Source organism: Streptomyces sp. NBC_01463, from assembly GCA_036227345.1.
Taxonomy (GTDB): Bacteria; Actinomycetota; Actinomycetes; order Streptomycetales; family Streptomycetaceae; genus Streptomyces.
This window is the reverse complement of sequence record CP109468.1, coordinates 4663188-4891869: the sequence shown is the minus strand read 5'-3', so window position 1 is coordinate 4891869 and position 228682 is coordinate 4663188. Positions and strand designations below refer to the sequence as shown.

Sequence of the window (228682 nt, the reverse complement as noted above, 5' to 3'; positions counted from 1 at the left end):
CATCCGCCTGACCGTCGCTGGTCCCGACGCACACCAGGGCATTGCGCAGGGTCTCGTCACCGGGGCGCAGACCCGCGTCGGCGACGGCCTCCAGAGCGGCGTACTCCGCGAACAGCGACGCCGTGCGCGCCGGGGCGCCCGCGGGCAGGCCCAGACGGCGCAGAGCGGTCTCGCGGGCGTCCTGCGGCACGCGCCCGCCGAGCACGCCCGGTTTCATCCCGGCGTACTCCGGCGCCAGCTCGACGAAACGGGACGTGCCGGTGCTCAGGTCCTTCCAGAGGGCGTCCGCGCCTGCGCCGGCGGGTGAGATGGCCCCCAGGCCGGTGACGTACAGCCGGACCGGTGTGCTGCTCACCGAGACCTCCCCGGATTGTGGCCCGGATCGGTGTCCGGTCCTGTGGTGTCGGCGTGGGTCACGGTCACGGCGGCCCGCCGGTCGCCGTCCCGGCACTCCAGTCGGGTGCTCGCGCCGGGCGCCAGCTCCCGCAGTGCCGTGAGGAATTCGGCGAAGGCGAACGCGCCGTTACGGTCCCGCCCGCCCGGCGGGTCCGCGTCCGTCGCGTCGCGGTGGGACGGGCCGGCGAAGTCGAACCGGGCCGTGTAGGTGTCGCCGCGCTCGAACCGGGCGTGCACGACGCCGGGCCGGCAGGAACTCTCGGTGCCGTGTGCGCGGACGTCCTCCAGCGCCTGTGCGGAGTATGTGTCCCCCACCAGCACGTGGCTGGTGGCTGAGCGGCCGGTCGCCAGGGCCGAGAGCGTCTCCCACAACGCCATCACCGGCGTCAGCCGGCCGGCGTTGAGCGTCATGTTCCGGCCCTTGGCACCGATCTTGATGTTGGTGAACGCGGAGGCCGAACCGGACGTGGCGTTGGGGAAGACCTGAGCCGACAGCATCCGGCCGCGCTCCATCCCTTCCTGCTGCAGCCGTGCCAGTGCGGCGGAGTTGCCGTACTCGGTACCGATGACGACGGTGTCGTCACCCGGGCCGGCGGGCGCGTCGCTCTTGAGCACGAGATAGAGGCACAGCCGGGTGAACCAGTCCCTGAACTGGTCGCCGCCGGTTCCGATCACGTCGTGCAGATCGGACGGCAGCCCGGTGAGGTCGCCGGTGTGGTCCTTGTGCTCCGGGGAGCACAGGGTGACCTCTCTCAGAGTGAATGTGAACATTGCCCTCTCCGAAGGTGGTGCGGGCCGGTGCGTGGCGGCTCAGCCGGCGGCCAGCCGTTCGGCGTGGTGCTGCAGGTCCGTGACGGTGAGCAGTTCACGGGAGAAGTCGTCACCCATCTCGATGCCGAGTTCCCCCTCCACCTGGATGATCACGTCGATCATCTTCAGTGAGTCGATCGCGAGGTCGGCCTTCAGCTCCTGGGAGCCCTTGATCTCGAACGAGTCGGGCAGCTCGGCGACCCGCCGCAGTACTTCGGCGATGCGGTCGTCCACGATTTCCGGCATGGTGTCCCCTCCGGGGCGAGTCGGCGTTGGAACGGGCCGTCGGACGGCCCTCAGAGTTCGGCGTGCAGGGCCCATTTGTCGCCCTGCACGGAGACCGCCCCTGGCAGGGCGGTCAGTTCGGGTTTGAAGAGCGGGGCCGCGTCCATGGCGGGCTCCCAGGTGGCCAGCCGCTCGTCCTGGGGCACCTCGACCCGACGGCCCTTGGCGAGGTCGTTCACCACCTTCAGCAGCAGCCGCACGCCGAGCGGCGCCAGGTGCTCGCGCCACAGGCTCTGCGCCGTCGAGCCCGGCGGCACCAGGACGTGCTCCTGGGCCGCGATGGGTCCGCCGTCGGTGCGTTCGGTGAGGTGGTAGACGGTGCCGCCGGTCGCCTTGTCGCCGTCGCGGATGGTCCAGCGGATCGCGTCGCGCCCGCGGTGCAGGGGCAGCAGGCTGGGGTGGTATCCGATCGTGGCGACCGCCGCCCGGGCCCTGGTGTGCCGGCCGATGAAGGCGTGGGAGTGGGCGGCGACGATGATGTCGACGTCCTTCGGCACGTGCATGGACCGCAGTGCGTCGGCGTCGGTCCAGGGAATGTTCCTGGGCAGCGCCCAGGAACGCAGCCTGTCCCAGGACAGCGGGTTGCTCTCGGTGCTGTGCCCCTTGCGCATCCGGGGCGCCGCCACTCCGGAGAGGGAGTGGCCGCCCTCCTGAAGGGCTTCGGCGACCTGGACGGCGAAGGCGCCGCGTCCGGAGACGAAGATGTTCACGCGGGCTCCTCCGCAACCGCCGCCATCGGACGTTCCACCACCGCACAGGACCAGGTGAACCCCGATCCCGTGCCGAGGACCAGCGCCCGCTCCCCGGGCTCCAGCAGGTCTCGGTCCATCAACTCCGCAATGCCGGCGGGCAGATCACCCGCGCCGAGGTGCCCGGTGGTGCGTCCCACGTCCAGCATCTTGGCGGTGGTCACGTCGCCCAGCAGGGGCAGGTACGAGGACTCCAGCGCATCGGTGCGCAGCCTGGGCAGCACGCACCAGCGCAGGGCCGGATCGTCGCCCGGCACCCCGGCCTCGGTGAGCGCCGCCGTCACCACCGAGCGCAGACTGTCCTGCTCGATCTCGCGGAACCCGGCGACGCCGTGCTCGCGCAGGTACGCCTTCTTGGTCCGGCGCACATCGACCTGTTCGCCGTTGGAGCGGGCCGCGGGCGAGAAGTCGTCCTGGCCCCGGTTCATCTTCTCCAGCTGCGACGCCGCACGCGAGGCGATGGCCAGCAGGCTGAGTCCTCGTGGCGTCTCGGCCGTGCCGGTGCGGCACAGCAGCAGGGCGCTGGCGCCGTCGCCGTAGGAGACTCCCAGGTCGCCGCGCCAGCGGTCGAAGCCGGGCGCGCAGAACCGGTCCGCGGTGGTCACCAGGGCGTGGCTCGTGCCGGCGTCCGCGAGCAGGTGGGCGGCCGCGGTCTGGAGCGCCGCACCGCCGCCGTTGCAGATCTGCTGGATGCCGATCGGCAGGGCACGGGCGGCTCCGAGGCGGTCCGCCACGTAGTGGGGTGCCGACCAGTAGTCGTGCCCCTGGTGGTAGGCCCAGGCGTGCAGCAGCAGGTCCAGTCGCCCGCCGTCCCACCCCGCGCTTTCGAGGGCGGTGGTCGCGGCGTGCACGGCCATGTCGGGTGGGGCGGTGTCGTCCGAGACGGCGACCGAGTCGTACCCGGCCTTCTGCGGGGTGCTTCCCACGTCGGCCGCCGATTCACGCCGGGGCGGCAGCCAGAGTCCGGCCGCCGCAATCGTGATCCGGGCGTCAGTCTTCATGTGCGTGCCTCCAGACACAGAATGTTTGAGCGCCGGCCGGGAGTTCCGCACCGCCGTCGTGCTCGGCGGGGGCGAAGCGGTGCTCGATGACGCGGTACGGGGCGGCCCCGGCCAGGGCCACGGCGGCGCCGCATCCCGCCGGTGCCGTCAGGTCGCGCACGCGCCAGGGGCCGGGCAGCCGTCCGGCCGGATCGCTGACGAGCAGGCCGGGTCCGGTGCCCGCGGTGGGCAGGGCGAGCCCCTCGGCCAGCCGGGCTCCCACCGCCTTCACGCATGCCTCCTTGCGGGTCCACAGCCGTACGAAGAGAGGTCCGCCGTGCGGTCCGCGGCGGCGGACGGCCGCTCCTTCCGCCGCGGGGAAGTGACGTGCGGCAAGCGCCGTTGTGGACCGCCCCTCGTGGTACTCCAGGTCGATGCCCACGGCGCGCCGTCCGGTGAGTGCGAACAGCGCGTGCCCTCGGGAGTGCGTGAGGCTGAAGCGCGGCGCCGGTCTGCCGCGCGGCGCCAGGGCCTCGGGCTTTCCCCAGGTCCCGCTGCGCAGCCGGACGGCACGGGGCGGAACGCCGAGCCGGTGGCCAAGGAGCAGCCGGACCGCCCCGTGGGAGACGGTGAACCGGCTGCGGGCCAGGTCCCCGGCAAAGGATCGGCGGCGCTCGGTCTCCTCGGGCGACAGCAGCTGCTCCAGTCGGTGCACGGTGGCGGCGGACGGCTCGTCGAGGTCGATGTGCCACACCTGCACCACGTCGGGGTTCTCCACGTTCATGAGCGGACGCCCTCCGCCGTGGCGGGCGGGCAACCGGCCGGGTCGAGTGATCCACGCAGGAGGGCTCCCGCGACGTTGAGCCGCTGGATGTTGCCGGTGCCCTCCATGAACTCCATCCCCAGGGCGTCCCTGGCCCACTTGTCGAGCAGTGGATGGTCCAGCCGGGCCCCCGGGCCGAAGAACGTCAGGGACTCCTGGGTGACGTCCTCCGCCAGCCGGGCCGCGGCGGCCTTGGCCGCGGAGGCGAGCGCACCGTCCGCAGGGTTGTGGTCGACGGCCGCGGCGGCCCGGTGCGTCAGCCGTCGCACCGACTCGATGCGTGCACCGATCGCGTCCAGCCGGTGCCGTGCCGTGCCGTGGAGCGCCGGCCGCTCGTCCCGTACGTACTCGTACGCGGCGCGCGCGAGTCCGACGCCCATCGCGGCGACGACGGTGCGCAGACCGTTGAAGGCGGTCATCCAGCCCCACATGCCGCGCCGGGTGGCGGGCAGGTGCGAGCCGAGCAGGCGGCTGCGCGGGATCTCCACGTCGTCGAAGGTCATGGTGCCCAGAAGGCCTCCGAGTCCGACCGTGGCCAGGTGCGCGGCGGTGAATCCGGGGGTCCCGGTGTCCACCAGCACCGACCGGATTCCGAGCGGACCGGGACCTGTGCGCGCCACGACGACGCCGGTGTCGGCCCGTGCGGCGTTCCCGATGAAGGTCTTCGTGCCGTTCAGCCGGCAGGGCTCCGAGTCGTCGGGGGAGACGGTCAGCTCCGCCTGCACGCCGGCCCCGTCCGAACCATGGGCCGGCTCGGTCATCGCGAGGAAGGTCCAGGAGGGCCGTCGCTCGACGAGCCGTCCGTAGAACCACTCCTGCTGCGTCCGGTCGCCGAGGCGGGCCACCATCGCGCCCGACAGCAGACAGCCGGGGGCGGCCAGGACGAGGCCCATGTCGCCCCAGGCGGCCTCCTCGAAGAACACCGCCTGGTCCATGATCCGGGTCAGGTCGTAGCGGCGGCCGTCGGCGGTCGGCGGGAAGGGGTTGAACTCCCTCGGGACGCACAGCGTCGCCAGCCGCAGCGGCAGCTCGAGTCCGGCGAGCCGGACCACCGTGTCGGGGTCCCGCTCGGCCGACAGCGCGTGGGAACGCAGCTCGGCGGCCGCTCGCCGGGTCTGCTCCCGCAGGGGGCGCCACGGGTCCAGGTCGGTCACCGGCCGGTCTCCGTCGTCGTGCGCAACGCGTAGACGTCGCCGAGCAGTTCGCTGAGGCAGGCGTACGCCCCCGGTCCCGTGGCGAGGAACCCGGCGGCGCCGAACGACCTCAGCAGGATCCGGTCCGCCCGGCCGAGCTTGCGGTGCAGCTCGGCGACAGCGGCGGGGCCGAGCCGTGCCTCGTCCAGCATGCCGTGCACTTCCAGGTGCTCGATGGTGACGTCGGCGAGCGCGCCTCTCAGCAACTGGTGCTGGAGCAGCGGGGTGTCGCCGAAGGACCGCTCGCGCAGGTGCGTGAGAACGGCGTCGCGGAGCCGTTCGGACAGTCCCAGCCGCAGCCGGAGCAGTCCGAGCTGCCAGCCGTCTCCGGGGCCGGGGTCCGCGGGCGGGCCGGCATCGGCGGGGCGCGGGGGCGCGCAGCGCAGTGCCACGATGCCCAGCTCGGCCAGGACCGGCGCGCCGAGGGGGTACGGCCCGGCCCCCGATCCGGCGGTGAACTCCGCGAACTCCCCGTTCTGCCAGGTCCGTCGGGCCGATGCCACGCGTTCGGCCGAGGCCACGGCGTGGCCGGAGGGGCCGCACACGAGCGCATCGTCGGCGACCGCCGCGTGCAGTCCGTCCAGCGCCGCGCGCGGCTCGTGGTCACGGGCGGCGCGGTACGGCCCGGGCGGGCGGGTTGTGGTGCTGTACGCGGCTTCGGCCCGCGTCATCGTTGTCCGCTCTGTTCGCCGACGTAACCGATCAGGCTGGCGACGGTCTCGAAGCCGCCGGCGCCGAACGTGTCGGGGTCGAACTCCGTGTCGAGGTCGTCCTCCAGGCGCAGGAGGAGCTCCAGGAAACTCGTCGAATCGAAGTCCAGGTCCTGGACGAGACGCGCGTCCGGGGAGAGGGTCTCCGCCGGCCGCTTGAGCATGTCCGCCAGTGCCGTGATCACCACGTCGGCGACGCCGTGCGTGCCCTGTGAACCGTTGGCGACAGTGTGCGAGGCCGTTTCGTCCATGACGGTGCCCCCCTTTCCTCGACCGGACCCAGCGGTGTGACAGGACAACGCTCGCCCGGGACACCGCAGACCGACAAGGCTCGTAAGGACGCACCACAGACCTGACGGGATAGGCATACCCCAAGGAGGGCTGCCAATCCTGGCGGGAGTGCTGAACGCTGGGGTGGTCACTGTCAGACCGCACTGAGAGGGACCTCGTGTGCAGAGGCCGTTGGCGTCTGCGCTGTCCGCCATGACGGCACCCGACATCTGATGGTTGGTGAGATGAATTCTCGGCGGGCCGTTCCGCATTTCCGTTGTGTCGGCGTAGGTGCCGGTCCGGCGAACCTGAGCCTGGCTTCATTGCTGCACGGGCGACCGGACGTTCCGAACCTCTTCGTCGACAAGAAGGAACACTTCAGTTGGCACGACGGCCAGCAGCTGCACGGCGCCTTGCTTCAGGTCTCCCTGTTCAAGGACCTTGTGACCCTGGCCGATCCGACGAACCCGTTCTCCTTCCTGTCCTATCTGCACGCGAGCGGCAGGATCTACCACTTCCTCAACGCCAGTTTCGATGCCGTACCCCGCCAGGAGTTCCGCAACTACCTGGAGTGGGCGAGCCGCCGCAACGAGAACGTCACCTTCGGCGAGAAGGTGCTGTCCGTGGAGTTCGACGAGCACTTCGTCGTGCACACCGACCGACGTGTGGTGCGGGCGGACAACATCGCGATCGGCGTCGGCAGCCGTGCCTGGGTGCCGCCGGCGGCCCGCGACGCCCTCGGCCGGACCCAGTTCCACGTCGCCGACTTCGCCCCACGGGCGGCGGAGCTCGCGGGCAGACGCGTCTGCGTGGTCGGCGGGGGGCAGTCCGGTGCCGAGGCGTTCCTCGACCTGATCTCCCGGCCGGATTCCGAGCGTCCCGCTCAGGTGACGTGGGTGTCCCGGCGGGCCAACTTCCTGCCCATCGACGACTCGCCGTTCACCAACGAGTACTACGTGCCGGCCCACTCGGACTACTTCGCCTCGCTCGACGGTGACGCGCGTGGCGCGTTCACGGAACGGCAGGTGCTGACCAGCGACGGGATCTCCGAGTCGACTCTGCGGGAGATCTACCAGCGCCTCTACTTCCTCCGGTTCGTCCTGGCCGGCCGGCCGCGAGGCGGATTCGGCCTGTTGCCGAACCGGCACGTGCGCGAGGTCAAGGGCAGCGACACCAGTGGCTGGGAGCTGACGCTGGACCACCACGAGCAGCCCTTCGCCGCCGAGACGCTGGCCTGCGACACCGTCGTCTGGGCCACCGGCTTCCGGCCGGTCGGCACCGACTTCCTCGCCCCCCTCGCGGAGCGCCTGGAGCGGGCGGGCACGGAGTACCGGATCGACCGTGACTTCGCCGTGCAGTGGGACGGCCCTGCCGACCGCAACATCTTCCTGCAGAACGCGGCACGGCAGCAGCGCGGCCTCGCCGACCCCAATCTGAGCCTCAACGCCTGGCGCAGCCGGCGGATCGCCGACCGGATACTCGGCACCCGCACCCCCGATCCGTACCCGTCCTTCGTTCAGTGGGCGGCCGACCAGCCCGGCGTCGAAGACCAGGAGGCCTGAACACCTTGGAGACAGCGGACATCGCGATCGTGGGTGCCGGCATCGCCGGAGTCATGATCGCCCGGGAGGTGGTCCGGCGCGATCCGGGCCTCTCCGTCCTCGTCGTGGAGCGCGACGCCGTGGCCTCCGGTGCGAGCCGCCGCTCGGCCGGGCTGCACTTCCCCCGAGGGGCGACCGAGCGGGTACGGCGCATGACGGCCTACAGCCAGGACTTCTACCGGACCCTGCGGGAACAGCGGTCCGACGTGCCCATCCACGACCGCGACATGTACGTGGTGGCGGCGCTGGAGTCCGAACCCGGGCTGCGCGAAGTGCATCTTCCCGACGCCGCTCCGGCGGCCGCGGACCCGAAGGAGCTGGTCGTGGCCGGCAGCCCGGTGCTGCCGCCGGCGGGCTGCGGGGTGTGGTCGGTGGCGGGCTGCCAGTACGCGGACGTGCCGGGCCTCACGCGGCTGCTGGCCCGGGAGCTGCGCCCCGGTGTCCGCTTCCTCGAAGGGGTGCGGGTGACGGCCGTGGAGCCCGGGACGTCGTCCGTGGCCCTCCGGCTGGGCTCCGGTGACACCGTGACCGCGGGACGGGTCGTCCTGGCTCCCGGGCCGTGGCTGGCCGATCCCGCGTGGGGCGGCCTGGTCGAGCCGCTCGGCGCCCGGGTGAAGAAGGTCGTCGCCCTGCACGTCGAGCGGCAGCCGGAGCCGGACGCCCCGGTGGTCTCCTTCCACGACGAGGACGCCTTCCTGCTGCCGTTGGGGTACGCCGGCCACTGGCTGTTCAGCTACACATGCCGGGAGTGGGACGTCGACCCGGACGAGCTGCGGGCCGGACTGCTTCCCCGGGACCTGGCCGAGGCCCGTGAGGTCCTCGGCCGCTACGCGCCGGACCTGGCGGGGAGCTGTGTCTCGGGCCGCGTCTTCTGCGATGCGTACAGCACCACGGCCGAACCCCTGATCCGCTCGCTCGACCCGTACGACCGCGTCGTGTTCGCGGGCGCCGCCAATGGATCCGGCTACCGGCTCGCCCCGGCGACAGCCGCGGAGACGGCCGATCTGCTCGGCCTGCCGAGTGGTCCCGCGTACCGAAGGAGCACCCTGTGAAGATCAGTGCCTACGACCCCGCGGCCCTTCGGGCGGCGCTGGGCATCGACATGAGCGACCTGGACCTCGGCAGCCCCGGGCCCGGCGGCTCCGGTGACGTCGGCGTCCACACCGGCTGGGGCCGGGTCGTGCCGGGAGCGTCGTCCATGGCCCACCAGCACGACGAGAACGAGGTCTTCGTGATCGTCTCCGGACGCGGCGAGATCGTCGTGAACGGACAGGTGCGGCACCCGGCCGCGCCGGGCGTCGTGGCGCTCTTCGAACCCTTCGACACCCATGTGCTCGAGAACCACGGCAGCGACGACCTGGTGTTCGCCACCTTCTACTGGCGCGACGCCCGGCGGGCCTCCACCGCGGCCGCGGACGGCGGCGGGGCACGGCTCGGCCACCGTCCGCGGTTCGTCTTCTCGACCCCTCCGACACCCAACGGCGATCTGCACCTGGGGCATCTGTCGGGCCCCTACCTGGGGGCCGACGCCTATGTGCGCTTCCAGCGGATGAACGGCGCGGACGCCTGGCACATCACCGGCAGCGACGACCACCAGAGCTATGTGACCGAGGCGGCACGGCGCGAGGGACGCACCTCGGCCGAGACCGCGGCCCATTACGGCGCGGAGATCGCGGCGACGCTGGCGCTGATGGACATCCACCCCGACCAGTACACGACGACGGCGGGGAACGCCGAGTACGCCGAGGGACTGCGGGCGTTCTTCGACCGCGTGGTGGCCTCCGGCAGAGTGGAGCCGAGGCCGGGCCCGGCGTTGTTCGACGCCGGGTCGGGCGAGTACCTGTACGAGGTCGACGTGCACGGCTCCTGCCCGTCGTGCGCGGCACCGGCGGGCGGCAACATCTGCGAGGAGTGCGGTGAGCCCAACAACTGCGCCGAGCTGGGCGGCGCCCGCTCGGGGCGCTCGGACCTGGTTCCGGAACAGGGCTCGGTCACCCGCTACTCCCTGCCGCTGCACGAGTTCGGCACCGACCTGGCCGAGCATCACCGCCTGGGGCGCGTGCCCGCCCGGCTGCGGGAACTGACCGACCGGCTCCTGGGCCGCGACCGCCTCGACATCGCCCTCACCCACCCCTCGTCCTGGGGCGTTGCCCCGGCCTCGTCGGACGCCGAGGGGGAACAGGTCATCTGGGTCTGGCCGGAGATGTCGTACGGCTTCCTGTACGGGATCGAGGCGATCGGGCGTGCCAACGGTCGCGACTGGCGGGCCGGCGCCCCCGGAGCGGACTGGAAGATCGTCCACTTCTTCGGGTACGACAACAGCTTCTACCACTCGATGCTGTACCCGGTCCTGTACAAGCTGGCCCATCCCGGGTGGACGCCCGACGTGGACTATCACGTCAACGAGTTCTACCTCCTGGAGGGCGAGAAGTTCTCCACCAGCCGTCGCCACGCGGTGTGGGGGAAGGAGATCCTCGGTCCGGACAGCGTGGACGCCGTCCGCTTCTTCCTGTCCCGCACCCGCCCGGAGGGGCGGCGCACGGACTTCCGGCACGCTGCCTACGGGGCCGTCCTGGACGAGGAGTTGACCGGCGGCTGGCAGGCGTGGCTGCAGGACCTGGGCGGCCGGATCGAGAAGGACCACGCCGGGCGGGCCCCGGACGCCGGGATCTGGACGCGGGAGCAGACCGCCTTCCTCGCCCGGCTCAACGGCCGGCTCGCCGCGCTCACCGCGGCGCTCGGGCCCGACGCCTTCTCGCTCAACCAGGCCGCCGACGAGCTGAGCGGAATCGTCGCGGACGCCATCCGGTTCTCCCGGGTGGAGGCGAGGACCGCACAGAGCGAGAAGTGGTCCGACGAGAACCGCACCACGATCGCCCTGGAGCTGTGCGCGGCACGGCTTCTCGCGATGTGCGCGACGCCGGTCATGCCGCGTTTCGCGGAGAGGCTGGCCACGGCCCTGGGCATGCCGCCGGCCAGTGAGTGGCCCGCGACCTCGACCCTGCTGCCCGCGGGCAGCGTCGTCGACCTGAGCGGCCAGGTCTTCTTCACCACGGACCGGGGCGAACGATGAGCGACTCCGTACTCGCCCATGTCCTCGGGCATCCGCCGGCACCGGGCCATCGCCTCCGTTTCATCGGCCCCGGCGACTCCCGCTCCCTCGGCCTGACGGAGCTGTACGAGCAGTCCGGCCGGCTCGCGGTGGCCCTGGCGCGGCTCGGTGTGCGCGCCGGCGACCGGATCGGCATCCTGTCGGCCAACTGCCCTGAGTGGGTGCTGCTCGACCTCGCGGCGCTGCGGCTGAAGGCGGTGACCGCCGGACTGGAGCCGGGGAAGTTCGACCCCGGACCTGCCCTCCTCGCGCGCTACGGGCTGAAGCTGCTCTTCACCGACCGGGACGGGCACGGCGACGGTGTCCTGCCGATCGACGAGGTGTCCAAGCTCGTGGCGTCGACGGAGCCGGACGCGGCACCCGATCCCGTGGAGTACGCCTCCGACGAGTCGACCACCATCAAGTTCACGTCGGGCAGCACCGGTGAACCCAAGGGTCTGGCCGCCACCGCCGGGAGCATCGACAGCTCCCTGCGCGCGGCGCACAGCATGTTCGCGCACGGCCCCGGCGACGACGTGTTCGTGTTCCTGCCGCTGTCACTGCTCCAGCAGCGGTACTGGATCTACTCCGCGCTGCGTCATGGTCACGACGTCACACTCAGCGCCTATGAGACGGCGTTCTCGGCGCTGCGCCAAGCCCGCCCCACCGTGGTCATGGGCGTGCCAGCCTTCTACAAGATCGCCCAGCAGCGTATCGAGTCGCGGGCCCGCAGGGCCGCCGACGGCCCGCCGACGACGGCCGGTCTGCGCGCTGCCGCCGACCGGCTGCTGGGTGACCGCATCCGCTACCTGTGGACCGGCTCCGCTCCCGCGGCCGAGACGGTGCTGCGCTTCTTCACCGACATCGGTGTGCCGATATTCGAGGGTTACGGCCTCAACGAGACCTGCATCGTCAGCAAGAACCATCCGGGTGCGCACCGGCTGGGCAGCGTCGGTCAGGTGGTGCCGGGCAAGGAAGTGCTGTTCGACGAGAACGGCGTGATCAGCGTGCGCAGTGTCCACCCGGTGGCCGACCGCTATCTGTACGCCCCCGAAGGGACGTCCGAGCGGGTGTTCAGCGAACCGGGCATCGTGCGCACCGGTGACATCGGTCATCTCGACGAGGACGGCTTCCTGTACATCCAGGGCCGGGCGGACGACGTCATCGTGCTGGAGGACGCGCGGAAGATCATGGTCCGTCCCCTGGAGGACTACATGAAGCAGAGCCCCGCGATCGAGGAGTGCGTGGTCCTGTGCCCGAGCCGTACGCAGCTGATCGCGGTGGTCTCCCCCGCCGGTGACCCCGCCGACGAGGCGGCCATCGCCGACCAGCTCGCGCGGTCCAACGCCGCCTTCGGCAAGGATGAGAAGATCCGCCGGGTCGTGGTGGCCAAAGAGCGCTTCAGTATCGAGAACGGCCTGCTGACCTCACAGTTCAAACCTCAACGCAAGAAGATCCAAGAGGCCGTGCGGGCCCAGATCGACGACAGCCAGGGAGGCATCCATGCCCGGTGACACACACGTACGGCGCTGGTGGGACACCGCGACGACGACGCTGGAGAACGAGGACGTACGGCTGCGGCCGATCGAGGCCGGCGACCGCGACGGGCTGCACGCGATCGCGATGGATCCCCACATCTGGCGCTACTTCGTCAGCCGCGTCGACGATGACGAGGACTTCCACGCCTTCTTCGACGCCACGCTGGAAGACCACCGGGCCGGACGCCGCGCCGTCTTCGTGATCACGGACAAGCAGAGCGGGCGGATCGCGGGGAGCATGAGCTACGGCAACCTGGCCCAGCAGGACGGCCGGCTGGAGATCGGCTGGTCCTGGCTCGGCAGCGACTTCCGCGGGCAGGGCATCAACCGCTGGGCCAAGTACCTGCTGTTGCAGCACGCGTTCGAACAACTGAAAGCCGAACGGGTCGAGTTCAAGACGGATGCGCTCAACGTCCAGGCACGCAGCGGACTGCGCAACATCGGCGCCGTCGAGGAGGGCATCCTGCGCAGCTTCAACCCGATGCCCGGCAACCGCCGCCGTGACGCGGTGTTCTTCAGCGTGCTGGGCGCCGAGTGGCCCTGGGTGAAGGAACAGCTGGCCAAGAGTCCCAAGGTCTCGGCGGACGCCAGGCGATGAGCCCGGAGCCCGGACCGCGGTCGGCACCGGTGATCCCCTTCGTGCGCGCCTCGGGCACCGCGTACGAGGCGGGGCTGTGCCACGGCCGGGCGCTGTCGGGCGCGCTGCGCTCGTTCCTCGACGACCGGCTGGCCCGCCTCGGGCACCTGCTGCCCCGCCCGGTCACGCTGGAGGCACTGCGCCCGGTGATCGCCGCTCACGACGCGGTGATCACGGCAGCGCTGCCGGAGCTGGCCGAAGAGATCACGGGCCTCGCCGAGGGCGCGGGGATCACCCGCGAGGAGGCGGTGCTGCTGCAGATCCGGCGCGAACTGCTCGGCTACCGCACGGTGCGGACCTCGGGCGACTGCACCACGTACGCCCGTACGGGAACGGGGGCCGCGGCGGCTCCCGTCCTCGCCCAGACCGTGGATCTCAACGGCAACCTGGACGACCGGCTCGCCGTGCTGGACATCACCCGTGCCGGGGGCCGGCAGTCGCTGCTGCTGAGCTTCGGGGGCCTGCTCGGCTATCTCGGCATCAACAACCGGGGGCTGGCCGTGGGCCTGAACCTGGTGCTCGGCGGGGAGTGGCGGCCGGGAGTCCCGCCGTATCTGGCGATACGCCACCTGCTGGACACCGCCGACTCCGTCGCGGACGCCGTCGCGATCATTCGGGAACTTCCGCTGGCGAGCTCACGCTCGTTCATGCTGTGCGACAGGCGGACGACCGCCTGGGTGGAGGTCCTGGGCGACGAGATACGCACCATGACGGGCGACCGGCTGGAGCACACGAACCACTTCCTGCATCCCGACCTGGCGCCGGGGGACCGGATCAACCCGTTCGCCCGTAGGTCGTCGGTGCGCAGGCTGGAGGCGTGCCGACGGGGGCAGGCGGACCTGCCCCCGTCGGCGAGCGCCGAGGATCACTTCTCGCTGCTCTCCACCCCACCGCTCCACGTCCCGGGAAACGGCGACATCCGCAAGGAGCGCACGGTGGCCGCGGTGGTGATGCTGCCGGCCCAGGGCGAACTGCACGTCCGCCCGGCCGATGTGCCGTCCTCGGGGACGCAGAGCTTCAGGGCGACCCCTGATGCCCGGACGGCCCCGGAGGCCGGCGTCAGACGAGCCCGGCCTTGAGAGCCGTGATGACAGCGGCGGTTCGGTTGTTGACCCCCAGTTTCAGGAGCAGTGAACCGACCAGCCGCTTGGCCCCATGGCTGGAAATGCTCATGGCGCGGGCGATCTGCTTGTTGCTCAGCCCGTTCGCCAGCAGCGACAGGGTCTCGGTCTCCCGCGGGGTGAGGGAGACCGTCCGGACGTCGCCGCCGGTGATGCGCGTCGGGTTGGCGGCGAGCAGCCGGCGCGCCAGTGAGGCCGGCATGGGCATCTCGCCGGCCATCGCCCGGGTGATCACATCCTCCAGGGACTGCTGGGACAGATCGGCCAGTGAGATGAAGCCGTCGGCCGGCAGCGAGGCGTACAGATCGCCGTGTTGGTCGGGTACCTCGTCGCCCAGCACCAGGACGACGGGCAGGGGCCCGGAGTCCGCGTGCGCGCCCAGCATTCTCCATTGCTCGAAGGCCACGATCAGTACATCCCACGAGCCGGTGGCCAACTCCGAACAAAGGGTGTCCTGTCCACACGCACGGACCTCGCCGATCCGAGGCAGTCGCAGCAACAGGGCCTCGAGCCCGGTGCGTACGACTTCACCCCCTACGAGTATCAGTACGTTGCGACTCTTCATATCTTTTTCAGCCATTATTCCCCCGTCTGCGCCCGTTCTTGGACCGATTGGTGAAGTGGATTCATTGGGTTGCCGATCGGGCAACTCGCCAACGAATGGAGGCATACCCAAAGGAGCGGCAGCCTCGTCTCGCGGATTCAAGCTCGCGATCCTCCCTCAGCCCGAGATGTAACCTCGCCGCCCGTACGCCCTACCGAAATGTGAAGCTTCCGGGACAGCGAGCAGCCACCCCTCACGCCTTGGAACGCCGAGTAACAGAGCGCGAGGGAACGGCCGCCGCGATGAGCCCTCCGCCTGAAGTCCCTGTCGTCGAACCACTACCCGTCCCGATTTCGGTCGAACCGCCACAGGCTGAATCTCAAGAGGGCGGTTATTGCTGGCTACACCAACTCATCCTCGTCTTTCGCCCCGGCCCCGCAAGACTGATTCAAGCCATCTGGCTTGCTCTGGTCCGAACGATTTCGCCCCACAAGGTCACGTAGTGCGGCAAGGAGGTTCAAGCATCAACGATCCGACAGACTTCCCCATTTCGCATGAGTCTCAATATCCCCGCGAGTCCCGGATTCTTTACTGAGAATTGATTGCGAATTACGGAACGATCCTCTTTGCTTATCCGTCTAAGAACTCGGACTCCCACGCCTCCTTCGGTCCGGGGTTCCCGAACGACCGCCGGGCCCCGGGGACAGGGGGGCCAGGGGCTTTCCGGGCCATTCCTGTCAGGCCCTGCGGGGCCAAGGCCGCCGGGGATGTCCGCCCGGGCCACAACACGACTGAGGCGCCTGTCGTCTTCGACAGGCGCCTCACCCACTGAGCTGTTTCGTAGTCGCCACTGATCGGGTGATGCCGGCGGTGTGCGCAACGCACGAGGCTCCCGTGCCGTTGGGGAGGTGTTCGAGGTCTCAACCCACAAGCACAGACGCCGCGTTGGATCCGTATTCAGCCGCACTCGACCTGCCTCATGCCCTGGTCGAGTGGGTCACCATGCTCATCGTCACCCGCGAGGGTGACCGCCGCTGCAAGCTCCCGCCGCACCAGCGTGCCCTGGCCGGCCTGGTGTGCCTGCGGCGGCACGACACTCTCGCCCAGCTCGCTGCCGGGTTCGGCATCTCCGTCGGCACCGCGCACGCCTACGTGGCAGCCGTCGACGACATGCCGGTCGACCACGCGCCCGGCCTGCTGCGCACTCTGCGCGAGGCCGACCCTGATCACGTTCTGCTCGATGGCTCTCTGGCGGAGTGCGACCGGGTCGGCGACAGCCGGGCCGACCACTCACACCGATCTATCGCGAGGAGAGTCCGACGAGATCCAGGCCGTTGTTCGATGCTCTGCTGCAGCGCGGTCCTGATCGGCGACAGGTTCGGGCCGAGGCGGTTCGGCCCAACCGTGGGCGTCAGCCGCCTCCGCCTCCGCCGCTGGTGTGGTCCGGACCCAGGTCATGCTCCCGGCTCTGGTTCGCGCCGGATCCCCCATGCTCGTAGCAGATGAGCCCCGCCCCGATGAGCAGGACGATCCCCGTAGCTATCAGCGATATCCATGCGCCGGCGTCCATACTTGCGGATGTACCCACCGCTGTCAGTGCGAAGCCTCACCCGGGCCTCCATCGATCCGCAGCGGTTCAGTGGGCGTTGCACAACTTGGCTGACATGCCGGGTGCCTGAGACGACTCTCTCCACATCGTGCGGACGGACCGCGGCAACGAGGCGGCAGGGGCCCTGGCCCGCCGACTGGTGGTCCCGCCGCGCCGCTCGGGCGGTCAGGAGGGCGCTACCTCGACAGGCCTTTACCGGAGGAGATCGGCGCCGACCCGCTCACCGAGGTCGTCGCCCGGGCGCTGGAGCACCTCCACGAGCAGTTCGACGTGGAGAGGCCGGCGGCGCGGGCGTAGATGAGCCGTCGTGACCCCGGCGTCACTCGGTCGTGGCCACGTTGAAAAGGCCCACTGTTTCGGCTATCCGTCACCGCGGTCGGTGCCACCCCCTCCCGGACCGGGGACGTCCCGTCCCAGGCCCCGGCGGATCGCCGTCTCCACCGGTGAGTACGCTCCGTCGGCCCGCTCCAGTTCGTACGGGGCGGCCGGCATCAGTGGCGGCTGGGCCATGAAGCGCGGCCGCCGTCCGTGGTGGGGCTGTGCCGCGTGGACCAGGAAGGGGTGGCACAGGAACACGTCGCCCGGGGACCCGGTGGCGAGGGCCAACGGGCGGTGGGCGGAGGCCGCCACCAGGTCGGGGGCGAGCGTCGGTCCGTCGGCCCCCTCCTCCGCGTACTTCTCCAGCACCTTCGGTACGTCGAGGTGCGAGCCGACCCGGATACGCGTCGGGGCGTCCTCCTCACCCACCTCGCTGAACAGGAACAGCATCAGCAGGGCCCGGCCCCGGGAGCGCAGATTGGTGAAGTACCAGGTCTCACCCTCCGGCAGATAGCTCCCTTCGATGTGCCAGCCCGCGTCGTCCGGCTCGTCCTCGTGCGGGAAGCGCAGCGGGAACGTGCCCAGCGAGTACCGCGGCTCCCACCGCCCCGCGCCGACGAGCAGGTCGTACGCGTGGTGCAGGGCAGGCGAGTTGGGCGCCGCGGCGAACGGGCCCTGCGCCATGCCGGCCACCCGGTGCACGGGCTGTGTCCAGGTCGCCGGGTCGTCAGGGTCGCAGCCGGTCTCCCGCCACAGCAGCCGCGCGCAGTGCTCGGCCACGCGCGGCGCCACGGCGCCCTTCAGTTTCACGAAGCCGTCGCGGAGGAAGCGGGACACCAGGGTCTTGTCATCCATGCCGCCATGGTGCGGCGGCAGCGGACCCGGGCGCCCCACACTTCCCGCACCGTGATTGTCGGGTGCTCACCGGGGCCTCCACCGCCTCGGCCTCCGCCCCTGTTCCTCAGAAGACCATGGCCAGGAGGTCGGCGAACAGCTCCTGCTCGTCGGTCTCCAGGCCGCGGTTCGTGAACCACGTGCACATGTTGTGGCAGTCCCGCATCAGGAAGTCCATGCCCTTCGGGTTGCCGACGATGTCGACCACCTGGGGCAGGTCGATCATCACGATGCGGTCGCCCTGCGCCAGCACGTTGTACGGCGACAGGTCGCCGTGGGCCAGTCCCGCCCGGGCCAGTTCGCGCATCCCGTCCCGAAGCTGTTCGAAGTACGACGCGAGCAGCTCCCCCTTGGGCCGGACCTGCGCAAGGCGTGGAGCCGCACCGCCGTCGCCGTCGTCGATGAACTCCATGAGCAGCTCGGTGCCGTCCACCTGTACGGGGTAGGGCACGGGGACACCGGCTTTCCAGAGGCGGCAGAGCGCCTCCCACTCCGCGTACGCCCATTGCCCGGCCGCCACGCTCTTGCCGTGCGCGGACTTCTTCGCCATCGCCCGGCTGTCGCGGCTGTTGCGCACGCGGCGGCCCTCGACGTACGAGGCGCTGCGGTGGAAGGAGCGGTGTTCGTCGGTGCGGTACCGCTTGGCGGCCAGCAGGGACCGTCGTGCCGGGCTGTCACCGATCTGCTCCACTGCTCGTTCGAGCAGGAAGACGTCGGCCTCCTTGCCGGTCTTGAGGATGCCGAGTTCGGTGTCGATCGCGGCCTGTTCCGTCACCACCCAGTCGGGGCGTGGTTCCGGGCCGCGGCAGCCGCGCTCGACGTCCAGCCAGCTGGACCAGCGCTGGTCGGGGCCGAGCTGTTCCTGGACCGTGTCGAAACGGAAGACGAAGGCGTCGGCGATGTCCGGTGCGGACCCGTCGCCGGCCGGCGCGGCCGGGCGCTCGTCGGTGAAGTCAGAGGATGTGTGGTGGGTACGGAAGACGTCGGAAGACATCTGATGAGCTCCTGGGGAAAGAAGTGAGGCTGACGCGGGCATGCCGCAGCACAGTGACGGACATCTCTTCAGCCTCCTCGGGCCCAGGCAGCACTCGTAGCCGCACAACTCGGTCCAGGATGCAGGCCGCCTCGTCGCCGCACAACCGAATTAACGGCGCCGGGAACAGCCGGTCCGGTCGGCGCGGTTGCACGACCGGGGGCCGGTGCCGCACGGCCGGGAACGCGGGGCCGTAAGGCCGGCCGCTCCGCCGGGACCGATCCGGGCCCCGGGGCCGCGGTACCGCCGCGCCCGCCCGGACCACGCCGTACTCACGCAGGAGGATCTTCATGACTGACCGGCCCTTGACGCTCATGGCTGTGCACGCCCACCCCGACGACGAGGCCACCGGTACCGGCGGGGTCCTCGCGCAGTACGCGGCGGAAGGCATCCGTACGGTCCTCGTGACCTGTACCGACGGCGGTTGCGGGGACGGGGCGGGGGGTGTCAAGCCGGGTGAGCCCGGGCATGATCCGGCGGCCGTCGCGCAGATGCGCCGCAAGGAACTCGAAGCGAGCTGCGAGGTCCTGAGGATCAGCGATCTGGAGACGCTGGACTACGCCGACTCCGGGATGATCGGCTGGCCGAGCAACGACGCCCCCGGGTCCTTCTGGCAGACCCCCGTGGAGGAGGGCGCCGCCCGTCTCGCGGAGCTCATGCGGCACTACCGGCCCGATGTGGTCGTCACCTACGACGAGAACGGCTTCTACGGCCACCCCGACCACATCCAGGCCCACCGGATCACCATGGCCGCGCTGGAGATGGTCTCGCTGACGCCGAAGGTGTACTGGACGACGATGCCGCGCTCGATGATGCAGCGGTTCGGGGAGACCATGCGCGAGTTCCACGAGGACATGCCGGAGCCGGATCCCGCCGAGGTCGCCGCGATGGCCAAGATCGGCCTTCCCGACGACGAGGTCACCACCTGGGTGGACACCACCGCGTTCAGCGGCCAGAAGTTCGACGCGCTGGCCGCGCACGCCAGTCAGGGCGAGAACATCTTCTTCCTCAAGATGGGCAAGGAGAGGTTCGGCGAGTTCATGGGCCTGGAGACCTTCGTCCGGGTCAAGGACTCCACCGGAGCGGCCGTCCCCGAGACCGATCTCTTCGCCGGACTGCGCTGATCCGGTCCGCCGGGGGCTGCCGCCGCGGAGGCCGGTGTGTGCCGGGGCCGCCGCGGCGGCCGTCGGTCACCGTCAGCGGGTTTCCAGGGCGGACCGGCCGACGCTCCGGACGAACAGCACCGGCGTCGCCGCCGTGACCAGTGCGAACATCCCGAATGCCGCCCGGATGCCGCCCAGTTCGGCGAGCAGGCCGACCAGGGCCGCGCCCAGCGGCATGGCGCCGAAGTTGAAGAGACGGGCCGCCGCGCCGTAACGGCCGAGCATCTCGTCCGGGACCCTGCGCTGGGTCAGGGTGCGGGCGTTGACCGACCAGAGTGTGCCGCCCATGCCGCCGAGGAAGGCCCCGGCCGCCACCGCCCAGATGCTGGTGGTCAGGGCGGGCAGCGCCACCATCGCGGTGGTGCCGATCAGGTCGGCGAGCATCGCCCGCCGGGCACCGAGCAGCCGGTTGACCCAGGTCACGGTGACCGCGCCGGTCAGTCCGCCGATGCCGAGGGCGCTGAGCAGAATGCCGTACTGCTGCGGGCCGAGGTCCATGGCCTGCCTGGCGTAGAGCGGCATGACCGCCAGCCAGGCACCCCAGACGGCGGACAGGACGGCGACGATCAGCGACAGTGTGCGCAGCAGCGGGTCGCGCCAGAGGAAGCGCAGGCCCTCGGCGATCCGGCTGTTCACCGGGACGGGAGCCGTACCGGCGGCCGGCCCCGTGGGCCGGAAGCGGCCCACCAGCAGCAGGAGGGCGAGGGCGGCGACCGCGTAGGAGACGCTGATCAGGCCCAGGGCCAGGCCGGTTCCGGCCGCCAGCAGCAGTCCGCCGACGAACGGGCCCGCGAACTCCTGGCCCACCGTCTCGGCCCCCACCATCCAGGCGTTGGCCCGCTCCCGCCCCGCCGGCGGCACCGCGGCCGGGACCAGCGCGGATGCCGAGGTCGAGGCCACCACGTCGGCGACGCCGAGGACCACCCCGGCGGCGAGGAGCCGGCCGAGCGTGATGCCTTCGGTCAGGACGGAGAAGGTGAGCCAGCCCATGGCGGCCAGCCGCATCCCGTTCGCGATCCAGAGCAGTCCTCGCCGGTCGAAGCGGTCGACGAGCACACCGATGTGCAGCGCGACGAGCAGCCAGGGCAGCGTGAGGGTCAGCGAGACGGCCGTGACCTGAGCGGGCGAGCCGGTGAGCCGGGCGGCGAGCAGCGGGAGGGCCATCTTCATCACGCCGTCGGCGAGGTTGGTCGCGGCAGTGAAGCCGACCAGGACGGCGGTGTTGCGAAGGCCGGAATCCGCGGCGGGACCGTCCTTCGACGCCCCGCCGGTCATCGTGCCGGTTGTCCTGGCGCTTCCGGTTCGCTCGGGCACCGCTGTGGCCATGACCATCCCCTCACTGGATCACGATTCACTGGTTCACGATCTCACCGCCTAACGGCTTAGGCGGTGAGAGCACTGTGCCGTACGCCTCCATCGCCGCGCAACCGGTAAAGCGTTTAGCCGGTAGAATGTCTGGAGATTCGAGAGCGGCCGTACGAGATCGGGATACGCGGGATCGGGATGTACGGGATCGGGATGCGCGAGAGCGGGAGAAGGTGACGCGCGATGCTGGAACCACCGGCCTCGGCCGTCCTGGTGGAGGCCTTCGCGAACACGGTCGACGTGGAGGAGGCGAGCGACGAGATCGCCACTGCGGCCGGGCTGTCCGCCTGGCTCAGGGACCGGGGTCTGTCCGACGCCCCCGGTGAGATGCCCGCCGACGTCCACGCGAGCTATCTGGCCCTGCGCGCGGGCATCCGCGAGGAGTTGGGCGCGCACGTCGGCGACACCCCCGACCCGGGCCTGCTCGAAGCGGCCGACCGGGTGCTGGCCGCGCACCCCGTGCTCGTCACGGCACGCGGCCCGCTGACCGCCCCGGCCGGGCTGCCTCCGGAGCGCGCGCCGCTGGCCGCTCTGGCGATCGCCTGGAACGAGCTCAACACGACCGGGGACGCCGCCCGGCTCAAGCGCTGCGCGGAGCACACCTGCGCCTGGGCGTTCTGGGACGTGTCCAAGAACCGCAGCCGCCGGTGGTGCTCGATGAGGGTGTGCGGGAACCGCAACAAGTCCCGTTCCTACGCCTCCCGGAAGCGGCAGGAGGCCGACTAACCGGTCGGCCGCCGGAAGCCGGTGCCCGGGCCGATAACCTCGGTCCGGCCCGTACGGTCCCCCACTACGGCCCTCCCCCACGGCCCCACCACGGCCCTCCCTGGGCCCGCGCGCGGCGAGCGGGCGAGACGACGAGACGAGAGCGGCAGCACTGTGCACCAGTACGAGAAGGACGGACCGGCCATCTATCGCCAGTCCTTCGCCACCATCCGGGCCGAGGCGGATCTGGCGGGCCTGCCGGCCGATGTGAGCCAGGTCGCGGTCCGCATGATCCACGCCTGCGGCATGGTCGACCTCGTGCGCGATCTCGCCTTCACCCCGGACGTGGTGAGCAGCGCCCGTGCGGCGCTGCGGGGCGGTGCGCCGATCCTGTGCGACGTGGCGATGGTGGCGAGCGGCATCACGCGGCGGCGGCTGCCCGCGGACAACGAGGTGGTGTGCACCCTGTCCGATCCCGCGGTGCCCGGTCTCGCGGCGGAGCTCGGTACGACCCGCAGCGCCGCCGCCCTGGAACTGTGGCGCGACCGGCTGGACGGGGCGGTCGTCGCCGTCGGGAACGCACCCACCGCGCTGTTCCGGCTGCTCGAACTGATCGAGGAGGGGGCGCCGCGCCCGGCCGCCGTCATCGGTGTGCCGGTCGGCTTCGTCGGTGCGGCCGAGTCCAAGGACGCCCTGGCCGCGCACCCGTCCGGGCTGGCGCATCTGATCGTGCGCGGCCGGCGGGGCGGCAGTGCGATGGCGGCCTCGGCCGTCAACGCACTGGCCAGCGAGGAGGAGTGAGCCGCCGGCCGGTCAGCGCGGGTGGCCGAGGCGGGCGCGCAGCCGGCTGACGGCCTCCTCCGGGGTGCCCGCCACCGTCACCCCCGCCGGGACCGGCGGCCGGCGGACCACGACCACGGGGATCCGCGCCTCGCGGGCCGCGGCGAGTTTGGGCGCGGTCGCGTCGCCGCCGCTGTCCTTCGTGACGAGGACGTCGATGCGGTGGCGGCGGATCAGCTCGCGCTCCCCTTCGAGGGTGAAGGGTCCCCGGTCCAGCAGGGTCTCCAGGTGCGCGGGGTACGGCGGTCCGGGCGCCTCCACCGACCGCGCCAGGAACCACAGCCCGTCCAGCCCGGCGAAGGCGGCGAGCCCCGTGCGCCCGGTCGTGAGGAACACCCGTCGCCCGAGCGACGGAAGGACCGCCGCGGCCTCCTCCAGTGAGGCGGCCGGGTGCCAGTCGTCGCCCGCGCCGGGCACCCAGCCGGGGCGGCGGAGCGCGAGGAGAGGAACATGGGCGGCAGCGGCACCGGCGGCCGCGTGGAAACTGATCGTCTGGGCGAAAGGATGGGTGGCGTCGATGAGCGCATCCACCCGGTGCGTACGCAGCCATGCGGCCAGGCCGTCGGCTCCGCCGAAACCGCCGATGCGCACCTCGCCCGGCGGCAGCCTCGGCCCGGCCACCCGCCCGGCCAGCGAGCTGGTCACCCGGGACCCCGCCGGCAGCTCCGCCACCAGCAGCCCGGCCAGCCGGCGGGCTTCCGTCGTCCCGCCGAGTACGAGCACGTGCATCGGGTCCCTCCATGGGTGAGTCGACGGGCGGCCGCGGCGCCCAACTCAAGCACACCGGTCTGCGGCCCGGCTGGACCACCGGCGCCTGTGCGACGGCCGCCACCACGGCCGCGTACACGGCCCTGCTGACCGGCGGCTTCCCCGACCCGGTGACGATCACCCTGCCCGGCGGGCAGACCCCCGCCTTCGCGCTCGCGGTGGAGGAGCTGCGCGAGGGGCGGGCCACGGCGGGGATCGTCAAGGACGCGGGCGACGACCCCGACGTCACGCACGGCGCTCTCGTACGGTCCACCGTGCGGCTACTGCCGGCCGGCTCGGGGGTGGTGTTCCGGGCCGGTGCGGGCGTGGGCACGGTCACGCTGCCCGGCCTGCCGCTCGATGTCGGCGAGCCCGCCGTCAACCCGGTGCCCCGCCGGATGATGCGGGAGCACATCGGCAGGGTCGCGGCGGCGCACGGGGGCGCGGGGGACGTCGAGGTCACGCTCTCCGTGGACCACGGTGAGGAGATCGCGCGCTCCACCTGGAATCCGCGCCTGGGCATCCTGGGCGGTCTCTCCATCCTCGGCACGACCGGTGTCGTGGTGCCCTACTCCTGCTCGGCGTGGATCGACTCGATCCGCCGGGGTGTGGACGTGGCGCGGGCCGACGGACAGACCCATGTGGCCGGGTGCACGGGCTCCACCTCGGAGAAGACCGTGGTGGCCGAGTACGGGCTGCCGGAGATCGCCCTGCTGGACATGGGCGACTTCGCGGGCGCCGTCCTCAAGTACGTACGCCGTCATCCGGTGGAGCGGCTCACCGTCTGCGGCGGGTTCGCCAAGCTGTCGAAGCTCGCCGCCGGCCATCTCGACCTGCACTCCGGGCGTTCCCAGGTCGACACGTCCTTCCTGGCCGGGCTGGCCCGGCGGGGCGGCGCGGACGAGGAGCTGGCCGCCGGGGTTGCGGCCGCCAACACGGGCCTGGCGGCACTTCAGTTGTGCCGGGCGCGCGGTGTTCCGCTGGGTGACCTGGTGGCCGTCGCGGCGCGGGACGAGGCGCTGTCGGTGCTGCGGGGCGCGCCGGTCGCCGTCGACGTCATCTGCATCGACCGGGCGGGCGCGGTGGTCGGGCGCAGCAGCGTGCGCTGAAGGCGCCTCCTCCCCCTCTCCGGAGCCCGCGAACCCCGGATCCGGGAACCTGTGAAGTGATGAGCGGGTAGTCGTAAAAACCTTTGTTTCAGGGGGAGTTCAAGGTTTATCTACGCGCGGAGCTACGAGTACCGAACGATCATTCGGGCAAATCCGACGGGTTCCCGCATGGCTATTACCGACTGGTACCGGAAGCTGCTAGAACGGGTGACGCTCCATCAACCCCCCACCCACCCCCCACACTTCGGAGGCCTGACAGCCATGTCAGTACGGAGATTCTGGGCGTCCGCATCCACTCTGATCCTCGCCGCCGTCGCTGCTCTGGGCGTGGCCCAGCCGGCCTCGGCCACCTCCTCGGCCGCCGCCGGCGGGTACGTCGCCCTGGGCGACTCGTACTCGTCCGGCGTCGGCGCCGGGGACTATCTGTCCGACAGCGGTGACTGCCGCCGCAGCACCAACGCCTACCCCTCCCTCTGGGCGGCGGCGAACTCCCCTTCGTCGTTCGCCTTCGTCGCCTGTTCGGGCGCCACCTCGGGGTCCGTGGCGAGCAGCCAGCTCGGCTCGCTGAGCTCTTCCACCTCGCTGGTCAGCGTCACCGCGGGCGGCAATGACGTCGGGTTCGCCGATGTCATGCAGGACTGCGTGCTGTCCGGCGAGGCCACCTGCCTCGCCGCCGTGAACGGGGCTGTCGGGAAGATGAACAGCACACTTCCGTCCGGTCTGAGCTCGCTCTACTCGTCCATCCACGCGAAGGCGCCCGCGGCGCATGTCGTGGTGCTGGGCTACCCCCGGTTCTACAAGATCGGCGGCAATTGCATCGCCGGTCTCTCGGAGGCGGAGCGCACCGCCATCAACGACGCGTCCGACGTGCTGAACGGCGTCATCGCCAAGCAGGCGGCGAATGCCGGGTTCACCTTCTCCAGCGTCGTCGACGAGTTCACCGGGCACGAGCTGTGCTCCGGTGACGCATGGATCCACAGCGTCTCGATCCCGGTCTACAACTCGTACCACCCCAAGGCCGTGGGACAGTCGGGCGGCTATCTGCCCGCCTTCAGTTCGGTCGCGTAGCTGTACGGAAGCGGAGGCGCGGCATCACTCCGGAGTTCCCGGCTCCGGAGTGATGCCGCGCCTCCGTCGTGTTCAGGTACGGGCGGCGGCCGCGCGCCGGTGCAGTGCCGAGGCGGTCGCCGCGGCCAGCACGGACGCGGCGGCCGCCGCCCACCAGCCCTGGCGGAACCCGTCCACGGCGAGCGCCGGGGTACGCGGGGCGCCCAGCAGGGTGACCATCAGGGCGACGCCGAGGACGGAGCCGGTCTGGCGGGCCATCGTGGTCACCGCCGAGCCGGTGGCGAACCGGGTCGGCGGCAGCGCCGCCGCAGCCGCGCCGACCAGGGTGGGGAGCGCGAGTCCCACCCCGACACCGGTGATCATCATGCCGGGCAGGAAGCCGGACGCGTAGTGCGGAGCCACGCCGAGCGCCACGGCCCACCAGGCCAGCCCCGTCCCGAACAGCAGACAGCCCAGGGCGGCGGTGCCGCCGGCACCGAGCCGGCGGACGACCGGCCCCGACGCCACCGCCAGCAGCGGGACGACCAACGGCCCCGGGGCGATGGCCAGTCCGGTCCGGATCGCCGAGTACCCCCACACCTGCTGGCACCAGAGCACCGAGGTGAGCAGCATCGCCGCGAAGGCTGCCGTGAAGAGCAGCGCGGCGAGCGTCGCGGCGGCGAAGGAGGGCGTACGCAGCAGCGGCAGCTCGACGACGGGGGCGGGGTGCCGGGCCGAGCGGAGCCAGAAGGCCGCGGTGAGCAGTACGGCGGCCGCCAGCGAGCCCAGCACGCGCGCCGAACCCCAGCCCCAGACATCGGCCTTGACCAGGCCCAGCGCCAGGGCGCCGATGGCGAGGGTGAGCAGAACGGCTCCGGCCAGGTCGGGGAAGGGCCCTTCGCGGTGCGGGCGGGCGTCCGGCAGCAGCCGCGCTCCGGCGACCAGCCCGGCCACGCCGACCGGCACGTTGACGAGGAACACCCAGCGCCAGTCCGCCGCCACCAGCAGCCCGCCGATGACGGGCCCGAGCCCGGCGGCTATCCCGCCGATCGCGGCCCAGCCGCGGATGGCCCGGGGGCGCCGCCCGGGCGGGGTGGTGACGAGCAGCAGCGCCAGCGAGGTCGGCATGAGCGCGGCGGCCCCGACGGCCTGGAGCGCGCGGGCGGCGACCAGCCATCCGACGCCGGTGGCGAGCGCGCAGAGCGCGGAGGCGACGGTGAAGACGCCGAGCCCGAGCAGGAACCCCCGGCGGTGCCCGAAGCGGTCGGCCAGCCGGCCGGCGACGACCAGCAGGGCGGCGAAGACGATCGCGTACGCGTTGAGGACCCAGGACAGCGAGGCCAGGGAGCTGCCGTCGAACGCGGCACCCAGGGCGGGGACCGCGACATTGACGATGAACAGGTCGAGATTCACGACGAAGACACCGGCCGAGACGATCCACACGGTGGCGCGCGGGGCGGCGGGGACGGGGGTCTCCACAGGGGGCGCGGCGGCCCCGGGCAGGGGTGAGTTTGATTCTCCAACCGTCATGACGGCAAGGTAGCGCCAGTGAGTTTGAGATGGCAACCTTGTAGGGATGAGTGCCGCACGCGATTCCGAAGCCCCCGCCGGCTCACCAGCCGGCACCCCCGCAGACTCCCCCGCCGCGGTGGCGGCGGGGCTGCCCGGCCGGCCCTGCTCCGCCGCGGCCGCACTGCATGTGGTGGGTGAGAAGTGGGCGCTGCTCGCGGTGCGGGAGATCTTCTTCGGCAACCACCGGTTCGAGGCGATCGCGCGCAACACGGGCGCGCCGCGCGACCGGCTGGCGGCCCGGCTGCGCTCACTGGAACAGGCGGACGTGGTCGAGCGCCGCCCGTACAACGAGCGGCCGCCGCGCCACGAGTACCACCTCACCGAGTCGGGGCGCGCGCTCGCTCCGGTGATCCGGGCGCTGCTGGACTGGGGCGACCGGTGGGTGCGGGAGGACCGGCCGGTGGTGATGGTCCACGAACCGGACGCCCCTGAACGGCACGCTCACGAACCGGACGCTGTTGAGCCGGGCACCGGCGCGGACGGCCGCGGGCGTCATGCGCACGACCTGGACGCGGCATGGGTGTGCCGGACATGCGGCCAGGAGATCGCGATGAACACGCTCAGCGTGGACGTCCGAGCCCCCGGGTGGGACCGGGCGGGCCCCGTTCCGGCCGGCTGAGGGTCGTACCGCTCGGCTCAGTACCGCTCGACGAGGTGTTCGCGGCCGGCCGGGGGTTCGTAGGGCTCGGGCCAGAAGTCGGTGATCCCGTCGATCCGGCCCTGCGCGTCGAACGTGAAGAAGTGGACGGCGTGCAGTTCCTGTCCGTCGACCGTGAACAGCGTCCGGACGGCGACCTGCCGCCCGTCCCGGTCGGCCACGATCCGCTCGACGCGCGCCCGCCAGTCCCCCGGGTACTCCCGGTTGAAGGCCAGGTACGGCTCCTTGCCGCGGATCCGCTCACGCGTCTGAGGCAGGTCGTACACCACCTCGTCGGCCAGTGTCGCCGCGAAGGTGTCCCAGTCACGGAGATCGGCCGCGGTCCAGTAACGCCCGACCGTGGCACGCGGATCAGCGGTCGGCCCGGCGGACGAGTCAGCAGACGTGGTCATGAATCCGAGTCTGGACCCCACCACTGACAATCGGGCTCACGCTTGACAGCCGGCCCCGCGGCCCGCCCCGCCCCCTACCGGGACGGGGCCGGCCGCGTCGCCTTGATCGAGTACATCAGCGGGATCCGCGGCCGCTCCGCCGGGAAGCGGAAGAAGCCGTCCGACTGGTGCTCCAGCACCGGGAAGCGGGCGAAGAGCGAGGCGTCGTGCTCGTGCAGGAACTCGATCCGCAGACCGGCCGCGCACAGGGCGGAGACCACGCTGCCCACCGGATGCTGCCACTCGACGCTGCGGTTGTGGACGGTCGGCGCGTCGAAGTCGGCGTACGTGCCCGGCGTCTCGTCCACCCACGCGTCACGGCTGAAGTAGTCGTGCACGATCCTCGATCCGGTCGCGTCGTCGAGGCAGTCGGTGAACGGATGGAACTCCGCCAGATAGAGGAACCCGCCGGGTGCGACGAGCGAGGCCGCCGTCTCGGCCCAGCGGTCCATGTCGGGCAGCCAGTTCAGCGCGCCGATCCCCGTGTAGACGATGTCGTACGAGGAGTCCGGCACGGCCTCGGCCGCGTCGTGGACGTCGGCGGCGACGAACGCCGCCCGGTCCGGACCGAGGCCCAGGTCGCGGGCGAGCGAGCGGGCGGTCTCGACGGCCGGTTCGGAGAAGTCGAGGCCGACGACCTGCGCGGCGCCGTGCCGGGCCCAGGACAGGGTGTCGACCCCGATGTGGCACTGCAGGTGCAGCAGCGTCCGCCCGGTCACGTCCCCGACCTCCGCCAGCTCGAAGGGGCGCAGGGCCTCCTTGCCCGCGCGGAAGGCGTCGAGGTCGTAGAAGTCGCTTTCGGCGTGGATGGGCACACGCTCATCCCACATCGCGCGGTTGGCCTCGCGCCAGTCGGCGGGTGTCGGGGAAGGCATGTCCGCGAGGTTATCCACAGGCTGCGGACGACGCGAACGGTTTGTCGGCGGCCCGGCGCAGAATGGGGGGCATGACTGAGACCACTGGTTCGACGACCGATTCCGTCCCGGAGTGGGAGCAGCGCTTCCGGGCCCCCCGGGTGTCGCTGCCCGACTGGGCGGAGGACGCACCGGACCGCGCGCTGTTCGTCTCCAACGCGACGGGGACGTACGAGCTGTACGCATGGGACCGGGCGACGGGCGGGCAGCGCCAGGTGACCGACCGGCCGAACGGGACGACGGACGGCGTGCTGACGCCGGGCGGCGAGGCCGTCTGGTGGTTCAGCGACACCGACGGCGACGAGTTCGGGGTGTGGATGCGCCAGCCGTTCAGTGCCGGGGGCGAGGGGAGCGCGGAGGTGACTGTGGACGAGCCGGCGGCTCCCGGGCTCGAACCGTCCTATCCGGCCGGGCTCGCCATCGGACGGGACGGAACGGCGGTGATCGGCCGTTCGACGGACGAGGACGGCACGACGGTCCATGTCGTACGGCCCGGGGCCGCGCCCGTGGAGATCTACCGCCACCGCGAGTCGGCCGGGGTCGGCGACATGTCGCACGACGGGACGCTGATCGCGCTGGAGCACACGGAGCACGGCGACGCGATGCACTCCGCGCTGCGGGTGGTGCGTGCCGACGGCACCACGGTCGCGGAGCTGGACGACACCGAGGGCGGCACGAAGGAGCTGGGGCTGGCGGTCCTCGGCTTCGCGCCGGTCGCCGGGGACACCCGGCTGCTGGTCGGGCACCAGCGGCGCGGCCGCTGGGAGCCGATGATCTGGGACCCGGTCGCGGGCACGGAGACGGACCTCGCCATCGACCTGCCGGGCGATGTGGGCGCCGAGTGGTATCCGGACGGCTCCGCGCTCCTCGTCGAGCACGGCTTCGAGGCCCGCAGCGAGCTGTGGCGGTACGAACCCGTCGCGGCGGACGGCGCCCTGGTGCGGGTGGAGACGCCCGCCGGTTCGGTCTCGGGTGCCACGGCCCGGCCGGACGGCACGGTGGAGTACCTGTGGTCGTCGGCCGCCGAGCCGCCCGTCGTCCGTTCGACGACCGGCGCCGTGGTGCTCGATCCGCCCGGGGCGAAGGCCCCGGTCTCCGTGCCGGTCGAGGACGTGTGGGTGGACGGGCCCGGGGGCCGTGTCCACGCGCTCGTCCAGCGCCCGGCCGCTCCGGCCGAGGGCCCGTTCCCGACCGTCTTCGAGATCCACGGCGGACCCACCTGGCACGACAGCGACGCGTTCGCGGCCGGGCCCGCCGCCTGGGTGGACCACGGCTACGCGGTGGTCCGGGTCAACTACCGCGGCTCGACCGGCTACGGGCGCGCCTGGACGGACGCGCTCAAGCACCGGGTCGGCCTGATCGAGCTGGAGGACATCGCGGCGGTCCGGGAGTGGGCGGTGAAGTCCGGCCTCGCGGACCCGGCGAAGCTGGTCCTGGCGGGCGGCTCCTGGGGCGGCTATCTGACGCTGCTCGGCCTCGGCACACAGCCCGGCGACTGGGCCGTGGGCCTGGCCGCGGTCCCGGTCGCGGACTACGTCACGGCGTACCACGACGAGATGGAGGCCCTGAAGGCGATGGACCGCACCCTGCTGGGCGGGACACCGGAGGAGGTGCCCGAGCGGTTCGAGGCCTCGTCACCCCTGACGTACGTCGACGCCGTGCGGGCACCCGTCTACATCTCGGCGGGCGTCAACGACCCGCGCTGCCCGATCCGTCAGGTGGAGAACTACGTGGACCGGCTGAAGGGCCGCGACGCCGTGCACGAGGTCTACCGGTACGACGCGGGCCACGGCTCGCTCGTCGTGGAGGAGCGGATCAAGCAGGTGCGCCTGGAACTCGACTTCGCCCGGCGCCATCTGGGAGACCCGGCCGAGGGGGCGTAGCGGCGGTACGGAGAGGCGAGGGACACGGCACGGGCGTGGCGTAGGAGCCGTATAAAGGGCTGCTTCCGGGGTGCCCCCGCTCCGGCGGGCCGGAGCGGGGACCGTACCGTGGAGGGGTGTACCGGTTCCTGCTGACCCCGCGATGGTGGGGGATCAACCTCTTCGTCGTGCTGGCCATCCCGTTCTGCGTGTTCATGGGCACCTGGCAGCTCGGCCGCTTCGAGGACCGCGTGCAGACGCACGAGGCCGCCGAGAAGCAGCCCGCCCCCGGCAGCCTGGCCGCCGAACCGCTCGACGAGCTGCTGCCCGTCGACACGGTGACCTCCGGCCGTCCCGCCACCGCCAGCGGCCGGTACGCCGATCAGTTCCTGGTGCCCGGAAGGAAGCTGGACGACCGCAGCGGCTTCTACGTCCTGGACATGCTGCGCACCGACGGCGGCAAGGCCCTGCCGGTGGTACGCGGCTGGCTGCCCGGAAAGGCCGGACAGACCCCGGTGCCGGCCGCGCCGACCGGCCGGGTCACCGTGACCGGCGACCTCCAGGCCTCGGAGAGCGCGGGCACCGCCGGGGTCGACGCGAAGGGCGGCCTCCCCGACGGCCAGGTCGGGATGATCAGCGCCGCGTCCCTGGTCAACCTCGTCACGTACGACGTGTACGACGCCTGGGTGACCCTTCAGGAGACCGGTGCCCGCACTCCCGCGTCCGGTACCGCCGGCGCCGCGCTCACCGACGCCCCGGGCAAGGACGGCGGCGGTCTGCGCCCCGTACCGGCCGCGGCGCCGCAGGGCAGCGGGCTCGACCTGAAGGCGTTCCAGAACCTCGGCTACACGGGCGAGTGGTTCGTCTTCGCCGCGTTCGTGGTCTTCATGTGGTTCCGGCTGCTCCGGCGCGAGGCCGAGGCGGCCCGGGACCTGCGGCTCGGCCTGATCGCCGACGAGGAGACCCCGGCGAACCCCTGACCGCCGCGGGCCTCATCCCGACGGGCCCGCACCCGGCGCCCGCGTGGCCGCAGTCGCGTCCCCGCCCCCTGTAACGACGCCTGTGTACGACGCCTGCCCCCGCGCCTACGACGAGGGTTCGAGCACGCCCGTCCGGTAGATCGTGCCCGCGCAGGCGTTGGCGATCTTCGTCTCGGCGACCGGGGCACCCGGCTCCGGCGTGTGCTGCACGGAGACGCTGCCCTGTGCCGCGCCGTCGCCCTCATCGCTGCCGAGCTGCGGTTCCGTACCCGTTTCGCCGTCCCCGGTCCCGCTGCCCGTGGTGGACCCGGCCGCGACCCCGGTGCTGCCGGCCGCGCCGTCCGTGGGTGTCGGGGAGGGTGAGCCGCCGGTGGTCGGACAGGTGTCCTGGGGCACCCAGGCGAACTGCACCTCGTAGACCATGTCCGGCTTCAGCAGGACCGTCGCCTCCTCCTCACCCGGATCGGGCAGTCCGGACGCCGGGTCCCCCTGGGTGTGCCGGACGACCACGATCCTGGCCGGGTCGGCCGCGCCCGCCGCCTGGAAGCCCACCGTGCCGCTGCTGCTCACCGAGCAGTTCTTGCCGGACACGTTGGCGATGCGGAAGGTTCCGTACACCGTGCCGTCGGCACCGGCCGCTCCGGTGCTCGCCGATGCGACTCCGAGCTGCTCGGGTGCGCAGGCCGGCATGACGGTCTCGGCGCTGGCGGCCGGGTCCGCGGGCCCGGCGGACACCTCGCCGTCCACGCCCTGCCCGCTGCTGTCCGACGGGGTGGCCGTACCGTCCGGGAGGCCGTGGTCGCCGCCCTGCTGTCCGTCGCCGCCACCGGTGCCGCCACCGTTGCCGGAGACCGCGCCCGGCTCGTCCCCGTTGCCGCCCTGCGCCTGCTCGCCGTGGCCGGCGATGGAGGGGCTGGCGGTGTTCGAGCCGTCGGAGCCCGCGACATGGACGAAGGCGGGGACCGCGGTACCGATGAGCAGGGCGGCCGCGGCCACTCCTACGAGCGCCTGCCGCCGGCGCGCACGCCGGGCGGGCACCGCGCGGTGCAGCTGGTCGAGCGTGCCCTCACCGGGTTCCAGGTCCTGCACGGCACCGCGCATCATCCGGCGCAACGCGTCCTCGTCGAGTGACGCACCGCCCGGGAAGGCGCTGCCCGGGAAGTCGCCGCCGGGGGCGCCGCCCGAGGACTCGGCGGCCCGGCCGAAGAGCGCGGCCGTGCTGCCGAACGCCGGGGTGTCGGCGTTCCCGTCGCCGGTGGGCCCACCGGCGACGGGCTGCGCGCCCTCTCCGGCCGCGCGGTCCGTGTGCGGGGTGTTCTCCGGCCCGTGGTTCACAATTCCGTTTCCAGTCCGGTCAATCCGATGTCCGCGAGAGGGCCTGCGCCGGTATCCGCTCCCGCCCTCGCGCCCGCGTTCCTCTTCGTGGTCGTGGTCGTGGCGCCGGCTCATGCCTGCGCCTCCATCACCACGCGCAGCGCCGCGATGCCCCGGGACCCGTACGCCTTCACCGAGCCCAGGGAGATCCCCAGCGTCTCGGCGACCTGCGCCTCGGTCATGTCCGCGAAGTAACGCAGCACCAGCACCTCCCGCTGGCGCCGTTGCAGCCCCCGCATCGCCTTGATCAGCGCGTCCCGCTCCAGCTGGTCGTACGCGCCCTCCTCCGCGCTCGCCATGTCCGGCATGGGCTTGGAGAGCAGCTTCAGCCCGAGGATGCGGCGTCGCAGTGCGGAGCGGGAGAGGTTGACGACGGTCTGGCGCAGGTACGCGAGTGTCTTCTCGGGCTCCCGTACCCGGTTGCGCGCCGAGTGCACGCGGATGAACGCCTCCTGCACGACGTCCTCACAGGACGCCGTGTCGTCCAGCAGCAGGGCCGCGAGGCCGAGCAGCGAACGGTAGTGGGCGCGATAGGTCTCGGTGAGATGGTCGACGGTGGTTCCGGCTGCCACGCTCTCCTCAGCGCCCTCGCGCTGCGACGGCAGCCCTGCCGGGCGAGCGGCGGGCATGGGCGCGATCACCGGCATACCGCCGGGCGCGCGGGGCCGTCTGAGCGGTCGCACCGAAGCGCCGCGCAAGGGGCCCACCACTGTGATATCGAGAACCTCTGCCACGCCAGTTGGACACGCTTCCCCCCGTCAGGGTTGTACGCATACGGCACCGCGTTTGACACCATGCGATATGCCTTCATACGTACCCGCTCTTCCCCAAATGCCCCGAATGTGCGCCTCGTCACGCAAGAAGTGACCGCTTAGACGCCTGCCACCCGACGGGTGGTTGCAACGGACCGAAAGGTCATCGTCGGACACCGCAACGTCCCAGCTCAAGAGGTTCAGACCAGCAACTTGCTCACAGGGCATTCACAGAGCGTACAAAACAGGTTCGATCAGGACCGGGGAAATTCGACAGCCACCGCTTCGGCGATCTGCGCCACGTTCAGCGCCGCGCCCTTGCGGAGGTTGTCGCCGCAGACGAAGAGTTCCAGCGCCCTGGGATCGTCCAGCGAGCGGCGGACCCGGCCGACCCAGGTCGGGTCGGTGCCCACCACATCGGACGGAGTGGGGTAGTCGCCGGCGCCCGGGCTGTCGTACAGCACCACACCGGGCGCGGTCGCCAGGATCTCGTGGGCCCGGTCGACGGCGACCTCGTTCTCGAAGCGGGCGTGCACGGACATCGAGTGCGTGCCGATCACGGGGACGTACACGCAGGTCGCGGAGACCCGCAGACTCGGCAGATCGAGGATCTTGCGGCACTCGTCGCGGATCGCCAGCTCCTCGGACGACCAGCCGTCACCGGCGTCCGTACCGGCCCACGGCACCACGTTGAGGGCGACGGGTGCGGCGAACGGACCGCCGTCCAGGTCGCCCACGACACGGCGTACGTCGCCCGGCTGCGTACCGAGTTCGGTGCCGGCCACCATCGACAGCTGCTCGCGCAGCGCGGCGACGCCTTCGCGCCCGGCCCCGCTCACGGCCTGGTAGGACGAGACGACCAGCTCCCGCAGGCCGAATTCGGCGTGCAGGGCGCCGACCGCGACGACCATCGCCAGCGTGGTGCAGTTCGGGCTCGCGACGATGCCGCGCGGTCTGATCCGTACGGCATGGGGGTTGATCTCGGGGACGACCAGCGGGACGTCCCCCTCCAGCCGGAAGGCCGCGGAGTCGTCGATGACGACGGCGCCCTTGGAAGCGGCGAGCGGCGCCCAGCGTGCGGACACCTCGTCGGGCACCAGGAACAGCGCCACGTCGACGTCGTCGAAGACGTCCTCGGTGAGTTCGAGGACCTCGGTCTCCTCGCCGCGCACGACCAGCTTGCGGCCGGCCGAACGCGGCGAGGCGATGAGTCTCACCTCGCCCCAGACATCCGCGTGCTGCGAGAGGATCTGGAGCATGACGCCACCGATCGCCCCGGTCGCGCCGACGACCGCGAGCGAAGGGCGGCGTGCGGTCATCGGCCGGTGCCCCCGTACACGACTGCCTCGTCGGAGTCGCTGTCGAGGCCGAAGGCGGTGTGCACGGCGCGCACGGCCTCGTTGACGTCGTCGGCGCGGGTGACCACCGAGATGCGGATCTCGGAGGTCGAGATGAGCTCGATGTTCACACCGACGTCCGACAGCGCCTCGAAGAAGCCCGCGGTGACCCCCGGGTTGGTCTTCATACCCGCGCCGACCAGGGAGATCTTGGCGATCTGGTCGTCGTAGCGCAGCGATTCGAAGCCGATCGTGGACCGGTTGCGCTCCAGGGCGTCGATGGCCTTGCGGCCCTCCGCCTTGGGGAGCGTGAACGTGATGTCGGTGAGACCGGTGGACGCGGCGGAGACGTTCTGCACCACCATGTCCATGTTGATCTCGGCGTCCGCGATGGCACGGAAGATCGCGGCCGCCTCGCCCGGCTTGTCGGGCACGCCGACGACCGTGACCTTGGCCTCGGAGACGTCGTGGGCGACTCCGGAGATGATGGCGTGCTCCACCTGCTGGTCCCCTTGCGGCTCGTTGCTGACCCAGGTGCCCCGCAGTCCCGAGAAGGACGAGCGGACGTGGATCGGGATGTTGTAGCGGCGTGCGTACTCCACGCACCGGTGCAGCAGCACCTTGGAGCCGGACGCGGCCAGCTCCAGCATGTCCTCGAAGGAGATCCAGTCGATCTTCCGGGCCTTCTTCACGACCCGCGGGTCGGCGGTGAAGACACCGTCCACATCGGTGTAGATCTCACAGACCTCGGCGTCCAGCGCGGCCGCGAGCGCGACAGCGGTGGTGTCGGACCCGCCGCGGCCGAGGGTCGTGATGTTCTTGCCCTCCTGGCTGACCCCCTGGAACCCGGCGACGATGGCGATGTTGCCCTCGTCGATCGAGGTCCGGATGCGGCCTGGCGTGACATCGATGATGCGCGCTTTGTTGTGGACCGAGTCGGTGATGACACCGGCCTGGCTGCCCGTGAACGACTGGGCCTCGTGGCCCAGGTTTTTGATCGCCATCGCCAACAGGGCCATGGAGATCCGCTCCCCGGCGGTCAGCAGCATGTCGAACTCCCGCCCGGCCGGCATCGGAGATACCTGCTCGGCGAGATCGATCAACTCGTCCGTCGTGTCGCCCATCGCTGACACCACGACAACCACCTGGTTGCCGCTCTTCTTGGCGTCGACGACTCGCTTGGCGACACGCTTGATGCCTTCGGCATCGGCTACGGAGGAGCCTCCGTACTTCTGCACGACAAGGCCCACGTGCGCTCCTCGCTCAATCCATTTATCGCGGTCGGCTCAGTTTAACGAGCAGTCCGGAAACGCCCCGCTGATATCACATGCTGAGATGTCCCGCTCACCACGTGATCATCGGCGTGTCGCCCCGAACTGCTCGTAGGAGGCTGCTGCCCGCCGTTCGCCCGGTCACTCCCTTATGTGTCCCAGCCCACACGACGAGCGGCGAGCTCCGCGGTCCGGGCAGGCGCCGCGCAGGACAACGCCGTGCACCTGGGGTTCATGCGGCCGCCGACCTGCGCTGCGACGGCTACCGAGGGCCAGCAACCGGCCCCTCGGCGCCCCTACTTGACCGGCCGCAGCCCCAGCGGGCCCGCGATCTCCTCGACCATCACGCGGCCCGCCTCCTCGGCCAGGTCGTCGTCTCCGGCGTCCTGGTCGGTGTCCAGGCCGTCGAGCTCCTGGAGGGGCTGGTTGAGCCGGATGTGGGCGATCAGGGACTGCAGGGCGCGCAGGGTGGCGGAGGCGGTGGAGCCCCAGTTGGAGAAGTAGGAGAACTGCCACCACCACAGGGCCTCCGTGGTGCGGTCCTCCTCGTAGTGGGCCAGCCCGTGGCGCAGGTCCGTGACCAGGTCGGCCAGGTCGTCGGAGATGCGGGCCGGGACCGGGGCCTTGCGCGGCTCGTACGGGTCGAAGACCTCGGAGTAGACGTCGATCGGCTCCAGCAGGGCGGCGAACCGCTCGCGCAGGCCGTCCGCGTCCGGCTCGGCACCGAGGTCCGGCTCGTAGCGCTCGTCGGGAAGGATGTCCTCGTACGCGCCGAGCCGGCCGCCGGCCAGCAGCAGCTGGGAGACCTGGAGGAGCAGGACCGGTACGGCCTCCTCGGGCTCCTCGACCTGGGACACCTCGGTGACCGCGACGATGAACGTCTTGATCTGGTCGGCGATCTGGACCGCGAAGTCGTCCGGGTCCTGAGTGACTGTGTTCAGCGTGGCGTCAGACATCGAGGAGACCTCCCATGGGCACGGTCGCAGACGGTGGGACGAAGATAACGGCGCTGAACGTAAAGCCGTCGTGAGACCGCGGAAGAACGGCCGGAAGAGGATCAGACATCGAGCAGGCGCCTCCCCTCGAAGGCGCGGCCGAGGGTGACCTCGTCCGCGTACTCCAGGTCGCCGCCCACCGGCAGACCGCTGGCCAGCCGGGTGACGCGCAGCCCCATCGGCTTGACCATCCGCGCCAGGTACGTCGCGGTGGCCTCGCCCTCCAGGTTGGGGTCGGTCGCCAGGATCAGTTCGGTGATGGAGCCGTCGGCGAGCCGGGCCAGCAGCTCGCGGATGCGCAGATCGTCGGGACCGACGCCCTCGATGGGGCTGATCGCCCCGCCCAGGACGTGGTAACGGCCCCGGAACTCACGGGTCCGCTCGATCGCGACGACGTCCTTCGGCTCCTCGACCACGCAGATGACCGTCCGGTCCCGGCGCGGGTCGCGGCAGATCCCGCACTCCTCCTGCTGGGCCACGTTGCCGCAGACGGCGCAGAAACGGACCTTGTCCTTGACCTCCAGCAGGGCGTGGGCGAGACGGCGCACGTCCGTCGGCTCGGCCTGCAGGATGTGGAAGGCGATCCGCTGCGCGCTCTTGGGACCGACGCCGGGCAGCCTGCCCAGTTCGTCGATGAGGTCCTGAACCACGCCTTCGTACAACGGAACGCCTTTCGGGCCGGGTCGGCCGAGTCGTGGTACGTACCGTAGGGGGTACGTACGGTCTTGGGTACGTCCGCGGTCGTACGGAACACGGCCGCGGCCGCGGGCGGTGCGCCCGCGGTCAGAAGGGGAGGCCGGGCATGCCGCCCAGGCCCTGGGCCAGCGGGCCCAGTTTCTGCTGCTGGAGCTGCTGGGCGTTCTCGTTCGCCGCCTGGACCGCCGCCACGACGAGGTCCGCGAGCGTCTCGGTGTCCTCGGGGTCCACCGCCTTCGGGTCGATGACCAGGCCGCGCAGCTCACCGGAGCCGGTGACCGTCGCCTTCACCAGGCCTCCGCCCGCCTGGCCCTCGACCTCGGTCCTGGCCAGCTCCTCCTGAGCCTCCGCGAGGTCCTGCTGCATCTTCTGAGCCTGCTGCAGCAACTGCTGCATATTGGGCTGACCACCACCGGGAATCACGGTCACTCCAGGCATTTCGACGACAAATGTTTCGGTAAGCCGAGCCTACGTGCTCCCCGGGCGGCGCGCCCCACCCACTGGCGAGCAACTCTTTCGAGTGAGTTCGGGTGGGCGATGGCTGGACTCCTATACCTGACCAGAGGCCCTGCGCACCCGGGAATACCGCGATTTCGACCCCATGGCCCACCATTCGGCGGTAGGAAGGGCATGCGTCCCGGCACACGCACGCGCATCTCCCGTCACGCAAGGTTACGCAAGGGGGACTGCGGGTCGCACCGGGCCAGTGAGCAGTGAGTGCACGGAGAGCAGAGATCCGCCCATCGTCGAGTACGCGGTCGAGCACACGCGTCGCTATGCAGCATGCAGAGGAGTACCCCGGTGAGTCAGCCGGAGATGCAGCCCGAAGGGCCGCCCCGCAACGAATCCGGTGTGCCCGGCCCGGCCGCTCCTTCCGGTACGGGCTCCGGCGCTCGGAGCCATGAGGCGCGGAGCCGGGATCTGACCGGGACACCCTTCCCGCTCGGCGACTGGGGCGAACCCGCGCAGCGGCTCGACGAGCTGTACCGGTGGGTCGAGGCCGACGCGCTGCGCACCGCCGACTGGTATCTGGGCGACCGGGTGTGGAAGCGGCGCGGCGCCAGGGCGCTGCGGCTGGGGACCGCCTTCGGGGCCGTCGCGGGCGCCGCGCTGCCGCTGCTCGATCTGACCGGCGCGCTGCACGGCGCGGCGGGCTGGGGGTATCTGTCGCTGCTGCTGGGCGCCGCGTGCATGGCGTGCGACCGCTACTTCGGACTGACCTCGGGGTGGATAAGGAATCTCGCCACGGCGCAGGCCGTGCAGCGACGGCTCCAGGTGCTCCAGTTCGACTGGGCCTCGGAGTGCGTGCGCGAGGTGCTCGGCCCGGCCGAGGGGACGGCGAGCGAGGCGGCCGAGCGGTGCCTGGGGGTGCTGCGGCGCTTCTCGGAGGACGTCACGGAGCTGGTGCGGTCGGAGACCGCGGACTGGATGGTGGAGTTCCGGGCCGGTCCCGCGCCGATGGGGATGCAGGCGCTGGTCTCCGGGGGTTCGGGCGGCGGGCGTACGGAGCCGGGTGCGCAGCCGGGACGCTTCCCGCTGCAGTCGATGAGCCGGCCGAACATGCCGCGGCAGCGGCCGCCGGAGTCCCCGCGGTGACCGGTCACCGGTGAGCACCGCGGGGGCGGCGGGGCCGGGAGGCCGGTGGCCTCTCAGCTGAAGATGATCATCGAGCCCTGGGCGAGGCTGCGGGTGACCGCCGCGTGCAGGCCGAGCCAGACGTGGCGCTCCCGGGCGAACGGGTTGTCGTCGTAGGGGATCGGACTCGCCGGTTCCTCCAGCGAGGTGGGCGCGGCGGGCGGCAGCGGGGCGGCCGGCGGATTGGCCGGATCGATGCCGATGGACGCGGCGACGAACTCCAGCTCCCGCAGCAGCCCGTGCGCCGAGCCGAGCGGGCCGCCGCCCTCCAGCAGGTCGTCGTTGGTCAGCGGCGCGGCGAAGTCCACGGGGACGTACGCGCCCGCGTGGTCGTAGTGCCACACCAGATGCGACTGCTGGGCGGTCGGCTCGAACATCTCCAGCAACTGCTCGTAGTCCCCGCCCAGTTCGTCGACGGGGGTGACGGCGAGGCCGCTGAGCTGAAGGAGATAGGCGCGGCGCAGGAAGTGCAGCGCGTCGTAGTCGAAGCCCGCGACCGGGGCCACGTCACCGGTCAGGCCGGGCATGTAGGCGTAGACGGGTACGGGCGGCAGCCCTGCCTCGCCCAGCGCTTTGTCGTAGACGGCTATCTCATCGGCGAACGGGTTGTCGGGGCTGTGGCACAGCACATCGACGAGGGGGACCAGCCACAGGTCACAGGCCACGAAGTCTCGCTCTCATGCGGGGATGCGTGCGGTGGTGCGATGGTCGGGACAGCGTAATGCGGTCGGGACGTCGCGCACAGTGCTCCCTCACGACGGACTTCGCCGGGCCGCCGCGGCCGCCCGCGCGCTCAGGCCTCCGGACGCCCCGGGTCCGCGGAACCGTCCGGTCCGTCCGGCTCCGGGCCGGGCCCGGGCGGGGCCGGATCGCCGGCCGCCAGCCGGTCCGCCCAGCTCAGTGCGTGGTTGTTGTAGTCCTCGACGGCCGCGCGCAGGGCGTCGCGGTCGCGGTGCGAGATCGCGGCGACGAGGTCGGGGTGCCCGTTCCAGAGCCAGTCCCGTACGTCCGCGTCGCCCCGCAGGTACGGCACGGCGAACACCCAGGCCTGGACGCGCAGCCGGTGGAGGAAGTCGGTGATGTAGGTGTTGCCGACGAGGGCGCCGAGCTCGCGCCAGAAGCGCAGGTCGTAGCCGATCAGGATGTCCAGGTCGCCGCCGCGCGCCGCGCGGGAGGCCTCCTCGGCGCGGCGGCGTACGGAGACGAGCGCGTCCCGGTAGGCGGTCTGCCGGGCTCCGCCGGGGGACGGCGAGGTGAAGACCTCCCGGATGACCCCGTCCATGACCAGGGTGCGGGCCTCCACCATCGCGCGGTAGTCGGCGACGCTGAACTCGTACACCCGGAACCCGCGGTGCTGGTCGGATTCGAGCAGGCCCTGTGCGGCGAGGTCGAAGAGCGCCTCGCGGACGGGCGTGGCGGAGACGCCGTACTGCTCGGCGATCTGCTTGACGGTGAACTCCCGGCCGGGCTGAAGACGCCCGGCGAGCACCTCGTCACGCAGCGCGTCCGCGATCTGCTGCCGCAGCGTACTGCGTGTGACAGCTCCGCTCGCGCGCATGGCGCCCCTCCCCTGTTTCGGCCTCGGGTCACCTTAGACGAGGGCGCGGGGAGGGGCGCGGCGGCGTTACGCGGTGTGTTCGTCGGCCACCGACAGCGCGGCGTCGAGCGCGGCCAGCCCCTCCTTGGCCTCGGCCTCGGTGACGTTGCAGGCGGGGACGGCGTGGGTGCGGTTCATGTTGATGAAGGGCCACAGGCCGTGCTTCTTCGCCGCGGCGCCGAAGGCCGCCATCGGCGCGTTGGCCTCGCCCGTCGCGTTGTACGGGACCAGCGGCTCGCGGGTCTCCTTGTCGCGGACCAGCTCCAGCGCCCAGAACGCGCCGAGGCCGCGGACCTCGCCGACCGACGGGTGGTTCGCGGCGAGCTCGCGCAGACCGGGGCCGAGGACGCTCTCGCCGATGTGGGCGGCGTTCTCGATGACCTTCTCGTCCTCCATCACATGGATGGTGGCGACGGCGGCGGCGCAGGCCAGCGGGTGGCCGGAGTAGGTGAGGCCGCCCGGGTAGGGGCGGGTGTCGAAGGTGGCGGCGATCTCGGCGGAGATGGCGACGCCGCCGAGCGGCACGTATCCGGAGTTCACGCCCTTGGCGAAGGTCAGCAGGTCGGGCGTGACGTCGAAGTGGTCGGCGGCGAACCACTTGCCGGTGCGGCCGAAGCCGGCCATGACCTCGTCGAGGACGAAGACGATGCCGTACCGGTCGCAGATCTCGCGGACACCGGCGAGGTAGCCGGGCGGCGGCGTCATGATGCCGGCCGTGCCCGGGATGGTCTCCAGGATGATCGCGGCGATGGTCGACGGGCCCTCGTAGGCGAGGGTGTCCTCCAGGTGCTGGAGCGCGCGGGCGCACTCCTCGGCCTCGGTCTGCGCGTAGAACGGCGAGCGGTAGAGGAACGGGGCCCAGAACCGGACGACGCCGGCGGAGCCGTTGTCCGACGCCCAGCGGCGCGGGTCACCGGTCAGGTTGATCGCGGTGGAGGTGGCGCCGTGGTACGAGCGGTAGGCGGAGAGCACCTTCGTACGGCCGGTGTGCAGCCGGGCCATCCGGACGGCGTTCTCGACGGCCTCCGCGCCGCCGTTGGTGAAGAAGATCTTGTCCAGGTCGCCGGGGGTGCGCTCGGCGATGAGGCGTGCGGCCTCGGAGCGCGACTCGATCGCGAAGGCGGGCGCGAAGGTCGTCATCTTCCCCGCCTGCTCCTGGATCGCGGCGACGACGGTGGGGTGCTGGTAACCGATGTTGGTGTAGACGAGGCCGCTGGTGAAGTCGAGGTAGCGGTTGCCGTCGTAGTCCCAGAAGTACGACCCCTCGGCGCCGGCGACGGCGAGCGGGTCGATCAGGCCCTGAGCGGACCAGGAGTGGAACACGTGCGCGCGGTCGGCGGCCTTCACGGCCGCCCCGGCGGCGGAGTCGGGCGTGGGATGAGGGGTCATGCGACGAGCGTAGGCGGCGGCGGACGGCGCCCGGTATGGCCACCTTGTATGGCGTGGAGCGCCTGGTTCGGCAGGATGTCGGGTCTGCGCGGGCCCCCGCTCCGTGACGGAAGGACCGGCGGCCCGGACCCACGCCGGGTGCGGGGGCACGGTGCCCGCCGGACCGCGCCCCCGCGCACCGGCACCCGCCGGTGCGAACCGCGCCGCTATTCTCGACCCCGTCCGGCGTGTCGCCGTACGGGGGAGGACTGCACACCATGGAGAAGCTCGGGTCCGCCGATCCGCAACGCATCGGCGCCTACCGGCTGCTGGGCCGGCTCGGGGCGGGCGGCATGGGCCAGGTCTATCTGGCCCGCTCGGACCGCGGCCGCGTGGTCGCGATCAAGCTGGTCCGCGAGGAGCTCGCCGAGCGGCAGGAGTTCCGCGACCGGTTCCGGCAGGAGGTGCTGGCCGCCCGCCGGGTCGGCTCGACCTGGACCGCGCCCGTGCTGGACGCCGACACCGAGGCCGCCGTTCCCTGGGTCGCCACGGGGTATGTCGCGGGCCCCTCCCTCCAGGCCACCGTCTCGGGGCGCGCGAGCACCTCGGCCGGTCCGGCCCCGGGGGCGTACGGACCACTGCCCCACCGCTCCGTGCACATCCTGGGCACCGGCCTCGCCCACGCGCTGCGCGCCATCCACGCCGCCGGGCTCATCCACCGCGACCTCAAGCCGTCCAACATCCTGCTGACGATCGACGGCCCGCGCGTCATCGACTTCGGGATAGCCCGGGCACTCGACACCGTCACCGACGGCGGCCTCACCCGCACCGGCGCCCTGGTCGGCTCCCCCGGCTTCATGTCGCCCGAGCAGGTGCGCGGCGAGCGCGTCACCACCGCGTGCGACGTGTTCTGCCTGGGCTCGGTGCTGGCGTACGCGGCGACCGGCCGGCTGCCGTTCGGCGTGGCGGCCAGCGGGGTGCACGCGCTGATGTTCCGGATCGCGCAGGAGGACCCGGACCTGACCGGGGTGCCGGCCGATCTCGTGGAGCTGATCCGGCACTGCCTGCACAAGGACCCCGGGGCCCGTCCTTCGACGGACGAGATCCTGGCGCGGCTGGACGGGGGCGACACCGTGGAGCCCTGGCTGCCGGGCGCCCTCATCGCCCAGCTCGGCCGCCACGCGGTGGGCCTGCTGGACTCGGAGGACCCGATGGACGCGGTCCCGCCCGCACCCGCACCGGCACCGGCGGACACCGCCCCGGCCGAAGCCGCACCCGCACCCGCACCCGCACCCGCTGACACCGTTCCGAACGATGGCGTCCCGACCGACGCCGTTCCGAACGACACCGTTCCGCACGACGCCGTCCCGCACGACGCCGTTCCGGACAACGCCGCCCCCGGCGGTACGGCACCCGTCCACGCGGCAGCCGCGAACCCCCCGCAGCTCCCCGCAGGTCCGCCCCCCGTCGCGCCCGCGCCCCCCGTACCCTCCGCCCCCTCCGCCCCTCCGGCCACCGTCGTCGAGACACCCGCCCCGGCCGCGCCGCCCGCGCCCTCTCCGGCCGAGCCGTCCCTCCCCGGAGCGTCCTTCCCCGCGTACGGCTATCCGCAGCAGCCCGCCCAGCCGTACCCGGTCCAGGGCTACGGCGTACCGCAGCAGCCGGCCCCCAACCAGGGCTACGCGTACGGGTACCCGCAGCAGCCGGGCTTCGGCTCCACGCCCCCGTACGGCCCGGCCCACCCGGCCGGCGGGCAGCCGACCGCGCCCGCGCGCCGGAGCACCGGTTCGACCATCGCCCTCGTCGTGATCGCCGTGCTCGTCGCCATCGGGGCCGGTGGGTCCGTCTACGCCCTGATGAACGACCGCGACGCGACCACCACGGCCGACCCCACCCGCTCGGCCGGCCCCTCCCCGGCGGACGACTCCTCCAACTCCCCGTCCCCCGACGGTCCCCCGGACCCCTCGCCAAGCGACGACGCGCAGAACGGCGACGACGACGGCATCCCGGAGGGGTACCTCGGCACCTGGTCCGGCAGCATCGACAACGCCGCCGGCCACTCCACCCGCGAACTCGTCATCCGGCAGGGCCAGGTGGGCGACGCCGTCCTCACCCTCACCGCGGAGGGCCCCATGGACACCGGCGGCACCTACCGCTGCGTCTTCCAGGCGGATCTGGCATCCGTGCCGTCCGAAGGCGAACCGGTCAGCGTCGGGCCGTCCACGGTGACGCTGGGCGAACCGATGACGTCCTGCACCCCGGGCAGTGCCACCACGCTCACCCTGCTCCCCGACGGCACCCTGAGCCGTCTCAACACGGACTCCGGCGAGAAGCTCACGTACACGAAGACCGACTGACCCGGCTCAGGCCGCACCAGCCCGGCACCGGCGAACCCCGCCCCTACATCAGCGGCTTGACGGACATGAGCAGGTGCTGGTGGGTCCCCCCGGCCGGGCCCGTCGCGTCCTCCCGCGTCGCATGCCCGGTGACCATGGCGCGCTGCCCCGGACCCATCAGGTGGAACCGGATGACCGGGGCGTCGAACGAGGACAGCGCGTCCATCAGGTACGACGGATTGAAGGCGACCGTCAGCTCCTGGGTGCCCACCAGTTCGGCGGGCAGCCGCTGGGAAGCCACGTCGTCCTCGTAACCCGCCTGGAGAAGCACCGAACCGTCACGGAAGGCGAATTGGAGCGGACTGTCGCCGTCCGCCACCACCGAGACCCGCTTCACCGCCTCGACCAGGGGCTCGCGCTCGGTCACCGCCGTGACCGGGTCCGCCATCGCGAACAGCTTGTCGTGGCGCGGCAGTCGGCCGTCCAGGAGCCGGACCGTCGTGCGCGTCCCGGCCAGCTCGAAGCCGGCCGACCCGCCGTCCAGGGCGAGGCTGACCAGGCCCGCATGGCCGAAGGAGCGGGCGATCTCGGAGAGTCTGCGGGCCGAGACCAGGACATCGGCCGTGACGTCCGCCGCCGCGGGCTTCCACCCCAGCGTGCGGACCGCGAAGCGGTACCGGTCGGTGGCCGCCAGGGTCATCCGGTCGCCGTCGAGCCCCAGCCGGATGCCGGTCAGCGCCGGCAGGGTGTCGTCCCGGCCCGCCGCCACCGTCACGTCCGCGACGGCCGCCGCGAACTCCCCTGCGTCCACCGCCCCGAGGACCTCCGGCAGCGGCGGCAGCGCCGGATAGTCGTCGAGCGGCAGCACCGAAAGACCGAATCCCGCACCGCTGCCCGTCACCGTGAACCGGGAGCCCTCCACGGCGCATTCCACCGCCCCCTCGGGCAGCACCCGGCACACGTCCAGCAGCCTGCGGCCCATGACCAGCACCTTGCCGGGCCGTACGGTCTCGGCGTCCACCTCGATCCGGGCGGACGCCTCGTAGTCGAGGCCGGAGATGCCGAGCCGGCCGTCCGCGGCCTCCAGCAGCAGACCGCCCAGCACGGGAACGGGAGAGCGGGTGGGAAGCACCCGGGCCGCCCAGGCCACCGCGTCGGCCAGCCGGCCGCGCTCGATCCGGAACTCCATGGTGGTGACCTCTCCTCGCACGCCGGCCGTTTCAGGCTTCCGACGTTAAGGGGCACCACTGACAACGCGACGAAGAGGCGGTTGCGGCCGACGACAGCGGCCACCCCCGTGAGCCGCTGCCGTCGTCCCCCGTGCCTCTCCCCCGAAAGGCCCGCAACCGCGTTCGGACTCTAGGTTGCGGGGTAGTCGACGCGAAAGATTCAGTTCGCACGGTGTGGCCGGACCGGGGTATCAGTTCGCACAGCCAAACCGGTACTCTGCACTCCGGTTTTCGGCGGGAGCGGGGGAACAGTGCACGCGCGGAGACGGGCGGACGACGTCATTCGGATGCATGGACTGGCCCGGTCCGGCGGCTCGCAGGAGCTGCTGCGCTGGGTGTCGGGCCGCGCGGACGGCTGGGCGGGACTGCTCGACGGCGACGGCACCGTCCTGCACGGTGTCGCCCGGGTCCCCGATGCCGCGAGCGCCGGATCGGCCGTCCTCGCTGCCGACTGCGCACGGGAGCTGTCCGCGCTCGGCGCCCGTTCCTCCTCCTTCGACAAGGGGCCGCACACCGCGCTGCTGTTCGCCCTGGACGGGCCGCCGGACGTCACTCCGCCCGTCCTCGCCGTCGTCGGCCGGCGCCCGCTGCCGGACGGGCTCTCCACCCTGCTCGCCGACGCCGCCCTGCCGCTCGCCATGTGCTGGGCCGCCGAGACCGTCGAGCGCAAGCGCCGCCGCGTCGACCTGGCGGAGTCCCGCGGCCGGGAGGCGGTGCTGCACCTGCTGATGACCGGCCAGCTGTCGATCGCGCACCAGGTCGCGGGCGCCCTGAAGCCCAGCCTGCCGAACCCGGTCCGGGTCTGTGTCGTCGAGTGCGCCGGCCGCGACCGGGACGAGGTGGCCCGGGTCTGCGCGGAGCTCTCCGGCGGCCGGTCCTGGATCGTGCGGTGCCCGGTGTACGCACACCATCTGATCCTCATCGCGCCCGCGGGCCCCGAACCGGCGGACGCGCGGCTCGGCCCGCGCGTCGCCTCGGTGGTGGACGACTGCGTCGTCGGCATCAGCGAGGACGTGGCGCTGCCCGACACCGCGACCGCGTACCGCCAGGCGTTCCACGCGCTCGCCGTCGCCCGCGGGCTGCCGGAGCGGGTCGCCCGCTTCGGCGCCGCGCCCGGACTCGCCCTGGTGACCGGCGCCGAGGGCGCCCTGTGGGCGGATGCGCTCCTCGCCCCGCTGCTCGCCCATCTGCCGCGGCGCAGCCAGGACCCGGGCAGTCAGGAGCTGGCGGCCACGCTCGCGTCCTGGCTCGCGTTCTCCTCGCACGCGACCGAGCACCTGAAGATCCACCGCAACACGCTCTCCGCGCGGCTGCGGCTGATCGGTGAACTGCTGGGCCTGGACCTGCACAAGGTGGCCGACCAGTCCGCCCTCGATCTCGCCCTGTGCATCCGCGCCACGCCCGCCCTGCCGCGGCCGGCGGGTCCGGGCGGGGGCCCGTCCGGACCGCCCGGGCACTCACTGGACGACATCCTGCTCCTGCCCGCGGTCCATTCCTGGGCGGTGCAGCAGTTGCGGCCGCTCGGCGGAGCGGAGGCGGCAGGCGGGACGGAGAAGGCCGGCGGCACCGCGGATCCGTGCACCACGCTGCGTACCTGGCTGGAGTGCGAGGCCCAGCTCGGCCCGGCCGCGGACGCGCTGGCCATCTCCGTGCCCGGTATGCGCAAGCGGCTGACCCGGCTGGAGACCGTCCTCCAGCGCTCGCTCCTGCGGACCCCCAGCGCCCGCTACGACCTGTGGCTGGCGTTCCGGGCGCTGGACCTCGCGGCGGACGGCGGCTGAACCGCAACGGGGGGTGCGCCGGGCCGTCGGCCCCGACGCACCCCCCGTTCCACGGGAGTTCAGCCGGTCAGCAGCTGAGGTTGGAGCCGGCCGTGGTGCCGAGGATCTGCACGAAGGCCTGGTACTTGTCGATGCGGCTCTGGACCTGGGCGGGGTTGCCGCCGTTGCACTCCAGCGAGCCGTTGATGGAGCGGATCGTCTCGCCGAACCCGGCGCCGTTCACCATGGCGTTGTGGGGGGTCATGGTGCCCGGGCCGTTCTGGGTGTTCCAGTACCAGAGGCCGGTCTTCCAGGCCACGGACGCGTCCTGCTCGACCAGGTAGGGGTTGCCCAGCAGGTCGATGCCGAGCGCGTCACCGGCGGCCTTGTAGTTGAAGTTCCAGCTGAGCTGGATCGGCCCGCGGCCGTAGTACGCGGCCGTGCCGGCGGGGCAGCCGTAGGACTGGCTGGTGTCGCAGTAGTGCGGGTAGTTGGCCGTGTTCTGCTCGACCACGTACACCAGACCGCCGGTCTCGTGGCTGACGTTGGCGAGGAAGGCCGCGGCCTCCTGCTTCTTCACCGCGTCGCTGCCGGTGTTGGCGAAGCCCGGGTAGGCGCTCAGGGCGGCGGTCAGACCGCTGTAGGTGTAGAAGGAGTTCCGGCCCGGGAACATCTGGTTGAACTGCGCCTCGCTGACGACGAAGCCGTCGGAGGACCCCGGGTCGCCCGGGTCCGTGCCGCCGCCTCCGCAGCTGCCCTGGTCGGCCCAGACGTCGGAGCTGCCGGGGGTCTCGTTCTGGGTCCACCACTTGGCGGTCCAGTTGTGCCCGTTGTACGAGGCCGCGCCACCGCCGGTGTAGACGGAGGAGGAGTTCCAGGCAGCCGCGCACTCGGCCGCCGAGGCGGTGGTGGCGGGAAGAATGACGACCGTCGCGAGGACCGCGCCCAGCGCGGCGATCAGGCCCATGATGCGTTTGATCATGTGATCACTCCTTCGGCGCGGCGCACCGAGCTCATCGGTGCGCCGCCATGGGGGGTGCCGACACTCAAGCGGTGATGGTCTGGACCTGTCAAGGTCTAGACCATAGTGAGGAAACCTTCCGGACGCTGCCCTCCCGCGCCCCCGCGAATGGGCTCCCCGCCCCGAAAGAACCCCTCAACAGCGGTGATTCCGGAGGCAGTCAGTCCGGATCATGGGCCGGAACCCCGGCGCGCCCGAAGGTAAAAACCTTCGGGCGCGTCCAGCATGCGGGACACCGGACTGTCCGGCCGTTCAGTGCCGGGCACGCCCGCGAGCGGTCAGCAGGTGAGTCCGGAACCGGGGTCGGTGCCGATGACGCCGGTGATCCGCTCGTACTTGGCGACCCGCGCCTGCACGGACGCGGGGTTGCCGCCGTCGCACTCCAGCGCCCCGTTGAGCGAACGGATGGTCTCACCGAAGCCCGCACCGCCGACCATGGCGTCGTGCGAGGTCATGGTGCCCGGGCCGTTCTGGGTGTTCCAGTACCAGAGCGCGGTCTGCCAGGCGACCGACGGATCGCGCTCCACCAGCCACGGGTCGTTCAGCAGGTCGAGCCCGAGGGCGTCGCCCGCGGCCTTGTAGTTGAAGTTCCAGCTGAACATGATCGGGCCGCGTCCGTAGTACGCGGTCTGGCCGGCCGGGCACCCGAACGGCTGGCTGTAGTCGCACTTGCGCCAGTAGTTGGCCTCGTTGATCTCCTTCACGTACTGCAGGCCGACCGACTCGAAGTCGGCGTGCGTCAGGAACGCCGCGGCCTCCCGGCTCCTGGTCGCCTCGGTCCCGGTGTTCGCGAAGCGCGGGTAGGCGTGCAGGGCGTCGATCAGGCCCTGGTACGTGTAGAAGGCGTCGCGGTCCGGGAAGATCTCGTCGAACTCCGCCTCGCTGATGACGAAGTCGGAGACCCCTCCCGTACAGGCGCCGCGGTCGGACCAGACGGTGGTGGCGCCCGGATTCTCGTTCTGCGTCCACCACTTGGCCGTCCAGTTCGGCCGTGGTGCGAGACGGTGCCGCCTGCCGTGTAGGCGGTCGAGGAGCTCCAGAGGGGCGCGCACCCGGCCGGGCCGGCGGGGGCCGCGTGCGCGGGAACGGGGAGGAGGACCGCCGTCGCGACGACGGCACCCAGTGCGGTCAGAAGGCTCTTGATGCGGTTCAAGCGCTGTTCACTCCTTCGACAGGGCGCCCGAACGGGCTCCGCATGCCGCCGGGCATCCCGACACCCAACCCCGATTGGTCTGGACCTGTCAAGGTCCGGACCAACTGCCCCGCTCTCCGAACGGCGACGAACGGCGGACGAACACCTGGCGACGGGACCCGGTACTCACCGCCACCCGCACCCCGCGCCCCATACGGTGACCCGCACTCGTACAGACGTCCGGCAGCCGAGGGGGAACGGGCCGTGGAGTGGTTCAGCGCCGAGAACATCGTGGCCGTGCTCACCGCGGTGCTGGGCGTCCTCGCCTCCGTGGGCGTGCTCTGGTACGAGCGCCGGGTCCCGCGCCGCAAACGCATCGGCTACCGCGTCCAGATGGACACCCCCATCGGCAGCGACGTCAGCCAGGCGCGGGCCAACGTACGGCTCGGCCTGTTCGACGAGACCCCGGACATGGCCGACGCCACCCTCGTCCTGCTCCGCATCGAGAACGACGGCTCGCAGTCCGTCGACCGCGGCGACTACACCGGACCGGACGGACAACTCCACGGACTGGTGGTCGAGTTCACCGAACGGCGGGTACGCGGCATCGCCGTCACCCACTCCCCGGGCGCCGACCACCTCATGGAGCACTTCACCCCGTCCGAGGGGCTCCGCGGCAGCGGCTCCCTCATCCGGCTGCCGCGCGTCCCGCTCAACCGGGGCGAGCACTTCAAACTCCTGGTCCTGCTGACCGGTTCGCACGTGGGCAGCCCCATCCGCATCACCGGCGGCATCCGGGACGGCGAGGTGCGGCCGAACACCGCGGCCCGCCCGGACGAGAAGCCGCCGCTGTTCGGCCGGGCCGCGCGCTTCATCACCGTCGCCCTGACCGTCTGCGTCATCACGCTGGCCTCGATCATCCTGGTACGGGACGACACCCCGCCCCCGATCGGCTGCGCCCGCGGCGAGCTGACCGTGACCGGCTCCACGGCGTTCGAACCGGTCCTGCGGGAGCTGGCGGAGAAGTACGGCAGGGCGTGCGAGGGCGCCACCGTCACCGTGGACGCGCACGGCAGCACCGCCGGCATACGGGAACTGGCCGAACGGGGCGCCGCGGCCGGGAAGTCCGGATCGCCCGCCCTGCTGGCCCTCTCCGACGGTCCGAAGCCGAGCGGCTTCCCGCAGCTGCGCGAGAACCGCGTCGCCGTCTCGCTGTTCCGCCTCGTCGTCAACGACAAGGTGCCACTGAAGAACCTGACCACCGCCACCGTGCGCGCCGTCTACCGCGGCGAGATCCGCAACTGGCGGCAGCTCGGCGGCCCGGACCTCCCCGTCCTCCTGGTCAGCCGGGACGCCAACTCCGGTACCCGCGAGGTCTTCCAGCGCCGCGTGCTGGGCCGCAACGAACCCGCCCAGTCCTCCCGCGACTGCACCACGAAGGACGACCCCGAGGCCCCGGTCATCCGCTGCGAACTCGACTCCACGGACCAGGTCCTGGCCGAGACCGGCCGGCTCGACGGCGCGATCGGCTACAGCGAACTGCGCTCCGGCACCAAACCGCCCGGCGCGCACCAGATCGCGATCGACGGGGCCATCCCGTCCGCCGACACGATCGCCACCAGCAGCTATCCGTACCGGGAGATCGAGTACGCGTACACGTACGGCAGCCCGCCCGCCGACTCACTGGTCTCCAGCTTCCTCGCCTACCTCAGCCGGGGCAGCGGCCAGGACGTCATCCGCACCCACGGACACCTGCCGTGCGCGACGCCTCAGGGGCTGCGGATCTGCGGGGAGGAATGAAAGGGGCGGCCGGCGCGCACTCCGCGCACCGGCCGCCCCTCACGGTGTTCCCTGCAGGAACGAGACGGTGTTCCCTACAGGAACGAGTTGATCTCGATGGTCTCGGTCCGGCCGGGGCCGACACCGATCGCGGAGATCGGGGCGCCGGACATCTCCTCCAGCGCCTTCACGTAACCCTGCGCGTTCTTCGGCAGCTCACCGAAGGTCTTCGCCTTGGTGATGTCCTCCGACCAGCCCGGCAGCATCTCGTAGACCGGCTTCGCGTGGTGGAAGTCGGTCTGGTTGTACGGGAGCTCCTCGACGCGCTTGCCGTCGATCTCGTACGCCACGCACACCGGGATCTGCTCCCAGCCGGTCAGCACGTCCAGCTTGGTGAGGAAGAAGTCGGTGAGGCCGTTGACCCGGGTCGCGTACCGCGCGATCGGGGCGTCGAACCAGCCGCAGCGGCGGTCACGGCCGGTGGTGACACCGCGCTCGCCACCGATCCGGCGCAGCGCCTCGCCGTCCTCGTCGAGCAGCTCCGTCGGGAACGGACCGGCACCGACACGCGTCGTATAGGCCTTGAGGATGCCGATGACCCGGCTGATCTTCGTCGGTCCCACACCGGAACCGGTGCAGGCGCCGCCCGCGGTCGGGTTCGACGAGGTGACGAAGGGGTACGTGCCGTGGTCGACGTCGAGCAGCGTGCCCTGGCCGCCCTCGAAGAGGACGACCTTGCCCTCGTCGATGGCGTTGTTCAGGATCAGCGTGGTGTCGGCGACGAAGGGCTTGATCTGCTCCGCGTACTGGAGCATGTCCTCGACGACCTTGCCCGCCTCGATGGCGCGCCGGTTGAAGACCTTGGCCAGAAGCTGGTTCTTCTGCTCCAGGGCCGCCTCGACCTTCTGCTCCAGGATCGACTCGTCGTAGAGGTCCTGGACGCGGATGCCGACCCGGTTGATCTTGTCGGCGTACGTCGGGCCGATACCGCGGCCGGTCGTACCGATCTTGCGCTTGCCGAGGAACCGTTCCGTCACCTTGTCGACGGTGACGTTGTACGGGGTGATCAAATGAGCGTTACCGCTGATCAGCAGCTTGGACGTGTCCACGCCGCGGTCGTTCAGCCCACTCAGCTCGGAGAGCAGGACCGCAGGGTCGACGACGACACCGTTACCGATGACCGGGGTACACCCCGGTGAAAGGATTCCGGAGGGGAGGAGATGAAGTGCGTACTTCTGGTCACCGACGACCACCGTGTGGCCGGCATTGTTGCCGCCTTGGTAGCGCACCACATAGTCCACGGATCCACCGAGGAGGTCGGTGGCCTTTCCCTTGCCCTCGTCACCCCACTGAGCACCGAGCAGCACAAGTGCGGGCACAGGCGTACACCCCTTCCGGGCGGGGCATGTCCAAGGTCAGGGGGCGTACGTAAACGTCGTACATGCCGTACGACGTTGTACGACAAGGCCTGAACCGTCGAACCGGGTGCCCCGGAATAGACGAAGCCCCTGGCGCAATAGCGCAAGGGGCTCTTGCACCAAGATGCTACCCGAGGAAGGACCGAGGTGTCGGCTGCCCAGCCCCCCGGTAACGGTGCGCCCCATTTGCTGGTGGTGATCGATCCGGTCGCCCGCCGGACGGACGGCGAGTCCGTCCGGATCGCCAAAGACGTGCTGAGCGCCGGTTCGCACGCCAAGATCTGCCTCCCCGACAACCCCGAGGAGTTCGCCCGGGCCCTGTCCCGCCGGGGCACCCGGAGGCCGGTGGTGATCGGCGACGACCGGACGCTGCGGCGTGCGGTGTCCCTGCTCCACCGGGAGCGAGAACCGGCCATGAGCGCCCTCTCGCTCATCCCGGTCGGCGCCGCGGCTGCGCTGGAACTCGCCCGTTCGCTCGGCGTGCCGATGAGCGCGGTGGCGGCGGCGCGGACGGCACTGGACGGCGTGGTGCGCCGGCTGGACCTGCTGGTCGACGACAGCGACGGCGTCGTCCTGGGCGCGCTGCGCATCCCGGCCCTGACCGGCCCACCGGGCGTCCGGACGGACCGCGCGGGCGTCACCGCGGTCTGGGACACCTGCCGCTCCCTGGTCCGCACCCTGGTCCACCCCACCCCCTCGGCACCCCCCGCACAGGCGCCCACGCACCGCCTGCGCGTCGAGGCGGACGGCGTCGTGCTGAACGACCTGGGCCGACCGGTCGAATGGGTGACGGTGACCTCGGGCTGCGGCGACGACGGCCTCGCCGAGGTGACGATCCACGCCCCGGACGGCGCCCCGGTCACCACGGAGGCCAAGGCCGTCACGGTCTCCGGCGCGGACTTCCGCTATCGCGCGGACATACAGGTCGGGGGGCCGGTACGGACCCGGACGTGGACGGTACGGGCGGGGGCCTGGGGGCTGATGCTGCCGGAGGCGGAGGGCTGAGCCCGGACCGAAGCGCCTGAACGGCGGACACCTCGGTCCGCCGTTCAGGCGTCCCGCGCGCCCTCAGCCGCCGGCAGGTCGAGCGTTTTGCGGTGTTCCTCCCAGCGGTCCATCATCGCGCCCAGCTCCGACTGCATGAACTCGAAGAACGCCGCCGTCTCCGCGATCCTGGCGCCCGCCGGGGTGTGCTCGCCCAGGGTGCGCGCCCCGTCCCTGAGGGTCTGCTCCCAGCGGGTGAGCACCCGGTCGCGGCTGGCGAACGTGGTGTACCAGATCTCGTTGTGCAGGCGGTAGCGGTCACGGCGCGAGCCCGGGTCGCGTTCGCGGCCGACCATGCTGACCTGGGTGAGGTAGTTGATCGCGCCGGACACGGCCGCGGGACTGATCTGCAGGGCCAGGGCCAGCTCGGCCGAGGTCATGGAGGCGTCGTCGTCGGCGAGCAGGGCGGCGAAGACGCGGGAGGCCATCCGCTGCATCCCCGCCTCGGTCATCTCGGACGCGAACCGCTCCACGAACCGCGCGACCGCGTCCGGGTCCCGCTGTCCGCGCTCCCGGCCGGCGCCCCACGGATCGCGCGCTCCCCCTGCGGACTCGCTCTCGCTGCTCATCGGTCCTCGTCCTCCCTGCTCCCTGCGTCCCCCGGTCACGTACGCCTCTGACTTTATACGCTTCCTTAACTTCACAAAATTGTGAAAGTAGCGTACGTTCAGAATCATGACGAAGGCAATCACCGTGGCCGGACTGCACAAGTCGTTCGGCCGGACGCATGCGCTGGACGGGCTCGACCTGACCGTCGAGTCCGGTGAGGTCCACGGCTTCCTCGGGCCCAACGGCTCGGGGAAGTCGACCACCATCCGGGTCCTGCTGGGCCTGTTGCGGGCCGACTCGGGTGCGGCCCAGCTGCTCGGCCGCGATCCCTGGCGCGACGCCGTGGACCTGCACCGGCGGGTGGCGTACGTCCCCGGGGACGTCACGCTGTGGCGCAACCTCTCCGGCGGCGAGGTGATCGATCTGTACGGGCGGCTGCGCGGCGGTCTCGACGAGACCCGGCGCGCCGACCTCGTCGACCGGTTCGAGCTCGACCCGACGAAGAAGGGGCGGACGTACTCGAAGGGCAACCGGCAGAAGGTGGCCCTGGTCGCCGCGTTCGCCTCGGATGTCGATCTGCTGATCCTGGACGAGCCGACCAGCGGGCTGGACCCGCTGATGGAGGAGGTCTTCCAGAGCTGTGTCGCGCAGGAGCGCGACCGCGGGCGGACGGTCCTGCTCTCCAGCCACATCCTCAGCGAGGTCGAGTCGCTCTGCGACCGGGTCAGCATCATCCGCCAGGGCCGGACGGTGGAGACCGGTTCGCTGGCCGGGATGCGTCATCTGACCCGGACGAACATCACCGCCGAGCTGCTGACCGATCCGAACGGCCTGGCGCGGCTGCCCGGGGTGCACGATCTCGACATCCGGGGCCGGCAGGTCTCGCTCCAGGTCGACACGGACCGGCTGGACGCCGTCCTCAAGTCGCTCTCCGCGTCCGGGGTCCGGTCGCTGACCAGCACCCCGCCCACGCTGGAGGAACTCTTCCTGCGGCACTACACGACGGACGCGGAACAGGGCGCGGAGGTGGCGGCGCGATGACTGCCGTGACCATGAGGACGACGGCCGGCGCCGGACGCCGGACGGCCGGGACCGGGCAGCTAGCCGGGACCTGGACCCTGCTGAGGCTCGCCCTGCGGCGGGACCGGATCATCCTGCCGGTCTGGGTGGTCGTCCTCGGCGGCTCGTTCTCCTCCGTGGGCCAATCCATCTCCTCGCTCTACGACACGGCAGGACAACGCGCGGAGCTCGCCGCGTCGATGAACGGCAACAGCTCCGTGCGGGCGATGTACGGGCCCGTGTTCGGCGACTCCGTGGGCGGGCTCGTCAGCTGGCGCATGATCGCCTTCGGGTCCGCGCTTGCCGCCGTGATGAGCCTGGTCGTCGTCGTGCGCCACACCCGCGAGGAGGAGGAGACGGGCCGTCAGGAGATGCTGTCCTCCGCCGTGGTGGGGCGCCGGGCCCCGCTCACCGCGGCGCTGCTCGCCGCGCTCGTCGCCGATGCGGCACTGGCCCTGATGATCGTGGCGGGCATGGCCGGTTCGGGTGCGGGCGGCGCCGGAGCGGTGGCCCTCGCGCTGGCCGTCGCCGGGGTCGGCGCGCTGTTCGCCTGCACCGCCGCGATCGCGGCGCAGTTCACCGAGAGCGCCCGGCTCGCCAAGGGGCTGACGGCCGCGGTGATCGGCGCCGCGTTCGTCCTGAAGGCCGCGGGCGATTCCGCGACGGACGACGGCTCGTCCGTCCTCACCTGGCTCTCCCCCCTCGGCTGGGCGGAGAACGTCAGACCGTACGCCACCGAGCGGTGGTGGGTGCTCCTCGTGATCGCCGGCGCGGTGGCCGTGCAGTGCGCCGTGGCCTACGCGCTGGCAGGCCGCCGCGACGTCGGCATGAGCTTCCTGGCGACGCGGCCGGGACCCGCCCGGGGCCGGCTCTCCACCGCCTCCGGACTCGCGGTGCGCCTCCAGCGCGGGGCACTCCTGGGATGGACGGCGTCGTTCGCCGTCGTCGGCTTCGTCTTCGGCGGGCTGACCGGCGGGGCGGCCGATCTCGTCGGGGACAACGAGAAGACCAGGGAGATCTTCGAGCGGATGGGCGGACAGTCCGGTCTGACCGATGCCTTCCTCGCCTCGATGGTCTCCGTCCTCGGCACGGTGGCGGCCCTGTACATCGTCTCCTCGGTGCTGCGGCTGCACGGCGAGGAGAGCGCCGGGCGCGCGGAGCCGGTGCTCGCGGGCGGGGTCGGCCGGATCGGCTGGGCGGCCGGCCATCTGCTCATCGCCTTCGGCGGCGCGGCCCTGATCATGACGGTCGGCGGCCTCGGCCTGGCGGCCGGCTACGGACACGAACTCCCCGCCGTGCTCGGCGCCTCTCTGGTGCAGCTGCCCGCGGTCTGGCTGCTGGGCGGGGTGACGGTCCTGCTGTACGGGGCGCTGCCGAAGGCCGCCGCGGCCGGCTGGGGGCTGGTCGGCCTCTGTCTGGCGCTCGGCTGGATAGGCCCCGCCCTGGATCTCCCGCAGCCGGTGATGGACGTCTCGCCCTTCACCCACCTGCCCAGGCTGCCGGGGGCGGCGGGCATGGAGTGGGGGCCGGTGGTGCTCCTCACCGCGGGCGCGGTGGTGCTGGTGGCCGGCGGCCTGGCGGCGCTGCGGCGGCGGGACATGCTGAGCTGAGGGGGCGGCCGGGCGGGGAGGAGTGGGGCGGCCCGCCCCTCCCCCGGGCGGGGAGGAGTGGGGGCGAGGCCCTCCACTCCTCCCCGCCCGCTCCTCAGAGCTCGACGTGCAGTTCCTTCACGCCTCGGATCACGTAGCCCGGATTCCATTCCGGTTCCGCGACCAGCCGCATACCGGGCGCCCGGCGCAGCAGTTCGCCGAAGGAGGCGGTCAGTTCCACCCGGGCCAGCGGCGCCCCGAGACAGAAGTGGATACCCGCGCCGAAGGTGATGTGCGGGTTCTCCTGCCGGGACAGGTCCAGCGTGTCCGGGTCCGTGAAGCGGGCCGGGTCGCGGTTGGCCGAGCCGAAGAGCAGGGCCACCTCCGAGCCGCGCGGAATGACCGTGCCGTCGATCTCGATGTCGTCGAGCACCCAGCGCTCGAACATCTGCAACGGGGTGTCGTACCGCATCAGCTCCTCCACCGCGGTGGGCAGCAGCGCGTGGTCCGCCCGCAGCGCGGCCAGCTGCTCCGGGTGGCGCAGCAGCGTCCACCAGCCGTTCACGGTGGTGTTGACGGTCGCCTCGTGTCCCGCGTTCAGCAGCAGGACGCAGGTGGAGACCATCTCCTGCTCGGTCAGCCGCTCACCCTCGTCGTGGGCGGCGATGAGCGCGGAGATCAGGTCGGTCCCCGGGTTCCCGCGCCGCTCCGCGATCAGTTCGCGCAGATACGCGGAGAAGTCGAGGGAGGCGCGGACGGCGGCACGGGCCGTCTCCTCGGACGGGTTGAGCTCGAACATGCCGCAGATCGCCGCCGACCAGGGCCGCAGCAGGGCGCGGTCGGACTCCGGGATTCCGAGCATCTCGGCGATCACGGCGACGGGCAGCGGCTCGGCAACGGCGGTCAGCAGATCGCCGCCGCCCTGCGCGACGAAGTCGTCGACGAGTCCGGCGGCCAGCCGCTCGACGGTCGGGACGAGCTGCTCGACCGTGCGCGGGGTGAAGGCCTTGGAGACGAGCCGCCGGATGCGGGTGTGGTCCGGCGGCTCCAGGTCCAGCAGCCCCTGCCCGTTGAGCGTCTCGAACGGCTCGTGCGCGGCGGGCGGCGGCGTCCGGCCGAACTCCTCGTGGGTGAACCGGTGCAGATACGTCCGGCCAAGCCGCCGGTCGCGCAGCAGCGCCGACACGTCGGCGTGGTGCGGGACGAGCCACTGGTCGGTCGGCTCGAAGTAGTGCGCCCGGCCGGTGGCACGCAGCTCGGCGTAGGCAGGGTACGGGTCGGCGACGAACGCCGCCGACCAGGGGTCGAACGGGGCGGCGGGGCCGGAGTCGGCACGCGTGGGCAGGTCCATCCCCGATCTTCGCACGGAATCCCGGCTTGCAGGTCGGGCGGGACGCCATCTCGTGGCTGCTGTGACGTGATGGTCAGAGCGGACGTTTCTGCTGCTCGATGTACTGCTTGACGATGCTCAACGGTGCTCCGCCGCAGGACCCCGCGAAGTAGGACGGGGACCAGAAACGGCCGTGCATGACTGCCCGGTCGGTGCGGCCGGTGAACTCCTGGCGCAAGTACCGAGAGGAGACCCCTTTGAGGGAGTTGACCAGTATGGACAGCTGGACCTTCGGTGGGAGGGCGGGGAGGAGTCACGGAGCGACGCTAACCGGCCACCCGCGCCCGGGCCCGCCCTACCGGGGACGGCCCTGCCCTGCCAGGGCCGGAAGCGCCGCAAGCGTCCCGCCTCACGACGGCGTGACCAGCCGGGCCTCGTACGCGAAGACGGCGGCCTGTGTGCGGTCGCGCAGGCCCAGCTTCACCAGGATGCGGCTCACATGCGTCTTGATGGTGGACTCGGCGACCACCAGGTGCGAGGCGATCTCCGCGTTCGACAGGCCCTGCGCGATCAGGACGAGCACCTCCGTCTCGCGCTCGGTGAGATCACCGATCTGGGCAAGGGCCGGCGGGCGCGGGGCCGCGGCGAGCTTCGAGAACTCGGTGATCAGCCGCCGGGTGACCGTGGGGGCGAGAAGAGCCTCGCCGGAGGCCACCACCCTCACTCCGTCGGCCAGTTGGCGGGCCGAGGCGTCCTTGAGGAGGAAGCCGGACGCACCGGCGCGCAGTGCCTGGTAGACGTACTCGTCGAGGTCGAAGGTGGTGAGCACCAGCACCTTCGCGTCCGCGTCGGCGGCGACGATCTCACGGGTCGCCTCGATGCCGTTGAGCTCCGGCATCCGGATGTCCATCAGCACCACGTCGGGGCGGAGCGCCGCGACCTGCGAGACGGCCTGGCGCCCGTCGACGGCCTCGCCGACGACCTCGATGCCCGGCATCGCGTTGAGCAGCACCGAGAAGCCCTCGCGGACCATCATCTGGTCGTCGACGATCAGCACCCGGATCGGCGCGGCGGCGGGCGTCGTCATGACTGCTCCTTGGCGGGGGCGTCGGAGGGGGCCGGCTGCACGGGGATGAAGGCGGTGACCTCGTAACCGCCCTCCGTGGTCGCCTCGGCCGTCATCTCGCCGTTCAGCATCGCGACCCGCTCCCGCATCCCCGTGATCCCGTGGCCTGCGCCGGGCGAGGGCTTCACCGGACCGGTCGGCGGGCCGTTGACGACGCGCAGCCCGAGCCCGCCCAGCACGTAGCCGATCTCGACCTTGGCGGTGGCGCCCGGCGCGTGCCGCAGGCTGTTGCTGAGGGCTTCCTGGATGATCCGGTACGCCGACAGCTCGACGCCCTGAGGCAGTTCGCGCACCGCGCCGGTCACGGTCTTCTCGGCGGGCAGTCCGGCCTCGCCGACGTTGGCGAGCAGCCCGTCGAGCTCGGCCAGGGTGGGCTGCGGGGCGTCCGGCGCCTCGTAGTCCTCGGCCCGTACGACGCCGAGGACCCGGCGCAGTTCGGTGAGGGCCGCGACGGCGTTCTCCCGGATCGTGACGAAGGCCTGCTCCAGCTCAGGCGGCGGGTTCTCCACCCGGTACGGGGCGGCCTCGGCCTGGATCGCGACGACCGACATGTGGTGGGCGACCACGTCGTGCAGTTCGCGGGCGATGGTGGTGCGCTCCTCCAGCAGTGTGCGCCGGTCGCGTTCGACGGCGGTGACGGTGCGCTGCACGGTGACCTCGCGCTCCGCCTCCCGGCGGATCTGCACCAGGCTCACCAGGAGCAGGGCGAACGCGGAGACCACCGCCATGGCCGCCGTGGACGGCGCGGAGTCCCACCCCGCGGCGTTCTCCAGGAGCGTGCCGAACAGCACGGTCAGGCCCCACATCCAGGCCGCGGTCCGCGGCCGGGTGCGCGCCGCGACGACGACCAGCACCACCAGGTACGCGAAGAAGGCGCTCGGCCCCCACGGCCCGTCGACACCGCCGACGACCATGCTGACCGGGATGAGCGCCATCGACATCCAGAACGCCCCGACCGGCCTGACCAGCGTCATCGCGACGCACAGGGCGGGCAGCAGCCCCGACACGAGGACCCCGGCGTTGCCGGTGATGGAGAACCCCATCACGAAGGCGAACAGCGCGGACGCCAGGACCACCGCGTGCGGGGTCCACTGGGCCCGCGCCCGGACCCGCTCCGGCAGCCGCCGGGTCAGCGGCCCGCCGGTGCGCATCGGCGGCAGCGGGCGGTAGGCGAACGCGTCATGGATGAGGTCCTGGCGCAGGCCGCCTATCGCTCCTGCGGCCATCCGGAGCTCCGGGCTTCTCGTCTTGGTCTCGGTCACGCTTCCACGGTAGGGGGCGCGGCGTCCCGGGTCGTCAGCAGCGATACGGATCCTGAACCGTCCGTCGCAAGTACTACGGGGGTCCGCCGTGCCGCCGCGGCGGCGCTACCAGGCCAGCTGGGCGATCTCCTCCGCGACGACCGCGCACGCGTCGGCCGCCGGGTCGATCAGCGGGAAGTGCCCGACGTCCGGCAGCAGCGTCAGCCCCACCGTCTCGCCCTCCTTCGCCGCCGCGTCGACGAACGCCTCCGAGACGGCCTGCGGCACGGTGAGGTCGGTCGTGCCCTGCACCACGGCGGTGGCGATGCCGGTGGGCAGCAGCAGGGCCGGGTCGGCGTGCGCGCTGCGCTCGGCGAAGTCCTCCTCGCGCCCCAGGAACTGCCCGATCGCCCCCGAGCACACATCCAGGGCGACGGCTGCGGTGAAGTCCGCGATCGGGGCGAGCGCGACCACGCCGCGCAGCGCGGGCGGGCGCGGCAGCCGCCACGGCGACCCCTCCGGCAGGACGTGCCGGGCGGCGGCCCACAGCGCCAGCTGCCCGCCCGCAGAGTGCCCGGTGACGACGACCCGCCGGGCGTCCGCCGCCGGCAGCTCCCGCGCCAGCAGCTCCGGCAGCGCGTCCAGCGCCGCCGCGACGTCGTCGAAGGTCTCCGGCCAGCGGCCCGCCACGGGCCCCGAGCCGCGCTGCTGCGGGAGCTCGCTGCCCCGCCGGTACTCGACACTGGCGACGGCGAAACCGCGCCGGGCCAGGAAGTCCGCGAACGGCGACAGATGGGCCCGGTCGTACGGCGCCCGCCACGCCCCGCCGTGCAGGACGACCACGACGGGCGCACCGGTGCGCCCGTCGCGCGGGGCGTAGAAGTCGATCACCTGGTCCGGGTGGCTGCCGTAGGCGGCCGAGGTATCGGGGACGACGGCCGGATGCGAGAAGGCCGACTCGGTCTCGGCGGCGTCCCGATCACGCGCGGCAGAATCCGACATGCTGCTCCAACCGTCCCTGGTACATGCCCAACTGGCTTGACCTGCGGGGACGGTATCAGTACGGAGACACCCCGCTGAGCCGGTGACGGGTGATCCGGCGTCAGACCCGGCCGGGCCGGGCGTAGTACCTGCCGTACAGCCCGTTCCGGATGTCACCGAAGAAGTGGACCCAGAGGCTTTCCCTTGACTCCTCCTCGGAGAAGGCCACCGGGTCGGTGCGCGCGAACTCGGCCTGGATCCCGTCGGCGAAGCGGGCCAGTTCGGCGTACGGCGTGCTCCAGTCGTCCGCCGGTTCGCTGTCCGCCTTCAGCGCCCGCCGGTGCAGCAGTTCCAGCAGGTGCCGGAGCGAGGAGAGGTCCGAGTGGACCATGCGCAGGTCACCGTCGAAGAGTTCCAGCTCGTCGGGGACGGCGTGCACCGTGCCGTCCCCGAGGTGGAGGAAGAGGTACCAGCCCTGGACCGCCCCGAAGAGCAGCAGTACGCCGGACTCCTCCTCGATCATCTCCACCTCGTCACCGAGGTCCACCACGGGGCGGCTCTCCGTCACCGCACAGCCGTCCGCGGCGAGGGCCGGCGCCAGCCAGAACGGGCGCTGCGGAAAGCCGATGTCAGCCAGTGCGCGAAGGTCATCGGGGCGGTGCACCACATCGGCGAGGACCTCGCGCGAGGCCCGTACGTACCCGACGCGACCGCTCCCGTCCTCGCCACCGGCGTCTGCGTCTGCGTCGAAGAGCATCCGGTGCCACCCCCTGGTCGTCGCCCGTCGCTGCCGCGGCCCGGTGCTGCCGTCCGGCGACCGGGGCGAGCCGGTCGCCGGACTGACCCGGCAGCCTACGCCGCCGGACCGGCCAGCACGTCCGCGAGGACCCGCGCCGCGCGTTCCGCGTCGGCGAACCCCACGTACAGCGGTGTGAAGCCGAACCGCAGCACATCCGGCCGGCGCAGGTCGCCGACGACGCCGCGCTCGATGAGCGCGCTCATCACGGGTGCGGCGTCCGCGCACCGCAGCGCAACCTGGCTGCCGCGTTCGGCGTGGGCCGCCGGGGTGACGGAGGCGACCCGGCCCTCGGGGGCGTACGCGGCGACACACTCAAGGAAGAAATCCGTCAGCGCCAGGGACTTGGCCCGCACGGACTCGATCCCGACCCCGTCCCAGACATCGAGGGACGCCTCCAGGGCCAGCATGGACAGGATGTCGGGCGTCCCGACCCGGCCCCGTACGGCACCGTCCGCGGGCGCGTACCCGGGGGTCATCGCGAACGGGTCGGCATGCGACGTCCACCCCGGCAGGGGCGAGTCGAAGGCCGCCTGGTGGCGCTCGGCGACGTACAGGTAGGCGGGCGAACCGGGGCCGCCGTTGAGGTACTTGTACGTGCAGCCGACGGCCAGGTCCACACCGTGCGCGTCCAGGCCGACGGGCAGCGCGCCCGCGCTGTGGCACAGGTCCCACACCGCGACCGCGCCCGCGGCGTGCACCGCGGCGGTGAGGCCGGGCAGGTCGTGGAGCCGGCCGGTGCGGAAGTCGACGTGGTTGAGCAGGACGGCGGCGGTACGCGGCCCGAGGGCGTCCGGCACGTCGGCGGGGGCGACCGGGACGATCCGGTGGCCGGTCATCCGGGCCGCCGACTCGGCGATGTACCCGTCGGTGGGGAACGTGGCGGCGTCGACCAGGATCTCGTCGCGGCCCCCGGGCGCCAGCCGGCTCGCGGCGACGACGGCCTTGAAGACGTTCACGCTCGTCGAGTCACCGACGACGATCTGTCCCGCGGCCGCCCCGACGAGCGGGGCGATGCGGTCGCCGATCCGTTCCGGCGCCGTCCACCAGCCGCTCTCGTCCCAGGACCGGATGCGCAGCTCGCCCCACTCGCGGGTGAGGACCTCCTGCAGCCGGGCGGGCACATGGCGGGGCAGGGCGCCCAGCGAGTTGCCGTCCAGGTAGACGGTGTCGTCGAGGGTGAACAGCGCGCGCCGCGGAGCCAGTTCGTCGGCGAGGTCGAGCGCCTGTGCGCGCTCCTGGAGGTCAGACATGGCTGCGGGCCGTCCAGAGCTCGGGGAACACGTTCTTCGTGGCGCGCTTCTCCAGCCAGGCCACACCGGCGGAGCCGCCCGTGCCGGTCTTGGAGCCCATGGCCCGCCGGGTGGCGACGAGGTGGTCGTTGCGCCAGCGCCACACGAGCTCGCCGACGTCGGTGAGCGCCTCGCCGAGCCGGACCAGCTCGTCGTGCTGGTCCTGGTTGGCGTATATCTCCGCCCAGACGGCCTCGACCTCGGGCGACGGCTCGTACTTCTGGGTGAGGTCGCGGCCGAGCACGGCGGCCGGGATCGCGTGGCCGCGGCGGGCGAGCAGAGCGAGCGTCTCGTCGTAGAGACCCGGTTCGCCGAGCGCCTTCTCCAGCTCCGCGTGCACCCGGGGCGCGCCCCGGTGCGGCACGAGCATGGACGCGGACTTGTCGCCGAGCAGGAACTCCATCCGCCGGTACATCGCCGACTGGAATCCGGAACCCTCGCCGAGCGCGGACCGGTAGGAGTTGAACTGGGCGGGCGTGAGCTGGGCGAGTGGCGTCCAGGACGCGTTCAGCGCCTCCAGCTCCCGCACGGACCGCTTCAGCGCGTCACGCGCGACGGACAGCCGGTCCTCGCGCAGGGCGTGCGCGGCGGTCTCCCACTCATGGACGATGACGGTGAACCACAGCTCCATGACCTGGGTGGTGACCAGGAAGACCATCTCGCCGGGGTCGTCCGAGCGGAGGTGCTGGAGGTGGGTCAGGACATCCGCCTGGACGTAGTCCTCGTACGGAGTCGTTCCCGCGAAGTCGAGGTGCGGGGTCTGCGCACCGGTGGCTTCGGGGTCGGGGTGAATCGTCGACATCGCTGTCTCCTCGACACGAGCTTCCGGGTAGCGGTCCGCCCCCACCGGTCAGGTGGTGGAGCTCCGGTCCCCTGCCCGCATCCTAACGACCTCTCCCGCGAACGGCAGCGGCCCCGCGGACGGTGATCGTCCGCGGGGCCGGCAGGAGTACGGGTCGGCTAGCCGAGGGTCTCGGCGGCGGTCGGCGAGGAGTCGCGGAGGAAGGTCGAGCAGCGCTCATACTCCTCCTGCTCGCCGATCGACTGCGCGGCGCGCGCGAGGGCGTGCAGGGCGCGCAGGAAGCCGCGGTTCGGCTCGTGCTCGAACGGTACGGGGCCGTGGCCCTTCCAGCCGGCCCGGCGCAGCGCGTCCAGGCCGCGGTGGTAGCCGGTGCGGGCGTACGCGTACGACTCGATGACCCGGCCGCCCTCGAACGCCTCGTCGGCGAGCTGCGCCCAGGCCAGGGAGGAGGTCGGGTACTTCGCCGCGACGTCGGCGGGCGCGACGTCCGCCGCGAGCAGTTCGCGCGGCCCCGGGTCGTCGGGCAGGTGGGTCGGGGCAGGGCCCCCGAGCAGGTTCTCGTGGATCGACATGGGTTCCAGTGTGCCTGGCACGGGCGCCGCCCGGGGCACCCGGTGCGCACAAAGCACTACTCGGGGGTACCGGCCGGTCGGGCGGTTCCGGGCGCGGGCTCCAGCGGGGGGCTGGTGACGCCGCAGTTCACGGTGCACTCGGGGCGTGCGGTGTCCTGTACGGCGGCCGGGGGTGTCCGGACGGTCGCCCAGGCGATGACGGCGCCGGCCGCCAGCAGCCCGGCGCACATCGGCATGGCGCGCCGGAAGGTCGCGGCGAACTCCCCGGCGTCCCGGTAGGCCTCCGGTCCCATCCCGGCGAGCAGCGGCAGGGCGGCGACCGCGATCAGCCCGGCGGCACGGGCGGCGGCGTTGTTGATCCCGCTGGCGAGACCGGCCCGGGCGGTGTCCACGGAGGCCAGGACGGTCGCGGTGAGGGGCGCCACGAGGGTGACCAGCCCGACGCCGAGGACGGCGACGGCCGGGAGGACGTCGGTGAGGTACCCGGAGACGGTGTTCGACCCCGGCCCGACGCGCAGCATCAGCAGCATGCCCGTGGCGGCGATCAGCGGACCGGCGGTGAGCGGGATCCGGGGCCCGATGCGCTGCCCCAGCTCACCTGACCTGGCCGAGAACAGCAGCATCAGGACGGTGGTCGGCAGCAGGGCGGTACCCGCCCCGAGCGCGGAGTACCCCGCCACGACCTGGAGCTGGATCGCGGAAAGGAAGAAGAAGCCGCCGAGTGCCGCGTAGACGCAGAGGGTGACGAGGTTGACGGCGGTGAACTGCCGGGACGCGAAGACCGACGGCGGCAGCATGGGGTCCGGCCGCCGCCGCTCGACCTGGACGAACGCGGCCCCGAGCAGCACCCCGCCCACCGCAGCCCCGATCACGACCGCCGATGCGCCCTGCCCCGGCGCCTCGATCAGCGCATACGTCACCAGCGCGAGCGAGAGCGCACCGAGCACGGCCCCCAGGACGTCGAAGCGTCCGTGCGCGTGCGGGTCCCGGGACTCCGGTACGTGGCGCAGGGCGACGGGCACGCAGATCGCCGCGACCGGCAGGTTGAGCAGGAACACCCACCGCCAGCCGGGCCCGTCGACGAGCCAGCCGCCCACGAACGGCCCGACGGCGGCACCGACCCCGCCGAACCCCGACCACAGGCCGACCGCCCGGGCCCGGTCGTCCGGATGGAAACTCGCCTGGATCAGGGCCAGCGACCCCGGCGTGAGCAGCGCGCCGCCGATGCCCTGGAGGGCGCGGGCGGCGATCAGCACGGTGGCGTCGGGCGCGAGCCCGCAGAGCAGCGAGGCGGCGGCGAACCACACCACCCCGGTGACGAAGACCCGCCGCCGCCCGTACCGGTCACCGAGCGCTCCCCCGAGGAGGATCAGCCCGGCGAGGGTCAGCATGTAGGCGTTGACGGTCCACTGGAGCGCGGCCATGCCGGTGCCGAGGTCCTCGCCGATGCGGGGCAGGGCGACGTTGATGACGGTGGAGTCGAGCATGGCCATGCTCGACCCGAGCACGGTCGTGAGGACGACCCAGCGCCCGGCGGTCGAGGCGACACGAAGGCCACCGGGGTCAGCTGATCTCTCCGCCATGGCCCCAGCATCAACGCCCCACCCCGGAAGGGCCACCCGGCACACTGAACCCCTGCCGCCCACTTCAAAAATCAAGCCCCTCCGGCGATTGAGGAGCGGGGGTCCGGGGGCAGCGCCCCCGAAACCGGCCGCACCCCACACTGCCCGCACCGCACCACCACCCCACCACCCCGCGGCTACGCCGCGCCCCGCACCGCCTCCACGCCCCGGATCAACGCCTCCACCCCCGCCACCACCTTGCTCCGCGCACACCCCACGTTGAGCCGCACGAAGCCCTCCGCCCCGTACACACCCCCCGGCATCACCGCGACCCGCTCCCGCTCGATCAGCACCCGCTGGAGCGCCTCGTCGTCCGCGACACCCGCCCTGCGCACGTCGATCCACGCCAGGTACCCGGCCTGCGGCGGCTCCCACCCCAGCTCGGGGAACGCCGCGTTCAGCCGCTCCGCGACCAGCGCCAGGTTCCCGGCGACGTACTCACGCACCGCGTCCAGCCATGCCCCGCCCTCCCGGTACGCCGCGATGTGCGCGGTCAGCGAGAGGACCGCCGGGGAGGCGAGACCCTCCGCGGTCTCCATCCGGCGCAGGTACTCCGTCCGGTCCTCGGCCCGGCCGATGATCCCGTACGAACCGGTCAGCGCCGGGAAGTTGAACGACTTCGAGGCGGAGGTGATCAGCGCATAGCGCCCGTCACCCCCCACCCGCGTCCACGGCACGTGCGCCCGCCCGTCGTGCACGAAGTCGGCGTGGATCTCGTCGCTGATCACGGCGACCCCATGCCGCGCGGCGAGCGACGCCATCTCCGCGAGCTCCGGCTCCGTCCACACCCGCCCGGACGGGTTGTGCGGCGAGCAGACCACGAGGACCCTGCTGTCCTCCCGCGCGAGCTCCCGCTCCAGCGCGTCCGTGTCCCCCAGCGGCACGCCCCGCAGCTCCCGTCCGAGGCCGGTGATCGCCTTGCGGAAGCCGTCGTACGTCGGGGTGTGCAGGACCACGCCGTCGCCCTCGGCCGTCCACATCTGGAGCAGCTGCGAGAACTGGCTGAGCACCGAGGGCCCGTACACCAGCCGGCCGGTGTCGATCGTGGTGCCGTACCGGGTCGCGAACCAGTGGGCCACCGCCCCGCGGAAGTCGTCGTGCCGCCAGTCCGTGTAGCCGAAAACGCCGTGGTCGAGCCGGGCCCGCAGCGCGGTCAGCACCTCGGGGGCCGTCGCGAAGTCCATGTCCGAGATGGTGAACGGCAGCAGTCCGTCCACGCCGAACCGGTCCGCGACCCCGTCCCACTGCACGCACCAGGTGCCGCGGCGGTCGATGACGGTGTCGAAGTCGTAGGTGGTGCTCACAGCTGTTCCTTCATCTCGTGCGGGCGGGGCACGGACATGCCGTGGGCCCGGCACCCCAAGGGGTACCGGGCCCACGCAGACATCCGTACGGACGGAGTTACTTCAGCTTGGTGCCGGTGGACCGCAGGTTGGCGCAGGCCTCCGTGACACGCTTGGCCATGCCGCCCTCGGCGGACTTGCCCCAGCTGCGCGGGTCGTAGACCTTCTTGTTGCCGACCTCGCCGTCGACCTTCAGCACGCCGTCGTAGTTGCGGAACACGTGGTCCACGATCGGGCGGGTGAAGGCGTACTGGGTGTCGGTGTCGAGGTTCATCTTCACGACGCCGTTCTCCAGCGCGGTGGCGATCTCCTCGGCGGTGGAGCCGGAGCCGCCGTGGAAGACGAAGTCGAACGGGGACGCCTGGCCGTACTTGGCGGCGACACCCTCCTGGAGGTCCTTGAGGAGCTCGGGACGCAGGACGACGTTCCCCGGCTTGTAGACGCCGTGCACGTTGCCGAAGGACGCGGCCAGCAGGTAGCGGCCCTTCTCGCCCAGGCCGAGCGCCTCGGCGGTGCGCAGCGCGTCGTCGACGGTCGTGTAGAGCTCGTCGTTGATCTCGTGGGTGACGCCGTCCTCCTCGCCACCGGTCGGGGTGATCTCGACCTCAAGGATGATCTTGGCGGCGGCGGCCTTGGCCAGCAGCTCCTGGCCGATGGCCAGGTTGTCGGCCAGCGTCTCGGCCGAGCCGTCCCACATGTGGGACTGGAACAGCGGGTTCAGACCCTTGGCGACGCGCTCCGCGGAGACCTCGATCAGCGGACGGACGTACGTGTCCAGCTTGTCCTTGGGGCAGTGGTCGGTGTGCAGCGCGACCGTGATGTCGTACTTGGCGGCGACGATGTGCGCGAACTCGGCCAGGGCGACGGCGCCCGTGACCATGTCCTTGTTGTACTGGCCGCCCAGGAACTCCGCCCCACCGGTGGAGATCTGGACGATGCCGTCGCTCTCGGCCTCAGCGAAACCGCGCAGCGCAGCGTGCAGGGTCTGCGTCGACGTCACATTGATGGCCGGGTAGGCGAACTTGCCTGCCTTCGCCCGGTCGAGCATCTCGGCGTAGACCTCGGGGGTTGCGATGGGCATCTGTCCGCTCCTTGGGATGTGCGGGTGTGCGTTGCTGGTTCCCTGACCTGGGGGCGACGTCATCGTCGCCCCCATCTTCCCAGACTCTCGTCCCGGCTCCACCCGGTGTACCTCCCCAGCGTTCCCGGGCTCCCGCCGCGCGGATACGACAAGGGGGGTCGGTTTCACGTGAAACCGACCCCCCTTGAGGGAAACCGCAGGTCAGAGCCGTTCCCGGAGCGACCGCACCGCCGTCAGGACAGGTCGAGGTCCGGGACCGAGTAGACGTGGACATACGGGAGGCCGGCCTCTGCGACGGCCGGAGCGGCACCCCGCTCCACGATCACGGCGACGGCGACGACCTCGCCGCCCGCCTCACGCACCGCCTCGACGGCGGTCAGGGGCGAGCCGCCGGTCGTCGAGGTGTCCTCGACGACCAGGCAGCGACGGCCCTTGACGTCCGTGCCCTCGATCCGGCGCTGCATACCGTGCGCCTTCTGCGCCTTGCGCACCACGAACGCGTCCAGCTCCTGGCCGCGGGCGGCGGAGGCGTGCAGCATCGAGGTGGCGACCGGGTCGGCACCCAGCGTCAGCCCGCCCACGCAGTCGTAGTCGAGCTCCGCGGTCGCGTCGAGCATGACCTGACCGACCATCGGAGCGGCCTTGCCGTCCAGCGTGATGCGGCGCAGATCGATGTACCAGTCGGCCTCGAGGCCGGAGGAGAGCGTCACCTTGCCGTGAACCACGGCCTTGTCCTTGATCTGCTGCAACAGCTCAGCACGTACGTCAGTCATGGCTACGAGGATAGGCCGCCCGGTGGCGCACCGTGCGCCCCGCACTCAGAGGCTGCGCCAGCTCCACGTCATCGCGATCTCCAGGGGCTCGATCGGGGTGACGTAGCGGGGCGCGGTGTTCAGCCCGTTCGGCGGGCCCGACTGCGGTTCCACGCAGACCGCCTCGTCCTGCTCGTCGTAGACCACGACCCACTCGGTCCGGCTCTTCACGGTCAGCTCCAGCTGTCCCGGCCAGGTGAGGGTCACATCGACGCCGTCGGGCATCCCGAAGCAGTCGTCCCACGGCCCGGCCAGGGGCGGGATCCGGCGGCCGGTCGGGAGGTGGTTCTCGCCCCGCTCCTCCTGCCATGCGGCGTCGAAGCCGATCCGGACGTCCTCGCCGCCGAGGTTGCGCCGGAACCAGGGGTGCCAGCCCGCCTGGGCCGGGAAGGAGTCGCCGTACGTCTCGATGCCGAAGGCCGCCGTCAGCGAGGACTCGGTCAGCTCGAAGGTCTGCGTCACCCGCCCCGGGTACGGCCACGGGTCGGTCAGGTCGTAGTAGAACGCCGCTTCCGTCGTGCTCTCGCGCGCGGTGCGCCAGGCCGTGTCACGGCCCGTGCCGTGGATGGCGTGCGGCGGGGCGGTCAGCGGCAGCTGATGCAGCACACCACCGTTGTGGAACTGCCCGTTCTCGGTCCGCCCGCACCACGGCACCATCGGGAAGCAGCCGTACCGCTCCCCCTGCCGCAGCAGTTCGGTGCCGCCGATCAGCAGGCTGCTGATACGGCAGCCGTTGGCGGGATTCACGGTCAACTCTGCGTCGCCGACGGACAGCCGGACGTCCTTCTCGCTGCTGCTCACACGACGACCCTACTGGCGCGGCTACCTCCGGCGCCGCAGCGCCCGGCCCACCACCACAGCGGAGGCGAGGGCGAGCGCGGCCGCGGGGGCCACCCAGCGGAGCGTGGCGCCCGCTCCCGTCGAATCGGGCGACGGCACGGGGGCGTACCGGCCGCGCGGCGGGGCGTGGTCGACCTCCTCCGCACTGCGCCCGATCATGGTGCGCCGGGCGTGCGCGGCCTCGGCCGGCGGACCGTCCGGGACGGTGAACTCGATCCCGGCCACCGGGTCGAGCGCCGAGGGCGGCACCGGGGTGTCGAAGACGGAGGACTCCGACGGCTGCTCCCCGGCCGGTGCCTCGTCGGCGGAGGCGTCGTCCGTGGGCGGAGTCTCCGCCGACGGGGTGCCGGAACCCGAGGTGTCCGCCTCCTCGGCGGCCTCCTCAAGGGCCTGCTCCACCGCTTCCCCGACCGCCTGCTCATCGGCGGCGACGACGGCCGCAGCGGCCGCGGCCGGCTGCTCCGCTTCCGGTACGGCCTCGTCCGGCACGGCCTCGTCCGACGTGACCTCGCCCGAACCGGCGTCGTCCGGCACGGTCCCGTCCGGCACCGTCCCGTCCGCCTCCTCGTGCCCGGCGAGGGACTCCGTCACCAGTTGCTGCGCGAACCGGTCCAGCAGGCGGTGGGCCGTGGACAGCGCGGCCGCCGGGTCCAGCTCCAGCAGCCGCCCGTCACCGCTGACCGTGCCGTCGAAGGCGATCGCCGTACCGCCGTCGCGCTCCGTCAGCCGGACGGTCAGGGCGAGCTTCGCGGCTCCGCTGCCGCGCGCCTCCACACCCTCGCCCGACACGGAGAGGCCGTAGGCGGCGTCCCCCTCGGGGGGTTCCGGCAGCGGTGTGAGCCGGAGCGCACCCCGGTAGGTGATGGTGTGGCCACCGGCCCGGACCTTGAGCCGGCCGGCCAGCGGGCCCGCGGACGCGTCGGCGTCCCGCTGAAGGCCCGGCACACAGCGCGCGACCCGGGCAGGATCGCCCAGCGTCCGCCGAAGGGCCGGGACCGGAACCGGAACGAACACCTCATGCTCCATGGAAACCGAGCCTACTCAGCCCCGGCCACCACGTCAGCGCTTCCGCCTCCCGAGACCCCCCGCCACCGGCCCGGCACGCAGCGACCGAGGGTCCTCGCCCCTGCGCTCACTGCTCGCCCCAGTACCGCGGATGCACCAGCGTCGACGGCGCCAGTCCCCGCAGCCGCCCGGCCTCCGCCTGCCGCCCCGCGTCCCGCAGCAGGGGGGCGGTCAGGGACCGCAGCGGCGGCGCCCCGGGGTCCAGACCGACAGCCGGCGCCGCGGCCGTTCCGGCCAGTACGAACCCCCAGCCCCGCGCCTCGGCCGGGCGCCCCCGGGTCCGGTCCGGGCCGACCGCGAACCCCGCGTGCCGCCCGCTGATCCGATAGGGGCTGGTGTGCAGGCCCGCCGCCCGCATCGACGCCTCGACCGTCCAGTACGTACGCGGCCGGCTCACCGCCGGTCCCGCGTGCACCACCAGCCGGCCGCCCGGCGCCAGGGCCTCGGCGGCCAGTCCGTAGAACTCCGCCGAGTAGAGCTTCGTGCTGGCCGAGATCCCCGGGTCCGGCAGGTCCGCGATCACCACGTCGTAGCGGTCGTGCGCCGCCCGCAGCCAGCTGAACGCGTCCCCGCTCACGGCGGTCAGCCGCGGATCCCGGTAGGCGTGCGCGTTCAGCGCGGACAGCGCGTGGTCCGTACGGGCCAACCGGGTGACGCCGGGGTCCAGCTCCACCAGGGTCACCCCCCGCACGTCCGGGTAGCGCAGCACCTCACGGGCCGCGAGGCCGTCACCGCCGCCCAGGATCAGCACCCGCCCGTGCGGCCCGTTCATCGCCGGATGCACCAGCGCCTCGTGGTAGCGGTACTCGTCGCGGGAGCTGACCCGCAGCCGCCCGTCCAGGTAGAGGTCGAGGGAGCTGCGGTCCGCCCCGGTCAGCACGACCTCCTGGACCTCGGTCTGCATCGCGACCCGCACCTGGCCGCCGTAGACCGCCCGCCGCGCCGCCCGCTCGAAGTCGTCGGCCAGCACGGCGGCCGTGGCGAGCACGGCGATCACCGTCACGTTGGCGGCGATCAGGAGCCACCGGGAGCGGGCGGTGAGGTCCCGCCGGAACACCCACAGGACCAGGGCGCCGCCCGCCGCCGCGTTGACCGCCCCGGTGAACAGCGCACCGGTGAGCTGTCCGAGCATCGGCAGCAGCAGGAACGGGAAGGCCAGGCCCCCGACCAGCGCGCCCACGTAGTCGGCGGCGAAGAGGTCGGCCACCGCCCCGCCCGCGTCCTGCCGGTCCACCCGCTGGATCAGCGTCATCAGCAGCGGGATCTCCGCACCGATCAGGATCCCGATCGCCAGCGAGAACCCGACCAGCGCGTACTGCGACTCCCCGATCCAGGCGAACGACGCGTAGAGCACCAGTGCGGAGAAGCCGCCGACCAGGGCGAGCGCCGCCTCGATCAGCCCGAAGCCGACCGCGGCGCGGCTGCGTAAACGTTTCGCGAGCAGCGAGCCGATGCCCATGGCGAACACCATCACGGACAGCACGACGGACGCCTGGGTGACGGAGTCGCCGATCAGATAGGAGGCGAGCGCGACCAGTTCGAGCTCGTACACCAGCCCACAGGCGGCGCAGATGAAGACAGCGGCCAGCACGAGGTACCGGCCGGTCCTCGGTCGCACGGGAAGCCGCGCCGCGCCCCCTCGCAGCGACACCTGCTGGTCGATCATGCCGCGAACGCTACGTCACGGAAACGTCGTCGCTTGTCACCCACAAGGGTGTAATCGGTGCACTCACAACGGAGTTGACCCCGGTCACAGCGCTGCGGCCGCCGGCATCCGCACCCCCACCCGGGTCCGTGTCACCACCAGCCGGCCCTCCTGCGGATACGCGTGCCAGGTGCGCCAGCGCACCTGGCCCTCGGTCCGCTGGGCGAGCATGGCGGTGAAGGCGTGCGGGCTCCCCGGGAAGGTCCCGGCCAGTCCGTGCGGGTGGTCGGCGACGAGCGCCAGCAGTTCCTGGGCACGTCCCGCGAAGGAGCCCGCGCCGAGCGTCTCGACGCGCGCCGCGAACTCGTACTCCCATTCCCCGAGCCGCTTGGAGACGCCGAGGGGCAGCGGGGTGCTGCTGCCGGGGATGCAGGCGACGGTTTCGGAACAGCTGCCGTTCTCCTCCTCCAGGAGTACCTGGTGGGAGGCGCCGAGCAGGCGCAACTGCAGTTCGGCGCCACCGAGATGAAGGTCGAGCACGGCCAGCGCCGGGAGCGGTTCACGCCCCAGCGCCCAGGCCAGATCGGCGGCACGGGTGTCGGAATAGGCCGTATGGAGGGTCGTGAGCATGGGTCGGCTCCGCAAAACACACATGGACACGTGGACAGGGGGCGCCCCGACGTGATGCACGTGGGAGGTGGGAAGCGCCCGATCAGGTCCAACTGGGGTCCGAGGGCTGAATGTTCTCTCAACCGAGGGAATCACGAACTACGCCGTAGTCGCAGCGTTTTTGCCCAACTTGGCGTGGTTTCCATCCCCTCGGGGGCCTCCCGGTTCAGGTGTTCACCGGGAACACGACGCGCGTCCCGAAGAAAAGTGGCCCGGCGGGACTCAGGTGACCCCTGAGGGCCTCCCCCGTCCCGCCGGGCCTCCTCGCGGGCACCGGACCGTACTGTCCCGGCCCGGCCGCGGACCAGCTGCCCCGTGTCAGCTGCCTCCGCCGCATCCGCCCCCGCCACCGCACGACGAACCGCCGCCGCACGAAGAACCCCCGCCACACGAGTGACCGCCGGAGTGACCGCCCGAGTGGCCGCCGCTGCCGCCGCCGCAGGACGAGCCGCCGCCCCCGCCGGCCCACCAGCTCCCCCCGCCGGCCGCACCGGCGGCGCCGCGCCGCTTGCCCCGGCCCAGCGGCTTCCCCCGGCTTCCGGCGCCCGCCATCATCACGACGAGGAGCACGACCCCCACGACCACCAGCACCCCGATGAACAGTCCCTTCACGGACCTCACGTCCTTCCGTTCCCCCGAAGCGAGGCCCCCCGCTCCGCACCGATTCCTGCGTGCAGGGGGGATTCCCCCGCCCCCGTGAGGCCAAAGCAGACTTGAGCAACTCCAGAGCTTCCGCGCAGGATGGCGGTCATGACACAGGGACGACCGCTGCTCAACCGCCGCCTCGCCGAGTTCGGCACGACGATCTTCGCGGAGATGTCCGCGCTGGCCGTCCGCACCGGCGCCATCAACCTCGGCCAGGGCTTCCCGGACACCGACGGCCCCGAGGAGGTCCGCGAGGCCGCGGTCCGCGCCCTGCGCGCCGGGCACGGCAACCAGTACCCACCGGGGCCCGGCGTCCCCGAACTGCGTACCGCGATCACCGGCCACCAGCAGCGCCGCTACGCCCTGGCGTACGACCCCGACACCGAGGTCCTGGTCACCGCGGGCGCCACCGAGGCCATCGCGGCGGCCCTGCTGGCGCTCCTGGAGCCGGGGGACGAGGTCATCGCCCTGGAGCCGTACTACGACTCGTACGCCGCCTGCATCGCCATGGCGGGCGCCACCCGCGTCCCCGTCACCCTGCACCCCGAGCCGTCGGCCGGCAGCTACCGGCTCGACCTCGACGAACTGCGCGCGGCCGTGACCCCCCGCACCCGGCTGCTGCTGCTCAACACCCCGCACAACCCCACCGGCACCGTCCTGACCCGCGAGGAGCTGTCGGCGATCGCCGCTCTGGCGTGCGAACGCGATCTCCTCGTGGTCACCGACGAGGTGTACGAGCACCTGGTCTTCGAGGGCGAACACCTGCCGCTCGCCTCGTTCCCCGGCATGCGCGAGCGCACGGTGACCATCAGCTCGGCCGGCAAGACGTTCTCGTTCACCGGCTGGAAGGTCGGCTGGATCACCGCGAGCCCGGAGCTGGTGGCGGCGGTGCGCTCGGCGAAGCAGTTCCTGACGTACGTCTCCGCGGGGCCGTTCCAGTACGCGGTCGCCGAGGCCCTGCGCCTGCCCGACAGCTACTTCGACACGCTGCGCGCGGATCTGCGGGCCAAGCGGGACCTGCTGAGCACCGGGCTCGCGGAGGCCGGTTTCGAGGTCTACCGCCCTGCGGGCACGTACTTCGTCACCACGGACATCCGCCCGCTGGACCCCGCAGGCGACGGCTTCGCGTTCTGCCGCTCGCTGCCGGAGCGCTGCGGTGTCGTGGCCGTCCCGAACGCGGTCTTCTACGACCACCGGGAGCAGGGCGCGCCCTTCGTCCGCTTCGCGTTCTGCAAGCGGACCGAGGTGCTGGAGGAGGCCGTCTCCCGGCTCAAGGGGCTGTGAAAGAGCCCGGTGGGGAGCGGTCCGGCCGGACCGCTCCCCACCGGGCTCTCGTGGGACGGACCGGGCTCAGGCCTCGGGAGCGTCCTGCTCCGCGCCTTCCGCCTTCTCCTCGGCCGGCGCCAGGCCGAGCCGCTCCAGCAGCCACTTGTCGAACTCGATGGAGGCGCGCACCCAGCTGACCGTCGAGGAGACGAAGTGCTCCAGGGCGACGCCGGTGCCGATGAGCATCTGCGCCTCACCGATCAGCCGGACCGAGGTGCCGGTGTCCTCGGCGCCTTCCTCGGGCTCGTGGGTGTGCGTGTAGACCTTGGGCCACAGGGTGCGGCGGTTCCAGTCGTCGATCGCGTCGAGGAGGACCGGGCGCTGGTCCGTGTCGTGCGGGCGGTCGTAGAACGTACGGACCGAGAAGACCTGCTGCTCGCCCTCGCCACGGAACATGAAGTACGTGCGGAATTCTTCCCACGGCGCCGCGAGGTCGCCCTCGTCGTCGACGACGTACTTCAGCTCCATCTGCTCCAGGAGCTGCTTGACGAGGTCCTGGTCAGGGACGACGGGGCCCTCCGGTCCTGCCGCCTGCGGTTCGGGCTGGCCCCCGAAGTTAGGAATCGAGGACGGATCGATGCTCACCGTAATTTCCCTTCGTGCGGTTGGCTGCCATCCTCTCCCATGCCGGGCGGGGCATGGCAAGCCCGGACGGCCCCGATCCGCCACAAGCTGATATCCAGCCGGCGGGGACCGGGGCCGCGGGTCGCGGAACAGGTGCTCCGGTCAGCTCGCCGCGCCGACGATCAGACCGTCGCCGGCCCGGTCCACGCGGACCGTGTCGCCGTCCGTGATCTCGCCCGCGAGGATCTCCTTGGCGAGCCGGTCGCCGATCGCCGTCTGGATGAGGCGGCGCAGCGGCCGGGCACCGTAGGCCGGGTCGTTGCCCTCCTCCGCCAGCCAGGCCAGGGCGGCCGGGGTGACGTCGAGGGTGAGCTGCCGGTCGGCGAGCCGCTTGGCGAGCCGGTCGATCTGGAGCCCCGCGATGTGGGCGAGCTCGTCGCCTGACAGCGCGGAGAAGACCACGAGGTCGTCGAGCCGGTTGAGGAATTCCGGCTTGAACGAGGCCCGTACGACATTCATGACCTGCTGCTTCTTCTCCTCGGGCTTGGTCAGGGGGTCGACCAGGTACTGGCTGCCGAGGTTGGACGTCAGGATCAGGATCGTGTTGCGGAAATCAACCGTCCGGCCCTGTCCGTCGGTGAGCCGGCCGTCGTCGAGGACCTGGAGCAGGATGTCGAAGACCTCGGGGTGGGCCTTCTCGACCTCGTCCAGCAGGACCACGCTGTACGGGCGGCGGCGGACCGCCTCCGTCAGCTGGCCGCCCTCCTCGTAGCCGACGTACCCGGGCGGGGCGCCGACCAGCCGGGCCACGCTGTGCTTCTCGCCGTACTCGCTCATGTCGATGCGGACCATGGCCCGCTCGTCGTCGAAGAGGAAGTCGGCGAGGGCCTTCGCCAGCTCGGTCTTGCCGACGCCGGTGGGGCCGAGGAAGAGGAACGATCCGGTGGGCCGGTCGGGGTCGGCGATACCGGCCCGGGTGCGGCGTACCGCGTCCGAGACGGCCTGCACGGCCTCGGTCTGCCCGATGAGGCGCCGGCCCAGCTCCTCCTCCATGCGCAGCAGCTTCTGGGTCTCGCCCTCCAGGAGCCGGCCGGCCGGGATGCCGGTCCAGGCGCCGACGACATCGGCGATGTCGTCCGGCCCGACCTCTTCCTTGACCAGGGTCTCCTTGGGCTCCTTCGCCGCTTCCTGCTCGGCCTCGGCGGCCTCGGCCAGCTCGCGCTCCAGGCCGGGGATCTCCCCGTACAGCAGCTTGGACGCGGTGTCGAAGTCGCCGTCGCGCTGTGCGCGTTCGGCCTGTCCGCGCAGGTCGTCGAGGCGTTCCTTCAGCTCACCGACGCGGTTGAGGCCCTGCTTCTCCTTCTCCCAGCGGGCGTTGAGACCGCGCAGCTCCTCCTCCTTGTCGGCGAGGTCGCGGCGCAGCTTCTCCAGTCGCTGCTTGGAGGCGGTGTCGGTCTCGTTCTTGAGGGCCAGCTCCTCCATGTGCAACCGGTCGACGGAGCGCTGGAGTTCGTCGATCTCGACGGGCGAGGAGTCGATCTCCATGCGCAGCCGGGAGGCCGCCTCGTCGACGAGGTCGATGGCCTTGTCGGGGAGGAAGCGCGAGGTGATGTAGCGGTCGGAGAGCGTGGCGGCGGCGACCAGGGAGGAGTCCGCGATCTGCACCTTGTGGTGGGCCTCGTAGCGGCCCTTGAGCCCGCGCAGGATCGCGATGGTGTCCTCGACGGACGGCTCCGCCACCAGCACCTGCTGGAAGCGGCGCTCCAGGGCGGGGTCCTTCTCGATCCGCTCGCGGTACTCGTCGAGCGTGGTGGCGCCGACCATCCGCAGCTCACCGCGGGCCAGCATGGGCTTGAGCATGTTGCCCGCGTCCATGGCGGAGTCGCCGCCGGCACCCGCGCCGACGACGGTGTGCAGCTCGTCGATGAAGGTGATGATCTGGCCGTCGCTCTCCTTGATCTCGGAGAGGACGGTCTTCAGGCGCTCCTCGAACTCGCCGCGGTACTTCGCCCCCGCGACCATCGCGCCGAGGTCGAGGGAGACCAGCCGCTTGTTCTTCAGGCTCTCCGGGACGTCGCCCTTGACGATGCGCTGGGCGAGCCCCTCGACGACGGCCGTCTTGCCGACGCCGGGCTCACCGATGAGCACCGGGTTGTTCTTGGTGCGGCGGGACAGAACCTGGACGACGCGGCGGATCTCCTGGTCGCGCCCGATGACCGGGTCGAGCTTGCCCTCGCGCGCGGCCGCCGTGAAGTCCGTACCGAATTTCTCCAGGGCCTTGTACTGGCCCTCCGGGTCCGGAGTGGTCACCCGGCGCCCTCCCCTGCTCTTCTCGAACGCGTCCAGCAGCCTCTTCGCACTGGCACCCTGCCCGTCGAGGATCTCACCGGCCCGGCCGCCCTCGGCCGCGATACCGATGAGCAGGTGCTCGGTGGAGATGAAGTCGTCGCCGAGCTCCTTCGCGCGCTGCGCGGCGTCGGAGATGACGGCGAGCAGTTCGCGGTTGGGCTGCGGCGGGGCGACGGTCGAGCCGGTCACGCTGGGCTGCGCGCCCAGGAGCCGCTCGGTCTCGGTGCGTACGGCGATCTGGTCCGCGTCCACGGCGGCCAGCAGATCGACGAGATTCTCGTTGTCCTCGCCCGACAGCAGCGCGAGCAGCAGATGTCCCGGGGTCAGATCGGGGTGCCCGTCCTTCACGGCCCTGCTGGTGGCCGCGTTGATGGCGTCCCGGCTCCTGTTGGTCAGCTCGGCGTCCACGTGCGCTTTCTCCTCCTTGCGGTGACTGGTCCGTCCTCACTACTGACACGATCAACGTGCACAAAGTTGAGTCTATTCCACTCAAGGCAAAAAAGGGGGCAGCCCCTCACGGACCCACACTGTCCGAGTGAACCGGCCGGTCCGGCCGCCCGCCACCGCAGCGCGGCCCGGTGCTGCCTACGCTGACCCCATGGCAGTCGACGTACGTGATCCCGGCCCGGAGTACCTCGCCTTCTGGCGCGAGTCCCACCTCTGCACCCTCACCACCCCCCGCCCCGACGGCACCCCGCACGTGGTGCCGGTGTGCGTGACGTACGACCCCGAGGCCGGTCTCGCCCGCATCATCACCAACAGGAACAGCCGCAAGGTCGCCAACATCCTGGCCGCGGGCCCGGACGGCGCCCGCGTCGCCGCCTGTCAGGTCCACCGGAGGCGCTGGGCGACCCTGGAGGGCGTCGCCAGGGTCCGTACGGAGCAGGACAGGGTCGACGAGGCGGTACGCCGTCACACGGAGCGCTACGAGCGCACGCCGTCGCCCAATCCGGACCGTGTCGTCATCGAGATCGCCCTGGACCGGGCGCTCGGCCGGGGCTGACCGCACCGCCCCTGAGCGCCGGCACCGCGCCCGCCCTCACTTGCCGCCCTTCGCCCACGGCTTGCGGGGCGGCACGGGTGGCGGCGCCATCGGCGCGGGCGCCGCGGCCTGGGCCGGGAGGGGAGCCGCGACCGCGTCCTCCTCCTCGACGGGCGGGAGCCCCTGCGGGAAGCCCGCCTCGGGAGCGACCACACACCCGTCGACGGCGACGGACAGCCCCTCCAGCGCGGCGGCGTGCAGCGCCTCCCGCAGGGCGCGCGGCGCCTCGGCCCGCATCGCGGCCTTCTCCGGGTCGGCGCCGCCGAAGTCCGCCGCGAAGTCGGCGAGGACGCGCCCGACGACTTCGGTGCCGCGCCGGCTGCGCCACATCACCCAGCCCAGGTAGACGCTCGACCCGTAGGCGAACACCGAGAGGTACGCGACGTAGCTCCCGTCCCGCAGCACCATCCGGTGGGTCACCCGGGGGTGCACGCCCGCCGTGCGGATGCGCCGGAACACCGGCTCGACGGGCAGCCGGCGCTCCCGCACGGCCCTCGCGATCCCGGCGTACGCCGATTCGGCGCGCTGCTCCTCCTCGGCCTCGCCGTCCAGCAGCACCCGCCACTCCCCGACCGGCTCGGCGGTCCTCGACGCCAGGAACACCGCGACGAAGGCGATCATGGCGATCTGCAGACCGATCCCCATGATCCCGAGACCGCTCTGCGGATCACCGGCCAGGGTGATGAGCCCGACGAAACAGAAGAGGAGCAGCACGCCGAACGCCACGGCGGCCGCCCTCAGCCACAGGGACAGAAAGACCTTCCCCCGCACCGCGTCGTCGAAGGAGACCTCCACCTCGCGATGGAGCAGCGACGCGACGGCACGGGCGGCTTCGCCGTCGTCTCCGCGCCGGCCCGGCAGTTCTTCGACCTCGTGTCCGCTCATGAATGCCCCTTGGGGGTGGCAGGGCGGAGCATGGAGGACCGTGCCCCCACCCACACAGACGGCGAACTTCGACACCTTCTGTGCCGCTCCGACCGGAATGTCTCCGGGAGTAGCACAACGGCGCCACCGTGTTCAGGTCACGGTGGCGCCGTTGTGTGGGGGAGTGTCTGAGCGACGTGGAACGACGGGGGATCGCTCAGGCACTGCGGGGGGTGGCGGCGATGGTCTCGGGTTCGAACAGCTGGTGGTCACGCTGTGCGAGGTTCACGAAAATCATGTCGTACCGGATGGTGCAGCGGACGGGCTGCGGTGCTCCACGCGGCTTGCGGAGGCACCGGTAGGCGCGCAGTTCCCCGTCGTCCTCGCGGGCGACGACGACGGGATCACCGAACAGAGTGACCATCAACGAATCACCACGATGGGGGAGTGCCGTGACGAGGTCGATGAAATGCCACCCTGAGCGGTAAGCGGTCGCCATCTCGCGTCTGAAGGTCCGGTCGTCCGGCGGGGTGGTCATGTCAGGAGCCCGCCGAAGTCGGCGTGAAGGACCACGTGATGTCACCCTTGGCATCCTTCGGCGCAACGCCGCCCCACGTGATGTCACCGGCGGGGATTGCCGCGACGTGACTCGATGCCGAGGGAGCGCCCCCCCACGTAATGTCCGTGGCACCCAGCACGCCGTAGGCCAAGGCCCCCGCAAACGCAGTGGCAAGCACCGAGCGAAGCATTCGCTTATACATTTCGGCTTCGTCCTCACTTGATGGGTCATCTCCCCCGCACGTAAGACGATGTCTCACCCAAGGACGCGAACACCACTGGGTCGATGCATCATGTTCCTGCTGGTTCAAGAACATGGGGGGTGGAGATATGGCCACAAGTAGACCCAATACCGGACATCCTCATGGGATCACCGACCTGTGCGAAGCAGGGCAGCGCCTTTACGCCAGTGCACTGCGATCCGGACGAATACCTCGCTCAGACGTGGCACCCGCACCCTGCCTGATGGACTTCGCCCTGCTGCACCCGGACCCCGACGACCCCGAGTGGCTCCGTCCCGTGCCGCCGTCGGCCGCGCTCGCCCAGCGTCTCCACCCCATCGAGCGGGAGATCCAGGACCGGCGCAGACGCTCCCTCGAACTGGCCGAATCCTTCGAACCGTTCATGGACATCAGCGCTCAGGACGCGCCGACCACGCACGCCATCACCGTGCTGGAAGGCAACGCCAGAATCAATGCCGCCATCGATGTCGCAACGGCAGAGTGCACCACCGAAGTACTCACCATCCAGCCGGGCGGTGGTCGCAGCGAGCTCATTCTGAGCAAGGGCGTCGAACGCGGACAGGCCGTGATCGACCGCGGCGTCAGCATCCGCACGCTCTATCAGCACACCGTCCGGCACCATCACGGAACGTACGCCTACGCCGAACGCCTGGCGGAGGGAAAGGTCGAGATCCGCACCCTCGAAGAACTCGTCGAGCGCATGCTCGTCTTCGACCACACGGTGGCCTTCATCCCGGCACAGGAAGATGGCGAAGTGGCACTGGAGTTGCGCCACCCGGGGCTCGTCGCATACCTGACCAGGGTCTTCGAACAACTCTGGCAGCGCGCCACCCCACTCCTCGAAGACGTGCGGTACGACCCCACCCCCGAAGGCATCAGCGGTGTCCAGCGCTCCATCGCACAACTCCTCGTAGAGGGACACGTCGACGACTCGATAGCCCGGCGCCTCGGCATGAACGTGCGCACCTGCCGGACTCATATCGCCAAACTCAACGCCGCCCTCGGCACCAAGAGCCGGGCGCAACTCGGCTATCTGATCGCCCGGTCAGGAATCCTGGAACAGGACTCCTGACCGGCCGGCACCCAAAGTCCCCACCCCCGGGCCGGGGGCACCGCCACGCAAGGGGGAGAGCATGGCCGTGCCCTGGATCAGCCGGGAGAGTTCCCGGCTCCCCCGACACGTCAACACTCCCTCGGTCGCTAGGGTTTCACCACCGTCATCTTGTTGCACTGCAAAGAATGGGGGGGTCCAGATGGGCACGGAAACGGGCATACCAGATCACCCGCACAGCGACTTCGAACTGTGCGAGCCGGCAATCCGGCTCTACTCCGAATCCCTGCGCCGAGGGCGTCTCCCACGAGCCGAGGTCGCACCGGCCCCCTGCCTCATCGAGATGGCACTGCTCCACCCGGACCCGCGTGATCCGGCGATGCTGCGCCCGGCAACACCTTCGGCCGTGCTCGCCCATCTGCTGCAGCCCATCACGCGCAACGTCCATGAACAGGTACGCCGCAGCGCCGCACTGGTCGAGTCCCTGGCACCCTTGGCGGCCATCGCGAGCGAGGACCCCAACCTCTCCATCACCGTGCTCGAAGGCAAACGGCTGATCGACTCCGCCCTGCACGAGGCGGCTGCCGCCGCCGAAACGGAGGTCCTGACCGCTCAGCCGGGCGGTCACCGATCACCCGAGCAGATCGAGCAGGGACTCGCCAACGGCCTGTCAGCTGTGGAAAGAGGTGCCAGGCTCCGCCACATCTACCAGCACCCGGCCCGCTACAGCGCCCCCGTCCGGAACTACCTGGAGCAGATGCCGCCAGGGCAGGTACAGGTCAGAACGATGGAGCTGACCATCGACCGGCTCATCATCTTCGACCACGCGGTGGCGTTCATCCCCGCGACGGCCGACCGCGATGTGGCTCTCCAGATCCGGCATCCGGCACTGGTCCGCTACCTGGTACAGGTGTACGAAGTCCTGTGGGCGCAGGCAACCCCGATCGCCGAACACCTGCAGACGGCCGCCCCGGGCACTCCCGTCACCGCCGTCCAGCACAGCATCGCCCGCCTCCTCGTCGAGGGACACCACGACGAGGCAGTGGCACGGAAGCTGGGCTTCAGCGTCCGCACCTGCCGCACCCACATCGCCAAGCTGATGCAGACCCTCGACGCCACCAGCCGCACCCACCTCGGCGCCCTCCTCGTCCAGTCCGGCATCGCCGGAGGCACCCAGGCATGACGGCGCCGCCCGTGCACGAACACAGCGACCGCGGACTGTGCGACGCGGCTGTCAGCCTCTACGCCGAAGCACTGGGCAAAGGCAGCCTCGCCCGGTCAGCCACCGAAGCAACGCCCTGTCTCGTCGATACGGCGCTCCTCCTGCCCGACCCGCACGACAGCGGGCTCCTGCGCCCCGTACCGCATTCGGTGGCCCTCGCCCGCCTGCTGGGCCCCCTGGCCCAGGGCCTGGTGGACCAGGTCCGGGCCTCCGACCTGCTGGCGAGGGCGCTGGTACCGCTGACGTCCTTCGGTGACGCCCCGCATCGCAGCATCGACGTCATCGTCGGGCCACCGGCCATCCAGGCGGGCATCGCCCGTTCACTGAGTGAGACACACGCCGAGATCCTGACGATTCAGCCCGGCAGCACGCGGTCGCCCGAAGAGCTCCGGACAGCGCTGGCCGGCACCCTGCCCACTGTTGAGCGAGATGTCCGGCTGCGCCACATCTACCAGCACTCCGCGCGCTACAGCCCCGCGCTCAAGGCGTACATGGGCCAACTGCCAAGCAGCCTCCTCCAGGTACGCACCATGGAGCAGGTCGTCGACCGCCTCCTCATCTTCGACCGCAAGGTGGCCTACCTCCCGGCCAGCCCCGACCGCAGCGCCGCCCTGGAGATCCGCCACCCCGCACTCGTCGGCTTCCTGGCCGGGATCTACGAGACGCTGTGGGAAGGGGCCACCCCGTTCACCCAGCAGCTCCCCACCACGCTGCCCGGCGTCCCGGTCACCGCCGTCCAGCACAGCATCGCGCGCCTCCTGATCGAGGGAAAACAGGACGAGGCCGTCGCCCGCACCCTCGGCATCAGCGTCCGCACCTGCCGCGCCCACATCGCCAAGCTGATGCAGATCCTCGGCGCCACCAGCCGCACCCACCTCGGCGCCCTCCTCGTCCGCTCAGGCATCGCCGAGCCCGTGCCGCCGGTCACGACGACGGAGAAGCCCGCCGCCCCTGACGTTCCGGGGTGACGGACTTCTCCGTGGCGGGGACGAATCCCCTCAGTCCTTCGGCCTCTTCGGCCGCCAGACCACCAGGGCGCTGGTCTGCTGCACGTCCTGGTAGGGCACCAGGTCGCGCCGGTACGAGGCGTGGACCTGCGCCTCGCGCTGCTGCAGCGCCGCATCGGCCCCGTCGACGGCCGCCGAGAGCTCGGCGATCCGCTGCTGGAGGGCCGCGACCTGGTTCTCCAGCTCGATGATGCGCTTGATACCGGCCAGGTTGATGCCCTCGTCCTGCGACAACTGCTGCACGGTGCGCAGCAGTTCGATGTCACGGGCCGAGTAGCGCCGGCCGCGCCCGGCCGTGCGGTCGGGCGAGACCAGGCCGAGGCGGTCGTACTGGCGCAGCGTCTGCGGATGCAGGCCCGAGAGCTGGGCCGCGATCGAGATCACGTACACCGGGGATTCATCGGTCAGTTGGTACGGATTACGTCTCCGGCCGTCCACCTCAAGCTCCCTTCGCTGCCTGGAACAGCTCCGCCCGCGGGTCCTGGTCCGCGGTCGCCTTCCGGTAGGTCTCCAGGGCCTCCCGGGCCTCGGGGCCCAGGTCCGTGGGGACCGTCACCTCGACGGTGACGAGCAGGTCGCCGCGGGTGCCGTCCTTGCGGACCGCGCCCTTGCCGCGGGCCCGCATGGTGCGCCCGCCGGGCGTACCGGCCGGAAGCTTCAGGGTGACCGGCGGCCCGCCGAGCGTGGGCACCTTCACCTCGCCGCCGAGCGCCGCCTCCGTGAAGGTGACGGGCACGGTGACCGTGAGGTTGTCGCCCTTGCGGCCGAAGACCGGGTGGGCGTCGACGTGGACGACGACGTAGAGGTCGCCGGCCGGTCCGCCGCGCTCGCCCTGGGTTCCCTTGCCGCGCAGCCGGATCCGCTGGCCGTCGGAGACGCCCGCCGGAATCCTGACCTGCATGGTGCGGGACGACTTCGCCCGGCCGCTGCCCTTGCAGACGTCGCAGGGGTCCTGGGCGATGAGGCCCCGGCCCTTGCAGTCCACGCAGGGATCGGTGAGCGAGAACCCGCCGCCGCTGCCGCGCGAGACCTGTCCGGTGCCGACGCAGGTGGGGCAGACCCTCGGGGTGCCGTTCTTGTCGCCGGTGCCGGAGCACGCCTTGCAGGGCGCCTGGCTGGACATCCGCAGCGGGACCGTGGCCCCGTCGACCGCCTCGGTGAAGCTGAGCGTCACCTCGGACTCGATGTCCTGGCCGCGGCGCGGCTGCACGCGTGTGCCTGCGCCGCCTCCGCCGCGGTTGAAGAGGCCGCCGAAGACGTCTCCCAGACCGCCGCCGCCGAAACCGCCGGCACCGCCGCCCTGGCCGCCGCCCGGGGCGCCTCCGAAGAGGTCTCCGAGGTCGAAGTTGAAGTTGCCCTGGGCCCCGCCGGGTCCGGCGCGGAACCCGCCGTTGCCGAAGAGGGCGCGGGCCTCGTCGTACTCCTTGCGCTTCTTGGTGTCACCGAGGACGTCGTTCGCCTCGGAGATCTCCTTGAAGCGCTCCTCCGCCTTGTCGTCGCCCTTGTTGGCGTCCGGGTGGAACTCGCGGGCGAGCTTCCGGTACGCCTTCTTGATCTCGGCGTCGGTGGCGTCCTTCGGGACGCCGAGAACCTTGTAGTAGTCCTTCTCGACGAAGTCCTTCGTACTCATCGACGTCCCTCCTTCCGGACGACCGGCCGGGGGCCTCCCGTACGGATCAGGCCGGTGTGCGGCGTGCTCCGTACGCGAGGCCCGGTGGCCGGGCGATGTACTGCCAGGTGGTCGGACAGAATGTCAGACCTCCTCGCCGCCACCGCTCTCCTCGTCGTCTGTCTTCTCTTCCTTCGCGGTCGCGGGTGCCGCCCCCGGCTGGGGTTCGGCCACCGCCACCCGCGCGGGACGGATGGTGCGCTCGCCGATCCGGTACCCAGGCTGCAGGATCGCCACGCAGGTGTCCTCGGTGACGTCCGGCGCATACGAGTGCATCAGGGCCTCGTGGATCGTCGGGTCGAAGGGCTCGCCCTCCTTGCCGAACTGCTGCAGTCCGAGCTTGGCGACGACCGTCTCCAGCGATTCGGCCACCGACTTGAACCCGCCCACGAGCTCACCGTGCTCACGGGCCCGGCCGACGTCGTCGAGCACGGGCAGGAGCTCGGACAGGAGACCCGCGACAGCGATCTCCTTGACCGTGACCCGGTCCCGCTCCACACGGCGGCGGTAGTTCTGGTACTCGGCCTGGAGCCGCTGGAGGTCGCCCGTGCGCTCGGAGAGCGCCGTGCGGACCTGGTCCAGCTGAGCGGTCAGACCGGCTGTCAGGTTCGCGTCCCCGGCCGGGGCCGCCTCCTCCTCCGAAGAGGGGGTGGCGGCCTTCGGCTCGGCGTCGTCAGGGGTGGCGCCGGAGGGGACGTCGGGCTTCTCCTCGAAGCCCGGAGTCTCCTCGGTCACGCCGCACCGCCCTTGGAGTCCTTCTCGTCGTCGACGATCTCGGCGTCGACGACATCGTCCTGGGCGTCGGCCTGGGCCTGCTCGGCACCCGGCTGGCCCTCGGCCTGCGGTCCGCCCTCGGCCTGGGCGTTGGCGTACATCGCCTGGCCCAGCTTCTGGGAGACGGCCGCGACCTTCTCGGTGGCCGTGCGGATCTCGGCGGTGTCCTCGCCCTTGAGCTTCTCCTTCAGCTCGGTGAGCGCGGTCTCCACCTCCGTCTTCACGTCACCGGGGACCTTGTCCTCGTTGTCCTTGAGGAACTTCTCCGTCTGGTAGACGAGCTGCTCGCCCTGGTTACGGGACTCGGCGGCCTCGCGACGGCGGTGGTCCTCGTCCGCGTACTGCTCGGCCTCTTCGCGCATCCGGTTGACCTCGTCCTTCGGCAGCGAGGAGCCACCGGTGACGGTCATCTTCTGCTCCTTGCCGGTGCCGAGGTCCTTGGCAGCGACGTGCATGATGCCGTTGGCGTCGATGTCGAACGCGACCTCGATCTGCGGCACACCGCGCGGGGCCGGCGGCAGACCGGTCAGCTCGAACATCCCGAGCTTCTTGTTGTACGCCGCGATCTCGCGCTCGCCCTGGTAGACCTGGATCTGCACGGACGGCTGGTTGTCCTCGGCCGTCGTGAAGATCTCGGAGCGCTTGGTCGGGATCGTGGTGTTGCGCTCGATGAGCTTGGTCATGATCCCTCCCTTGGTCTCGATACCGAGGGACAGCGGGGTGACGTCGAGGAGCAGGACGTCCTTGACCTCGCCCTTGAGGACACCGGCCTGGAGCGAGGCGCCGATGGCGACGACCTCGTCCGGGTTCACACCCTTGTTGGCGTCCTGGCCGCCCGTGAGCTCCTTGACGAGCTCGGCGACGGCCGGCATACGGGTCGAGCCACCGACGAGAACGACGTGGTCGATCTCGGAGAGCTGGATGCCCGCGTCCTTGATGACGTTGTGGAACGGGTTCTTGCAGCGGTCCAGGAGGTCAGCGGTGAGCTGCTGGAACTGCGAGCGCGTGAGCTTCTCGTCCAGGTGCAGCGGGCCCTCGGCCGACGCCGTGATGTACGGCAGGTTGATCGAGGTCTCCGTCGAGGACGACAGCTCGATCTTCGCCTTCTCCGCGGCCTCGCGGAGACGCTGGAGAGCCATCTTGTCCTTGGACAGGTCCACGCCGTGCCCGTTGGCGAACTGCTTCACCAGGTAGTCGACGACGCGCTGGTCCCAGTCGTCACCACCGAGGTGGTTGTCACCGTTGGTGGCCTTCACCTCGACGACGCCGTCGCCGATCTCCAGGAGGGACACGTCGAAGGTGCCGCCACCGAGGTCGAAGACGAGGATCGTCTGGTCGTCCTTGTCGAGCCCGTACGCCAGCGCGGCGGCCGTCGGCTCGTTGACGATACGCAGGACGTTCAGGCCCGCGATCTCGCCGGCCTCCTTCGTCGCCTGACGCTCGGAGTCGTTGAAGTACGCCGGGACGGTGATGACCGCGTCGGCCACCTTCTCGCCCAGGTAGGACTCGGCGTCACGCTTGAGCTTCTGCAGGATGAAGGCGCTCATCTGCTGCGGGTTGAAGCCCTTGCCGTCGATCTCGATCTTCCAGTCAGTGCCCATGTGGCGCTTGACCGAACGGATCGTCCTGTCGACGTTCGTCACTGCCTGGCGCTTGGCGACCTCGCCGACCAGCACCTCGCCGTTCTTCGCGAAAGCGACGACGGACGGCGTGGTCCTGGCGCCTTCGGCGTTGGTGATGACGGTGGGCTCGCCGCCTTCGAGAACGCTGACGACGGAGTTAGTCGTGCCCAGGTCGATGCCGACCGCACGTGCCATTTCAATTCCTCCAACTGACTACTTGAGTGGATCTGACTCAAGGATGCATGACACCCGCCCCAGAGTCAACAGACCTGAGTCGAGCCGACTCAACTATTGTGCACGCACCAGCCGCCACCAGCGAAAACACCGCCATGCGTGACGGCGGACGCACGCCGTTCGGCCCACTTACGGGCGGCACCCGGGCGACACCGACCCGCCCCACGGGCCACACGGCCCTCCCCATCATCGCCTCATGGGATCGTTCTGTCACAAAATGCCGTGAGCCGCGCAAAACCGGCACACGAACCGCCGAACCAGGCAGGTGCGAACGATGCAGACGCAGAGGCAAGGCCGGCATCACGGGCCGCGGCAACGACGAGGCCCGGCAAGGCGCGGCCGCCGCCCGTACCTCGCGGGAACGCTCAGGACGCCCAGGGCTTCCGAAGCACTCAGGGCACTCAAGCGGCTCGCCCCACTGACGCGCCTGCCCCGCCCCACGGCCGGACGAACCCTGGACCTGGCCCTCGGCTCGGCCCTGCTGCTCCTGGCCGCCCCCCTGCTCGCCGCGGCCGCCCTGGTCCTCGCCGTGCAGCGCGGCCCCGGGGGCGTACTGACCCGATCCACCCGGGTGGGAGCGGGCGGCCGGCCCTTCGTGCTGCGGTCGCTGCGCACCCGGCGGCTGCGGCTGCACGTCATCTCCCGGCTGCCCCATGTCGTACGCGGAGAGCTGGCGCTGGTCGGACCGGCGCCGCTCACGCCGGCCGAGGTACGGAAACGGGCGACCGGTGCGCGAGACTGGCGGCAGGAACTGAAGCCCGGCCTGACCGGCCTGGCCCAGGTGCGCCACCGTTCGACGATGCCGTGGGACGAACCGGCCCTCCTCGACCAGCACTACGCCGAGCACCACCGCCCGGCGCTGGACCTGGCGATCCTCGCGGAAGCCGTCGGCGCACCCCTGCGCGAAGCGGCCCGTGGCCTTGTGCGGCACGGCAAGGCAGACCTGAGCGACACAGATCACCGCCTGCCCGGCTACAGGACGGCGGAATAAGTGGATAGTGTCAGCACAGACTGATTAAGTTACTGCTTAGTAATCACCTGAGTAATCAGCGACCACCGCTGAATCCCACCCTCGCAGGCCCGAGGAGCCCCCAAATGCAACTCGCCGCGATCATCGTGTCGCTGGTGCTGACCGTCGTCGGCGTTGCGCTCATCGCCCGAGCCGTCGCGCAGATCTACCGGTTCGTCCGCCTCGGACAGCCGGTACCGGCAGGCAGTCGCACCGACGACCCCAAGCAGCGCACGATCACCCTGGTCAAGGAGTTCCTCGGCCACACCCGGATGAACCGGTGGGGCATCGTGGGCTTCGCGCACTGGTTCGTCGCGATCGGCTTCCTGACGCTGCCGCCGACGCTGCTCCAGGCGTACGGACAGCTCTTCAAGGCCGACTGGGTGCTGCCGATCATCGGTGAATGGCTGCCGTTCGAGCTGTACATCGAGTTCATCGGCCTGATGACGACGGTCGGCATCCTCGTGCTGATCGCCATCCGGCTGCTGAACCTCCCCTCCCGGGCCGGCCGCAAGTCCCGGTTCGCGGGCTCGAAGGCCTGGCAGGCGTACTTCGTCGAGTACGTCATCCTCGTCATCGGCCTGGCCATCCTGACCCTGCGCGGTCTCGAGGGTGCGATCCACCACGTCGGCGGCTACGAGGCCGCGTACTTCGTCTCGTACCCGCTGGTCCTCGCCTTCAAGGGACTCGCGCTCGGCACCCTGCAGAACCTCATCTACTTCACCGCGATGATCAAGATCGGCGTCTCGCTGATCTGGATGATCACGGTCTCGCTCAACACCAACATGGGTGTCGCCTGGCACCGCTTCCTCGGCTTCCCGAACATCTGGTTCAAGAGGAACGCGGACGGCGCGGTCGCGCTGGGCGCGCTGCAGCCGATGACGACGGGCGGCCAGGAGATCGACTGGGAGGACCCGGCCGAGGACGCCGTCTTCGGTGTCTCCCAGGTCGAGCAGTTCTCCTGGAAGGGCATCCTCGACTTCTCCACGTGCACGGAGTGCGGCCGCTGCCAGTCGCAGTGCCCCGCCTGGAACACGGGCAAGCCGCTCTCCCCGAAGCTCCTGATCATGTCCCTGCGCGACCACGCGCACGCCAAGGCCCCGTACCTGCTGGCCGGCGGCGGCAAGGACATGGAGGGCAACGAGAAGGCGACGGAGGAGCAGCTCAAGGACGTCCCCGCGGCCGCCCTCGCGGAGGCCGAGCGCCCGCTGATCGGCACGGCCGAGGAGAACGGTGTCATCGACCCGGACGTCCTCTGGTCCTGCACCACCTGCGGTGCGTGCGTGGAGCAGTGCCCGGTCGACATCGAGCACATCGACCACATCGTCGACATGCGCCGCTACCAGGTGATGATCGAGTCCGCGTTCCCGTCCGAGGCGGGCACGATGCTCAAGAACCTGGAGAAGAAGGGCAACCCCTGGGGTCTCGCCAAGAAGCAGCGCGTCGAGTGGACCAAGGAGGTCGACTTCGAGGTCCCGATCGTCGGCAAGGACGTCGAGGACCTCACCGAGGTCGACTACCTCTACTGGGTCGGCTGCGCCGGCGCCCTGGAGGACCGCGCGAAGAAGACCACCAAGGCCTTCGCCGAGCTGCTCCACATCGCGGGCGTCAAGTTCGCGATCATGGGCGGCGACGAGAAGTGCACGGGTGACTCGGCCCGCCGCCTGGGCAACGAGCCGCTGTTCCAGCAGCTCGGCCAGGAGAACGTCGCGATGCTGAACATGGCCTTCGGCGAGGACGACGAGGACGACTCGACGAAGAAGGCGAAGGCGACGAAGAAGATCGTCGCGACCTGCCCGCACTGCTTCAACACCATCGCGAACGAGTACCCGCAGCTCGGCGGCGAGTACGAGGTCATCCACCACACGCAGCTGCTCCAGCACCTCATCGACGAGGGCAAGCTGATCCCGGTGACGCCGGTCGAGGGTCTGATCACGTACCACGACCCCTGCTACCTGGGCCGTCACAACAAGATCTACACGCCCCCGCGCGAAATCATCGCGAAGGTGCCGGGTCTGCGGAACGAGGAGATGCACCGCCACAAGGAGCGCGGCTTCTGCTGCGGTGCCGGTGGCGCCCGGATGTGGATGGAGGAGCGGATCGGCAAGCGCATCAACAACGAGCGCGTCGACGAAGCCCTCTCCCTCAACCCGGACATCGTCTCCACCGCCTGCCCGTTCTGCCTCGTCATGCTGACCGACTCGGTCAACGGCAAGAAGAACGACGGCAAGGCGAAGGAATCGATCCAGGTGGTCGACGTGTCGCAGCTGCTGCTCGACTCGGTGCGTACCCCGGCTGACCCGGCGGGCGAGCCGGAGACGGCGGACGCGCCGGAGCCGGAACCGGTGAAGTAACGGGTAACCCGTCACGCGCCACCGCGTTGCACAAGCGGCCGGACCTGCCTCGGGGGCAGGACCGGCCGCTTCTGTTGTACGGCCCCGGTGGCGCATCATGTGGAACGGCCGTGGGGCGCGTGAGCCCCGCCGGACGGCCGAGACCGACGAGACGTACGAGGTGTCCCCACGGGGATACGCATCGGAGGTATCCCGTGCGGATACGCATCGCCAGGACACGCGCGAGAACGGCGGCGGGCCCCCGGGGCGCGGCCGGACCGACGGCGGCCACCGCGCTCGGCTGCCTCTGCGCACTCCTGCTGACGGCCTGCGCGGGCTCCCCGGACCCCGCGTCCCCGAAGAACGGCGACGCCCCGCCCACCGCGCTCTCCGGCCTGGCGGGCGCCGAGCGCCACGCCGTCCCGCACGGCACCGGCAGCCACACCCCGGACGACTTCAACGGCGACGGCCTCCGCGACCTGGTCCTCGACGACCTGGTGAAGCCGGCCGCCGACAGCCACGGCGACGACGCCGGCATAGGCATCGTGTACGGCTCCGCCACCCGCGGCCTCGCCCCCTCCGTACGCCAGCTCCTCAGCGCGCGGGCGAACGCCGCCAAGAGCGGCGACACCCTCCCGTCGGCGTTCGACGCCGAGGCGTCGTGCGACCTCGACCGGGACGGCTTCACCGATCTGATCGTGGCCACCGACCCCCCGTACAACGGCATCGGCCGCCCGCCCGTCCCGCTGCAGATCCTCTTCGGCTCCCCCGCGGGCCTCACCGGCAAGGCCGTCACGCTCCGCATCCCGGACCGGGCCCGCTTCGGCAACGAGTGGCCCGACCACCCCGTCTGCGGCGACTTCGACGGCGACCGGAAACCGGACCTGGCCGTGACGGCGAGCGCCGGCCGGCTCAGCTTCCTGCGGGGCCCCTTCACCCGCGACGGCCGCCCGCACGCCGCCGGCGGCACCATCCCCGGCGCGGGCCCCGCCCTGTCCGCCCCCGAGCCCCGGGGGGACACGGACAAGGACGGCTACGACGACCTGGTGTACACCACCCTCCCCCACGAGCCGGGCACCGCGGGCAAGGGCACGCTGCTGCTCGGCACCCCCGACGGACCGGCCCGCCCGGGCGGCGCGTACCGCTTTCGCGCACCGGCCGGAAAGCTCCCGGCAGCACCGCTGCGCACGGCGAAGGGCAGCGGATCGCCCGCGGCGACGAGCGGTGCGGAAACGACCCTCCTCCAGCGGTACGGGGACTTCGACGGCGACAAGAAGCCGGACACGGTGGTCCGTACGCACCGGGGCGAGACGGCGGACCTGATCGCGCTGTACCCGGCCGCCACGCCGGACCGCCCGCTGATCACCTTCACCAGCGCGCTGTTCACGGCGGGCTGAGGACAACCCCCCAGGGTTCCCTTAGGGGATGTCACAGCTAGGCCGCAAAGGCGGTCCAGTTCCCCCGCCCCTCCCACCCGACCCGCGCGGACCAGGTACGTTCGATTACGTGGCTGGATTCAGGATCGGACGCGGCCGGGACAACCGCACCCCGCAGCAAGCGCGACAACCGCGGCAGCAGCCGTACGGCACTCAGGCACCACCGCCGTACGGACAGCAGCAATGGCCGCCGACGGGAGGCAACACGGGCCCGCCCAACGGCGGCCACCACAACAACTACAACGGTGGCGGCGGCTACCAAGGCGGCGGGCCGGACGAGCCCGAGTACTTCGCCGACCCGTACCCGCAGCAGCAGGGCCACGCCCCGTACCCCCAGCAGGGCGACCCGTACGCGAACAGCCCCGGACACACCCAGGCCTTCAGCATCAACGAGGACCCGTACGGCGACGGCAACACCTACCGCGCCGGCCAGGCCCCCGCCCAGCCCACGGGCCCGCGCCTGCACTGGAAGCAGCTGCTGAGCGGCATCGTGACGCGCCCCGGCCCGACGTTCTGGCAGATGCGCGACTACCCGGTCTGGGGCCCGGCCCTGATCGTCACGTTCCTCTACGGCCTGCTGGCGCTCTTCGGCTTCGACCAGGCCCGCGACGACGCGATCCACGCGCCGGTCTCCTCGGCCGTCCCCTACGTCATCCTCACGGGCGCGTGCTTCGTGCTCGGCGGCCTGGTGCTCGGCGCGGTCACCCACACCCTCGCCCGCCAGCTCGGCGGCGACGGCGCGTGGCAGCCGACCGTGGGCCTCTCCATGCTGATCATGTCGATCACGGACGCCCCGCGCCTGATCTTCGCGCTCTTCCTGGGCGGCGAGAACTCCCTGGTCCAGATCCTCGGCTGGATCACCTGGCTGGCGGCGGCTGCCCTGTTCACCTCGATGGTGAGCAAGTCCCACGACCTGCCGTGGCCGAAGGCCCTGGGCGCCTCAGCGATCCAGCTCCTGGCCCTGGTCTCGATCCTCAAACTGGGCACGATCTGAGCACAGCACCACAGCACCACAGCACCACAGCACCACAGCACCACAGCACCAGGAACGACAGAACCCCCGGACCGCCCTCACCAGGGCCCGGGGGTTCTTCTCTGCACGCACACGCACACGCACACGCACACGCGACCGGCACGCACCCGATCGCCACCCAACCGCTCAGGCGTCGAGAACCTGTCCGCTGCGCCGCACGACGGGCTTCTCCACACTCCACGGGAAGTTGATCCAGCTATCGGTCTTCTTCCACACGTACTCGCACTTCACGAGCGAATGCGACTTCTCGTAGATGACGGCTGAGCGCACCTCGGCGACATGATCGATACAGAAGTCGCGGACCAGCTTCAGCGTCTTCCCGGTATCGGCGACATCGTCGGCGATCAGAACCTTCTTGTCGGAGAAGTCGATGGCATTGGGCACGGGCGCCAGCATGACGGGCATTTCGAGTGTGGTGCCCACCCCGGTATAGAACTCCACATTCACCAGGTGGATGTTCTTGCAGTCCAGCGCGTACGCCAGCCCGCCCGCGACGAACACCCCGCCGCGCGCGATGCTCAGCACCACGTCCGGCTCGTACCCGTCATCGGCGACGGCCTGCGCCAGCTCCCGCACGGCGTGCCCGAAACCGTCGTACGTCAGATTCTCCCGCACGTCATCACTCACCCGGCATCACACCTGCGTCCGGTGGAAGTTCATGAAGGACCGCGACGCGGTGGGCCCGCGCTGCCCCTGGTACCGCGATCCGTACCGCTCGGAGCCGTAAGGGAACTCGGACGGAGAACTCAGCCGGAACATGCACAGCTGCCCGATCTTCATCCCCGGCCACAGCTTTATCGGCAGCGTGGCAAGGTTCGACAGCTCCAGGGTCACGTGCCCGGAGAACCCGGGATCGATGAACCCGGCGGTCGAATGCGTCACCAGCCCGAGCCGGCCGAGCGAACTCTTGCCCTCCAGCCGCGAGGCGAGATCGGCGGGCAGCGAGATGACCTCGTACGTCGAGGCGAGCACGAACTCACCGGGGTGCAGGATGAACGCCTCGTCCCCGTCCGGCTCGACGGTACGGGTCAGATCGGCCTGTTCGACGGCCGGATCGATATGCGGATAGCGGTGGTTCTCGAACACCCGGAAATAGCGGTCGAGCCTCACATCAATGCTCGACGGCTGCACCATCGACGCATCGAACGGATCAATACGTACGCGTCCGGCGTCGATCTCGGCCCGGATGTCCTTGTCTGAGAGAAGCACCCACCGAGGATACGCAGAACGCGCGGGCCCACCCTCATCGGGCCGCCCGCGCGCCTGTCGCCACCTGCCCGGAAGCCCTACCGCTCCTCGAACACCACGGGCACGGCATGCCGCAACCGGGCGCAGCGAGGACAGCGGATAAGCCGCCCGGGACCGATCCGCCCGGACCCGAGCTGCTGCATCGGGAACGAGGCGGTAGCGAAAACGTGCCCTTCGGCACAGCGGACGACAGTGCGCTCCATGGAGTCCATCAAGTCCCTTCCCCATCAAGCCGTGGACGAGAAAGCCACATTAGGGGATGAACAGGACGCCACTCCACGCGGCACTCCGACCACTCACGCTACGCCCCCAACTCCCGCCCACCACAACCGCATCCACTCCCCGACACACCCCACGTCCATCACGACCCGCACCCGGGCCGCGGCCTCGGGGGATCGGCGATGGGGTACAGTGTGGGACGATGCGTCGCTGGTCAGCCAGTGCGTTGTGCGGGTGTAGTTTAATGGTAGAACATGAGCTTCCCAAGCTCAGAGCGCGAGTTCGATTCTCGTCACCCGCTCCATGAAAAAGCCCCAGGCCAGCGGCCGGGGGCTTCTTTGTTGTCTGGACCAGTTCAAGGCTCTCGCACCAGATCCGCACCAGAAGGTCCCTGATCAGCCTTCTTACGGGCGGACCGCACGAGGTCGTCCAGCCCGCTCGCGACCTCCTGCTGTCGCTCAAGGTCCGAGTGCTGATAGATCAACGCGGCCTTCTCCGACGACTGGCCGGCGCGAACCATCGTGTCCTTGAGCGTGGCCCCGGACCGGGTGGCCAGGGTGTGCCCCGTGTGACGAAGGTCGTAGAAGCGAAAGCCCTCCGGCATACCGACGAGCGCGCGAGCCCTGCGCCATTTCCGCCCGAAGGTGGAACGCCGGAACGGCTTGCCCTTCTCCCCCACGAACAGAAGTCCGTCCGCCCCCTTCTCCGCGTACCAGTCGAGGTGACGCCGGAGGTCGGTCCGGAGAAAGGCCGGCAGGACCACGACCCGCTTGCCCGCATCCGACTTGGTGTCGCCAGGAGCGCGGCGACCGGTGGTCAACTCGGGAGCCGCCATGCGGACCCGGATGGTCATCTCGTCCAGGTCGACGTCCTTGCGCCGGAGCTCGGCCTGTTCCTCCGGCCTCATGGGACCGTACGCACCGAGGAAGACCATCAGCCGCCAGCGAGACCCGAGGGCATTGGCGAGCGCGTCGACCTGGGCGACGGTGGCGATCTGACGTTCGGCGGACGCCTCCTTCCCAGCGCCCCGGATGCGGCAGGGGTTGCGGCGGATCAGCTCGTCATCGACCGCGGTTTCCATGATGGCCTTGAGCAGCCGGTAGGCCTTGGCCACGGTCGTAGCTGCTCCGGTGGACGACAGCCGCTCGGTTCGCCAGGTACGGACACGGGGTGCGGTGATCTCGTCCAGGTCCAGGCCCTCGAAGGTGGGCAGGAGGTGAAGCCGCAGGAGACGCCGGTACAGCTCATCGGTGGTCGCGGAGAGACCGCGCTCATCCACCCATTGGAGGGCGTACTCCTTGAAGTTCACCGCCCCGGCGTCCGGATCCTGCCAGTTGCCGCGCGTGAGGTCTGCTTCGATCTGGGAGAGCCAGACCTCGGCGTCCTTCTTGGTGTCGAAGGTCTCGGGTGCTCGGAAGTCCTGTCCGTCCGGGCCCAGGTAACTCGCAGTCCAGCGGCCGGACCTGTACTGACGCACGGCACCGAAGCGCCGGCGGCTTCCCTTGGCGTTCCCCATCAGGCAGCCCTTCCGTAGCGGGAGCGACGGCGGCGAATCGGCTGGACGGTGTTGCCCTCGATGTACGCCTCAAGGACGCTCGCCTTGATGCGCACGTGGCTGCCGACCTTGACGAAGGCGATGCGGCGTTCGGCGACGAGGCGGCGCGGAAAGCGTGTGGTGGTGCCGAGGCGTTCGGCGGCTTGGTCGACGGTGAGCAGGAGGTCAGTCACGACCGGTCTCCTTCCAGGTCGGCGAGGGCTTCGCGGGCTGTCTCTCGGTTGTGTTGCAGGTCTCTGGCGATCGAGGCGGCGAGGATCGATTCGCCGGGGCTGTGGCCTTGTCCGGCGTACTGCCAGTCGGTGAGGACGAGGACGGTCGGGTCCTGGTCCGGGTCGGGCAGGCCGAGTTCTTCGCGCTGCTGGGCGGCGCGGTAGTCGGCGCGGATCTGGCGGAGTGCGCCGAGGGTGGTGGAGTAGCGGCGGGACTTGGTGGAGAAGTGGCCGCGGAAGCCGAGCATGTGTGCCCAAGCCCTCAGTCGCCGGTCCGGGTAGAGCGCATCGAGATCGAAGCAGGCTTCGATGAGGCGGCGCGGGTGGTCGGGGACGTCGAGGAGGGCCAGGGCCTCGCGGTTACCTATGCGGCGGTCGACGGTGCCGGTCGTCTCGGCTGCTTTGGTCGCGTACTTGGCGACATAGGAGGCGACAGCCTGTTCGGTGATGTCGGTCCCGGCGTCGAAGGCGCGGATGGGGCGGATGTCGAGCTGGGTACCCCAGCGCAGGGGGCGGGCGGGTTGGCCGGCGGCGGCCGGGACGGTGATGGTCGTGTACGCGTGTGCGGTGGCGGCGCGGATGGAGTCGTCGAGCAGCTGCACGGAAGCCCAGGAGGGTGGCGGGCTGTCGGGCCCGTCCGGGCCGTCGAGGCGAATGACGGCGTGGAAGTGGATGGCGCCGCGCTTCTGGAACTCGGCCACCTTGCCGTACGAGACCCGTGCCGTTTCTTTGAGTTCGCGTTGGGTGAGGCCGGCGCGGGCGGCGATCTCGCGGCGAAGGCGGTTGGTGAAGCGCTGCCAGAGGTCCCCGGCGTGGTTGTTGAAGAGGACCGCGCCCGCGTAGTCGTACGTGTCGGGGTTGAGCGGGGTGCCGAGGGCATCGTCATCGGGCCTGTGGGTGGTGCCGCAGCGGCAGCGGCCGGTGTCGGGGCGGTTGTGGACCGGGCCGAAGGACGGGGCTGTGAGCGTGGTGAAGACGCGGGGATGGTCGCGGACGGTGGCGGGGACGTCTTTGTCCTGGTCGCCCGCGAGTCCGGCGCGGATCAGGTGGTAGGTGTCGGCGGAGTACGTCCAGGCGCACGCCGGGCAGCGGGAAGCACGGCGATTACCGCAGGCGACGCGGAGCCGTCCTCCGGGCTCGGTTTGGGTGGAGTAGCGGTGGAGGGTCTGGCCGGTGGTCTTGTCCTTCGTGAGGGTCCAGCCGGAGAGGTGGATGGGGTTGGAGCAGCCGCCGGTGCGGCGGATCTGGTCCTGCCAGCGGTCGAAGCCGGTGGACCCGGCCACCTGCAGCAGATCGCCGAGGGTGGCCGGGTCCAGGCGCGCGAGGATCGAGTCCGTCACGCGTGCTCCCGCTGGACGACCGGGGCGGGAGTCGCGGTGCGGGCCGAGCCGGTGCCGCGGCAGAGGCGGCAGGCGACCAGGAGGATGGCGCGGGTGCCGTTGTCGAGGAGCGTGCCGGTGTCGATGGCGACGACGGGGAAGCCGTTGCAGTCCGGGCAGAGACGCAGCGGGGCAGGGCTGTGCTGGGCCATGATGGCGGTCCTTTCGGCTGCGGTTGGAAGGGGCTGGACTGTCCGGGCGGCGGCGATGCTTGGCGGCTTGTGCGCCGTCCGGGGTCCGGTCAGCGGTGCTGGTCTGCGGAAGTGATGAGCGAGCGGATGACCAGGGCGCAGATGGCGACGGATGCGCCGGTGATGGCGACCGCGAGGAGCATCGAGACCAGGACCGCGCCGACGACCAGGACGACGGCCGTCCCACCACCCACAAGTGCGACGACGGCGCCGGGCGTGAGCTGGACGGTGGGCCTGGCTGCAGTGGTCGGGACAGCCAGCGGGGCAGGGCTCGGCGGGGTGTGCTGGACCACGGCGGTCGGCTCGACGACGGTCGGTCGGGTGATGAGGCCGGTGGGCTGGGGCATGGTCGGAACCTTGGGCTTGAACATGGTGGATCTCCCTTCGCGGGTGGTTACTTGACGGCGGTGTCGATGGCGGGGGCAAGGAGGCTGTCGGCGAGGAGGTAGCCGCCGAGCAGGAGAACGGCGACGAGCCACAGGGGCGGGCGGATGAGCTTGATGCCGAGCCAGCCGACGATGATCAGGGCGAACCAGAGCGGGACATCCACGGGGCCGTTCTCCTATCGGGCGGTGCAGCGGTGGGTGCGGGCGGCGAGCTGGGCGGCGGTCTGGCTGGAGTAGTCGGCGGACCAGCCGCAGCGGTCAGCGGTGCAGACGGCGGCGTGCTTGGTCTGGCCGCGGTGGTCGCGGTGGGTGCCGATCTGCACGGGGCCGATCCGCATCACGGAGTGGAAGTGATCACGAGCGGGCATGGCGGTGGTTCTCCCGTCTGGTCAGGCGAGTTGGGCGGCGATGGTTTCGGCGAGCTGCGGCGGGACGCCGAGCCGGGCGCGCAAGGTGTCGGTGTCGATCGGGGCGCCGGTGCGGGCGTGGTGGTCGGCGGCGAGCTTGCGGGCGTGGTCGACGAGGGCAGCCGGGACCGGCGGACCGGCGGGGGCGAGTGCCGGGGTGTTCTCGGCAGCGGCGGCGATCGGCTCGGGCTCGGGCGCCGGATCGGGGGCGGATCTCCGCTCGACTTCTGTCGCGGAATGCGGGACTGCGGGTGCCGGCGGAACGGGCTCCGGCTCCTCGGCGGAGTGCGAGTGGGCAAGGAGCGTGCCGCCGAGGAAGGCGAGCGCGGGCCATCCCGCGATGCCGAATCGCAGCCAGGCCGGCGGGTGGGTGAGGTCGAGGAATCCGGCGGTCGCGACGTTGGCACCCAGCGAGGCGAACAGCGCGATCAGGAACCAGCACCAGGCCAGCCGGGACGGGCCCTCGCTGCGCAGGCGCCGCCAGGCAGCGACCAGGAGCAGGTCCACCGAGATCGGGTAGGCCCAGGCCTTCCAGCCGTCCTGCCCAGCGGCGTCGGCGAGGTCGTGCAGGTGGGCGAAGGACAGGGCACCGGCGATGACGGCCTGGACCAGGACGGCGTCCACGCGGAAGGCGGGGCGGGCCATCAGACGCCCCCGGGGTGGTCGGTGTCGCCGATGGGGTCGTAGCCGGGCGGGAACATCCCCGGCGGAGGCCCCGGAAGCGACACGGCCAGGGACGGACCAATGGAGTCGATGAACGTGTCGTCGGCACCCGGCATTTCGGCGTACAGGGCCAGGGCGCCGAGCATCAGGACGGTGCGGTGGAAGTCCTCGATGTGCTCACACATGGGAGTCGGTCTCCCTTCCTTCAGGCATGGAGCGGGTAGGGACCTGGCGCGATGCGGTCGCGCCGACCGGGGGTGCGGGAGGACTCAGGCCGTGGCGGGGGTGGCCTTGGCGAGCGGCTCGGAGGCCGGGGCCAGGGGACTGACCATGGGACGGAAGGCCGCGAGGACGGGCAGGGCCGGGGTGCGGTCGGCGTACCGGTTGCAGATGTTCACGGCCTGGCGCAGCGAGGTGTGCGGGGCGCGGATGCGGGCCCAGCCGCCGGAGGAGTCGCCGGTGACGGCGATGCCGGGAGTATCGGTGGGGATCTGGATAGCAGCCAGGACGGCGTCCGGAGCGATGTCGCCGAAGGCCATGTTGGCGGAGGACTCGTCATTGACGCGGTGGGCGGTGCGGCTGGTGAGCTGGGCGCGGAGCATCGTGATGCCCTTGCCGAGTTCGGAGCCGAAGCGCTGCCCGCAGATCTCCAGGTAGATCCCGGCAGCGCGGCCGAGCTGGGCGAGGCGGACCAGCGCGGTGATGATCCGGTCCCGGCGCTTCTCTTCGTCCTTGGACGCGAACAGGGCGAGTTCGGCGACCTCGTCCACCAGGACCACGACCGGCACCGGCCGCAGGTGTTCGGGCAGGTCCCAGATGTCAGCGGCTATTGCCGCGTCCGGCACGTTCACCGTGATCCGCTGTTCAGCCCGGATCAGTTGGTAGACGTTCTCCATGTGCGTGACGAGAGCTTCGAGGAGCTCCAGGGCGGTGTCGGGGTTGTCGGCGAGGGCGGAGAACCGGCGTGCCAGCGGGAAGAGTTCGACGCCCTGCTTGCAGTCGATTCCGACCAGGGCGACATCCATGGGTGCGAGGCCGGCCACAAGGTTGCGCTGGTAGACAGACTTCCCCGACTCGGTGGCGCCGAGGGTGAGCCCGTGCGGCACGGCGCGGTAGTCGCGGTAGTGGACTGCCCCGTCCTCGCGCAGGGCGACCGGAACCCGCATCGGTGCAGGGTCGGTCTTGGCGGGCATCTGCACCCGCTTGAGCACGTCGTATCCGGTCATCCGCACTTCGACGACGCCGGAGCGCAGTTCGCGTGAGGTCACGCCGTACATGCCGAAGGAGTGGCGCAGCCGGTCCGAGGCGGCGGAGACGTCGAACGCGTCCTGTCCGGGGCGGAGCTTGAGGCGTAGCACCAGGCCGGTTCGGGTGGGGTGGACGCGCAGGATGCGCGGGGCGCGGGACTCCGGCACAGGCCGGTTCGCGATCCGGGCCAGGGCCAGACGCCAGCGGGAGGGCGGGACGGTCAGTCCGCACGCGTCCATCACGGAGACGTAGCGGACCAGGACCCGCAGAGCGGCTAAGGCAGCGCCGAAGGCCAGCCAGTACCAGGCGGGGCGCCGCCACCGCAGGATCACTGCGGTAGCGACAACCAGCACCAGGGCGACCGTGAAGCCGGTCATGATCAGGCCGCCTTCGACTGCGATGCAGCGGCGGCGAGCGAGGTGACAGCGACCGCACGGAACGCGATCCCGTGCTTCTTCTGTCCGTTGAACTCGTTCTCCCACGCCGAGGCGACCAGGCCGGTCAGCGCGACCGGGGTGCCCATGGCCAGGTCCTCGGAGACGCCGGGCTGGGGAACGGTGAGCTTGAGGATCTCCACCTCTTCCGGCGTGGAGAACATGACCTCCACCGTCATCAGCGTCACGCCGTCCTTGTCGAGGGCGATCTCACCGGTACGGCGGTCCTTGACCTTGGGCTGGGGGGCCTTGGCGACCATCACGGTCGCGTTCGTGGTGTCGACGGGAATCTGACGCACAGCAGATCACTCCTCTGTAGGTGCTGAACTCTGTCACTCATGTACATGAGTGACATGAAGAAGAGTGCATCACTCCTGTACATGAGTCAACCCGCTACGAAGAGGAAATCGCAGCGGGCTGGGGTGAGTTGAGCGGACGTCAGTCGGTGGCGGGGATCCGATAGCTGAAGACGAACTGGTCAGCGGCCATGAGGGTGTCGCAGACCTCGACCACACGACCTTCCTCGGTCACGGCATCTCGGATGAGGTGAATGACCGGGGCGCCGGGGCTCAGCGCGAGTTCGGAGGACTCCGCCTTCGAGGCCGGCCGCGCCTGGAGGGTCTCGACGAACTCCGCGAAGACATGGCCGTCGTCTTCAAGCCGGGCGTAGATCCCACCGGGGCCGGGGTTCTCGGAGAACAGCTCCGGGATCTCCTTCACGACGTCCCACGGTAGGTAGGACGTTGCAGTCTCGACCGGAGTGCCGTTGCGGAAGTAGAGGCGGCGGCGGGCCAGCACCTTGGCTCCGGGGTCCACACCGAGACGTTCCGCGATGTCGGCGGGTGCATCGGCCGGGCCGATGAACAGCACGCTCACCTTGGCGGTCGCGCCGGCCTGCTCCGACTCCGCCAGGTACGCGGCCTTGCCACCCTTGCGATGCGAGCGCCGGAACCGATCGGAAGACCGATGACGTACCGGGGGTCGAGCCTTCACCAAGGACCCCTTGCCGTGCCGGGTCTCCACCAGGCCACTCGCACGGACCTCCACCATGGCCTTCCGGATCGTCCCGCCGGAGACGCCGTAGCGGTCCACCAGCTCTGACTCACTCGGCACCATGTCACCAGGCTTGAGGACACCTGCCCGGATCTGCTGAACGATCTCCTCGGCGATCTGAACGTACCGAGGTACGGCCCTGTCACCTCCTACTGCTGTTCCCATCGACCTACTCACTCTCCTATGCTCCTGTACATGAGTAACAGCGCCCAGGAAGCTCCGTCAACGCCGAAGCACAGTGTGTCCGTGGCGGGGGCTGTCGTGCGCGAGGACGGCCGACTCCTGGCGATCCGCCGCGCGGACAACGGGACATGGGAGCTGCCGGGCGGAGTGCTGGAGCTGGAGGAGTCCCCGGAGCAAGGCGTCAGCCGCGAGGTCTGGGAAGAGACCGGCATCCGCGTCGAGGTCAACGAGCTCACGGGCGTCTACAAGAACACGACCCGGGGCATCGTTGCCATGGTCTTCCGGTGCAAGCCCTCCGGGGGCACCGAGCGGACATCAACCGAGTCAACCGCGGTCGACTGGCTCACGCCGGAGCAGATCACCGAGCGCATGTCCGAGGTCTACGCAATCCGCCTACTCGATGCCCTGGACAAAGCCGGCCCCCACGTCAGGAGCCATGACGGCCACCGCTTGCTAGAGGCATCAGCATGAACAGCGGTAGAAGACTCCCCAAGCCCAGACCCCTGGATGAGCTCGACAGCGTGCACGACTTCCTCGACGACGTGCGCCTACGGCCAAGCATGTACGTGCGAGGCCGTTCCGTCCTGCACCTCCAGTCGATCCTGTTCGGGTACAGCGTCGCCTGTGAGATCCATGGAGTTCCGGCGATGACGGACTTCGTTCACACCGGGCCGTTCAGCGAGTGGCTGTGGCCTCGACTCGACATGCAGTACCCAAGCGCGCTCGGCTGGGCTGTTGAGATCGAGCGGGCAGCTGAAGCAGCAGACATCGCACCTCTGGACATGTTCTTCGACCTCTTGGACGAGTTCCGCCTGGCGCGGCGCGAGGGCACCCAGCAGGCCATGCGGTAAGAGTTTCTCTACTTCATCAAGGCCCGCGCACGGCGCGGGCGCACGCCGCCTCTGCGGCGCGGCCTGCCTCCTGTCTCCGCCCCGGCTGGCCGCGCCCGGCGGCGCGCTACGTGCGGCGGACGGAAGTGAGAAATCATCCGCGCGGCTCAAGGACATGCCTCCGGCGGGGGCGCTCAGACTCCGGGATGGATGGGGCGCCGTTTGCGGGTGCCGGCGGATTCGTGGTGAGCGTTGTGGGCTCCCATCCCGACCACCTTCGACCCAGGCAGAGCCGAGCGGGCGTGGTTCAGGGCGTCAAGGTCGTTCGTACAGTGGCGCGCTCCACCTTGACGCCCTGAACCACGCCCGCTCCACGGTGTGTGGGCCGAAGGCGGACGGGATGGGAGCTGGGGTGGGTAGTGGGTGAAGCCTGCATATGCATGTGCAGGCTGGGTCTGGACTGGCAAAGTTGTCGCCGTGGCCAAGAAGAAGCAACCTGTCCCGGACACCCTGGGGCTCATAGAGATCATGTACGAAGCGGCCGAGCACGCTACAAGGCACCTCCGGTCAGCCCAGATCTTGCTTGCTGCAGGAGAGTGGCCAGACAGCTTCGTCCTAGCAACGTTGGCATTTGAGGAGCTTGGCAAGGCTCACTTGTGCCTGGGGCCCCTCATCATGCGACCAGAGCACCGGCTGACTAGTGAGGAGATCTTCCAGAAGAGCTTCGCAGGGCACACAGAGAAGCTCAAGATGGCCCACTTTGCTCTGATCGCGGCAGCTTCAGAGGCCCCACCGCCTGCTGCAGCCCAACTCTTTCGTCAGATTGAGGAACTCGCCAAGAGCTCCAACGAGACGAAGTTCAGAGGGCTCTATGTCGACTACACGAGCGACGGCCCGCTCCTGCCCACGGTAGTCAGCGAAGAAGATGCCCGATGGATGGTCGGAAATGTCCAGCTCCTCTTGGACACTATGCGGCAGCACCTCCTGAAAGACCCCAAGGTTTTCGCTCTCTTCTTGGAGCAGTGGCACTCTCACATGGACTTCGATGCACTTGAGGCGATGGAACCTGGTGAGAGCATCTCTGTCGGCCGGTCAATCTTGCGGCGAGGTCCAACCACGCCCATCCCCGACGTCTTGGCCGCGTTCTGGGAAGCAGCTCAAGCGACCGAGCAAAAAGATGCGAACACTGAGACGTAAAGGTCGGCGCAGGCAGCGGCTCTGTCCACGAAGGGGCCATTGAGCGATGAGTGTCTAACTGCGTGATAACGCCGCCGAACAGGGGTGGCCGAGCGCGCACGTCTACGGACCATCAGCGCAGGTGAGAGACGCACCAGCCCAAGGCAGGGCTTGCACCCGAGTTGCTTCGGGACGAACAGGCCGTGGGTTCAGTCCCGCCACCCCAACACACGGGCAGCATGCAGCTCAACCTGTGGCGTCGCGGGACCGTCCTGCCGACTACGCATCGCCGGGCTACTCTCGTCCGAGCGAGAACATGTGGTTCTCGGGAGCCAGCGCAATCGAGCGCCAGTAGTTCCAGCGTTTCAGCATGTATGCCTTGCGTTCCGTACTCACGAGGTCGACTTGAGAGATAGCTTGTGACGGATCGCTCACAGCCCCGCTCAGCTCCATGATGTGAGAACCGGTGGAGAAGGTTGGCGGGATCGAACGTAGAGACCACCCGTAGGCACTATTGGTGATAGTTGCGTAGTCTCCAGCCTCGCGTTCGGATTTCAGCTGATCGTAGGTGAAGAAGTGCTCATCCCTGCGGGCCATGTGATCGCGCTTTAGGCGCAGGTAGTCCGGGTTCTCATGTTTGGAGGATCCGGCCTTAAATTCAGAATTCCTGCCAAAGATTAGAACAAATTGCGGTTCTACTGGACGATATGAATATCGAGGCGCATACGCCTTTGCGAAGATCAGGCTATTTTCAGGAGAGTTAAACCAGACTTTCCACTCGGTGAGCTGATCGATTGCCTGGGTTAGTTCTGCCGTTGGCGTTCTGTCCTTGTTGAACCAGGACTTTCCGGGACTCTCAATCTCTATGCAAATAGGTCGAATTGCCCCAGTGTCTCGCCTCACCCACATGAAGTCGGGAACGCGCTTCGGTCCGAGGCCTTGCAGTGGAGGCTGCCTGACCACTGCTTCAAAGGATGGGCCGTGATGTCCCCCCTGACCAATGCTGTCAGTCGCTCCAGGGAGAAGGCAGGGATGAAGCTCCAAGAACTCCTGCATCTGGCGCTCATGAGGGTTCGACCCAAGCAGCGTCTTCCACTTGGGCAGCAGCCAGTCCTCGTATTGCTCCCAGGCGGGAGCTTGCGGACGGTCAGGGTTCTCATCGGTTACTGCCTGAGGCACTGTGAGCATAAGGACATTCTGGATGGTTGCGGATGGTTCTGTGGGTAGAATCAGGGAAATCGGTATCCCTGCCGCTGAACCTCGACTAGAACCACCACAACTCATTCCGTAACTGCCTCGATGGCCTGAGAGCCAAAGCCCTCAGTGGCCACGGAAGTTGCCCATATGCGCGGAAGCCGGCAGGTTCACATCAGGAGCCGACATCAACGGCGGCGACCTTGGCGACCGTAGCCGGATCGACGGGCTACCACCGAACCTCGTTTCGGCACGCCCGCTCCGCAGGGTGATCGAACTCCTAAGGCCATGGTCAGCCTCGTGCCCGATCCGTGCCCGAAGGGGCGGTAAACCACGGTCAACAGCGGGTGCCAGGCAGAGCCCGAGGCTTCTGCCTTGACAAGCGTTGCCGCAGGTCAGCTCACCAAGAGCCTCCAGAAGCACCGTGATTTCCAAGCTCATGGCATTGCGTGGTGTCCTACCGAACCGACCTTGGGGCAACGTGCCGGTTTGGCCGCCTCAGTTTGCGGCGAGCAACCGGACTGTCATAGCGGAACGGGGAGGGGAACCCGAGAATCTCATTCAAGTTCCCCTCCCGCGTAGCAGGGATTGTCGGTCCTCGGCTGGCGCCGTTGTGCCGCAGCCTCTTCAGCTTCGGTGAGGATCGCTCACTGCGAGCAGATGTCCGCGGCTGACCGCAACCCGAAGCACGTCCCGCAGGGCGCCGGAGAGGTCGTGAACCAGGCGGCGCAGATCATTCTGGTCCGTGTTCTGGTCGTCGCGAGTTCCCGAGACCTCTTCCAGCAGCGCGGCCGCCGTGCCGAGTTGGACCGCTTCCATGTTGTCCGCCAGGCGGGACATGTAGCCATCCGGGTCATCCGTGCTTAGGTAACACGGCTTGTTCTCCGGGCCCGACCACGGGAGAAGCCGCATTTCGTCCTGTGCTTTCATCCGTGGGTCTGCCTCTCGTCAAGCACGCGGTGGGCGGTGAAGATGGCATCGATGCGGTCTCCCGGGAAAGCCAGAAGCGCGGCTTCGATGACGCGGCCCGTGGAGTCGGTGGAGATGCGAGTGATCGCGAGAACGGCTGTGGTGGTTCCGATCCGGAGGACCGAGGCTTCGTCCGGTGTGGGGGAGCGGGCACATACCGTCTCTCGGACATTGGCCGGCGGCGGGCCCAGGACGGCGAATCTCGTGAACGCTTCCCGGCACGCAGCGTCGTCGTCGAGCACTCCGGCCGGGGCCAGGTCGCGCGGGATGTAGATACGAGCCAGGCCGTGCGGCGCCCCTTGTTCGCGGCTGAGGCAGGAGTACTCCGCGAGGGGGCTGCCCGTTGGTACCTTCAGCAACGTCGTCAGGGGCACGGAGGCCGGAACCGTGGTGCTGCGAACCGTAACGCGCAACGTTGGCTCAGCAGCGGCCCAAGGATCCAGCGTGCCCCAGCCGCCGACGTACATGATCTTGCGCCTGGGGCGGCGGACGAAGTTGCCCTTGCCGTGGATCTTCTCGATGAGCCCTTCGCCTTGGAGCACGGCGAGGGCCCTTCGCAGGGTCACTGTGCTGACCTTGTACCGGGCAGCCAGGCTGACTTCGGACGGTAGGCGCTCGCCAGGCTTGAGGCGGCCCGTCGTGATCTGGCGGCGGAGATCGTCGGCGATGTCTTGGTGACGCGAAGGCACGGAGTTGGTCACCGCCTTCTCAGCAGTCGCACGGCGACGAGCCGGGTGCGTGTGTGTATGGCCAGCAACTCGCCAGATTCGAAGACCAGTTGTTTGGCTCCCTGGGGGAGTTGAAAGAGGTCTCTCACCCGGCAAGCCTGGCCCCCGAGTTGGATGATGTCGCCGCGCTGCACAGTGGCCGCGGTGACCTCGATGTGGGAGACCAGCGCACCGCCGGGGACTTGAGGCCTCACAGCGCCACCTCCACGGGCACATACTGGTCGGGCGTCGAGTGGCACGGACAGGCGCACGCCTCGTAGATCACCGGGATGTCGACCGGTGCCAAGAACGGGGAGGGCTCAACGCAGGAGGAGTGTGTGCCGATCCGACACGCAATCGATCGGTAGGGGACGGAAGTAGTGTCCGCAACGCGAGGCTGTCGACGAGGGGGCATCAGTGAACCCCCGCGAGTGCCGACAAGGCCTCGGCCGGCAGACGAGGCACGACGACCAGCGCTCGCGTCGGTACACGCGCTTCCCACGCCAACAAGTACGGACGGACAAGCGCGACGTCTTCACCCCTCAGCGGGCAACGGTGGACCGCGCCAGCCGAAGCCTGGTCCAAGGCGACGGTCGACGCGTCAGCCGGCACAGCGGAGTTGGGGTGGACCAGCGGCCGGGAGGGCGGTAAGGGGCGGCGATACCGGCCCTTGGGGAAGTACCGCTCTCTGGTGAGCGAGGCGGCACGGCGGATACGGTTGAGCATGCTGTTCAGCTCCTATCGCTGATAGCCCGGTCCCCCGACATCGCCCGTCGTGTGGACCGTTTTGCGTACGACCGCCCATAAGGTGCGGCCGTTCAAGCTGGTGGCCAGGAGCCCGAATCGATCGGCCTCCGCCACTACTTCCAGGGCCTCCCGCCATGACTCGACGGAGAGCGTTTCCGGCACTTCCGCCTCGACCGTCGTGAACCGGGCGTGCTCCTCCACGCGTGTGGGGAGCCCGACGGTGGACAGCCGGGCGGCAAGGGCAGCCGCGCTCACGCCTGAAGCAGACATAGGGCAGCCTCCCGTCACCAGCAATCACTTTCAGTGAAGCTAGTTAACTAGATTAGAGCTAGTGGACTAGATTTTCCATATGTCTGAGCAACCGCCGTATCTCCGCATCGCCGATGAACTCCGGCGGCGAATGGCGGAGCACGTCTGGGAACCGGGGGACCGCCTCCCCTCCCGCGCCCAGATCGGCCAGGAGTGCGGCGTGGGCGAGAACGTGGTGCGCCGGGCACAGGAGTTGCTGATCTCCCAGGGAGTACTGGAGGGCCGGGCCGGATCGGGCACCTACGTCGCCGAAGCTCGGCAACGGGTGCGGGTGGTCCGGTCATCAGCGCGAGAGCAGCCGGGCGCGTCTCCGTTCCGTGGGGACATGAAGGCCCTCGGCAGGCAGGGCGATTGGGAGAGCCGGACCGACGCGAAGGTGCTGGCCCCGGCGGAGATCGCGGCGCGGCTCGGGATCGCCGAAGGCGAGCTGTGCGTGAGGACGACGTACGAGTTCCTGGCGGACGGCAGGCCTGTGCAGCTGTCGACGAGTTGGGAACCGTATGACCTCACCGCCGGCACTCTCGTCGTCCTTCCCGAGGGAGGGCCGCACGCCGGGGCGGGTGTAGTGAACCGCATGGCCGCGATTGGAGTCACCGTCGGCCATGCGGTGGAACGGCCGGAGCCACGGCAGGCGACCGCCGAGGAAGCGTCGCTGCTCGGCATCCAGAAGGCCGCACTCGTGACGCACATCCGACGGACGTACTACAGCGACCAAGGCCGCCCCGTGGAAACAGCGGACATCGTGGTGCCCGCAGCACACTGCGAGATCGTCTACGAGATCCCGATCAACCAGTAGTGGGCGCCCTCGGGCAGCTCCAGGCCAGTGCCCAGGCCGTGCCCCCCGCGTTCCCCTTCCGTGCCTGATAGGGCGGGAAACCAGGGGAACAACGGCGACCGACGGGGCCCAGGTACGGCTGAGGCCTCCGACCGTGTGCCCCGACGTTGATGTCAGGTAGTGATGCGGAGCCGTGTGTAGGTTGCTCCTGGCGACAGCGTGCTTATCCTTTTCAGTTTCGCCAATGCCGATACAGATCAAGGTCCAGTCGATCATTATAGAGTTATCGGCCGCGCGCAGCTCCTCCATGCAACTGCGGTAGACCTTAAAGAAGGGGTAAATCGATGGCCTATCGAATTGACACCAGAGCGGTTGCGCAAAAGCTTGACGCTGTAAAGTTCCAAAACCTTCCTGACCTGATCATTGATCAATGCCTGACGGGTTGCGCGAACGAGCTTTCAGCTATCGCCGATATGGTTCTGTCGGGAGCCGTGGCCCTTCCTAGTGAGACTTTGGCAATGCCGAAGAAAAAGTTCGAACCTCGACCGGTAACCGTAACAAGCACTGCCGCACGTGTGGCATACACGGCGCTAGTGAATAGCATTAGTGACTCCCTGGGGCCTAGGAGCAGAGACGAGGGAAATCGTCAAAAACATGAGTCTTTCACAGCCCGAAATGAGAGTAATTACATCGTAGAGTTCGACATTGTTTCATTTTACGAATATGTGGACCACGGCATTTTGTCGCAGCAACTCTTGTCCCATACGCTGAACTCAGAAGCGGTGCAGAAACTTCGCCGTGTCTTGCTCTCTGTTTCGAAGGGAAATAGAGGACTACCTCAACTCTTGTCGGCAAGCGACCACCTGTCAGACGTGTATATCGGCACGCTTGAGCGCCGTCTAGCCAGGGATGGATACCCGACAGTCCGATTCGCTGATGACTTTAAGGCGGCATGCCCTGACTGGGAAACGGCAAACGTAATTATCGAGAGAGCGGCAGAGTACGCCCGAGAGTTGGGGCTTGTTCTTTCTAGCGAGAAGACCGTAATCAAGAAGCGAGCTACCATCATGAGCGAGGAGGAAGCTAAGGCTAGGTTCATCAATAATTATCACGAAAAGAGCGCCAGCACGCAATTGGTAAATACGTTTCTCTGGAGTCGATATGACGATCTAATCGAAGAAGCCGAGACGCTGCGCGATAGGGAGGCCATGGAGCCCACCATGTGGTCCCTAGTTGATGACTGGCACAGGCTGGTAAAATCCGTCGCGCCCGAGGACTCATTTCGCGTAGATGTCCTCTATCGACCGCTCCTAAGTAAGGCCCTTGGCCTGCTCGAAGAGCATGATGAGCGCCTGCCGGATGAAGTGCTCCAAGAAATCGTTTTCAAGCACCCTCTATTTTTGATTCCAGTCTGTGATTATGTTAGTGCGAGGGTCGTAACGCACGCCCCATTGGAAGACCCATGGCAAACCCTCCATACGCTCGTTAATATGGGGCGCCAAAGTCCTTGGGCTAAGCTTTGGCTTCTCGATTCCGTGGCTCGGACTAATATTCGCAAATCGAATTCGTGGCATTACGTGCCTGTAATGAACTGGGTCGATCAACAGGTAAGCGACCGTCACGAGGTGGTACGCGCCCAGGCCGCATGGGCGGCCAGCTGCCACGAGCGCCTCTCCGAAAGCGCCTTGATGGATCTATACACGCACGCATCGCCACTGAGTCAGCATGCGCTAGCCGCTTGCATGGGAAAGCAGCAGGGATTCGGAAAGGGAATCGTGCAATCCGTAAAGCAGGATGGCCCCCTGAATAGGAAGGCGTTCGAATGGGCAGAGAACGGAAAGACTTCAACGAGCTGACAACATCTGGGGAATCTTGCCTCAAAGCACTGTCGCGCCTGAGTCCCCTCTCCGGCGAGTCCACTGTAAGCCCTGAGTGGATTCTTGTGGACGCGGTGACAGCCGTCGAGGTGCACGTAGATCACAGCATGGAGACCCTGGTGGTCGCTTCCGGAATATCGTCGATTCCTGTCGGAGGCCACTTCCTTTCCCGCTACGCAGAGGAAATGAACAGAACTTGGGATGCCCGATATGAATGGCTTGCAGACGGCTTTGGTGTCAAAATTAAGGGAGAAACATTCCAACAAGAGTTTCAAGCACTAGTTGAGTGCAGGAATGCAGTGGTGCACGGATCTGGGCACCTCACGCGGAGGCAGCGAAGCAGTTTTGGGAAGTTTATCCAACTGAGAAAGCAACTTGAGTCGGTTCTTGGTGTTCGAGTTCACGGGACCGAGATTGTCTTCTCACCAAATTCCGCTCAGAATGCACTGCGTGTGGCCTCCGTTTTCGTTCACGCTTTCGACCGCGCCGTGCTTGGAATGTCCAAGATGAGTTACTAGCGGGAGAGCTTTTCATGCCGCTTGCGCGGCAAGGGGTTTACCCCGGCACACCCGAATGGCGCGTTATCCATCACGGAGTTTGAGCGCCCTCGCCGGAGAGAGGTTTTCAGCTGCTGGGCTTCTGTCGGCTGGCCGGGGTCCCATCACGGTGCCAGCCGCTGCTGCCGAGCGGGCGCCGCTCAAGTGAGGCGTCTTGACGAAGTGGGGACGTTTTCCGCCGTCTGACCCGCTGGCCAAGACTGAGCGATGACGAGGGTGGCATCAATCCGAAGGGGCCGCCTGTGGCTGGGGCTGCTGCACAGCAGCGGAGTACCGCAACCACAGCCACCGCCCCCGCCCGCCACGGTCTCTCCGGACCCTCGTAACGGCCGGTATGACCGTCGCTGACCGGTCCGGCTAGAGCTATGGACCAGAAGGTTTGTGAGGGGGGTGGGTGCGGAGCCATTCGGCGTCCTGCGACCTAGTCGTCCGGGGACCCCTATCCGGCCACCCCCCTTGGCCGCCGCGCTCTTCGAGGAGAGCATCGAACCGGCGCATCTCTGCTGGGGAAGCTAACAGTCACCACTGACAATGCCCATCCTGCTGAGTGCCCAACTGCGTGACGCCAGCAAGACACAGCAGCGATCAACCACGCACGTCAGTGGACCATCAGCGCAGGTATCGGGCACAGCAGCCCAATAAAGGCGAGCATCCCAAGACGCTTCGGGACGAACAGCCCGCCGGCACCTGGTCAGGCCCCATTGACAGGACATACGCCACTGTTATGGTCCCGTTGATGAGGTCGTCCGCACGGTAAAGGGCGGGACCCGGGGTGCGACATGGGCCGTCTGCCTCATCATCTGATCGCACCAGATGCGCACCAGATCGAGCGGTCAGCCGCGGTCAACGCCGGATCGCCGATACCGAAGTAGACCCTCCGCAGGCTCGTTCCCTCGCAGGTCAGGCGCCCATCCAGGCTAACGCGAACGGTGATTCCCAAGCTCAGAGCGCGAGTTCGATTCTCGTCACCCGCTCCATGAGAAAGCCCCAGGCCAGCGGCCGGGGGCTTCTTTGTTGGGTCGCCTTGTAGCCGTCCGGTCGGCTCGTCCTGGATAGTCGACGATGGCATCACAGCCTCACAGATCTCCGCCGTGCCAAGTTCGCCCGGCGCCTGCGCGTAGCACTCTCCGCCCACCTTGAGGAACTCGGACGGCGACACGTCCGCTACTCCTTCGGACTGAGCGAGCTTCAAGCGCCCTGGGCGGAGCCGACTGGATCGACGACACTGAATTCGCTGCCGCGGGACTCGCCGAACAAGCGATCGTGCGCGCCGAAACAGGAACGGAGCCGGCCCGATTCGCGGGCCGGCTCCAGGGGCCGTGCTCTCTTGCCCCACGGCAGCTCCAGTTCGATGCGTCTTCACCAACTCACTGCCATGAGATTCCGATATCGAATCAGACGATGGTGTTGTAGTGCCGATCCACGGAGAAGAGATTGCCCATCTCGCGTGCCGCAAAGGGAGCCTTCGCGTTACCCGTGCCGCGGTAACGCCAGGGGACACCGTCCCGGTCGATGACGAACAGATCCGGCTTGCCGTCGATATTGCTGTCACCTATGCCGGTCAGCTGGGTGTAGGTGTTCCAACCGCCGCCGATCCTGGTGCGGGCGGCCAAGGTGCCCTTGCCGGTGCCCTGGTAGAGCCACAGCACACCCGCGCCGTCACGAGCCACCAGGTCACCCGCGGAGCCACCGGCGACGTTACCGACCGCGGTGATCTGGTTGTAGGCGTTCCATCCGCCGCCGATCCTGGTCCGGGCGGCGTACGGCGCCTTCCAGTTCCCGGTGCCCTTGTAGAGCCACAGGAAGCCGTCGCGGTCGCGCGCTACGAGGTCGGCCTTGCCGTCGCCGGAGAAGTCTCCCGTTCCGGTCAGCTGGGTGTAGGCGTTCCAGCCGGCGCCGATCCTGGTCCGGGTGGCGAAGGTACCCTTGCCGGTGCCCAGGTAGAGCCACAGCACACCCGCGCTGTCACGGGCCACCACATCACCCCCGGGGCCACCGGCGACATTACCGACCGCAGCCATGCGGTTGTAGATGTTCCAGCCGCCGCCGACCTTCACCCGGTCGGTGCCGTACAACTTCCGGTACCACGGGTCCTGGTAGGTGTCCACCCGCCACAGCACGCCGGCACTGTCGCGCGCCAGCAGGTCCGGCGACCCGTTGTCGGTGTAGTCATGGGGTGCAGGCCGGCGCGTGACCTTGAAGGTGCCGCTCACCTTGAGGTCCGGCCCGAGGGCGTTGAGCGGCTTGGCGGTGATCTGCCAGGTGTAGTTGCCGTTGGGTGCCGCACCGGTGTCGGTCCACCCCGTCCAGTCCATACGTATCCGCCCGTGATAGTCCATCCCCACCGGCCGGGTGGTGTCGTCGGACGGATACAGGTGCGACATGTTGGAGACGCCTGTGGCGGTGTTGCGGAGGGTGAGGGTCACTTCCGCGTTGTAGCGCGACAGCTGCCACCTCGCCTTCCAGGGCGCTGTGTCGAGCGTGGCCACTGCAGGAACGTCGGAACTGACCAGGGTGATCCCCTCCGGCTCACCGGTACCGGCGACCAGCTCCACCACCGGCGCACCGTCAGCACCGGGGTACACCCGGTAGACGCCTTCGCCCTGGGCGAGGGTGCCGCCCATCACCAGCAACTCACCGTCAGGGGTGGCCGCGAGCGAGGTGGCGTGATCCAGGATCTTGCGGCTGGTGCCCCCGCCGACCGGTACCGCCCGGAAGGAGAAGTCCTCGTCGGTGGATCCTGCTGACAGCGGGGTTGTGGAGCCGAACAGGGCCCAGTCCCCGACCAGCCCCACCAAGGGTCCGGACACATGCTGGTGCGTGTCGATCTGTGACACCTTGCCGTTACCCCGGTTCTCCACGCGCAACTGCGAGGTGGCCGGCCGCGCCGCGCCTTGCAGGGTGGCGAGGTACTTCGGGGACAGAGCCGCGTCGGCCCAGCTCGAACGGGTGAGGTGCGTGGATGTCGCGACACCGGAGGCAAGATCGACCACCGCGTAGGAGAAGTCGGTGTCTGTGCCCGTGAGGCGGTTGTAGTACAGCACCAGGGAGCCGGGGGCGGTGGACGCTATGCCCACCGTTCGCGTGTCATCGGGCAGTCCGGTGACCGTCCGGTCGCTCTGCACCCCGTCCACGACGGTGAGCAGGTGCAGTTCCCTGCAGTCGGTGCCTTGTGGGGGCGCGTAGGGACAGGCCATCGCTGTCGAACCGACGGCACCGACGAAATCAAGGTACTTGCCCAGCGCCACGACGGTAACCGCTCCGGTGGACATGTCGTGCAGTTCGGCCCGATGGTCGGCTTCGCCGAGGTAGCCCTGCTCCAGTGCCACCACATCGGACACCGCCCCGAAGGACTGGGTCTTCGGCACCTGCGAATAGCCACGGCCCAGGTTGGTGATGGAACCGTCGTCATACCGGATCCACAGCAGGTCGTAGTCGCGAGTCGACACGAGAAAGCCCGTCGCACCGGACATGACTACCTCAGAACCCGGAGGCAGCGCAGCGGTGCTGGTGGCCTGGGCCCCGGTATCCGGGCGGGTCACCCCGGTCCCGGAATCCGCGACCGCGGGCAGCGCGAGAGGTCCGGCCATGGCGGCGATGGCGAGGGCCACCGTCCCGGCCAGGACCTTGCGGGATGAGTTGCTGTACGACACGTGTCCTCCTGGACGGGCTGCCGCGCAAGGCGCGAGCAGACGCAACGACCGAGGAGGGCCGCGCGGAGAACACCGACGCCGGAAGGACGAATTCTCCGGCGGCCCCCCACGTTCGAATTCTGGCGGATCCTAGCAGCGCTCATCGCCGCGGTTGACCGCAGTTCAGCGGCGTCCTGACCTTCAGCCAAGCGGGACGCCCGGCTCTGCCCAGTACCGCAGCACCCAAGGGGCCACCCACCCCTGTACTGAAGGGTCGTCACCAGTCCCTGCATGCTCACCTCCGCGCTGCCCACCGATCTCTCCCAGCGTGGTGGTCCTCGACGAGATGCCCTGTCTCGTGAGGACCCGAGCAACCCCGGCGGACTCGACAAGCCCGGGCCGCCCCCACGAACCGCCATATCACGCTCCGTCGCCGCTCCATACTTCTATTAACGATAGTATCTTGAATAGAAGTATCAGGGCCCATGCGATGGAGGTGGACTGTCGTGAACGGATTCATCGGACGCCGCGCCGAACTCAGTCTTCTGGACGACCTGTTGCGTCCACTGAAGACCGGCAGCCGCAGCGGGCGTCCGGGGCGGGCCGTCCTGATCCGCGGGCGTCGCCGGGTGGGCAAGTCCCGCTTGGTTGAGGAGTTCCTGGAGCAGGCCGGTCTGCCGCATGTGTTCTTCACCGCCGTGGGCGGCTCCCGCGAGGAGGATCTGGCGGGTTTCGCCGCCGAGGTGGCCGCTTCCCGGCTTCCCGATGCTGCGCGGTTCAGTGATTTCGCCGCCCCTCTGAACTGGGACGCTGCGCTGGCCATGCTCGCCTCCGCGCTGCCCACCGATTCTCCCAGCGTGGTGGTCCTCGACGAGATGCCCTACCTCGTACGCGAGGACCCGAGCTTCGAGGGGACACTGCAGAAAGCATTCGACCGAACATTGTCGAAACTGCCCGTTCTGCTCATCCTCATCGGCTCCGACATGGCCATGATGGAGCAACTCAATACCTACGGGCGGCCGTTCTATCAGCGGGGCACCGAAATGGTCGTGCCACCGCTGAATCCGGCAGAGGTCGCCGCAATGCTCGATCTGCGGCCTGCCGACGCCTTCGACGCCTACCTGATCTCCGGCGGGCTGCCGCTCATCCTGGAGGAATGGCCACAGGGCGCCGGGCTGTGGGAGTACCTCGAACTGGCTCTGCGCAGGCCGACCTCTGCCCTGCTGGTCAGCGGCGAGCGTTCCCTGGCTGCCGAGTTCCCCGCCGAGGCGCAGGCTCGCACCGTCCTGGGCGCCATCGGCCACGGCGAACGCACCTTCACCCTGATCGGCAGAGCCGCCGGCGGCCTCAACCCCAGCTCGGTATCCCGCTCACTGGAGCTCCTCACCTCCCGCCGCATGGTCTCCGCGGAACTGCCCCTCTCCACCAAACCCAGCCGTGAGACCCGCTATCGCGTCGACGACCCGTATCTGCGCTTCTGGCTCTCCTTCATCGGCCCCGGCATCCCCGCGATCGAACGCGGCCGGGGAGACCGCGTCCTCGAGACCATCCGTGGCAGTTGGACGTCCTGGCGGGGCAGGGCCATCGAGCCCGTCATCCGCGAAGCCTTGTGGCGACTTGGCTCCGACGACGGACAGCTGCCTGGGGGCACCGATGCGATCGGCGGCTACTGGACCCGCACCAACGATCCGGAGATCGACATCGTCGGCGCCGACCGCGCCCCCATCGCCAAGAAGATCACTCTCGTGGGTTCGGTCAAGTGGCTGGAGAAGAAGCCCTTCGACAACCGCGACCTCGCCCGCCTCATCACCCATCGCTCCCAGCTTCCCGGCGCCGACGACACCACCCCTTTGCTCGCCGTCACCCGCAGCGGCTGCACCGCCGACGTCCCCACCCTCACGCCGGAGGACCTCCATGGCGCCTGGACCTGAATCTGTGACCAGCCGTGCCACTACGTGCCGGTCGGAGCGGTACAGAGCGGTCAGCACAGGTATCGATACGACACTCGGATCCGATAAACGTCAGCCTGTTCCTGCAGGTCAGGCCGCACATCGATGCCCGAGCGCCGGTTGATTCCCAAGCTCAGAGCGCGAGTTCGATTCTCGTCACCCGCTCCATGAAAAAGCCCCAGGCCAGCGGCCGGGGGCTTCTTTGTTGTACGGACCGGTTCAGGGGCCCCGCACCAGATCCGCCCGCAAGTTGTCCAGACCGCTCTCGACCTCCTGCTGCCGCTCAAGGTCTGAGTGCTGATGGATCAGCGCGGCCTTCTCCGGCGACTGGCCGGCGCGGACCATCGTTTCGCCCGCCTCCGACTTGGCGTCGCCAGGCGCACGACGACCGGTGATCAGTTCGGGCGCCGCCATGCAGACCCGGATGGTCATCTCGTCGAGGGCCACGTCCTTGCGGCGGAGCTCCGCCTGTTCCTCCGCCCTCATGGGACCGTACGCACCGAAGACGAAGTCATCACATTTGGATGGCTTCCAAGGTGCTACGGCATTGTCATTTCGTTGGATGGACGTGGTGTTCTGGCTGTCGGCGCGGCAGAAGCCCGCAGGAGGTCTCGCCAGTCGGCGGGCCAGTTGGCCAGCGCGAGGATACCCATGATGACGAGGTGGGTCGGCGCAGCCCAGCTTTCCACCGCCGGGTCATGGTTGACGATGTGGGTTGTGACCGCGCCGGTGAGCACGAACATCAGCGTCGTGGCGCCCAGGAAGCGTGTTCGCTTATCAGGGATCACCAGCAGGACGGCCGCCGCACCTTCCAGGGCACCGACCACGAAGCGCATCCAGGACGGGTATCCCCACTCGGCGAACTTCACGGAGTACGCCGAGCTGAATACCGTGTCGCCCGGCCAGTACTTGGTCACGGCGCCAAGCGCGAACTCAAAGGCCAGGAACCAGTACAGACCGGTCACGAGTCGCTTCGACATGATTGTCCCTTCAGGAGGAATTGGGCAGGGCGATGCCTTCGCACGGCGATTACGTTGCCGGCGGAGTCTTGCTTTCGGGGGTCAGCCCCGCAGAGTGGCGATGGCCTTCTCGATACGCCGCTGGCGCGTCTCGGGCTTCTTCGCGCTCTCGATGGCGCGCACGTGCTCGCGCTTGCGGCTGTAGGCAAGATTGTCGTACGCGGCACGGGCGGCCGGTTCGTCGTCCAGAGCCTGGGCGAAGTCCGCAGGCTCGACGACGACGCGAGGTTCGGTGTCGAGCTCCAGCTCGACCTCGACCTCCTCGCCGATCTCGACACCGGCGGCCTGCCGGTTGGCGTTGCTGAGACCGAGCAGGTGGCGGCCACGCAGGAGGGCGACCCGGCTCTTCCAGGAATGCCCGTTGACCGTGATGGTCACCGGCGGCCGCGCGCCCCCGTCGAGCGCCGCTACCACCTCGGGCGGAACTTCCAGGCCCCGCATGGGCTCAGGTGGCTCGACGTGTGCCCGGAACTTCATGGTGTTTCTCCTGTTGTTCTGCCGGTGTTCTGCCAACTCGCCACGGTTCCGTCCCGCCCGGCTCCGGGTACCCGCTCCCACTTCCCCACCCGGACCATCGCCATTTCCTGGACGACCACGGCAACGCCACGCCGCCCTGGGCGGCGGTAAGGCAAGAGATCTCGACTGCTCGGCGTAGGGCTGGCCGGTTCCTCGGGTGCTGTGGCCGAGGCTCCAGATGTAGCCGTCCGGGTCGGCAAAGGTGCCGCCGTACCCGCCCCACGGCAGAGTGCCGGCCGGTTTGAGGGCCGTGGCCCCGTGGCCTGCTGAGCCTCCGCGTGGGGACGCGCTACGCGACGGCCTCCCAGGCGAACCCGTCCAGGTCGGTGAAAGCGCCGGCGGTGCTGCCGAGGACGATGCGGTGCGAGCCTGTGCCGTCGACGGGAACGCCGAGGTCCTTGGCCAGGGCGCGGCGCTTGTACAGCGCCAGCTTGACGGGGCTGGACTGACCGGCGGCGAACTCGGCGTACTTGCCGCCGAAGCTCTTGGCCACGGTCAGGCCCCGGCCGACGTAGAACTGTCGGGTGGCCTTCACCGCCTCGACGCCGATCAGCAGGACGACCTCGTCGATCTCCCGAGTGTCGGGGCCGGTGTCGTTCTTCTCCGAGGTCGCGATCTTCCAGATCGTCCCGTCCGGGACCTGGACGACGCCGCTGTAGCCCCACAGCGACTTCGCGGCGGGCTTCAGGACGGTGGCGCCGGCGTCCACGGCGGCGCCGAAGAAGCCGTCGACGGTGGCCGGACCGGACACCGTGAGCGCCAGGGTGAAGCCACGGAATCCGGTGGAGTGCGCCTCGGACGCCCGCAGGCTTATGTACGTGTTCACGCCGAAGGCGCTGTAGAAGCGGCGAGCGTCATCGAGGTCGGCCACCTCAAGAGTGACGGACGCAAGGGACGTGACGGCTGCGGTGGAAGCGGTGGTTGCCATGACCATCACGCTAGGGGCTGTGCCGAGGCCGGTGCTTCTCGATTCCTGACCGGTCTTGAGACCAGCTTCGCCACGCACGCCGGCATCCCCTCCACCGTGATCGCCGGCCCCGCATCACGGGCCGCACCCGCAGCCTCGAACCGGTCGGCCGCCGCATCCGCCGCCTGGAGCCGGAAGGCCCCGGGCAGCATGCCGACCCGACGCCCGCTCGATGCGACGCGTCATCAGGCGCGCGTACGGCGACTCGGTGTCCATAAGCAGCAGCCCCTTCTCCTCCTGTGGCGGGCCGTGCCACAACGTGCCAGTAGCGGCGGTGAGCAGCGGTCACCACGGGGCCGGACGAAGCAGTCAGGATGAGGCCCTCGCCGAACGTTCGCGCAGTTCAGTGGCCTTACACAGGCCCAGGCGCAGGGTGATTCCCAAGCTCAGAGCGCGAGTTCGATTCTCGTCACCCGCTCCATGAAAAAGCCCCGGCCCAGCGGCCCGGGGCTTTTTGTTATTGCTCAAGCTCGGTCGAGCCCCCTGCACCCAACGCGCCCGTCGACACGCACCCGTCGACTTCCGGTCACCAGAACCCCACGAGCACATATGGCAACTATGATAGTTGTTATACCCTTCAGTGCATGGAGACGAAGACGTACACAACCATCGACCTACGCCGGGGGATGGGCGAGATCCTGGACCGGACCCGCATCGCCGGCGAGGCCGCCGCCATCACCCGCAAAGGGAAGACGGTCGCCTACCTGGTGCCGGCCGAGTGGTTCGAGCAGATGGCCTCTCGGCAGCAGTCGCACGAGGCCGCCTGACCACCCTCCACTACCAAGGAGCCCGAACCATGCCCGCCCATGCACTTCACTTCGATGGGTACGAGGGGGAACCCCTGCGGTTGCCGCCCATGCCCGAACGCACGCCCCAAGCACTCCGGTTGGCCATTCAGGAGCACGCTCCTCACCTCCTCCCGGACTTTGAGGCTCACTGGAAGCGCGTCATCGGCGATGCCTTCAATATCACCCCCGTGCCTGCCTTCATGCGCCTGTGGTGGACGCAGTACGCCATCGCACGAAATCCCGTTCTCGACTCGCACCTTCGCGATCTCGAAGCCCGCGCAGCCGAGTCCGACGACCCCGAGGAGTCCATCCAGCTCCTGGAGGAGTACAGCCGCCTCCGGCACGAAGCCGCCGAGAGGAAGCCCGGAGAGTGATCGACGAACCACTCCGGCCGCCCTGGCAGATGGACTGGACGAAGCAGGCACAGCACGACTTCCAAAGCATGCCTGCCGAAGGCAGTGACCTGGTCATGAGTGCTCGTGCGGAACTGATCACCGCTGAAGACCCGTACTTCCGGGGAATCGACGCTGACGTCTCGCTCCCGCACTGGATGACCGTCCGACCGCTGGCCTCCACGAGCCCCGGTGGTCCCCACATCGTGGACCTGGCCGGCGGACGCGGCTGGCTCATCTACACCTTCATGCGCCGCCACGCCGACCCACAGATCGTCGTCACCGAAGCCTTCTGGGCCTGAGGCCTGCGTCACCGCGGCGTCCGCACCACGGGAGGCTTCCGCTTCCTGCCACCGCTTCCGCACATCACCTCAGGTTGATGACCTCCCGTCGGTGTGCCCCATCCGTGCCCTTCGGAGACAGCGGTCAAGTGCGGCACGCAGAGACCACACCGGCCTCGCGCCCTCCAGTCGAACCTGCAGGTCAGGTCGGTTTTGGCTGTCCAAGAACCGTTGATTCCCAAGCTCAGAGCGCGAGTTCGATTCTCGTCACCCGCTCTTCGATGAAGGCCCTGGTCAGCGACCAGGGCTGTTTGTTGTCTAGACCACTTTTAGGCCCGTGCCATTTGCGTGCCCTAGCGACTCTCCCGACCTGCACCAATCGCGGATCCTCACCCTCAGAGCGAGGGCTTCACTACCGCTCGACCTAGGAGACGCGAGCGCGGCTCGTTTCCCGTTTACGTCCAGGGCGTGCGGCATCGAGCCGATGTTGCGCCCGCAGCGCGTACGGACGCCATCAGGGTCGGGTCATCTCGGAGCCGGCCCCTGATGGCGTGCTAACGCGCTCGAAGGCTCAGAGCGATGCCTCGACTCCGAGACTTCCGGCCCTGATGGCTCCCCGAAGAACGTGGGCGATCTCCTCGGGCTTGAGATCGATGCCGTCGAGCCCCTCCATGGTCAGCGGAATCTCCTCCAGCGCGTACTCACCGCGGCCTTCGGCGATGAACTCGGGGCCGGTGCGGTCGTCGAAGGACCAGGTCGCGATACGGGCGAGGTAGAAGAGCTGCCGCTCGTCGTCGGACTCCATTGTGTGGAGGAGACGGATGATGTCGGCCTTCCCTGCGATCTCCTCGTGGATCTCCCGGTGGAGGGCCGTCTCCCGGGACTCGTCGCTGGGTTCGACGCCGCCGCCGGGCAGGACCCAGTATTCGGGGATGCCGGGCCGGGTGCGACGGATGACCAGCATCGTGCCGTCTGCGGTGACGAGGACGGCGCGGACTCGTTCCATCATTTCGGTCTGTCTCCTTGCTTGTAGATGGTCTCAGGGCAGCAGCCAGCGGCCGTCGACGTGGACGGACTGCCCCGTGACGAACGAGGCGGAGGGGCCCACGAGAAACGCCACCAGGGCCGCGACATCCTCGGGCCGGCCACGGCGCGGGGCACACTGGCGCTTGATATGGTCCTCCGGCCGCGCGCGGTGCTGGGCGGGGAGGATGTGTCGGCCACGACCAGGACGTCGAGGTCGCTCCATCCGTGCTGGTACTTGCCCCGGGCACCGCTTCCGGTGACGGCGAGCAGGTCGATCATCGGGCGCAAGCCGGTGGTCCGGTCAAGGGATTCCGCCAGGCAGGACTCCAGGTGCACGGGGAGTCCGAGTGCGTTGACCGGCATGGTGGAGGGCTGGTGCTCCGGCCAGCGGCGGTTGAGCGCGATGCGGTCCAGCCGCCACTCCGGCTCCAGGCGTGGCCCGTAGTTGCCGATGACCTCGTGCGCGATGGAGACGATCTTGTCCGCGCCTCGTGCGCTTTTGATGAGGTCACTTTCCACGACGTCCTGGGCCCCCACGGTGCCCCGCCGGGTGCGCGTGCCCTCGCATGCGTCCAGGTCGGCGATGGTGAGTTGAGGACCGAGCGAGCCTCAGCAACTCCGAACTCCCCCAGAGACCCAATCCTCATGCACAACGACCGCGGAATCACCCGACCCGTCAGCCACTTTGATCACAGCGCACTCAAGATCACTAGGGCAACGGACTCTTACGATCCGTTCCGGATCGGTGACCTGCGAAGGAGCGGATGTTGGGCGTGCTGGATCGGTTCGCGGCTCCGTCATCCGGGTGAGGAGCCTGCGGCACATGCCCGTTGACTCCGACGATCGGCGGTCGTACCGTGCGGCGGACAGAGATGTGACTGTCGTTCATAACCGAGGACGTGGGGTGGGGTCGTGGGGCAGCGCAAGGTCGTAGTGTCGGGTGGCGGTACGGGGATCGGGCGGGCGGTGGCCGAGGTCTTTGCGGCGGACGGCGACCACGTCGTCCTCATCGGACGGCGCGAGGGGCCCCTGGAGAAGGCCGCCGGAGAGCTCGACGCCGCGCATGGTGCGGGAACGGCCTCCTGGATCGCCGCCGATCTGAGCGATCCCGGCCAAGCCCGCAGAGCCGTGGAATTCTGCACCGCGGGCGGCGCGCAGATCGACGTGGTCGTCGCCAACGCCGGCGGCAACGTTGCACCGGCCCACGACGGCACCCTCGAAGGCGTCGCGGACAGCTTCCGCCGCAACTTCGAGGCCAACGTCCTCACCGCCGTGCTGCTCACCGAAGGGCTGCTGCCGCACCTCACCCGGCCCGGCGGCCGAATCATCCAGATGTCGTCCATCGCCGCGCTGCGCGGCTCCGGTTCGTACGGCGGCTCCAAGGCCACCGTCAACACCTACACCGTCGACCTGGCGCAGAAGCTCGGCCCGCAGGGCATCACCGTCAACGCGGTCGCCCCGGGCTTCGTCGCCGACACCGAGTTCTTCGGCGACCGGGCCACGCCCGAGTTCGTCGCCGCCCGGACCGAGCAGTCGCTGACGGGCCAGGCGGGCCGGCCCTCGGACATCGCCGCCGCGGTCCACTATGTGGCGTCACCTGAAGCGGCGTACATGACGGCGCAGATCGTGCATGTGAACGGGGGAGCAGCGCTGGGGCGATGACGGTCCATTACCAGTCCACTGCCGCCCCGCGCGCGACCACCCCGACTCCGCACTCGCTGCGCCGGCATGGGGATCTCACCATTGAAGAGCGTCAATCTGGAAGTCGCTGGTCCTGGCGGGGGCTGACGGTGAATCGTCTGTCCGCGGGGGACTTCGTGGTTCGTGAGTACGAGCAGTGTCCGCAGCAGCGTGGCGGCGTCGCGGGTGTCGAGGCAGAGCTTGGTAAGGATTCGCCAGCTTTTCGCGTGGGAGAAGGCGTGACCGCCCGCTCGCACCATCGTGTTCTTCAGCGTGGCACTGAACCGGCTTGCCTGGGTGCACCCTGCGTAACGAAGGCCGCAGATGACGAGCCACTGGAGAGACCTACCGTCGAGCGAGTAGCACGCCGCTTACGCCCGAACGTGGAGCGCGCAACGGTTTGCCGCCCTCTCCCACGAAAGACAGTCCGTCCGGGCCCTTCTCGGCGTCGGCCCGCCCGGCGGCAGCGCCATGGGGGGAGCCCGTCCACACGAGATTGGGCAGGGCAAGCACGAGGGGCGCCTGAGAGGCAGACGCCTCCGCGCTGCCCACCGATCTCTCCCAGTGTGGTGGTCCTCGACGAGAGGACCTGCCTCGTGCGCGAGGACCCGAGCAGCCCCGCTCGAGTCCCGCACGAGGATTGATGGCCGACGGCGCCCACTGCGTGACAGGTTGCGGTGCGCGAGAGGGACTGATCGACCCTCGGCCGTCGTGCCCCATCCGTGCCCGCGGGTTCCTCGTCTCCGGACAGGGCAGCATGCGTCTCCGCCCCGCAGTCGAGAAGACCCGAGGAACACCGAGTGACAGACACATCCGCTCCCCCTGTGTCCACGCAGTCGACCTGACGACCCGGTAGCCACCGGTCACACCGCACCAAGGCCCTCCGAGAGCCGACCTGTTGCGCCTGCAGCCGGCCCACCCGGTGATCAGCACCGGCCACGCAGCCCGGACCGAGCGGCCTCATCCGACCCAGTTGATCGACCAACGAGTCGCGCATGCCGTCACGCCCTCAGGACGCGTGCCTGGGGGCGTGACGGCCAGAGGGCCAAAGCGGTCGCTGCGGCCCTCGCGTCACGGGTCAGGACAGCGTCTTGTACATCTGCCAGCCGCCGCCGATCTTCGCTCGCGCCGAGAACGTGCCCGCACCGGTGCCGTTGTAGCGCCACAGGATCCCAGAGGCGTCTCGGGCAATCAGGTCCACCCTGCCGTCACCGGTGATGTCACCGACGCCCGGGAGGGCGTTGTAGACCTGCCAGCCGCCACCGACCTTCACCCGGCCGCCCAGCGCACCCTTGCCGTTGCCGTGGTACCGCCACAGGACCCCGGAGGTGTCGCGGGCCAGCAGGTCGCCGGCCTTGTCACCGTTCAGATCGCCGGTGCCGACCAGTGCGTTGTAGACCTGCCAGCCGCCGCCCACCCTCACGCGGCCCTTGAACTTGCCCGCGCCGTCGGCGGCGTACAACCACAGCTCGCCGGCCGGCGTCCGTGCCACAAGGTCCGTCCGTCCGTCGCCGGTCAGATCTCCGGGGGCGGTCAGCATGTTGTACATCTGCCAGCCCGATCCGATCGTCAGGCGGACCCCACTCGGCGAGAACGCTTTCCCACAGCCTCCGTCGTATCGGGTCAGCACACCTGCGGAACTGCGGACGAGCACGTCGTTGCACCCATCGCCCGACAGATCCCCGAACGGCACGACCATCGATGTCGACGGCCATCCGGTCGCCGAGGCCCCCATCCCGAGCCCGCCGGTTCCCGTACCGGTGCGCACGGTCAGTGCCCCGGCCGAGGTGAGCGCGAGCAGGTCGCCCCTGCCGTCACCGCTGACATCCCGCCACGCGGGAAGCGGTGCCGGAGCGCCACCGGTCACGGTCACCGAGCCGGTCACCGTCAGATCGGCGCCGATCCCGTCGGCGGGCTCGGCGGTCAGGGTCCAGACGTACGCTCCGTTCCGCACGATCTTCCCGGAGTCGTTCCTGCCGTCCCAAGCGGCATCGACGCGGCCGCGCGCATCGGCGCCGGAGACGGTACGGACCACGGTCTTCGTGGCGGCCTCCGTCAGCGACAGGCGCCACGCACCGGTGGGCTTGGAGGTCCACCAGGTGCCCGACCAGCGCGGAGCGGCAGCAGCCAGGTTGAACGTGGTGCCGCCGACGACGGAGTCGATCACGCTGACGGCTGGGGCGGGGACCCCGGTACCGACGATACGGACACGCTCGTCGTCGCCCGCATAGGCGATCTGGCCGCCGAAGCGGTCCACCGTCCAGCCCATCTCGGGCTTGTTGTCGGGTCCCAGATCGGCCGCGCTCACCACCACGCGCTGCGGCACGGTGTCGGTGGCGGGAAGACCGGCGTGCAGGTCGAAGAGCCGCAGCCCTTCCCCGCTCTGCCGGACGAGGTAGCCGTCGCCGAGCAGAACGTTGCGGATGTTGCGTCCCGGCACGCGCATGGTCCGCTTGGTCAGGCGGTCGTAGACACCCGACCCCGCCTCGGGACCCCACTCGCTGTCCTCGCAGGACCAGTACACCCAGCGTCCCGCAGCCTGGAGTTCCGTCGGCACGCACGCGTTGGGTGTGGTGAAGGACGCTCCGGCGGCACCGGCCGGCAGGGTCTTCGACGTGATCGTCGGGCTGTCCTTGGCCACGCTCCAGAGGGTGGAACCCCACACTGCGGCCAGCGCGGAGTCGGTCCGCTGCAGGACGGTTCCGCCCGTCGGGGGCTTGAACTCGACGATGGACGGCGAGTCACCGGTGACACCGGTGACGGTCACGCCGAACCGGCCGGAGAGGTCATCCACCCGTTCCCCGCCCGTGTCGACGCGCGGTCCCCAGGCGCTCTCGCCGTTCTTGTAGAGCAGCGTGGCCCCCCGGTCATCGGCGGCGGTCCGCTGTCCGTGGAAGCCGTCGCCGCTCGCCCGCAGCGAGACACAGCGGCCCGGGATGAACGTGACGCAGTTACCGGTCCTCAGCAACCCGTCCACGGTCGTACGCACCGGCTGCGGCTGCCCGGCAGAACTCAGCCAGGTGCTCCGGTACACCCCGTAGTAGTCGCCCGGCTGGTAATAGGTGCTGTTCTCTGCCGTGGTGAGGATGCCGGAGCCCAGCGAGAGGCCGTAGACACGGGCGGGCATGGGAGCGACGGTCCGGACGCGACGCGCCTCCACCCCGCCGCCGGCGGTCGGAACGAGCCGGTGCACAGCCCAATCGATGTCGCCCCGGTCCTCCGCGGTCTTCGCTCCGGCGACGAGCGCGGTGCCGTCGGGCGCGAGGACGACCTGCGCGTACGCCTGTCGCAGCACGGGCGGGGCCATGCCCTCGTCCTCCTCCGGAAGGCTCCACAGCTCTGAGCCCCGGTACTCGTTGTTCCCGGGGTTCTGGCGCTGGACCGCCAAGATGGCTGTGCCGACGGGAACGATGGTCGCGTCGTAGGAGACAGAGCCGGTGTTGACGGTACGAAGCACGGCGTGCGGAGCGGCACGGTCCAGGAGATCGCTCCCGTCCCGCAGGATCGTCCCTGCGCCGAGCCGGAAGCTCCGCACGCTCCAGGGATCGTCAGGAACCGGACGGTCGGGGAGAGGCTTCGCCACCCCGTCCGAGAGGTTCACGAGGACCCAGCGCCCCCACCCTCCGGTGGAGTCCTTGTACCGGAGGATGAGCGACGTCGCGTCGGCGTCCTCCAGCCCACCGAGCACGGCCCCCTCGGGGAATCCGGTGACCGGTGTGTCAGTCAGCTGGCCGGCCTCGTACCGCAGCAGGTGATAGCCGGTCGGCGCGTCCGCCTCGCCCGTGCGGGTCAGGACGGTGTCGCCGAACGTCCCGACGTACGACTGGCCCTCGGGCAGTCGTACGTCGGCGAACACAGCGCCCGCGCCTTTCTGCAGCGTCACGTGGGGTGCGGGGGTCGCGGAGTAGAGGGCGACGGTGTCGGAGCCGTCGCCGTAGTAGCCGCCACCCCCGATGTTCAGCCCCTGGATGTGGTCCCAGTAGCCGTTCTCGAAGTCATAGCGCGGTATCTCGGGCAAGGTGACGGCGAGAGGCGACGCCGAGCCCGTCGCATAGTCGATCCACAGAAGGCGGTTGTCGCCCTCCTGCGCCAGCAGGTAACCGGTCTCACCCGCGTTGAGGATCGAGGTGGCACGCGGTGAGAAGCGCGGGGCCGCAGGCAGGACGGTGACGTTCTGGGCCGAGTCGGCGAACGCCGGCGGCGCCATGATTCCCGGTGTCGATGCTGTCAGCGTCGCCAGCGCCAACGCGAGAGCGGCACGGGTTCGGCCGCTTCCGCGCATCCGGGCATTGCTCGTAGGAGTCAAAGTGAGGTCCCTCCCCAGGGCCAAGAGGCAGGAGGCGCACGGCATCCGGCTCATCCAGCCGCGCGAGTACCAGCGAAAGGCCCCCCAGCCGTACCGCCTCATGCAAACGCCGCGATGCTAACAGCAGAACCGAGCAGCGCCCGGAGGATATCCGCAGGTCACGCGAGCGCGCATGTAAGGCCCTGGCCCGCTCCCTTCGGGCGCGATCGCTGCGATCGGGGGGCAGCGGGAGTCAAGGATGATCGTCGGCACCCCGTGCCCCAGCCGTTCCCGCAGCTCGGAGTCAGGAAAGACCGGCCAGGCAACGTTGACTCCCCAGCTCGGAGCGCGAGTTCGCTTCTCGTCACCCGCTCCCGGGAAGAGCCCGGGCCATCCTGTCCTGACCGTCGTTCCGCAGTACGTCGTGAACGTGCCCGCCATCCCCTGCCGCACCGTGGCTAAAGCACGTTCCGGCCACTGCGCAGCGGTATGTAGTCCCATTGCAGTCGCTGCTCGTCATCGACCACGGGCATGTTGTCGCCGAGGGGCCGGTCGGTCTCCAGAGCCGTGGCGACCGCCTCCATGAGCACGGGCAGGGACGTCCACCTATCGTGCGAGCCGCGCATGATGCCTTCCGTGGCCTCCGCTTCATGGACGCGTCCCTGGTCGGTCTCGGGACGGTGGTCCAGCACGAGGTAACCCCCACCGAGGTCCCGCGCGAAGGGAATCAGCTGCGGGTGGCCGTACAGGACGCTGCTGACCCCGATCCTCATGAAGTCGTAGTCCGCCTCCTCTCCCTGCTCATCCGCCGTGCGCTTGTCGTAGAAGCCGGTGAAGAGTTTCCAGTCAGCCGCTATCCGACCTGCGCTCATCGGCCCGTAGGTCCCGGGCAGCAGCGAACTCCGCTGGTCCAGAAGCCCGTTGTGCCGCAGCAGCGACGTCACCAAGGGCTTGAGGAGCGGCCGGCCGATGACGCGTTCGGTCGCGGCGATGTCCTCCGGATGCGCGGGCGGCGCCAGCGCAGCGTGGGTCGCCGGCGCATGCTCGGACAGCCAGTTCTCGATGCGCGTCCACGACTCACTGATCGATACGTTCATGGACGGCACCCTGCCACCTGATGCTGACAGTCTCCGGGCACAACCAGCACGCCTCCGCGCCCGCGATCCACAAGGTGGCGGTGCGAAGCAGCCCGTGGGGCGCCCGGGCGGACGGAACGGGCGACGGCTGTGGCGGTCGGCCTCTCGCGTCTCCCGCCGAGCGCCACCGGGACCGCGCCTGGAGGCGCTCAGTCGCGGGGTGGCATAGCGTTTCCCATGACGGGCCGGGGCCGAGTGGTGATACGGGACGGCGGATCAGCGGTGGAGCAGCACGAGGGCAGGGCTTCACGTCAGGCGGATGATGACGGATGGTGGTCGGGCCGTCTGCACGAGCTCTGGCGCGTCGCCGAGAACGCGCAGGACGTGACGGGGCTGGCCGACTCCCTCTACGACATGCTGCTCCGCATGCCCGGTGTACTGGCCGTCGTGGGTACCCGCTGGAGCGGCGGGCTGCTGCACTATCTGCGGAGTGTCAGCGTGGCGGAGCCGACGTCATCGCTCGTGGAAATCGAACGTAATTACGGCGAATCCGGCGCAGCCGGGGCTCCGGACGGTGATCCGACTGTCACGGTCCACGAAGTGTCGGAGCTCGACGGCGCCATGCCGCACATCCAGGTGCTGGCGGCGGCCGGCACGCGGAGCCTGGCCGAGTGTGCCGTGCCGCTGGGGCAGGACGGCTGGGCCTCGTTCATGGTCGGTACCGCGGACAGGGACACCATCGATGTGACGCTGCGGACCCGGTTGAAGCAGGTGGCCGAGGTCGCCATGGTCTCGGACAGGCGCATCACGGCGCGGCGCGCCGATGAGGTGCGTCAGGTGAGTGACGCCTTTCTGGCGGAGGCGTCGTTGCAGATGGATTCGAGCCTTGATGTGAAAAGCACCTTGCAGCGGGTGGCTCGCACGGCCGTTCCCGCCATCGCCGAGGGGTGCGTTCTGCATCTTTCTCTTCCCGAAGGACTGAAATCCGTGTCCTTCGCGCACATGGACGCCGGTGACCAGCAGTGGCTCGGCGAGGTTGCCGCCGATGACGCCTGGCTGACGGAGATGCTGCGGCAGGTACTCGGCAACGGGCAGGCGCTGGCGCTGAAGGGTGAGGGGTTGCGAGGGGGGCCCTTCGGGCCCGCGTCGTCCGGGGCGGGCCGCGCCGTGCGGGCGATCAGTGTGAACCCGCTCAAGGCCCGGGGCCGGGTCCTGGGCACCCTGACGTTTCTCTACCATCGGGCGGTCGTGGCCGAGGGGGCCTCACAGTTCCTTGCGGGTCTGGCCGACCGGGCGGCGTTGGCCATCGACAGCAGCACCCTGTACGAACAGCGGCGCCGCCACGTGGTCTCTCTCCAGCGGCATCTGCTCCCGAGCGAGCTGCCGCTGATTCCGGGAATCACGCTGAGTTCCGCGTACGAAGTGGGTGACGTCTCGCTCGACGTGGGCGGTGACTTCTACGACGCCGTCCCGAGGGCGCAGGGTGGTGTGACCCTCCTCCTCGGCGACGTCTGCGGACGCGGGGCGGAGGCTGCGGCGCTGACGGGTCTGGCCCGCCACACCCTGCGCACCCTTCTCGAGGACGGCAGCACGCCCGAGCACGCGCTGGAACGGCTGAATCAGGCCCTGGTCAGGGAGGGCACGACCCGCTTCGTGACGGCGCTCGTAGTGGTACTGGTACCGGACGGAGGGGGGTTTCGTGCGCGCTACTGGAGTGCCGGGCATCCGGCGCCTCTGCTGCGGCGTGCGGATGGCACCGTGGAGGAACTCGTCGCCCACGGGGATCTGCTGGGCGTGCTGGAGGACATCGAGTACGGATCCGGGTCGGTGCGCCTGGCGCCGGGGGACGCGCTGGTGATGTTCACCGACGGAGTGACCGAGGCGAGAGCGGCCGACGGGATGTACTTCGAATCGCGTCTGCGGGACGAGGTCGCGCGGCAGGGTGCCGGCGGGGCGGGGCGGTTCGCCGAGCGGCTGGCCGAGGCTGTAGTGGAATTCCGGGCGACGGGTGCGGACGACATCGCCGTGCTCGTCGCACGGGCGGAGTCCGTCGGATGAGCGGGCCTGCCGGGGAGCAGAGGATCGATCACGACCTCGTCTGGGTGGTCGAGGATTCGGCGGAGGACGCCGAGGCCATCGCGCGGGCGCTCCGGCGCACCCATCCGGGTCTGGCACTGGACTTCACCGACCGGGGGACGGGATTCGTCGAGCGGTTGCTGGAAGCCGCACGCCGGCCGGGGCTCGTCCTTCTGGACCTGAAACTGCCCGGTCCCAGTGGGGCCGATGTGCTGCGGTCGATCCGTTCCCGGCCGGAACTGGACGGCGTGGCCGTCGTGGCCTTCACCTCGTCCACCGGCCCGGACGAGGTGGACACGACCTATGCGGCAGGCGCCGACAGTTACATCTACAAGCCGGTCAACTTCGAACTCTTCAGCGCGGTGCTGAAAGGGGCTGTCGACTACTGGCAGAGAAAGGCGAAGGGCGGGGACGAGGGCCCGGCCGCTCAGCCGCCCTCCTGACCCAGGGTGAAGAAGAAGGCCGTCCCGCGGCCCGGTGCGCTGTCGAGCCACAGCTCGCCGCCGTGGCGCTCGACGATCCGCCTGACGATCGCGAGCCCCACGCCGGTGCCGCCCCCGCGCTCACCCTGTCCGTGCAGTCTGCGGAAGAGCTCGAAGACCTGGTGCTGCTGGTCGGGGGGAATGCCGATGCCGTTGTCCCGGACCACGACGGTCTGCTGTGGAGGCCCGCCGGCCGGTGGGCGGAGCGTGGCGACCAGCACTTCGACCGTGCGATCGTCCTGGTCGGAGGCGTACTTGGCCGCATTCACCAGGAGGTTGACCAGCACTTCGTAGAGCCGGTTCTCATCGGCGTACACCTCGGGCAGGTCGTGTCGGACGACCCGCACACGGGCTTCGGCCAGGCGTTCGCCGGCCACGTCGAGCGCGGAATCCAGTACGCGGTCCAGTGGGACACGGGCGCGGTGCAGCCCGCCTCGGCCCAGTCGGGCGAAGTGCAGCAGCGAGTCGAGCAGGTCGTCCATCCGGCCGGCCAGCCGTCGCACGGTGTGCATCCGGCGGACGGTGGTCGCGTCGAGCTCCGCGGCGGCGTCCTCGATGGCGAAGGTCGCGGCGTTGGAGATGCCTCGCAGTGGTTCCTTCAGGTCGTGAGCCGCCACGTGAGCGAATGAGTCGAGGTCGGAGTTGGTGATGCGCAGCTGCTCGTTCAACGCTGCCAGCTCCGCCTCGTGCCGGAGTACGAGCCCTGTCAGCGTGCGCCAGAGCTCCTGTGCGGTGGCACGGTCGGTGGGCGTCCAGGGCAGGCTCTGTCCTCGTACCACCGCGCGGTACACGGCACCTGAGCCGCGCGGGGTGAGCCGTTCGCCACGTGGTCCGACCTGGACGGGCATGGAGGGGTCGGTGGCCCATTGGCGGGCGGTCGGACGGGCCTCGCGGAACCAGGCGAGGAAGTCACCCGAGCGGCTCAGCGTGACCATCAGGGCCCCTGCCGGGCCGTCTTCCGCCAAGCCGTCCGGATCGTCCGACACCTCCGACACCTCCGACAGGCGGTCCGTACTCCAGACCGTGCCGGGTGCCGGCCCTGCCGCGCGTGCCTGAAGGGCCTCCAGCAGGGCGGGGGGAACGCTCATTCCGCTGATGGTGCTCTGGCCGCCGCGGCAGAGCACCGCACCGTCGGCGTGCAGCAGATGTCTGAGGGCGTCGTCGCCTGCCAGGAGTGAGCCCTCCAGGTCCGGCGTGACCCGGGAGATGATCCGGTCGAGGCGCTCGCGGGATGCGGTGAGCGCCTCGGCCTGCTCCCGTTCCTCGATGACCGCGAGTTGGAGGGAGAAGGCGACGCCGAAGAACTCGCACGCCGCCCGCATTTCCGGGGGGACGGTGACAGCCGCGTAGCCGTGGCAGGCGATCAGCCCCCAGAGCTCGCCTTCCCGGAGGACGCTCACCGACATCGACGACTTCACACCGATGTTCCGCAGGTACTCCAGGTGGAAGCCGGACACCGTGCGCAGCACGGAGTTCGACAGGTCCAGTGGCAGGCCCGAACCGGCTCGGAGCGGAGGGTGCAGACCCACGCTGGTGTCGTCCACGTCGGCGATGACCCGGATCCAGTTCTCGCGGTAGAGCCGCCTTGCCTGGGGCGGGATGTCGCTGGCGGGGAACCAGAGTCCGAGCCAGGGCTCGCGGCCCTCGGCGAGGTCCTCGGCGACCACCTCTCCCGGCCCGTTCTCCCCGTCGAAGCGGTAGCCGACCACGCGGTCGAAGCCGGTCAGCGCCCGGATCTCACGGGCGGCCGCCTGGCAGCATTCGACCGCTGTCGTCGAGGACCGCAGACGCGCCAGAGCGCGCCGGACCCCCTGGTAGAAGTGCGGGAAGTGGGGCGCCGCGACGGTGCGCGACTCGTACTCCAGAACGACCAGAGGCCCGTGCCGGTGCGCGGTCACGTCGAACATCCGGGGGGCGCCCGCCACATCGACGGAGACGGGGAGAACCAGGCTCGCCGCATCGTGCTGAGCGCTGATCTGGAGCGCCTCGGCCCAGTGGTCGGGGGACAGCACCCGCGTGACGGGCCCTCCGACCAGCTCCTCGGCAGCGATCCCCAGCAGGCACAGCGTGTTCAGTGCCGCGGTGTCCACGGTGCCGGTATCGGCCTCCACCGCGAGCAGGGTGCCGTGGGACTGGATCATGCCCAGCCGGTGAATGGGCTCCCGGACGCATTCGCTGAGGTCGAAGCCGATGGCCGCCGCCGCTTCGGCCTCGCGTTCCGGTTCCGGTAGGGACATCGCTTCTCCCCCGCGCAGAGTTCTCGAACCGGCCAGATCGATGTCCGGTTTGCCGCGATCCTTCCACGGCGCCCTGCGGCGGATGAGCTGCTGCGGGTGTGTGTCGCCGCTCCCGGCGGCGGCCGTCCGCCGCGGGCGCGCGTTCGGTTCTCGTCACCCGCTCCACAGCTCGAACCCAAAGCCCCGGGCCGGCGGCCGACCGTGGCGGACCTCCGCACCCGCCTCGCCGAGCCGTACGGCGCAGAGGCGCAGGGAGCAGGAGCAGGTGGGGTGGAGGTCTGCGGGGCGCCGATCTCCACCCGTCGTTCCACCCATGGGTCCAGGTGCGCGAGGCCCTGCGCCAGCAGGCTTGGGGGCATGACAACGACCGAGTGGATCACCGACATCGCCCTCGTCCTGATCGTCTTCCGGCAACTGCGGGAAGGCCGTCTCGACCTCAAGACCTTCCTGATCCCGCTGGGGATCGTGGCCTTCGTGGCCCACACGTACCTCGACAGCGTGCCCACCTCGGGCAACGACCTGGTGCTGATCGGCGCGCTCGTGGCCGTCGGCGCGGCGCTCGGCATCGCGGGCGGCGTCTACACCCGCATCCGGGTTGCGGGCGAGCACCTGCTGATCAAGGCCGGTGCGGTCTCCGCGATCCTCTGGGTGCTCGGCATGGGCGCCCGTATGGGCTTCCAGTTCTGGGTCTCGCACGGCGGCGGCGACAACGTCGCGCGGTTCAGCATCGCCCACCACATCACCACCGACCAGGCCTGGGTCGCGGCCTTCGTCCTGATGGCCCTCACCGAGGTCGTCACGCGACTCGCGACGATCTTCGTCCGAAGCCGGATGGTGAACGGCAAGCAGGCGCGGACGGCCGCGGCGACGCACCCGGCGCCCTCTCTCGACCGCGCGGCCTGACCGTGGACTATGGTCACGCCGTGCCCGAAGCACAGAGCGTCCCGGAGAAGCAGAGCACTCCCGCAGAGGAGAGCGCGCTCGATACGGGCCCGGCCCCGTATCGAGCGTCCGGCCCCCTGGCCTTCACAGGTCACGATCCTCGCGTGGGCTGGGTCCTGACCCTGTTCGTCATCGGCTCCGCGTTCCTCACGGTGCGGCCGATCGGTCTCAGCGGCCGGGGCCTCGCGGTCGCCGTGCTCATCGTCGTCAACTCCCTCGCCCTCCTCGCCCGGCACCTGCCCGAGCGCCGGGTCCCGCCCCGCGTCGCCCTGGTCTGGCTGACCCTCGGCATCGTCGCCGCGGCCGCCCTGATCGCCGTCAGCCGCAGCGGATCGAGCTACCTCTTCGCGTTCTTCATCGTCGGCCACGCCGGATACCGGCTGCAGCCCAGGCAGGCCCTGGCCCTCGCGGCGTTCTGCGGCCTGCTGTGCGGCGGAGTCCTGTACTTCCGCATCGGCCCCGGCCACCACCTGCTGCCCTGGGCGGTCGGTCTGGCCACCGCCACCCCGGTCGTCCTCGGCATCATCAACCGCAGCCGCCGGCGCGCCGTCCAGGCGGTCATCGAGGCCGCGGAGTCCGCCGAGCGGGCCGCCCGCGCCGAGGCCCAGGCCGCCGTCCTCACCGAGCGGGGACGGATCGCCCGCGACGTGCACGACGTCCTGGCCCACTCCCTCGCCGGCATCAACATGCAGCTGGAACTGGCGGACGCCCTGATCGAAACCGGTGACCTGGAGAAGGTCCGTGAGGCGAACCAGAAGGCGCACAGCATGGTCAAGGAGAGCCTGAAGCAGGCCCAGTGGACCGTCCATGCGCTCCGTGAGGACTCCCTGCCGCTGGTGGGCAGTCTGACCGCGATGCTCGACTCGTCCGGCCACCGCGACGCCCTCGTCCTCACCGGCACCGTGCGCGACGTACCGTCCCGGGTCACGCAGAACCTGCTGCGGATCGCGCAGGAGGCGCTGACCAACGCCGTCCGGCACGCGCCCGGCGGCGAGGTCCGCGTGGAGCTGACGTTCGACGCCGCGTCGACGACACTGAGGATCCGTAACAGCGCGGCCACCCGTGCGGTGCGCGCGGGCGTCGGCAGCGGAATGGGGCTGATCGGCATGCGGGAACGGGTCGCCCTGCTGGGTGGCACGATCACTGCGGGCCCGGTCACCGAAGGACCGGACGAGGGCGGCTGGCAAGTGGAGGCAGTGATTCCGGGATGAGTGAACCGACGCAGAATCCCCAGCGGCTGCGGGTGATCGTCGCCGACGACCAGGCTGCCGTACGGGAGCCGCTGGCAGCGGTCCTCGGTCTGGCCGAGGACATCGACGTCGTCGCCTCGGCCGCCGACGGCACCGAAGTACTCGCCGCAGTCGCCGCAGGACCGGTCGACGTGGTCCTGATGGACCTGCGGATGCCCGTGATGGACGGCACCGAGGCGACCCGGCGGCTCACCGAGGAGCACCCCGGGGTCGCCGTGGTCATCCTGACCACGTTCGCCGACGACGACTCCATCCTCGCCGCGCTGAGCGCCGGCGCCATCGGCTACCTCACCAAGAACGCCGGGCGCCAGGACATCACCCGCGCCATCCGCGCCGCCGCCGCGGGGCAGTCCGTCCTCGACCGCGAAGTCCAGAACCGCCTCCTGGCCACGGCCCGCACCAGGCCCCCGGCCTCCGGACCCGCAGGACAGCCGCTGCCCGGTGACATCACCCCGCGCGAACGCGAGGTCCTCGCCCTGATCGGCCAGGGCCTGCCGAACCGTGCCATCGCCGAGAAGCTCTTCATCAGCGAGGCCACGGTGAAGACGCACATCAACAACCTCTTCGCCAAGGCGGACATCAAGGACCGCGCCGACGCCGTGCGCCGCGCCCTCGGGGCGGGCCTGGCCTGAGCCGTCGAGACGCTGCGGCCTCCTCGCGCGGCGGCCTCTCCGCGCATCTCAGCAGGTCAGAGTGGGCGTCGCGCTGGGTGGCAGGCTCCGCGGCAGCCCGCGCACTCCGCGCTCTCGGGCACGCTGATTTCGCGCTCCTCGCCGCCCTTCAGGGAGAAGGCGCTGTCGTCCGCCGCGAGGGCCACGTCGCCCTGGTCCGTGGTGCAGTCGGGACCGAAGCCGCACCGGCCCGATCCGCCGTTGACCACGTGCTTGGTGACGGTCAGCCTCGCCGCCGGGAAGGTGTCGGTGACGGTGCTGACCGCGCCCCCGCCCTCCGGGCCGTCGGCCGTGCCCGCCGCCGGGTTCTCGGGCGAACCGTGGTCGACGACCGCCTCGGACGCGCCACCGGTGTCCACCTCCTCGGCCCAGCAACGGGTGTTGACCGGAAGGGGCTTAGCGCCCGTCGCCGCTTCCTGCCTCCGCTCATGTCCCTGCTCCGGGCGGCACCGATGCCCCCCTCGGCCCTCGCTATCCCTTCGGCACAGCCGCACCAGGTGCCGCGATCGAGCCCGTGATTCCCGTCTGTGCCGTGAGGTACAGGACGCCGCCCAGCCACAGTGGCTCGGCGAGTGGGCCGAGGTCCAGGCGGAGGCCCTCGGGGGTGGGGAGGTGTGTGGTGCCCGCTGTGGAGCCGTCGGTGATGTCCAATGTGCGTAGCTCTCGTCGCCCCACCGCCAGGACGCGGGTGTCGGCGAGGGCCAGGCCGGTGGTCGACGTCGGTGCGGGGCGGTCCCAGAGGGGCTTGCCCGTCGGCCAGTCGAAACCCTTCAGGCGTCCGCTCGTGTCCCGCAGGACAAGGATGTCGCGGTCACCTGCCACCGGCGCGGCGGCGGGAGTGGCCGACGGGGCCAGGGTCCGCCGGGTCACGAGCGTGTCCGGGGCGAGGAGGAGGACGCCGCTGCGCCGGGTCGACCAGCACAGCAGGGTGTCGTCGTGCGCGAGCAGGCCGGAGCAGTCGATGTCGTCGCGGATCCGCGGCGACGGCACGGCTGCGGTGGTGTCCAGAGCGGCCACCGATCCGTCGGCCAGGGTCAGATAGAGCTGCTCGTCGTGGACGATCAAGGGGCCGTTGGCCTCCGGCAGGTGGCCGGTCCACTCCTGGGCGCCGTCCTTCGTGCGCAGTGCCTGCACTTCGACGAGTTCGGCATCGGAGGCCGCCTGGTCGTCGATGTGCGCGACGTACAGTCGGCCGTCCGCGTAGGTCAGCGCCCGCAGCCCTGTGTAACTTGCGCGCTGGTAACGCCACTTGACCAGGCCCGTCGCCGCGTCCACGGCGCTGACCCCGGCCTCCGCGGGCACGAAGAAGAGGGTGCCGTCCGTGACGGGGGCGATGGCGGGGTCGCCCGGCGGCGTCTCCGGGAAGCTGTCGTCGGCCGTCCTGCTCTCGTCGAAAGCCTCCGTACGCCACTTCTCCTTGCCGGTGGCCAGATCGAGGGCGCGGGCGGCTCCGTGCCCGTCTCCGCAGACGAGCAGCCCCGCAGCGGCCGTGCAACCACCGGTCGCTCCGGCGCCCTTGACGCTGCGGGCCCAGGCGCGCCAGCCGTCAGGCCGCTGTTTCCCGTCGAGTGCGGCAGCGGTGAACTCGCCGCTGTGTGCGGCGTCCCCGTCCGGAACGGCGAACGGGCCGGTCTGCTTCACCTTCGGTTTGTCCTCCGCCGCCGGAGCCGGGGTGCGTGTGCTGTCGTCGGGCAGCACCACGGCCAGCGTGACGGCGAGCGCGGCGACCAGGGCCGCGGCCGTCGCGGCCAACGGCCACCGCCTGAGCGTGGCGGGTGGCGCCGAAGACGGCGGCCCGGGACGCCCGGAGACCGCCGTCGGCGAGGGCGGCGCGACGAGGGGCGGAGCCGGGGTGGCGGCGGAGGTGGCCGCCTGCTCCAACGGGACGGTGCCCGAAGCCTGTTCGCAGCGTTCCACGGCTTCGCGGTGCGCGGCGAAGAGAGAGAGGTAGGAGGCCGGCCACAGCGGTCGGCCGGGGGTGGTGCGGGACGGCTCCGCCGACAGCTCCGCCGCCAGTTCCGCAGCCGTGGGGCGCGCCGCAGGATCGGGCTGCAGACAGGAGTTGATCACATCGCGCAGCGCCGGTGGCAGCGCCGACAGGTCCGCGGCGCCGGACGCGATGCGGTACAGCACCGACGCCGGTTCCTCGTCGTCGAAGGGGCCACGGCCTGTCGCGGCGAAGCACAGGACCGCGCCCAGGCAGAACACGTCCGACGCGGGCACCTGCCCGCTGGTGCCCGTCAGCACCTCGGGTGCCATATAGCCCGGGGTGCCGATGAGCAGGCCCGTCGCGGTGAGGGCCGTCGCGTCGAAGGCCTGCGCGATGCCGAAGTCGATCAGCCGCGGCCCGTCGGCGGTGAGCAGCACGTTGCCGGGTTTGAGGTCGCGGTGCAGGACACGCGCGGTGTGCACCGCGTCCAGCGCCCGGGCGAGCCCCGCGCCCAGGGTTCGTACCGCCGGGACCGGCAGCGGGCCGCAGCGGACCACCGCGTCGCCCAGCGCGGGACCGGCGACGTACTCCATGGCCAGCCAGGCGTCCTCGGCATCGGCGTCGCCGTCGAGGAGCGCGGCGGTGTACGGCCCCGTGACCGCGTGCGCCGCCCGGATCTCGCGGCGGAAACGGGTCCGGAAGTCGGAGCCGGTCTCGTCGGCCGGCGCCGTCAGGGTCTTCACGGCGACGAGTGGCCCGGCCACGACACCGCCCGCGGCCTCCCGGCGCGCCAGGAACACCTCGCCCATTCCGCCCGCGCCGATCCGGCCGATGAGCCGGTAAGGGCCGATGCGCCGGATCGGCCCCTGCCAGGGGGTCAGCACGGCGAGTCCTTGTCCGCGGTGCGGGCCCCGCTCACGGCAGCTTCACCGAGGAGATCGTGCCGCGGTCGAAGACCACGTGGACCACACCCCCCAGCATCAGGACCTGCGGCGGCCGGATCTGGTCCCGGATGACGAATCCGTTCCCGTCGTCCGGGGTCTCGCTGCGGTCACCGGGCGCACCCGGCAGCGGGATGGCCTTCGGCTTGCCGAGGCGGCCGCTCTTCCGGTCCAGGGGTGTCACGTAGAGGGAGTGGTTGTCGGCGAACACCGCCTGCCCGTCCGCCAGCAGCGGGGTGGACACACTCGGCCCGCTCACGGGGGCCTTCAGAGTCTGCGTCTGCTTGCCGGTGCGCAGATCCGTCAGAACGATGAGGCCGGTGTCCTTGTCGTCGTCGCTGCGCCGGGCGAGGGCGTACGTGCTGTCGGTCGCCGTCACGCTGATGTCGACGCGTGTGGCCTTCTCGTCGAGCAGGTACGCGTAGTGGCCCGCGGGTTTGAGGCTGCGGGCCTCGTAGCGGTCGACCCGGACCTCGGCCCTGCCCTCGTCCGCGCTCGGCTGCTCGTCGTCCACCCTGCTCTCGCACAGGATCGTGCCGCCGCCGGAGGACACGGTGCGGCAGCCGCTGTCCGAGGCGGGCGACGCGCGGCCGAGGACGTCTCCCTTCCGGGCGTCGACCGCGAGAAGCCCGTCGGGCGTCTGCGCGTACACCACACCGTCGATCAGCGCCCGGGCCGCATACCTGCCGTCCTCGGCATGGCTCGGGCTGTCGCCCCTGTCGAGTGTCAGGTCCCACCGGGTGCTGCCGTCGGTGATGTCGTACGCGCGCATCGAGGCGCCCTTCGGCTCTGCGCTGAGCGACTTCCCCTCCATGGTGGCGATGACCGTGTCATCCGCCAGCAGCGGCTGCTCGCTCAGCTCCCCCCGTCCGGAGGGAGGCTGGGCCCGCCAGCGAACGGCACCGGTGCGCGAGTCGCGCAGTTGCAGTTCGCCGTCCGACGCGATCAGGGCGCGCCCGCCTCTCACCTGTGGGACGAGGGAGTCTCCCGGCATGAACAAGGTGCCGGTGCTGGGCCCGCGATAGGCCTCTCCGGTGCCGTTCTCGACGACGGACTGGCCACTGGCCACCCACAGCCGGTGCCCGTCGACCGTGGACACCGCCTCGTACGTGCCGTTGGTCAGCAGGCACACGAGGGCCCGGGTGTCCGCGGCGCAGCTCATGCGCGCCCTGCTCAACCGTCCCTGCCAGGGCTTCCAGCCGGGGGCCCGCTGCGCGGCGAACTGCGGTACGTAGCCGCTGCGGTCGACCGTGCCGGTGTCGTCGACCCCTGCCTGGGCGACCAGCTGTGCGGGGGTCAGGGTCGTCGTCGGGCCGGGTACGCCACCCCCGTCCCCGGATCCGTCACCCCCGCCGCGCAGGGCCAGATACGCCCCCGCTCCCGCCCCGGCCACAGCCACTGCCGCGATGACCGCGAGCACCCGGAGCCGCCCGCGACGGCGGGTCGTCGGGGGCGGGGCGGATGCCGGCGGGGTGGGGCCCAGGGTCGGGAACTGATGCGGAGCCAGGGTGCCTGCGCCGAGCGGGCGACCGGCGTACGGATCCTGGGCGGTGTCGGGATTCGTCAGCGGCAGCAGCGGGGAACCGGTCGCGCAGAGCGCCGTCACGTCGCGGTACTCGTCCTCGATGTCCCGGGTCACGGGGTCCGGCCAGCCCGTCCCGGAACCGTCCCCCGCCTCGTCGTGCGCCGCGCGCAGTGCGGCGAACCGCTCCACGAGGTCCTCCGCGGTCGGCCTCGACGCCGCGTCCTTGGCCAGGGACGCCGAGATCAGCGGAACCAGCCCGGCGGGAAGTCCGTCGAGTGAGGCGTCGGCCTCCGCCACCCGGTAGAGCACCGCCGCGACCGGCCCGTTCCCGAACAGGTCCCGGCCGGTGGCCGCGTACGCCAGGACCGAGGCCAGGCAGAACACGTCGGACGCCGCGACCACGTGCCGCCCACCGGCGATGTGCTCGGGTGACATGTAGGCGGGCGTGCCGACCAGGTGTCCGGTCGCTGTCAGGGTCGTGGCGGTGCTCGTACGGGCCACACCGAAGTCGATCAGCCGCGGGCCGTCCGCGGCGAGCAGCACGTTCGCCGGCTTCAGGTCGCGGTGCGTCGCTCCCGCGGCGTGCACGGCCACCAGGGCGCGCGCCATGCCCTCACCGAGCCGGGCGAGCGACCCGAGCGGCAGCGGACCGTGCCGGCCCACGGCCTGGGCCAGGGTCGGCCCGACCACGAACTCGGTGGTCAGCCAGAGCGGTTCCGCCGTCACCTCACTGTCGGTGAGGCGCGCCACGTAGGGGCTGGTCACCGATGCCGCGACGACGACCTCCCGCGCGAAGCGCCGCAGATACGCCTCGTCCCGGGCCACCTCGTTGCGGATCACCTTCATGGCCACGAGGTCCGCCGGGCCGTACCCGGCGCCGAGGCGCTCCGGGCGGGCCAGGAAGACCTCGCCCATGCCTCCCGCGCCCAGCCGGGCCAGCGTCACATACGGTCCGACGGCGCGCGGTGACGTCCCACGCAGTTGCCCCAGCATCCGCCGCCCCCAACTCCCCTGACCAACACACGCGTTGCGACAGTCTGTCACGCGGCCGCACGCAGTGGTTGCGGGCGGTCAGAGGTGGTCGCGGTGCGTGGACCGTCCGAAGGCGCGAGGCCACTGCGGGCGCCCGGGGCGGAAGCCGCGGGCCGATAGAGCCGAACGCGCGAGAGGAACGATTCCTCACCCCTCGTTCGGGCGACGCGGGGCCTACCTCCCGTCCGGGGCGGGCAGCGCTTGCCGTGATCTTCGTACGCCCACGAGATAAAGGGAACACGTCATGCGTCTCCGCTCCGCCATGGCCGCTTCGGCCGGCGCCCTCGTACTGCTCCTCACCGCCCCCGGCTCCGCTTCGGCCGCCGACGGCCAATTCCGTTACTCGTACACGACCTCCGACGGCTACGACGCCGTCGGCTTCGTCAACGACCCGCCCAGCGGTACGTGCATCAACATCCAGGGACCCGGATCCGAGCCGGGATCCGCCGCCTACGCGCCCAAGAACCGGACCGACGCGACGGCGACGGTCTTCCTCGAAGCCGACTGCACGGGCGGCGCCTACTTCACCCTGCGCCCGGGAGGCGGCGCATCGGACCGGCTCCTCGTGCGCTCCGTCGTCTTCTCCTGAACCCGTCACACGCTCCGGAGCGCAGCCCCAGGTCAGTGGCCTGGGGCTGGTTCGTCCTGCGGAGTCACCACACCCGCCGCGGATGACCGCGCTCGTGCCGGAGGCCTCCCCCGCGGAACCGCCGTTGAGAGGGCCGAGGGCTGAATCGGGCCGCAGCCGCAGCCGCTGCCCGGCCGTCCCGGCGGATGCGGGCAGCGGCTGCGCCCACCGTCCCGGCCGCGCGTTCGCTGCGCATTTCGACGAATGCGCCGTGCCGTTCAGGTGACACCCGTTCGCGCCGCCCGTTTTCCGTGCCCACCGGGGTCCATACCTGACCCCATGAACAGCAACCTGCCGAGACGAACGGTGCGTGGTGCAGTGCGAGGAGAAGACTTCCGGTCCCTTCGGCGTCGTGTGGTCGCCGGATGCAGTGCGCTGCTGCTCCTGGCCCTGACATCGGGCGCCGCCGCCCAGGCGGTCTCGTCGCCCGACACCGCCGGTCCCGACCGGCTCGACCCGCGGATCACGGAGATCATGCGGAAGCCGGACTACCCCCACGCCCAGTGGGGTCTGCTCCAGCAGGACCCGGACAGCGGGCGGGTCGTCCACAGCCGGTTCGCCGATCAGTTCTTCATCCCCGGTTCCGTGGCCAAGCTGTTCGGGACCTCCGGGGCGTGGGACGCACTCGGTGGCGACCACCGCTTCAGGACGCCCGTGTACGCGATCGGCGAGCGCCGCGGCAGCACGCTGAACGGCGATCTCGGCCTGGTCGCCCAGGGCGATCTCACCATGGGCGGCAGGACCCGTCGGGACGGCACGGTCGACTACACCGATCTCGACCACACGTACGCCGACGACTTCCCCGGCGCCACGCTCACCCCGGAGAACCCGCTCGCCGGGATCGACAAGCTCGCCCAGCAGGTGCGGCTCTCCGGCATCACCCGTGTCGCGGGGAACGTGATCGTCGACGACCGGCTGTTCCGGCCCGAGCCGGTCTTCGACCCCGTCCCGACCCCGCTGATCATCAACGACAATCTCATCGACCTGCTGACCACCCCGGGCGCCCGTCCCGGCTCGCCCGCCCGGCTGGACTGGCGGCCGAAGGTCTCCCCGTACCGCGTCACGTCGACCGTGCGGACCGTGGCTGCGGGGCAGCCGACGGACATCCAGGTGACGGCCTCCGCCGACGGCACCCGGATCCGGCTCTCCGGCACCATCGCGGCCGGCTCCGAACCGGCGCTGAAGGTGTCCCCGATCACCGACCCGGCGGCCTTCGGGCGCACCGCGCTGATCGAGGCGCTGGAGCGGGCCGGGGTGCAGGTGACGGCGAAGGCGACCGGTGCCAACCCGGTCGGGCAGCTCCCCGGCTCGTACGCGGGCCGGCCGCGCGTGGCCCTGTACACCTCGCCGCCGTTCTCCCAGTACGCCAAGCTCATCTTCAAGGTCAGCCACAACCTGGGCGGCAACCTCGCCATCTGTCTGATGGCGGTCACGGCCGGCAGCAAGGACTGCATGGACGGCTTCCCGGTGCTGGCCGACTTCCTGGACCGCGCGGGCGTCGACCGCAAGCAGGTCCAGCTCCTGGACGGCCGCGGCGGAAACCCCGTCGACCGGACCACGCCCAGGGCCGTGGTGCAGCTGCTGACGTACTGGCAGCACACGCCCGAGGCGAAGGTCTTCCGGAACACACTGCCCATCCTCGGCGTCGACGGTCTGCTGGCCGAGAACTGCACCCACTGCCCGGCCCGCGGAAAGGTGTTCGCGAAGACCGGGGCCGCGGTCGGGCTCGATGCGCTCAACAACCGGCTGGCCGTCGGCGCCATCACGATCGCCGGCTACCTCGACAAGGGCCACGGCCGCTTCGACGCCTTCTTCGCGGGCGTGAACGGCGCCTCCACCCGGACCACCGACGTCAACGAAGTGCTGGACATCGCCGACGACCTCGCCATGATCTCCGCGTACTTGCAGGAGGACGCGGCACGGCGCGAAGGCTGAGCGCTCACGGGGCCGTCCGCGACGAGGACGCCGTCGCGGACGGCGTACCGGCCGTCCGCGCACGCGCACCTCGTCGATCACCTCGGCGGCTCCGCGCCGGATCCCCCTCCTGCTCGACTACTGTTCGGCAACTCCAGGTCCAGCCGGACCTGGAGTACGGCTCGGCCGCGGCTCCCGGGCGGAGCACCTTTATTGACCGATCGTTCCGCAATGGCTTACGGTCTCCGATGTGGCCAGGACCAAGGAATTCGATCCGGACGCCGCGCTGCAGTCGGCCCTTGAGCTGTTCTGGCGGCGCGGCTACGAAGCGACGTCGATCGCCGATCTCGTCGAGCACCTCGGCATCGGCCGCGCCAGCATCTACGCCACCTTCGGCAGCAAGCACGAGCTGTACCTGAAGGCCATGGACCGGTACTCCGAGGGCCGCGATCCGTTCCTCCTCACCGAGCTGTCCCAGCCGGGGCCGGCCCTGCCCGCCGTACGGGCGGTGGTCCGCCGCTTCGCCTCGGAGGCCGCCTCCCCCGAGGACCGGCTGCACGGCTGCCTCATCACCAACACGGCGGCCGAACTCGCGCCGCACGACTCCGCGGCGGCCCGCCGGGTCGAGATCAGCTGGGAGCACCTCGAAACGCTGCTGCACTCCGCGCTCGTCCGGGCACGGGCGCAGGGCGAGCTGCCCGCGGACCGCGATCCGCGCGCACTGTCCCGCATGCTGCTCGTCCTGCTCCAGGGCGTACGGATCGTCGGCAAGGCGTCCGACGATCCCGCCCGGGTGCGGGACGCGGCCGAGCAGGCGCTCACCCTGCTGGACTGAGTCACGGGGCGCCGGGGTCATCGGCGCCCTCCACCCCCATACCGCATACCGCGTGCCGCACGCCCAGATAATGGACCGATCGTTCAAATATTGCGTAGGAGGAGGGGTATGACCGCCGGGGGAGCCGCCCACGTCGTCGACGTGCAGCACCGCTACGCCTTCGCCCTTCTCGGCAGCGTGCAGACCACGCTGATCTTCACGCTCGCCGCGATCGCCGTACCGCTGCCGGTCATCGGGCGGGAATTCGGCTTGCAGCGGGCCGACTTGATCCTGCTCAGCGCCTCGTACGGGCTGACCTTCGCCGGGCTGCTGCTCTTCGGCGGCCGTCTGGCCGACCGCTACGGCGGGCGGCGCACCCTCGCCTTCGGCCTCCTTCTCTTCGCCGCCGCCTCGGCCGCCGCCCCGTTCGCTCCCGGTGTCGGGGCCCTGCTCGCGGCCCGTTTCGCGCAGGGCGCCGGTGCGGCCCTCGTCGCGCCCGCCGCCATGGCGGTGCTGCGTGCCGCCCATCCGTCACCCGCCGCGTACGGCAGGGCGATGGCCACCTGGGGCGGCCTCTCCGTGCTCGGCGCGACCGCCGGGAATCTGCTCTCCGGCGTCATCCTGACGTGGCTCTCGTGGCGTTGGACGTTCGTCGTGCCGCTCGTGGTCGCGGTCGCCGCCCTGGCGCTCGCGCCCCGGCTGCTGCCGCACACCGCTCCGCACCGCGGCAGGACGCTCGACCTGCCGGGCGCTCTGCTCGCCACGGCCGGGATCACCTTCGCCAGTTACGGACTCGTCGTCACCGACGTCCGGCCCTGGTTGTCGGCGGGCGTGCTCGTGCCCCTGCTCGGCGGGACCGTCCTGCTCGTCGTGTTCCTGTGCGCCGAGCGCCGCGCCGGCGACCCGCTGCTGCCGCCCCGCTTCCTGCTCGACCGGCGGCGGGGCCTCGCCCTCACGGCCATCGCGCTGAGCGCCTGTGCGACCGCGATGACCTCCGTGGTCCTCTCGCTCCACCTCCAGCAGACACGCGACTGGTCACCCCTCCGGACCTCGGCGGCCTTCGTGCCGTTCGCCCTCGCCCTGATCACATCCGGCCGGGCGGCAGGGCCGCTCGCCGTGCGGTACGGGGCCGGAGCCGTCACGACCGCCGGACTCGGCACCGGCGCGGCCGGGCTCGCCCTCCTCGCCGGCCCCGGACTCCACGCGCACACCCCGTACGCGTACGGGCTGCTGCCGGGACTCGTGCTGCTGGCGGCCGGTACCGCCGCCGCGTTCGGCGGGGCCGCCGTGCTCGCCACCGCAGGTGTGCCGCCGCACCGGACCGGGCTCGCGGGCGGTGTGCTGAACAGCGCGATGGAGCTCGGCCCGACCGTCCTGTTCGCCCTCCTGCTCGCGCTCGGTAGCGACTCCCTCTCGCTGGCCGCGACGGGGTGCGCCCTCGCCGTCACAGCCGTCCTCAACCACCGCACCCACTGAACCAGCACCTGCACGCCAACTGAGCCATTCATCAGAGGAGTTACCGGACCATGAACCGCTTCACCGGCAAGACCGTGCTCGTCACCGGCGCAGGCTCCGGTCTCGGCCGCGCGATCGCGCTCGCCTTCGCCGCCGAGGGCGCCTCCGTGATCGCCGCCGGTCGCACCGCGGCCACCCTGGACGAGACGGTCGGCCTCATCGAGGCGGCCGGCGGCACGGCTGCCGCCCGTACGGTCGACGTCACCGACTCCGGCCGGCTCCAGGACCTCGTGCGCGAGAGCGTCACCCGCTTCGGCGGGCTCGACATCGCGGTCAACAACGCCGGGATACTCCGCGGCGCCGGCCCGGTCGCGGACGTGAGCGAGGAGGACTGGGACGCGGTGCTGCGGACCAACGTCACCGGCGTCTGGCTGGCCATGAAACACGAGATCGCGCACATGAGGGAGAACGGCGGCGGGGTCATCGTCAACGTCTCCTCCAACCTCGGCGCCCACCTGCGCATCCCGAACGCCGCCGCCTACATCACCTCGAAGGCGGCGGTCTCCGCACTGACCCGCGCCGCCGCGCTCGACCACATCCAGCAGGGCATTCGCATCAACGCGGTCAGCCCGGGCGCCTCCGCCGCGCCCATGTCGCTCCGGCCCGGCGAGACCGAGGCGGGCCGGACCGAGCGGGTGAAGTCGGAGAACCCGCTCGGCCGGGTCGCGGCGGCCGAGGAGGTGGCGGCCGCGGTGCTCTACCTCGCGTCAACCGCGGCCGGATCGGTGGTCGGCACCGACCTGGTCGTCGACAGCGGTTCATCGGCCTGAGGCCTCGGCCGCGCTCCGTCGGCTTCGAGGATCCGGCGGAGCTCGGCCGCGGGGTACGGGGTCTCCCTGTCCCCGTCCTGGACCTTCAGGTAGAAGTCCGTCAGCTCTGCGGCGAGCGGCGCGTGCCGGGAGAGGACGGCCCTGGCCTTCGGCGGCCCGGGCAGCGGGTCCTCTCCCCGGCCGCATGCGCGGATGAGTGCGATGCGTTCGTCGCGCTCGTATCCGTACAGGGCGGTGATCAGCCAGTTCACCAGCCAGCTGACCGTGTAGCAGCGGTCGTAGGTCCGGTGCAGGCCGAGGAAGCCGGCCTCGGAGGGTGACAGGTCGAACAGGGAGGACAGGGCGAGGCCGAAGTCCGTGAAGTAGAGGCGCCGGCCGTCGGTGAGGATGTTCTGGAAGTGGGCGTCGAAGTGCAGGAGCCCGTGCGCGTTCATGAAGGACGTACCGGCCTCCAGTTCGCGCTCCACCATGGGGAGGACCTCGTCGGCGGCCTCTTCGCCGGTCTGCGCCAGCTCGGTGAGCCAGTCGTGGAGCGTGAGGGGGATGTACTCCAGGAACAGCGTGAGGCTCGCCGAGGACTGCTGAAGGCCCTCGATGCGGCGACGCACCTCCGGGCTCCCTCCCCAGAAGGCCACCACCTTGTCCACGTCCGCGAGGTCCTCGGGCAGTACGGCCGTCTCCGGCAGCACGCGCCAGTGGTACATCATCGGGAACCCCGGGTACGCGCCTTCGAGCACCCAGTTCGTCGTCATGGTGTGGACGGCGAGCTCCCGCCACGCCCCGAAGCCGGGCCCGCCGACGCCGTACTGACAGCACATGGGCAGCCCGTACAGGTTGGCCGTGGACCGTACGTTCTCCGGCAGCAGCTCCAGGTCCGTGAGCGGCACCCGCTTCACGAAGACCTGCTTCCCGTCGGCCTCCAGCAGCGCGGACCTCCCGCCGATACCGGAGCCGAGCGGCGGGGCGGCGTCCACAAGTGCGGCCAGCTCGTGGTCACTTCGCAGGGCGAGGGCGGTGGAGACAGTGCTGTGGGCGGCCAGGCGCGCCGCGGCCGCCATGTCGGGGTGCCCGGCTGCGCCCTGCGTCGAGACGTCCGTCGGAGTGTGCGTCGAGGCGCTCTTCGGGTCATTCGTCGGGCCGTGTGTCGGGTGATTCGTCGGGGTGTTCACCGGGGTGCTCATCGCAACGCCGGTTTCTTCTCCACTGCCCACAGGCCTCCGCCTTCCGTGAGTCGCTCGGTCGATCGGTCGCTGCCTCTCCGCACTGTAGGCGCAGGTCCGATCGGCTCAGGCGCGGCGAGCCTCGGCCGGGCCGCGGCCCGGCCGCGGAGGATGGGTGGGCGACGGCCCCGGGCCGGGCCGCGAACCCGCCCCGCAGTGGAGAAGCCTGGTGATGAAGATGCCCGACGATGCGCCGTTCCCCGGCGGCGGCCGCTACGGCGAAGCCTTCTTCCGTCCCGAACAGGCGGGGGAGGGCGAGCGGATCGACTTCGGGGCGCTCGCCTACGACGACATCACGATGGCGCGGCTGCGGGCACTGGGAGCGGGTCCGGGCTGGCGCTGTCTCGACGTGGGCGCCGGCACCGGCACGGTCTCCGGCCGGCTGCTGGGCGAGGCCGGGGTGACGAGCGTGCTCGCGGTCGACCGCGACGTCCGGTTTCTCGCCGAACGGTCGGTCCCGGGGCTGGAGGTCCTGGAGGCCGACATCGCCGCCCCCGGCTTCGCCACCGGGCTGCGCGGTCCCTTCCACCTCGTCCACGCGCGCTTCGTGCTGATGCATCTGCCGGATCGTGAGCGTCTGATCGCGGCACTGGCCGGCCTCGTCGCGCCCGGTGGTGTGCTGGTGCTCAGTGACGCGGTCGACCTGACGAGCGACCGGGCGCCCGGCACGCCGTACACCGCGGCGATGCGGGCGATGTGGCAGGGCCTGGGGGCCACCATCGGCACCGATGTGTCCTGGGTGCCGTCGTATCCGCAGTTGCTGCGCGGGGCGGGGCTCGGATCCGTCGCCGCCGAGATCCATGTGCCCCCGCTGCTTCCGGGCAGTGCCCTCAGCCGATTCTGGGCGGAGACGTGGGAGCGGAGCAGGGAGGCGATGGTCGCCACCGGCCTGGTCGACGACGCGGGTGTCGACGCGGCGGTGCGCTACCTGGAGTCCGAGGAGTGCGCGGCGTTGTCGGCCGGGATGCTCACCGCCTGGGGACGGAAACCGGGTGGGAGCCCTCGCTGACGGGGCCCTCACCCGGCTGATCCGCTCTGCTCCGGCGGCACGGCCCGTGGAGCCGGCCGACGGGACGCCCGCTACGTCGGGGAGACCCCGCCGTCGTAGACGTTGTCCGGGGTGGCGATCTGCGTGATCGCCCGGGCGAGCAGCGTGGAGGGCTCCTGGGTCCCGCTGAGGGAATCCGTGTTGATCATGATGACCAGGGTGGCCTTGAGCGGGGGCAGGTAGACGGTGACGGTCTCGTACCCCGGCAGGGAGCCGTTGTGCCCGATCCAGCCGCCGGTCTCGAAGATGCCGAGGCCGTAGCTGAGACCGGGAACGCCGGTCGGCAGCGTCTTGAGCCGCTGCGCCTGCGTCCTGGGGCTGAGCAGTTCTCCGGTGGCGACGTTCCTGGCCCAGCTGCGCAGGTCGTGCAGATCGGAGATCATCGCGCCGGCGCCCCACGCCCAGCTGGGGTTCCAGCAGGTGGCGTCCGCCGTCTCGCCGCTCAGCGTCTGGTCGGTGTATCCGTGCGGGTGCGGTGCGGGGAACTCGGGCCCCGTCGGGAACAGCGTGTGGCGCAGACCGGACGGGCGGAGCACCCGGTCGTGGATGAAGTCGCCGAGCCGCTGCCCGCTGACCTTCTCGATCACCAGGCCGAGCAGGATGAGGTTGGAGTTGGAGTACTGGAACTCCGCGCCCGGCGCGAAGGTGTTCTTGTGCTTCATGCCGTACGCGAGCAGTTCCCGCGGGGTGAAGTAGCGCTGCGGGTCGCTCAGCAGGTCGTGCTCGAAGTCCGCGTCGGCGGTGTACGGGAACAGGCCGCTGCGCATCTCGGCGAGCTGGCGGAGCGTGATCCGGTGTCCGTTGCGCACGCCGGGTACGTAGTCGGAGATCGGGTCGTCGAGGCCGACCCGGTGTTCGTCGACGAGTTCGAGCAGGGCGGTGACCGTGAACGTCTTGGTCTCGCTGCCGATCCGGACGTACGAGTCGGCGGCCATCGGCTCACCGGTGGCGGTGTCGGCGACGCCTGAGGCGCGGACGTAGTTCCCCTTGCCCGGCATCCACAGGCCGACGACGGCGCCGGGAATGCCGGCCTGCTCGCGCACGTCCTCGATGGCTCTGTCCAGCCGGGCTCTCAGCGCGGGATCGAGGCAGTCCCGGGCGCAGCTGTCGTGCCGGTCGATGCCCGCGGCCTGGACCGGCGGCGAGCCGGCCAGGGTCATCGGGGCCAGCACGGAGGCCACGAGCAGTGTGGCGGCGAACAGCCGTCGGGCGGGGGTGCGTCGCATGTCGGAGCGCCTCTTCCGGGGTCGGGGGAACGGAGCGCCACATCACCATCCGGACCGCGGGGGCGGGGCACCGTCCGACGCGCGCTCCGGCGAGTCCACCCGTTCGGGGTCCGGCCCACGTCCGAGCAGCCGCGGTTCAGGCCCGGCGGAAGGTGAACCGCCGGGCGGCCTCCGCGGGCGTGACCCCTTGTCCCCGCCCGGGGACGTCGTACACGAAGGCGGCGCCCTCCGCTCGCAGCCGGGCCTCGTTCGCGTCCTGCCTCATGAGGGCGGCGTAGGCCCTGACGTCCGCGGCGGAGACGTCGTCCCGCGGCCGTTCCGCGTTCTGTCTCAGCAGGTCCGCCTCGCCCTGCGGGAAACGCAGCACGGTCACCGGCGCACCGAAGCGTTCGGCGAGGGCCGCAAGGCGTGCGCGTGCCCGCGGCGTGACGTTCGTCGACTCGGCGACCGCGGTGCGGCCCGCGGCGAGTCTGCCGGCGATCCGGCGGTCGCGTTCGTCGAAGATCCGCGCGTCGGCCGCGTCGCAGACGGCATCCGCTCCCTCGTCCCCGAAGAGCTCCGCACGGATCGCGTCGCTGGAGACGACGGCCTCCGGGTCGAGACTCCCCCGGGCGACCAGCTCACGGACGAAGGCGGTCTTGCCCGAGGCGGGCGGTCCGACGAGTACGACGAGTCCCGCGGGGACCGGCATCTGCTCGGCGCTCATGGTGCCTGGCCCGACAGGGCGGACAGGGCGGCGCGGGCCGCGGACATGAAGGCGGCCTTGCGTTCGTCCAGGTGCTCGTTGACCTCGGTGTCGCCGATCTCGCGCCACACCGCTTGGTTGAGCGCGCGGCCGTACGCCTGCACCGCGGCGTGCAGGTCCGGTGGGCAGAGCAGCACGAGGTGCCGTTCGGCGACCCAGAGCGCGGTCATGTCGGCGCCCGCCGACGCGTTCCAGCCGGCGTCCTCGCCCCATGCGTCGGGGCGGCGGTAGGCCGCCCGTTCGGCTGCCTGGGCGCACGCGATGAACTCCTTGATCGCCTGCAGCTGTTCGGCCCGGCGGGCCTCGCCGGTGGCCGCCCTCAGCCGCCGCTCCTCGGCCCGGTCGGCGGACCGCTGGGTGGCGCGCTGGGACAGGGCCGTCAGCCCGCCGCCGAGCGCGACGCCCGTGAGCGAGAGGACCGAAGTCCACACCTCCGAGGCCATGCTGTCCCCCTACGACAGGTCCTTGCGCATCAGCGTGCACATGGTCTCGTACCGGCGCAGCGAACCGTCCGGCGCCTCCACGTCCCAGGAGTCCGGCTCGCTGCCGTAGGCCTCGTACCCCAGGCGTTCGTACAGCGCCCGCGCACGCGGGTTGCTCTCCTCCACCCCGAGTTCCGCCCGCCGCAGGCCGCGTGACCTGATGCGGTCCTCCGCGGCACGGATGAGCACGGTGCCCAGACCGCACGACTGGAGAGCCGGCAGCACCCCGAGCTGCCACAGCGTGCCGGCGCCGGCCGCGCCCCGGTAGTCGACGCCACCGATCGCGACGGGGAGATCCGCCGGCGTACAGACCGCGAGATAGTCCACCTCCCCGGCCGCCGCACGCTCCAGCTCATGCGCCACGTGCGCGAGATGAAGCGGCGTGCCGGACCAGGCGCAGGACGGCAGATCGGCGGGCACCAGGTCACGGACGAGGACGGGGACGACGATCTCGTCCGCCGCGGCAGGCAGGAGGCTCATGTCCCCATCCCAGCAGGCGGAGGGAGATCCGCACAGGGGATTTCGGCGCAGGGCACGAGCCCCGCGCCGACCGGTCACCTCTCACCGCGACAGCAACAGCAGCCCCTGTAAAGGGCCTTCAGGGCCTTCAGGGCCTTCAGGGCGTGATCATCGGGAAGTTCGGGTCGAAGTCGTCGAGGAGTCCGGCAAGGGTCCGCAGGACGGTGTCGTCGCCGTCGAGGGTGATCTTCCCGGCCTCGGCGAGCCGGTGCGCCTCCCCGGGCTTGAGGACGGTGGCGACGAGGGCGGCCTTGGGGCCGCGGGCGGTGAGCTGGGTCCCGGGGTGGGCGCCTCGGCGGGCGTTGAGGACTCCTCGCCGCACCCACATGGTCCAGGTCTCGTCGGTGTCCGTGAAGTGGAAGTCGATGCGGAGGTCGGCGTCGGCGGCCTTGTCGCCGATGAGGTGCACGGCCGCGAAGTCGAAGAGGATGCCGACCGGCATCGCGAGGATCGAGTCGGGGCTCGCCGTGGCGAACGCGGCCGGTACGACGCCGTCGCGCAGTTCCCTGGCGGCGGTGAGAAAGATGCCGCGCCACTGCGGGCCCTCGGCCTGGTAGCCCATCTGCTCGTACGCGTCCGCCTGGAGGTTCTTGGCCTCGGTGTTGCCCGGGTCGGCGAAGACCAGGGCGTGCAGGATCTGGACGGCCCAGCGGTAGTCGCCGTCCTCGAAGGCGCGGCGGCCCTCGGCGAGGATCTGTCCGGGGCCGATCAGGTCCGTGAGGCGGCGGGCGGTCTCCGCCGGGGTGTGCGGGTGGAGGGTGGCGGGGTCGCCGTCCCACAGGCCCAGTTCCTTGTGGAAGACGGCACGGACGTCGTGGTGGAGGGTGCCGTGGTAGCCGCGGCTGGCCCAGTTCCTGCGCAGCTCCTCGGGGAGCTCGACGGCCTCGGCGGCCTCCAGCGGGGTGTAGCCCTTGTTCGCGAGCCGCAGCGCCTGGTCGTGGATGTACTTGTACGTGTCGCGCTGGGACTCCAGGAACGTGGTGATGTTCTCGTTCCCGAACACCGGCCAGGTGTGCGGCCCGTAGTGCACCTCGGCCTCGTCGCCCCAGCGTTCCAGCGTCTCGTCGAGATAGCGGGCGAAGTTGCGGGCGTCCCGCGTGCGGGCGCCGCGCAGGGTCTGGATGTTGTGCAGGGAGTGGTTGGCGTTCTCCGCGCAGGTCAGCGCCTTGAGCTGCGGGACCCAGATGTGCATCTCCTCGGGCGCCTCGGTGTCCGGGGCGTAGAGGAACTCGAATTCCAGGCCCGCCAGTTCCCGCTTCTCCCCGGTCCTGGTCACGGAGTCGGTCGGGGAGATGTACGAGATGGTGCTGCCGGACGGGGCGTAGATGCCGATGCCGCTGGTGACGCAGCCGCAGGAGTTCCGGTCGAGGAGGCTGCCGAAGGCGTATCCGGCCCGGCGGGACATGGCGTTGCCGGCGATCACGTTCTCGCCGATCGCATGCGCGTCGAAGGAGGCGATCGTGCCCGGGGCGATGATCGGCACCTTGCCCGACGCGACGTCGTCCGCGCTGACGACGCCCTTGACGCCGCCGTAGTGGTCGATGTGCGTGTGGGTGTAGATGACGGCGGCCACGGGCTTGTCGGAGACGTGTTCGCGGATCATCCGCATCGACATCGTCGCGGTCTCGACCGAGGCGGTGCAGTCGACCACCACCAGGCCGGTGTCGCCCTCGATGACGGTCAGGTTCGCGATGTCGCCGTTGCGGACCTGGAAGACCCCTTCGGCGATCTTGTACAGGCCGCCCTTGCGGATGAGCTGCGACTGCCGCCAGAGACTCGGGTTCACCGTGTCCGGAGCCGGGGTGTCGTCGCCGATGTAGTCGAACCACGCCGGGTCGAAGATCACCCGCCCGTCCCGCGTCTGCACCGTGCCGGGGAACGGGGCGAGAAATCCGCGGTCGTTGTCGGCGAAGTCCCGCCGGTCCTCCATCGCGTACCTGGAGACGGCCTCCCGGTTGATCGCGGCGGTGGCGGGGGTGGCGGGCTTGGGCGCGTAGGCCATGAGAATTCCCTCTCGTTCGCCGGCCGCACCGGCCGGCTCGGCGCGGCCCTGCCCCCAGAGCCTCACCCGGGCCGGAACGGCCTGCGAGCCGATGGGGCCGTTCGGGTGACGGCCGGTCTTCCTGACCGGAGCGGGATGATGGGCCCATGACAGACGTGGTCTTCTTCGATCTGGACGGCACCCTCGTCGATCACCGGAGCGCGGTCTTCGCGACGATCGGCCGGATCATCCGTTCCGCGCCGAACGCGACCGCGCCGCCCGAGGAGTTGGCCGCGTCGTGGTGGGCGCTGGAGGCGCGCCACATGCGGGAGTACCTGGCCGGTCAGTGCTCCTTCGCCGAACACCACCGGCGGCGGATCCGGTCGTTCCTGCCGATGCTCGGGGAGCCGGTGCCCGGGAGCCCGGCCCTCCTGGACTCCTGGATCGCCGAGCGCTACCTCGCCCCGTTCGAGGAGTCCTGGACGTGCTATCCCGATGTCCGGCCCTGCCTGGAGACGCTGAAGGCGCTCCCCCGGGGGCCGCGTCTGGCCGTCCTCACCAACGGGGACCCGGGACAGCAGCGCGCGAAGCTCGCCCGGTTCGGACTGCTCGGCTGCTTCGAGGCCGTCCTGACCCCGGCCGAGCTCGGCGCGGCCAAGCCCGCCGCCTACGCCGCCGCCTGCCGGTGGATGCGTACGGACCCGGCGCGGGCGGTCAACGTGGGCGACATGCTGGGCAGCGATGCCGACGCGGCGGGCCTCGCCGGGCTGACGGGCATCTGGCTGGACCGCGGCATCGACTTCGTCACCGGTGGGCCGTCGCCGGCGGCGGACGCGGCGGTGCTCCGCATCGAACGGCTCACCGACCTCCCCGGCCACGTGGCGCACACCGACAGCGGGAACGGCTGACCGGACCCGCCGCAGGTTCGGTACCGGTGGCCGGTCAGTCGTCCCGGCCGTGGCGCATGAACCAGTGGGTGTCGAAGTAATGGGCCAGCGTGAACGGGTGGGACCGGTCGGTGAGGGCGCGGCAGACGAACTCCGCGGCCCGGCAGCCGAAGGGGACGTCCTCGCCGTCGAAGGTGCGCACCACGACGGTCCAGCGGTCCGGGTCGGCGTCGTCGGTCCGCCAGCAGTACAGGTCCTCGTGCTCGGTGCCCGCCCAGATGAGCAGACCGTCGTCCCTGAGGTGCGTCCACGGCTCCTGGTTCAGGTCCAGGAACGCGTCGAACGAGCCCGCGCCGAACGTCTCGACCATGCGCCGGTAGTCGCCCGGCAGTGCGGTGCCCAGGCGCGACTCGATCTCGGCCCAGTCCACATCCGGCCGTTCGTCCGGCCCGCTCCAGCCCGTGATCCGCTTGAGCCGCTCCATCCAGTCGAGGTCATCGCCCTCGTGCGGAGCGAGCGCCAGGACTTCCGGCACGTCCCTGCGGACGACCACCAGCACCGGCCGCACCTCCCCTCCGGCGTCGCGCACCGTCCCCGTGCCGAACCACTGGTCCCCGTACGCCCACCCCCTCATCGTCACGGTCCGGTCCCCGAAGGGGGCGAGCAGAGCCGCTCCCCCGCAGTCGCCGGCCGTCGGATCGGTGAAGCCGTCGAGGGCGAGGGTGCGCGGCGTCCCGAACCGGTTGGCGAGCAGGCCGGTCAGCGCCTCCGGGTCCAGGTCACCGGGCAGGAACAGGTGGGTGTGCTCCGGGCCGAGCCGGGCCAGCAGGTCATTGACGGTCAATTGCGTGAGCTCCATGGCGGCAGTGAAGCGCACCGCACTGACAGTCGGGGACGAACGGGCGGCCGCCCGGACAACACCTCCGTGGCGCCGGGGGTCCGCGGCCGTTCCGCCCGTCCCGGTCCGGCCCCTCGGGTCCCGGGTTCCCGGTGTCCCGTACGTCATGGGGTGCAGGTCTTCGCCCAGGTGTGGGAGTGCACGAACCGCCCCGGGGCGAGGTTGCGGCGTTGCCCCCGCTCGACGCAGCCGATGCGTTTGCGCAGGCCGGCCTCGGCGAAGTACGCGACGTCGACGAAGCCCTTCGGGTCGGCCACTCCGTTGTTGTATATCGAGCCCGGCGTGCCCGCGATCGCCCAGCTGCAGTCGTGCTGGCCGTCGGTCCAGTCGGAGTCGTCCCCCGACCAGGCGCACATCTGCCCCCCGCCGTCCGCCGCCGAGAAGAAGCAGACGGAACCCGGGGCGCAGCGGTCGTAGCCCGTGGCCGTCCCCGTCGGCCCGGGGCTCCGGCCCGCACGCGCGTCCGCGCCTGCCCCGGCCCCGGCTCCCGTCCGGGCCTCCGGCCTCGGCGCCGGGTCGTCGGTCAGCAGGGTCCGGACCCCGAGGCCGGCCACCGCCAGTACCAGCACGCCGGCCGCCGCCGCGAGCAGGGGACGGCGCGCGCGTCTGCGGCGCGGCGGCCGGCCCGCCGCCGCCTCCGAGGTCCGCCGCAGCAGCGAGGCCGCGTCGTACGGGGCCCGTTCCTCGTGCGTACGGGAGAGGCAGTCCGCCACGATCTCCCGCCAGGCGGTGGGGAGTTCGGAGGAAAGGCGTAACTCCTCCTCACCGCGGGCGTAGCGCACCGCCGCGTCCCGCCGGGCCGTCGGGGTACCGCCCGGCAACGGGAACGAACCGGTCAGGACCACGTGCGCCAGCACGCCGAACGCCCAGACGTCCGTGGTCCTGCGGATCTGCATGCCACGCTCGCCGACCTCGGACCACAGCAGCTCGGGCGGGGTGTAGTCGGCCGTCGCGAACCCGGGGGAGTACGCGTGCGTGCCCTCCAGTTCGGCCGCCATGTTGAAGTCCCCGAGCCGTGCCGTGCCGTCCTCCATCAGCAGCACGTTGCCCGGCTTGAGATCGCCGTGCACCCAGCCCGCTTCGTGCAGCTGGTGCAGCCCCTCGCAGATCTGCACGAGCAGGCGCGGCCCCTGGCGCGGCGGCCGGTCCGCCGCCAGCAGCGCGTCGAGGGAGCCGCGTGCCTCCTCCAGGACGAGGACGGTCGCGCCGTCGAGTTCCGGATGGGCCGGGTCGTCCACCGTCAGCGCGTCGTGCATCCGGATCAGCCGGGGCGAACGGAGCCGGCTCAGCAGGTCGACCTCCCGCTCGGCCAGCTCCCGGAGGTGGTGCAGCTGGCGCGGCGTACGCGTGCCGGTCGGGAGGAACTTCAGGGCGGCACGGGGCAGTTCCGCGGCGCCGTCCTCGTGCCGCGCGGCGTACACATGGCCGAAGGCCCCCGCGCCGAGGGGCTCCTCGACGATCCAGGGACCGACCCGGTAGCCGGGCGGAACGGACGCGACGGCGTACGGCTCCGGCCCGCTCACCGGCCCCCGCCGCCCGCGCAGAAGGCCGGCGCCGCGAGATCGTCCTCGCGCACCAGGTCGAAGCGGAGCGCGAGGGAGACCAGCATCTCCTTCTTGCCGTTGAGACGGGGTCCGGGTTCGCAGGAGTCGGGGCCAGGCTTGAGCCGCAGCTTCACGGCCAGATAGTCGATGTTCCACTGCACCGCGGCCCGGTTGGCCGCCGGCCAGCACGGGCGCAGCCGTTCGACGACCTGTTCCACGGTGGGCAGCGGGGCGTACGGCTCACCGCGCAGCCGGGGCTCGCACAGGGCCGCCAGCACGGTGAAGTACCGCTTCGAGCGGTCCAGGGGGAAGGCCAGCGCGGTCGGCTCCCCGCCGCGGCCCCGAGCGGGCTCGTTCCGGCCCCGACGGCCCGCACCGTCCGGTCCGCCCGGCCGTTCCGGCTGCTCCGCGCCCTCCGCCGGGGCGGCGTAGTCGTGCCGGGGAGCCCATACGTCGAAGCTGAGCAGGTCGGTGCCGGCGGGCAGGACCACCCGGGAGAACTCGAACGCCACCGGGGCGCCCAGTCGCCTCGGCGCCACCTTGATGTGTTCCCCCGCGCCCTCCGGGTTCTCGACGGCGTAGGTCGCCGCACGGCTGAAGTTGCTGAGCGACCAGTAGGTGTCCGTCGCGGTGATCTCGCCCGCGGAACGCGAGACGCCGTCGTGCGGAATGGTGAGGAGGGTCTGTGCGCCGGTGGATGCCGATGCCTCCCGGCCGAAGCGGAGGGTCTCTCCCGGGGCCAGCCGGAGCTTCTCGCAGGGGGCCATCCCGGGCCCCGGAACCACGATAATGGTGTACATGAGCTGATTCCTTCCCCCGAAGGTCTCCCTTGAGGGTAGGAAACGGCGATAAACATCCGCATGACGCGCAGGCCGGTACGGCGTCACGCCCGATCGCGCTCGCCGTACCGGTCCAACACGCCTTGTAACGCTGCCGGTTGCCGTCGGACGGTACGGCTGCCTCGTACGTACCGGGGCGGGGCGGCCCCGGTCCCTACCGCACCGGGAAGCCGAAGGAGTACCCCTCCTGCCGCAGCCACGGCAGGACCTGGCCCAGGGCGGCCAGGGTCTGGGAGCGGTCGCCGCCCGCGTCGTGGAAGAGCACCGTCGGTCCTTCGGAGATCTCCCGCTTCACGGTGGCGACGATGGTGTCCACGCCGGGGTGCTCGAAGTCCTTCGTGTCGACGTTCCAGCCCAGCGGCCGCATCCCCCGGGACGCGGCGAGGTGCCGGCTGAAGGGGGTGAAGGCGCCGCCCGGGGCCCGGTAGTACTGCGGCCGGACACCGCCGGACGCCTTGGTGATCATGCGTTCGGCGTCCAGGATCTCCTTGGACTGGTAGGCCTCGGACTTCTTGTCCATGGCCGTGTCGTGGGAGACGGTGTGGTTGCACAGCCGGTGCCCGCCCGCCACGACGGCCTTGACCAGGTTCGGGTACGCCTGGGCCTGCGTGCCCACCATGCAGAACGTCGCCTTCACCCCGCTGTCCTTGAGCAGTTGCAGCACCTGCGGCGTCCAAGTCGGGTCGGGTCCGTCGTCGATGGTGATGTTGACGCCGCGGGCCCCCGCGTCCGAGGCGTGCACGATGTCCTCCGCGACCTTGGACACCTGGCCGGCGGGCTGGGAGTGCGGCGCCTGCACACGGGCCTCGGACTGCCGCGCTCCGGCGGTGCCGGCCTGCGCGGTCCACATCGAGGTGGCCGCGGCCAGCGCCGTCACCCCGAGCGCCGCCGCGAGAAGCCGGCTGTGCCATGCCCTTCCCTTGTGCTTCGCCATGTCCGCCCGCCCCTTTGCTGCCTGCGCCGATGCCCTGCCTGCCCTGCCCCCATCAAGACATACGAACGCCCGCACAGGATGCTCCTGTTACCGATTGCAGACGAACCCGAAGGAGACCGGCGACAAACCCCGGGGCGACGCGGCGGCTGCGGCGGCCCGACGCCCTCGGAAGGGCTCCCGACCAGCGCTTCTCACGGCTGGAAGTAGTCCGCCATCATCAGACTGACCCACTCCGGCTGTGTGACGTCCACCGCCCGGAACTCCCGCATCGCCGGCTTCAGGTCGATCACCGGGGTGCCCGACACCGCGTCCAGGCCCACCACCGTCAGTTCACGGCCCTCGACGGATTCGACGGCGCAGCACGTCACCCCGATGCGGTTCGGCCTGCGGGGGCCGCGGCCGGCGAAGACGCCCACCGGCGGGAGGTCGGAGCGGCCGCGGTAGGGACGGGGTTCGCGGTAGTCGTCGCTCTCGGCGAACCGGTCGAAGACGAAGAGGACCTCCACGTGAGAGAAGCCCTCGAGCCCCTGGAGGCACGCCTCGCCGAAGCGTTCGTCGACCGTGATCGTGCTGCGGACGGCCCCCCAGTTGTCCGTGTGCTGGACGTCCGTCCGGTCGTTCCGGACCGTACCGATGGGTGTGATCTCGAAGTTCGGCATGGCAGGACTCTCTCAGTGCTCCGTGCCGGAGCGGAAGGCCGGCTCTCTGCGCGGGAGTTCGTGCACGACGGCACCGTACGGGCGGAGGGTCTGGAGCTTTTCCCGCACGCCCGGACCGGGAGTCGCGCAGAGTGGTCCGTATGACGACGACACCCGCGGAGCTGCTCCGCTCCTTCGCCCGCACCCGCGCCTCGCTCGACGGTGACGAGGTCACGTACTGGTGGTCCGGAGACGTGTACTCCTGGTCCCCCGACGAGCCCTACCGGCGCGTCTTCGGCTTCGAGGGGCTCAACGTCGCCCGCCTGGTCCAGGACGCCGAGGCCGGCCCGGACGCGTACCGACTGCTCACCCGGGAGGCCGCCTTCTACCTGGACCCCGTCAGCCGCGAGATCCTGGAGACCTGGCAGGACCTGCCGGTGGTGCACGTCTGGAACGACCCGGCGAACCAGAGGTGGCGCCCCTTCCCGGTCCCGACGACCGAGCTCGGCGGACAGGTCTGCTTCAGCCTGGAGATCCCGCTGTCCTACCCCTCGCCGCTGCCGGTGGCCGAGTACCCCGTCCACTCCTCCGGTGACACCTACAAGGCCCTGGAGCTCTTCCAGTTCTTCGCCGACCGCGCCGATCTGTCCGGGCCGGCGCCCAGCGTCCCGGCCACCATGTCGTGGACCCGGATGTCCCCGTGGCTCCCCTGGATGGCCCGCGCCCAGGCTCCCGGCGGGCTCACCTTCCACTGCCGGGGCCGCAAGCTCGGCTCGTACGCCGAGGTCCCCGAGCGCACCCGTGCGTACATCGCCGCCCACCACCCGGAGTTCGCCCGGGCCCCGGAGAAGTGGAGCGAGCCGAACGAGACCAGCTGGACGTACTTCCGGAAGCTCAACCCGCCCGCGTGAAAACCCGGAACAGCCCCCGCCGCGGCTGCGGGCGGGGGCTGGTGGCGATCGGCGCTGGGGGTTACTTGGGGTCGTCGTTGAAGCGTGCGGTGGACCAGCGGTAGCCGAGGACGGTGAGGGCGAGGCACCAGGCGAGGGTGAGCCAGCCGTTGTTGCCGATCTCGGTGCCGAGGAGGAGGCCGCGGAGGGTTTCGATGGCGGGGGTGAAGGGCTGGTACTCGGCGATGGGGCGGAACCAGCCGGGCATGGTGTCGACGGGGATGAAGGCGCTGGAGAGGAGGGGGAGCAGGATCATGGGGAGGGCGTTGTTGCTGGCGGCTTCGGCGTTGGGGCTGATGAGGCCCATGCCGACGGCGATCCAGGTGAACGCGGTGGCGAAGAGGACCAGGAGTCCGAAGGCGGCGAACCATTCCAGGACGGTGGCGTCGGTGGAGCGGAAGCCGATGGCGGCGCCGACGGCGCCGACCAGGACGACGCTGGCGATGCATTGCAGGACGCTGCCCAGGACGTGGCCGATGAGGACGGATCCGCGGTGGATGGCCATGGTGCGGAAGCGGGCGATGATCCCTTCGGTCATGTCGTTGGAGACGGAGACGGCGGTGCCGATGGTGGTGGAGCCGATCGTCATGAGGAGGAGGCCGGGGACGATGTAGGCGATGTACTGGGCGCGGTCGGCGCCGCCGCCGCCGATGCCGGCGCTCATGACGTCGCCGAAGATGTAGACGAAGAGCAGGAGCAGCATGATCGGGGTGAGCAGGAGGTTGAGGGTGAGGGAGGGGTAGCGGCGGGCGTGCAGGAGGTTGCGGCGCAGCATGGTGTGGGAGTCGCGGACGGCCAGGGGCAGGGTGCTCATCGGGTGGTCTCCTGGGTCTGGTGCGGCAGCGCGCCGGTGGGGGTGGTGAGGGCGAAGAACACGTCGTCGAGGTCGGGGGTGTGGACGGTGAGTTCGTCGGCCTCGACGCCGGTCGAGTCGAGCCAGTCGAGAATGGCGCGCAGTTCGCGCTGACTTCCGCCGCTGGGGAGTTGCAGGGTGAGGGCTTCGTCGTCCCGGGCGGCCTCGTGCAGGGCGGTGGCGGCCGACCGGTACGCGGACGGGTCGGTGAACCTCAGCCGTACGTGTCCGCCCGGGACGAGCCGCTTGAGCTCGGCCGGGCTTCCCTCGGCGGCGATCTTGCCGTTGTCGAGTACGGCGATGCGGTCGGCGAGTTCGTCGGCTTCGTCGAGGTACTGGGTGGTGAGCAGGACGGTGACGCCGGTGGTGACGAGGCTGCGGATGATGCCCCACATGGTGTGGCGGGAGCGTGGGTCCAGGCCGGTGGTGGGTTCGTCGAGGAAGATGATGCGGGGGCTGCCGACCAGGGTCATCGCGATGTCCAGGCGGCGTTTCATGCCGCCGGAGTAGGTGGAGGCGGGCCTCTTCGCGGCGTCCACCAGGTCGAAGCGTTCCAGGAGTTCGGCGGTGACGCGCCGGCCATCGGCCCTGGTGAGGTGGTGCAGGTCCGCCATCAGGAGCATGTTCTCCTCGCCGGTGATCAGACCGTCCACGGCGGAGAACTGGCCGGTGACCCCGATCGCGGCACGCACGGCCTGCGGCTCGGTGGCCAGGTCGTGGCCCCCGACCCGGATCTCCCCGGACCCGGCGCCCGCCGACACCAGAGACGACAGGATCTTCACCGCCGTCGTCTTGCCGGCCCCGTTCGGACCCAGCAACGCGAACACCGAGCCCGCCGGGATGCGCAGATCGATGCCGTCGAGGACGACCTTGTCACCGTAGGACTTGCGCAGACCGACGGCGGAGACGGCGTCGGCGGACGGCTCCTGGCCGTGACCGTTTTTGGATGTGGGCATGACAGATGAAGGCATGGGGCCCTCCCGGTAGAAGGCTGGAAGACGAAGGGGACGGGGAGTGGAGGGGAGCGAGGCGCAGGGGGCGTCGGCCCTCAGGCGCGGACCGCGGCGCGGCGGATGTCGATGTTTCCGTGGCGCGTGCGGGCCCGCACCTCGACGGTGTCCTCGGACTTCTCCGGACTCTCCGACGCGGTCAGCGAGTTGTGCACGCTTCCGTAGCCCGAGCTGACGTCGAGCCAGGCGGCGGTGCCCTCCCGCACGCCCACGTGGATGGCCCCGTGCGAGGTCTCCAGCTCGACGCTGCCGCGGGCGATCTCCGTGACCCGCAGGGTGCCGTTGGCGGTCTTGGCCGCGACGGAGGCCCTGGCCCGGTCGATGATGATGTCGCCGTTGGCGCCGCTGACCCGCAGGTCACCGGCGACGTCGCCGACGCTGGTGGTGCCGTGCGAGTTCTTCAGCACGGCGAGGCCCGTGATCGTGCCGACCCTGATGCTGCCGGAGCTGGTGGCGATCTCGGCGGGACCCTCGACGCGGTCCACGGTGATGGACCCGTGGGAGGCGGTCAGGTTCAGCGGGCCGGTGGTGTCGAAGCGGGCGTCGCCGGACGAGATCTTCACCCGGACCTCACCGAGCCGCCCGTCGCCGCGGACCTCGGCCCACGCACCGGTCGCCTCCACCTGGGAGCCCTCGGGCAGTTGGACGGTGATGTCGGCGGTGCCGGTGCGCCCGAAGAGGTTGGGCTTGGGCGTCTTGATGCGCAGCGTGCCGCCCGAGTACGTGACCTCGGTCTGCTCGGCGGCCCGCACGTCCTGGTCCCTCTTCGCGTCGCGGGGCGCGACCTCCACGACGGTGTCGGCGCGGTCCGCCGCGACGAACTGGATGGATCCGGCGTCCACATGGGCGCTGACCGAGATCGGCTGGGGAGTGTCGAAAGAAGGCATGGCTGTCCCGTCCTCTTGGGTCCTCTTGGATGTTCGTGGCGTCCCCGCTGGTGGGACGTGGTGCGGGCGAATCGGTGTCCGGTGCCGGGCGGGGGCTAGCGCACCCAGCCCGTGAAGCTCTGGCCGCTGGTCCTGGTCTTCTCGGGGGCACGGGGGGCCGCGGCGGCGCCTCCCGTGTCGAGGGCCGCCGACACGACGCGGACGAGCCACGCGTTGACCGACAGTCCCTCGTGGCCCGCCGCCTCCTCGGCGCGGGTCTTGAGCTGGGCCGGCAGGCGCAGGTTGACGCGGGCGGTGCCGCCCTCGTCCGTGTCGGCGAAGGCGGGGGCCGGTGCCGGTGCGGGCGCCGGCGATCCGAGCGGTTCGGTGCGGTCCTCGTGCTGCGGCAGTACGACCACGAAGTCGGGGTCCAGGCCGCGCAGTCGTACGTCGACCGAGCCGGGGGCGAGTTCGCGGGTGATCTCGTCCATGGCCGCGGAGAGCACATTGAGCAGGGTCAGCCGGGTGGCCGACTCCAGCGGCGCGGTCAGCCGCTCGGCGAGCTCGCGGGCTTCGTCACCCCCGGCCTCGGCGGCCACGGCCAGTTCCCTGCGGAGTGTTTCGACGTACGGCGTGAGGTCCATGACGCAATAGTGGCACCACGATGGCGCCATGCGCAAGCTATTGGGTCCAGAAAGTGGCGCCACATGGCGCCACTCAGCACCGTAGGAGTAGATAAGCCCAGGTCAGAGGCAGGTACAGGCATGGCGCCAATGTGTCGCGAGTGAGGGCACCGGCGGTGTCGCCGACGCCCCCATGTCCGGATGTGACAGGGAATCGTCATTGCGGCCATCCGGCGCGGCGGTGAGGATGGATCCATGAGCGATTCGCACCGGGTCGTCATCGCGGTCTTCCCCGATGTCGACCTCCTCGACGTCACCGGCCCGGCCGAGGTGTTCGCGCTGGCCAACCGGGAGACCGGGGGCCGGGCCGGCTACCGGGTCCGGCTCGCCGGGCCGGCCGCCGGAGCGGTGCGGACGTCCGCGGGCGTGCGGGTGCTGGCCGACCTGGCCTTCGACGAGGTCGGCGGGCAGGTGGACACCCTGCTGGTCCCCGGCGCGGTCGACATGACCGAGGCCGGCCCGGTGGCCCGGATCGATGCCGAGGTCGTCGCCTGGGTGAAGGAGACCGCACCGCGCGCCCGGCGCGTGGCGTCGGTGTGCGTCGGTGCGCACGTCCTGGCGGCCGCCGGGCTGCTGGACGGGCGGACGGCGACCACGCACTGGTCGACCGCCGCCCAGCTCGCCGCCGGTCATCCGGACGTCACGGTCGATCCCGATCCGATCTTCGTCCGCGCCGACCGGGGCAGGCTGTGGACCGGGGCCGGGATCAGCGCCTGTCTGGACCTGTCCCTGGCCCTGGTGGCCGAGGACCTGGGCGAGGACGTCGCGCTGGCGGTGGCCCGGCAGTTGGTGATGTACCTCAAGCGGCAGGGCGGCCAGAGCCAGTTCTCCGTACCGCTCAGCCGGCCCGCCTCGGCCCGCCGTGACATCGACGAGCTGCGGCTCTGGATCGCCGACCACCTCGACGCGGACCTGTCCGCGGAGGTCCTGGCGGCCCGGATGTGCGTGAGCGAGCGGCACTTCGCCCGCGTCTTCAAGCAGGAGACGGGGGCCAGTCCGGCCGCCTACGTCGAGGCCGCCCGGGTCGAGACGGCCCGGCGGCTGCTGGAGACCACGGACGTCCCGCTCACCCTGGTCGCCGCCACCGCCGGGCTCGGCTCGGCGGAGACCCTCCACCGGGCGTTCAAACGGCAGCTCGCCACCACCCCGGCGGCCTACCGAAGGCGCTTCCGCACCCAGCCCCGCTGATCCGGCCCGACCGGTCCGGATCCCTGCCCGGCCCTGCCCTGCCCATGTGACCTGCCCATCCACCCTGCCCATGTGGCCGGCCTCTTCGGCCTGCCCGTCCACCACCGACAACGAGAGGCTCCCCATGAGCACGAACACCCCGTCCACGCCCCTGCGCGACGTCATCGGACTCGACGGCCGGCCGCCCCGGCTGAGCGAGTCCGCGCTGGTCCTGATCGACTTCCAGAACACCTATCGCGAGGGCGTCATGGCCCTGGAGGGCGCCGAGGAGGCGCTCGCCGCGGGCGCCCGGCTGCTGGCACGGGCCCGTGCCGCGGGCATCCCCGTCGTCCATGTCATCAACGACGGCGGCGAGGGCACCCCGTACGACATCCGCGCCGACATCGGCGCCCTCAGCAAGGAGGTCGCGCCGGTGGACGGGGAGCCGGTCGTGGTCAAGCAGTTCCCCGACGCGTTCCACGCCACCACCCTGGAGGAGAGCCTGCGCGGCCTGGGGGTCGAGTCCGGCACCGGCCGGAACCTCGTGCTCGCCGGCTTCATGACGCACATGTGCGTCACCTTCACCGCACAGGGCGCCTTCAACCGCGGCTACCGGCCGACCGTCGTCGCCGAGGCCACCGCCACCCGGTCGCTCGCCGCCCCGGACGGCACCGTGCTGCCCGCGGCCACGCTCCGGACCGCCGCGCTGACCACCGTCACCGACCTGTTCGGCCTCGTCGTCCCGACCGCCGACGCCCTTCCCGCCTGAGCGGGCCGGCTCCCGTGCCGCAGTGGCGGTACGGGAGCCGTGGCGCGTGCGGACACGCCTACGGCCGCTTGTTCCGCCACAGCCAGCCGGAGCCGGCCACCGTCAGCAGGAAGACCAGGACGATGACCGTCCAGCGCGCCACCGGCTCCGCCGGACTGCCGTGGTGCGGGACCGGCGAGAAGTACCAGATGACGTGCGCGGCCACCGGAACGAGGACCGTCATGGTCAGACCGGTCCACTTCTGGGCCACCGTCCAGTAGCGGGCCCGGCACACGATCACGACGGCGGCGACCATGGCCGCGAAGCCGGTCCAGGTGAGGACGATGCCGCCCCCGAGGTACGGCAGCACGTCGCCGGCCACCAGCAGCACCGGCGGCAGCCAGGCCGGGGAGCGGCGGCGGGCCGGCCTGCGGGGCTGCGCGGCCGGGGTGCCACCGAGCTCCTGGAGGGCCGTCGCGGCGATGGCGCGCGGGTCGCCGACCTCCTGGAGGATCTCGCGCACACTGCCGGGCCGTTCGGCGAGCGCGACCTCGATGTGCTCGCCGAGGTCCGCGATCAGCTCCTGGCGGGCCGCGGGCGGCAGGGCCGACGTCTCGCGTTCGACCGCCGCCAGGTACTCGCGCGTCAGCGTCTCATCGGTCTTCAAGGTGGTGGCCTTCCCTATGCACCGAGCCCCTTGCCCGGTATGACGAGGTGGTCGACGGCGGTCCGGAATCCCGGCCAGACCGCGGCGAACCGGGCGAGGGCGGCATGGCCGGCCTCGGACAGTTCGTAGTAGCGCCGCGGCGGTCCGGTCGTCGACTCCCGCCAGGTGGTGACGACGAGTTCCTCCCGCCGCAGCCGTGAGAGCAGCGGGTAGACGGTGCCCTGGCCGGTCGCCAGTGCGCCGGTCTCCTGCAGTTCCCGCAGCAGCTCGACGCCGTACTTCGGCTCGTCCCGCATCAGCGCGAGCACGCAGTACTCCAGCACTCCCTTGAGCAGCTGGCTCTCGATCCTGCCCGAGGCGGCACCACTCTCCTGGCCGCCACTTGCCTTACCGGGTTCCATGCAATGCAATGTACCAGGGTGCCCACTACCCGGCACCATCCGCGCCGCCACGGCGGACCGTGAGTTTTCGGCAACCACCGCGCAACGAAATGCGGCGGAAACATACGGGACCCCATGACGAAACGCGCGCCGGTCACGCTCGCAGTCGCCCCCACCGCACGCCGCCCCGAGGAGGGACTCCCCCCGTGACCCCCGTGACCGTGGCCGCGACAGGCCTCGACACAGGCGACACCGCCTGGCTGCTCGCCGCCACCGCACTCGTTCTGCTGATGACTCCAGGGCTCGCGCTCTTCTACGGCGGCATGGTCCGCTCGAAGAACGTACTCAACATGCTCATGATGAGCTTCGTGTCGATCGCCCTCGTCACCGTCGCCTGGCTGCTCGCCGGGTACTCGCTGGCCTTCGGCGACGACGCGTTCGGCGGGGTCATCGGGGACCTCCGGCACGTCGGCATGGCCGGCATCGGGCCGGACACCCTCACCGGCAGCGTGCCGACCCTGCTGTTCACCACCTTCCAGCTGACGTTCGCGATCATCACGGCGGCGCTGATCAGCGGGGCGATCGCGGACCGTACGAAGTTCGCCGCCTGGCTCGTCCTCGTACCGGTGTGGACGCTGCTCGTCTACGCCCCCGTGGCGCACTGGGTCTGGGGTCCCGGCGGCTGGATCAAGGACTCGCTGGGCGCGCTGGACTTCGCCGGCGGGCTCGTCGTGGAGATCGCGTCCGGGGCGTCCGGGCTGGCGCTCGCCCTCGTGGTCGGGCCGCGCATCGGGTTCCGGAAGGACGCGATGCGCCCGCACAACCTGCCCATGGTGATGCTCGGCGCCGGACTGCTCTGGTTCGGCTGGCTCGGCTTCAACGGCGGTTCCGCGCTCGGCGCCAACGGCCTGGCGGCGGCCTCCCTCCTCAACACCCTGGTCGCCGGCTGCACCGGACTGCTCGGCTGGCTCTTCGTCGAGCAGAAGCGCGACGGCCACCCCACCACCTTCGGCGCGGCCTCGGGCGCGGTCGCCGGGCTGGTCGCGATCACCCCCGCGTGCGGCACGGTGGGCATCCTCGGCGGCGCCGCGGTCGGCCTCACCGCGGGCGTCGTCTGCTCGTACGCGGTCGCCTGGAAGTTCCGCTTCGGCTACGACGACTCGCTGGACGTGGTCGGCGTGCACTTCGTCGGCGGCATCGTCGGCACCCTGCTCATCGGCCTGTTCGCGACCGCCGCCATGACCGGTGGTGCGGAAGGGCTCCTCTACGGGGGCGGGTTCGGCCAGCTCGCCCGGCAGGCCGTCGCCGTACTCGCCGTGGCGGCGTACACGTTCCTCATGACGTACGCGATCGGCAAGGCGGTCGACCGCCTCATGGGCCTGCGGGCCTCCGAGGACGACGAGCTCACGGGCCTGGACCAGACAGTGCACGCGGAGAGCGCCTACGATCACGGCGCCCTGGGTCACGGCGCTCCGCAGGCCGTGACCCGGCCGACGACGCTCACCAAGGACAGGAAGCCCGCCTCATGAAGCTGATCACCGCGATCGTCAGACCGCACCGCCTCGACGAGGTGAAGACCGCGCTGCAGGAACTCGGCGTGCACGGGCTCACCGTCACCGAAGCCAGCGGATACGGGCGGCAGCACGGCCACACCGAGGTGTACCGGGGCGCCGAGTACCGCGTCGACCTGGTCCCCAAGGTCCGGATCGAGGTCGTCGTCGCGGACCCGGACACCGAGCCGGTCATCGACGCGATGGTGCGCGCCGCCCGGACCGACCGGATCGGCGACGGCAAGGTGTGGGTGCAGCCGGTGGAGACGGTGGTGCGGGTCCGCACGGGCGAGCGCGGACCCGACGCGCTCTAGCTCCTGACCGGCAGGCTGCCCGCCCGGCGCCTAACGCCCTTGCAGCAGACCCGTGTTCATCGCGACCACCACCGCGCGGGTGCGGTCGCTGACGTCGAGCTTGGCGAAGATCCGCAGCAGATGGGTCTTCACCGTGGCCTCGCCGATGAACAGCCGGCGGCCGATCTCCACGTTCGACAGGCCGTCCGCGACCGCCCGCAGCACCTCGGACTCGCGGGCGGTCAGCGTGACGGCCACCGGCCGGCGCATCTTCGCCACCAGGCGCTGGGCCACCCGCGGGGCGAGGACGGTCTCGCCGCGGGACGCCGAGTGGATCGCCTCCACCAGCTGCTCGCGGGTGGCGTCCTTGAGGAGATAGCCGGTGGCGCCCGCCTCGACGCCGCGCTCGATGTCCGCGTCGGTGTCGTACGTCGTCAGGATCAGCACCCGGGTCGGGGCCTCGCCCGCGACGATCTCCAGGGTGGCGCCCACCCCGTCCAGCACCGGCATCCGCAGGTCCAGCAACGCCACGTCGGGCCGCAGCCGTTCGACGAGGCGCACCGCCTCGCGGCCGTCGCCCGCCTCGCCCACGATCTCGACGGTGGGTTCCGAGGACAGCAGCGCGACGAGTCCGGCCCGCATCACCGTGTGGTCGTCGGCCAGGATGATCCGGAGGGGGGATGGGGTGGCCGGCTCTGCTGTCATGTCACACCTGACCGTCGGGGGCGAGCGGGATGGTGGCGAGGATCCGGGTGCCGTCGCCGAGCGAGCTGGTGACGGTGAGGCCGCCGCCGAACTCCGCGAGCCGTTTGCGCATGCCGTCCAGGCCGAAGCCGTGGGAGTCCTCGACGGCGAACCCGCGGCCGTCGTCGGTGATCTCCAGCTCGACGGCGTCAGGCCCGTGCGCCAGGACCACGCCGACCGTGGTCGCCGCCGCGTGCTTGCGGATGTTGGCCAGGGACTCCTGGGTGCAGCGCAGCAGCGCGATCCGGGTCGGCTGGTCGCAGTCGATGTCCGCGAGTTCAGCCGAGACGTCGAGTCCGGTGTCCTCGGTGAAGCGGTCCAGGGTGCGGCGGAGCGTCGCGGCCACCGATCCGGGGGCCACCCCGCTGCTGGGGGCGGCCCCGACCAGGACCCGGGCCTCGGCGAGGTTCTCCCGGGCCGTCTGCTCGATGGACTGGAGCTGCTGGGCGCTGCGGTCGACGTCCACGGCCAGCTGCGACCTCGCCGCCTCGGCGAGCACGATGATGGAGGCGAAGCCCTGGGCGAGGGTGTCGTGGATCTCCCGGGCGAGGCGTTCGCGTTCCTCCGCCGCGCCCTGGCGCTGGTAGACCTCGGCCAGTTCGACCTGCGTGCTCTTCAACTCGGCCCGCAGGAACGCACGTTCGTCGCGCTGGGCGAGTGCGCGCGGGGTGAGCAGCACCATCACGACGGCCACCGCCCAGACGGCGGCCGAGGAGAGGGTGTTGGTGAGGAACACATCGGCTCCGCCGCCCTCCCGCAGACTGCCGCCGACCGTGATGGCCAGGGCGCCGAGCCCGGTGAAGAGGATCGCGCCCCGGGGGCTGTCCGCGAAGACGATGAACTGCGTGATCATCACGGTGTAGAACACCCCGAAGCCGTCGCCCAGGCCGGACAGGCCGCCCAGCACGGCGACGAGCACGGCCAGATAGCCGTAGGGCCTCAGCAGCCGGTTGCCGGGGCGCATGCGCACCAGCGCGTAACAGAGGGCGAGCACGGCCGTCAGCGCGACGATGGCGAGCTTCCGGTCCGGCGGGGTGCCGCCCGTCATCGTGATCAGGACGACGAGCGCGATCAGCGCCCAGGAGAAGACCTCCCACCCGTGGAGCACCCAGATCCAGACCGGATCGCCGCGCTGAGGCCGTTGAAGCATGCCCGTCAGCCTACGTGCGGGACGGACGGGCCGGCCGGGGCTGCGGAGCCGGCCGGGGCGGGCCGGACTCCGGTGTCCTTGCCGCGTGTCGGGCGCAGCGGCCGCCAGGCGCGCTCCCCGAGGAGGAGCAGCGCGGACGGCAGCACCATCATCCGGATCACCACGGCGTCCAGCAGGACCGCGACCGCCAGGCAGAAGCCCATCTGCTTCATCTCGGTGAGGTGCAGGAAGACGAAGGCCGCGAAGATCGTGACCATGACGAGTGCCGCGCTCGTCACCACCTTCGCCGAGCGGGCGATGCCGTCGAGGACCGCTTCGCGGGCCGTCATACCGTGCTCCATGGCCTCCTTGATCCGGCTGACGACGAAGACCTGGTAGTCCATCGACAGACCGAAGAGGAGGACGAAGAGGAAGAGCGGCACCCTGGACGCGATGGCGCCGAGGGAGTCGAAGTCGAGCAGTCCCTCCGCCCAGGTGCCCTGGAAGACCAGGACGAGCGCGCCCATGGCGGCGGCCGCGGAGAGCAGGTTCAGTACGACTCCGAGCAGGCCGACGACCACCGAGCGGAACGCCACCGCGGTCGTCACGAAGGTGAGCAGCAGCAGGAAGCCGATCACCAGCGGCAGCTTGTCCCGCTCGTGGTGCACGTAGTCCTGGCCGCGGGCCACGTCACCGCTGACCGCCGTGTCGACGGACGTCAGTTCACCGACGGTCGCGGGGATGTAGCGGTGGCGCAGGTGGTCCAGCGACGCGATCGCCTCGTCGGACGGCGCCGGGTGCGGAACCGCCAGTTCCAGCACGCTGGTGCGGCCGTCGGCCGAGGTCCGCACCACGGGCTGCCCGGTACGGGCGAAGAGCGGGTCCGCCTGGGCGCGCCGGCCCAGCTCGGTCAGCGCCTGCCTGACCTCGGGCGCCCGCCCGGGGGTGGCCCGGCTCACCACCTCGTGCTTGACCAGGAGTTCGGGGTACGCGGCGGTCAGCCGGTCGTAGACCCGCATCGCCGGGATGGAGCGGGAGAAGGTGTCCTTGCCCGGGTCGATGAGCTTGAGGCCCACCGCGGGCGCCGCCACGGCGAGCATGACCAGCACCGAGACGCACAGGGTGATCGCGGGGTGGCGCTGCGCGGGGCGCATGAGGGCGCCGAAGATCCGGCCGTTCTCGGGCTTCGCCGTCGTCGTACGGGCCGGCGCACCGCGCTTCGCCCGGCGGGCGGCCTTCTTCGCGGCGCGGCGGTCGGCGCGGCGGCCGAGCTTCACGAGCAGTGCGGGCAGCACGGTGAGGGAGCTGAGCACGGCCACCGCGACGACGAGGACGGTGCCGGTCGCCAGCGAGGAGAAGATGACGTCGGTGGCGAGGTAGAGGGTGGCGGTGCAGACGATCACCGCGAGGCCGGAGACCACGACGGCCCGTCCCGCCGTCGCCGCGGCGAGCTCCACCAGCGCCTCGGGGCTGAGCCGCCCGGCCGCCCGGGCCCGTTCCTCGCGCTCCCGCTTGAGGTAGAAGAGGGTGTAGTCGACGCCGACGGCGAGCCCCATGAGCAGGATCATGTTGGTCCCGACGCCCGGGTCGGGCATCAGGTGCGAAGCCAGCATGGCCAGGCCCATCGTCGCGGCGATCGAGGAGAGCGCCAGCAGCAGGGGCACGCCGGCCATGACCACCGAGCCGAACACGACCAGCAGGATGACGAGCGTCACGGGCAGGGAGAGCCGCTCGGACAGGGCGAGGTCCTCGCCGCGCTGGTCGTTGACGCCCTTGCTGATGGCGGGCGACCCGGTCTCCTCCACGACGAGGTCCGGGTGGGCGGCGGCGACCTGGGCGGTGCGGTCGAGGAGCGGGACCACGTTCTTCCTCCCGTCCAGTTCGGCGCCGTTCATGACCACGGTGACCCGCAGGGCGGTGCCGTCCTTCGAGCGGACCGGCGGTGCCACGTCGGCCACTTCGGGCAGCGCTTCCATCCGGGCGGTGAGGTCGCGGGCCGCGGCGGTGGCCCGCTCCGGGTCGAGGGGGCCGGATCCGGCGCGGATCAGGATGTGTTCGGCGGGCCGGCGCTGGAGGCCGCCGTCGGTGGCCATCGACTCGGCGTGCCCCGCCTCGCCGACCCAGAAGTCCTCGGTGGTGGCCGGGTTGCTGCCGGCGGCGATGCCCGCGCCGAGGCACAGCAGCACGAAGACGAACCAGCCGACGATCGCGCGCCACGGGTGCCGGGCGCTCCAACGGGCCATACGTACGGGTCGAATTCTCATGCGTCCATGCTGGTTCGCGGGCCCGTCCGCCCGGCAGCCCCGCCCGGTGGAACCCCGTGTCCACCGGCCGGTGGACACGGCCCCTGGGGCAGGCCCCCGCACGGACGCACGGACGGGCCCGGCAACGGGCTCAGCCGCTGGCTGCGAGCCTGCCGTCGAGCCGTGCTTCGAGACGGGCCCTCGCCTCGGGCCACTCGTCGGCGAGCAGCGAGAAGTAGACCGTGTCGCGCCAGGTGCCGTCCGGGCGGCGGCGGTGACGGCGCAGCACGCCCTCGCGCCGGGCGCCGAGCCGGGCGATCGCCTCCTGGGAACGGACGTTGAGGTGGTCGGTCTTCAACTGCACGCGCCCCATGCCGAGTTCCTCGAAGGCGTGGGTGATCAGCAGCAGCTTGGTCTCGGTGTTGACCGCCGAGCGCCAGTGGGCGCGGCCGTACCAGGTCGAGCCGATCTCCAGACGTTCGTTGACCACGTCGATGTCCATGTACGTGGTCCAGCCGACCGCCCGGCCGCTCGCGCGGTCGACGACGGCGAGGGGGACGCACTCCCCGCGGCGCGCGGCGGCGAGCAGCGCCGTGAGCTTCTCGCCGAGCTCCTGCGGGGTGTGCGGCGTCGGTCCGCCCTGCCAGCGCCAGACCTCGTCGTCACCGCCGCCGGCCTCGAAGAGGCCGTCGAGATGGTCCGGGGACAGCGGCTCGATGCGGACGTGGCGGCCGGTCAGGGTCACGGGAAGCGGGGTCGTCGCAGGCATGCCGCATGCTAACCCACTTCGAACTAGGGAGAAAAGTATTCTGTACTAGTGCAATGTTCATCGATGCGATGTTCAGCGAGGGGTCTCGGCGTCCTCCGTGCCCGTCTGTGCCCGGCGCAGGGCCGCCGCAGCGGCCCGGATCGCGGGCAGCTCGCCGTACAGCGCCTCGCCCGGACAGTTGGTCTGGTACGCGTCACGATGGCCCGAGATCACGTGCAGCACGGCCGCCCGGCCCTTCGGGTACCTGCTCGCGTCGTTCGTGGAGACCAGCCGCACCGTGCCGCGCGGATCGGCCCCGGGCCGCAGCTTCCACGCGGCCACCTTGGCGAGGGCCCGGACGAGCACCCGGGGCACCTCCGTCCCGCGGCCGTAGTTGCCCAGCACCGCTATGCCCACGCTGTCGGCGTTGAAGCCGGTGGTGTGCGCGCCCCGGACCGGGCGCGTGATGCCGCCCGCCCGGCCCTCGTAGATCGTTCCGCACCGGTCGACGAGGAAGTTGTAGCCGATGTCGTCCCAGCCGTTGCCCTTGATGTGGGCCTCCTCGACCGAGCGCAGCATGCTCGGCACGTCCGCGCAGTCGTAGTCGTTGGACTCGCCCGTGTGATGGATGAAGACCGCCCGCACCGCGCCCGTGTAGACCGCGCGCTCCCGCACGATGCTCTCGTCCGCGTGCCAGGCCGCCCGGGTGACGATCGCCGGCTGCGGCACCCCGGGCGCCCGCTCGTGCACCGGGGCGACGGGGGTGGGCAGGGCGAGGCGCACCGGGGCGTCCCGCAGCATCAGGAGAGTGAGCGGGAGGGCCGCGGCGGCCGGCCAGACTCGACGGGGCCACATGGGACCACCCTGCGGCCTCACGGCCCCGCGCGCAGATACCGTGGCCGATCGGGTGAAACCGCTGGTCCGGGCCGTGGCCCGGACGCGGCGCCCGCCGGATCATGCCCCGCCCGGGGCCCCCGGGCCCGAAACGGCCGTCAGCGCTTCTCGCGCCCCAGCAGGAGCTTCCACGGGGCGAGCGCGGACTCGATCTCCACCTTCAGCCCGAGCTTCGACTCGCCGGCGACCCGCTCCTCGAAGCGGATCGGGACCTCCGCGATCCGCATCCCCCGCCGGACCGCGCGGTGGTTCATCTCCACCTGGAACGCGTAACCGTTGCTGCGCACCGAGGTCACGTCGATCTCCTTCGGCGCCGAGGCCCGCCACGCCTTGAATCCGGCGGTCGCGTCCTTCACCCGCAGCCGCAGGACCGCGTTCACATAGAAGTTCGCCCAGGCGGACAGCGCCTTGCGGTGCCACGGCCATTCCGTCGCGAGCGAACCGCCGGCCACGTAGCGGGACCCGACCACCACCGCGGCGTCCCCGGCGAGCAGCGTCTCGACCATGACCGGGACCCGCTCCACCGGATGGGAGAGATCGGCGTCCATCTGGATCACCACGTCCGCGCCCTCGGCGAGCGCGCGCGTCATACCGGCCACGTAGGCCCGCCCCAGCCCGTCCTTCTCCTCGCGGTGCAGCACCCCGACCAGGCCGCCGGTGTCCGCCGCGAGCGCGTCCGCGACCTGCCCGGTGCCGTCGGGAGAGTTGTCGTCCACCACGAGAACGTGCAGGCCGGGCAGGTCCAGCTCGCTCAGCCGGCCGACGAGGACCGGCAGGTTCGCCCGCTCGTCGTAGGTGGGCACGACCACCACGATCCTCGGGGGCGTCTTCTCCACGGCCATTCCTCGCGTCGGTCCTCCGGGCCCGCGTGAACGGCGGTCCACGCGGACGGCCGCGCGAGCCCAACACCCGGGATCGGCGATCACGGGCACCCCGGAATCCGCACGGGGCCGTGCCGCGAGAGCCGGTCACCTCCCGCTTCTCACGCACCAAACGGGCCCGCGGAAAGGCGAGTTGAACGTCCCGACCGGTCAGCAGCCCCGGTGGCGCGGCATCCGGTACGCCGAGTCCAGCCGGTAGGTCCCGCCCGCCGGCACGGTCAGCTTCGTCCACTCGCCGTCCGGCCGCAGACAGCCGCCGCCGGCACCGCCGACGCCGCGCACCCGCAGCCAGGGCGAATGGGCGAGCCGGATGGTCACCGAGCCCGCCGCCGGTATCCGCACCACCAGCTCGGCATCGCTGCTGCGGACCACCTGGGCCGGGGCGGGCACCATCGGCGTCGCGTTCCGCACGCGGTAGATCGTCCAGCCGCCGTCCTGCCACACCTTCCGCAGCCACGGCAGCCCGGACCTGACGAGAGCCGCCTCCGCCTCGGCGGGACCGTCCGGCTGCCCGTGGTGCAGCACCACATAGCCCACCGCCCAACGGTCCAGCCAGGCCCGGTACTCGGCGGGCGACAGCGTCCCGTCGTAGAAGAGCCGCCCGCGTTCGACGTCCAGCTGGCGGTTCCAGCCGCGCGCCATGTTCACGTACGGGGAGAGCACCGTCGCCTCCCGGTGGTTGCGGGCGGGCACGACCTCCACCCGGCCGAGCTGGGCGCCCAGCCGGTGCAGTTCACCGACGACGCCTCCGGTACGGGACGCCCACGCCGGCACCTCGCCGGAGACCCGGAGGTCGTCCATGGTCTTGTCGACGAGCCAGCTGGCGGACAGGGCGAGGACGACGGTCAGCACGGCCGCGCGCTTCCACGCCTTCTCCCGGACGAGGACGAGGACCGCCGCGAGCAGCACCGGCACGGCGACGAGACCGAGCAGCCGCTCGACGTTCGTACCGATCGGGGACGCGATGAAATACGTGAGGACGACCCCGACGGCGTACACCACGGCGCCGTACCGCTGGACGCGCCACTGCCGCGCCGAGGGGGCGGCGGCCGCCAGGGCGGCGCAGACGAGGAGCGGCATCCACAGTCGGCCGCGCGCCATGGGCTGCTCGCCGTGGAAGGGGAACAACAGCGTGGTGGCGCCCACGACGACGAAGAACGGCAGCACCAGCACGGCCCCCTTCCGCCACTGCCGGTCCAGGAGGTACGCCGCACCCGCCACCACGAGGAACAGCCCCGCCACCGGACTGGCCATCGTCGCCAGCGCCCCCGCCACCAGCGCGGTCCAGGGGCGGTGGGCGTACAGGAGCGCGACGAGCCCGACGGCGACCCCGAGGGCGAACGTCGTACGCCCCGACGCGACGTTGCACCACAGCGCGAGCGCCGCGAGGACCGCGGGCCAGACGGCGTGCGGCACGCCCTTGCGGACGAAGAGCAGGGCCATGAGCCAGGTGGCCGCGATCCCGGCCGCCACGGACACCGTCCGGACGCCGAGGAAGGCCATCAGGTACGAGGAGAAGACGCTGTAGTTGGCGGTGTGCATCCCGCCGTACCAGGAGAGGTTGTACGCGGCGCCCGGATGGCGCGCCGTGAAGCCCGACCAGGCCAGCTGCGCGGCGAGGTCACCGCCGCCGGTGGCCAGGACCGCCGCCCACACGGCATAGAGCGGGACCACGACGGCCACCGCCGTGAGCGGCACCCGCTGCCGCCGCCACCAGGACGCACGGGCCTCCGGTGCCCGCTGCCTCGGAATGCGCCCCCGTGCCGTGCCCTCTACAGCTCTCCGCAACTCCCCGCTGGCATACACCCGGCAACCCTAGAGCCTTTCGCTCCGACCGGGCCGGGCCGGGCGGGATCCCGTTACCCGCTCCCCGGGCCCGGGCGCTAGCCTGGACGGAGCGGGGACCGGTGACGGTCGCCGCACGGCGGTGGGGCCCGCCGTACCCGAACCGCGGCCGGAGCGCCGCCAACGGTCCCTACTTGCGCACGAGCGCGCGCCCGCGTCCTGCGGGCGCCCCGGCAGGTAGGAGACGTGTGTCCACGAAACCCCGCAACCCGCAGACCGCCGTCGTCGCGGTCGTCGCGCTGGGCGGCGCGACGGGAGCCTGTGCCCGCTACGGGGCATCGCTCCTGTGGCCCACCGCGACCGGCGGATTCCCCTGGACGACCCTGGTGGTGAACGTCGTCGGCTGCGCGGTCATCGGTGTGTTCATGGTGGTGATCAGCGAGGCGTGGTCCGCCCACCGGCTGGTGCGGCCGTTCTTCGGCACCGGCGTGCTCGGCGGGTTCACCACGTTCTCGACCTACGCCGTGGACATCGAGCGCCTCGTCGACGGCGGCCGGGCCCGCACCGGCCTGGCCTATCTGGGACTGACACTGCTCGCGGCCCTCGCGGCGGTGTGGAGCGCGGTGTGGCTGACCCGCCGCGCACTGGCGTGGAGGCAGGCATGACAGCGCCGACGACCGGACCGGACCCGCGGCCGGGCGGCCGCGTACCGCGGGAGCGCCGGTGAACTGGCTGCTGGTGATCATCGGCGCGTCGGTCGGCGCCCCGCTGCGGTATCTGACCGACCGCGCGGTGCAGGCCCGGCACGGCACCGCCTTCCCGTGGGGGACCTTCACGGTGAACGTCAGCGGCTGCCTGGTGCTGGGCCTGCTGACCGGCGCGGTGGCGGCAGGCGCCGCGTCCTCGCACGTCCAGCTGCTGCTCGGCACGGGCCTGTGCGGGGCGCTGACCACGTACTCGACCTTCAGTTACGAGACGCTGCGGCTGGCCGAGGACGGGGCCCGGTTCCACGCGGCGGCCAACGTGGTGGCGAGCGTCGTCGCGGGGCTCGGCGCGGTGTTCGTGGGCGTCGGGCTCGCCGAGGCGCTCTGGGCCTGAGGAGCCGCCCCGCCCCGGTCCCGCCGGGCGGACCCGGGCCCGTACGCCGAAGGCCCGGCCTCCCCGAAGGGAGACCGGGCCTTGCCGTGCGGCTCTGCGCTGACGGGTCAGGCGTCCTGGCCGGGCGTCCCCAGTGCGGCCGATGCCGCCTCCAGGGGGCTCAGCTCCACGGGCGCGGCCGGGGCCGGGACGGAGCGGCAGGTGAAGCCGAGGCGCGAGAGCGCCCTGGTCACCTCACCGGCGGAGAAGTCGCGGCGGTCCTGCCGGGTGATCACTTCACCCACCTGCTTGACCGGGTACACACGGCGGCTGATGATCACCGATTCTCCGGTGACGGGTTCGGGCTTGATGCCCTTCATCGAATCCTCGACCTCGTGCTTGAACAGGTCGAAGGGGAAACGGGCGATGACGCAGCGCATTGTGTGCCTCCACGGGGTCGGGGAGCGGAACCGGGCGGGAACGCGGATGTCGGTCAGGCGGCGCGATTGCCGGAGGAGCGACGCTGAGCGCCGCCGCCCCTCGGCTGGGAGGAAGCGGAGGGCGCCGAGGACGACGACGCCGACGACGTGCGGCGGGCCTGCGCCGGACGGCTGCGCCGGCCGCGGGACGAGGAACCGCCCTTGGGACGCTCGGACGCGGGCGAGGTGATGGTGACGGGCACACCGGAGGGCGCCTGCGCGCCGGTGATCCGGCTCAGCTCGGCCTCGCCGGAGCGGACCTCGGCGATCTGCGGGGTGATCCCGGCGTCGGCCATCAGGCGCGTCATCTCGCGGCGCTGGTTGGGCAGCACCAGGGTGACGACGCTGCCGGACTCGCCGGCCCGGGCGGTGCGGCCGCCGCGGTGCAGGTAGTCCTTGTGGTCGCTCGGCGGGTCGACGTTGACGACCAGGTCGAGGTTGTCGACGTGGATGCCGCGCGCCGCGACGTTGGTGGCGACCAGCACGGTGACGTGCCCGGTCTTGAACCGGGTCAGGGTGCGGGTGCGCTGCGGCTGGGACTTGCCGCCGTGCAGCGCCGCCGCCCTGACACCGCTGCTGAGCAGGTGGTCGGTGAGCTTGTCCACGGCGTGCTTGGTGTCGAGGAACATGATCACCCGGCCGTCGCGGGCGGCGATCTCCGTCGTGGTGGCGTACTTGTCGGCGCCGCGGACGTAGAGCACGTGGTGCTCCATCGTCGTCACCGCACCGGCGGCCGGGTCGACCGAGTGGACGACCGGGTCGTGCAGATAGCGGCGGACCAGCAGGTCGACGTTGCGGTCCAGGGTGGCCGAGAACAGCATCCGCTGGCCCTCCGGCTGCACCTGGTCGAGCAGCTCGGTGACCTGCGGCATGAAGCCCATGTCGGCCATCTGGTCGGCCTCGTCCAGGACGGTGATCGAGACCCGGTCCAGGGCGCAGTCGCCGCGCTCGATCAGGTCCTTGAGCCGGCCGGGGGTGGCGACGACGACCTCGGAGCCGCCGCGCAGCGCCGCGGACTGCCGGCCGATCGACATGCCGCCGACGACCGTGGCCATCCGCAGCTTGAGCGAACGGGCGTAAGGGGTGAGGGCGTCGGTGACCTGCTGGGCCAGTTCCCGGGTGGGGACGAGGACCAGGGCCAGCGGGCGGCGGGCCTCGGCGCGCCGTCCCTCGATCCGGGACAGCAGGGCGAGCCCGAAGGCGAGCGTCTTGCCGGAGCCGGTGCGGCCGCGGCCGAGCACGTCACGGCCGGCGAGCGAGTTCGGCAGCGTGGCCGCCTGGATCGGGAAGGGCACGGTGACGCCCTGGGTGGCGAGCGCCGACAGCAGGGCCGCGGGCATCTCCAGATCGGCGAAGGCCTCGACGGCGGGCAGGCCCGGCGTGATGGTCTTCGGCAGGGCGAACTCGCCCTGCTTCGCGGCGGGACGGCGGCCGTAGCCGCCGGAGCGCTGCGCCGGGGCGCCGAAGCGTCCCTGTCCGCCGCCCTGACGGCCCGGGGCCTGCGAGCGGAAGCCGCCGCCTGCCCGCGAGCCACCGGTGGCGGAGCCGCCGCCGGTGCGGGAGGTGCGGGTGAATCGGTCGTTCGAGCGGGGTGTGCGGTCGCGGTTCATACGGAACCCTTCCTCGATATGGCGCGTATCGAGGAATTCATTGCGGCGACGAGCGGCACAAGAATCGCAAGAACGGGCCGTTGGCATACGTGAACGAAGCCCGGCAGCCGGTCTTGAGCCGATACGGGCCCGGCAGAACCGGGTCCGGCGCTTCGCAATGACGGAACACACCGGCCGGGAATGCGGGCCTGCAGGTCACGTCACGGGGCTCCGGCGGACCGGTGGTCCGGGAGCCATGGCGGATCGTCCGCCGCACGGTGGAAAGTCAGGGGTCCTGTGCGCTTCCCCGGCGGCTCGTGGCGGTGGTGCCGGCACGGCGTGCACGGGGGCGGACCCTGGAAAAGCAACGAGCTGGGGCCCGCACCCAAGGTGCGGGCCCCAGCTGTGGATGCACATCTCAGCGCTTGCGCGCCGGTGCCATCAGATTCACGCGGGGGTGATGTTCTCCGCCTGCGGGCCCTTCTGGCCCTGCGTGACGTCGAAGTTCACCTTCTGGCCCTCCTGCAGCTCACGGAAGCCGCTGGCGGCGATGTTCGAGTAGTGGGCGAAGACGTCAGCGCCGCCGCCGTCCTGCTCGATGAAGCCGAAGCCCTTTTCCGCGTTGAACCACTTGACGGTGCCAGTAGCCATGTTTTATCTCCTTCTGGGGCAGAGCCCGTGGGACTCGCACTGTGCGAGCCCCGCGTCGCCGCGATGATTACCCCATCCGGATAATGAACCGGAAAATACAAAAGCGCACCCACCGGCCCATTTAGCCGGGGAGAGCACTTGGAGTCTTTGGGAACCACAACTGCAACTGAGATCCACAGTAGCACAATGAATGCGAGCGGGCGCGGCAAGTAATTTCACTCCGCCCGCCGCGTCATAAACCTTCACCGCACATTGCATCAAATTCTGTCGCTGCGGCTATAGATATGCGCGGGCTGCGCCACCGCGCCGCCGGGCCGGCGGCGGCCCCGGACACTCCGCCGGTCGCCGCGGGCCCCGCTCCGGCGTCCCGCCGGGCGGCCGCCCCGGACGCTCAGGCGCCGGCCTGGCCGCCGGAGCCCGCGCGGGGCCGGCGCAGTTCCTCGTTCAGCCGGAGCGCCTCTTCGAGCTGGTCCTCCAGGATCACGATGCGGCAGGCCGCGTCGATCGGGGTTCCCCCGTCGACGAGTTCGCGGGCGCGGGCGGCGATGCGCAGCTGGTAGCGGGAGTAGCGGCGGTGACCGCCCTCCGACCGCAGGGGTGTGATCAGCCGGGCCTCACCGATCGCGCGGAGGAAACCGGGCGTGGCGCCGATCATCTCCGCGGCGCGGCCCATGGTGTAGGCGGGGAAGTCGTCGTCATCGAGACGGTCGGTGGACTGCGGAGGGGTCTCGGGGGGCATGTGCACCTGCCGCGTATCGCTGACTTCGTTGACCGAAAGAGAAACTCTCATTGTGCGAGCCATCGGGTCTAGCATAGCCGCGACAGATTTCCCGGGCCGGACGGGGGAAATAATCTGGTCCGCACCGGCCCCCGGCACTCCTCCGGGCCCGCCCCTGACCTGGCCCGGCCCCTGCGCGGACCGACCGGTTCGGCCGCCGCGACGGCAGCCGGGAGGCAGCCCTGACGGCGGCGGCCAAGAACACTGACCGGCCGGTCAGTTGATGACTGCCTGACCAGGGGGCCATAATGCAGGTGTAGCCCTTCACGCATCCCCCGTCGTGAAGGGCTACACCCCTGTGCGCACCGGACCCCGGACACCGGGCGGCTTCGCGCAGCCGACTTCATGGGCAAGGGGCTCCCCTCGTGGTCCCCTGCCCATGTTTTTTCGAGTTAACAGTGACGTAGAGTGTTTGCGCAAGCCCGATCCGGACACCGGAGAAGGATGTTCCACTTCATCCCCTTACGGAACCCCGCCGGCGCTCCCGGACCGCGGCCGCCTCCGGCGCGTTGGTTACAGTACGAGCCCGTTGACCGAATCGATCACCGCGCGGAAACCGGACGGCGGCCCGGGCGGTGGACGTGAACGTGGGGGTCCGATGGACAGCGGCGAAGAGCGCGCGCCGGAGCTGCGGACGTTGCGGCAGAAGGTGGAGTACATGGTCGAGAAGACCTTCCCCGGCCGCAAGATCTCGGGCCGGGTCTTCGCCGACCTGGTCAAGGAGCGCGGCGGGTCCCTCTCCCACAGCTACTTCTCCAACATCCTCGCCGGCAAGGTGACCCAGCCGTCCGAGGAGATCCTCAAGGCGCTCGGCCTCGGCTTCGGGGTGGACTGGCGCTTCTTCAAGGAGGAGTCCGAGGTCGTCGACGACGTCGTCGCCGGACTGCAGTTCCTGGCGAAGCGGCGCACCGGTGAGATCAGCGGGCTGGCCGGGCGGGGACTGGACGAGGACGGACTGCCGCCGGAGCTGCTGCGGTTCGCGCTCGCCCTGCTCCAGGACGCGAAGGACCGGCAGCCGCCCGCCGACGGCGGACCACGGAGCTAGCGCCGTGTCCCTGCGCGCCCTGCGGAAGGAGTGCGAGGCCGGTCTGACCGGTCTCCCCCTCCCCTCCCCCTTCACCGTCGAGGGTCTGGTGGCGAACATGGAGGCGGCCCGCGGCCGCACCATCGTGCTGCACGAGATGCCCGACCGGCTGGTCGGCGCCGGCACCGCCTGCGGGCTGCGGCTGAAGGCCGGCGGCACCAGCTTCGTCCTCTTCCGCCGCCGCCCCACCGCGTACCAGACCCAGCACGTCATCCTCCACGAGCTCTGCCACGAGTGGTTCGACCACGGCACCTCGCTGGACGCGGAGCAGCTGCGGCGGCTGCTGCCCGTCTTCGACACCTCGCTGATCGCCCGGGTGGTCGGCCCCGACGCGCTGCGGAACCCCGACGCGGTGCAGGCCCGCGCCCAGTACGACACCCATGACGAACGCATGGCCGAATTCGGCGCCTCCCTCATCCCCCGCATGGCCCGGGACGTGACGAGCGATGACATGGTGGGGCGGCTCGCGAACTCGCTGTCCCGCCCTGTCGCCCACCGCCGCCGCGGTCTGTTCCGCCGCTTCTAGGTCCGCGGGACCGCGGTCCGCACGGCCGCACCGCTCCGTCCCGCTCGTGTCCGCCCCTTCCCCCGTTCCCCGCACCGCAAGGACTTCTGCCGTGACCCCGCTCGACGTCGCCGGTTATCTGATAGCCGGCCTGATGACAGCCGTCGCCCTGTGGCGCATGCCGGCCGCCCTGTGGGGCGACGAGGAGGACCGGCGCCGACGGGCGCTGTGGGGTTGTTACGCGGGATTCGCCGCCGCGCTGTGGACCAAGACGCGGGCCGTGCGCATCGGGCTCAACGACAGCCCGGTGACCGATCTTTCGGTGCTCATCAAGCACTACACCGCGACCGTCGCGATTCTGGCCATTCTCAGCTACATCGTCGCGATCTACGGCCAGTACGCCGACGCCGGGGCCGTCCCGCGCCACGTACGGTTCGCGCGGCTGATCCAGCAGGTCGCGGCGAAGGCGTCCGTCGCCACACTCGTGCTGCTGACGGTGCTGTTCTTCACCGTCGTCGACCGGTCCACACCCTCGGACCGCTTCGTCGCCGACCACGCCGGGCAGTGGGGCGCGACGCTCTACATGAGCGTGTTCTACCTCTACCTCGGGGCCGCGTCCGCCGTCTGCGCCTACCAGTGGGCGCTCGCCACCGCTGCCGCCCGGCTGCGTCATCTGCGGGTGGGCCTGGGGATGATGACGTTCGCGATGTTCATCGGCGTCGGCTACACCGTCAGCCGGACGCTGTTCCTCTGGGTCAGCGTCGTCGACCGGCCGAGCGAGGCCTTCGCGCTGGACTTCGACGAGATCACCGAGGCCGCGCAGCTGGTGCTGTTCGCCTTCTTCGCGGTCGGCGCCTCCGTCCCCGCGCTGAGCAGCGTCCGCCGCCGGGCGAAGCTCTGGCGGGCCCAGGTGCGGCTGCACGCCCTCTGGTACGAGCTGATGGCTGCCTTCCCCGACCAGCCCTTCGAGCCCCCCGCGCCGCTGCTGCGCGAGCTGACCCGCTTCGACGCCCCCGCCGACCTGCGCATCGACCGCTGGTCCGCGGACATCGCCGACGCGGTGGAGAAGCTGCGCCACCACGTGCCAGACACCCTGCTGCCGGCCGCCGAGGCCGCCGCCGCTGCCGACGCCTCCGGCCCGGAGCAGGCCGGGCCGCTGGCCGACGCCTACTGGATCAAGGCGGCGCTCGCGGCCCACGGCGCCGGGGCGCCCGCGGGCGGGGCGGCCGCCGTCGGCAGCCCGCACGCGACCGACCAGGACGGCGAGGTCGCCCGGCTGGTCCGGGTGGCGGCGGCCTACCGCACGGTCACGTCGGAACGGGCCCGGCAGGTACTGGAATCCACCGCGGCGGCAGAGGAGCAGCAGGCATGAGCACCACCGACGACACCGTGACGGGCCCCGGCACCGAGAGGTCCGCCGCGCGCACCGTGACCGACGTCTTCCAGCCCCGCAACCTCCTGCTGGCCGGCATGCTCGGCATCGGGGTGGCGGCGGCGGGCGACTGGACCGGGCTGCTCTGGGGTTTCCTCGGCGCCCTGTGCGCCGGGCTCGTCCCGGCCGGGTACATCGAGTGGGAGCGGGGGCGCGGCACCTGGGGCGACCGCCATGTCGTCGACCGGACCAAGCGGGCACCGATCTTCCTCGTCATCCTCGGCTCCATCGGGACCGGTTCGGCCGTCATGGTGCTGGGCGGTGCTCCCGACGGCATCCTGATCGCGATGCTCGGCCTGTGGGTGATGACCGTGGTCCTGCTGGCGGTCAACACGGTCTGGAAGATCTCGGTGGACGCCTCCGTCGCCTCGGCCGTCGTCGCCCTGCTCGCCGCGGTGCACTCGCCGTGGTGGCTGATTCGGGTACGTCATGACGGCCGCCGTGTGCTGGTCACGGGTGGCGCTCGGCTATCACACGGTCGGCCAGGTGACCGCCGGGACCGCCCTGGGAGCGGTGACGGCGGGCGCGTTCCTGTTCGTGTGAGCGGGGCGGGGCGTCGTTGAACGGACCGCCCGGCGGGTCCATGGTGGATCCGTGCCGACATTCGAGATCACCACAGCAAGCTCGGACGACATCAGGATGATGGCGGACTGGGCCCATGCCGAGGGCTGGAACCCGGGGCTGACCGACGGTCAGGCGTTCTTCGCCGCCGACCCGTGCGGCTTCCTGGTCGGCCGGCTCGACGGGGCGCCCGCCTCCTGTGTCTCCGTGGTCCGCTACGGCTCCGGCTCCGGCTTCCTGGGTTTCTATCTGACCCGCCCGGAACTGCGCGGCCAGGGGTACGGGAGCCGGCTCTGGGCCACCGGGACGGCGCGGCTGGCCGGGCGGAACACCGGGCTGGACGGGGTCGTGGAGCAGCAGCCCAACTACCGGAAGTCCGGCTTCCGTCCGGCCTGGACGAACCTGCGGTACGAGGGGCTCGTCCCGGACGGCATCGACCTGCCTCCCGGCGTCACCCTGGTGGACGTCCGCACACTGCCCTTCGGCCAGGTCACCGCGTACGACCGGCGGTTCTTCCCGGAGGAGCGGGACGGCTTCCTGGCGGCCTGGACCACCACGCCGGGGCGCACCGCGCTGGCCGCGCTGTCCGAGGGCGAGGTGCGGGGGCTCGCCGTGCTGCGCGCCTGCCGGACGTCCTCACGCATCGGCCCGCTGTACGCGGCCACGCCGGAGATCGCCCGGGCGCTGGTGGGCGCGCTCGCGGCGACCGATCCGTCCACGCCCGTCGCCGTGGACGTGCCCGACGTCAACCCGGCGGCGGTACGGCTGGCCGAACAGCTGGGGCTCACCCCGTCGTTCGAGACGGCCCGGATGTACACCGGTACTCCGCCGGACGTCGATCACACCGGGCTGTTCGGCATCACCAGTCTCGAACTGGGCTGATCCGCGGGGGCCTGCCGCGCCTCACCGTGGAGCAGCTCCATGACCCGGTCGCGGAGCAGCTCGTACTCCTCGCGGAGCCGGACGATCCGCGGCGGGCGGACGACCGCCGTGCCGCCCGAGACGATCTCCCCGGGGCCGAACTGCTCGCGCGTCAGGTCGATCTCGGTCCCCGGGGCCGGTCTGTTCCACCAGTGGAAGTCCGTGCGCACGCCGTCGACATGGACCTCGCCGCGGATCAGCTCACCGCCCAGCAGGTCGTGCAGGACCAGGGCGGTGACGCCGCACTGGTCACGGGCTGGGTTCGCGGGTGTCCAGTGCGGGCGGTGCTCGGGTGTGGTGGTGTCGGCACCCCAGCTGCTGCGGACGGCGGCCTCGATGTCGGCGAGGAGCAACGGCTTCATGTCCCCGATCGTCGCACCCGGCACTGACAACGCCGCCGGCCCGCGGCTCAGCCCGTCGCGCAGCCGCCGTCCGGTGCCGGTACCCGTGCCCGGGAGGCCATCACCGCGATGTCGTCCTCGGCGCCCGGGCCGAAGCGGTCGAGCACGGCGTCCAGGAGTTCCTCCAGATCGCCGCTCCCGGGCAGGGTCAGCTCCCTGAGCCGGCCGACGGACACGTCGATGTCCTCGCCGCGCCGCTCCACCAGTCCGTCGGTGTACATGAACAGCACGGTGCCCGGTCCGCACTCCACCCTCGTCGTCCGGTAGCCGCCGAAGCCGGTACCGAGCGGCGGGCCCGCGGCCACGTCGCCCAGCCAGGTGCCGGCCGGGCCGGGGTCGATGAACACCGGCGGCAGATGGCCGGCGCTGGACACCTGGCACACCCCGCCGGCCCGGTCGACGACGGCGATCAGGCAGGTCGCGGCCCGGTCGAGCCCGGACCGTTCGACCATCCGGTCGAGCTGCTCCAGGATGCGGTGCGGCGGGAGTTCCTCGTCGGCCAGCAGCCGCAGCAGCGAGCGGTAGTGGCTCATCGCGACGGCCGCCTCGACGCCGTGCCCCATCACATCGCCCATCGCCTTGAGGTGGCGTCCGTCGGGCAGCGGGATGACGTCGAACCAGTCGCCGCCGACGAGCACGCTCCGGTCGGCCGGCAGATAGCGGGTGGCGATCTCGATGTGCGGGTGCGGCGCACGCGGCTCGGAGAGCAGGGAGCGCTGGAGCTCCAGCGCGATGGTGTGCTCGTGGGTGAAGCGGCGCGCGTGGTCGAGGTCGACGGCGGCCCGCCCGGCGAGCTCCCGGGCGACGACCACGTCCTCGTCCGTGAAGACGGGGGAGTCCCCGGCCCTGACCAGGCCGAGGATGCCGATCGGACCGCTGCGGACCGTGACCGGCACGATGACCGCCGAGTGCATCCCGAGGGCCCGGTAGGCGGCGACCCGTTCGGGTGAGGGCGCGGAGCGGCCGAGCTGCTCGTCGCCGGTGAGGTTCTCCACCACGGGCTGGTTGGTGGCCAGGCAGCGCGGTACGGCCGAGTCCTCCTGGTAGTCGATGTAGTCGCCGGCGACTCCGAACCGCTCGACCTCCTCGCGCAGCCCCGGCACCGCCGTCAGGGCCGCCCGCCGCAGCCGGATCACGCCGGGCGGCGCGGGCCGCACCGGCGGGGCGACGTCCGGCGGGAAGACCTCGACGGTGGCGAGGTCGGCGAGGGCCGGGACGACGAGGTCGACGAGCTCGGCGCAGGTGGTGTCCATGTCGAGGGTGGTGCCGATCCGGGTGCTCGCGGTGTCCAGGAGGTTCAGGTGGCGCCGGGCCTGGGCCAGCTGGCGCTGTTCCTCGTCGGAGGCCATGACCTCCAGCACGATCCCGGCGAGGCCCACGACCCGGCCGCCCACCTCCAGCCGGTGGTAGGCGCCGTGCCAGTAGCGCCGGGCGGTGCCGGACTCGGCCGGGGTCCGGCCGCTGGAGGTGATCTCGCGGGCCCGGCCGTCGGCCAGCACCTCGCGCATCATGTCCTCGCGGGCGTCGACCTCGGGCAGCACCTCGGCGACCGTACGGCCCAGGTGCGCGGCGGCCGGGACGCCGTTGAGCCGTTCGAGGGCCGGGTTCACGTACAGGTAGCGCAGCCCGGTGTCGAGGACGCCCACTCCTGCCGTGGTGCCGTCGATCAGAGCCGCGAGCGCCGCGATGTCGAGCGGCAACGGACCGTCGGCGTGCACATCGGCCTGCAAGGCAACCTCCTGGGGCAGGGCGCGGGCCGCCCGACTGCCCGGCCCTTCATCGTCGGCCGACCGCACCCGGCGCGCATCCGCAGACCGCCCGCCGCCCCCGTTCAGTGCAACGGCATCGCGCCCCCGGTCTCCGGCCTCCCCCGGGGCACCAGCACCGCGGACACCGCCGCGCAGCCGCCCGCGCTGACCGCCAGCACCAGGAACGCGTCGGCGAAGCCGGTCACCGTGCCCGGGGCGCCGCCGATGCCCGCGGCGGCCACCGTGGACACGACCGCGACCCCGATCGACCCGCCCACCTCGTGGAAGGTGTTGACCACCCCGGACGCGAGGCCCGCCTCCCCGGGCGCGACCATGCCCAGCGCCGTCGTGGTGGCGGTGACGAAGACCGCGCCGAGACCGAAGGCGGCCACCGCGAGGCACGGCAGCAGCACCCCGTACACCCCGCTGTCCGCGTCGAGTCCGGCCAGCGGGGCACAGCCTGCGGTGGCGACCACCATCCCGCCGACGGCGGTGGCCCGGCTCCCCGCCGACGTGACGAGCCGCGAGCCCAGATGCGCGCCTGCGCCGACGGCCACCGCCACCGGCAGGAAGACGAGACCGGTGCGCAGCGCCCCGTAGCCCCGGCCGTGCTGGAGGTAGACCGAGCCGAGGAAGAAGAACGCGATGAGCAGCCCGGTGGCGATCAGCATCAGGAACGCGCCGGCCAGGACCGGCCTGCGGGTGAACATCCGCAGGTCCATCAGCGGCTCCCGCGCGACCCGTTCGACCGCCGCGAACCCCGCGTACAGGAGGACGGCGGCCAGCAGCGGGAGCAGGGTGCCGGGCGCGCCCCAGCCGCCGTCCCCGGCCTCGACCAGTCCGTAGATCAGCGCGCCGGTGCCCGCGGTGACGAGGACCGCCCCGGGCACGTCGAGCCGGGCCGGCGGCCGGGGTGTGCGGGCCGGCACGAAGGCGGGGAGGGCGGCGAGCAGGGCGATGCCGACGGGCACGTTGACGTAGAAGACCCAGCTCCAGCCCGGCCCGCCGGCCAGCGCGCCGCCCACCAGCACCCCGATCGCCGATCCGGTGCCGCCGATCGCGGCCCACACCCCGAGCGCCCTGTTGCGCGCGGGGCCGTGGAACGAGGTGGTGACGAGCGACAGCGCCGCCGGTGACAGCAGCGCGGCGCCCACGCCCTGCGCGATCCGGCCGCCGATCAGCACCGGGGCGCTGCCGGCGAGCCCGGAGACCAGCGAGGCGGCGGTGAAGACGGCCAGCCCGGACAGGAGGGTGCGCCGGGTGCCGAGGGCGTCGGCGAGGCGTCCGCCGAGCAGCATCAGCCCGCCGAAGCAGAGGGTGTACGCGGTGACCACCCAGGTCAGCGCGGTGCGGTCGAGGTGCAGGTCGGCGGCCATACCGGGCAGCGCGACGTTCACCACGGTGACGTCGAGCACCAGCATGAACTGGGCGGCGCAGATGAGTGCGAGCAGCACTCCGGGGCTGCGGACGGCAGGGGGCGGGTGGTGGCCGTGGGCGGTGGTCCGCGGGGTCGCGGGGGGCTGCGAAGGGGCGTCAGGGTTCATGAACTGAACTGTACGGCTCAGTACACATGAACTCAACCGTTCAGTTCAGGTCGCTGTTAGCATCGGTCCATGGACACCAAGCCCCGCCCTGCCGGACCCCGCGCCGAGGCCAAGCGGCAGGCCATCGTGAAGGCGGCCCGCGAGGCTTTCCTGCGGGACGGCTTCGGGGTCGGCATGGACACCATCGCCGCCGGGGCGGGCGTCTCGAAGGTGACGGTCTACAACCACTTCGGCAGCAAGGAAGCGCTGTTCACCGCGGTCATCGCGGGCGCACTCGACGAGCCGCTCGGCGGCGATTCGGCCACGGCGCTCGCCGGCCTCGCCGACGCCCCCGACCTGCGGGCCGCGTTCGTCGACGCGGCCCGCACCTGGGTGGCGGCCGTCCGCGGCAACGCCGAGGTGATCGCCCTGCGCACCCTCGTGGCCGCGGAACTGCACCGCTTCCCGGAACTCGCGCACGGCTGGCAGGGCCACGGCCCCGAGGGCCACCACCCCGCCGTCGCCGACGCCCTGCGCGCACTGGCGGACCGCGGCCGGCTCGTCATCGCCGACCTGGAGACGGCGATCATCCAGCTGTACGCGCTGCTGGTCTTCCCGCACCTGGTCTTCGGCTCGTACGGCACGACGGTCGACGACGACGCCACCGACCGGCTGATCACCCACGGCGTGGACATGTTCCTCGGCTACTACGCGCCGCCCGCCGCGTAGGACCCGGGAGTGGTGCCGAACGCCTGCCGGAACGACTGGATGAAGGCACTCGGCCCGCTGTAGCCGCACGCCACGGCGACCGCGGTGACCGATCCGCCCGAGGCCAGCAGCGTCAGCGCGTGGTGCAGCCGCAGCTGGGTGCGCCACTGCGGGAACGACATCCCGGTCTCCGCACGGAACAGCCGGCTCAGGGTGCGGGACGCCGACCCGACGGCGGCGCCCAGCTCGGTGAGGGTCCGCCCGTCCGCCGGGTCGTCCCGCAGGATCCGGGCGATGTCCCGCAGCCGCGCGTCGGCCGGTGACGGCAGACAGACGCCGAGCGGCTCGACCCGGCGCAGCTGGTCGAGCGCGACCCGCTCCAGGTTCCGCCGCTGCCGGGCGTCGCCGGTCAGCTCCGCGTCGTCCGTCAGACACGCCACGACCTCGCGCAGCAGCGGGGTGACGGCCAGCACGGTCGGCCGGTCGAGCCGCAGCGGGTTGTCCGCCGGGCCGAAGGAGAGCGCCCGCAGCTCCGTGGGGCCGTAGGCAAGGTGGGCGTGGACCACACCGGCCGGGATCCACACCGCCCGGTGCGGCGGCACGGCCCATACCCCGAGCGGCGTGGACACCTCCAGCACCCCGCGGGACGGGCAGACGAGCTGGTGCTCCAGGTGGTGGTGCCGCTCGATGCGCTCCTGGTGCGCGAGGGGCACCCGGGCCGGCCCGTGGAGCGTGCGGCAGGTTGGCGACATAAGTCGGCAGGATATCGATAGCCCGCTGACGGCCGCGGCCGGAATCCTCGAAGGGACCTCAGCAAGGAGCCCCGCACATGACCGGTCCCAGGGCCCGCCCGGCCCAGCCCGCCGCCTCCTCACCACCGGCTTCGCCCGCCCCGGCACAGCCCGTGTCCGCCTGGCGCCGGATGCGGATGTGGGGCGCGGCGCACGCCGTCGACGATCTCTACCAGGGGCTCGTCCCCGCCTGTGTCCCCTACTTCGTGCTGGACCGCGGCTACAGCTACGTCGCCGCCTCGGGGCTCACGCTCGCGGCGGCGCTCGGGAGTTCGGTCCCGCAGCCGTTCATCGGCGTCGCCGTGGACCGCTACCGGCTGAGCCGGCTCGCCCCCGCCGGACTCGCGGTCGCCGGCATCGGCCTGGGCCTGTCCGGTCTGGTCCGGCCGTACGCCGCGGTCTGGCTGCTGATCCTGCTCTCCGGTCTCGGCGTGGCGATGTTCCACCCGGCGGCCGGCAAGGCGGCCCGCGAGGCGGCCGGGGACAGCGCGTCCGCGATGAGCATCTTCGCGGCGGGCGGCAGCGTGGGCTTCTTCCTCGCCCCGGTGCTCGCGACCCCGCTCCTCGTCGCGATGGGGGTGGGAGCGACGGCGCTCTTCATCCCGCCGGCCGTCCTGATGGCCTTCGTCCTGCTCAGGCACCGCCCGGCCGCTGCCGCCACGCACCGGGCGGCGCGGGCGGGGCGGGACCGGTGGGGGCCCTTCCTCGTCCTGACCGGCATCGAGGTGGTGCGGTCGGTGGCGTTCTTCGGCGCGATCACGTTCATCGAGCTGTTCTGGATCCGCCATCTGCACTCCGGCCGGGGCATCGCGGGCGTGGCGCTCGCCTGCTTCCTCGTCGGCGGGGTGGCCGGCACGCTCCTCGGCGGCCGGATCGCCGACCGCATCGGCATGGTCCGTACGGTCCAGCTGGGCGGTGTCCTCGCCGTACCGGCCCTGGTCGCGCTGCGGCTGACCCCGGGCACGGTCCTGCCGCTGCTCTTCGCGGTCCTGGCGGGCCTCGCGCTGAACATCCCGTTCGCCGTCCTGGTCAAGCTCGGCCAGGACTATCTGCCGGGCCGCCCGGGCACCGCGGCCGGTGTCACGCTCGGACTGGCCGTCAGCATCGGCGGACTGATCGCGCCCGCGCTCGGTGCGACGGCACAGGCGTACGGCCCGCAGGGCGTGTTCACGATCCTGTGCGCGATCCCGGCCCTCGCGCTGCTGCTCGGTGTGTTCCTGACGGAACCCGACGGGGAACCGGCGGCCGCCGGCTGATCAGGACACCGGCAGCCGGTCCAGTTCCACGGTCCCCTCGTCGGCCGTGGCCCCCGGCGGCAGCCGCAGCGCCTCGGCGACGGGTCCGGGCAGCGGGCCCCGGTCCAGCAGCCCGGTGACCAGAGCGGTCGTCAGCCGGTGCCAGGCGGCCGCCCGCCGGAGCATCGGGTGGTCGCCGCCGTCCACGGTGACCAGACAGGTGCGGGCACCCTCCTTCCGGGCCCGTGCGGTGAGCGCGCGGGAGTCCGCCGGGTCCGTGACACGGTCCCGGCTGCCGTGCACGAGGACCACGTCCCGGCCGGCGAGCTGCCCGACCGGGTCACCGGCCGGGCACCACGGGGCGAGGCCGACCACACCCCGTACCAGCGGATGCCCCGCAGCGGCCAGCGCGGCCCGGCCGCCCATCGAGTGCCCGAGCAGCACCACCGGGATCTCCCCCGCCTCACCCCGCAGTTCGTCCAGCGCGCGCACGGTGTCGTGCAGCGGATCGGCCCTGGCCCCGTTCCAGCCGCGGTGCCCGTAACGGACGGCCCGCACCAGGACGTCCCCGGGCAGCGCCCCCCGCAGACCGCGCGCGAACGGGCGCATCCGCACCCCGGGCAGGTTCAGCGGCCCGGGCGGCGGCGCCCCGAGACCGGTCTCCCGGCCGCCGTGCAGGACCAGTACCGCGGCGGCGGGCGGTCGTTCCTGGGGCATGCGTACCTCCGGGTAGGTGAGGGCGGAGCCGTACGAGCATGCTGTACGGAGCACGGACAGCACCAACACAGCGCCGGACCTCTAAGGACATGACATGGGATCGTCACCGCAACTCGGCCAGCAGGTAGCGGACTTCACCCTCGCGGGAGGCGCCCTGAACGGGGACGCGTTCGAGCGCCGCGACTACACGCTCTCCGCCGCGCGCGGCCGGGCCGTCGTCCTCGCCTTCTACCCGGGCGACAACACGGCTGTGTGCACCAAGCAGCTCTGCTCGTACTCCTCGGGCATGGAGACGTTCGAGGGGCTCGACGCGGAGGTCTGGGGGATCAGCCCGCAGGACGTGGACAGCCACGAGTCGTTCGCCCGCGCCCAGCAGCTGCGGATGCCGCTGCTCGCGGACCCGGGCCGGGAGACCGCCCGCGCGTTCGGCGTCGCCGCGCCGGGGATCGGGGTGCGGCGCTCGGTGTTCCTGATCGACGCCGACGGGGTGCTGCGCTGGAAGCACGTGGCGCTGCTCGGGGCCACGTTCCAGTCGCTGGACACGCTCGCGGGCCACCTCTCCGGCATCAAGAACGCGTAGAACACTGCCGGTTCCCGGCAGTGTTCCCAGAGCGGCAGGTATGGGATCATCCAGCCAGTTCGACGGAAATCTACGGGGGATTCCGCAGCCGGGAGGGGTGATCACGTGACCTTGTTTCTCGGTCTCGGAATTGCGGGAGTCGTCCTGCTCGCCGTGTCCCTGGTCTTCGACGGGATCCTCGAAGGACTCTTCGGGGGCGTGCTGGACGGTCTCTTCAACGGGCTGCTCTCCCTTCCGGTGATCGCCGGTTTCGTCTCCATGCTCGGTTTCGGCGGCGCCATCGTGCTCGGCACGACCGGTGCCGGCACGATCGCCGCCGCCGCGGCCGGTGCACTCGCCGGCCTGGTCGCGGCCTGGCTGACCTGGAAGTTCAGCCAGGCCCTGATGCGGGATCAGACCACCGCCACCCCGCGCGGCGAGGATCTCGTCGGCACCGCGGGTTCCGTGGTCACGGCGATCCCGGCCGGCGGGTACGGCGAGGTGCTGCTGCGGCTGGGGGGACAGCCCGTGAAGCTCTCGGCGAAGAGTCAGGTCCCCGTCGAACGGGGCACCGAGATCTGGGTCGAGGCCACGCTCTCGACCACCTCGGTCTCGGTCCGTCCCGTCGAACGCTGAGCCGGCACGCCGGCCGGCCCGCCACCGCTCGCCACAGAACTGCCGTCCCCGTCGGGAGGCAGAGGGGGACACGTCCATGAGTCCAGTCCTGATCGCCATCGCCGGAGTCGTCGTACTCCTCTTCCTGCTCGCCCTCGCCGTCATCACCCGCTACAAGGTCGCGGGTCCCAGCCAGGCGTTCATCATCACCGGCCGCCGCGGCAAGAAGTCCGTCGACCCGGTGACCGGGCGGGCCAGCATCGACAACAGCGGCCAGAAGGTCGTCGTCGGCGGCGGCGTCTTCGTCGTGCCGTTCGTCCAGCAGAAGTTCACCCTGGACCTCTCCAGCCGGCACATCCCGGTCGCCGTGCGCGGGGCCGTCACGCTGCGCGGGGTCAAGTCCCACCTCGAAGGCGTCGCCATCGTCAAGGTCGGCGGCAGCGAGGACGCCATCCGGGCCGCCGCCCAGCGCTTCCTTCAGCAGCAGAACGGCATCGTCGGCTTCACCCAGGAAGTGCTCTCCGGCGCGCTGCGCGCCATCGTCGGCCGGATGTCGGTCGAGGACATCATCCGGGACCGGGCCGCCTTCGCCGGCCAGGTGGCGGAGGAGGCCGAGGCCAGCCTGTCCGGCCAGGGCCTGATCCTGGACGCCTTCCAGATCCAGGACATCACCACCGAGGGCTCCTACCTGGAGGACCTCGGCCGCCCCGAGGCCGCCCGCGCCAAGCAGGAGGCGGACATCGCCGAGGCGATCGCCCGCCGCGCCTCGGAGCAGGCCCGGCTGAAGGCCGCCGAGGAGATCGCCATCGCCGAGCGGACGTTCTACCTCAAGCAGGCCGAGATCAAGGCCGAGACGGAGGCGGCCGCCGCGAAGGCGAACGCCGCGGGTCCGCTCGCCGAGGCCGCGCGCCAGCAGGAGGTCCTCCAGGAGCAGGAGAAGGTCGCCCAGCGCCAGGCCGCCCTGACCGACCGCGAGCTCGACACCAAGGTCCGCAAGCCCGCCGACGCCGCCCGCTACCAGGCGGAGCAGGAGGCCGAGGCCCGCCGGATCGCCCAGGTCAAGGAGGCCGAGGCGGACGCCGAGCGCTCCCGGCTGACCGGTCAGGGCGAGAAGCTGCACCGCTCCGCGCTCGCCGAGGCCGTGCGCATCGAGGGCGAGTCCGAGGCGGCCGCCATCGCCGCACGGGGTGCCGCCGAGGCCGAGGCCATGCAGAAGAAGGCCGACGCCTTCAAGCAGTACGGCGACGCGGCCGTCCTGCAGATGCTGGTCGAGGTGCTCCCGCAGGTCGTCGCCAAGGCGTCCGAGCCGCTGAGTGCCATCGACAAGCTGACCGTCATCTCGACGGACGGCGCGAGCCAGCTGTCGCGCACGGTCACGGACAACGTCGCGCAGGGCATGGAACTCCTCAGCTCCACCACCGGAGTCGACCTCGCCGCGCTGCTGCAGAACCTCAAGGGCGCGGGCCCGAAGCCGGAGGTCCCGGCCCAGTCCGACGCTCCCGCCAAGCAGAACGGCAAGATCGAGATCGGCGACTGACACCCCGCGTCGACCCCCGCGTGCCCGGCCGGCTGCGCACCGGCCGGGCACGCGTGCGTAGCGGGGCGGCCGTGCGGGAGAACCCGTCCCCGCAAGGCGGCGGAACCCTCCGGATAGGGTAATGCGGAGCTAAAGAGATCACCAAGCGCATCGCGACAGCACGCCGCGCTCCTCGGGAGGAAGCCATGGGAACCCACCGCACCACGCTGCCCGGAGTCGGCGTGCAGTACGACTACACGACCGAGTCGGGGCAGCACATCTCCGTCGTCGTCCACCACGACGGGCGCCGGTTCATCGGCTTCTACGACCAGGACGATCCCGATTCCTGCCGGCTCTCCGTACCCCTGACCCCACAGGAGGCCACCGGGCTCGCCCACCTCATCGACGCGGCGCCGATCGACGCCGTGCGGACCGAGGGCATCGACCTCGTCACCGAGCACATCCCGCTCGGGACGCGTTCCCCGTACGGCGGCCGGCTGCTCGGGGACACCCGGGCCCGGACCCGGACCGGGGCCTCCATCGTGGCGGTGCTGCGGACCCACAGCGCGCATCCGTCACCCGGGCCGGACTTCCGGCTCGCCATCGGGGACACGCTCGTCGCCGTCGGTACGAGGGAGGGCGTCGACACGCTCTCCGAGATCATTGCGGAGGGCTGACCGTGCATGACACGACCGCACTGCTGGTGGAGCTCGGCTCCGTCATCCTGGGACTGGGCATCATCGGCCGGTTCGCCGGCCGGATAGGCCTCTCCCCGATCCCCCTCTACCTGCTGGCCGGACTCGCCTTCGGCGAGGGCGGGCTGCTGCCCCTCGGGGCGAGCGAGGAGTTCACCGCCGTGGGCGCCGAGATCGGCGTCATCCTGCTGCTGCTCCTGCTGGGGCTCGAGTACAGCGCGTCCGAACTCGTCACCAGTCTCAAGACCCAGTACCCGTCCGGTGCCGTGGACTTCGTCCTCAACGCGACCCCGGGCGCCGTCGCAGCCCTGCTGCTCGGCTGGGGGCCGGTGGGGGCCGTGGCGCTGGCCGGGGTCACCTGGATCTCCTCGTCCGGGGTGATCGCCAAGGTCCTGGCGGACCTGGGGCGCCTCGGCAACCGGGAGACGCCCGTCATCCTCGGGGTGCTCGTCATCGAGGACCTGTCGATGGCCGTCTACCTTCCGCTGCTGACCGCGATGCTCGCGGGCGTCGGCTTCGCCGGGGGCAGCATCGCGCTGCTCGTCGCGCTCGGCACCGTCGGGTTCGTGCTCTACCTCGCGCTGCGGCACGGCCGGCTGATCAGCCGGGCGGTGTCCTCCGACAATCCGGAGATGCTGCTGCTCGTCGTGCTCGGGCTGACCGTCCTGGTCGCCGGGGTGGCCCAGCAGTTGCAGGTCTCGGCGGCCGTCGGCGCGTTCCTCGTCGGCATCGCGCTCTCCGGCGAGGTCGCGGAGGGGGCGCGCAAGCTGCTGACCCCGCTGCGGGACCTCTTCGCCGCCGTCTTCTTCGTGTTCTTCGGGCTCTCCACCAACCCCGCGGAGATCCCGCCGGTGCTGCTGCCGGCCGCGCTGCTGGCCGTCGTCACCGTCTTCACCAAGATCGCCACCGGCTGGTACGCCGCCCGGCGGGCGGGCATCGGATCGCGCGGGCGCTGGCGGGCGGGCGGCACGCTCGTGGCCCGTGGCGAGTTCTCCATCGTCATCGCCGGTCTGGCCGTGGCGACCGAGCCCCGGATCGGGCCCATCGCCACCGCGTACGTGCTCATCCTGGTCATCGTCGGCCCGCTCACCGCGCGCTGGACGCAGCCGGCCGTCGAACTGATCCGGAAGTGGCGCGGCGGCGACGACGGACCGGCCGCCACCACCACCGGGACCGGCGACACCGGTGGCATGGCCACCGTGCACGTCCCCGCTCCCAAGGAGGAGCAGAAGCTCTCGGCGACCACGGACTGACCCCGGGATGCCGGGCGGGGCCGGGGCGCCGTCAGGCCTCGTGGACCGCGGGGAGGTCGGGCGCCCAGCCCAGCGGGTAGGCGTCCGCGGGCACGGCCGGCTCGCCGCCCGCCGCGGTGAACGCCGTCAACGCGTCGATGAGTGCCGTCCGCTGCTCCGGCGCGAGGCGTTCGACGATGCCGGCGACCTCCCGGCGGCGGGCGGCCGTGACGTCCTCCACCAGCCGGCATCCCTCCGGCGTCACCCGCAGCGAGGTCTCCCGGCGGTTGGCCGGGTTGACCTGGCGCTCCGCAAGACCGGCGGTGATCAGCCGGTCCACCATGCGCATCGCGGTCGACGGGTTCACCCCGAGCCGCTCGGCGAGCGAGACCAGCTTGGCGTCGCCGTGTGTGGCGAGGACGACGAGCAGCCGGAACTGGGGCAGCGTCACCCGGTCCTCGACGGCCGCCAGCGAACGGGCGGAGACGGCCACCAGCAGTCTCGACGCGGTCAGCACCGCACGCGTCACCGCGTCGACGTCGTCCCTGCCCGGGTCGACCGGTCGTTCCTCAGATGACTGTTCGTGCGCGGCCATGCCTCTTTCTACCGTGCCGGCAAGCCGGACTCGACTCCGTACCGCGCCGAGGCCGAAACGGTGTCGAACCGGTACCGAATCCCTGGCGTGCGGCCATGACACCACCATTGGACTGTGCAACGTTTGCACAGTGATGCATGAATCCGGGCCGTCGCCCGCACCTCAGCGCCCACCCCTGCCGACCGGACTGCGGCGTGCCGCCTTCCGGCTGCCGCTCCACATGTTCCGGGCAGGGCTCGGGCCGCTGTTCCGCGGGCGGCTGCTGCTGCTCGTCCACACCGGGCGCACCTCGGGGCTCCCCCGCCGGACCGTGATCGAGGTCGTGGAGTCCGCGCCCGTCGACGGCCGGCGGAGCTGGACGGTCGCGTCCGGCTTCGGCCCCGGCGCCGACTGGTACCGCAATCTGCGCCGTACGCCGCAGGCCACCGTGCAGGCCGGCCGCGCGTTCCACGCGGTGACGGCGCACGTCCTGCCGACCGAGGAGGGCGGCGAGCTGATGGCGCGGTACGCGCCGCGCCACCCCCGGACCGCCCGCCGGCTCTGCGCGTACATGGGGTTCACGGTCGACGGCAGTACGCAGGACTACCGCCGGGTCGGCGAGTCCCTGCCGTTCGTCCGGCTGGTGGAGGGCACCGGGCCCGGCGGCGGCCGCCGGGAGACCGGCCGGTGAGCTCCTCGGCCCGGGTGCGTCAGGCGCGGGCCGGTTCGGTCTCCTCCACCAGGTGGGGGCTGGGCGCGCCCCTGCGGTAGAGGATCACCGTGATCAGCAGGCCGAGGGCGAAGAAGCCCGCCGACCACCAGTACGCCGTGGAGTAGCTCTCCAGCTGGGCCTGGGCCACGGCCTCCGGCGTCGGTTTGCGGCCCACCAGATAGTTGGTGGCGGCGCTGGTGGCGAGGGTGTTGAGGAGCGCCGTGCCGATGGAACCGCCCACCTGCTGGCTGGTGTTGACCATCGCCGAGGCCACCCCGGCGTCCCGCGGCCCCACTCCGGCGGTGGCCAGGTTCATCGCCGTGGCGAAGACCATGCCGAGCCCGAGGCCCAGGCAGAGCAGCGGCGGCAGCACATGGGCGAGATAGCTGCTGCTCAGGTTGAGCGCGGTCAGCCACACCATGGCGGCGGCCGCGATGCCCATGCCGAGCGGCACGATCGGTTTGGCCCCGTAGCGGGGCACGAGGGCGTTGGTCGTCACCACGGATGTCACGATCATGACGGCGACCATCGGCAGGAAGGCCAGACCGGTGGAGACCGGCGAGTAGGCGAGGCTCTTCTGCAGGTAGTACGTGAGGAACAGGAAGACGCCGAACATGCCGCCGCCGGAGATGAACATCGCGAGGAACGACGCCCCGCGGTCCCGGTCGAGCACCACCCGCATCGGCAGCAGCGGGTGCTCCGCCCGGGTCTGCCACCAGGCGAACGCGGCGAGGAGCACCGCACCGGCCAGCAGGAAGCCCCAGGTCTGCACCGAACTCCACGGATGCGTCTCGGCGTTGGAGAAGCCGAACACGATGCAGAAGAGGCCGGCCGAGACCAGTACGGTCCCCGGGATGTCGAGCTTCGGGCGGTCGACGGGCGCGCCCGCGGTCAGCAGGCGCCAGCCGCCGACGAACGCGACGAAGGCGAACAGCAGGTTCACGTACAGGCACCAGCGCCAGTCCAGATACTCCGTGAGCACCCCGCCGAGCAGCAGCCCCACCGCGCCGCCCGCACCCGCGATGGCGCCGTAGATCCCGAAGGCCTTGGCCCGCTCCTTGGGCACGGTGAACGTCGTGGTCAGGAGCGAGAGCGCGGCCGGGGCGAGCAGTGCGCCGAACATGCCCTGCAGCGCGCGGGCCAGCACCAGGATCTCGAAGCTCGGGGCGGCGCCGCCGATCGCCGAGGCGACCGCGAAGCCGACGAGCCCGATCAGGAACACCACCCGGCGGCCGACCAGGTCCGCGATGCGTCCGCCGAGCAGCAGCAGCGAGCCGAAGGCGAGGGCGTACGCCGTCACGATCCACTGCCGGTTGCCGTCACTGAAGCCGAGGTCCTGCTGGGCGGAGGGCAGCGCGATGTTCACGATCGTCGCGTCGAGGACGACCATCAGCTGGGCCAGTCCGATCACGCCCAGGACCCACCACCGGTGGGAGGGACCGCGCTCCCGGCCCGGCCCCGGTCCCTGTGGTCCCTGTCCGGGAGCGGCCGTGGAGGCCGCGACGGCGGCCGGCCGGCCCTGCTCTCCGTCCCCGGCCGGGTCCCCTGGCTGACGCGCATGACGGGCCATGGTGCGGTTCTCCCTCGCTGCACACGACACCGGAATCCCCCGAGTGATCACGCTAGGCGGAGGTGGGCGTCCCCGCATTCGGGGAGGGGTGGCGAGGGGTGATGCTGCCGGGACCCGGCAGCAGCGGCCGGGGGCCGGCCGCTCAGACGTCCTTGGCGGGCCAGTCCAGCAGCCGGGCGCCGATGACCGCGGTCTGCAGGGTGTAGCGGTGCATCGGGTCGGACGGGTCGGAGCCGGTCAGCTGGTGGATGCGCTCCAGCCGGTAGGTGAGCGCGCGCACGCTCAGCGCCAGCCGGCGGGCCGTCTCGGCCGCGACACAGCCCGCGTCGAAGTACACGGAGAGCGTCTTCAGCAGCGGCTCCGCGCCGCCCCGCGCCTGCTGGAGCGGGCCGAGCTCGCTGCGCACCAGATCGGCCATCGCCTGCCGGTCCCGGGTCAGCACCGGATAGACCAGCAGATCGGCGGAGTACAGCACCGGGTCGTCCAGACCCATCCGGTCCGCGAGGTCGAGCGCGTCCAGCGCCTCGTCGTACGACTGGACCACACCGCCCGGGCCCCGGTGGGCCCGGCCGACGGCGACCCGGCCGCCGTCCGTCGCCGCGTGCGCCTGCTTGGCGAAGTACCGCAGGACGTCGGGCTGGCTGCCGGGCGCGATGCATATCAGCCGGCCGTCCTTGGTCGTGAGAAGGATCTTGCGGCCGCTGAAGCGGGCCAGCAGCGCCGACTCCACCTGCCGCGGCACGGCGTCCGTCTCCGTGTACGCCTCCGGTCCGGCCGCCACCGCGACGGCGTGGGCGCGGGAGAGCCGCAGGCCGAACCGGGTGGCGCGCTCGGCGAGCCGGCCCAGGTCGCTGCGCCCGTAGAGCAGGTCGTCGATGAACTCCCGGCGCGCGGCCTCCTCCCGCCGGACGGTGAGGCGCTGCGCCCGCTCGAACCCCTCGGCGAACGCGTCGACCGACTGCTCCACCGCGGCCAGCACGCTCTCGGCGGCCGCGGCCGTGGCGGACGCCGTCGCCCCGGGGGCGCCCGCCGGCCAGCCGGTGCGGGTCTCGGCCAGATGCATCCGGACCAGGGCGCGCAGCTGGTGACCGGCCTCGGCGGCCTGCCGGCCCAGCGTGCGGCGGATGTCGAGCTCCTCCCGGGTGAGCCGACGGCCGGAGACGGCCACTTCACTCAGGATCCGGGCGTAGCCCTCCAGGAAACTGCCGGGGATCTCCGGTTCCGCCACGCGTCCGCCTCCACTCCTCATGCGTCCTTGATATTTACACAACGCATACGGACGCATGCCGGTGCCCGGCATGGAGGGCTCCGAAAGATTGCCGGGTCCCGGCAGTGCGCCGCTCCGGACGCAAATGACACGATCCTGTCAGCACCGACCGGGGGACCACGGGGGAAACACGGCGGTGCACGGGGGACGGGGGAAGACCCGGCTGCTGCGGTGCCGCCGAACGCGGCGTCGCAGCACCGGGGTCGCCGCCGGACCCTGCACAGGCACCGGCAGGCACTGCCGGCGGAGCGGGCGGGGGGTGGGACCGATGCAGGAGTTTCTGACCGCGACGCTGTCCTTCCCGGCCGTACTGTTCTCCGCGGCGCTCGTCGTCGTCATCGCCTTCTGGCTGCTCGTCCTGGTCGGCGCGGCCGACCACCACTCCTTCGACGCGGACCTGGACGCGGACCTCGCCGGGATCGGCGGGGTGCCCGTCACCGTCTCGGTCTCCGTGATGGTGGCCGTCGGCTGGTTCAGCGCCCTGACCGGTTCGGTCCTGCTGCACCGCAGCGGCACCGCCGGCACCGCCCGGGCCGTGCTCGCCTTCGGTGTCCTCGCCGGGGCGCTGCTGATCGCCTGGGCCGTGGCGCGGCTGCTCGTCCACCACTTCCGCCGCTTCTTCCCGGACCAGCCCCCTCCATCGCGCCAGGACTTCCTGGGCCGGGTCTGCACGATCCGCACGGGTTCGGTCGGTACGGACTTCGGCCAGGCCGAGGTGGCCGCGGCCGACGGATCCACCGCGATCGTCCAGGTGCGCCAGTTGCAGCCGGGCGACACGGAGTTCGCCGCCGGGAGCGCGGGGCTGCTCTACGCGTACGACGACGCGGGCGAGTTCTTCTGGGTCTCGCCGTACGACCGTGCGCTCGACCCGGGCCCGCCGCACCGCACCGTCTGATCCGGGCACCCGCACACCCCGTCCGCACCCCACCGGCCCGCTCACGCCGCCCGGCCCCTTGCCGCGCCCTGCCGCGGCCGCGCGCCTCTCCGCTCGCGCACTTCCCACGTTCCGTACCACCAGCCGCCAAGGACTGACATGGAAGCCATCTCCTTGGGCCTCGGCCTGCTCATCGCCGTGGTCCTGCTCATCGCGATCGCCCTGCTGCTGATCGTCACCCGGCTCTTCCGCAAGGTGGAACAGGGCAAGGCCCTGATCATCTCCAAGACCAAGAAGGTCGACGTGACCTTCACCGGTGCCGTCGTCCTGCCGGTGCTGCACAAGGCCGAGTCCATGGACATCTCGGTGAAGACCATCGAGATCCGGCGCACCGGGCGCGAGGGCCTGATCTGCCAGGACAACATCCGCGCCGACATCCACATCACGTTCTTCGTCCGGGTCAACAAGACCGTCGAGGACGTCATCAAGGTCGCCCAGGCCATCGGCACCGAGCGGGCCAGCGACAAGGTGGCGATCCAGGAGTTCTTCGCCGCGAAGTTCTCCGAGGCGCTCAAGACCGTCGGCAAGCAGCTGGACTTCGTCGACCTGTACACCAAGCGCGAGGAGTTCCGGGACCGCATCATCCGGGTCATCGGCACCGACCTCAACGGCTACCACCTCGACGACGCGGCGATCGACTTCCTCGAACAGACCCCGATGGTGCAGCTCGACGGCGCCAACATCCTCGACGCGCAGGGCATCCGCAAGATCACGGAGCTGACCGCGATCGAGCACGTACGGACGAACGAGTTCCAGCGCACCGAGCAGAAGGAGATCACCCGGCAGGACGTCGACGCCCGGGAGACCATCCTGGAGCTGGAGCGCCGGCAGGCCGAGGCCGAGATCAAGCAGCGCCGCGAGGTCGAGACGCTGCGCGCCCGCGAGGAGGCGGCCACCGCGCGGGTCCAGGAGGAGGAACGCCTGGGCGCCCAGGCCGCGTTCATCCGGACCGAGGAGCAGCTCGGCATCCAGCGGGAGAACCAGGCGCGGGAGATCGCCGTCGCGCAGAAGAACCGCGAGCGGGTCATCGCCGTGGAGAACGAGCGCATCGAGAAGGACCGGCTGATCGAGGTCATCGGCCGCGAACGGCAGACCGAGCTCAACCGCATCGCCGCGACGAAGGAGGTCGAGGCGGAGCGCCGGGAGGTCGCCGACGTGATCCGGGAGCGGATCGCGGTGGACCGTACGGTCGCCGAGCAGGAGGAGTCCATCAAGACGCTGCGGTCGGTCGAGGAGTCCGAGCGCACCCGCAAGTCGGTGATCATCGCCGCGGAGGCGGAGGCGCAGGAGCAGCTGGTCAAGGACATCAAGGCGGCCGAGGCGGCGGAGGCCGCGGCCACGCACCGGGCGGCGGAGCAGCTGACCCTGGCGGAGGCCCGGCTGAAGACCGCGGACCTGGACGCCCGGGCGAAGCTGCGGCTGGCCGAGGGCGTCCGGGCGGAGTCGGCGGCGCCGGGCCTCGCGGATGTACAGGTACGGGACGCGGCGGCCGAGGTCATCGAGAAGACCGGCCTGGCCGAGGCCGAGGCGACGTCCGCGCGGCTCAGGGCCGAGGCGGAGGGCTCCCGGCTCAAGGCGCTGGCGGCGGCCGAGGGCACCCGGGCCCAGGCGACGGCCGACGCGGCGATGATCGGCGAGAAGCTGAAGGCCGAGGCGGCGGGGCTCACCGACAAGGCGGCCGCGATGGCGGCGCTGGACGACGCGTCGCGCGGGCACGAGGAGTACCGGCTGCGGCTGGCCGCGGAGAAGGAGATCCGGCTGGCCGGCCTGGACGTGCAGCGGCAGGTCGCCGAGGCACAGGCGACGGTGCTGGCCACGGGTCTGGAGAACGCCGACATCGACATCGTCGGCGGGGAGTCGGTCTTCTTCGACCGGCTGGTCTCGTCGATCTCGATGGGCAAGAGCCTGGACGGGTTCGTCGAGAACTCGGACACGGCGAAGGCGCTGGGCGGGGCGTGGCTGAACGGCACGTCGTCGTTCACGGAGGACCTGACGCGGGTGCTGGGGTCGGTGACGTCGGGGGACGTGCAGAACCTGACGGTGTCGGCGCTGCTGATGCGGATGATGGCCGCGCCGGGGGTGGGTGCGGGTGCGGATGCGGACCGGGTCCGCGAACTCCTGGACCACGCGCGGTCCCTGGGCCTGGCGGACCTGCCGGTCGGCGCGGTCCCGCCGCCGTCCCGCAACGGCACACCGGTGCCGTAGCCGGGCCCGCCGCCCGCTGTCCCCGATCGCCGGACGGGCTGGAGGGCCCCGCCGCCTCACGGCAACGGCGGGCATATCAAGCCCGTCCGGCGATTGAGGACAGACGGCGCCACCAGGAAACCCGCATCCAACTCAAGCCCGTCCGGCGATTGAGGACGGACGGCGCGCGACCGGAGAACCCGCACCCACTCCACGCCCCCGCCAGGGCACCGCACCCCACCTCCACCCCGTAAGGAGCCGCACCGCATGGACACCGTCAGCCCGACGCCCCCGGGCGGGACCGAGGACGCCGGATACGACGTGTTGCGGCGGCGGCTCCGGGACCGGGCCGCCGAGCTCACCCGGCGGGCCGAGGCGCTCAACTCCCGGCGGACCGAGGAGTTCGGCTCCACCGGACTGCGGCTGCTCGGCAGCGAGCGGGTCCGGACCGCCCGGCCCTCCGTCCCGCGCGACCTCGTCGCGATCGGCGGCCGGCTCCTGTTCGGCTTCGAACGCGGACCCGCAGCCACCAGCACCCAAGGGCCCGCCGTCGACGACGTACTCGCCCTGTACGACGCGGACTTGAAGGACGGGGCCCCGGCCTCCGCCCCCGCCCCCACCCTCCTCGCCGACGAGGACTTCGTACGCGAGTTCAACGGTCTCCATCGCTACTACCGCGACGCCAGACTGCTCCGCCTGCGCCGCACCGAGGGCCGGCTCCTCGCCGTGTTCCGTACCGGCGAGACCGCCGAGGACATCCGCGTCCTGCGCTGGGCGCTGAACGCCGACGGATCGCCCGGCGCGTTCCTCGACGCCCGCGGCGAGCGCGACCACGTGTTCCCGCCGTCGCACGAACTCACCTGGACCGCCGCGGGGCGCGAGGCCCACATCGCGGGCCCGCACCCGCACATCGCCGTCGGCGCGACCGGCGACGGCGACCCCGCCCCGCTCTTCGTCAGCACCCTCGGCGGACACCTCACCCTCAAGACGTCCGACGACACCTCGACCCCCGACGGGATCTACCGGGAGCCGGTCACCGAACCCCTCCAGTCGCTCGCCGACGCCGAGGTCGAGTACGCGAGGACCGGACCGCTCGTCCTGCTCCGCATCCGGCCGTACAAGGAGGGGACGAGCCGCCATCTCGTCTTCAACCAGCTGCTCGGGACCGTGCAGCGGCTGGACGGGATCGGTCCGGCCTGCCACCGGCTCCCCGAGGACCAGGGGATCATCTTCCCCGGCGGCTACTACCTGACCGCAGGCACCGCGAAGACCTTCGACATCGCCGAACCGCTCACCGACCCCGTCTTCGAGGGGGCCGTCCGCTCCCCCAACGGCGAGGACGTGCTGTACGTGTTCCGTTCGCGGGACGACGGGCGCAGCCTGCTGCTGCCGTACAACGTGATCCGGCAGGAGGTCGCCACCCCGCTCCAGGGCCGCGGCCACGCCCTGCTCGACGACGGCACGCTCGTCCTGCTGCGGGACCCGGTGGAGGGGCCGGACGGCGGTCCGGCCCGGGTTCACGCCGTGCAGCGCTGGCAGACGCCGTACGTCTCCGACACCTACGCCGCCTCCCGCCCGGCGGGCACGGGCCCGCTGGCCCGGGTCGGCAACGCCGACCTCGTACGCGGCATCTCCGACTGCCTCGCGCTCGCGCAGGGCGCGGCCGACCCCGCCCCGACCGGCGCGGGATACGCGCGCCTGGTGGCCGACTGCGCGCGCGCCACCGACCGCTACCACTGGCTGGACGAGAGCGAACTGGGCTCTCTCGGTGCTCCGCTGGCCGAGCTGCGTGACACCGCGCAGCAGGTGCTGGCCGAGTTCGACGCCGTCCGGGAGCAGACCAGGCATGCCGCCGAAGCGGTCGAGGAGACCGCGGAGCGGATCACCGCACTGGTGCGCCGGGTCCGCGGCGAGGCGCCGCGCTCGGCCGCCGACTGGGTCGGCCGGCTGACCGAACTGCGGCACGCCCACGGTCATCTGGCGACCCTCGCGGAGATGCGGTACGCGGACACCGGCCGGATCGCCGAGCTCACCGCCGCCACCGCCGACGACCTCACGGCGGCGGGGCGGCGCGCGGTCGCGTTCCTGTCCGGGGAGGACGCGTTCGCCGGCTGCCACGAGGACGTCGCCCGGCTCACCGAGGAGGCGGGTGAGCTCGCGACCGTCACCGACGCCTACGCGCTCGGCGAGCGGCTGGCGGGGATGACGGACGGGCTGAGCACGGTGACGGACGTCGTCACCGGTCTCGACATCGGTGACGGCGTGGTCCGCACCTCGATCCTGGAGCGGATCGCGGAGGTGCTCGGCGGGGTGAACCGGGCCCGCGCCACGCTCGACGCCCGCCGCCGCACGCTGCTCGACCGGGAGGGCCGGGCGGAGTTCGCCGCCGAGTTCGCCCTGCTGGGACAGGCCGTCACGGCCGCGCTGGCCGCCGCGGACACCCCGGACGCCTGCGACGACCAGCTCGCGCGGCTGCTGCTCCAGCTGGAGAACCTGGAGGCGCGGTTCGCCGAGTTCGACGACTTCCTGGCGGAGCTGGGCGAGCGGCGGACGGAGGTGTACGAGGCGTTCTCGGCCCGCCGTCAGACCCTTCAGGACGCTGTCGCCCGCCGCACGGAACGCCTCGCCGGCTCCGCGGCCCGGGTCCTGGACACCGTCGCGCGCCGCAGCGCCGCGCTGCCCGACGCGGACGCCGTGCACACCTACTTCGCCTCCGACCCGATGGTCGCCAAGGTCCGCCGCACGGCCGGCGAGCTGCGGGCGCTCGGTGACACGGTGCGCGCCGGGGAGCTGGAGGGGCAGCTGCTCGCCGCCCGCCAGGAGGCGGGCCGGGCGCTGCGCGACCGCAGTGAGCTGTACACGGACGACGGGGCGACGATCCGGCTGGGCCGGCACCGGTTCGCGGTGAACACCCAGCCGTTCGAGCTGACCCTCGTCCCGCAGGGCGAAGGCCTCGCGTTCGCCGTGACCGGGACGGACTACCGGATGCCGGTCACCGACCCGGAGTTCGCGGCCACCCGCCCGTACTGGGACCAGTCGCTGCCGTCCGAGTCCCCGGCCGTGTACCGGGGCGAGCACCTGGCGGCCCGGCTCCTGGCCGAGCAGGGCGCGGACCGGCTGACGGCGCTGGACGACGGTGAACTGGCCACCCTGGTACGGGAGTCGGCCGCCGCCTCGTACGACGAGGGCTATCAGCGCGGGGTCCACGACGAGGACGCCACCGCGATCCTGGCCGCCCTGCTGCGGCTGCACACCGGCGCGGGTCTGCTGCGCCACCCGCCCGCCGTGCGGGCCGCCGCCCAGATGTTCTGGGTCCACGGGGCGGACGAGGCCCGCCGGACGTCCTGGACGCGCCGGGCCCGCTCCCTGGCGCGCGCCCGAGAGACGTTCGGGCTCACCCCGGCCGTCGACGCGCTCCAGGAGGAGTGGGCCGCGGCCATCGACGTGGACGGTTCCGCCGCCGTGGCCTCGTACCTCTTCGAGGAGCTGACGAGCGGCCCGGACGGGTTCGTCACCGGCGCCGCCGTCCGCGGCTTCCTGGACAAGTTCCGCCGCACGGCGAGCAGTTCCGCGTACGACGACGATCTCACCGCACTCGGGGACGACCTGCCGGCCCGCCGCCAGCTCGTCGAGGGCTGGCTGACCTCGTACGCGCGGGCGAGCGGGACGGACCTCGACGCGGGCGATATCGCGGAGGCCGTCGCCGTCGAACTGTGCCCGGAGCCGCTCCTGACGCGGTACGAGGGCGACGCGCCGCTCACCGCGACGGTGGACGGGCTGCTGGGCGTCCACCCCCGCGTCGAGCGCGGCCGCCTCACCGTCCGGATCGACGAACTCCTCTCCCGTACGGCCGGGTTCCGCGCCCGCACCGTCCCCCGCTTCCGCGACTACCAGCGGCGGCGCACCGCCCTGGTCGCCGCCGAGCGCGCACGGCTGCGGCTGGACGACCACCGGCCCCGGGTCATGTCGGCGTTCGTCCGCAACCGCCTGCTCGACGAGGTGTACCTGCCGCTGATCGGCGACAGCCTCGCCAAGCAGCTCGGCACCGCGGACGCCGGCCGGCGCACCGACTCGCAGGGCCTGCTGCTGCTCGTGTCGCCGCCGGGCTACGGCAAGACGACGCTCATGGAGTACGTCGCCGACCGGCTCGGCCTGGTCCTGGTCAAGATCAGCGGACCCAACCTGGGCCACGAGGTGACCTCGCTGGACCCCGCGCAGGCTCGCGGCGCGACCGCCCGCCAGGAGATCGAGAAGATCAACTTCGCACTGGAGGCGGGCAACAACACCCTCCTCTACCTCGACGACATCCAGCACACCTCCCCGGAGCTCCTCCAGAAGTTCATCCCGCTCTGCGACGCCACCCGCAGGATCGAGGGCGTACGGGACGGTGAGCCGCGCAGCTACGACCTCCGGGGCAAGCGGTTCGCGGTGTGCATGGCGGGCAATCCGTACACCGAGTCCGGGGAGCGGTTCAGGGTCCCGGACATGCTCGCCAACCGGGCGGACGTCTGGAACCTCGGCGAGGTGCTGAGCGGCCGCGAGGACGTCTTCGCGCTGAGCTTCGTCGAGAACGCGCTGACCGCCAACCCGGTGCTGGCCCCGCTCGCCGGGCGCTCCCGGGAGGACCTCGCCCTGCTCCTGCGGCTCGCCACCGGCACCGACAGCACCGCCCGGGCCGAGCACCTCCAACACCGCTGCGCCCCGGCCGAGGTGGAACGGATCACCGCCGTGCTGCGTCATCTGCTGCACGCCCGCGACACCGTCCTCGCGGTCAACGCCGCCTACATCGAGTCGGCCGCGCGGACGGACGGCACGCGCACCGAGCCGCCGTTCAGGCTGCAGGGCTCGTACCGCAACATGAACCGGATCGCGGAGCGGATCGTGCCCGTGATGAACGACGCCGAGCTGTCCGCGGTCATCGACGACCACTACGCCGGCGAGGCCCAGACGCTCACCTCGGGCGCCGAGGCGTCCCTGCTGAAGCTCGGCGCCCTGCGCGGCACCCTCACCCCCGAACAGGCCGCGCGCCGGTCCGCCGTGTCGGCCTCCTACGTCCGCGGCCAGGCGCTCGGCGGACCGGACGGCGATCCGCTGACCCGGGCGGTGGCGGCACTCGGGCTGCTCGCCGACCGGATCGCGGCCGTCGAATCGGCGATCAGCCGGGCGGCGGACCCGCGCCATCCGCGCTCCGGGCCACCGGCCGGGACACACGAGGACCACTGATCCGTACCGGACTTCCGAAGGGAGCAGGGCATGCTGGGTCATGTGCCCCCACTTCCGCAGCAGCCCCAACGCTCCCCGTTCTCCGGACACATGGTCGTCTGCGGCGACGACGCACTCGCACAGCGGCTCGCCGTGGAGCTGCGTTACGTGTACGGGGAGCGGGTCACCCTCGTCCTGCCGCCGGAGCCGGGCACCGCGAGAGCGGAGCTGCCGCTGACCGGGCGCGGCCGGGCGGCCGCCCTGTTCGGCCGGATGTCGTCGGCGATGAACCGCAACGGCGGCCTCGGCAACGGCGGTTCCGGGGGCGGCGACAGTGACACGAACGCGGGCGTGGAGGCGATCCGCATCCTCCAGGCGGCGGAGCCGTCCGACGAGGCGTTCGAGGAGGCGGGCGTCGACACGGCCGCCGCGCTGGCCCTCGTCTACGACGACGACGAGCGCAACATCCGCGCCGCGCTGACCGCCCGCCGGCTCAATCCCCGGGTCCGGCTGGTGATCCGGCTCTACAACCGCAAGCTCGGCCAGCATCTGGAGGCCCTCCTCGACCAGGCGGCCGCCGTCGCCTCACCGGGCCTCGACGCGACCGCGCTGGACGCCTCCACCACGGTCCTGTCCGACGCCGATACCGCGGCCCCCGCCCTCGCGGCGACCGCGCTCTCCGGTTCCAGCAAGGTGATCCAGGCCGAGGGCCTGCTCCTGCGTGCGGCCGAACGCACCCCGCCCCGGGCCGGCCAGACCGCCGACCCGGGCCTGTGCACCCTGGCCCTGCTCTCCTCCACCACCCATGACCCGGCCGGCACCGAGGGCTCGGACAGCAGCGGCGACGAAGGGCCCCAGCTCCTGCCCGACCGGGCACAGGTGGCGGCCGCGGGCGGCCGTGGCACCGTCGTCCTGGAGGCGGTCAGCCGGCCGGGCACCTCGGGCCGGCGGCCCCGGATGGGCGGCCGGGGCGCCCCGCTGAGCCAGGTCTTCTCCCGCCGGCTGCGCTGGTCCGCGCTGGGCGTGGGCACGGCCGTCCTCGGGCTGACCGTGGCGTCCACGTTCACCACCGGGGACCATCCGCTGCACGCCGCCTATCTGACGCTGCTCGACCTGTTCGCGATGGGCGACCCGGCGATCGGCGACCCGACCGCCCGCCAGGTCATCCAGATCCTGTCCGGGGTCGCCGGTCTGATGCTGCTGCCGCTGCTGGTGGCGGGGGTGCTGGAGGCCTTCGGATCGCTCCGGACCGCCTCCTCGCTGCGCCGCCCGCCGCGCGGCCTGTCCGGACACGTGGTGCTGCTCGGCCTCGGCAAGATCGGCACCCGCGTCCTGGTCCAGCTGCGCGAACTCGGCATCCCCGTGGTGTGCGTGGAGGACGACCCGGACGCCCGCGGCATCCCGGTGGCCCGGCGGCTGCACGTACCGGTGGTCCTCGGCGACGTCACCCAGGAGGGCGTCCTGGAGGCCGCGAAGATCCGGCGGTCCCGCGCCCTGCTCGCCCTGACCAGCATCGACACCACGAACCTGGAGGCCGCGCTGTACGCCCGCTCGGTCAAGCCGGATCTGCGGGTGTCGCTGCGGCTGTTCGACGACGAGTTCGCCACCGCCGTCTACCGCACCCTGCGCACCGCGCACCCGCACGCGCTGACCCGCTCCCGGTCGGTCTCCCATCTGGCGGCGCCTTCGTTCGCCGTCGCCATGATGGGCCGCCAGATCCTGGGCGCGGTGCCGGTCGAGCGGAAGGTGATGCTGTTCGCCGCCATCGAGGTGGCCGGGCATCCGCAGCTGGAGGGCCGGACGGTGGAGCAGGCGTTCCGGGCCGGCGCCTGGCGGGTCCTCGCCCTGGACGTGGCCCCGCCCGCCGACCGCCGCCCCGACCTGGCCGGCACGGGCCCGGACGCCGAGGGCCGGCCCGGCGGGCTGGTGTGGAACCTGCACCCCGGCTACGTCCTCCAGCCCACGGACCGTGTGGTGATCGCCGCGACCCGCCGCGGCCTGGCTGAACTCCTGCGCAGGCGGAGCTCGTTGTCCCGGCGCTGATGGCAGCGCGGACGGTGCCGGGAGCGCATCCGGGTGCCGGGAAATCCGGGTGCCGGGCACGGTCACGTCCTCCTACTCTGCCCTCCATGGACAAGGGACCGGAGCCGAGCCTCCTCAACGTCGTCGACATCGAGGCGACCTGCTGGGAGGGGCAGCCGCCGCCCGGCGCGGTGAGCGAGATCATCGAGATCGGGCTGACGGTCGTCGATCTGCGGGCCCGCGAGCGTCTGGCCCGCCACCGCGTCCTGGTCCGGCCGGCCCGGTCGGCGGTCAGCGCCTTCTGCACCGGACTGACCGGGCTCACCCAGGCGGAGGTGGAGACCGGCCTCCCCTTCGCGGACGCCTGCCGTCTGCTGGCCGCCGAGCACGCGGCCGGCGCCCGCCCCTGGGCCAGCTGGGGCGACTACGACCGCAAGCAGTTCACCCACCAGTGCCTGGCGACCGGCACTCCCTACCCCTTCGGCCACCGCCACACCAACGCCAAGATCCCCTTCACCGCCACGCACGGCCTGCGCAAGCGCCCCGGCATGGCGCAGGCCCTCCGGTTCGCGGATCTCCCGCTGGAGGGCCGCCACCACAGCGGCGCGGACGACGCGTGGAACATCGCGGCCCTGATCCTGGATCTCGTGGCCCGCGGCGGATGGCCGTCCCCGGACGCTCCCTAGAGGGCCGGGACCGGGCCCCCCATCGCCTCCCGCACCTCCGCCAGGGTCGCGTCGGCATGGGCGTTCGCTCGCTCGTTGCCGGCGCGCAGCACGGCCCGTACGTACCCCATGTCCCGTGCGTACTCAGCCCGTCGGGCCCGCAGCGGCGCCATCCGGCTGTTGACCGCGTCGGTCACCGTCCGCTTCAGCACCGCCGCGCCCCCGCCGCCGATCTCCTCGGCCACGGTGTGCGGGTCCCGGCCGAGACAGAGCGCGGCGAGCAGGACCAGACCGGACACCCCGGGCCGCCCCTCGGGGTCGTACGTGATGTGCCGCTCGGCGTCCGTCACCGCCCCCTTGACCAGCCGCGCCGTCGTGTCCTCGTCGGCGCTCAGGGCGATGGAGTTGGCACGGCTCTTGCTCATCTTGGTGCCGTCGGTGCCGAGCAGCTGCGGCGCGGCGGAGAGCAGCGCCTCGGGTTCCGGGAAGACGGGCCCGTACCGCTCGTTGAACCGCCGGGCCACGGTCCGGGCCACTTCGAGGTGGGGCAGCTGGTCCTGGCCGACCGGCACCAGATTGCCCTTGCAGAACAGGATGTCGGCCGCCTGGTGGACCGGATAGGTGAACATCAGACCGCTGACGGACGCCTGCCGGGAGTGCGCGATCTCGTCCTTGACCGTGGGGTTGCGGCCCAGCTCGGCGACGGAGACCAGGCTCAGGAACGGCAGCAGCAACTGGTTGAGCGCGGGAACGGCACTGTGGTTGAAGATCACCGATCGGTCCGGGTCGATGCCGACGGCCAGATAGTCCAGCAGCAGCCCCTCGACGGTCGCGGTGAGCCGCTCGGCGACGTCTCTGTCGGTCAGCACCTGGTAGTCGGGAATGACGATGAACGTCTCCACCCCGAGGTCCTGGAGGCGTACCCGGTTGTGGAGGGTGCCGAAGTAGTGCCCGAGATGGAGCGCCCCGGTGGGCCGGTCACCGCTCAGGACACGGAAGCTGCCGGGGTCCCGGCGGATCCGCTCGTCGAGGGTGGCGGGGGCGCTGAGTGCGGTGGTCATGGGGGTCTCTCCTCGCGATGGTGTGTGCGTGGAGGACGACCCCGCCGGGCCCGACCGGAAGAGGGCGGAGAAAAAGGGCCGTCCGTGGCGAACGGCCCTGGTCCCGCGCTGAGGAGGTGGCCGCTCCTAGGAGGAGCGCCACCAGTTCCGGCACGGTACGGAGGTCATGGACCGAGCGTAGCCGAGGAGGTGAACCGGGTCGCGGGAATTCCCGGCGCCGTCGCCGCGGACACACGGATCGGCTGACGGCCCGGGCCAGGACTTCGGGACGTACGCCTGCCGGGCGGTCTCGCCCTGCCCGGGCCCATCAGCGGTCCGTGACCCGGGGGTGCCCGGTGCCCGTCACCGCACGGCCATCACCCGCAAGGGGGACAGCCCCGCCGGGCTCCCGGCTCCCCCCATGGTGATGAAGTGCGGACATAACCCGACCGGGTTCTACTGAGTTGTCATGAGCGAGGCGGGCGGGAAGAAGGCGGCGCTGGGACGGCCCACGCCTGCCGATGTGTCGGCCGGGCTGGTCACGGGACTCTTCTCGATCCCCGAGGGCATGGCCTACGCGGCGATCGGCGGATTCAACCCGGTCACCGGCATCTACGCGGGCGTCGTGCCGACGATCCTGGGGTCGTTCTTCGCCCGTACCGTGCTGATGGTCACGACCCTCACCTCCGCCATCGCCCTGACTTCGCAGAGCGTGCTGTCCGGGGCGCACCTGGACCCCAAGGACGCGGGGAACATCGCCACCGTCGCCGTGCTCGCGGGGCTGATCATGGTGGTGCTGGGGCTGCTGAAGCTCGGTGCGGTGATGAGCTTCGTCTCCAACGCCGTGATGACCGGCTTCTCGACCGGGATCGCGCTCCAGATCATCACCGGTTCGCTCGACGACGCCACCGGCTACAAGCCCGACGGGCACAACCGCCTCACCCAGTTGGCCGACTGGGTGGTCCACGCCGGCGACTGGAAGCTCACCACCACCCTGACGGCCCTGGTGACGGTCGCCGTGTGGGCGCTCGTCAGGCTGGTCAAGCGGCTGGAGCCGGTGGCGATCCTGGTCGCCCTGGTCGCCGTCAGTCTCGGCGTCGGGCTGCTCTCCGTCGATGTGGAGCTGGCCCGGGACATCGCGCACATCCCGGCGGCGCTGCCGCACTTCACCGCCCCGGACCTGTCCGCCGTCGGTTCGCTGCTGCCCGGGGCCTTCGCGGTCGCGCTCGTCGCCCTGGCCCAGGCGGCGTCGATCGGTCCGACGGTCCGCAACCCGGACGGCTCCAAGTCCTCGGTCGACGGGGACTTCGTCGCCCAGGGGATCGGCAACATCGGCGGCGGGCTGTTCGGCGCGCTGCCCGCCGGCGGTTCCATGTCCCGGACCGGGGTCGCCGTCAGCGCGGGCGCGCGCACCCGGTGGGCGGGCATCTTCGCGGGGGTGTGGCTGGCGCTGCTGGTGCTGACGCTCGGCTCGCTCGCCGAGCGGATCCCGATGCCGGTCATCGGCGGCCTGATCATCGTGATCGGCTGCGAGCTCATCCGGGGCCGCCGCAAGGACATCCTGCTGGTGCTGCGCACGTCGTGGCTGTCGGCCGCCGCGATGACCGTCACGTTCGTCGCCACCACCCAGCTGCCCCTCCAGCAGGCCATCGTGATCGGGGCGCTGCTCTCACTGCTGCTGTACTGCGTGCAGGCGGCCCGGCAGAGCGGACTGCGCGGGCTCGAACCCGGCGCCGGGCCCGGGAGCTGGCGGTTCACCGATCCGCCCTCGCGGGTCGGGCCCGGCGAGGTGCGTGTCCTCTTCTACGCGGGGACGAGCCTCTTCGCCGAGGCGCCCCGGATCGACGCCCAGTGGCCCGACGTCTCGCAGGCGCGCGGCTCCGCCGTGGTGCTGGCGCTGCGCACCACGCCCGAGGTGCCCTCCTCCGCGGTGGTCAAGCTGCTCAGCCGGTACGCCGACGAGCTGGACGCCCATGGCGGGCGGCTCTATCTGGCGGGGGTGCAGCCGACGCTGCTGGCGGTGCTGCGCCGGACCGGCCTCACCGCCGAGCTGGGCGACGACCGGGTGGTGCCCGCCCGCGAGGAGATCTTCGGGGCCCAGCGCGAGGCCATCGAGCGGGCCAACCGCTGGGTGGAGGAGCAGCGCGGGCGGGGTCCGGTGGCGGCGGAATAGGGAGGAGGGGTGCTCCGTTGTAGGGTGTGTTCAGATAGTTCAACGTTCAACCACCTGAAGCGATCACCTGGAGGCGGGCGCCATGCAGTTCGGGATCTTCACCGTCGGAGACGTCACCACCGACCCGACGACCGGCACGACGCCGAGCGAGCACGAGCGGATCAAGGCCACCGTCGCCATCGCACGGAAGGCCGAGGAGGTCGGCCTCGACGTCTTCGCGACCGGCGAGCACCACAACCCGCCGTTCGTCCCCTCCTCGCCGACGACCACCCTCGGCTACATCGCCGCCCGCACCGAGCGCATCATCCTGTCCACCTCGACGACCCTGATCACCACCAACGACCCGGTGAAGATCGCCGAGGACTACGCCACGCTCCAGCACCTCGCCGACGGCCGCGTCGACCTGATGATGGGCCGCGGCAACACCGGACCGGTCTACCCCTGGTTCGGCAAGGACATCCGCCAGGGCATCCCGCTCGCCGTCGAGAACTACGCCCTGCTGCACCGGCTGTGGCGTGAGGACGTCGTCGACTGGGAGGGGAAGTTCCGTACGCCGCTCCAGTCCTTCACCGCGACCCCGCGACCGCTGGACGGCGTACCGCCGTTCGTCTGGCACGGCTCCATCCGCTCCCCGGAGATCGCCGAGCAGGCCGCGTACTACGGCGACGGCTTCTTCCACAACAACATCTTCTGGCCCATCGAGCACACGAAGAAGATGGTGGCGCTCTACCGGCAGCGCTACGCCCACTACGGGCACGGCACCGCCGAGCAGGCCATCGTGGGCCTCGGCGGCCAGGTGTTCATGCGGAAGAACTCGCAGGACGCGGTACGGGAGTTCCGCCCGTACTTCGACAACGCGCCGGTCTACGGGCACGGGCCGTCGATGGAGGACTTCACCCGGCAGACCCCGCTGACCGTCGGCTCCCCGCAGGAGGTCATCGAGCGCACGCTGTCCTTCCGGGACGCCGTCGGCGACTACCAGCGCCAGTTGTTCCTGATGGACCACGCGGGACTGCCGCTCAAGACCGTCCTGGAGCAGCTCGACATCCTCGGCGAGGAGGTCGTGCCGGTGCTGCGCAAGGAGTTCGCCAGCCTGCGGCCGGCCGGGGTCCCCGAGTCCGCGCCGCTGCACCCGGCGGCCGTCGCCGCCGCCGCCGCTGTCACGAAGGAGAGCTGACACCGTGTTCGCCACCGAACCGCTGAGGATCGTCGCCGTCTCGGCCGGCCTGAGCAGCCCCTCGTCGACCAGGCTGCTGGCCGACCGGCTGGCGGCGGCCACCCGGGAACGGCTGGAGGCGGAGCAGGACCGTGCCGTCGAGGTCCGGGTGATCGAACTGCGTGACCTGGCCGTCGACATCGCCGGCAACCTGGTCTCCGGCTTCCCGTCGGCCACGCTGGCGGAGGCGATCGGCGCGGTGGCGGGGGCCGACGGGCTGATCGCCGTCACCCCGGTCTTCACCGCCTCCTACAGCGGACTGTTCAAGTCGTTCTTCGACCTCGTCGAGAACACCGCGCTGACCGGCAAGCCCGTCGTCGTCGCGGCGACCGGCGGCACCGCCCGGCACTCGCTGGTGCTGGAGCACGCGATGCGTCCGCTCTTCGCCTATCTGAGGGCCGTGACCCTGCCGACGTCGGTGTACGCCGCGTCGGAGGACTGGGGCTCGTCGGGCGACGAGTACACCGAGGGACTGCCGGCCCGCATCCGGCGCGCGGGCGGCGAGCTCGCACACGCGGTCGCGGGCGGCCGGGCGGTCTCCGGCGCGTCCAGGGCCCTCGGCCTGGACGACGAAGTGATCCCCTTCGAGCAGCAGCTGGCCGATCTCCGCATCGACTGACCGCCCGGCCCGGAGACGATGCTTTCGTCCGGTTTGACTACAGTTGTACGAGAAGGTGCGTTGTACGGGCATCCCGTGCGACGCACCCGTACGAGCGGGCCGAACCGAGCTGGAGGCAGAGATGGGCAGGATCGTGGTGGGCGTGGACGGCTCCGAGTCGTCGATCAAGGCGCTGCACTGGGCCGTACGCCAGGCGGAGCTGACCGGTGACACGGTGGAGGCCGTCAACAGCTGGGAGTACCCCGCCACCAGCTGGGCGTCCATGATGCCGGGCATGCCGGAGGACTTCGACCCGCAGGCCCTGGCCACGGTGTCGCTCACCGAGGCGCTGGAGGAGGCCCTGGGCGCCTCGGGCGCCGCCGCCGTCAGCAAGATCGTGGTGATCGGCAACCCGGCGCAGGCCCTGCTCGACCGCGCCCAGGGCGCGAATCTGCTGGTCGTGGGCGCACGCGGGTTCAGCGGCTTCAAGGCCACCCTGCTGGGCTCGGTCAGCCTGCACGTCACCCAGCACGCGCCGTGTCCGGTGACCGTGGTGCGCGACTGACGACGGGCGGGCCCGCGCCTCCTCGCTCCGGACCGGACCGAGGACGCGCGGGCCCGCCCCGTCCGTCACAGCTCCACGACGTCCGCGACCGCGCAGGCCACGTTGTCGGGCGCGCCCGCCGCCCCGGCCAGCGCAACCAGCTCGCGCACCGCCGTGCCGGGGCCGTCCGCCGCGGCGAGCACCCGGGCCAGGTCCGTACCCTCGACGACCGCCGACAGCCCGTCCGAGCAGAGCAGATAGCGGTCGCCGGGCCGGGCGTCGCGGACGTCCAGATCGGGGCCTGAGCCGTACGGACCGCCGCCGGCCAGGACCTTGAGCAGCATCGCCCGCTGCGGGTGCGAGAACGCCTCCTCCTCGGTCAGCGAACCGTCGTCGATCATCGACTGGACCAGGCTGTGGTCGTGCGTGATCCGGAACAGCTCGCCGTCGCGCAGCAGATACGCCCGCGAGTCCCCGATGTGCACCAGGCCCAGCTGCGATCCCGTCCACACCATCGCGGTCAGCGTCGTCCCCGACTCCTGGGGCTCCCCGCCGCCGCTCGCCGCGACCGCGTCCCGCACCGCCCGCGCGGCCTGTTCCGCCGCGTCGTGCAGCCTGTTCAGCAGCTCCCCGGCCGGCACCCCGCCCAGCGCGACCGGCTTCAGCGCCTCGATGGCCGCGGTGCTCGCCCCCGCGCCGCCCGCGCCGAAGCCGTCGGCGACCGCGAGCAGCCGGGCCCCGGCGTAGGCCGCGTCCTGGTTGGTCTCCCGTACCGCACCGGCGTCGGTGCCCGCCGCGTACCGGATTCCGAGCGTTCCCACCTGTGTCATGACATCCTCCGTCGACAACTGGTCGATGAGGAAGGCCGCGAGGTCGCGCCGGGCCGCCGTCTCGGCCTCGACCTGCGCCCAGTACGCCCGGATCTCCGCCGCCGCCGCGCCGGGTTCCAGCGCGATCACCCGCGTGATCCGGGCGAGCGGCATCCCGATGCGGCGGAGCCAGGCCACCAGCCGGGCCGTCCGCGCCTGCGCCGGGTCGTAGTACCGGTAGCCGTTCACCGGATCGACCAGGGCGGGCGCCAGCAGACCGAGCTCGTCGTAGCGGCGCAGCGCCTTGGCGGACAGCCGGGACAGCCGGGCGAACGCCCCGATCGTCACCAGTCCCGCACCGGGCGCGCGCCCCTGGCCCTCGTCCGTCACCTCACGCCTCCTCATACCGGGCGGGTTCCGTTCCCTCCCGGCACACGCGATCCTTGGCCTTCCCCCATGGAGAAGGTCAAGGATCGCTCACGGAGGCGGTCCGGGACGCGGCGCCCGGCTCAGTCCTCCCGGGTGTAGAAGGTGTAGAACGCGGCCAGCAGCATGCCCGCGCCGGTCAGCAGTCCGAGGACCGAGGCGGCCAGCACGCTCTTGCCGGACAGGCTGTAGAGGAAGCCGACCGAACCACCGAACAGCGCGCCGTACGCGACCGCCCTGAGCTCGCGCGGCAGGCTCTTCTGCACCCGGCCCAGACCGAAGCAGAGCGCCGCGAGCACGGCGCCGGAGACGAGTCCGAGCGCCAGCTGCGTGCCGGTGAGCACACCGCCGCCGCGGACGATGGAGGTCGCGTACCAGCCGAGGATCACGCCGAGCGTGACGGGAACGGCCCAGCTGAGCGTCGAGTGGCGCTGAGCACGCGCGCGCGTTCCGCGTGCCTGCACCGAAGCATGTGCGGCCATGGCAGAGAGCTCCTTCCGTCGCCCCCGCTTTCCTCCAGAGCACACCCGGCCGGGCCGCCCGGCAACTCGGATGGGCTACGGCCCGGAGCGCGCCGCCGTCATCCGGGATTCCCTGGTGGGGTGCGGACCTACTTCTCGGCGGCTCTCTCGGCGGTGCTCCTGGTGCTGCTCGCCGTCCTGGTGCCGCTGAGCGCGCTCTCCGCCTGGGTCGACCTGGAGATCGACGACACGGACCGGTACGTGGCCGCGGTGGCGCCGCTCGCCTCCGACGCCGATGTGCAGAACACCGTGGCCGATCTGATCACCGACGAGGCGATGAAGCAGATCGACGTGGGCCCGCTCCAGGACACCGTCCGCGACTTCCTCCACCAGGCCGTGCAGTCCTTCACCACCACGGCCGCGTTCCAGGACGCCTGGAACGCGGCCAACCGCACCGCCCACGAGGCCGTGACGGCGGCACTGGACGGGGAGAGCGGCGAGAGCGTCACCATCGACCTGGCGCCGGTGACGGAGAAGGTGAAGCAGAACCTGGTGGACAACGGGGTGCCGTTCGCCGACCAGATCCCCGTCCAGCACACCGACATCCAGATCATCTCCGCCGACCGCGCCGACCAGCTGCGCCAGAGCTTCCGCTGGCTCCGCGCCGCCAGTGTGTGGCCGGCCGTCGGCACGCTCGTGTTCGCGCTCCTCGCCGTCGTCGTGGCCTGGGTGCGCGGCGGACCGGGCCGCCGCGGCTCCGCGCTGGCCGCACTGGCCGCGACCGCCGTCGCCGGGGCCGGTTTCGCGCTCGGCGCGCTGGTGCTGCGCGGAGCGGTCGCACTGGCCCGCAACCGGGTGCTGGCCGAGGTGCCGGGCAGCGAGAGGGACGCGGCGGCCGCGGTGTACGACGCGCTGACGGGATCGCTGCGCACCACGGTGTGGATCGTCTTCGGTACGGGCCTCGCGGTGGCCGTGTGCGCGGTGGCGGCACGGATCTGGGCCCAGCGGGTGCTGCCGGTACCGTCCGGCCCATGACGGAACCGCTCCGCCGCTCCGTGCTCTGCTGCGCCGTGCTGCTCCTCGCGCCGGTGAGCCTCGTGATCGGTTTCCGGGCGGCCGGCGCCGACGGCCCCACCCCCGTCCCGCAGGCGCTTGCCTTCCTGCCCTGGCTCCTGGTGCCCGGCGCCGCCGGTCTCGGACTCGCCGCGCTGGCCCGCTGGCGCGGCGGCCTGGGGTGGGCGGCGGTCGTCCTCGCGCTGACGGTGTGGTTCGTGCGCCCGTACGGTCCCGGCGCCACGGGCGCGCACGGTCCGGTGCTGGCCCGGCTGGACGTCCTCACCTCCAACGTGGAGTTCGGGGAGGCGACGGACGCGCTGATCACCGCCGTCCGCCGGGAACGGCCGGACGTGGTCTTCGTCCAGGAGTGCGACCTCGGGTGCGCGGACGCCCTCGACGCCCGGGTCCCGGCCGCCTCCTACCCGTACCGCGAGGTCGTCCGGCTCGACGGCTCGCTCGGCTCGGCGATCCTCAGCAGGTTCCCGCTGCGCCCGGCGGGCCGGGTCGCCGGTGAGATGGCGATGCCTGGAGCGGTCGCCGTCGTGGCCGGCCGGGAGGTGCGGCTCCAGCTCGCGCACCCCATGCCGCCGGTCCCCGGCGGGGTCGCCCTCTGGCGCCGCGAGCTCGGCCGGATCCGGGACCTCGCCGCATCGGTCCGGGCGGCCCCCGCCGTCGTGGCCGGCGACTTCAACGCCTCCCAGGACCACGCCGCCTTCCGGGCCGTCCTGGACGCGGGCGGCCTCCACGACAGCGCCCGTCTCGCCGGCGCCTCCCGTACGTACTCCTGGCCCGCCGACCGCACCACACCGCTGCGCACCCAGATCGACCATGTGCTGGTCAGCGACGCGTTTTCGGTCCGCTCGGCCCGCTTCCTGCACCTCGCCGCCACCGACCACCGCGCCCTGCTCGTCGCCCTGGAACTGCACGGCGGCGGATGAGACCGGGCCCGTCCGTGCCGACGTGCGGGCGGGGACGCGCCGGGGAAGAGTGGAGGAGGTGACTGCCGGGGGCGACTGGGAGGTCTTCCGTATGCGAGCCATCGCCGTCAGCACGTTCCGGGCCGATCCCGCCCTGGTCGAGGTGCCCAAGCCGGACCCGGACACCGGCGAGGTGCGGGTGAAGATCGAGTACGCCTCCCTCAACCCGCACGACTGGCAGCGCGCTGACGGCGCCGGAGCCGATGCACTCCCCCTCCTCGTCGGCGTGGACTACGCGGGCCGCGTCGACATGATCGGCAGCGGCGACAACCGCTTCCGGGTCGGCGACCACGTCTTCGGCCGGGCCGGCGGACCCGCGGCGGGCCCCGGCACGTACTGCGACTACGTCTGCGTGCCGCAGGACTCCGCCATCGCCCTCGTCCCGCGCGGCCTCCATCCCCGGACCGCGGCCGCGCTGCCGTCCGCCGGCACCGCCGCGGCCCAGATCCTGGAGGCGGTGGCGCTGCGCGGCCACGAGACGCTGCTGGTCGTCGGGGCCGCCGGCGGTGTCGGCAGCTTCCTGACCCAGCTCGCCGCGGCCCGGGACGTCCGCGTGATCGCGGCGGTGCGGGGTGACGAACGGTCCAGGATGGGGTCGTTGGGCGCCACCGCGACACTCGACGTCACGGCGGGACCGGTGGCCGAGGCGATACGGGCGGCCTGCCCGGACGGCGTCGACGCGCTGGCCGACCTGGCCTCCGCGACCCCCGCGGCATTCGCCGCGCACGCCGCGGCGGTCCGGCCGGGCGGCATCGCGCTCTCCACCCTCGGCGTCGCCGCCGGGGCACCGCTCACCGGGGGAGTGCGGGGCATCGACTTCCGCCTCGATCCGAACCCGGTCCTGCTGGAGGTGCTGGCCGCGGGTGCCGCGGAGGGTGTCCTGCGCGTCCTCATCGACATCGAACTCCCCCTGGAGAAGGCCCCGCAGGCCCTAGACCGCAACCGGACCGGCGGGGCGCGCGGCAAGACCGTCATCGTGCTGCGGGAGAACGGCCACTGCTGAGAACGGCGCCGGCCGGACACCGCCGCGGCCGGCGGGCAGCCGCCCTCCGCACCTGCGAGCAGGCCCGACTGCATACGCTGGAGGTCCGGCCGGCCGACGGGCCGCAGGACATCGCAGCTGACCGCTGAGCGGCGGAGGGGGACGCATTGACCGGCACCGAGGCCGACGGACCCGCCCGGTCCACCCTGGCGCACCGGCGGGGCACGCCCCCCGTCTGGCTCCGCTACGGGCTGCGCCCCCAGCCCACCCCCGTCCCCTGGGCCGCCGTCGCCCGCGCCTCCGTGGCACTCGCCGCACCGCTCGCCGTCGGATTCGCCGCCGACCGGCCGGTGTACGGGGCGCTCGCCTCCATGGGCGCCCTGTCCGGCGTGATCGGCGACACCGCCGACGCGTACCGGATGCGCATCCTCAACATCGCCGTGCCACAGCTGTTCGGCGCCCTCGGCATCATGATCGGCACGCTCGTGTACGGCACCGGCTGGGCGGCCGTCGCCGTGCTCACGGCCATCGGTCTCGCCTCCGGGATGATGTCGACGATCGGCGCCGTCGCCTCCGTGTCCGGACTGCTGCTCCTGCTCAACTCCGTGGTCGGCGCCGGACTCCCGATGCCGGACCCGTGGTGGGTGGCACCGCTGCTGCTGACGCTGGGCGGACTGTTCGTCCTCGTCCTGACGCTGCTGGCCTGGCCGTTCAGGCGGAAGCTGCCGGAACGGGTCTCGGTCACCGGCACCTATCTCGCGGTCGCCGACCTGCTCGCCGCCGCGGGCACCGACGCGTACGAGGAGAAGCGACAGGCCGTCACCGACTCCCTCAACACCTCCTACGACCTGATCCTCGCCCGCCGTGCCCGCTACCACGGCCGCAGCGGCGCGATGGTGCGGCTGCTGTCCCAGCTGAACGTCGTCATCCCGCTGGTCGAGGCGGCCCCCGCGGTCCACGTGCGGCGGATCCGGCTCCCCGACGCGATCCCGGCGGCGGTGCGGGACCTGGCCGCCGACGTGGCGGAGACCCGCACCGGCGGCGACGGGCCCGGCCTGCCCGCCCCCGACTCGCCCGCCACCCGGGCGGTCGACAGCGCGCTGCGCCACGC

General features: G+C 71.2%; 209 protein-coding genes, 1 tRNA gene and 8 pseudogenes (2 of these 218 only partly in view). 88 read left to right on the top strand and 130 right to left on the bottom strand.

Annotation, left to right across the window (positions count from 1 at the left end):
• The 9 genes in view from OG521_21670 to OG521_21630 are tightly spaced (at most 50 nt apart) and all read right to left on the bottom strand, a layout consistent with a single transcriptional unit that may run on beyond the window.
• Positions 1-355, bottom strand: the beginning of a protein-coding gene (locus OG521_21670) for a hypothetical protein (GenBank protein ID WUW23245.1). Its footprint begins 833 nt before the window's first position; 355 of the gene's 1188 nt are visible here — the first part of the coding sequence; it begins with the start codon at positions 353-355; its stop codon lies beyond the left edge, outside the window.
• Complete coding sequence (locus OG521_21665) at positions 352-1167, bottom strand: hypothetical protein (protein WUW23244.1); 816 nt, start codon at positions 1165-1167, stop codon at positions 352-354. The genes OG521_21670 and OG521_21665 overlap by 4 nt, the downstream gene beginning before the upstream one ends.
• A gap of 39 nt (positions 1168-1206) precedes the next feature.
• Entirely contained in the window at positions 1207-1452 is a 246-nt protein-coding gene (locus tag OG521_21660; GenBank protein ID WUW23243.1) for an acyl carrier protein, read from the bottom strand.
• A 50-nt stretch (positions 1453-1502) separates the two neighbouring features.
• Entirely contained in the window at positions 1503-2201 is a 699-nt protein-coding gene (locus OG521_21655; protein ID WUW23242.1) for a formyltransferase family protein, read from the bottom strand.
• Positions 2198-3241, bottom strand: a complete 1044-nt coding sequence (locus tag OG521_21650) for a ketoacyl-ACP synthase III family protein (protein ID WUW23241.1) — start codon at positions 3239-3241, stop codon at positions 2198-2200. The genes OG521_21655 and OG521_21650 overlap by 4 nt, the downstream gene beginning before the upstream one ends.
• Complete coding sequence (locus OG521_21645; protein ID WUW23240.1) at positions 3231-4004, bottom strand: 4'-phosphopantetheinyl transferase superfamily protein; 774 nt, start codon at positions 4002-4004, stop codon at positions 3231-3233. The genes OG521_21650 and OG521_21645 overlap by 11 nt, the downstream gene beginning before the upstream one ends.
• Complete coding sequence (locus OG521_21640) at positions 4001-5197, bottom strand: acyl-CoA/acyl-ACP dehydrogenase (GenBank protein WUW23239.1); 1197 nt, start codon at positions 5195-5197, stop codon at positions 4001-4003. The genes OG521_21645 and OG521_21640 overlap by 4 nt, the downstream gene beginning before the upstream one ends.
• The gene (locus OG521_21635) at positions 5194-5907 is read right to left on the bottom strand and encodes a hypothetical protein (GenBank protein WUW23238.1); all 714 of its coding nucleotides are present in this window, start codon (positions 5905-5907) and stop codon (positions 5194-5196) included. Before OG521_21635 ends, OG521_21640 begins: the two co-directional genes overlap by 4 nt.
• Positions 5904-6197, bottom strand: coding sequence for a phosphopantetheine-binding protein (locus OG521_21630; GenBank protein WUW23237.1), 294 nt, complete (start codon positions 6195-6197; stop codon positions 5904-5906). Before OG521_21630 ends, OG521_21635 begins: the two co-directional genes overlap by 4 nt.
• Positions 6198-6461: 264 nt before the next feature.
• Here OG521_21630 and OG521_21625 point away from each other — a divergent pair, with 264 nt between their 5' ends.
• From OG521_21625 to OG521_21600, 6 genes are read left to right on the top strand one after another with little or no spacing between them, the layout of a single operon-like run.
• Positions 6462-7778, top strand: a complete 1317-nt coding sequence (locus OG521_21625) for a SidA/IucD/PvdA family monooxygenase (protein ID WUW23236.1) — start codon at positions 6462-6464, stop codon at positions 7776-7778.
• A gap of 5 nt (positions 7779-7783) precedes the next feature.
• A complete protein-coding gene (locus OG521_21620) occupies positions 7784-8869 on the top strand; it encodes an FAD-binding oxidoreductase (protein ID WUW23235.1) in 1086 nt (361 codons plus the stop codon).
• Positions 8866-10890: a class I tRNA ligase family protein gene (locus OG521_21615; GenBank protein ID WUW23234.1), complete on the top strand. Its 2025-nt coding sequence runs from the start codon at positions 8866-8868 to the stop codon at positions 10888-10890. The genes OG521_21620 and OG521_21615 overlap by 4 nt, the downstream gene beginning before the upstream one ends.
• Positions 10887-12422: an AMP-binding protein gene (locus OG521_21610; GenBank protein WUW23233.1), complete on the top strand. Its 1536-nt coding sequence runs from the start codon at positions 10887-10889 to the stop codon at positions 12420-12422. The genes OG521_21615 and OG521_21610 overlap by 4 nt, the downstream gene beginning before the upstream one ends.
• Complete coding sequence (locus OG521_21605; GenBank protein WUW23232.1) at positions 12412-13044, top strand: GNAT family N-acetyltransferase; 633 nt, start codon at positions 12412-12414, stop codon at positions 13042-13044. Before OG521_21610 ends, OG521_21605 begins: the two co-directional genes overlap by 11 nt.
• Positions 13041-14162: a C45 family peptidase gene (locus OG521_21600; protein ID WUW23231.1), complete on the top strand. Its 1122-nt coding sequence runs from the start codon at positions 13041-13043 to the stop codon at positions 14160-14162. Before OG521_21605 ends, OG521_21600 begins: the two co-directional genes overlap by 4 nt.
• Here OG521_21600 and OG521_21595 read toward each other — a convergent pair.
• Positions 14143-14610, bottom strand: a complete 468-nt coding sequence (locus OG521_21595; protein WUW23230.1) for a response regulator transcription factor — start codon at positions 14608-14610, stop codon at positions 14143-14145. The two genes, OG521_21600 and OG521_21595, sit on opposite strands and share 20 nt — an antisense overlap.
• Positions 14611-15693: 1083 nt before the next feature.
• On the opposite strand from OG521_21595, the pseudogene OG521_21590 reads away from it, so the two are divergent.
• Positions 15694-16047: pseudogene (locus OG521_21590) on the top strand (transposase family protein).
• A gap of 389 nt (positions 16048-16436) precedes the next feature.
• Positions 16437-16651: pseudogene (locus tag OG521_21585) on the top strand (AraC family transcriptional regulator).
• 66 nt (positions 16652-16717) lie between these two features.
• On the opposite strand, the gene OG521_21580 reads toward OG521_21585, so the two are convergent.
• Together OG521_21580 and OG521_21575 are read right to left on the bottom strand one after the other, a co-directional pair.
• The gene (locus OG521_21580) at positions 16718-17530 is read right to left on the bottom strand and encodes a phytanoyl-CoA dioxygenase family protein (protein WUW23229.1); all 813 of its coding nucleotides are present in this window, start codon (positions 17528-17530) and stop codon (positions 16718-16720) included.
• Between the two features lie 106 nt (positions 17531-17636).
• Positions 17637-18563 carry a serine/threonine protein kinase gene (locus OG521_21575; protein ID WUW23228.1) on the bottom strand — a complete coding sequence of 309 codons (927 nt, stop codon included), beginning with the start codon at positions 18561-18563 and terminating at the stop codon, positions 17637-17639.
• A gap of 329 nt (positions 18564-18892) precedes the next feature.
• Between OG521_21575 and OG521_21570 the strand changes: the two genes are divergently transcribed.
• Positions 18893-19726 carry a PIG-L family deacetylase gene (locus OG521_21570; GenBank protein ID WUW23227.1) on the top strand — a complete coding sequence of 278 codons (834 nt, stop codon included), beginning with the start codon at positions 18893-18895 and terminating at the stop codon, positions 19724-19726.
• 72 nt (positions 19727-19798) lie between these two features.
• Here the strand turns inward: OG521_21570 and OG521_21565 are convergent, their stop codons facing one another.
• Positions 19799-21040 carry an MFS transporter gene (locus OG521_21565; GenBank protein ID WUW26759.1) on the bottom strand — a complete coding sequence of 414 codons (1242 nt, stop codon included), beginning with the start codon at positions 21038-21040 and terminating at the stop codon, positions 19799-19801.
• A 273-nt stretch (positions 21041-21313) separates the two neighbouring features.
• Here OG521_21565 and OG521_21560 point away from each other — a divergent pair, with 273 nt between their 5' ends.
• Together OG521_21560 and OG521_21555 are read left to right on the top strand one after the other, a co-directional pair.
• On the top strand, positions 21314-21856 hold the full coding sequence (locus OG521_21560; protein WUW23226.1) for a CGNR zinc finger domain-containing protein: 543 nt from the start codon (positions 21314-21316) through the stop codon (positions 21854-21856).
• A gap of 153 nt (positions 21857-22009) precedes the next feature.
• Positions 22010-22636 (top strand): precorrin-8X methylmutase, encoded by a 627-nt coding sequence (locus OG521_21555; protein WUW23225.1) that lies wholly within the window; start codon positions 22010-22012, stop codon positions 22634-22636.
• 12 nt (positions 22637-22648) lie between these two features.
• Here the strand turns inward: OG521_21555 and OG521_21550 are convergent, their stop codons facing one another.
• Complete coding sequence (locus OG521_21550) at positions 22649-23404, bottom strand: cobalt-precorrin-6A reductase (GenBank protein WUW23224.1); 756 nt, start codon at positions 23402-23404, stop codon at positions 22649-22651.
• 11 nt (positions 23405-23415) lie between these two features.
• On the opposite strand from OG521_21550, the gene OG521_21545 reads away from it, so the two are divergent.
• Together OG521_21545 and OG521_21540 are read left to right on the top strand one after the other, a co-directional pair.
• Positions 23416-24531, top strand: coding sequence for a cobalt-precorrin-5B (C(1))-methyltransferase (locus OG521_21545; protein WUW23223.1), 1116 nt, complete (start codon positions 23416-23418; stop codon positions 24529-24531).
• Between the two features lie 261 nt (positions 24532-24792).
• Positions 24793-25599 (top strand): SGNH/GDSL hydrolase family protein, encoded by an 807-nt coding sequence (locus tag OG521_21540; GenBank protein WUW23222.1) that lies wholly within the window; start codon positions 24793-24795, stop codon positions 25597-25599.
• A 72-nt stretch (positions 25600-25671) separates the two neighbouring features.
• Here the strand turns inward: OG521_21540 and OG521_21535 are convergent, their stop codons facing one another.
• Positions 25672-27108, bottom strand: coding sequence for an MFS transporter (locus OG521_21535; GenBank protein WUW23221.1), 1437 nt, complete (start codon positions 27106-27108; stop codon positions 25672-25674).
• A 46-nt stretch (positions 27109-27154) separates the two neighbouring features.
• On the opposite strand from OG521_21535, the gene OG521_21530 reads away from it, so the two are divergent.
• Entirely contained in the window at positions 27155-27769 is a 615-nt protein-coding gene (locus tag OG521_21530) for a helix-turn-helix transcriptional regulator (protein ID WUW23220.1), read from the top strand.
• 17 nt (positions 27770-27786) lie between these two features.
• Here the strand turns inward: OG521_21530 and OG521_21525 are convergent, their stop codons facing one another.
• Together OG521_21525 and OG521_21520 are read right to left on the bottom strand one after the other, a co-directional pair.
• The gene (locus OG521_21525; GenBank protein WUW23219.1) at positions 27787-28200 is read right to left on the bottom strand and encodes a nuclear transport factor 2 family protein; all 414 of its coding nucleotides are present in this window, start codon (positions 28198-28200) and stop codon (positions 27787-27789) included.
• A gap of 74 nt (positions 28201-28274) precedes the next feature.
• Positions 28275-29114 carry a class I SAM-dependent methyltransferase gene (locus tag OG521_21520; GenBank protein ID WUW23218.1) on the bottom strand — a complete coding sequence of 280 codons (840 nt, stop codon included), beginning with the start codon at positions 29112-29114 and terminating at the stop codon, positions 28275-28277.
• A 62-nt stretch (positions 29115-29176) separates the two neighbouring features.
• On the opposite strand from OG521_21520, the gene OG521_21515 reads away from it, so the two are divergent.
• Positions 29177-31036: a prolyl oligopeptidase family serine peptidase gene (locus OG521_21515; protein ID WUW23217.1), complete on the top strand. Its 1860-nt coding sequence runs from the start codon at positions 29177-29179 to the stop codon at positions 31034-31036.
• Positions 31037-31152: 116 nt separating this feature from the next.
• Positions 31153-31995 (top strand): SURF1 family protein, encoded by an 843-nt coding sequence (locus OG521_21510; protein WUW23216.1) that lies wholly within the window; start codon positions 31153-31155, stop codon positions 31993-31995.
• Between the two features lie 105 nt (positions 31996-32100).
• On the opposite strand, the gene OG521_21505 is transcribed toward OG521_21510, so the two are convergent.
• The 7 genes from OG521_21505 to OG521_21475 all read right to left on the bottom strand — a co-directional run bounded on the left by OG521_21505 (position 32101) and on the right by OG521_21475 (position 38843).
• On the bottom strand, positions 32101-33330 hold the full coding sequence (locus OG521_21505; GenBank protein ID WUW23215.1) for a hypothetical protein: 1230 nt from the start codon (positions 33328-33330) through the stop codon (positions 32101-32103).
• A gap of 110 nt (positions 33331-33440) precedes the next feature.
• Complete coding sequence (locus tag OG521_21500; protein WUW23214.1) at positions 33441-34103, bottom strand: SigE family RNA polymerase sigma factor; 663 nt, start codon at positions 34101-34103, stop codon at positions 33441-33443.
• Between the two features lie 272 nt (positions 34104-34375).
• On the bottom strand, positions 34376-35440 hold the full coding sequence (locus tag OG521_21495) for an aspartate-semialdehyde dehydrogenase (protein ID WUW23213.1): 1065 nt from the start codon (positions 35438-35440) through the stop codon (positions 34376-34378).
• Entirely contained in the window at positions 35437-36708 is a 1272-nt protein-coding gene (locus OG521_21490; protein ID WUW23212.1) for an aspartate kinase, read from the bottom strand. Before OG521_21490 ends, OG521_21495 begins: the two co-directional genes overlap by 4 nt.
• 317 nt (positions 36709-37025) lie before the next feature.
• A complete protein-coding gene (locus OG521_21485; protein ID WUW23211.1) occupies positions 37026-37685 on the bottom strand; it encodes a DUF5063 domain-containing protein in 660 nt (219 codons plus the stop codon).
• A gap of 101 nt (positions 37686-37786) precedes the next feature.
• The gene (gene recR / locus OG521_21480; protein WUW23210.1) at positions 37787-38386 is read right to left on the bottom strand and encodes a recombination mediator RecR; all 600 of its coding nucleotides are present in this window, start codon (positions 38384-38386) and stop codon (positions 37787-37789) included.
• Between the two features lie 121 nt (positions 38387-38507).
• The gene (locus tag OG521_21475) at positions 38508-38843 is read right to left on the bottom strand and encodes a YbaB/EbfC family nucleoid-associated protein (GenBank protein ID WUW26758.1); all 336 of its coding nucleotides are present in this window, start codon (positions 38841-38843) and stop codon (positions 38508-38510) included.
• A 378-nt stretch (positions 38844-39221) separates the two neighbouring features.
• On the opposite strand from OG521_21475, the gene OG521_21470 reads away from it, so the two are divergent.
• Positions 39222-40016 carry an SLATT domain-containing protein gene (locus tag OG521_21470; protein ID WUW23209.1) on the top strand — a complete coding sequence of 265 codons (795 nt, stop codon included), beginning with the start codon at positions 39222-39224 and terminating at the stop codon, positions 40014-40016.
• 53 nt (positions 40017-40069) lie between these two features.
• Here OG521_21470 and OG521_21465 read toward each other — a convergent pair whose 3' ends face one another.
• The 3 genes from OG521_21465 to OG521_21455 form a co-directional block, all read right to left on the bottom strand.
• A complete protein-coding gene (locus tag OG521_21465) occupies positions 40070-40720 on the bottom strand; it encodes a hypothetical protein (protein WUW23208.1) in 651 nt (216 codons plus the stop codon).
• Positions 40721-40848: 128 nt separating this feature from the next.
• Positions 40849-41613, bottom strand: coding sequence for a GntR family transcriptional regulator (locus OG521_21460; GenBank protein WUW23207.1), 765 nt, complete (start codon positions 41611-41613; stop codon positions 40849-40851).
• Between the two features lie 66 nt (positions 41614-41679).
• Positions 41680-43041: an aspartate aminotransferase family protein gene (locus OG521_21455; protein ID WUW23206.1), complete on the bottom strand. Its 1362-nt coding sequence runs from the start codon at positions 43039-43041 to the stop codon at positions 41680-41682.
• Between the two features lie 257 nt (positions 43042-43298).
• Between OG521_21455 and OG521_21450 the strand changes: the two genes are divergently transcribed.
• Positions 43299-45377: a protein kinase gene (locus OG521_21450; protein ID WUW23205.1), complete on the top strand. Its 2079-nt coding sequence runs from the start codon at positions 43299-43301 to the stop codon at positions 45375-45377.
• Positions 45378-45420: 43 nt separating this feature from the next.
• On the opposite strand, the gene dnaN is transcribed toward OG521_21450, so the two are convergent.
• A complete protein-coding gene (gene dnaN, locus OG521_21445) occupies positions 45421-46545 on the bottom strand; it encodes a DNA polymerase III subunit beta (protein WUW23204.1) in 1125 nt (374 codons plus the stop codon).
• A gap of 327 nt (positions 46546-46872) precedes the next feature.
• On the opposite strand from dnaN, the gene OG521_21440 reads away from it, so the two are divergent.
• Positions 46873-48366 carry a helix-turn-helix domain-containing protein gene (locus tag OG521_21440; GenBank protein ID WUW23203.1) on the top strand — a complete coding sequence of 498 codons (1494 nt, stop codon included), beginning with the start codon at positions 46873-46875 and terminating at the stop codon, positions 48364-48366.
• Positions 48367-48433: 67 nt separating this feature from the next.
• On the opposite strand, the gene OG521_21435 is transcribed toward OG521_21440, so the two are convergent.
• Both OG521_21435 and OG521_21430 read right to left on the bottom strand, forming a co-directional pair.
• Positions 48434-49327, bottom strand: coding sequence for a chitinase (locus OG521_21435; GenBank protein ID WUW23202.1), 894 nt, complete (start codon positions 49325-49327; stop codon positions 48434-48436).
• A 317-nt stretch (positions 49328-49644) separates the two neighbouring features.
• A pseudogene (locus OG521_21430) lies at positions 49645-50489 on the bottom strand (chitinase).
• 273 nt (positions 50490-50762) lie between these two features.
• Between OG521_21430 and OG521_21425 the strand changes: the two are divergent.
• Complete coding sequence (locus tag OG521_21425; protein ID WUW23201.1) at positions 50763-52298, top strand: substrate-binding domain-containing protein; 1536 nt, start codon at positions 50763-50765, stop codon at positions 52296-52298.
• Between the two features lie 74 nt (positions 52299-52372).
• Here the strand turns inward: OG521_21425 and OG521_21420 are convergent, their stop codons facing one another.
• Complete coding sequence (locus OG521_21420; protein ID WUW23200.1) at positions 52373-53656, bottom strand: adenylosuccinate synthase; 1284 nt, start codon at positions 53654-53656, stop codon at positions 52373-52375.
• Positions 53657-53842: 186 nt separating this feature from the next.
• Between OG521_21420 and OG521_21415 the strand changes: the two genes are divergently transcribed.
• Positions 53843-54700 carry a diacylglycerol kinase family protein gene (locus tag OG521_21415; GenBank protein WUW23199.1) on the top strand — a complete coding sequence of 286 codons (858 nt, stop codon included), beginning with the start codon at positions 53843-53845 and terminating at the stop codon, positions 54698-54700.
• A 44-nt stretch (positions 54701-54744) separates the two neighbouring features.
• On the opposite strand, the gene OG521_21410 is transcribed toward OG521_21415, so the two are convergent.
• Positions 54745-55308: a MarR family transcriptional regulator gene (locus OG521_21410; GenBank protein WUW23198.1), complete on the bottom strand. Its 564-nt coding sequence runs from the start codon at positions 55306-55308 to the stop codon at positions 54745-54747.
• A gap of 106 nt (positions 55309-55414) precedes the next feature.
• On the opposite strand from OG521_21410, the gene OG521_21405 reads away from it, so the two are divergent.
• Together OG521_21405 and OG521_21400 are read left to right on the top strand one after the other, a co-directional pair.
• A complete protein-coding gene (locus tag OG521_21405) occupies positions 55415-56329 on the top strand; it encodes an ABC transporter ATP-binding protein (protein ID WUW23197.1) in 915 nt (304 codons plus the stop codon).
• Positions 56326-57957, top strand: a complete 1632-nt coding sequence (locus OG521_21400; protein ID WUW23196.1) for an ABC transporter permease — start codon at positions 56326-56328, stop codon at positions 57955-57957. The genes OG521_21405 and OG521_21400 overlap by 4 nt, the downstream gene beginning before the upstream one ends.
• Before the next feature lie 94 nt (positions 57958-58051).
• Here the strand turns inward: OG521_21400 and OG521_21395 are convergent, their stop codons facing one another.
• The 18 genes and pseudogenes from OG521_21395 to OG521_21310 form a co-directional block, all read right to left on the bottom strand.
• Positions 58052-59287 (bottom strand): cytochrome P450, encoded by a 1236-nt coding sequence (locus OG521_21395; GenBank protein WUW23195.1) that lies wholly within the window; start codon positions 59285-59287, stop codon positions 58052-58054.
• 73 nt (positions 59288-59360) lie between these two features.
• Positions 59361-59564: pseudogene (gene tnpA, locus OG521_21390) on the bottom strand (IS200/IS605 family transposase).
• A gap of 111 nt (positions 59565-59675) precedes the next feature.
• Complete coding sequence (locus OG521_21385) at positions 59676-60353, bottom strand: response regulator transcription factor (protein WUW23194.1); 678 nt, start codon at positions 60351-60353, stop codon at positions 59676-59678.
• Positions 60350-61654: a histidine kinase gene (locus OG521_21380; protein WUW23193.1), complete on the bottom strand. Its 1305-nt coding sequence runs from the start codon at positions 61652-61654 to the stop codon at positions 60350-60352. Before OG521_21380 ends, OG521_21385 begins: the two co-directional genes overlap by 4 nt.
• A 105-nt stretch (positions 61655-61759) precedes the next feature.
• Positions 61760-62635: an alpha/beta hydrolase gene (locus OG521_21375; protein ID WUW23192.1), complete on the bottom strand. Its 876-nt coding sequence runs from the start codon at positions 62633-62635 to the stop codon at positions 61760-61762.
• Between the two features lie 100 nt (positions 62636-62735).
• Entirely contained in the window at positions 62736-63371 is a 636-nt protein-coding gene (locus OG521_21370; protein ID WUW23191.1) for an SUKH-4 family immunity protein, read from the bottom strand.
• 95 nt (positions 63372-63466) lie between these two features.
• Positions 63467-64663 (bottom strand): kynureninase, encoded by a 1197-nt coding sequence (gene kynU / locus OG521_21365; protein ID WUW23190.1) that lies wholly within the window; start codon positions 64661-64663, stop codon positions 63467-63469.
• On the bottom strand, positions 64656-65504 hold the full coding sequence (locus OG521_21360) for a tryptophan 2,3-dioxygenase family protein (GenBank protein WUW23189.1): 849 nt from the start codon (positions 65502-65504) through the stop codon (positions 64656-64658). The genes kynU and OG521_21360 overlap by 8 nt, the downstream gene beginning before the upstream one ends.
• A 158-nt stretch (positions 65505-65662) precedes the next feature.
• Positions 65663-66076 carry a DUF3151 domain-containing protein gene (locus OG521_21355; GenBank protein WUW23188.1) on the bottom strand — a complete coding sequence of 138 codons (414 nt, stop codon included), beginning with the start codon at positions 66074-66076 and terminating at the stop codon, positions 65663-65665.
• A 56-nt stretch (positions 66077-66132) separates the two neighbouring features.
• Entirely contained in the window at positions 66133-67659 is a 1527-nt protein-coding gene (locus OG521_21350) for an MFS transporter (protein WUW23187.1), read from the bottom strand.
• A gap of 176 nt (positions 67660-67835) precedes the next feature.
• The gene (locus tag OG521_21345) at positions 67836-69002 is read right to left on the bottom strand and encodes a pyridoxal phosphate-dependent aminotransferase (protein ID WUW23186.1); all 1167 of its coding nucleotides are present in this window, start codon (positions 69000-69002) and stop codon (positions 67836-67838) included.
• A 97-nt stretch (positions 69003-69099) separates the two neighbouring features.
• Positions 69100-70122, bottom strand: a complete 1023-nt coding sequence (gene fbaA, locus OG521_21340; protein WUW23185.1) for a class II fructose-bisphosphate aldolase — start codon at positions 70120-70122, stop codon at positions 69100-69102.
• Between the two features lie 233 nt (positions 70123-70355).
• Positions 70356-70895, bottom strand: coding sequence for an orotate phosphoribosyltransferase (gene pyrE, locus OG521_21335; protein WUW23184.1), 540 nt, complete (start codon positions 70893-70895; stop codon positions 70356-70358).
• Positions 70896-70940: 45 nt separating this feature from the next.
• The gene (locus tag OG521_21330) at positions 70941-71735 is read right to left on the bottom strand and encodes an aldose 1-epimerase (protein ID WUW23183.1); all 795 of its coding nucleotides are present in this window, start codon (positions 71733-71735) and stop codon (positions 70941-70943) included.
• A 21-nt stretch (positions 71736-71756) separates the two neighbouring features.
• Positions 71757-72800 (bottom strand): SRPBCC domain-containing protein, encoded by a 1044-nt coding sequence (locus tag OG521_21325; GenBank protein WUW23182.1) that lies wholly within the window; start codon positions 72798-72800, stop codon positions 71757-71759.
• 106 nt (positions 72801-72906) lie between these two features.
• On the bottom strand, positions 72907-74505 hold the full coding sequence (locus OG521_21320; protein ID WUW23181.1) for a polyamine aminopropyltransferase: 1599 nt from the start codon (positions 74503-74505) through the stop codon (positions 72907-72909).
• Between the two features lie 84 nt (positions 74506-74589).
• On the bottom strand, positions 74590-75114 hold the full coding sequence (locus tag OG521_21315) for a DUF2617 family protein (GenBank protein ID WUW23180.1): 525 nt from the start codon (positions 75112-75114) through the stop codon (positions 74590-74592).
• Positions 75115-75471: 357 nt separating this feature from the next.
• Positions 75472-75765: a hypothetical protein gene (locus OG521_21310; protein ID WUW23179.1), complete on the bottom strand. Its 294-nt coding sequence runs from the start codon at positions 75763-75765 to the stop codon at positions 75472-75474.
• A 138-nt stretch (positions 75766-75903) separates the two neighbouring features.
• Here OG521_21310 and OG521_21305 point away from each other — a divergent pair, with 138 nt between their 5' ends.
• Positions 75904-77082, top strand: coding sequence for a pyridoxal phosphate-dependent aminotransferase (locus tag OG521_21305; protein ID WUW23178.1), 1179 nt, complete (start codon positions 75904-75906; stop codon positions 77080-77082).
• Positions 77083-77148: 66 nt separating this feature from the next.
• Here OG521_21305 and OG521_21300 read toward each other — a convergent pair whose 3' ends face one another.
• Both OG521_21300 and clpB read right to left on the bottom strand, forming a co-directional pair.
• Positions 77149-77709, bottom strand: coding sequence for a YbjN domain-containing protein (locus OG521_21300; protein ID WUW23177.1), 561 nt, complete (start codon positions 77707-77709; stop codon positions 77149-77151).
• 141 nt (positions 77710-77850) lie between these two features.
• Positions 77851-80445 carry an ATP-dependent chaperone ClpB gene (clpB, locus tag OG521_21295; GenBank protein WUW23176.1) on the bottom strand — a complete coding sequence of 865 codons (2595 nt, stop codon included), beginning with the start codon at positions 80443-80445 and terminating at the stop codon, positions 77851-77853.
• Between the two features lie 190 nt (positions 80446-80635).
• Between clpB and OG521_21290 the strand changes: the two genes are divergently transcribed.
• The gene (locus OG521_21290) at positions 80636-81040 is read left to right on the top strand and encodes a pyridoxamine 5'-phosphate oxidase family protein (protein WUW23175.1); all 405 of its coding nucleotides are present in this window, start codon (positions 80636-80638) and stop codon (positions 81038-81040) included.
• Between the two features lie 36 nt (positions 81041-81076).
• On the opposite strand, the gene OG521_21285 is transcribed toward OG521_21290, so the two are convergent.
• Positions 81077-81964, bottom strand: a complete 888-nt coding sequence (locus OG521_21285) for a hypothetical protein (protein ID WUW23174.1) — start codon at positions 81962-81964, stop codon at positions 81077-81079.
• A gap of 196 nt (positions 81965-82160) precedes the next feature.
• Positions 82161-82481 carry a (2Fe-2S)-binding protein gene (locus tag OG521_21280; protein WUW23173.1) on the bottom strand — a complete coding sequence of 107 codons (321 nt, stop codon included), beginning with the start codon at positions 82479-82481 and terminating at the stop codon, positions 82161-82163.
• 485 nt (positions 82482-82966) lie between these two features.
• Between OG521_21280 and OG521_21275 the strand changes: the two genes are divergently transcribed.
• The 3 genes from OG521_21275 to OG521_21265 all read left to right on the top strand — a co-directional run bounded on the left by OG521_21275 (position 82967) and on the right by OG521_21265 (position 85984).
• A complete protein-coding gene (locus OG521_21275) occupies positions 82967-83815 on the top strand; it encodes a helix-turn-helix transcriptional regulator (GenBank protein WUW26757.1) in 849 nt (282 codons plus the stop codon).
• Between the two features lie 181 nt (positions 83816-83996).
• Entirely contained in the window at positions 83997-84977 is a 981-nt protein-coding gene (locus tag OG521_21270) for a LuxR C-terminal-related transcriptional regulator (GenBank protein WUW23172.1), read from the top strand.
• Entirely contained in the window at positions 84974-85984 is a 1011-nt protein-coding gene (locus OG521_21265; protein ID WUW23171.1) for a helix-turn-helix transcriptional regulator, read from the top strand. Before OG521_21270 ends, OG521_21265 begins: the two co-directional genes overlap by 4 nt.
• A gap of 30 nt (positions 85985-86014) precedes the next feature.
• Here OG521_21265 and OG521_21260 read toward each other — a convergent pair whose 3' ends face one another.
• The 4 genes from OG521_21260 to dnaK all read right to left on the bottom strand — a co-directional run bounded on the left by OG521_21260 (position 86015) and on the right by dnaK (position 90283).
• On the bottom strand, positions 86015-86461 hold the full coding sequence (locus OG521_21260; protein ID WUW23170.1) for a helix-turn-helix domain-containing protein: 447 nt from the start codon (positions 86459-86461) through the stop codon (positions 86015-86017).
• A 1-nt stretch (position 86462) separates the two neighbouring features.
• On the bottom strand, positions 86463-87653 hold the full coding sequence (gene dnaJ, locus OG521_21255) for a molecular chaperone DnaJ (GenBank protein ID WUW23169.1): 1191 nt from the start codon (positions 87651-87653) through the stop codon (positions 86463-86465).
• Between the two features lie 123 nt (positions 87654-87776).
• Positions 87777-88427, bottom strand: a complete 651-nt coding sequence (gene grpE, locus OG521_21250) for a nucleotide exchange factor GrpE (GenBank protein WUW23168.1) — start codon at positions 88425-88427, stop codon at positions 87777-87779.
• Entirely contained in the window at positions 88424-90283 is a 1860-nt protein-coding gene (gene dnaK, locus OG521_21245) for a molecular chaperone DnaK (protein WUW23167.1), read from the bottom strand. The genes grpE and dnaK overlap by 4 nt, the downstream gene beginning before the upstream one ends.
• A 313-nt stretch (positions 90284-90596) precedes the next feature.
• Between dnaK and OG521_21240 the strand changes: the two genes are divergently transcribed.
• The 4 genes from OG521_21240 to OG521_21225 all read left to right on the top strand — a co-directional run bounded on the left by OG521_21240 (position 90597) and on the right by OG521_21225 (position 96094).
• Positions 90597-91313 carry a sugar transferase gene (locus OG521_21240; GenBank protein WUW23166.1) on the top strand — a complete coding sequence of 239 codons (717 nt, stop codon included), beginning with the start codon at positions 90597-90599 and terminating at the stop codon, positions 91311-91313.
• Between the two features lie 104 nt (positions 91314-91417).
• Positions 91418-93685: a (Fe-S)-binding protein gene (locus OG521_21235; protein ID WUW23165.1), complete on the top strand. Its 2268-nt coding sequence runs from the start codon at positions 91418-91420 to the stop codon at positions 93683-93685.
• 200 nt (positions 93686-93885) lie between these two features.
• A complete protein-coding gene (locus OG521_21230; protein WUW26756.1) occupies positions 93886-95061 on the top strand; it encodes a VCBS repeat-containing protein in 1176 nt (391 codons plus the stop codon).
• 109 nt (positions 95062-95170) lie between these two features.
• On the top strand, positions 95171-96094 hold the full coding sequence (locus OG521_21225; protein ID WUW23164.1) for a YIP1 family protein: 924 nt from the start codon (positions 95171-95173) through the stop codon (positions 96092-96094).
• Between the two features lie 165 nt (positions 96095-96259).
• On the opposite strand, the gene OG521_21220 is transcribed toward OG521_21225, so the two are convergent.
• The gene (locus OG521_21220; protein WUW23163.1) at positions 96260-96760 is read right to left on the bottom strand and encodes a phosphoribosyltransferase; all 501 of its coding nucleotides are present in this window, start codon (positions 96758-96760) and stop codon (positions 96260-96262) included.
• A gap of 6 nt (positions 96761-96766) precedes the next feature.
• Positions 96767-97342 carry a dCTP deaminase gene (dcd, locus tag OG521_21215; GenBank protein ID WUW23162.1) on the bottom strand — a complete coding sequence of 192 codons (576 nt, stop codon included), beginning with the start codon at positions 97340-97342 and terminating at the stop codon, positions 96767-96769.
• Between the two features lie 488 nt (positions 97343-97830).
• Between dcd and OG521_21210 the strand changes: the two genes are divergently transcribed.
• Positions 97831-97904 (top strand) — tRNA-Gly (locus tag OG521_21210).
• A 51-nt stretch (positions 97905-97955) separates the two neighbouring features.
• Here the strand turns inward: OG521_21210 and OG521_21205 are convergent.
• From OG521_21205 to OG521_21150, 12 genes are all read right to left on the bottom strand, one after another.
• Positions 97956-99116, bottom strand: coding sequence for a tyrosine-type recombinase/integrase (locus tag OG521_21205; protein WUW23161.1), 1161 nt, complete (start codon positions 99114-99116; stop codon positions 97956-97958).
• Positions 99116-99328: an excisionase family DNA-binding protein gene (locus OG521_21200; GenBank protein WUW23160.1), complete on the bottom strand. Its 213-nt coding sequence runs from the start codon at positions 99326-99328 to the stop codon at positions 99116-99118. Before OG521_21200 ends, OG521_21205 begins: the two co-directional genes overlap by 1 nt.
• Positions 99325-100707, bottom strand: a complete 1383-nt coding sequence (locus OG521_21195; GenBank protein WUW23159.1) for a replication initiation protein — start codon at positions 100705-100707, stop codon at positions 99325-99327. Before OG521_21195 ends, OG521_21200 begins: the two co-directional genes overlap by 4 nt.
• Positions 100704-100898, bottom strand: a complete 195-nt coding sequence (locus OG521_21190; GenBank protein WUW23158.1) for a hypothetical protein — start codon at positions 100896-100898, stop codon at positions 100704-100706. Before OG521_21190 ends, OG521_21195 begins: the two co-directional genes overlap by 4 nt.
• Positions 100899-100987: 89 nt before the next feature.
• Positions 100988-101308 (bottom strand): SpdD-like protein, encoded by a 321-nt coding sequence (locus tag OG521_21185; protein WUW23157.1) that lies wholly within the window; start codon positions 101306-101308, stop codon positions 100988-100990.
• Positions 101309-101331: 23 nt separating this feature from the next.
• Positions 101332-101487, bottom strand: a complete 156-nt coding sequence (locus tag OG521_21180) for a hypothetical protein (protein ID WUW23156.1) — start codon at positions 101485-101487, stop codon at positions 101332-101334.
• 12 nt (positions 101488-101499) lie between these two features.
• Positions 101500-101691 (bottom strand): Mobile element transfer, encoded by a 192-nt coding sequence (locus OG521_21175; protein ID WUW23155.1) that lies wholly within the window; start codon positions 101689-101691, stop codon positions 101500-101502.
• A gap of 21 nt (positions 101692-101712) precedes the next feature.
• Entirely contained in the window at positions 101713-102375 is a 663-nt protein-coding gene (locus OG521_21170; GenBank protein WUW23154.1) for a DUF2637 domain-containing protein, read from the bottom strand.
• On the bottom strand, positions 102375-102578 hold the full coding sequence (locus OG521_21165; protein ID WUW23153.1) for a hypothetical protein: 204 nt from the start codon (positions 102576-102578) through the stop codon (positions 102375-102377). Before OG521_21165 ends, OG521_21170 begins: the two co-directional genes overlap by 1 nt.
• 84 nt (positions 102579-102662) lie before the next feature.
• On the bottom strand, positions 102663-104018 hold the full coding sequence (locus OG521_21160; GenBank protein ID WUW23152.1) for an FtsK/SpoIIIE domain-containing protein: 1356 nt from the start codon (positions 104016-104018) through the stop codon (positions 102663-102665).
• Between the two features lie 2 nt (positions 104019-104020).
• A complete protein-coding gene (locus tag OG521_21155; GenBank protein ID WUW23151.1) occupies positions 104021-104374 on the bottom strand; it encodes a hypothetical protein in 354 nt (117 codons plus the stop codon).
• Positions 104375-104513: 139 nt separating this feature from the next.
• Positions 104514-105293 carry a GntR family transcriptional regulator gene (locus OG521_21150; GenBank protein ID WUW23150.1) on the bottom strand — a complete coding sequence of 260 codons (780 nt, stop codon included), beginning with the start codon at positions 105291-105293 and terminating at the stop codon, positions 104514-104516.
• An 18-nt stretch (positions 105294-105311) separates the two neighbouring features.
• Between OG521_21150 and OG521_21145 the strand changes: the two genes are divergently transcribed.
• From OG521_21145 to OG521_21135, 3 genes are all read left to right on the top strand, one after another.
• Positions 105312-105782, top strand: a complete 471-nt coding sequence (locus tag OG521_21145; GenBank protein ID WUW23149.1) for an NUDIX domain-containing protein — start codon at positions 105312-105314, stop codon at positions 105780-105782.
• A 50-nt stretch (positions 105783-105832) separates the two neighbouring features.
• Complete coding sequence (locus tag OG521_21140) at positions 105833-106162, top strand: hypothetical protein (protein WUW23148.1); 330 nt, start codon at positions 105833-105835, stop codon at positions 106160-106162.
• A 456-nt stretch (positions 106163-106618) separates the two neighbouring features.
• Entirely contained in the window at positions 106619-107338 is a 720-nt protein-coding gene (locus tag OG521_21135) for an AbiV family abortive infection protein (protein ID WUW23147.1), read from the top strand.
• A gap of 273 nt (positions 107339-107611) precedes the next feature.
• Here the strand turns inward: OG521_21135 and OG521_21130 are convergent, their stop codons facing one another.
• The 5 genes from OG521_21130 to OG521_21110 all read right to left on the bottom strand — a co-directional run bounded on the left by OG521_21130 (position 107612) and on the right by OG521_21110 (position 111204).
• A complete protein-coding gene (locus OG521_21130; GenBank protein WUW23146.1) occupies positions 107612-108505 on the bottom strand; it encodes a DUF4263 domain-containing protein in 894 nt (297 codons plus the stop codon).
• A 633-nt stretch (positions 108506-109138) separates the two neighbouring features.
• Positions 109139-109441, bottom strand: coding sequence for a hypothetical protein (locus tag OG521_21125; GenBank protein WUW23145.1), 303 nt, complete (start codon positions 109439-109441; stop codon positions 109139-109141).
• Positions 109438-110181 carry a GntR family transcriptional regulator gene (locus tag OG521_21120; protein WUW23144.1) on the bottom strand — a complete coding sequence of 248 codons (744 nt, stop codon included), beginning with the start codon at positions 110179-110181 and terminating at the stop codon, positions 109438-109440. Before OG521_21120 ends, OG521_21125 begins: the two co-directional genes overlap by 4 nt.
• Entirely contained in the window at positions 110178-110402 is a 225-nt protein-coding gene (locus OG521_21115; protein WUW23143.1) for a hypothetical protein, read from the bottom strand. Before OG521_21115 ends, OG521_21120 begins: the two co-directional genes overlap by 4 nt.
• Positions 110403-110925: 523 nt before the next feature.
• Positions 110926-111204 carry a hypothetical protein gene (locus OG521_21110; protein ID WUW23142.1) on the bottom strand — a complete coding sequence of 93 codons (279 nt, stop codon included), beginning with the start codon at positions 111202-111204 and terminating at the stop codon, positions 110926-110928.
• 79 nt (positions 111205-111283) lie between these two features.
• On the opposite strand from OG521_21110, the gene OG521_21105 reads away from it, so the two are divergent.
• Together OG521_21105 and OG521_21100 are read left to right on the top strand one after the other, a co-directional pair.
• Positions 111284-112039: a GntR family transcriptional regulator gene (locus OG521_21105; GenBank protein WUW23141.1), complete on the top strand. Its 756-nt coding sequence runs from the start codon at positions 111284-111286 to the stop codon at positions 112037-112039.
• A gap of 323 nt (positions 112040-112362) precedes the next feature.
• On the top strand, positions 112363-113874 hold the full coding sequence (locus OG521_21100) for a reverse transcriptase domain-containing protein (protein WUW23140.1): 1512 nt from the start codon (positions 112363-112365) through the stop codon (positions 113872-113874).
• A 1972-nt stretch (positions 113875-115846) separates the two neighbouring features.
• On the opposite strand, the gene OG521_21095 is transcribed toward OG521_21100, so the two are convergent.
• The gene (locus OG521_21095; protein ID WUW23139.1) at positions 115847-118105 is read right to left on the bottom strand and encodes a VCBS repeat-containing protein; all 2259 of its coding nucleotides are present in this window, start codon (positions 118103-118105) and stop codon (positions 115847-115849) included.
• Positions 118106-118590: 485 nt separating this feature from the next.
• Here OG521_21095 and OG521_21090 point away from each other — a divergent pair, with 485 nt between their 5' ends.
• The gene (locus tag OG521_21090) at positions 118591-120015 is read left to right on the top strand and encodes an ATP-binding protein (GenBank protein ID WUW23138.1); all 1425 of its coding nucleotides are present in this window, start codon (positions 118591-118593) and stop codon (positions 120013-120015) included.
• A gap of 237 nt (positions 120016-120252) precedes the next feature.
• On the opposite strand, the pseudogene OG521_21085 reads toward OG521_21090, so the two are convergent.
• The 5 genes and pseudogenes from OG521_21085 to OG521_21065 all read right to left on the bottom strand — a co-directional run bounded on the left by OG521_21085 (position 120253) and on the right by OG521_21065 (position 122742).
• Positions 120253-120540: pseudogene (locus tag OG521_21085) on the bottom strand (hypothetical protein).
• A 32-nt stretch (positions 120541-120572) separates the two neighbouring features.
• Entirely contained in the window at positions 120573-121013 is a 441-nt protein-coding gene (locus tag OG521_21080; GenBank protein WUW23137.1) for a DoxX family protein, read from the bottom strand.
• A gap of 81 nt (positions 121014-121094) precedes the next feature.
• Entirely contained in the window at positions 121095-121529 is a 435-nt protein-coding gene (locus OG521_21075; GenBank protein WUW23136.1) for a YdeI/OmpD-associated family protein, read from the bottom strand.
• Between the two features lie 328 nt (positions 121530-121857).
• Positions 121858-122496 carry a glyoxalase gene (locus OG521_21070; GenBank protein ID WUW23135.1) on the bottom strand — a complete coding sequence of 213 codons (639 nt, stop codon included), beginning with the start codon at positions 122494-122496 and terminating at the stop codon, positions 121858-121860.
• A gap of 5 nt (positions 122497-122501) precedes the next feature.
• Positions 122502-122742: pseudogene (locus OG521_21065) on the bottom strand (AraC family transcriptional regulator).
• Positions 122743-123119: 377 nt separating this feature from the next.
• Here OG521_21065 and OG521_21060 point away from each other — a divergent pair.
• The 3 genes from OG521_21060 to OG521_21050 are packed head-to-tail and all read left to right on the top strand — an operon-like array spanning position 123120 to position 124017.
• On the top strand, positions 123120-123302 hold the full coding sequence (locus tag OG521_21060; GenBank protein ID WUW23134.1) for a type II toxin-antitoxin system Phd/YefM family antitoxin: 183 nt from the start codon (positions 123120-123122) through the stop codon (positions 123300-123302).
• 29 nt (positions 123303-123331) lie between these two features.
• A complete protein-coding gene (locus OG521_21055) occupies positions 123332-123697 on the top strand; it encodes a hypothetical protein (GenBank protein WUW23133.1) in 366 nt (121 codons plus the stop codon).
• Between the two features lie 29 nt (positions 123698-123726).
• Positions 123727-124017, top strand: coding sequence for a hypothetical protein (locus tag OG521_21050; GenBank protein WUW26755.1), 291 nt, complete (start codon positions 123727-123729; stop codon positions 124015-124017).
• 550 nt (positions 124018-124567) lie between these two features.
• On the opposite strand, the gene OG521_21045 is transcribed toward OG521_21050, so the two are convergent.
• Together OG521_21045 and OG521_21040 are read right to left on the bottom strand one after the other, a co-directional pair.
• Positions 124568-125005, bottom strand: coding sequence for an NUDIX domain-containing protein (locus OG521_21045; GenBank protein ID WUW23132.1), 438 nt, complete (start codon positions 125003-125005; stop codon positions 124568-124570).
• A gap of 30 nt (positions 125006-125035) precedes the next feature.
• Positions 125036-125170 (bottom strand): annotated as a pseudogene (locus OG521_21040) (SDR family oxidoreductase).
• A gap of 764 nt (positions 125171-125934) precedes the next feature.
• Here OG521_21040 and OG521_21035 point away from each other — a divergent pair.
• Positions 125935-126684 (top strand): SDR family oxidoreductase, encoded by a 750-nt coding sequence (locus OG521_21035; GenBank protein ID WUW23131.1) that lies wholly within the window; start codon positions 125935-125937, stop codon positions 126682-126684.
• Between the two features lie 1096 nt (positions 126685-127780).
• Here OG521_21035 and OG521_21030 read toward each other — a convergent pair.
• Both OG521_21030 and OG521_21025 read right to left on the bottom strand, forming a co-directional pair.
• Positions 127781-130909, bottom strand: coding sequence for a hypothetical protein (locus OG521_21030; protein ID WUW23130.1), 3129 nt, complete (start codon positions 130907-130909; stop codon positions 127781-127783).
• Between the two features lie 536 nt (positions 130910-131445).
• Positions 131446-132084, bottom strand: coding sequence for an SMI1/KNR4 family protein (locus OG521_21025; GenBank protein WUW23129.1), 639 nt, complete (start codon positions 132082-132084; stop codon positions 131446-131448).
• A gap of 261 nt (positions 132085-132345) precedes the next feature.
• On the opposite strand from OG521_21025, the gene OG521_21020 reads away from it, so the two are divergent.
• Entirely contained in the window at positions 132346-134121 is a 1776-nt protein-coding gene (locus OG521_21020) for a SpoIIE family protein phosphatase (GenBank protein WUW23128.1), read from the top strand.
• Entirely contained in the window at positions 134118-134582 is a 465-nt protein-coding gene (locus OG521_21015; protein WUW23127.1) for a response regulator, read from the top strand. The genes OG521_21020 and OG521_21015 overlap by 4 nt, the downstream gene beginning before the upstream one ends.
• On the opposite strand, the gene OG521_21010 is transcribed toward OG521_21015, so the two are convergent.
• The gene (locus tag OG521_21010; protein WUW23126.1) at positions 134567-136858 is read right to left on the bottom strand and encodes an ATP-binding protein; all 2292 of its coding nucleotides are present in this window, start codon (positions 136856-136858) and stop codon (positions 134567-134569) included. The two genes, OG521_21015 and OG521_21010, sit on opposite strands and share 16 nt — an antisense overlap.
• Before the next feature lie 357 nt (positions 136859-137215).
• Between OG521_21010 and OG521_21005 the strand changes: the two genes are divergently transcribed.
• The 3 genes from OG521_21005 (at position 137216) to OG521_20995 (ending at position 139682) form a co-directional block, all read left to right on the top strand.
• A complete protein-coding gene (locus OG521_21005) occupies positions 137216-137761 on the top strand; it encodes a hypothetical protein (protein WUW23125.1) in 546 nt (181 codons plus the stop codon).
• A 116-nt stretch (positions 137762-137877) separates the two neighbouring features.
• Complete coding sequence (locus OG521_21000) at positions 137878-139011, top strand: histidine kinase (GenBank protein ID WUW26754.1); 1134 nt, start codon at positions 137878-137880, stop codon at positions 139009-139011.
• Positions 139008-139682, top strand: coding sequence for a response regulator transcription factor (locus tag OG521_20995; GenBank protein ID WUW23124.1), 675 nt, complete (start codon positions 139008-139010; stop codon positions 139680-139682). Before OG521_21000 ends, OG521_20995 begins: the two co-directional genes overlap by 4 nt.
• Before the next feature lie 56 nt (positions 139683-139738).
• Here OG521_20995 and OG521_20990 read toward each other — a convergent pair whose 3' ends face one another.
• The 3 genes from OG521_20990 to OG521_20980 all read right to left on the bottom strand — a co-directional run bounded on the left by OG521_20990 (position 139739) and on the right by OG521_20980 (position 145110).
• Entirely contained in the window at positions 139739-140080 is a 342-nt protein-coding gene (locus OG521_20990; protein ID WUW23123.1) for a hypothetical protein, read from the bottom strand.
• A gap of 112 nt (positions 140081-140192) precedes the next feature.
• Entirely contained in the window at positions 140193-142535 is a 2343-nt protein-coding gene (locus OG521_20985) for a serine/threonine-protein kinase (protein ID WUW23122.1), read from the bottom strand.
• A 31-nt stretch (positions 142536-142566) separates the two neighbouring features.
• On the bottom strand, positions 142567-145110 hold the full coding sequence (locus OG521_20980; GenBank protein WUW23121.1) for a serine/threonine-protein kinase: 2544 nt from the start codon (positions 145108-145110) through the stop codon (positions 142567-142569).
• Positions 145111-145393: 283 nt separating this feature from the next.
• Between OG521_20980 and OG521_20975 the strand changes: the two genes are divergently transcribed.
• The 5 genes from OG521_20975 (at position 145394) to OG521_20955 (ending at position 150790) form a co-directional block, all read left to right on the top strand.
• Positions 145394-145738: a hypothetical protein gene (locus OG521_20975; GenBank protein WUW23120.1), complete on the top strand. Its 345-nt coding sequence runs from the start codon at positions 145394-145396 to the stop codon at positions 145736-145738.
• 393 nt (positions 145739-146131) lie between these two features.
• Positions 146132-147712 (top strand): D-alanyl-D-alanine carboxypeptidase/D-alanyl-D-alanine-endopeptidase, encoded by a 1581-nt coding sequence (gene dacB, locus OG521_20970; protein ID WUW23119.1) that lies wholly within the window; start codon positions 146132-146134, stop codon positions 147710-147712.
• 229 nt (positions 147713-147941) lie between these two features.
• Complete coding sequence (locus OG521_20965) at positions 147942-148526, top strand: TetR/AcrR family transcriptional regulator (protein WUW23118.1); 585 nt, start codon at positions 147942-147944, stop codon at positions 148524-148526.
• Positions 148527-148634: 108 nt separating this feature from the next.
• Positions 148635-149981: an MFS transporter gene (locus tag OG521_20960; GenBank protein WUW23117.1), complete on the top strand. Its 1347-nt coding sequence runs from the start codon at positions 148635-148637 to the stop codon at positions 149979-149981.
• Positions 149982-150031: 50 nt separating this feature from the next.
• On the top strand, positions 150032-150790 hold the full coding sequence (locus tag OG521_20955; GenBank protein ID WUW23116.1) for an SDR family oxidoreductase: 759 nt from the start codon (positions 150032-150034) through the stop codon (positions 150788-150790).
• Here the strand turns inward: OG521_20955 and OG521_20950 are convergent.
• Positions 150718-151848 carry a protein kinase family protein gene (locus OG521_20950; GenBank protein ID WUW26753.1) on the bottom strand — a complete coding sequence of 377 codons (1131 nt, stop codon included), beginning with the start codon at positions 151846-151848 and terminating at the stop codon, positions 150718-150720. The genes OG521_20955 and OG521_20950 overlap by 73 nt on opposite strands.
• 334 nt (positions 151849-152182) lie before the next feature.
• On the opposite strand from OG521_20950, the gene OG521_20945 reads away from it, so the two are divergent.
• Positions 152183-153019: a methyltransferase domain-containing protein gene (locus OG521_20945; GenBank protein ID WUW23115.1), complete on the top strand. Its 837-nt coding sequence runs from the start codon at positions 152183-152185 to the stop codon at positions 153017-153019.
• 71 nt (positions 153020-153090) lie between these two features.
• Here OG521_20945 and OG521_20940 read toward each other — a convergent pair whose 3' ends face one another.
• The 5 genes from OG521_20940 to OG521_20920 all read right to left on the bottom strand — a co-directional run bounded on the left by OG521_20940 (position 153091) and on the right by OG521_20920 (position 158032).
• Positions 153091-154284 carry a beta-lactamase family protein gene (locus tag OG521_20940; protein ID WUW23114.1) on the bottom strand — a complete coding sequence of 398 codons (1194 nt, stop codon included), beginning with the start codon at positions 154282-154284 and terminating at the stop codon, positions 153091-153093.
• Positions 154285-154420: 136 nt separating this feature from the next.
• Positions 154421-154990 (bottom strand): ATP-binding protein, encoded by a 570-nt coding sequence (locus OG521_20935; protein ID WUW23113.1) that lies wholly within the window; start codon positions 154988-154990, stop codon positions 154421-154423.
• Positions 154987-155472 (bottom strand): hypothetical protein, encoded by a 486-nt coding sequence (locus tag OG521_20930; GenBank protein WUW23112.1) that lies wholly within the window; start codon positions 155470-155472, stop codon positions 154987-154989. The genes OG521_20935 and OG521_20930 overlap by 4 nt, the downstream gene beginning before the upstream one ends.
• Before the next feature lie 9 nt (positions 155473-155481).
• Complete coding sequence (locus tag OG521_20925) at positions 155482-155991, bottom strand: GNAT family N-acetyltransferase (GenBank protein ID WUW23111.1); 510 nt, start codon at positions 155989-155991, stop codon at positions 155482-155484.
• A 136-nt stretch (positions 155992-156127) separates the two neighbouring features.
• Positions 156128-158032 (bottom strand): MBL fold metallo-hydrolase, encoded by a 1905-nt coding sequence (locus OG521_20920; GenBank protein WUW23110.1) that lies wholly within the window; start codon positions 158030-158032, stop codon positions 156128-156130.
• A gap of 146 nt (positions 158033-158178) precedes the next feature.
• Here OG521_20920 and OG521_20915 point away from each other — a divergent pair, with 146 nt between their 5' ends.
• A complete protein-coding gene (locus tag OG521_20915) occupies positions 158179-158919 on the top strand; it encodes an HAD family hydrolase (GenBank protein WUW23109.1) in 741 nt (246 codons plus the stop codon).
• Positions 158920-158953: 34 nt separating this feature from the next.
• On the opposite strand, the gene OG521_20910 is transcribed toward OG521_20915, so the two are convergent.
• The 5 genes from OG521_20910 to OG521_20890 all read right to left on the bottom strand — a co-directional run bounded on the left by OG521_20910 (position 158954) and on the right by OG521_20890 (position 163772).
• Positions 158954-159757, bottom strand: a complete 804-nt coding sequence (locus OG521_20910; GenBank protein WUW23108.1) for an SMI1/KNR4 family protein — start codon at positions 159755-159757, stop codon at positions 158954-158956.
• A 143-nt stretch (positions 159758-159900) separates the two neighbouring features.
• A complete protein-coding gene (locus OG521_20905) occupies positions 159901-161319 on the bottom strand; it encodes a serine/threonine-protein kinase (GenBank protein WUW23107.1) in 1419 nt (472 codons plus the stop codon).
• Entirely contained in the window at positions 161316-162140 is an 825-nt protein-coding gene (locus OG521_20900; GenBank protein WUW23106.1) for an FHA domain-containing protein, read from the bottom strand. The genes OG521_20905 and OG521_20900 overlap by 4 nt, the downstream gene beginning before the upstream one ends.
• A gap of 193 nt (positions 162141-162333) precedes the next feature.
• Complete coding sequence (locus OG521_20895) at positions 162334-163113, bottom strand: polysaccharide deacetylase family protein (protein ID WUW23105.1); 780 nt, start codon at positions 163111-163113, stop codon at positions 162334-162336.
• A 191-nt stretch (positions 163114-163304) separates the two neighbouring features.
• Positions 163305-163772, bottom strand: coding sequence for an SAM-dependent methyltransferase (locus OG521_20890; GenBank protein WUW23104.1), 468 nt, complete (start codon positions 163770-163772; stop codon positions 163305-163307).
• 140 nt (positions 163773-163912) lie between these two features.
• On the opposite strand from OG521_20890, the gene OG521_20885 reads away from it, so the two are divergent.
• Positions 163913-164662 (top strand): DUF1838 domain-containing protein, encoded by a 750-nt coding sequence (locus OG521_20885; protein ID WUW23103.1) that lies wholly within the window; start codon positions 163913-163915, stop codon positions 164660-164662.
• A gap of 61 nt (positions 164663-164723) precedes the next feature.
• Here OG521_20885 and OG521_20880 read toward each other — a convergent pair whose 3' ends face one another.
• The 4 genes from OG521_20880 to OG521_20865 all read right to left on the bottom strand — a co-directional run bounded on the left by OG521_20880 (position 164724) and on the right by OG521_20865 (position 168074).
• Complete coding sequence (locus OG521_20880; GenBank protein WUW23102.1) at positions 164724-165515, bottom strand: ABC transporter permease; 792 nt, start codon at positions 165513-165515, stop codon at positions 164724-164726.
• Positions 165512-166510, bottom strand: a complete 999-nt coding sequence (locus tag OG521_20875) for an ATP-binding cassette domain-containing protein (GenBank protein WUW23101.1) — start codon at positions 166508-166510, stop codon at positions 165512-165514. Before OG521_20875 ends, OG521_20880 begins: the two co-directional genes overlap by 4 nt.
• A gap of 92 nt (positions 166511-166602) precedes the next feature.
• A complete protein-coding gene (locus OG521_20870; GenBank protein WUW23100.1) occupies positions 166603-167451 on the bottom strand; it encodes a DUF4097 domain-containing protein in 849 nt (282 codons plus the stop codon).
• Between the two features lie 95 nt (positions 167452-167546).
• A complete protein-coding gene (locus tag OG521_20865) occupies positions 167547-168074 on the bottom strand; it encodes a hypothetical protein (protein ID WUW23099.1) in 528 nt (175 codons plus the stop codon).
• Between the two features lie 234 nt (positions 168075-168308).
• Between OG521_20865 and OG521_20860 the strand changes: the two genes are divergently transcribed.
• Both OG521_20860 and OG521_20855 read left to right on the top strand, forming a co-directional pair.
• Positions 168309-169301, top strand: a complete 993-nt coding sequence (locus OG521_20860) for a DJ-1/PfpI family protein (protein ID WUW23098.1) — start codon at positions 168309-168311, stop codon at positions 169299-169301.
• 124 nt (positions 169302-169425) lie between these two features.
• On the top strand, positions 169426-170049 hold the full coding sequence (locus OG521_20855) for an isochorismatase family protein (protein ID WUW23097.1): 624 nt from the start codon (positions 169426-169428) through the stop codon (positions 170047-170049).
• A gap of 58 nt (positions 170050-170107) precedes the next feature.
• Here the strand turns inward: OG521_20855 and OG521_20850 are convergent, their stop codons facing one another.
• Both OG521_20850 and OG521_20845 read right to left on the bottom strand, forming a co-directional pair.
• On the bottom strand, positions 170108-170695 hold the full coding sequence (locus OG521_20850; GenBank protein ID WUW23096.1) for a hypothetical protein: 588 nt from the start codon (positions 170693-170695) through the stop codon (positions 170108-170110).
• Between the two features lie 14 nt (positions 170696-170709).
• Positions 170710-171096 carry a PadR family transcriptional regulator gene (locus OG521_20845; GenBank protein WUW23095.1) on the bottom strand — a complete coding sequence of 129 codons (387 nt, stop codon included), beginning with the start codon at positions 171094-171096 and terminating at the stop codon, positions 170710-170712.
• Between the two features lie 200 nt (positions 171097-171296).
• Here OG521_20845 and OG521_20840 point away from each other — a divergent pair, with 200 nt between their 5' ends.
• Positions 171297-172604, top strand: a complete 1308-nt coding sequence (locus OG521_20840) for an ammonium transporter (protein ID WUW26752.1) — start codon at positions 171297-171299, stop codon at positions 172602-172604.
• Entirely contained in the window at positions 172601-172939 is a 339-nt protein-coding gene (locus OG521_20835) for a P-II family nitrogen regulator (GenBank protein ID WUW23094.1), read from the top strand. The genes OG521_20840 and OG521_20835 overlap by 4 nt, the downstream gene beginning before the upstream one ends.
• Positions 172940-172969: 30 nt before the next feature.
• Here OG521_20835 and OG521_20830 read toward each other — a convergent pair whose 3' ends face one another.
• From OG521_20830 to OG521_20800, 7 genes are all read right to left on the bottom strand, one after another.
• On the bottom strand, positions 172970-173623 hold the full coding sequence (locus OG521_20830) for a response regulator transcription factor (protein ID WUW23093.1): 654 nt from the start codon (positions 173621-173623) through the stop codon (positions 172970-172972).
• Position 173624: 1 nt separating this feature from the next.
• On the bottom strand, positions 173625-174812 hold the full coding sequence (locus tag OG521_20825; protein WUW23092.1) for a sensor histidine kinase: 1188 nt from the start codon (positions 174810-174812) through the stop codon (positions 173625-173627).
• Positions 174813-174817: 5 nt separating this feature from the next.
• Positions 174818-177055 (bottom strand): MMPL family transporter, encoded by a 2238-nt coding sequence (locus OG521_20820; GenBank protein WUW23091.1) that lies wholly within the window; start codon positions 177053-177055, stop codon positions 174818-174820.
• Positions 177056-177185: 130 nt separating this feature from the next.
• Entirely contained in the window at positions 177186-177803 is a 618-nt protein-coding gene (locus tag OG521_20815) for a GNAT family N-acetyltransferase (protein WUW23090.1), read from the bottom strand.
• A 72-nt stretch (positions 177804-177875) separates the two neighbouring features.
• Positions 177876-178637: a peptidoglycan recognition protein gene (locus OG521_20810; GenBank protein WUW23089.1), complete on the bottom strand. Its 762-nt coding sequence runs from the start codon at positions 178635-178637 to the stop codon at positions 177876-177878.
• 137 nt (positions 178638-178774) lie between these two features.
• Positions 178775-179518, bottom strand: a complete 744-nt coding sequence (locus OG521_20805; GenBank protein ID WUW23088.1) for a polyprenol monophosphomannose synthase — start codon at positions 179516-179518, stop codon at positions 178775-178777.
• 189 nt (positions 179519-179707) lie between these two features.
• Complete coding sequence (locus tag OG521_20800; protein WUW23087.1) at positions 179708-181255, bottom strand: hypothetical protein; 1548 nt, start codon at positions 181253-181255, stop codon at positions 179708-179710.
• A gap of 335 nt (positions 181256-181590) precedes the next feature.
• Here OG521_20800 and crcB (OG521_20795) point away from each other — a divergent pair, with 335 nt between their 5' ends.
• Positions 181591-182007 carry a fluoride efflux transporter CrcB gene (crcB, locus tag OG521_20795; GenBank protein WUW23086.1) on the top strand — a complete coding sequence of 139 codons (417 nt, stop codon included), beginning with the start codon at positions 181591-181593 and terminating at the stop codon, positions 182005-182007.
• Between the two features lie 58 nt (positions 182008-182065).
• Positions 182066-182440, top strand: coding sequence for a fluoride efflux transporter CrcB (gene crcB, locus OG521_20790; GenBank protein ID WUW23085.1), 375 nt, complete (start codon positions 182066-182068; stop codon positions 182438-182440).
• Between the two features lie 107 nt (positions 182441-182547).
• Here crcB (OG521_20790) and OG521_20785 read toward each other — a convergent pair whose 3' ends face one another.
• From OG521_20785 to OG521_20770, 4 genes are all read right to left on the bottom strand, one after another.
• On the bottom strand, positions 182548-182859 hold the full coding sequence (locus OG521_20785; GenBank protein ID WUW23084.1) for an SCO5918 family protein: 312 nt from the start codon (positions 182857-182859) through the stop codon (positions 182548-182550).
• A 53-nt stretch (positions 182860-182912) separates the two neighbouring features.
• On the bottom strand, positions 182913-184508 hold the full coding sequence (locus OG521_20780) for a DEAD/DEAH box helicase (protein ID WUW23083.1): 1596 nt from the start codon (positions 184506-184508) through the stop codon (positions 182913-182915).
• A gap of 426 nt (positions 184509-184934) precedes the next feature.
• Entirely contained in the window at positions 184935-185138 is a 204-nt protein-coding gene (locus OG521_20775) for a cold-shock protein (GenBank protein WUW23082.1), read from the bottom strand.
• A gap of 391 nt (positions 185139-185529) precedes the next feature.
• Positions 185530-185877 (bottom strand): MerR family transcriptional regulator, encoded by a 348-nt coding sequence (locus OG521_20770; protein ID WUW23081.1) that lies wholly within the window; start codon positions 185875-185877, stop codon positions 185530-185532.
• Positions 185878-186514: 637 nt separating this feature from the next.
• Between OG521_20770 and OG521_20765 the strand changes: the two genes are divergently transcribed.
• The 5 genes and pseudogenes from OG521_20765 (at position 186515) to OG521_20745 (ending at position 190380) form a co-directional block, all read left to right on the top strand.
• Positions 186515-186961: a hypothetical protein gene (locus OG521_20765; protein WUW23080.1), complete on the top strand. Its 447-nt coding sequence runs from the start codon at positions 186515-186517 to the stop codon at positions 186959-186961.
• 4 nt (positions 186962-186965) lie between these two features.
• Positions 186966-187526 (top strand): toxin, encoded by a 561-nt coding sequence (locus OG521_20760; GenBank protein WUW23079.1) that lies wholly within the window; start codon positions 186966-186968, stop codon positions 187524-187526.
• Positions 187527-187617: 91 nt separating this feature from the next.
• Positions 187618-188877, top strand: coding sequence for a hypothetical protein (locus OG521_20755; protein ID WUW23078.1), 1260 nt, complete (start codon positions 187618-187620; stop codon positions 188875-188877).
• Positions 188874-189480: pseudogene (locus OG521_20750) on the top strand (hypothetical protein). Before OG521_20755 ends, OG521_20750 begins: the two are co-directional and overlap by 4 nt.
• Positions 189481-189531: 51 nt before the next feature.
• A complete protein-coding gene (locus OG521_20745) occupies positions 189532-190380 on the top strand; it encodes a GNAT family N-acetyltransferase (protein WUW23077.1) in 849 nt (282 codons plus the stop codon).
• On the opposite strand, the gene OG521_20740 is transcribed toward OG521_20745, so the two are convergent.
• The 3 genes from OG521_20740 to OG521_20730 form a co-directional block, all read right to left on the bottom strand.
• The gene (locus OG521_20740; protein WUW23076.1) at positions 190338-190781 is read right to left on the bottom strand and encodes a hypothetical protein; all 444 of its coding nucleotides are present in this window, start codon (positions 190779-190781) and stop codon (positions 190338-190340) included. The genes OG521_20745 and OG521_20740 overlap by 43 nt on opposite strands.
• 47 nt (positions 190782-190828) lie before the next feature.
• Entirely contained in the window at positions 190829-192550 is a 1722-nt protein-coding gene (locus OG521_20735) for a SpoIIE family protein phosphatase (protein ID WUW23075.1), read from the bottom strand.
• A gap of 101 nt (positions 192551-192651) precedes the next feature.
• Complete coding sequence (locus OG521_20730) at positions 192652-194112, bottom strand: MFS transporter (protein WUW23074.1); 1461 nt, start codon at positions 194110-194112, stop codon at positions 192652-192654.
• A 69-nt stretch (positions 194113-194181) separates the two neighbouring features.
• Between OG521_20730 and OG521_20725 the strand changes: the two genes are divergently transcribed.
• On the top strand, positions 194182-194820 hold the full coding sequence (locus OG521_20725; protein ID WUW23073.1) for a TetR/AcrR family transcriptional regulator: 639 nt from the start codon (positions 194182-194184) through the stop codon (positions 194818-194820).
• On the opposite strand, the gene OG521_20720 is transcribed toward OG521_20725, so the two are convergent.
• Complete coding sequence (locus OG521_20720; GenBank protein ID WUW23072.1) at positions 194799-195551, bottom strand: helix-turn-helix transcriptional regulator; 753 nt, start codon at positions 195549-195551, stop codon at positions 194799-194801. The two genes, OG521_20725 and OG521_20720, sit on opposite strands and share 22 nt — an antisense overlap.
• Before the next feature lie 176 nt (positions 195552-195727).
• On the opposite strand from OG521_20720, the gene OG521_20715 reads away from it, so the two are divergent.
• Positions 195728-196846: an MFS transporter gene (locus OG521_20715; protein ID WUW26751.1), complete on the top strand. Its 1119-nt coding sequence runs from the start codon at positions 195728-195730 to the stop codon at positions 196844-196846.
• On the opposite strand, the gene OG521_20710 is transcribed toward OG521_20715, so the two are convergent.
• The gene (locus tag OG521_20710; protein ID WUW26750.1) at positions 196847-197542 is read right to left on the bottom strand and encodes an alpha/beta hydrolase; all 696 of its coding nucleotides are present in this window, start codon (positions 197540-197542) and stop codon (positions 196847-196849) included.
• Positions 197543-197636: 94 nt separating this feature from the next.
• Between OG521_20710 and OG521_20705 the strand changes: the two genes are divergently transcribed.
• From OG521_20705 to OG521_20685, 5 genes are all read left to right on the top strand, one after another.
• The gene (locus OG521_20705) at positions 197637-198122 is read left to right on the top strand and encodes a peroxiredoxin (GenBank protein WUW23071.1); all 486 of its coding nucleotides are present in this window, start codon (positions 197637-197639) and stop codon (positions 198120-198122) included.
• Between the two features lie 105 nt (positions 198123-198227).
• Entirely contained in the window at positions 198228-198737 is a 510-nt protein-coding gene (locus tag OG521_20700; GenBank protein ID WUW23070.1) for a hypothetical protein, read from the top strand.
• Positions 198738-198813: 76 nt separating this feature from the next.
• A complete protein-coding gene (locus OG521_20695; protein ID WUW23069.1) occupies positions 198814-200253 on the top strand; it encodes an SPFH domain-containing protein in 1440 nt (479 codons plus the stop codon).
• A gap of 185 nt (positions 200254-200438) precedes the next feature.
• A complete protein-coding gene (locus OG521_20690) occupies positions 200439-200909 on the top strand; it encodes a potassium transporter TrkA (protein WUW23068.1) in 471 nt (156 codons plus the stop codon).
• Positions 200910-200911: 2 nt separating this feature from the next.
• A complete protein-coding gene (locus OG521_20685; protein ID WUW23067.1) occupies positions 200912-202180 on the top strand; it encodes a cation:proton antiporter in 1269 nt (422 codons plus the stop codon).
• A 31-nt stretch (positions 202181-202211) separates the two neighbouring features.
• Here the strand turns inward: OG521_20685 and OG521_20680 are convergent, their stop codons facing one another.
• Positions 202212-202754 carry a MarR family transcriptional regulator gene (locus tag OG521_20680; protein ID WUW23066.1) on the bottom strand — a complete coding sequence of 181 codons (543 nt, stop codon included), beginning with the start codon at positions 202752-202754 and terminating at the stop codon, positions 202212-202214.
• A 133-nt stretch (positions 202755-202887) separates the two neighbouring features.
• Between OG521_20680 and OG521_20675 the strand changes: the two genes are divergently transcribed.
• A complete protein-coding gene (locus OG521_20675; GenBank protein ID WUW26749.1) occupies positions 202888-203424 on the top strand; it encodes a nitroreductase family deazaflavin-dependent oxidoreductase in 537 nt (178 codons plus the stop codon).
• A gap of 19 nt (positions 203425-203443) precedes the next feature.
• Here the strand turns inward: OG521_20675 and OG521_20670 are convergent, their stop codons facing one another.
• Positions 203444-205015, bottom strand: coding sequence for an MFS transporter (locus OG521_20670; protein WUW23065.1), 1572 nt, complete (start codon positions 205013-205015; stop codon positions 203444-203446).
• Between the two features lie 142 nt (positions 205016-205157).
• Positions 205158-206243 (bottom strand): helix-turn-helix domain-containing protein, encoded by a 1086-nt coding sequence (locus OG521_20665; GenBank protein ID WUW23064.1) that lies wholly within the window; start codon positions 206241-206243, stop codon positions 205158-205160.
• A 307-nt stretch (positions 206244-206550) separates the two neighbouring features.
• Here OG521_20665 and OG521_20660 point away from each other — a divergent pair, with 307 nt between their 5' ends.
• The 5 genes from OG521_20660 to OG521_20640 all read left to right on the top strand — a co-directional run bounded on the left by OG521_20660 (position 206551) and on the right by OG521_20640 (position 217310).
• Positions 206551-207177, top strand: a complete 627-nt coding sequence (locus OG521_20660) for a hypothetical protein (GenBank protein WUW23063.1) — start codon at positions 206551-206553, stop codon at positions 207175-207177.
• Positions 207178-207315: 138 nt separating this feature from the next.
• On the top strand, positions 207316-209421 hold the full coding sequence (locus OG521_20655) for a flotillin family protein (protein ID WUW23062.1): 2106 nt from the start codon (positions 207316-207318) through the stop codon (positions 209419-209421).
• A 246-nt stretch (positions 209422-209667) separates the two neighbouring features.
• A complete protein-coding gene (locus tag OG521_20650; GenBank protein ID WUW23061.1) occupies positions 209668-214623 on the top strand; it encodes a DNA repair ATPase in 4956 nt (1651 codons plus the stop codon).
• Between the two features lie 30 nt (positions 214624-214653).
• Complete coding sequence (locus OG521_20645) at positions 214654-216645, top strand: NAD-binding protein (GenBank protein WUW23060.1); 1992 nt, start codon at positions 214654-214656, stop codon at positions 216643-216645.
• Between the two features lie 86 nt (positions 216646-216731).
• Positions 216732-217310 (top strand): exonuclease domain-containing protein, encoded by a 579-nt coding sequence (locus OG521_20640; GenBank protein WUW23059.1) that lies wholly within the window; start codon positions 216732-216734, stop codon positions 217308-217310.
• Here OG521_20640 and trpS read toward each other — a convergent pair.
• A complete protein-coding gene (gene trpS, locus OG521_20635; protein ID WUW23058.1) occupies positions 217307-218350 on the bottom strand; it encodes a tryptophan--tRNA ligase in 1044 nt (347 codons plus the stop codon). The two genes, OG521_20640 and trpS, sit on opposite strands and share 4 nt — an antisense overlap.
• Before the next feature lie 448 nt (positions 218351-218798).
• Here trpS and OG521_20630 point away from each other — a divergent pair, with 448 nt between their 5' ends.
• The 4 genes from OG521_20630 to OG521_20615 all read left to right on the top strand — a co-directional run bounded on the left by OG521_20630 (position 218799) and on the right by OG521_20615 (position 222881).
• On the top strand, positions 218799-220502 hold the full coding sequence (locus OG521_20630) for a SulP family inorganic anion transporter (GenBank protein WUW23057.1): 1704 nt from the start codon (positions 218799-218801) through the stop codon (positions 220500-220502).
• A gap of 82 nt (positions 220503-220584) precedes the next feature.
• A complete protein-coding gene (locus tag OG521_20625) occupies positions 220585-221679 on the top strand; it encodes an LLM class flavin-dependent oxidoreductase (protein ID WUW23056.1) in 1095 nt (364 codons plus the stop codon).
• 4 nt (positions 221680-221683) lie between these two features.
• Complete coding sequence (locus tag OG521_20620; protein WUW23055.1) at positions 221684-222337, top strand: FMN reductase; 654 nt, start codon at positions 221684-221686, stop codon at positions 222335-222337.
• A gap of 121 nt (positions 222338-222458) precedes the next feature.
• Positions 222459-222881 (top strand): universal stress protein, encoded by a 423-nt coding sequence (locus OG521_20615; GenBank protein WUW23054.1) that lies wholly within the window; start codon positions 222459-222461, stop codon positions 222879-222881.
• A gap of 65 nt (positions 222882-222946) precedes the next feature.
• Here the strand turns inward: OG521_20615 and OG521_20610 are convergent, their stop codons facing one another.
• Both OG521_20610 and OG521_20605 read right to left on the bottom strand, forming a co-directional pair.
• Entirely contained in the window at positions 222947-224074 is a 1128-nt protein-coding gene (locus tag OG521_20610; protein ID WUW23053.1) for a protein phosphatase 2C domain-containing protein, read from the bottom strand.
• 104 nt (positions 224075-224178) lie between these two features.
• Positions 224179-224577, bottom strand: coding sequence for a hypothetical protein (locus OG521_20605; GenBank protein ID WUW23052.1), 399 nt, complete (start codon positions 224575-224577; stop codon positions 224179-224181).
• Positions 224578-224697: 120 nt separating this feature from the next.
• Here OG521_20605 and OG521_20600 point away from each other — a divergent pair, with 120 nt between their 5' ends.
• The 4 genes from OG521_20600 to OG521_20585 all read left to right on the top strand — a co-directional run.
• Positions 224698-225591: a hypothetical protein gene (locus OG521_20600; GenBank protein WUW23051.1), complete on the top strand. Its 894-nt coding sequence runs from the start codon at positions 224698-224700 to the stop codon at positions 225589-225591.
• Entirely contained in the window at positions 225588-226550 is a 963-nt protein-coding gene (locus OG521_20595; protein WUW23050.1) for an endonuclease/exonuclease/phosphatase family protein, read from the top strand. Before OG521_20600 ends, OG521_20595 begins: the two co-directional genes overlap by 4 nt.
• A 91-nt stretch (positions 226551-226641) precedes the next feature.
• Positions 226642-227592 (top strand): NADP-dependent oxidoreductase, encoded by a 951-nt coding sequence (locus tag OG521_20590; protein ID WUW26748.1) that lies wholly within the window; start codon positions 226642-226644, stop codon positions 227590-227592.
• Positions 227593-227738: 146 nt separating this feature from the next.
• Positions 227739-228682 carry the beginning of an FUSC family protein gene (locus OG521_20585; GenBank protein WUW23049.1) on the top strand. It continues 1030 nt past the right edge of the window, so 944 of the gene's 1974 nt are visible here — the first part of the coding sequence; its start codon is at positions 227739-227741; its stop codon lies beyond the right edge, outside the window.

Excerpts from the sequence above, each read along its gene's own strand:
- OG521_21665 (WUW23244.1), bottom strand. The coding sequence starts at position 1,167 with ATGTTCACATTCACTCTGAGAGAGGTCACCCTGTGCTCCCCGGAGCAC.
- OG521_21660 (WUW23243.1), bottom strand. The coding sequence starts at position 1,452 with ATGCCGGAAATCGTGGACGACCGCATCGCCGAAGTACTGCGGCGGGTC.
- OG521_21650 (WUW23241.1), bottom strand. The coding sequence starts at position 3,241 with ATGAAGACTGACGCCCGGATCACGATTGCGGCGGCCGGACTCTGGCTG.
- OG521_21645 (WUW23240.1), bottom strand. The coding sequence starts at position 4,004 with ATGAACGTGGAGAACCCCGACGTGGTGCAGGTGTGGCACATCGACCTC.
- OG521_21635 (WUW23238.1), bottom strand. The coding sequence starts at position 5,907 with ATGACGCGGGCCGAAGCCGCGTACAGCACCACAACCCGCCCGCCCGGG.
- OG521_21630 (WUW23237.1), bottom strand. The coding sequence starts at position 6,197 with ATGGACGAAACGGCCTCGCACACTGTCGCCAACGGTTCACAGGGCACG.
- OG521_21625 (WUW23236.1), top strand. The coding sequence starts at position 6,462 with ATGAATTCTCGGCGGGCCGTTCCGCATTTCCGTTGTGTCGGCGTAGGT.
- OG521_21610 (WUW23233.1), top strand. The coding sequence starts at position 10,887 with ATGAGCGACTCCGTACTCGCCCATGTCCTCGGGCATCCGCCGGCACCG.
- OG521_21605 (WUW23232.1), top strand. The coding sequence starts at position 12,412 with ATGCCCGGTGACACACACGTACGGCGCTGGTGGGACACCGCGACGACG.
- OG521_21600 (WUW23231.1), top strand. The coding sequence starts at position 13,041 with ATGAGCCCGGAGCCCGGACCGCGGTCGGCACCGGTGATCCCCTTCGTG.
- OG521_21580 (WUW23229.1), bottom strand. The coding sequence starts at position 17,530 with ATGGATGACAAGACCCTGGTGTCCCGCTTCCTCCGCGACGGCTTCGTG.
- OG521_21575 (WUW23228.1), bottom strand. The coding sequence starts at position 18,563 with ATGTCTTCCGACGTCTTCCGTACCCACCACACATCCTCTGACTTCACC.
- OG521_21570 (WUW23227.1), top strand. The coding sequence starts at position 18,893 with ATGACTGACCGGCCCTTGACGCTCATGGCTGTGCACGCCCACCCCGAC.
- OG521_21565 (WUW26759.1), bottom strand. The coding sequence starts at position 21,040 with ATGACCGGCGGGGCGTCGAAGGACGGTCCCGCCGCGGATTCCGGCCTT.
- OG521_21560 (WUW23226.1), top strand. The coding sequence starts at position 21,314 with ATGCTGGAACCACCGGCCTCGGCCGTCCTGGTGGAGGCCTTCGCGAAC.
- OG521_21550 (WUW23224.1), bottom strand. The coding sequence starts at position 23,404 with ATGCACGTGCTCGTACTCGGCGGGACGACGGAAGCCCGCCGGCTGGCC.
- OG521_21545 (WUW23223.1), top strand. The coding sequence starts at position 23,416 with ATGGGTGAGTCGACGGGCGGCCGCGGCGCCCAACTCAAGCACACCGGT.
- OG521_21540 (WUW23222.1), top strand. The coding sequence starts at position 24,793 with ATGTCAGTACGGAGATTCTGGGCGTCCGCATCCACTCTGATCCTCGCC.
- OG521_21535 (WUW23221.1), bottom strand. The coding sequence starts at position 27,108 with ATGACGGTTGGAGAATCAAACTCACCCCTGCCCGGGGCCGCCGCGCCC.
- OG521_21530 (WUW23220.1), top strand. The coding sequence starts at position 27,155 with ATGAGTGCCGCACGCGATTCCGAAGCCCCCGCCGGCTCACCAGCCGGC.
- OG521_21525 (WUW23219.1), bottom strand. The coding sequence starts at position 28,200 with ATGACCACGTCTGCTGACTCGTCCGCCGGGCCGACCGCTGATCCGCGT.
- OG521_21520 (WUW23218.1), bottom strand. The coding sequence starts at position 29,114 with ATGCCTTCCCCGACACCCGCCGACTGGCGCGAGGCCAACCGCGCGATG.
- OG521_21515 (WUW23217.1), top strand. The coding sequence starts at position 29,177 with ATGGGGGGCATGACTGAGACCACTGGTTCGACGACCGATTCCGTCCCG.
- OG521_21495 (WUW23213.1), bottom strand. The coding sequence starts at position 35,440 with ATGACCGCACGCCGCCCTTCGCTCGCGGTCGTCGGCGCGACCGGGGCG.
- OG521_21485 (WUW23211.1), bottom strand. The coding sequence starts at position 37,685 with ATGTCTGACGCCACGCTGAACACAGTCACTCAGGACCCGGACGACTTC.
- OG521_21460 (WUW23207.1), bottom strand. The coding sequence starts at position 41,613 with ATGCGCGCGAGCGGAGCTGTCACACGCAGTACGCTGCGGCAGCAGATC.
- OG521_21455 (WUW23206.1), bottom strand. The coding sequence starts at position 43,041 with ATGACCCCTCATCCCACGCCCGACTCCGCCGCCGGGGCGGCCGTGAAG.
- OG521_21450 (WUW23205.1), top strand. The coding sequence starts at position 43,299 with ATGGAGAAGCTCGGGTCCGCCGATCCGCAACGCATCGGCGCCTACCGG.
- dnaN (WUW23204.1), bottom strand. The coding sequence starts at position 46,545 with ATGGAGTTCCGGATCGAGCGCGGCCGGCTGGCCGACGCGGTGGCCTGG.
- OG521_21440 (WUW23203.1), top strand. The coding sequence starts at position 46,873 with ATGCATGGACTGGCCCGGTCCGGCGGCTCGCAGGAGCTGCTGCGCTGG.
- OG521_21435 (WUW23202.1), bottom strand. The coding sequence starts at position 49,327 with ATGATCAAACGCATCATGGGCCTGATCGCCGCGCTGGGCGCGGTCCTC.
- OG521_21410 (WUW23198.1), bottom strand. The coding sequence starts at position 55,308 with ATGAGCAGCGAGAGCGAGTCCGCAGGGGGAGCGCGCGATCCGTGGGGC.
- OG521_21405 (WUW23197.1), top strand. The coding sequence starts at position 55,415 with ATGACGAAGGCAATCACCGTGGCCGGACTGCACAAGTCGTTCGGCCGG.
- OG521_21400 (WUW23196.1), top strand. The coding sequence starts at position 56,326 with ATGACTGCCGTGACCATGAGGACGACGGCCGGCGCCGGACGCCGGACG.
- OG521_21395 (WUW23195.1), bottom strand. The coding sequence starts at position 59,287 with ATGGACCTGCCCACGCGTGCCGACTCCGGCCCCGCCGCCCCGTTCGAC.
- OG521_21385 (WUW23194.1), bottom strand. The coding sequence starts at position 60,353 with ATGACGACGCCCGCCGCCGCGCCGATCCGGGTGCTGATCGTCGACGAC.
- OG521_21375 (WUW23192.1), bottom strand. The coding sequence starts at position 62,635 with ATGTCGGATTCTGCCGCGCGTGATCGGGACGCCGCCGAGACCGAGTCG.
- OG521_21370 (WUW23191.1), bottom strand. The coding sequence starts at position 63,371 with ATGCTCTTCGACGCAGACGCAGACGCCGGTGGCGAGGACGGGAGCGGT.
- kynU (WUW23190.1), bottom strand. The coding sequence starts at position 64,663 with ATGTCTGACCTCCAGGAGCGCGCACAGGCGCTCGACCTCGCCGACGAA.
- OG521_21360 (WUW23189.1), bottom strand. The coding sequence starts at position 65,504 with ATGTCGACGATTCACCCCGACCCCGAAGCCACCGGTGCGCAGACCCCG.
- OG521_21355 (WUW23188.1), bottom strand. The coding sequence starts at position 66,076 with ATGTCGATCCACGAGAACCTGCTCGGGGGCCCTGCCCCGACCCACCTG.
- OG521_21350 (WUW23187.1), bottom strand. The coding sequence starts at position 67,659 with ATGGCGGAGAGATCAGCTGACCCCGGTGGCCTTCGTGTCGCCTCGACC.
- fbaA (WUW23185.1), bottom strand. The coding sequence starts at position 70,122 with ATGCCCATCGCAACCCCCGAGGTCTACGCCGAGATGCTCGACCGGGCG.
- pyrE (WUW23184.1), bottom strand. The coding sequence starts at position 70,895 with ATGACTGACGTACGTGCTGAGCTGTTGCAGCAGATCAAGGACAAGGCC.
- OG521_21325 (WUW23182.1), bottom strand. The coding sequence starts at position 72,800 with ATGGAGCATGAGGTGTTCGTTCCGGTTCCGGTCCCGGCCCTTCGGCGG.
- OG521_21320 (WUW23181.1), bottom strand. The coding sequence starts at position 74,505 with ATGATCGACCAGCAGGTGTCGCTGCGAGGGGGCGCGGCGCGGCTTCCC.
- OG521_21315 (WUW23180.1), bottom strand. The coding sequence starts at position 75,114 with ATGCTCACGACCCTCCATACGGCCTATTCCGACACCCGTGCCGCCGAT.
- OG521_21305 (WUW23178.1), top strand. The coding sequence starts at position 75,904 with ATGACACAGGGACGACCGCTGCTCAACCGCCGCCTCGCCGAGTTCGGC.
- OG521_21290 (WUW23175.1), top strand. The coding sequence starts at position 80,636 with ATGGCAGTCGACGTACGTGATCCCGGCCCGGAGTACCTCGCCTTCTGG.
- OG521_21285 (WUW23174.1), bottom strand. The coding sequence starts at position 81,964 with ATGAGCGGACACGAGGTCGAAGAACTGCCGGGCCGGCGCGGAGACGAC.
- OG521_21280 (WUW23173.1), bottom strand. The coding sequence starts at position 82,481 with ATGACCACCCCGCCGGACGACCGGACCTTCAGACGCGAGATGGCGACC.
- OG521_21275 (WUW26757.1), top strand. The coding sequence starts at position 82,967 with ATGGACTTCGCCCTGCTGCACCCGGACCCCGACGACCCCGAGTGGCTC.
- OG521_21270 (WUW23172.1), top strand. The coding sequence starts at position 83,997 with ATGGGCACGGAAACGGGCATACCAGATCACCCGCACAGCGACTTCGAA.
- OG521_21265 (WUW23171.1), top strand. The coding sequence starts at position 84,974 with ATGACGGCGCCGCCCGTGCACGAACACAGCGACCGCGGACTGTGCGAC.
- dnaJ (WUW23169.1), bottom strand. The coding sequence starts at position 87,653 with ATGAGTACGAAGGACTTCGTCGAGAAGGACTACTACAAGGTTCTCGGC.
- dnaK (WUW23167.1), bottom strand. The coding sequence starts at position 90,283 with ATGGCACGTGCGGTCGGCATCGACCTGGGCACGACTAACTCCGTCGTC.
- OG521_21240 (WUW23166.1), top strand. The coding sequence starts at position 90,597 with ATGCAGACGCAGAGGCAAGGCCGGCATCACGGGCCGCGGCAACGACGA.
- OG521_21235 (WUW23165.1), top strand. The coding sequence starts at position 91,418 with ATGCAACTCGCCGCGATCATCGTGTCGCTGGTGCTGACCGTCGTCGGC.
- OG521_21205 (WUW23161.1), bottom strand. The coding sequence starts at position 99,116 with ATGGGGAACGCCAAGGGAAGCCGCCGGCGCTTCGGTGCCGTGCGTCAG.
- OG521_21190 (WUW23158.1), bottom strand. The coding sequence starts at position 100,898 with ATGGCCCAGCACAGCCCTGCCCCGCTGCGTCTCTGCCCGGACTGCAAC.
- OG521_21185 (WUW23157.1), bottom strand. The coding sequence starts at position 101,308 with ATGTTCAAGCCCAAGGTTCCGACCATGCCCCAGCCCACCGGCCTCATC.
- OG521_21175 (WUW23155.1), bottom strand. The coding sequence starts at position 101,691 with ATGCCCGCTCGTGATCACTTCCACTCCGTGATGCGGATCGGCCCCGTG.
- OG521_21170 (WUW23154.1), bottom strand. The coding sequence starts at position 102,375 with ATGGCCCGCCCCGCCTTCCGCGTGGACGCCGTCCTGGTCCAGGCCGTC.
- OG521_21165 (WUW23153.1), bottom strand. The coding sequence starts at position 102,578 with ATGTGTGAGCACATCGAGGACTTCCACCGCACCGTCCTGATGCTCGGC.
- OG521_21160 (WUW23152.1), bottom strand. The coding sequence starts at position 104,018 with ATGACCGGCTTCACGGTCGCCCTGGTGCTGGTTGTCGCTACCGCAGTG.
- OG521_21150 (WUW23150.1), bottom strand. The coding sequence starts at position 105,293 with ATGGGAACAGCAGTAGGAGGTGACAGGGCCGTACCTCGGTACGTTCAG.
- OG521_21145 (WUW23149.1), top strand. The coding sequence starts at position 105,312 with ATGCTCCTGTACATGAGTAACAGCGCCCAGGAAGCTCCGTCAACGCCG.
- OG521_21130 (WUW23146.1), bottom strand. The coding sequence starts at position 108,505 with ATGCTCACAGTGCCTCAGGCAGTAACCGATGAGAACCCTGACCGTCCG.
- OG521_21125 (WUW23145.1), bottom strand. The coding sequence starts at position 109,441 with ATGAAAGCACAGGACGAAATGCGGCTTCTCCCGTGGTCGGGCCCGGAG.
- OG521_21110 (WUW23142.1), bottom strand. The coding sequence starts at position 111,204 with ATGTCTGCTTCAGGCGTGAGCGCGGCTGCCCTTGCCGCCCGGCTGTCC.
- OG521_21105 (WUW23141.1), top strand. The coding sequence starts at position 111,284 with ATGTCTGAGCAACCGCCGTATCTCCGCATCGCCGATGAACTCCGGCGG.
- OG521_21100 (WUW23140.1), top strand. The coding sequence starts at position 112,363 with ATGGCCTATCGAATTGACACCAGAGCGGTTGCGCAAAAGCTTGACGCT.
- OG521_21080 (WUW23137.1), bottom strand. The coding sequence starts at position 121,013 with ATGTCGAAGCGACTCGTGACCGGTCTGTACTGGTTCCTGGCCTTTGAG.
- OG521_21075 (WUW23136.1), bottom strand. The coding sequence starts at position 121,529 with ATGAAGTTCCGGGCACACGTCGAGCCACCTGAGCCCATGCGGGGCCTG.
- OG521_21070 (WUW23135.1), bottom strand. The coding sequence starts at position 122,496 with ATGGCAACCACCGCTTCCACCGCAGCCGTCACGTCCCTTGCGTCCGTC.
- OG521_21060 (WUW23134.1), top strand. The coding sequence starts at position 123,120 with ATGGAGACGAAGACGTACACAACCATCGACCTACGCCGGGGGATGGGC.
- OG521_21055 (WUW23133.1), top strand. The coding sequence starts at position 123,332 with ATGCCCGCCCATGCACTTCACTTCGATGGGTACGAGGGGGAACCCCTG.
- OG521_21050 (WUW26755.1), top strand. The coding sequence starts at position 123,727 with ATGGACTGGACGAAGCAGGCACAGCACGACTTCCAAAGCATGCCTGCC.
- OG521_21045 (WUW23132.1), bottom strand. The coding sequence starts at position 125,005 with ATGATGGAACGAGTCCGCGCCGTCCTCGTCACCGCAGACGGCACGATG.
- OG521_21030 (WUW23130.1), bottom strand. The coding sequence starts at position 130,909 with ATGGCGCCGCCGGCGTTCGCCGACTCGGCCCAGAACGTCACCGTCCTG.
- OG521_21025 (WUW23129.1), bottom strand. The coding sequence starts at position 132,084 with ATGAACGTATCGATCAGTGAGTCGTGGACGCGCATCGAGAACTGGCTG.
- OG521_21015 (WUW23127.1), top strand. The coding sequence starts at position 134,118 with ATGAGCGGGCCTGCCGGGGAGCAGAGGATCGATCACGACCTCGTCTGG.
- OG521_21010 (WUW23126.1), bottom strand. The coding sequence starts at position 136,858 with ATGTCCCTACCGGAACCGGAACGCGAGGCCGAAGCGGCGGCGGCCATC.
- OG521_21005 (WUW23125.1), top strand. The coding sequence starts at position 137,216 with ATGACAACGACCGAGTGGATCACCGACATCGCCCTCGTCCTGATCGTC.
- OG521_20995 (WUW23124.1), top strand. The coding sequence starts at position 139,008 with ATGAGTGAACCGACGCAGAATCCCCAGCGGCTGCGGGTGATCGTCGCC.
- OG521_20980 (WUW23121.1), bottom strand. The coding sequence starts at position 145,110 with ATGCTGGGGCAACTGCGTGGGACGTCACCGCGCGCCGTCGGACCGTAT.
- OG521_20975 (WUW23120.1), top strand. The coding sequence starts at position 145,394 with ATGCGTCTCCGCTCCGCCATGGCCGCTTCGGCCGGCGCCCTCGTACTG.
- OG521_20960 (WUW23117.1), top strand. The coding sequence starts at position 148,635 with ATGACCGCCGGGGGAGCCGCCCACGTCGTCGACGTGCAGCACCGCTAC.
- OG521_20955 (WUW23116.1), top strand. The coding sequence starts at position 150,032 with ATGAACCGCTTCACCGGCAAGACCGTGCTCGTCACCGGCGCAGGCTCC.
- OG521_20950 (WUW26753.1), bottom strand. The coding sequence starts at position 151,848 with ATGGCGGCCGCGGCGCGCCTGGCCGCCCACAGCACTGTCTCCACCGCC.
- OG521_20945 (WUW23115.1), top strand. The coding sequence starts at position 152,183 with ATGAAGATGCCCGACGATGCGCCGTTCCCCGGCGGCGGCCGCTACGGC.
- OG521_20940 (WUW23114.1), bottom strand. The coding sequence starts at position 154,284 with ATGCGACGCACCCCCGCCCGACGGCTGTTCGCCGCCACACTGCTCGTG.
- OG521_20935 (WUW23113.1), bottom strand. The coding sequence starts at position 154,990 with ATGAGCGCCGAGCAGATGCCGGTCCCCGCGGGACTCGTCGTACTCGTC.
- OG521_20930 (WUW23112.1), bottom strand. The coding sequence starts at position 155,472 with ATGGCCTCGGAGGTGTGGACTTCGGTCCTCTCGCTCACGGGCGTCGCG.
- OG521_20925 (WUW23111.1), bottom strand. The coding sequence starts at position 155,991 with ATGAGCCTCCTGCCTGCCGCGGCGGACGAGATCGTCGTCCCCGTCCTC.
- OG521_20920 (WUW23110.1), bottom strand. The coding sequence starts at position 158,032 with ATGGCCTACGCGCCCAAGCCCGCCACCCCCGCCACCGCCGCGATCAAC.
- OG521_20915 (WUW23109.1), top strand. The coding sequence starts at position 158,179 with ATGACAGACGTGGTCTTCTTCGATCTGGACGGCACCCTCGTCGATCAC.
- OG521_20910 (WUW23108.1), bottom strand. The coding sequence starts at position 159,757 with ATGGAGCTCACGCAATTGACCGTCAATGACCTGCTGGCCCGGCTCGGC.
- OG521_20900 (WUW23106.1), bottom strand. The coding sequence starts at position 162,140 with ATGTACACCATTATCGTGGTTCCGGGGCCCGGGATGGCCCCCTGCGAG.
- OG521_20895 (WUW23105.1), bottom strand. The coding sequence starts at position 163,113 with ATGGCGAAGCACAAGGGAAGGGCATGGCACAGCCGGCTTCTCGCGGCG.
- OG521_20890 (WUW23104.1), bottom strand. The coding sequence starts at position 163,772 with ATGCCGAACTTCGAGATCACACCCATCGGTACGGTCCGGAACGACCGG.
- OG521_20885 (WUW23103.1), top strand. The coding sequence starts at position 163,913 with ATGACGACGACACCCGCGGAGCTGCTCCGCTCCTTCGCCCGCACCCGC.
- OG521_20880 (WUW23102.1), bottom strand. The coding sequence starts at position 165,515 with ATGAGCACCCTGCCCCTGGCCGTCCGCGACTCCCACACCATGCTGCGC.
- OG521_20875 (WUW23101.1), bottom strand. The coding sequence starts at position 166,510 with ATGCCCACATCCAAAAACGGTCACGGCCAGGAGCCGTCCGCCGACGCC.
- OG521_20870 (WUW23100.1), bottom strand. The coding sequence starts at position 167,451 with ATGCCTTCTTTCGACACTCCCCAGCCGATCTCGGTCAGCGCCCATGTG.
- OG521_20865 (WUW23099.1), bottom strand. The coding sequence starts at position 168,074 with ATGGACCTCACGCCGTACGTCGAAACACTCCGCAGGGAACTGGCCGTG.
- OG521_20860 (WUW23098.1), top strand. The coding sequence starts at position 168,309 with ATGAGCGATTCGCACCGGGTCGTCATCGCGGTCTTCCCCGATGTCGAC.
- OG521_20855 (WUW23097.1), top strand. The coding sequence starts at position 169,426 with ATGAGCACGAACACCCCGTCCACGCCCCTGCGCGACGTCATCGGACTC.
- OG521_20845 (WUW23095.1), bottom strand. The coding sequence starts at position 171,096 with ATGGAACCCGGTAAGGCAAGTGGCGGCCAGGAGAGTGGTGCCGCCTCG.
- OG521_20835 (WUW23094.1), top strand. The coding sequence starts at position 172,601 with ATGAAGCTGATCACCGCGATCGTCAGACCGCACCGCCTCGACGAGGTG.
- OG521_20830 (WUW23093.1), bottom strand. The coding sequence starts at position 173,623 with ATGACAGCAGAGCCGGCCACCCCATCCCCCCTCCGGATCATCCTGGCC.
- OG521_20825 (WUW23092.1), bottom strand. The coding sequence starts at position 174,812 with ATGCTTCAACGGCCTCAGCGCGGCGATCCGGTCTGGATCTGGGTGCTC.
- OG521_20820 (WUW23091.1), bottom strand. The coding sequence starts at position 177,055 with ATGAGAATTCGACCCGTACGTATGGCCCGTTGGAGCGCCCGGCACCCG.
- OG521_20815 (WUW23090.1), bottom strand. The coding sequence starts at position 177,803 with ATGCCTGCGACGACCCCGCTTCCCGTGACCCTGACCGGCCGCCACGTC.
- OG521_20810 (WUW23089.1), bottom strand. The coding sequence starts at position 178,637 with ATGTGGCCCCGTCGAGTCTGGCCGGCCGCCGCGGCCCTCCCGCTCACT.
- OG521_20805 (WUW23088.1), bottom strand. The coding sequence starts at position 179,518 with ATGGCCGTGGAGAAGACGCCCCCGAGGATCGTGGTGGTCGTGCCCACC.
- OG521_20785 (WUW23084.1), bottom strand. The coding sequence starts at position 182,859 with ATGCGCTGCGTCATCGCCCGTTTCCCCTTCGACCTGTTCAAGCACGAG.
- OG521_20780 (WUW23083.1), bottom strand. The coding sequence starts at position 184,508 with ATGAACCGCGACCGCACACCCCGCTCGAACGACCGATTCACCCGCACC.
- OG521_20775 (WUW23082.1), bottom strand. The coding sequence starts at position 185,138 with ATGGCTACTGGCACCGTCAAGTGGTTCAACGCGGAAAAGGGCTTCGGC.
- OG521_20770 (WUW23081.1), bottom strand. The coding sequence starts at position 185,877 with ATGCCCCCCGAGACCCCTCCGCAGTCCACCGACCGTCTCGATGACGAC.
- OG521_20765 (WUW23080.1), top strand. The coding sequence starts at position 186,515 with ATGGACAGCGGCGAAGAGCGCGCGCCGGAGCTGCGGACGTTGCGGCAG.
- OG521_20740 (WUW23076.1), bottom strand. The coding sequence starts at position 190,781 with ATGAAGCCGTTGCTCCTCGCCGACATCGAGGCCGCCGTCCGCAGCAGC.
- OG521_20730 (WUW23074.1), bottom strand. The coding sequence starts at position 194,112 with ATGAACCCTGACGCCCCTTCGCAGCCCCCCGCGACCCCGCGGACCACC.
- OG521_20725 (WUW23073.1), top strand. The coding sequence starts at position 194,182 with ATGGACACCAAGCCCCGCCCTGCCGGACCCCGCGCCGAGGCCAAGCGG.
- OG521_20720 (WUW23072.1), bottom strand. The coding sequence starts at position 195,551 with ATGTCGCCAACCTGCCGCACGCTCCACGGGCCGGCCCGGGTGCCCCTC.
- OG521_20715 (WUW26751.1), top strand. The coding sequence starts at position 195,728 with ATGTGGGGCGCGGCGCACGCCGTCGACGATCTCTACCAGGGGCTCGTC.
- OG521_20710 (WUW26750.1), bottom strand. The coding sequence starts at position 197,542 with ATGCCCCAGGAACGACCGCCCGCCGCCGCGGTACTGGTCCTGCACGGC.
- OG521_20705 (WUW23071.1), top strand. The coding sequence starts at position 197,637 with ATGGGATCGTCACCGCAACTCGGCCAGCAGGTAGCGGACTTCACCCTC.
- OG521_20695 (WUW23069.1), top strand. The coding sequence starts at position 198,814 with ATGAGTCCAGTCCTGATCGCCATCGCCGGAGTCGTCGTACTCCTCTTC.
- OG521_20690 (WUW23068.1), top strand. The coding sequence starts at position 200,439 with ATGGGAACCCACCGCACCACGCTGCCCGGAGTCGGCGTGCAGTACGAC.
- OG521_20680 (WUW23066.1), bottom strand. The coding sequence starts at position 202,754 with ATGGCCGCGCACGAACAGTCATCTGAGGAACGACCGGTCGACCCGGGC.
- OG521_20675 (WUW26749.1), top strand. The coding sequence starts at position 202,888 with ATGCATGAATCCGGGCCGTCGCCCGCACCTCAGCGCCCACCCCTGCCG.
- OG521_20670 (WUW23065.1), bottom strand. The coding sequence starts at position 205,015 with ATGGCCCGTCATGCGCGTCAGCCAGGGGACCCGGCCGGGGACGGAGAG.
- OG521_20660 (WUW23063.1), top strand. The coding sequence starts at position 206,551 with ATGCAGGAGTTTCTGACCGCGACGCTGTCCTTCCCGGCCGTACTGTTC.
- OG521_20655 (WUW23062.1), top strand. The coding sequence starts at position 207,316 with ATGGAAGCCATCTCCTTGGGCCTCGGCCTGCTCATCGCCGTGGTCCTG.
- OG521_20650 (WUW23061.1), top strand. The coding sequence starts at position 209,668 with ATGGACACCGTCAGCCCGACGCCCCCGGGCGGGACCGAGGACGCCGGA.
- OG521_20645 (WUW23060.1), top strand. The coding sequence starts at position 214,654 with ATGCTGGGTCATGTGCCCCCACTTCCGCAGCAGCCCCAACGCTCCCCG.
- OG521_20640 (WUW23059.1), top strand. The coding sequence starts at position 216,732 with ATGGACAAGGGACCGGAGCCGAGCCTCCTCAACGTCGTCGACATCGAG.
- trpS (WUW23058.1), bottom strand. The coding sequence starts at position 218,350 with ATGACCACCGCACTCAGCGCCCCCGCCACCCTCGACGAGCGGATCCGC.
- OG521_20630 (WUW23057.1), top strand. The coding sequence starts at position 218,799 with ATGAGCGAGGCGGGCGGGAAGAAGGCGGCGCTGGGACGGCCCACGCCT.
- OG521_20625 (WUW23056.1), top strand. The coding sequence starts at position 220,585 with ATGCAGTTCGGGATCTTCACCGTCGGAGACGTCACCACCGACCCGACG.
- OG521_20615 (WUW23054.1), top strand. The coding sequence starts at position 222,459 with ATGGGCAGGATCGTGGTGGGCGTGGACGGCTCCGAGTCGTCGATCAAG.
- OG521_20610 (WUW23053.1), bottom strand. The coding sequence starts at position 224,074 with ATGAGGAGGCGTGAGGTGACGGACGAGGGCCAGGGGCGCGCGCCCGGT.
- OG521_20605 (WUW23052.1), bottom strand. The coding sequence starts at position 224,577 with ATGGCCGCACATGCTTCGGTGCAGGCACGCGGAACGCGCGCGCGTGCT.
- OG521_20595 (WUW23050.1), top strand. The coding sequence starts at position 225,588 with ATGACGGAACCGCTCCGCCGCTCCGTGCTCTGCTGCGCCGTGCTGCTC.
- OG521_20590 (WUW26748.1), top strand. The coding sequence starts at position 226,642 with ATGCGAGCCATCGCCGTCAGCACGTTCCGGGCCGATCCCGCCCTGGTC.